The organism is Sedimentisphaera salicampi (assembly GCF_002117005.1).
Classification (GTDB): domain Bacteria; phylum Planctomycetota; class Phycisphaerae; order Sedimentisphaerales; family Sedimentisphaeraceae; genus Sedimentisphaera; species Sedimentisphaera salicampi.
Genome location: NZ_CP021023.1, coordinates 1038085 through 1268770, shown reverse-complemented (window position 1 = coordinate 1268770; position 230686 = coordinate 1038085). Strand labels below are relative to the sequence as shown.

General features: G+C 46.6%; 166 protein-coding genes, 2 tRNA genes and 3 pseudogenes (2 of these 171 running past the window's edge). 96 read left to right on the top strand and 75 right to left on the bottom strand.

All coding sequences use genetic code 11. From position 1 onward, the window contains the following. From STSP1_RS04725 to pstC, 4 genes are all read right to left on the bottom strand, one after another. A protein-coding gene (locus STSP1_RS04725; RefSeq protein WP_085755248.1) for a hypothetical protein crosses the window boundary here: on the bottom strand, nt 1-2 show a 2-nt sliver of it. 346 nt of this gene lie to the left of the window's left edge; a 2-nt sliver of its 348-nt coding sequence is all that appears in the window; its start codon straddles the left edge of the window (only 2 of its three bases are visible, at nt 1-2); its stop codon lies beyond the left edge, outside the window. A gap of 71 nt (nt 3-73) precedes the next feature. Continuing rightward, entirely contained in the window at nt 74-841 is a 768-nt protein-coding gene (pstB, locus tag STSP1_RS04720; RefSeq protein WP_085755247.1) for a phosphate ABC transporter ATP-binding protein PstB, read from the bottom strand. Between the two features lie 10 nt (nt 842-851). After that, entirely contained in the window at nt 852-2480 is a 1629-nt protein-coding gene (gene pstA, locus STSP1_RS04715; RefSeq protein WP_085755246.1) for a phosphate ABC transporter permease PstA, read from the bottom strand. Further along, nucleotides 2480-3442 carry a phosphate ABC transporter permease subunit PstC gene (gene pstC / locus STSP1_RS04710; RefSeq protein ID WP_161491607.1) on the bottom strand — a complete coding sequence of 321 codons (963 nt, stop codon included), beginning with the start codon at nt 3440-3442 and terminating at the stop codon, nt 2480-2482. The genes pstA and pstC overlap by 1 nt, the downstream gene beginning before the upstream one ends. A 327-nt stretch (nt 3443-3769) precedes the next feature. Between pstC and STSP1_RS04705 the strand changes: the two genes are divergently transcribed. Further along, complete coding sequence (locus tag STSP1_RS04705) at nt 3770-5764, top strand: sialate O-acetylesterase (protein ID WP_085755244.1); 1995 nt, start codon at nt 3770-3772, stop codon at nt 5762-5764. Between the two features lie 180 nt (nt 5765-5944). On the opposite strand, the gene STSP1_RS04700 is transcribed toward STSP1_RS04705, so the two are convergent. Then, nucleotides 5945-6415 (bottom strand): superoxide dismutase [Ni], encoded by a 471-nt coding sequence (locus STSP1_RS04700; protein ID WP_085755243.1) that lies wholly within the window; start codon nt 6413-6415, stop codon nt 5945-5947. A 780-nt stretch (nt 6416-7195) separates the two neighbouring features. On the opposite strand from STSP1_RS04700, the gene STSP1_RS04695 reads away from it, so the two are divergent. From STSP1_RS04695 to STSP1_RS04685, 3 genes are all read left to right on the top strand, one after another. Next, nucleotides 7196-10447 (top strand): ABC transporter substrate binding protein, encoded by a 3252-nt coding sequence (locus tag STSP1_RS04695; protein ID WP_085755242.1) that lies wholly within the window; start codon nt 7196-7198, stop codon nt 10445-10447. A gap of 82 nt (nt 10448-10529) precedes the next feature. Then, nucleotides 10530-11420 (top strand): PEP-CTERM sorting domain-containing protein, encoded by an 891-nt coding sequence (locus STSP1_RS04690; protein WP_123807051.1) that lies wholly within the window; start codon nt 10530-10532, stop codon nt 11418-11420. A gap of 391 nt (nt 11421-11811) precedes the next feature. After that, entirely contained in the window at nt 11812-12792 is a 981-nt protein-coding gene (locus STSP1_RS04685) for an IS110 family RNA-guided transposase (protein ID WP_085755240.1), read from the top strand. Between the two features lie 737 nt (nt 12793-13529). On the opposite strand, the gene STSP1_RS12390 is transcribed toward STSP1_RS04685, so the two are convergent. Then, nucleotides 13530-13754 (bottom strand): hypothetical protein, encoded by a 225-nt coding sequence (locus STSP1_RS12390; protein WP_123806986.1) that lies wholly within the window; start codon nt 13752-13754, stop codon nt 13530-13532. 649 nt (nt 13755-14403) lie between these two features. Beyond that, nucleotides 14404-15213 (bottom strand): PEP-CTERM sorting domain-containing protein, encoded by an 810-nt coding sequence (locus tag STSP1_RS04680; protein WP_085755239.1) that lies wholly within the window; start codon nt 15211-15213, stop codon nt 14404-14406. A gap of 187 nt (nt 15214-15400) precedes the next feature. Between STSP1_RS04680 and STSP1_RS04675 the strand changes: the two genes are divergently transcribed. The 6 genes from STSP1_RS04675 to STSP1_RS04650 all read left to right on the top strand — a co-directional run bounded on the left by STSP1_RS04675 (nt 15401) and on the right by STSP1_RS04650 (nt 27416). After that, the gene (locus STSP1_RS04675) at nt 15401-17530 is read left to right on the top strand and encodes a LamG-like jellyroll fold domain-containing protein (RefSeq protein ID WP_085755238.1); all 2130 of its coding nucleotides are present in this window, start codon (nt 15401-15403) and stop codon (nt 17528-17530) included. Between the two features lie 63 nt (nt 17531-17593). Next, nucleotides 17594-19717, top strand: coding sequence for a LamG-like jellyroll fold domain-containing protein (locus STSP1_RS04670; RefSeq protein ID WP_085755237.1), 2124 nt, complete (start codon nt 17594-17596; stop codon nt 19715-19717). Between the two features lie 92 nt (nt 19718-19809). Further along, on the top strand, nt 19810-20343 hold the full coding sequence (locus STSP1_RS04665) for a sigma-70 family RNA polymerase sigma factor (protein WP_085755236.1): 534 nt from the start codon (nt 19810-19812) through the stop codon (nt 20341-20343). Beyond that, nucleotides 20336-22009 (top strand): FecR family protein, encoded by a 1674-nt coding sequence (locus tag STSP1_RS04660; RefSeq protein WP_085755235.1) that lies wholly within the window; start codon nt 20336-20338, stop codon nt 22007-22009. The genes STSP1_RS04665 and STSP1_RS04660 overlap by 8 nt, the downstream gene beginning before the upstream one ends. Before the next feature lie 53 nt (nt 22010-22062). Continuing rightward, nucleotides 22063-24159 carry a laminin G domain-containing metallophosphoesterase family protein gene (locus STSP1_RS04655; protein WP_085755234.1) on the top strand — a complete coding sequence of 699 codons (2097 nt, stop codon included), beginning with the start codon at nt 22063-22065 and terminating at the stop codon, nt 24157-24159. A gap of 107 nt (nt 24160-24266) precedes the next feature. After that, nucleotides 24267-27416, top strand: coding sequence for a LamG-like jellyroll fold domain-containing protein (locus tag STSP1_RS04650; protein WP_123806985.1), 3150 nt, complete (start codon nt 24267-24269; stop codon nt 27414-27416). A 6-nt stretch (nt 27417-27422) separates the two neighbouring features. Here STSP1_RS04650 and STSP1_RS04645 read toward each other — a convergent pair whose 3' ends face one another. Together STSP1_RS04645 and STSP1_RS04640 are read right to left on the bottom strand one after the other, a co-directional pair. Then, nucleotides 27423-28349, bottom strand: a complete 927-nt coding sequence (locus tag STSP1_RS04645) for a hypothetical protein (protein WP_085755232.1) — start codon at nt 28347-28349, stop codon at nt 27423-27425. A gap of 91 nt (nt 28350-28440) precedes the next feature. Next, nucleotides 28441-29595, bottom strand: a complete 1155-nt coding sequence (locus STSP1_RS04640; RefSeq protein ID WP_123806984.1) for a DNA-binding transcriptional regulator — start codon at nt 29593-29595, stop codon at nt 28441-28443. Between the two features lie 110 nt (nt 29596-29705). On the opposite strand from STSP1_RS04640, the gene STSP1_RS04635 reads away from it, so the two are divergent. Continuing rightward, entirely contained in the window at nt 29706-30794 is a 1089-nt protein-coding gene (locus tag STSP1_RS04635; protein WP_085755230.1) for a uroporphyrinogen decarboxylase family protein, read from the top strand. Nucleotides 30795-30815: 21 nt separating this feature from the next. Next, nucleotides 30816-33743, top strand: a complete 2928-nt coding sequence (locus tag STSP1_RS04630) for a glycoside hydrolase family 2 protein (protein ID WP_085755229.1) — start codon at nt 30816-30818, stop codon at nt 33741-33743. A gap of 78 nt (nt 33744-33821) precedes the next feature. Here the strand turns inward: STSP1_RS04630 and STSP1_RS04625 are convergent, their stop codons facing one another. From STSP1_RS04625 to STSP1_RS04610, 4 genes are all read right to left on the bottom strand, one after another. Next, on the bottom strand, nt 33822-34283 hold the full coding sequence (locus STSP1_RS04625) for a hypothetical protein (protein WP_085755228.1): 462 nt from the start codon (nt 34281-34283) through the stop codon (nt 33822-33824). 69 nt (nt 34284-34352) lie between these two features. Beyond that, on the bottom strand, nt 34353-35840 hold the full coding sequence (locus STSP1_RS04620) for a retropepsin-like aspartic protease (protein WP_085755227.1): 1488 nt from the start codon (nt 35838-35840) through the stop codon (nt 34353-34355). A gap of 160 nt (nt 35841-36000) precedes the next feature. Further along, entirely contained in the window at nt 36001-37002 is a 1002-nt protein-coding gene (locus STSP1_RS04615; protein WP_085755226.1) for a 2-hydroxyacid dehydrogenase, read from the bottom strand. A 77-nt stretch (nt 37003-37079) separates the two neighbouring features. Continuing rightward, on the bottom strand, nt 37080-39023 hold the full coding sequence (locus tag STSP1_RS04610; protein WP_226997514.1) for a sulfatase family protein: 1944 nt from the start codon (nt 39021-39023) through the stop codon (nt 37080-37082). A 230-nt stretch (nt 39024-39253) separates the two neighbouring features. Here STSP1_RS04610 and trmB point away from each other — a divergent pair, with 230 nt between their 5' ends. Beyond that, nucleotides 39254-39886, top strand: a complete 633-nt coding sequence (trmB, locus tag STSP1_RS04605; RefSeq protein WP_085755225.1) for a tRNA (guanosine(46)-N7)-methyltransferase TrmB — start codon at nt 39254-39256, stop codon at nt 39884-39886. After that, on the top strand, nt 39886-40647 hold the full coding sequence (locus STSP1_RS04600) for a DUF1638 domain-containing protein (RefSeq protein ID WP_085755224.1): 762 nt from the start codon (nt 39886-39888) through the stop codon (nt 40645-40647). The genes trmB and STSP1_RS04600 overlap by 1 nt, the downstream gene beginning before the upstream one ends. 439 nt (nt 40648-41086) lie before the next feature. Here STSP1_RS04600 and STSP1_RS04595 read toward each other — a convergent pair whose 3' ends face one another. Further along, nucleotides 41087-42967 (bottom strand): sulfatase-like hydrolase/transferase, encoded by a 1881-nt coding sequence (locus tag STSP1_RS04595; protein ID WP_085755223.1) that lies wholly within the window; start codon nt 42965-42967, stop codon nt 41087-41089. Nucleotides 42968-43492: 525 nt separating this feature from the next. Here STSP1_RS04595 and STSP1_RS04590 point away from each other — a divergent pair. Together STSP1_RS04590 and STSP1_RS04585 are read left to right on the top strand one after the other, a co-directional pair. Further along, nucleotides 43493-44425, top strand: coding sequence for a dihydropteroate synthase (locus STSP1_RS04590; RefSeq protein WP_085755222.1), 933 nt, complete (start codon nt 43493-43495; stop codon nt 44423-44425). A gap of 11 nt (nt 44426-44436) precedes the next feature. Then, entirely contained in the window at nt 44437-46266 is a 1830-nt protein-coding gene (locus STSP1_RS04585) for a bifunctional homocysteine S-methyltransferase/methylenetetrahydrofolate reductase (protein ID WP_085755221.1), read from the top strand. Between the two features lie 77 nt (nt 46267-46343). Here the strand turns inward: STSP1_RS04585 and STSP1_RS04580 are convergent, their stop codons facing one another. Next, entirely contained in the window at nt 46344-46961 is a 618-nt protein-coding gene (locus tag STSP1_RS04580) for a PEP-CTERM sorting domain-containing protein (protein WP_161491606.1), read from the bottom strand. 205 nt (nt 46962-47166) lie between these two features. On the opposite strand from STSP1_RS04580, the gene STSP1_RS04575 reads away from it, so the two are divergent. From STSP1_RS04575 to STSP1_RS04560, 4 genes are all read left to right on the top strand, one after another. Further along, nucleotides 47167-47691: a sigma-70 family RNA polymerase sigma factor gene (locus tag STSP1_RS04575; RefSeq protein WP_123806983.1), complete on the top strand. Its 525-nt coding sequence runs from the start codon at nt 47167-47169 to the stop codon at nt 47689-47691. Beyond that, the gene (locus tag STSP1_RS04570; protein ID WP_085755218.1) at nt 47691-49331 is read left to right on the top strand and encodes a FecR family protein; all 1641 of its coding nucleotides are present in this window, start codon (nt 47691-47693) and stop codon (nt 49329-49331) included. Before STSP1_RS04575 ends, STSP1_RS04570 begins: the two co-directional genes overlap by 1 nt. A 66-nt stretch (nt 49332-49397) precedes the next feature. Then, complete coding sequence (locus tag STSP1_RS04565; RefSeq protein ID WP_085755217.1) at nt 49398-51323, top strand: LamG-like jellyroll fold domain-containing protein; 1926 nt, start codon at nt 49398-49400, stop codon at nt 51321-51323. A gap of 50 nt (nt 51324-51373) precedes the next feature. Continuing rightward, on the top strand, nt 51374-53623 hold the full coding sequence (locus tag STSP1_RS04560; RefSeq protein ID WP_085755216.1) for a LamG-like jellyroll fold domain-containing protein: 2250 nt from the start codon (nt 51374-51376) through the stop codon (nt 53621-53623). A 221-nt stretch (nt 53624-53844) separates the two neighbouring features. Here STSP1_RS04560 and gatB read toward each other — a convergent pair whose 3' ends face one another. After that, on the bottom strand, nt 53845-55308 hold the full coding sequence (gene gatB / locus STSP1_RS04555) for an Asp-tRNA(Asn)/Glu-tRNA(Gln) amidotransferase subunit GatB (protein WP_085755215.1): 1464 nt from the start codon (nt 55306-55308) through the stop codon (nt 53845-53847). A gap of 425 nt (nt 55309-55733) precedes the next feature. On the opposite strand from gatB, the gene STSP1_RS04550 reads away from it, so the two are divergent. From STSP1_RS04550 to STSP1_RS12820, 9 genes and pseudogenes are all read left to right on the top strand, one after another. Beyond that, nucleotides 55734-55958 (top strand): hypothetical protein, encoded by a 225-nt coding sequence (locus STSP1_RS04550; protein WP_085755214.1) that lies wholly within the window; start codon nt 55734-55736, stop codon nt 55956-55958. Between the two features lie 151 nt (nt 55959-56109). Beyond that, nucleotides 56110-56457: a hypothetical protein gene (locus STSP1_RS04545; protein WP_123806982.1), complete on the top strand. Its 348-nt coding sequence runs from the start codon at nt 56110-56112 to the stop codon at nt 56455-56457. Nucleotides 56458-56931: 474 nt separating this feature from the next. Further along, entirely contained in the window at nt 56932-58110 is a 1179-nt protein-coding gene (locus STSP1_RS04535) for a hypothetical protein (RefSeq protein ID WP_085755211.1), read from the top strand. Between the two features lie 148 nt (nt 58111-58258). After that, nucleotides 58259-58453: a hypothetical protein gene (locus STSP1_RS04530; RefSeq protein ID WP_085755210.1), complete on the top strand. Its 195-nt coding sequence runs from the start codon at nt 58259-58261 to the stop codon at nt 58451-58453. Continuing rightward, complete coding sequence (locus STSP1_RS12825; RefSeq protein WP_085755209.1) at nt 58443-58634, top strand: helix-turn-helix domain-containing protein; 192 nt, start codon at nt 58443-58445, stop codon at nt 58632-58634. Before STSP1_RS04530 ends, STSP1_RS12825 begins: the two co-directional genes overlap by 11 nt. After that, the gene (locus tag STSP1_RS04520) at nt 58631-58879 is read left to right on the top strand and encodes a hypothetical protein (protein WP_085755208.1); all 249 of its coding nucleotides are present in this window, start codon (nt 58631-58633) and stop codon (nt 58877-58879) included. Before STSP1_RS12825 ends, STSP1_RS04520 begins: the two co-directional genes overlap by 4 nt. Beyond that, complete coding sequence (locus STSP1_RS04515) at nt 58860-59312, top strand: hypothetical protein (protein ID WP_085755207.1); 453 nt, start codon at nt 58860-58862, stop codon at nt 59310-59312. The genes STSP1_RS04520 and STSP1_RS04515 overlap by 20 nt, the downstream gene beginning before the upstream one ends. 355 nt (nt 59313-59667) lie before the next feature. Further along, the gene (locus tag STSP1_RS04505) at nt 59668-59901 is read left to right on the top strand and encodes a hypothetical protein (RefSeq protein WP_085755205.1); all 234 of its coding nucleotides are present in this window, start codon (nt 59668-59670) and stop codon (nt 59899-59901) included. After that, a pseudogene (locus STSP1_RS12820) lies at nt 59901-60788 on the top strand (tyrosine-type recombinase/integrase); the annotation flags it as partial. The gene STSP1_RS04505 and the pseudogene STSP1_RS12820, both read left to right, overlap by 1 nt. 415 nt (nt 60789-61203) lie before the next feature. Here STSP1_RS12820 and STSP1_RS04495 read toward each other — a convergent pair. The 6 genes from STSP1_RS04495 to STSP1_RS04470 all read right to left on the bottom strand — a co-directional run bounded on the left by STSP1_RS04495 (nt 61204) and on the right by STSP1_RS04470 (nt 65651). After that, nucleotides 61204-61289: transfer RNA gene (locus tag STSP1_RS04495), tRNA-Leu, on the bottom strand. A gap of 85 nt (nt 61290-61374) precedes the next feature. Next, the gene (locus STSP1_RS04490) at nt 61375-62280 is read right to left on the bottom strand and encodes an FHA domain-containing protein (protein ID WP_085755204.1); all 906 of its coding nucleotides are present in this window, start codon (nt 62278-62280) and stop codon (nt 61375-61377) included. A gap of 290 nt (nt 62281-62570) precedes the next feature. Next, nucleotides 62571-63047: a flavodoxin family protein gene (locus STSP1_RS04485; protein ID WP_085755203.1), complete on the bottom strand. Its 477-nt coding sequence runs from the start codon at nt 63045-63047 to the stop codon at nt 62571-62573. Continuing rightward, nucleotides 63040-63801 carry a LolA family protein gene (locus STSP1_RS04480; RefSeq protein ID WP_085755202.1) on the bottom strand — a complete coding sequence of 254 codons (762 nt, stop codon included), beginning with the start codon at nt 63799-63801 and terminating at the stop codon, nt 63040-63042. The genes STSP1_RS04485 and STSP1_RS04480 overlap by 8 nt, the downstream gene beginning before the upstream one ends. A 95-nt stretch (nt 63802-63896) precedes the next feature. After that, the gene (locus STSP1_RS04475; RefSeq protein WP_085755201.1) at nt 63897-64322 is read right to left on the bottom strand and encodes an ACT domain-containing protein; all 426 of its coding nucleotides are present in this window, start codon (nt 64320-64322) and stop codon (nt 63897-63899) included. Between the two features lie 24 nt (nt 64323-64346). Continuing rightward, nucleotides 64347-65651 carry a phenylacetate--CoA ligase family protein gene (locus STSP1_RS04470; RefSeq protein WP_085755200.1) on the bottom strand — a complete coding sequence of 435 codons (1305 nt, stop codon included), beginning with the start codon at nt 65649-65651 and terminating at the stop codon, nt 64347-64349. A gap of 190 nt (nt 65652-65841) precedes the next feature. On the opposite strand from STSP1_RS04470, the gene STSP1_RS04465 reads away from it, so the two are divergent. Both STSP1_RS04465 and STSP1_RS04460 read left to right on the top strand, forming a co-directional pair. After that, a complete protein-coding gene (locus STSP1_RS04465) occupies nt 65842-66384 on the top strand; it encodes a sigma-70 family RNA polymerase sigma factor (protein WP_085755199.1) in 543 nt (180 codons plus the stop codon). Then, nucleotides 66374-68074 (top strand): NPCBM/NEW2 domain-containing protein, encoded by a 1701-nt coding sequence (locus STSP1_RS04460; protein WP_085755198.1) that lies wholly within the window; start codon nt 66374-66376, stop codon nt 68072-68074. The genes STSP1_RS04465 and STSP1_RS04460 overlap by 11 nt, the downstream gene beginning before the upstream one ends. 210 nt (nt 68075-68284) lie before the next feature. On the opposite strand, the gene STSP1_RS04455 is transcribed toward STSP1_RS04460, so the two are convergent. From STSP1_RS04455 to STSP1_RS04435, 5 genes are read right to left on the bottom strand one after another with little or no spacing between them, the layout of a single operon-like run. Next, the gene (locus tag STSP1_RS04455; RefSeq protein ID WP_161491604.1) at nt 68285-69100 is read right to left on the bottom strand and encodes a metal ABC transporter permease; all 816 of its coding nucleotides are present in this window, start codon (nt 69098-69100) and stop codon (nt 68285-68287) included. A gap of 2 nt (nt 69101-69102) precedes the next feature. Further along, nucleotides 69103-69906 (bottom strand): metal ABC transporter ATP-binding protein, encoded by an 804-nt coding sequence (locus STSP1_RS04450; protein WP_085755196.1) that lies wholly within the window; start codon nt 69904-69906, stop codon nt 69103-69105. A gap of 2 nt (nt 69907-69908) precedes the next feature. Continuing rightward, entirely contained in the window at nt 69909-70769 is an 861-nt protein-coding gene (locus STSP1_RS04445) for a metal ABC transporter substrate-binding protein (protein ID WP_085755195.1), read from the bottom strand. Further along, nucleotides 70741-71418 (bottom strand): type II secretion system protein, encoded by a 678-nt coding sequence (locus tag STSP1_RS04440; protein WP_085755194.1) that lies wholly within the window; start codon nt 71416-71418, stop codon nt 70741-70743. Before STSP1_RS04440 ends, STSP1_RS04445 begins: the two co-directional genes overlap by 29 nt. Nucleotides 71419-71458: 40 nt before the next feature. Beyond that, nucleotides 71459-72478 (bottom strand): hypothetical protein, encoded by a 1020-nt coding sequence (locus STSP1_RS04435; RefSeq protein ID WP_085755193.1) that lies wholly within the window; start codon nt 72476-72478, stop codon nt 71459-71461. 120 nt (nt 72479-72598) lie between these two features. Here STSP1_RS04435 and STSP1_RS04430 point away from each other — a divergent pair, with 120 nt between their 5' ends. The 4 genes from STSP1_RS04430 to STSP1_RS04410 all read left to right on the top strand — a co-directional run bounded on the left by STSP1_RS04430 (nt 72599) and on the right by STSP1_RS04410 (nt 77921). Beyond that, entirely contained in the window at nt 72599-72931 is a 333-nt protein-coding gene (locus tag STSP1_RS04430) for a cupin domain-containing protein (RefSeq protein ID WP_085755192.1), read from the top strand. A gap of 9 nt (nt 72932-72940) precedes the next feature. Next, the gene (gene nikR, locus STSP1_RS04425; protein WP_085755191.1) at nt 72941-73354 is read left to right on the top strand and encodes a nickel-responsive transcriptional regulator NikR; all 414 of its coding nucleotides are present in this window, start codon (nt 72941-72943) and stop codon (nt 73352-73354) included. 682 nt (nt 73355-74036) lie between these two features. Beyond that, the gene (locus STSP1_RS04415; protein ID WP_085755189.1) at nt 74037-75563 is read left to right on the top strand and encodes a YifB family Mg chelatase-like AAA ATPase; all 1527 of its coding nucleotides are present in this window, start codon (nt 74037-74039) and stop codon (nt 75561-75563) included. A gap of 312 nt (nt 75564-75875) precedes the next feature. Further along, nucleotides 75876-77921 carry an ATP-dependent DNA helicase gene (locus STSP1_RS04410; protein WP_085755188.1) on the top strand — a complete coding sequence of 682 codons (2046 nt, stop codon included), beginning with the start codon at nt 75876-75878 and terminating at the stop codon, nt 77919-77921. Nucleotides 77922-78123: 202 nt separating this feature from the next. On the opposite strand, the gene STSP1_RS04405 is transcribed toward STSP1_RS04410, so the two are convergent. The 9 genes from STSP1_RS04405 to STSP1_RS04365 all read right to left on the bottom strand — a co-directional run bounded on the left by STSP1_RS04405 (nt 78124) and on the right by STSP1_RS04365 (nt 92107). Continuing rightward, nucleotides 78124-80511 (bottom strand): glycosyl hydrolase, encoded by a 2388-nt coding sequence (locus STSP1_RS04405; RefSeq protein ID WP_085755187.1) that lies wholly within the window; start codon nt 80509-80511, stop codon nt 78124-78126. Between the two features lie 85 nt (nt 80512-80596). Continuing rightward, nucleotides 80597-82912 carry a replication restart helicase PriA gene (gene priA, locus STSP1_RS04400; RefSeq protein ID WP_085755186.1) on the bottom strand — a complete coding sequence of 772 codons (2316 nt, stop codon included), beginning with the start codon at nt 82910-82912 and terminating at the stop codon, nt 80597-80599. Between the two features lie 12 nt (nt 82913-82924). Next, on the bottom strand, nt 82925-85102 hold the full coding sequence (locus STSP1_RS04395) for an ATP-binding protein (protein ID WP_085755185.1): 2178 nt from the start codon (nt 85100-85102) through the stop codon (nt 82925-82927). Between the two features lie 2 nt (nt 85103-85104). Then, nucleotides 85105-88158: a GAF domain-containing sensor histidine kinase gene (locus tag STSP1_RS04390; protein ID WP_085755184.1), complete on the bottom strand. Its 3054-nt coding sequence runs from the start codon at nt 88156-88158 to the stop codon at nt 85105-85107. A gap of 110 nt (nt 88159-88268) precedes the next feature. Next, complete coding sequence (pflA, locus tag STSP1_RS04385; protein ID WP_226997513.1) at nt 88269-89018, bottom strand: pyruvate formate-lyase-activating protein; 750 nt, start codon at nt 89016-89018, stop codon at nt 88269-88271. A gap of 86 nt (nt 89019-89104) precedes the next feature. Beyond that, on the bottom strand, nt 89105-89920 hold the full coding sequence (locus STSP1_RS04380; RefSeq protein ID WP_085755183.1) for a phosphate ABC transporter substrate-binding protein: 816 nt from the start codon (nt 89918-89920) through the stop codon (nt 89105-89107). Nucleotides 89921-90029: 109 nt separating this feature from the next. Next, nucleotides 90030-91055: a dual-specificity RNA methyltransferase RlmN gene (rlmN, locus tag STSP1_RS04375; protein WP_123806980.1), complete on the bottom strand. Its 1026-nt coding sequence runs from the start codon at nt 91053-91055 to the stop codon at nt 90030-90032. Between the two features lie 83 nt (nt 91056-91138). Beyond that, nucleotides 91139-91396, bottom strand: a complete 258-nt coding sequence (locus STSP1_RS04370; protein ID WP_085755181.1) for a hypothetical protein — start codon at nt 91394-91396, stop codon at nt 91139-91141. A 27-nt stretch (nt 91397-91423) separates the two neighbouring features. Beyond that, a complete protein-coding gene (locus STSP1_RS04365; protein WP_085755180.1) occupies nt 91424-92107 on the bottom strand; it encodes a TlpA disulfide reductase family protein in 684 nt (227 codons plus the stop codon). Between the two features lie 450 nt (nt 92108-92557). Between STSP1_RS04365 and STSP1_RS04360 the strand changes: the two genes are divergently transcribed. Continuing rightward, nucleotides 92558-94666: an AAA family ATPase gene (locus STSP1_RS04360; RefSeq protein ID WP_085755179.1), complete on the top strand. Its 2109-nt coding sequence runs from the start codon at nt 92558-92560 to the stop codon at nt 94664-94666. Then, nucleotides 94659-95705 carry a 5-methylcytosine-specific restriction endonuclease system specificity protein McrC gene (mcrC, locus tag STSP1_RS04355; protein ID WP_085755178.1) on the top strand — a complete coding sequence of 349 codons (1047 nt, stop codon included), beginning with the start codon at nt 94659-94661 and terminating at the stop codon, nt 95703-95705. Before STSP1_RS04360 ends, mcrC begins: the two co-directional genes overlap by 8 nt. An 18-nt stretch (nt 95706-95723) precedes the next feature. Here the strand turns inward: mcrC and STSP1_RS04350 are convergent, their stop codons facing one another. The 9 genes from STSP1_RS04350 to STSP1_RS04310 all read right to left on the bottom strand — a co-directional run bounded on the left by STSP1_RS04350 (nt 95724) and on the right by STSP1_RS04310 (nt 106000). After that, complete coding sequence (locus STSP1_RS04350; RefSeq protein ID WP_161491603.1) at nt 95724-96437, bottom strand: YggS family pyridoxal phosphate-dependent enzyme; 714 nt, start codon at nt 96435-96437, stop codon at nt 95724-95726. Further along, on the bottom strand, nt 96434-96793 hold the full coding sequence (locus STSP1_RS04345) for a hypothetical protein (RefSeq protein ID WP_085755176.1): 360 nt from the start codon (nt 96791-96793) through the stop codon (nt 96434-96436). Before STSP1_RS04345 ends, STSP1_RS04350 begins: the two co-directional genes overlap by 4 nt. 68 nt (nt 96794-96861) lie before the next feature. Further along, entirely contained in the window at nt 96862-98334 is a 1473-nt protein-coding gene (gene cysS / locus STSP1_RS04340; protein WP_085755175.1) for a cysteine--tRNA ligase, read from the bottom strand. Between the two features lie 167 nt (nt 98335-98501). Next, nucleotides 98502-100988: a GIY-YIG nuclease family protein gene (locus tag STSP1_RS04335; protein ID WP_085755174.1), complete on the bottom strand. Its 2487-nt coding sequence runs from the start codon at nt 100986-100988 to the stop codon at nt 98502-98504. A 46-nt stretch (nt 100989-101034) separates the two neighbouring features. Then, entirely contained in the window at nt 101035-101298 is a 264-nt protein-coding gene (locus STSP1_RS04330) for a DNA-binding protein (RefSeq protein WP_085755173.1), read from the bottom strand. After that, nucleotides 101291-102802 (bottom strand): Eco57I restriction-modification methylase domain-containing protein, encoded by a 1512-nt coding sequence (locus STSP1_RS04325; RefSeq protein WP_085755172.1) that lies wholly within the window; start codon nt 102800-102802, stop codon nt 101291-101293. Before STSP1_RS04325 ends, STSP1_RS04330 begins: the two co-directional genes overlap by 8 nt. Beyond that, nucleotides 102795-103469 carry a DNA methyltransferase gene (locus tag STSP1_RS04320; RefSeq protein WP_226997512.1) on the bottom strand — a complete coding sequence of 225 codons (675 nt, stop codon included), beginning with the start codon at nt 103467-103469 and terminating at the stop codon, nt 102795-102797. Before STSP1_RS04320 ends, STSP1_RS04325 begins: the two co-directional genes overlap by 8 nt. A gap of 125 nt (nt 103470-103594) precedes the next feature. Continuing rightward, a complete protein-coding gene (locus tag STSP1_RS04315) occupies nt 103595-104206 on the bottom strand; it encodes a glucosaminidase domain-containing protein (protein WP_085755171.1) in 612 nt (203 codons plus the stop codon). 21 nt (nt 104207-104227) lie between these two features. Continuing rightward, nucleotides 104228-106000 carry a glycoside hydrolase family 2 protein gene (locus STSP1_RS04310; protein WP_085755170.1) on the bottom strand — a complete coding sequence of 591 codons (1773 nt, stop codon included), beginning with the start codon at nt 105998-106000 and terminating at the stop codon, nt 104228-104230. 686 nt (nt 106001-106686) lie between these two features. Here STSP1_RS04310 and STSP1_RS04305 point away from each other — a divergent pair. The 11 genes from STSP1_RS04305 (at nt 106687) to STSP1_RS04250 (ending at nt 118201) form a co-directional block, all read left to right on the top strand. Continuing rightward, nucleotides 106687-107280, top strand: a complete 594-nt coding sequence (locus STSP1_RS04305; protein WP_085755169.1) for a hypothetical protein — start codon at nt 106687-106689, stop codon at nt 107278-107280. Nucleotides 107281-108173: 893 nt separating this feature from the next. Continuing rightward, nucleotides 108174-108869 carry a DUF502 domain-containing protein gene (locus tag STSP1_RS04295; RefSeq protein ID WP_085755167.1) on the top strand — a complete coding sequence of 232 codons (696 nt, stop codon included), beginning with the start codon at nt 108174-108176 and terminating at the stop codon, nt 108867-108869. Between the two features lie 49 nt (nt 108870-108918). Next, complete coding sequence (hpf, locus tag STSP1_RS04290; RefSeq protein ID WP_085755166.1) at nt 108919-109233, top strand: ribosome hibernation-promoting factor, HPF/YfiA family; 315 nt, start codon at nt 108919-108921, stop codon at nt 109231-109233. A 27-nt stretch (nt 109234-109260) separates the two neighbouring features. Next, the gene (locus tag STSP1_RS04285) at nt 109261-109731 is read left to right on the top strand and encodes a PTS sugar transporter subunit IIA (protein WP_123806979.1); all 471 of its coding nucleotides are present in this window, start codon (nt 109261-109263) and stop codon (nt 109729-109731) included. 20 nt (nt 109732-109751) lie between these two features. After that, nucleotides 109752-110033 carry an HPr family phosphocarrier protein gene (locus STSP1_RS04280; protein WP_085755164.1) on the top strand — a complete coding sequence of 94 codons (282 nt, stop codon included), beginning with the start codon at nt 109752-109754 and terminating at the stop codon, nt 110031-110033. Between the two features lie 30 nt (nt 110034-110063). Then, nucleotides 110064-111806: a phosphoenolpyruvate--protein phosphotransferase gene (gene ptsP, locus STSP1_RS04275; RefSeq protein ID WP_085755163.1), complete on the top strand. Its 1743-nt coding sequence runs from the start codon at nt 110064-110066 to the stop codon at nt 111804-111806. Further along, nucleotides 111806-112456 (top strand): TIGR03936 family radical SAM-associated protein, encoded by a 651-nt coding sequence (locus STSP1_RS04270; RefSeq protein WP_085755162.1) that lies wholly within the window; start codon nt 111806-111808, stop codon nt 112454-112456. Before ptsP ends, STSP1_RS04270 begins: the two co-directional genes overlap by 1 nt. A 130-nt stretch (nt 112457-112586) precedes the next feature. After that, nucleotides 112587-114104 carry an Rne/Rng family ribonuclease gene (locus STSP1_RS04265; RefSeq protein ID WP_085755161.1) on the top strand — a complete coding sequence of 506 codons (1518 nt, stop codon included), beginning with the start codon at nt 112587-112589 and terminating at the stop codon, nt 114102-114104. Further along, a complete protein-coding gene (locus STSP1_RS04260; RefSeq protein WP_085755160.1) occupies nt 114104-115084 on the top strand; it encodes a KpsF/GutQ family sugar-phosphate isomerase in 981 nt (326 codons plus the stop codon). The genes STSP1_RS04265 and STSP1_RS04260 overlap by 1 nt, the downstream gene beginning before the upstream one ends. A 2-nt stretch (nt 115085-115086) precedes the next feature. After that, a complete protein-coding gene (locus STSP1_RS04255) occupies nt 115087-115620 on the top strand; it encodes a KdsC family phosphatase (RefSeq protein ID WP_085755159.1) in 534 nt (177 codons plus the stop codon). Nucleotides 115621-115624: 4 nt separating this feature from the next. After that, the gene (locus STSP1_RS04250; RefSeq protein ID WP_123806978.1) at nt 115625-118201 is read left to right on the top strand and encodes a hypothetical protein; all 2577 of its coding nucleotides are present in this window, start codon (nt 115625-115627) and stop codon (nt 118199-118201) included. 2 nt (nt 118202-118203) lie between these two features. On the opposite strand, the gene ispG is transcribed toward STSP1_RS04250, so the two are convergent. The 9 genes from ispG to STSP1_RS04205 form a co-directional block, all read right to left on the bottom strand. After that, nucleotides 118204-119280, bottom strand: a complete 1077-nt coding sequence (gene ispG, locus STSP1_RS04245; protein ID WP_085755157.1) for a flavodoxin-dependent (E)-4-hydroxy-3-methylbut-2-enyl-diphosphate synthase — start codon at nt 119278-119280, stop codon at nt 118204-118206. Nucleotides 119281-119289: 9 nt separating this feature from the next. Further along, nucleotides 119290-119934, bottom strand: a complete 645-nt coding sequence (lexA, locus tag STSP1_RS04240) for a transcriptional repressor LexA (RefSeq protein WP_123806977.1) — start codon at nt 119932-119934, stop codon at nt 119290-119292. Between the two features lie 371 nt (nt 119935-120305). Continuing rightward, nucleotides 120306-121427, bottom strand: a complete 1122-nt coding sequence (dprA, locus tag STSP1_RS04235; RefSeq protein WP_085755155.1) for a DNA-processing protein DprA — start codon at nt 121425-121427, stop codon at nt 120306-120308. Then, nucleotides 121420-122598 carry a hybrid sensor histidine kinase/response regulator gene (locus tag STSP1_RS04230; protein WP_085755154.1) on the bottom strand — a complete coding sequence of 393 codons (1179 nt, stop codon included), beginning with the start codon at nt 122596-122598 and terminating at the stop codon, nt 121420-121422. The genes dprA and STSP1_RS04230 overlap by 8 nt, the downstream gene beginning before the upstream one ends. Next, nucleotides 122585-125605, bottom strand: coding sequence for a response regulator (locus tag STSP1_RS04225; RefSeq protein WP_085755153.1), 3021 nt, complete (start codon nt 125603-125605; stop codon nt 122585-122587). Before STSP1_RS04225 ends, STSP1_RS04230 begins: the two co-directional genes overlap by 14 nt. Nucleotides 125606-126058: 453 nt before the next feature. After that, a complete protein-coding gene (locus tag STSP1_RS04220) occupies nt 126059-127483 on the bottom strand; it encodes a monomeric [FeFe] hydrogenase (protein WP_085755152.1) in 1425 nt (474 codons plus the stop codon). Then, entirely contained in the window at nt 127484-127741 is a 258-nt protein-coding gene (locus tag STSP1_RS04215) for an NAD(P)H-dependent oxidoreductase subunit E (RefSeq protein WP_085755151.1), read from the bottom strand. After that, nucleotides 127738-128844: a PP2C family protein-serine/threonine phosphatase gene (locus tag STSP1_RS04210; protein ID WP_161491602.1), complete on the bottom strand. Its 1107-nt coding sequence runs from the start codon at nt 128842-128844 to the stop codon at nt 127738-127740. Before STSP1_RS04210 ends, STSP1_RS04215 begins: the two co-directional genes overlap by 4 nt. A 74-nt stretch (nt 128845-128918) precedes the next feature. Next, nucleotides 128919-130646, bottom strand: a complete 1728-nt coding sequence (locus STSP1_RS04205; protein ID WP_085755149.1) for a [Fe-Fe] hydrogenase large subunit C-terminal domain-containing protein — start codon at nt 130644-130646, stop codon at nt 128919-128921. Between the two features lie 428 nt (nt 130647-131074). Between STSP1_RS04205 and STSP1_RS04200 the strand changes: the two genes are divergently transcribed. From STSP1_RS04200 to STSP1_RS04145, 12 genes and pseudogenes are all read left to right on the top strand, one after another. Next, a complete protein-coding gene (locus tag STSP1_RS04200) occupies nt 131075-131491 on the top strand; it encodes a hypothetical protein (RefSeq protein WP_085754961.1) in 417 nt (138 codons plus the stop codon). Next, nucleotides 131479-132306 (top strand): annotated as a pseudogene (locus STSP1_RS04195) (IS3 family transposase); the annotation flags it as partial. The gene STSP1_RS04200 and the pseudogene STSP1_RS04195, both read left to right, overlap by 13 nt. A gap of 316 nt (nt 132307-132622) precedes the next feature. Continuing rightward, a complete protein-coding gene (cimA, locus tag STSP1_RS04190) occupies nt 132623-134194 on the top strand; it encodes a citramalate synthase (protein ID WP_085755148.1) in 1572 nt (523 codons plus the stop codon). A gap of 158 nt (nt 134195-134352) precedes the next feature. Next, the gene (dnaN, locus tag STSP1_RS04185; RefSeq protein ID WP_085755147.1) at nt 134353-135456 is read left to right on the top strand and encodes a DNA polymerase III subunit beta; all 1104 of its coding nucleotides are present in this window, start codon (nt 134353-134355) and stop codon (nt 135454-135456) included. A gap of 12 nt (nt 135457-135468) precedes the next feature. Then, nucleotides 135469-135813, top strand: a complete 345-nt coding sequence (locus tag STSP1_RS04180) for a DciA family protein (RefSeq protein ID WP_085755146.1) — start codon at nt 135469-135471, stop codon at nt 135811-135813. A 33-nt stretch (nt 135814-135846) separates the two neighbouring features. Further along, on the top strand, nt 135847-138348 hold the full coding sequence (gene gyrB, locus STSP1_RS04175) for a DNA topoisomerase (ATP-hydrolyzing) subunit B (RefSeq protein WP_085755145.1): 2502 nt from the start codon (nt 135847-135849) through the stop codon (nt 138346-138348). A gap of 55 nt (nt 138349-138403) precedes the next feature. Then, on the top strand, nt 138404-139111 hold the full coding sequence (locus tag STSP1_RS04170; protein WP_085755144.1) for a tetratricopeptide repeat protein: 708 nt from the start codon (nt 138404-138406) through the stop codon (nt 139109-139111). A gap of 59 nt (nt 139112-139170) precedes the next feature. After that, nucleotides 139171-141750 carry a DNA translocase FtsK gene (locus tag STSP1_RS04165; RefSeq protein WP_085755143.1) on the top strand — a complete coding sequence of 860 codons (2580 nt, stop codon included), beginning with the start codon at nt 139171-139173 and terminating at the stop codon, nt 141748-141750. A gap of 27 nt (nt 141751-141777) precedes the next feature. Further along, nucleotides 141778-142737, top strand: a complete 960-nt coding sequence (locus STSP1_RS04160) for a 1-phosphofructokinase family hexose kinase (RefSeq protein ID WP_085755142.1) — start codon at nt 141778-141780, stop codon at nt 142735-142737. 12 nt (nt 142738-142749) lie between these two features. Continuing rightward, nucleotides 142750-143556, top strand: a complete 807-nt coding sequence (locus STSP1_RS04155) for a tetratricopeptide repeat protein (protein ID WP_123806976.1) — start codon at nt 142750-142752, stop codon at nt 143554-143556. Continuing rightward, entirely contained in the window at nt 143549-144163 is a 615-nt protein-coding gene (locus STSP1_RS04150; protein WP_085755140.1) for a site-2 protease family protein, read from the top strand. The genes STSP1_RS04155 and STSP1_RS04150 overlap by 8 nt, the downstream gene beginning before the upstream one ends. A 124-nt stretch (nt 144164-144287) precedes the next feature. After that, nucleotides 144288-145430 carry a metallophosphoesterase family protein gene (locus tag STSP1_RS04145; protein WP_161491601.1) on the top strand — a complete coding sequence of 381 codons (1143 nt, stop codon included), beginning with the start codon at nt 144288-144290 and terminating at the stop codon, nt 145428-145430. 221 nt (nt 145431-145651) lie between these two features. On the opposite strand, the gene STSP1_RS04140 is transcribed toward STSP1_RS04145, so the two are convergent. Further along, on the bottom strand, nt 145652-148156 hold the full coding sequence (locus STSP1_RS04140) for an ATP-dependent Clp protease ATP-binding subunit (protein ID WP_085755138.1): 2505 nt from the start codon (nt 148154-148156) through the stop codon (nt 145652-145654). A 400-nt stretch (nt 148157-148556) separates the two neighbouring features. Between STSP1_RS04140 and STSP1_RS12455 the strand changes: the two genes are divergently transcribed. The 6 genes from STSP1_RS12455 (at nt 148557) to STSP1_RS04115 (ending at nt 155092) form a co-directional block, all read left to right on the top strand. Further along, nucleotides 148557-148724, top strand: coding sequence for a hypothetical protein (locus tag STSP1_RS12455; protein ID WP_161491600.1), 168 nt, complete (start codon nt 148557-148559; stop codon nt 148722-148724). 26 nt (nt 148725-148750) lie between these two features. Continuing rightward, nucleotides 148751-149293, top strand: coding sequence for a DUF302 domain-containing protein (locus tag STSP1_RS04135; RefSeq protein WP_085755137.1), 543 nt, complete (start codon nt 148751-148753; stop codon nt 149291-149293). Nucleotides 149294-149358: 65 nt separating this feature from the next. Further along, nucleotides 149359-152052, top strand: coding sequence for an efflux RND transporter permease subunit (locus tag STSP1_RS04130; RefSeq protein WP_085755136.1), 2694 nt, complete (start codon nt 149359-149361; stop codon nt 152050-152052). Continuing rightward, a complete protein-coding gene (locus STSP1_RS04125; RefSeq protein ID WP_085755135.1) occupies nt 152049-152897 on the top strand; it encodes an outer membrane lipoprotein-sorting protein in 849 nt (282 codons plus the stop codon). The genes STSP1_RS04130 and STSP1_RS04125 overlap by 4 nt, the downstream gene beginning before the upstream one ends. A gap of 24 nt (nt 152898-152921) precedes the next feature. Beyond that, complete coding sequence (locus tag STSP1_RS04120; protein ID WP_085755134.1) at nt 152922-153575, top strand: peroxiredoxin; 654 nt, start codon at nt 152922-152924, stop codon at nt 153573-153575. 23 nt (nt 153576-153598) lie between these two features. After that, nucleotides 153599-155092 carry a hypothetical protein gene (locus STSP1_RS04115; RefSeq protein ID WP_226997511.1) on the top strand — a complete coding sequence of 498 codons (1494 nt, stop codon included), beginning with the start codon at nt 153599-153601 and terminating at the stop codon, nt 155090-155092. 90 nt (nt 155093-155182) lie between these two features. Here the strand turns inward: STSP1_RS04115 and STSP1_RS04110 are convergent, their stop codons facing one another. The 3 genes from STSP1_RS04110 to uvrA form a co-directional block, all read right to left on the bottom strand. Continuing rightward, nucleotides 155183-155941: a metal-dependent transcriptional regulator gene (locus STSP1_RS04110; protein ID WP_085755133.1), complete on the bottom strand. Its 759-nt coding sequence runs from the start codon at nt 155939-155941 to the stop codon at nt 155183-155185. 313 nt (nt 155942-156254) lie between these two features. Beyond that, nucleotides 156255-157496 carry a carbohydrate porin gene (locus STSP1_RS04105; RefSeq protein WP_085755132.1) on the bottom strand — a complete coding sequence of 414 codons (1242 nt, stop codon included), beginning with the start codon at nt 157494-157496 and terminating at the stop codon, nt 156255-156257. A 201-nt stretch (nt 157497-157697) separates the two neighbouring features. Further along, entirely contained in the window at nt 157698-160535 is a 2838-nt protein-coding gene (gene uvrA / locus STSP1_RS04100; RefSeq protein WP_085755131.1) for an excinuclease ABC subunit UvrA, read from the bottom strand. 260 nt (nt 160536-160795) lie between these two features. Here uvrA and nrdR point away from each other — a divergent pair, with 260 nt between their 5' ends. The 5 genes from nrdR to STSP1_RS12660 all read left to right on the top strand — a co-directional run bounded on the left by nrdR (nt 160796) and on the right by STSP1_RS12660 (nt 165604). Continuing rightward, on the top strand, nt 160796-161320 hold the full coding sequence (gene nrdR / locus STSP1_RS04095) for a transcriptional regulator NrdR (RefSeq protein ID WP_085755130.1): 525 nt from the start codon (nt 160796-160798) through the stop codon (nt 161318-161320). After that, nucleotides 161277-162131 (top strand): aminotransferase class IV, encoded by an 855-nt coding sequence (locus STSP1_RS04090; RefSeq protein WP_085755129.1) that lies wholly within the window; start codon nt 161277-161279, stop codon nt 162129-162131. The genes nrdR and STSP1_RS04090 overlap by 44 nt, the downstream gene beginning before the upstream one ends. Before the next feature lie 24 nt (nt 162132-162155). After that, nucleotides 162156-162959 carry a twin-arginine translocase subunit TatC gene (tatC, locus tag STSP1_RS04085; protein ID WP_085755128.1) on the top strand — a complete coding sequence of 268 codons (804 nt, stop codon included), beginning with the start codon at nt 162156-162158 and terminating at the stop codon, nt 162957-162959. Next, entirely contained in the window at nt 162952-163983 is a 1032-nt protein-coding gene (gene tsaD, locus STSP1_RS04080; protein WP_085755127.1) for a tRNA (adenosine(37)-N6)-threonylcarbamoyltransferase complex transferase subunit TsaD, read from the top strand. Before tatC ends, tsaD begins: the two co-directional genes overlap by 8 nt. A gap of 94 nt (nt 163984-164077) precedes the next feature. Next, a complete protein-coding gene (locus STSP1_RS12660; protein ID WP_226997510.1) occupies nt 164078-165604 on the top strand; it encodes an SGNH/GDSL hydrolase family protein in 1527 nt (508 codons plus the stop codon). Between the two features lie 628 nt (nt 165605-166232). On the opposite strand, the gene STSP1_RS04070 is transcribed toward STSP1_RS12660, so the two are convergent. The 10 genes from STSP1_RS04070 to STSP1_RS04025 all read right to left on the bottom strand — a co-directional run bounded on the left by STSP1_RS04070 (nt 166233) and on the right by STSP1_RS04025 (nt 181322). Further along, nucleotides 166233-167207: a uroporphyrinogen decarboxylase family protein gene (locus STSP1_RS04070; RefSeq protein WP_161491599.1), complete on the bottom strand. Its 975-nt coding sequence runs from the start codon at nt 167205-167207 to the stop codon at nt 166233-166235. Nucleotides 167208-167304: 97 nt separating this feature from the next. Then, nucleotides 167305-169098 carry an arylsulfatase gene (locus STSP1_RS04065; RefSeq protein ID WP_085755125.1) on the bottom strand — a complete coding sequence of 598 codons (1794 nt, stop codon included), beginning with the start codon at nt 169096-169098 and terminating at the stop codon, nt 167305-167307. Between the two features lie 11 nt (nt 169099-169109). Further along, a complete protein-coding gene (locus tag STSP1_RS04060) occupies nt 169110-170732 on the bottom strand; it encodes a sulfatase family protein (RefSeq protein ID WP_085755124.1) in 1623 nt (540 codons plus the stop codon). A 3-nt stretch (nt 170733-170735) separates the two neighbouring features. After that, complete coding sequence (locus STSP1_RS04055; protein ID WP_085755123.1) at nt 170736-172616, bottom strand: sodium:solute symporter family protein; 1881 nt, start codon at nt 172614-172616, stop codon at nt 170736-170738. Between the two features lie 17 nt (nt 172617-172633). After that, nucleotides 172634-174958: a hypothetical protein gene (locus STSP1_RS04050; protein ID WP_085755122.1), complete on the bottom strand. Its 2325-nt coding sequence runs from the start codon at nt 174956-174958 to the stop codon at nt 172634-172636. A gap of 31 nt (nt 174959-174989) precedes the next feature. After that, nucleotides 174990-176105, bottom strand: a complete 1116-nt coding sequence (locus STSP1_RS04045; protein WP_085755121.1) for a glycoside hydrolase family 130 protein — start codon at nt 176103-176105, stop codon at nt 174990-174992. A 25-nt stretch (nt 176106-176130) separates the two neighbouring features. Then, on the bottom strand, nt 176131-177837 hold the full coding sequence (locus STSP1_RS04040; RefSeq protein ID WP_085755120.1) for a GxGYxYP domain-containing protein: 1707 nt from the start codon (nt 177835-177837) through the stop codon (nt 176131-176133). Between the two features lie 20 nt (nt 177838-177857). Next, on the bottom strand, nt 177858-178682 hold the full coding sequence (locus tag STSP1_RS04035) for a type II secretion system protein (RefSeq protein WP_085755119.1): 825 nt from the start codon (nt 178680-178682) through the stop codon (nt 177858-177860). 83 nt (nt 178683-178765) lie between these two features. Next, a complete protein-coding gene (locus STSP1_RS04030; protein WP_085755118.1) occupies nt 178766-180652 on the bottom strand; it encodes a hypothetical protein in 1887 nt (628 codons plus the stop codon). 22 nt (nt 180653-180674) lie between these two features. After that, nucleotides 180675-181322, bottom strand: coding sequence for a PEP-CTERM sorting domain-containing protein (locus STSP1_RS04025; protein ID WP_085755117.1), 648 nt, complete (start codon nt 181320-181322; stop codon nt 180675-180677). A gap of 189 nt (nt 181323-181511) precedes the next feature. On the opposite strand from STSP1_RS04025, the gene STSP1_RS04020 reads away from it, so the two are divergent. From STSP1_RS04020 to STSP1_RS12815, 6 genes and pseudogenes are all read left to right on the top strand, one after another. Then, nucleotides 181512-182672, top strand: a complete 1161-nt coding sequence (locus STSP1_RS04020) for a XylR family transcriptional regulator (RefSeq protein ID WP_085755116.1) — start codon at nt 181512-181514, stop codon at nt 182670-182672. Between the two features lie 158 nt (nt 182673-182830). Next, nucleotides 182831-185725 carry a GxGYxYP domain-containing protein gene (locus tag STSP1_RS04015; protein WP_085755115.1) on the top strand — a complete coding sequence of 965 codons (2895 nt, stop codon included), beginning with the start codon at nt 182831-182833 and terminating at the stop codon, nt 185723-185725. A 126-nt stretch (nt 185726-185851) separates the two neighbouring features. Next, nucleotides 185852-186622 (top strand): hypothetical protein, encoded by a 771-nt coding sequence (locus STSP1_RS04010; RefSeq protein ID WP_085755114.1) that lies wholly within the window; start codon nt 185852-185854, stop codon nt 186620-186622. A 29-nt stretch (nt 186623-186651) separates the two neighbouring features. Continuing rightward, on the top strand, nt 186652-188466 hold the full coding sequence (locus tag STSP1_RS04005) for a sulfatase-like hydrolase/transferase (RefSeq protein WP_085755113.1): 1815 nt from the start codon (nt 186652-186654) through the stop codon (nt 188464-188466). A 62-nt stretch (nt 188467-188528) separates the two neighbouring features. Further along, nucleotides 188529-190091 carry a sulfatase family protein gene (locus STSP1_RS04000; RefSeq protein ID WP_161491598.1) on the top strand — a complete coding sequence of 521 codons (1563 nt, stop codon included), beginning with the start codon at nt 188529-188531 and terminating at the stop codon, nt 190089-190091. A 679-nt stretch (nt 190092-190770) separates the two neighbouring features. Further along, nucleotides 190771-190935: pseudogene (locus tag STSP1_RS12815) on the top strand (tyrosine-type recombinase/integrase); the annotation flags it as partial. Between the two features lie 307 nt (nt 190936-191242). Here the strand turns inward: STSP1_RS12815 and STSP1_RS03990 are convergent. Further along, nucleotides 191243-191315, bottom strand: a tRNA-Lys gene (locus STSP1_RS03990). Nucleotides 191316-191984: 669 nt separating this feature from the next. On the opposite strand from STSP1_RS03990, the gene STSP1_RS03985 reads away from it, so the two are divergent. The 8 genes from STSP1_RS03985 to STSP1_RS03950 all read left to right on the top strand — a co-directional run bounded on the left by STSP1_RS03985 (nt 191985) and on the right by STSP1_RS03950 (nt 199492). After that, nucleotides 191985-193673 (top strand): metallophosphoesterase family protein, encoded by a 1689-nt coding sequence (locus STSP1_RS03985; protein ID WP_085755111.1) that lies wholly within the window; start codon nt 191985-191987, stop codon nt 193671-193673. Continuing rightward, nucleotides 193670-194227: a hypothetical protein gene (locus tag STSP1_RS03980; RefSeq protein ID WP_085755110.1), complete on the top strand. Its 558-nt coding sequence runs from the start codon at nt 193670-193672 to the stop codon at nt 194225-194227. Before STSP1_RS03985 ends, STSP1_RS03980 begins: the two co-directional genes overlap by 4 nt. Nucleotides 194228-194229: 2 nt before the next feature. Beyond that, nucleotides 194230-195453, top strand: coding sequence for a permease (locus STSP1_RS03975; RefSeq protein ID WP_085755109.1), 1224 nt, complete (start codon nt 194230-194232; stop codon nt 195451-195453). 220 nt (nt 195454-195673) lie between these two features. After that, entirely contained in the window at nt 195674-196006 is a 333-nt protein-coding gene (locus STSP1_RS03970) for a hypothetical protein (RefSeq protein WP_123806975.1), read from the top strand. After that, nucleotides 195990-196286 (top strand): DUF167 domain-containing protein, encoded by a 297-nt coding sequence (locus STSP1_RS03965; RefSeq protein WP_085755107.1) that lies wholly within the window; start codon nt 195990-195992, stop codon nt 196284-196286. Before STSP1_RS03970 ends, STSP1_RS03965 begins: the two co-directional genes overlap by 17 nt. 3 nt (nt 196287-196289) lie before the next feature. Further along, nucleotides 196290-197282: a DUF748 domain-containing protein gene (locus tag STSP1_RS03960; protein ID WP_085755106.1), complete on the top strand. Its 993-nt coding sequence runs from the start codon at nt 196290-196292 to the stop codon at nt 197280-197282. 21 nt (nt 197283-197303) lie between these two features. Then, nucleotides 197304-198512 carry a bifunctional glutamate N-acetyltransferase/amino-acid acetyltransferase ArgJ gene (argJ, locus tag STSP1_RS03955; RefSeq protein WP_085755105.1) on the top strand — a complete coding sequence of 403 codons (1209 nt, stop codon included), beginning with the start codon at nt 197304-197306 and terminating at the stop codon, nt 198510-198512. 212 nt (nt 198513-198724) lie between these two features. Then, a complete protein-coding gene (locus STSP1_RS03950) occupies nt 198725-199492 on the top strand; it encodes a hypothetical protein (RefSeq protein ID WP_085755104.1) in 768 nt (255 codons plus the stop codon). Between the two features lie 193 nt (nt 199493-199685). Here STSP1_RS03950 and STSP1_RS03945 read toward each other — a convergent pair whose 3' ends face one another. Together STSP1_RS03945 and STSP1_RS03940 are read right to left on the bottom strand one after the other, a co-directional pair. Further along, on the bottom strand, nt 199686-201338 hold the full coding sequence (locus STSP1_RS03945) for an arylsulfatase (RefSeq protein WP_085755103.1): 1653 nt from the start codon (nt 201336-201338) through the stop codon (nt 199686-199688). 33 nt (nt 201339-201371) lie between these two features. Beyond that, nucleotides 201372-202805 carry a sulfatase family protein gene (locus tag STSP1_RS03940; protein WP_085755102.1) on the bottom strand — a complete coding sequence of 478 codons (1434 nt, stop codon included), beginning with the start codon at nt 202803-202805 and terminating at the stop codon, nt 201372-201374. Between the two features lie 347 nt (nt 202806-203152). Here STSP1_RS03940 and STSP1_RS03935 point away from each other — a divergent pair, with 347 nt between their 5' ends. After that, the gene (locus STSP1_RS03935) at nt 203153-203992 is read left to right on the top strand and encodes a type II secretion system protein (protein WP_085755101.1); all 840 of its coding nucleotides are present in this window, start codon (nt 203153-203155) and stop codon (nt 203990-203992) included. A 187-nt stretch (nt 203993-204179) separates the two neighbouring features. Here the strand turns inward: STSP1_RS03935 and tsaB are convergent, their stop codons facing one another. Further along, nucleotides 204180-204893, bottom strand: a complete 714-nt coding sequence (gene tsaB / locus STSP1_RS03930) for a tRNA (adenosine(37)-N6)-threonylcarbamoyltransferase complex dimerization subunit type 1 TsaB (RefSeq protein WP_123806973.1) — start codon at nt 204891-204893, stop codon at nt 204180-204182. A 266-nt stretch (nt 204894-205159) separates the two neighbouring features. Here tsaB and STSP1_RS03925 point away from each other — a divergent pair, with 266 nt between their 5' ends. The 10 genes from STSP1_RS03925 to STSP1_RS03880 all read left to right on the top strand — a co-directional run bounded on the left by STSP1_RS03925 (nt 205160) and on the right by STSP1_RS03880 (nt 226946). Then, on the top strand, nt 205160-208711 hold the full coding sequence (locus tag STSP1_RS03925; protein ID WP_085755099.1) for a hypothetical protein: 3552 nt from the start codon (nt 205160-205162) through the stop codon (nt 208709-208711). 97 nt (nt 208712-208808) lie between these two features. Beyond that, nucleotides 208809-217625, top strand: coding sequence for a M6 family metalloprotease domain-containing protein (locus STSP1_RS03920; protein ID WP_085755098.1), 8817 nt, complete (start codon nt 208809-208811; stop codon nt 217623-217625). A gap of 86 nt (nt 217626-217711) precedes the next feature. Further along, nucleotides 217712-218770, top strand: coding sequence for a cell envelope integrity TolA family protein (locus STSP1_RS03915; protein ID WP_085755097.1), 1059 nt, complete (start codon nt 217712-217714; stop codon nt 218768-218770). Nucleotides 218771-218776: 6 nt separating this feature from the next. After that, nucleotides 218777-219925, top strand: coding sequence for a 1-deoxy-D-xylulose-5-phosphate reductoisomerase (locus tag STSP1_RS03910; RefSeq protein WP_085755096.1), 1149 nt, complete (start codon nt 218777-218779; stop codon nt 219923-219925). 3 nt (nt 219926-219928) lie between these two features. Then, entirely contained in the window at nt 219929-222076 is a 2148-nt protein-coding gene (locus STSP1_RS03905) for a site-2 protease family protein (RefSeq protein WP_085755095.1), read from the top strand. A 4-nt stretch (nt 222077-222080) separates the two neighbouring features. Further along, nucleotides 222081-223046, top strand: coding sequence for a glycosyltransferase family 2 protein (locus STSP1_RS03900; RefSeq protein WP_085755094.1), 966 nt, complete (start codon nt 222081-222083; stop codon nt 223044-223046). After that, on the top strand, nt 223046-224068 hold the full coding sequence (locus STSP1_RS03895) for a glycosyltransferase family 2 protein (RefSeq protein WP_085755093.1): 1023 nt from the start codon (nt 223046-223048) through the stop codon (nt 224066-224068). Before STSP1_RS03900 ends, STSP1_RS03895 begins: the two co-directional genes overlap by 1 nt. After that, nucleotides 224061-225062, top strand: coding sequence for a glycosyltransferase family 2 protein (locus STSP1_RS03890; RefSeq protein WP_161491597.1), 1002 nt, complete (start codon nt 224061-224063; stop codon nt 225060-225062). The genes STSP1_RS03895 and STSP1_RS03890 overlap by 8 nt, the downstream gene beginning before the upstream one ends. Beyond that, nucleotides 225055-226074 carry a glycosyltransferase family 2 protein gene (locus STSP1_RS03885; protein WP_085755091.1) on the top strand — a complete coding sequence of 340 codons (1020 nt, stop codon included), beginning with the start codon at nt 225055-225057 and terminating at the stop codon, nt 226072-226074. Before STSP1_RS03890 ends, STSP1_RS03885 begins: the two co-directional genes overlap by 8 nt. Then, complete coding sequence (locus tag STSP1_RS03880; protein WP_085755090.1) at nt 226071-226946, top strand: glycosyltransferase family 2 protein; 876 nt, start codon at nt 226071-226073, stop codon at nt 226944-226946. The genes STSP1_RS03885 and STSP1_RS03880 overlap by 4 nt, the downstream gene beginning before the upstream one ends. A gap of 269 nt (nt 226947-227215) precedes the next feature. Here STSP1_RS03880 and STSP1_RS12385 read toward each other — a convergent pair whose 3' ends face one another. From STSP1_RS12385 to STSP1_RS03870, 3 genes are all read right to left on the bottom strand, one after another. Further along, on the bottom strand, nt 227216-227407 hold the full coding sequence (locus tag STSP1_RS12385) for a hypothetical protein (protein WP_123806972.1): 192 nt from the start codon (nt 227405-227407) through the stop codon (nt 227216-227218). A gap of 82 nt (nt 227408-227489) precedes the next feature. Next, nucleotides 227490-229592: an RICIN domain-containing protein gene (locus STSP1_RS03875; protein WP_123806971.1), complete on the bottom strand. Its 2103-nt coding sequence runs from the start codon at nt 229590-229592 to the stop codon at nt 227490-227492. A gap of 83 nt (nt 229593-229675) precedes the next feature. Further along, nucleotides 229676-230686, bottom strand: partial view of a sialidase family protein gene (locus STSP1_RS03870; protein WP_085755088.1) — the 3' end only. Its footprint extends 1200 nt past the window's final position; the window shows 1011 of its 2211 coding nt (coding positions 1201-2211); its start codon lies beyond the right edge, outside the window; the stop codon is at nt 229676-229678.

Genomic DNA, 230686 nt, shown 5'->3' with positions numbered 1-230686 from the left:
ATTTTCAAATCCTTTTACCTAAATACTGAACTTCCCAATCTATTATAATCTTAAATAAGCCGATATTCAATCATTATCCAAACCGGCCTGTGATATAATCCTCAGTTGATTTTTCCCTCGGGTTAGTAAAGATCTTGTTGGTGTCGTCGTATTCAATCAAATCTCCCATGCAGAAAAATGCCGTAAGCTGGCTTACCCTCGCCGCCTGCTGCATACTGTGGGTAACGATAATTATAGAGTAGTAGTCTTTGAGCTCTTCTACAAGGTCTTCTATTTTCCCCGTTGCAATCGGGTCTAAAGCCGAGCACGGCTCATCCATAAGAATCACCTTCGGCTTGTTTGCGATCGTTCTGGCAATACAAAGCCTCTGCTGCTGGCCTCCGGAGAGAGCAAGCGCACTTTTGGCCAGATCGTCTTTAACCTCACCCCATAAAGCTGCCTGCTTAAGTGATGTTTCAACTATCTCATCAAGGCTGCTTTTTTTCTGCACGCCTTTCAGTCTCGGCCCGTATGCGATATTGTCGTATATGCTCTTGGCAAACGGGTTTGGCGTTTGGAAAACCATCCCAACCTGCCTTCTGAGGTTCACAAGGTTAATCTTGTTGTCGTAGATATCCTGCCCGTTTACTGTAAGCTCGCCCTTTGTAGAGCAGTTCGGTATAAGGTCGTTCATACGGTTGATGCTTCGCAGGAATGTGCTTTTCCCGCAGCCGCTGGGGCCGATTATCGCTGTTACTCTCCTTGGATATATATCGAGAGTAATATCCTTCACTCCTGCGTGGCTTCCGTAGTAGAAGTAGAAGTTTTTCGCCCGTATTATGCTTTCCTTTTGATTTGCCATATATAACCTGCTAATTTTGTCCTTTAAGCTTGGCGCTCATTCTTGAACGAATGCATATTGCTATGATGTTTAGTATCAGCACAAGCAGGATAAGCGTTGCCACCATACCGTACTGTTTGTGGGGTACCTGCATTGCGAGCCTGTCTCCAACGGCGATGTCGTAGCTGCCGTATGATAGTGTTCTTGTCGGTGAGAAAATGCTGTCTGGTATAGGCCCCAGAGCCACTGCTCCTGTGAAAAGAATTGGGGCTGTTTCGCCTGCGGCCCTTGATAAGCTCAGAATGATCCCAGTGAGTATTCCCGGCATCGCTGCGGGCATGGTAACGAAGATAAAGGTAGAAAAGTTGCCCGCTCCAAGAGCCAGCGAGGCCTCTTTATAAGTTCTGGGCACTGCCCTTATAGCCTCTTCGCTCGATCTGATTATTACAGGAAGCACAAGCACAGCGAGTGTCATTGAGGCTGTCAAAACGCAGGCCTGAGGCTGCTTGCCGAATGCTGGAAGAAGAAACATCACGAAAAAAGCCATCCCGAAAAGACCAAACACGATGCTCGGAACGCCTGCAAGGGTGTTGATAAAGCCCCTGATGATTTTTACAATCATATTCTCGCCCGCACATTCTACAAGATATGCCGCTGCTGTAATTCCAAGCGGGATAGCCATAGCCATTGCAAGAAGCGTGAGCATTAGAGTACCGATTATCTCCGGCCCAACGCCCCCGAAATAATGTCCGGGAGTGCTGTCGTCTATGAAATACTGCCAGTAGAAGGTGGTTCTCGGTTTGAGGATTTCTCTGGCCTTCTGCGGAAGTATATCAAAGAAGGCCTCAAATCCTGTGCCTTTGAATGTCTTTCTCCGCTCCACTTTCTTCTTCGCAAGTGCGGCTGTGCCTTCCTGTTCCACCCATTCGGTCTTGTGCATTATCTCATTGATTACTCTCTGAGCCATATCCCAGCGTGTAGCCCCGTACTGCTCCATAATGAGGGCGGGTTTTTCTTCGCCCGGAGCAGGCCCGAAGAGCTCTTTCATAAGCTCCTTAATACGCACAAGATCTTCTTTATACTTATCTCTCTTGGAGAAGTCTATTTTTTTGCTTGTTTCTCTAAACTGCTCGGCAAGCGTAAAGATTTTTTGAAACTCAGTGTCCTTGAAGTCTTTATTCGTCTGCTCCGCAAAAACTTTCTCTAAAAAGCTGTTTACCTTCTCTTCGTCTTCGCTCTCAATCGCATCAAGCAGATAATCCCGAACTTCCCTTGCCTTTCTTCTCTTGCCGCTGTATTCGTCATAAGGCAGATCCATACTCCTGAGATTTCTGCTGTATTCACGGTATATATCTCTGGCTTTATCGTACATCTCGGAGGTATCAATCCCCACATTGAAATCTTCGATCATATCATGGAGATTCTGCCTTTCTTTCCGGCCCTGCTCTACCTCAGCAAGCACATCTTCTTTGCTGCCCCTTGAATGCTCTTCAAGCTGAAGCCTTCGGAATTCGCTTGTGCCTTGGAATACCACTGCCGTGAAGCCTTTGGCAAGCATAGGCCCTAAAACAATAATCAAAGCAGCCACAAGCAGCACTATAGAGAAGTGCGCAGAAAACGTGAAGAGCTTATCTTTGATATGTCTTAGCTTTTCTCTCATCAGCGTTTACCTCCCATAGTTCTCTTGAAGCTTGAGGTGAAAATTTCGCTGAGAAGATTGAGCAGCATAGTGAATATAAGCAGAAGAACTCCGAGTGCAAACAGTGCGAATCTGTGCTCTGAGCCTTCCGGCGTTTCGCCCATTTCCCCTGCGATTGTTGCAGTCATCGTTCGAACGCTCGAGGATACGTCCCACCACGGACTCGGGAACTGATTGGCATTCCCCGAAGCCATCCATACTACCATTGTCTCGCCGACAGCCCTCATCACTCCCAGAATAAATGCAGCGATGATACCGCTGTGCGCTGCCGGGAGAACCACCTTCATCATAGTTTCAGCTCTGGTTGCCCCGAGCCCGTACGAGGCTTCCCTGATATCCCTGCCTATAGAAGAAAGGGCGTCTTCTGCAACGCTGATTATCGTGGGCAGAGCCATAACAGCCAGTATGATTCCCGCATTGAGGGCGTTTGTGCCTGTAGAGAAACCGAAATGATCCTGCAGCCAAGGGGCCAGCACAAGAACTGCAAAGAAGCCGTAGGCAACTGAGGGGATTGCAGCAAGAATTTCAATAACAGGTTTTACTATCTGGCGGAGCCGGAACGGCGCCATATCGCTTAGAAAAACTGCGCTCAAAAGCCCGATAGGTGAGGCTATAAGCATTGCAATCAGCGTTACGTAGAACGAGCCGGTAACAATAGCAAGAGCGCCGAACTCCGCATCTTCGGCCTGCGGATACCACTGATCGCTTGAAAGGAATTCTGTCCACTTCCCGCTGGCAATGAAAGGCCAAGCCTGTTTCATTACGAAAAACAGGATTAGAAGAACAGCGATCACAGAAAAAGCCGTGATGCAGAAAAGAACGGCTCTGCCTATATGCCTTCCGGCATAGCCTGCGATGTCCTGCCCGGGCGTGAGAAGCAGGGGCAGGTCGAATTCATTTTTGTTTTTCTTTTTATTCTGCACGTTTATCCCAAAAGAATCATAAAAGAAGCAGGATTATGACTTAAAAGCTCTCTTACACGCTCTGAAAAGAATCACTGTATTTAATGCCGGGCATTTTCCTGCTTGTATTATTTTTCGAAAGCTATTTTATGCAAAAGATACATATATAAAATTAAATTTTACTAAGAAAATATTAAAATAAAGTGAGCGAAAAATTAGTATAATGTTAGCAAAAGTATTAGAGGAGTTGTAATTTTCAGTAAGCCCGCTGATTTTTAACTTTCCTTTTGTGCTGAGGATTATTATATTATCAAAAGAACTGAAATTAATTAAAATTCGGAGGCTTTTATGAAGACAGGCAAAATTTTTGTATTATTTTTCTTTATTTGTGTTTCCGCAGCGTTCTCCGATATCTGGCTGCCTGCGGTGTTTTCAGATGGTATGATTCTCCAGCGCGGCAAGGAGAATGTTATTTGGGGAACTTGTGATAAAGCCAGTGAGGTTGAATTCAGCTCCAGCTGGATTTCCGGAAAGATGGTAAAAAAAGCTGACCGGCAGGGCAGATGGGAGTTCAGATTTCTCCCGCCGCAGGCCGGTGAGGGCTATTCATTAACAATCAAAACTCCCAGCGATAAAAGGGCTGTCAATAATGTCTCCTGCGGCGAGGTTTGGGTGTGCTCGGGGCAGTCCAATATGGACACAAGCTCCAACAGCTATCCCGATAAATACAACCTCGCCAAAAAGATCGACCTTCCGAGGGTGAAGATGTTCCATATCCCGCACCGAGCCTCCCGAACGGCTCAGGAAGACGTGGAAGCTGAATGGTTCAAGGCGGTATCTTCTGATCCCAGAACAGCTAATTTCAGCGCAGCCGGCTATTTCTTCGGCAAAAAACTTTACGAACAGCTCAACGTTCCGATAGGACTTATACACTCCGCATGGGGCGGTTCACGCATAGAGCCTTGGACTCCGCTTTGCGGATACGAAGGAATAGACAGGCTGTCAATGCTCGAAAAGTTCATAAAAGAAGGTACGCCCGGAACTGCTGAATATAAAGAAAGAATGCAGAATTACCTCGCCAAACGTAAAACTTGGCTGAGAAGCGCTGAAGAAACGCTCGCAGAAGGCGGGTTCGTTTCGCCCGGGCCGGTGTTCCCCGAGATGCCGGATGTTGGGCATAAAGGCGAGATTGGAACCTACAACGCAATGATTCACCCAATAGAAGGGCTTGCGATAAAAGGCTTTATCTGGTATCAGGGCGAGGCAAACCGCAGAGACGGAATGCTTTATGCTTGGAAAAAGAAGGCCCTTGTAGAAGGCTGGCGGGAGGTCTGGGATGATTATACCCTCCCTTTCTATTACGTTCAGATTGCTCCATTCAAATACGGCAGCGAAGATCCTTCAATGCTTCCTCGCCTGCAGGCGGGGCAGGAATACGCTCAGGAAATCACGGATAACACTGCAATGGTGATTGTCAACGATTTTACAACGATAAACGATATACATCCCCCTCAGAAAAGACCTGTAGGCCAGAGGCTCGCAGGCCTCGCTCTCCGCAGAGACTACGGCTTTGAAGAAGTGCAGCCTTACAGCCCGAGCTATGAGTCAATGGAAGTAGAGAACGGCAAGGCCGTTTTAAGCTTTACCCATACCTACGGCAAACTGAAATCCCGCAACGGCAAACCGCTTACTCACTTCGAGATGGCCGGCAAAGACGGACATTTCCATAAGGCAGAGGCGGTTATAGATGGTGATGAGGTGATCGTATCCTGCGGAAAAGTCTCAAAGCCCGAGGCGGTACGCTTTGCATGGCATAAAACTGCCGAGCCCAATCTCGAGAACGCTGCGGGACTGCCTGCAGGGCCGTTTACCACTAATCTCGAAGAGCTTATCCCGCCTGAGGGCGTTAATCTCGCCCCTCACGGAAGCTGGAAATGCTCAGATCCAAACCCATGGGGCTGGAACTCCGGCCTTACAGACGGAAGCTGGCGGGGCAAAAGGGGGGAATGTATGGCATCGGGTAAATCAGAAAATTTCCCCAAGCACATTTTGCTTGACCTTGAAGATGTTTGCCAAGTGGACAAAATTATTTTCGGCGCGCCGGATTTCGGTTCAACGAAAGATGTGGATGTTTATGCCGGCAAATCAAAGAGCAGTCTTCGTAAGCTCTCCTCTGAAACATTCAGCTTTAAGCAGGCCGGCAGAAGAACAATACAAGCGGGCGGAGAAGAAATCCGCTTCGTTAAGCTCGTTTTTACGGATAACTACAAGAAGAAAGCAGGATACGACGAGAATTTTATTTTCGTAAGTGAACTGGAAGTTTGGGGCACGCCCGCTGAGTAAATTTGTGTCCTGATTTACAGTGTGTAATCTTGCAGCTTTATATTTGCCTCGTGCGTTGATAAGAAAGAGGCTCTCGAAAATGAGAGCCTCTTTTAGCCAAAAATATTCAGTTTCCGCCTCTTCATTACACAGCAGACAGAATAATCTTCTGAAGCTCGCTTTGAATCGGGGCTAAGTCTGTCAGTGCTCGTGTCCGCCGTAGGCGTGGCCGAATTCGTGAAGCAGCTCTCTTAAGTTTTCAATATGCTTGAAGTCTGTAGTCTGCTTGGTTTTCATCGTCTCAACCAGCATCTTGTGAAGCAGGGTAAGCTGGGTCTGGTATTTCTCAAAGGCCTTCTTGTCGCTCTCTTCAGCGGGCTTGATGCGCTGCGCCATATAGTAGTAGGTGATAATATCCGAGAGCTGCTGGGCGTGTTCTTCCTTGTTATTCACCCACCTTACAATCTGATTGTAGTCTTTTTCCTCTTCCTCAGAGAGCTCTTTAATCAGCCGCATTGATTTTTCGATTGTAGTGATATGCTCAGCCATCATTTTCATACGCATATCATCGTCGTAGATCCCGCAGGGAATCTGGCAGTGCGCACCTGCCGGAGAATAAAACATAAGCGCCGCCGCCAAAGCCGGAAGTACAAATAAAATCTTTTTTCTCATTTCATTACCCTTTCAATAACAATTATCTTTTTAAAAACTGTACACCCAGCCCTGACTGATTGTTCATTTTATCTATTCAAGCCGCCCGAACCTGTGCGGCAATATTTTTGACAGGATTTTTGAATATGATAGTCAGCCGCTAATCTGCGCTAATTTTTCACTAATGATTTTGCCACGAGCCACGAATCTATCCGCTTGTTTCGTCCGCCTCCGGCGGACTCCACGTGCGGCTCTGAATGTCGTTAGTATATCGCAGCGACTTCACAAAACGAGATATTTAAACCGAGCCACGCATGAAGACCCGCCGCAGGCGGAGAGCCTGTCCGCCGAAGGCGGAAAATAAGTGGACAGCAGTACGGAGAGAAAAGATATATATTAACCACAGAGGCACACAGAGGGGCACAGAGGGGAGATATTTTTTTAACCGCTAATCAACGCTAATTTTTCACTAATGATTTTGCCACTCGCCATCCGCCGCAGGCGGACTTGCAGCTCTGCCACAGGCTGCACGGATTTAATTTGATTTTTCTGAGTCAGCCTGCTGTTTTTTTTTGTAAAGCCTTCCCTCACTGAGCCCTCTCTGCGGGTCTTGTCCACGATGTCCTTCCTGATAAATCCTGAAAAAAACAAGCAAAAAACAAAGTTTTTTCAAATCTAACTTGAATTAAGTTAAATTACTTGTTAATATCGGAGCTATACTTGTTTCTATATAAAAGCACGAAGCGTTTTCTTGCGAGTCTTTGTTTTGTATTTCTGTCTAAGCGTGGGTACTGAAAATTTATGAAATACTGCAGTCAGGATAACAGTTGTTTCCCATTAGACTGCCGCAGATTGGTGGTTTTAATTGCAATTCTATGCTTCAGCACGTCCGCAATTTCAAATTCAGAAAATGCCGGCAGCTACCAAATCCCGAAATCCAACGTATTAATGCTCAATTCCTATCATAAGGGCAACCTCTGGGAAGACCGAATCACTGAGGCTGTGGAGGAGCAGTTCAGGGAATACCCGCAGATAAAGCTTCACATCGAATACCTTGATGCAAAAAGGCATCCGCTCCCAGAGACAGAGCAGGCCTTCATCGCTCTGTTCAGGGAAAAATTTAAGAGCAGAAAGCTCGATCTGGTTATAGCGGCAGACAATAATGCCCTCGAATTTACCGTCCGCCGCAGAAAAGAGCTCTTCCCGCAAACCCCAATCGTCTTCTGCGGCATCAATGACTACTCAGAAGATATGCTTGATAATCCCGACTGGTACACCGGCGTGGATGATATAAACGATCCTCTCGCTTCCATCGAGCTGATAAAGAAGCTCAATCCTAATCTTAAGAGCGTGGCAGTGGTAGGTGATGGGACAAAAACCGGCATTGGAGCTGTAAACAACGTTCATAAAGCCCTGAACGGGAAGGTTAGAGATGTCGAAATCAGATACCTTACCGGCCTTAATATGGATGAATTCACAAAAGAGCTCTCCGCTCTGAGCCCCGAAACAGATGCGGCTCTTCTCACTCTCGTAAACCGCACGCCGGACGGGGAATACTACACATACAAGGAATCTGCGGGGATTCTGGCAGAGGCCTCTCCTGCCCCGATCTTCTGCATGAACAAGGTGAATATCGGCTCGGGAGTTGTCGGCGGGAAGGTAGGCAGCGGCTCAGGCGAGGGGAAGCTGGCAGGCGAGCTGGCTTTGAAAGTGCTCTCGGGAAAAGCCCCTTCGGAGATTCCAGTGGTGCGGGAGAGCGAAGAAGTGATCTTGGACTACGCTGCCCTTGAGAGATTCGGGTTTGAAGATTCGCCCGCCTTAGAAAATTATCAGATCATAAACAAGCCTTACAACTGGGCTGAAAGGCACAAGGGCAAGATTATTCTTGTAATGGCTGTTATAGCTGCTCAGGCTCTGGTCATTTTAGTCCTGATTCTTAAGCTCCTTAAAAGGGAAAAGGCGAAAGTTGAAGAGGCAAAATACAATCAGCTCAAAACTGTTATGGACGGTTTGCCGGATATGGTAGCCCTGATAAAGCCTGATATGACAATCGAATACTGCAATAAAGCAGCGGCGAAAATAGTCGGCCGGAATGCCGAAGAAACAATCGGGAAGAAGTGCTTCAGCCTTCTCTGCAGGGATGAGCCCTGCGGCCAGTGCGCATTCCACGAAGCTGTGGAAAAAAAGAAACCTGTCTCGGCAGTGCGTTATATTGCCCCCTTGAACGTTTGGGTTTCAGAGGCAAGCGTACCAATTTTAAATAGTTCTGGAGAAATAGAAAAGATTCTCCAAAGGCTTGAGGATATAACCGAGCTCAAAGAATACGAAAAGCAGATTGAGCTGAACAATGAAAGATACCGTCAGCTCTCAATGCACAGCAAAACCTTTGCATGGGAGATTGATCCTGAAGGCCTTTACACTTTTGTAAGCGATATATCGAAAGAAGTTATCGGGTATGCACCGGAGGAATTGGTAGGTAAAAAGCATTTTTACGATCTCTGGCCGGAAGATGAAAAAGCAAGGCTTATGTCAAGTGCGTTTGAAATTATAAGAAAGAAGGAAAGCTTCCGGGATTTCCAAGATAAAACGATTACCAAAAACGGGCAGGAGATCTGGCTTTCAACCAGCGGGTTTCCCGTTCTTTCCGATTCCGGCGAGCTTTTGGGATACAGGGGCACTGACAAAGATATAACAGAGAGCATGAATTCCAGGCTCGCACTCAAGAATCAGGCCTATCTTCTCAGCGCTGCGGAGTCATCAACAGTTTTGCTGCTTGAAGAAAACGAGCTGGATAAGGCTGCTCCGAAAGCTCTGGAGTTAATCGGCAAGGCGGCCAATCAGGACAGAACATACATATTCGAATGCCATAAAGACAGCGAAACGGGAAAAATGCTAACAAGCCAGCGATATGAATGGACGAAAGCCGAAGTGGGCTCCCAGTTATCGAATCCGGATTTGCAGAACATACCTTTAGAAGAAAATATCCCCCGCTGGTATGAGAATTTAACGCAAGGCAGGATTATTGCCGGAAACGTTAAGGATTTCCCTGTAAATGAGCAGGAATTGCTTCGTCCTCAGAAAATTATTTCTCTGATTGTTGTGCCGATAAAGATTAAAAATGAATTTTGGGGGTTTGTTGGATTCGACAACTGCCGCTTTGAGCAGGAGTGGAGCGAGGCAGAGCGGTCAATACTTTCTTCGCTGGCAGGGTCTTTCGGGGCAGCGGTTAACAGAACGAAAATCGAGCAAAAGCTCAAGGACTCTTTGCGGCATTCCGAAAAGCTCAACGAAGTGCTGGGGCAGCAGGTGGAAAGTGCAAACCGGCTTACTATTGCCGCAGAAGCGGCGAATGTAGCTAAAGCCCGATTCCTCGCATCTATGAGCCACGAGCTGAGAACCCCTCTGAATGCAATTATCGGTATGGGGCAGGTAATCGATGACGACCAGCTCGACGAGAAAAAACGCGAGGGTGTGCAGCTTATTGTGAAATCAGGCCGGAAGCTCACTAACCTGATTAACGACATCCTGGAATACTCCAAGGCGGAGGCCAAGGGGCTGGAGGTTCAGGAAAATGAATTCAGCCTTCGGGAGTTTATGGGCGGAATATATGAGATGGCAGCGGAAAGAGCCTGGCAGAAGCAGATTTCTGCTGATATGTCGATTGATGAACAGCTCCCTGATAAGATGCTCGGAGATACTCAGCTGCTCAGGCAGGTGCTGGCGAACTTAACCGGCAATGCCGTGAAATTCACGCATGAGGGAGGGGTGAAAATCAAGGCCGCCCTTGAAGAGATAAACGGTCATCAGGCCAGAGTGAAATTTACTGTTGAGGATACGGGAATCGGAATACCGAAAGGCAGGCTTGAAGAGCTTTTCGATAAATTCACTCAGGCAGATGCGTCTGATTCAAGGAAATACGAAGGCACTGGCCTCGGCCTCGCCCTTTCCAAAGAGCTTGTTGAGCTCATGGGAGGACAAATCGAAGCTGAAAGCGAAGAGGGCAAGGGCTCGGTTTTCTGGTTTACTGTAAAGCTGAAAATCCCGCAGGAATAAACCTTGAGGGGCTAAGAACGGATTGAATTTCAAAAAAACATTTAATACAGAAATATTCAATTTAACTGAAAGGTTTTTAATTATGTATGGCAGATTGTTACCAGCAGTAATTCTTGCATTGCTAACAGCCGCAAGTGCGTGTTTTGCGGGCTATTCAGATACCGGCGGGGTATCACAAAGCATTGACGGGAGCAGCGGGCAGATCGACTGGGAGAACATCAATTCGAGTGGTTCAGTGTATATCGGCTATTATGGTTTTTCGGGCACTTCTTCTGCCACCATAGACAGCGGTTCCAGCGTTGATGTTGAAGGTTTATATATCGGCTACGACTCTGATAATGAAGGTACACTGACATTATCCGGCCAAGGTACAGAATGGAATTCCGGTTACAATGATGACGCAATAGGTGGGTTAGGGAAGGGTACGCTTAACGTTCTGGACGGAGCAGCTTATACGAGCCTAACCAGTACCATTATAGGAAATTCAAATCAGGGAACAGTGGTAGTTGACAATGCAACATTTGAAATTGATAGTTATCTTTATCTGAATAAATACAGCAGCGATGCTGATAACAGCTCTCTTACAGTAACCGGAGGCGGCACTGCCTCAGCTCAAGGATTGATAGATATTCGATACAATTCCGCCGCTCTCAATGTTGAAGATGGCAGCATGTATGCCAATGAGATATTTGTTAATTCTTCGGCAGTAATTAATATAAACATAGGCCTAAAAGGCTCACTTGAACTTGGCTCGGCTTCATCCACACAAACGATCTCCGATTTTCTTGCAAACGGCTTTACTGGCGGTGGCAGCTATGATCTGAAAATTTGGAATGACGGTTCGTATGCGGATTACTCAAGTCTTACAGAGAACGCAGATTACAAGGTTGAAGACGGCGTACTTTTCGTTCCCGAGCCTGCAACATTCAGCCTGCTCTTCTTAGGCGGAGCTGGCCTGATTAGAAGAAGATAATGAGCCAAATCTAATCCACAGAGCACAGGAGTGGTAAGTGGCTTTTAGCAAGCTGCAAGTCCGCCTGCGGCGGATTGCGAGTAGCAGAATCATTAGTGAAAAATCAGTGCTGATTAGTGGTAAAAAAAATATCTCCCCTCTGTGCCCCTTGTATGATTAACTTGTATGATTAACTTTATGTTATTTGATGCTATAATAAGCTTAAGTTCTATGGTTCGGGTTTCTTGGTGCGGCAGCTGCCGCACCAAGAAACAGCAGCGGTGAGTTCGATTTGTGCTTTGGGATATATAAGCCCGTACGGAGTGTGATCCGCCGCTGCTATCTTCGTTAAAATCCGAACAGTCGCATGGGACATTATATAATGAGCCCGAATTGCAAGAAAGGATAAATTATGAAAAACATTATTGGCATTGATGTTTCAAAAGATCGTTTTGATGTTTATTGTAAAACTACTAAAGAGTACACTTCTTACAGTAGTGATGCTTCAGACATTGATAAGTTGGCTGAATACTGCCAAAAACAAGAACCAGAACTTGTTGTTATGGAGGCAACTGGCGGCTATGAGTTTAAGATGGCTTCTGTGCTTATGGCCAAAGGATTACCTGTTTCAATTGTGAATCCAGGCAGGGTTAAAGAGTTTGCAAAATCTTTAGGTATCTTAGCCAAAACAGATAAGATTTGTGCCAGAAAAATATCTCTATTTGCAGAAGCCGTTAAACCAAGGCAGAATTCTCAAATTGACGAGCAAAGACGTGAAATAAAAGAACTTACAGTTCGAAGAGAGCAGCTCGTTAAGATGCGTACAGCAGAGAAAAACAGATTAGATAAGGCGTTTGAGAAGACAACTTTGAACAGTATTAAATCAACAATTGATTTTCTTGAAAGGCAAATTAATGACCTCGACAAGACTATCTCAGAGCTGATTGAAAAGGTGCCAAGGTTAAAGAAGAAAGCTGAAATACTTACCAGCATACCGGGTGTAGGCGAGAAAACTGCATCAATGCTTGTTGCAGCTATGCCCGAGCTGGGAACGCTTAATCGCAGGCAGATCGCCATGCTTGTAGGGGTTGCTCCAATCAATAGAGACAGCGGTAAAATGAGGGGCAAAAGAGCTACGGGAGGCGGCAGAAAAGGTGTCAGGGATAAACTTTTTATGCCGGCTTTAACAATCGTAAGGTTCAATCCGGCATTGAAATGTTTCTATGAAAGACTTGTTGAAAAGGGAAAACCCAAGAAGGTTGCCCTTACCGCAACGATGAGAAAACTTGTGTGTATCATGAATACAATGCTGCAAAACGAAACCTTTTGGCAAAATAAATTGTTAAGAGGAGAGGCGGGGTTTGGGGCAGAGCCCCAAGAAAAATCTATTTAAATACTTGACTTTTAACACAGTCACTCTGTGTGCCTCTGTGGTTAATATATATCTTTTCTCTCCGTACTGCTGTCCACTTATTTCGTCCCGCCTGCGGCGGGTCTTCATGCGTGGCTCGGTTTAAATATCTCGTTTTGTTAAGTTGCTGCGTATTACTAACGACAATCAGAGCCGTGCGTGGAGTCCGCCGGAAGCGGAGATAACGGAGAGGATGTTAATATATTATATTTAAAAAACCTCTGCGTAATCTGTGGATTATATGTATCCACAGTTGTGAAAGTGTTTTGATACTCTTCGAGTTTGGCTTTTGGTAGTGAGTAATCTTTCCCGCTCTTCAACACAAAAGCATATCCGGAAGGCTCGTCCACATTACTCTTTTAATAGTTCTTTTCTTTTACGTGGGAATTTCTCCCACACTTTTGTGTACGTTTTTCCCACACCCCTTGGAAGTTTTTCCCACAGTCAGACGCTGGGGGTGTAGGAGTTTCTCCCACATTGCTGTGTACGTTTTTCCCACACTGCCTTGGAAGTTTTTCCCACAGTCAGACGTTGGAAGTGTGGGAGTTTCTCCCGCACTGCTGTGAACGTTTTTTGATGCTCTTCGAGTTTGGCTTTTGGTAGTGAGTAATCTTTCCCTCCCTTCAGCACAAAAGCATATCCGGAAGGCTCGTCCACATTACTCTTTTCTTTTCTTATTCTTTTATGGTCTAATTTTTGAACCGGTTTCGGTCTAATTTTTAGACCACTGCCGGTGCAGTTTCTAGACCAGTCCGAAGTTTGAACCGGTCTATTTTTAGACCACTACTGGTGCAGTTTTTAGACCAGTCTGGTTTTTGAACCGGTCTCATTTTTAGACCACTGCCGGTACAGTTTTTAGACCAGTCTGGTTTTTGAACCGGTCTATTTTTTAGACCACTACCGGTACAGTTTTTAGACCAGTCTGGTTTTTGAACCGGTCTCATTTTTGTACCGGTTTTATATGTGTTAGATTTGCCTCTGCCCGTTCGATTAACCTCCAGAAGTCCAGCAAGTTTAAATAGGGACAGTTACCTATTTATTGATGCGTGGCGAGTTGTAAAAGAGAGTTAAACCGAGCCTGTCCGCCGGAGGCGGGGAGTAAGCGGAGATAACGGAGAGGATGTGATAAATTAGACAGGATTAACAAGATTTACAGGATGAGATAAAGATTTCATATTAATTTTAAATTGGCTTTCTCCATCAAAAAAAACTTATCTTAAATCATTAGTGAAAAATTAGTGCTGATTAGTGGTTAAAAAAATATCCCCTCCGCTTCCTCCGTTATCTCCGTGTCAAAAAAACATTTTCCGCATCAGAGAAAAACTATGTATTGCGGTGGCAGCGTACTTGCCGGCAGAGAGCTTTCCCCTCATTTATGAAAATGTTTTCTCTGATGTAAAAGAGAGTTAAACCGAGCCTGTCCGCCGGAGGCGGGGAGGAATCGGAGACAGCGGAGAGGGAGTTTGATATATTATATTTAATTACTGCTTTGAGCCCACGAGCGGGTAGAAGAGTTTTGCTGTGGCGAAACTCCGCTTAAGTTAATCGTTATTTCTAACTTTTCGTAATCAGATGGATTTGCACTTTATGCAATCAGGCTCTGCGTTTTCTCGCGAGTATAAAACCGCCGCCGAGAAGAGCAAGCGTTAGAGGCTCTGGAACCTGCTCATATTCTAACAGTCCAAAACCGCCTGAGGAATTGTCCAGACAAATCTTAATCTTGTTGAATGTTCCGTCTGCAACACCTTGGAAAGCGGCTTCAAGGTCTCCGCTGGTTATTTCAAAATCATTCGCATAGTGGTCTTCGAATTCGATTGAACCATCTGAGTTGTATGTTGTTTTGAAGTAGTTTCCTGCTTCCAGGTAATCTGCCAATGGAACCTTTGCAACGAGGTCAGTTTCATCAAAAGAATCCCTGTAGAAGGAAATTCCTACGCAAACGCTGTCGCCCGAGCTGTATTCCTCCGAATCTGCAAATGCGAATTTGAAGCCCTTCATCAGTGTGCTGCCGTAATCTATAAATATGGAGCCTCCGCCGCCTTCATCGTCGGGAGTGTCAAAAATCGTGTCTCCTGGAGGGTCATAGCCTGTTGTGTTCTCCTGAATGATGATGATGTTGCCAACGCCTGTCTGGGGATCGGATAAGTTTCCTCCCTGCCAGTTGGTATTTGGAGGGCCTTCCAGATCTGGGTCGGCAGTGTCTGTAAGTGTTGTGTCAAAGATGGCCACAGAATCAGGGCCGCCGCCGGTATTATCAGCGGAGAAAGTGATGCCTGAAATCTGGTTTGTAAGTTCCTGTCCATTGGCGAACTGGTCTAAATCTATCTGCTGATATGCAGCGAAAGACACAGAGCAGGCAGCAGCAAAAACCAAACTCCAAACCTTAAACATAATGCTTTTCATTTTAGAAACTCCTTAGTTAATTATTAAGAATACCAACTTTAACTCTATCATATTTAGAAGCCGATTTAAAGCTTTTTTTGTGAAAAAGTTGTCAAAAGCCAGACTTTCAGAAACATTAACCTATTAGAATACCCTGCGAGAGGTTATCGCTTGGTTGTAAAATTTTATTCTTTAACGAGGTTTAATTATGAGAAAATTGTTATTAGTTTTAGCGTTAGCTGCTTTGCCGGCGGCAGCTTTTGCCTTTGCGGGCATAAATGAGGTGATCACTCACGGCGGTTTTGAGGAACCGGCAGTTACCGGAACAGGCGTTTGGGTGGATATTGTCGGCTGGGAAGAAAAGAATGCGAACGGCCCGCTTGATTCCAAGCTCGGCAACGACAGGATTCCGGGTGCAGAGCCGGATAATCAGGTATTGAGGCTCAAGCCGAATTTTCATTTATCCCAACCCACCGGCGCTCCTTGGCAGGCTGGAGATCTTTTGGTATTAACTCTCAACGGCCACGAGGCTCATTGGAGATCTGACGAGGGCAAAGTTGACGAGTTTGAAGTTCTTATCGTAGATACAGAAAACTACGATGATGTAACTGGCGACGGGATTTTATGGAGCGAGACGGTCAATGTTGACGGTACAAGAGAGCAGGGCGTATCTTCTGCTCCTGACTGGAAAGAAAATCAGACCTTTTCCTATCTCATCGATACATCTCAGTTCCCGCAGGAATATGAAGGCGGCAATCTTACTCTTAGATTAGATGCACTCAACGGTGTTGCCTGGGCTGATAACATATCATTAGGCTTCTCAGGCGCTGCCTACGGGGCATCATTTCAGCAGCAGCCGGGCGTTAGCGGAATTGATGTTGACCTGAGCTGGATGGCGGGCAAGGATTATATGAATCCGGGCTCAGCCAATGATGTAAATCCGGCAATTGCTGATCAGTACGTTTATGTATCAAACGCCCCGGGCGCAGAGCCGAATTTTGTAGGCGCTGTCGGTGCGGACCCTGGACAGGTAGCTGAAAGCACCTATCAGGTTACCGGCCTGGGATACGACACTGAATACCAGTGGCAGGTTGTTGAGGTTCTCGATACCGCCGTTGACCCGATCCCTGATATAGGCGACGGGGTAAACGAGCTTCAGAATGCTTCTGTACCGGAGGCTTACATCCCGAGCGAAAAGTGGAGCTTTGTTACTATGAGCGATGAGCCGGTATTTGAATCTATATCTTCAAGCCCAGATTTCCCTGAACCGGGTGATGATGTTACTGTCTCGGCAGTTATAGAAAGCGCATCTTCTGTGCTGGCTTCTGATATAAACTGGAGCTTTGGCGGTATTCCGATTTCCGAACATACCTTTACAGACAATCAGGACGGCACATACACCACTTCTATAACAGTTGAAGATGTTTCTCTTGCCGACTCAGGCGAATACACCTGCTCAATAACAGGATTCTCACAGATAAGCAAAACGCTCAATATCAAGAGGATGCTCGCCCACTGGAAGATGGACAGCGACGCTGCAAACTGGGACGGAACTTACCTGCTCGACGTATGCACGGAAGACCCTGTCGCATACAATGCAGACCCGAACGACTATTTCAGCTTTGTTGACGGGGCAATCCCTGCCCAGACTAATCAGGGCATTACGTGGAACGGACAAGTTGGCGGTGCTGATGTACCCGGGCTTAATCCGCTCTCAGAAGAAGGCGATATGACTATTACCGGATGGGTTCACTACGAAGGAAATACAAATGGCTGGGGCGTTATTGCAGCCCAGAAAATAAGTAATGATGTAGGAAACTACTGGAGAATCGCAGTACAACCAACAAGAGAATTGAGTGTCGGCGGAGCCGGCGGGTCTGCAGTCAGCAGCGGAACATTGCCGCTGGATGATTGGTGCTTTATAGCTGCTGTTTACGACAGCACCGAAAGCGGTATGGAGTGTTCAGCTTATATTATCTCCACTGACGGGTCTGAAATGAGCGCAGTTACAGACAGTGCCGGTGTAGGCGATGTTGAAGAAACTCCTGTTTTCTCTATTGGAAGAACTTCCAATGCTGATGAAGCGCCTGCTAATATGTTCGGCAAGATAGATGATATGAGGGTGTTCAATTATGCTCTCAGTGAAGAAGAGATTGCCCAGCAGTTCTACGATGCATCAAATAATACTATCTGCGACCCTGACAGCGCAAATCCAAATGATGTTGCCGGCCCCGAAGGGCTCGGGCCAGACTGCAGCGTGGATATGTATGATTTTGCAGCAATGGCAGATAGCTGGCTGAGCTGCTCTCTTGTTCCGGCAGAAGTCTGCGATATGTAATAACTCAGCTGAAAGACAGCTTAGTTTGAAATTACTTTTTTAATTTTGATAAGAGGTTTAACTATGAAACGATTAGTTTTGATATTAATTTTAACTGCATTGCCCGCAGCACTTTTTGCCTTTGCAGCAAATAATGAACTCATTACCCACGGCGGTTTTGAGGAGCCATTCGTCGATGGCGGTGGTGTATGGGTAGATATCGTAGGCTGGGATGATAAAAACGGCAAAGGCCCGCTTGACTCCAAGCTTAACGATGACAAGATCCCAGGCGCCGAGTACGACAATCAGGTGCTTAGGCTTAAGCCGGATTTCTTTACCTCCCAAGACACAGGCGTATCCTGGCAGTATGGAGATCAGCTTGTGCTGAGCTTTAACGGGATTGAAGCCCGCTGGAAAGTTGGCAATCTTGGCAATGAGTTTGATGCGCTTATCGTGGACACAGAAAACTACGATCTGGTAACAGGAGACGGAACTCTATGGAGCCAGAGAATGAATCTTGACGGCGCAAATGATAAAGTCTCCAATGCACCGGACTGGCTTGATAAGCAGACTTTCTCTTACAAGATTGACACCACCCAGTTCCCTCAGGAATATGAAGGCGGAGAACTTACTCTGAGACTGCAGGCAATCGGCGGTATTTGCCAGGTTGATAATTTTTCATTGTCTCTAACAGGCCAGCCTTACGGCGGTTCATCTACTCAGCAGCCGGGGACAACCGGCATTGATGTTGACCTGAGCTGGATGGCCGGCACGGATTATATGAACCCGGGTTCTGGCAATGATGTAAATCCTGCAATCGTCGATCAGTACGTTTATGTATCAAACGCCCCGGGCGCAGAGCCGAATTTTGTCGGCGCTGTCGGCGCGGGCCCTGGACAGGTTGCTGAAAGCACCTATCAGGTTACAGGTCTGGGATACGATACTGAATACCAGTGGCAGGTTGTCGAGGTTCTCGATACCGCCGTTGACCCGCTGCCTGATATAGGCGACGGGGTAAACGAGCTTCAGAACGCTTCTGTACCGGAGGCTTATATCCCGAGCGAAAAGTGGAGCTTTCTCACTATGAGCGATGAGCCGGTATTTGAATCAATATCTTCAAGCCCGGACTTCCCGGCAGCGGGAGATGATGTTACTGTATCGGCGGTTATAGAAAGTGCGTCCTCTGTGCTGGCTTCTGATATAAACTGGAGCTTTGGCGGCATCCCGATCAGTGAATCAACATTCACGGACAATCAGGATGGAACATACACTACTTCTATAACAGTTGAAGATTTTTCTTCTGCTGATGCAGGCGAATACACCTGTTCAATCACAGGATTCTCACAGATAAGCAAAACGCTCAATATCAAGAGGATGCTCGCCCGCTGGAAGATGGACAGCGACGCTGCCAACTGGGACGGAACTTACCTGCTGGATGTGAGCACGGAAGACCCGTTCGCCTACAATGCAGACCCGAACGACTATCTGAGCTTTGTTGATGGAGCTATCCCGAGCCAGACTAATCAGGCTGTAACGTGGGACGGTGCTGTCGGCGGTGCTGATGTGCCTGAGCTTTCTCCTCTGGAAGAAGAAGGCGATATGACTATCACTGCCTGGATATATTATGAAGGTAGGACCAACGGCTGGGGCGTTATTGCAGCCCAGAAAGAGGACAACGAAGACAAGAACTACTGGAGAATAGCTGTTCAGCCTGACGACAGAATACTGGTTGTCGGCGGAGACAACGGCTCTGTTTACGGAACCGGTGTTTTGCCGCAGGAGGAATGGTGCTTTATTGCCGCTGTGTATGACAGCACAGAAAGCGGGCTTGAGTGCTCTGCTTATGTGATTCCGACTGACGGGTCCAGCATAACCGCTGATACTGGCAGTGCCGGTTTAGGCGATATTGCTGAAGAACCGGTATTCTCAATAGGAAGAACATCCCAACCGGTAGATCCTTCAAATGTCTTCGGCAGAATAGATGATATGAGGGTGTTCAACTATGCCCTCAGCGAAGATGAGGTTGCAGAGCAGTTCTACGATGCTTCAAATGTTCCGATTTGCAACACTGAAAACGCAAATCCGAATGATGTTGCAGGGCCGGAGGGCTTAGGCCCAGACTGCCGCGTAGATATGTATGATTTTGCCCAGATGGCAAAAAGCTGGCTCGACTCTTCACTTCTTCCTGCTGAAGCAGGCGATATGTAAACTATAAAAATACAGGGGCGGGCGGCCTGCCCGCCCTTTTCTTACTGCAAAATAAACTTTCATTTTTGAAGGTTTGCGGGAGAATTGGTTCTATGAAAAAAGATTCGCAAACAGAAGACTTCGTAAATCTGCTTATAAATTCGCAGGGCAGGATCTATGCTTATATCCTCAGCCTTGTCGGCAATCACGACGATGCTGAGGATATAATGCAGGAGGCGGTTTCTGTGATGTGGCAGAAGTTTGACAGCTTCGAGAAAGGCACGAGCTTTATCGCCTGGGCATTTACGATATCGAAGTATCAGGTGATGAATTTCAGGCGAACAAAAGCACGACACGCAGAGAATCTGTTTTCGGAAAATGTTTTTGAATTGCTCGCAGAGAAGGCCGAAACTGAGAGCGGCGACGATGAAAAGATGGAGTGTCTTGGCGAGTGCGTAGCAAACTTAAAGAAAAACCACTTTGACATATTGAAAATGAAATATTTTTACGGTCTTCCGGTAAGGGAGATAGCTTCAAGAATTGGGCTTGGTAAAACAGCGGTTTACAAAAGACTCTCAAGGCTTCATGCATTCCTGAAAGACTGCGTTGAGAGGCGGATGAAGGCGAGGAGCAGGTTAGATGGATAAGAAAACAGCAATAGAATTAAACTTCCTTCTTGCCGGCGGCATGGAAGGCGGGCTCAGCGGAGGACAGCGAAGCAGGCTCAATGAGCTTTTAGAGGGCAGCGAATCGGCAAGGAGCTATGCGCTTGAGATTTTCCGAATTTCAGCAGGGCTCAAGAAATCCGGCAAGGCTGCCGAGGCATTCCAGCAGAGGCCCGGGCCGGAAGATTTTACGCAGAAATTTATAATGAATAATTCAATCGGCAGTCCTGAGCTCTTGAGGCTCGGAAGGCAAGAACCTGAAGAAGACCAAGACCAGCCTGCTGAATGTGATTGCGGCGAGCAGAGAAGAAGGGTGAGCATCCCGAATCTTATCTTAGCAGCCTGCTCTGCGGCAGCTCTTATCTTTCTTCTGCTTTGGGCGAACCTTGCTCCGGGCAGCCTGCCTTCTGAGCAGGTGGGTGTTTTGAGCGAGGTTATGGACGTTCGCTGGGCTGAGGACGCTGAAAACATCCCCGAGAAGGGCGATGGAGTGTTCTCAAACTCAAATCCGCTAACTTTGAATGAAGGGTTTGTAGAGATTGATCTGAGAAGCGGTGTGCATCTTACAATTGAATCTCCGGCCAGTTTTGAGGTGATCTCTGATGACCAGATTGAGCTGAAATACGGAAACATTTATGCCTCTGTGCCAAAGGAGGCCGTGGGGTTTCAGGTAACCACGGAGAACTCGAAGATTATCGATCTGGGCACAGAATTCGGCGTATCGCAGGAGATTTCCGGAGATACAGAGGTGCACGTTTCAAAGGGCAGAACAACATTTATAACGCGCAGATTCATAAACACAAACAACGTTGAGGTTTTAGAGAACACTGCAAACCGGTTCGATGTTTCAGAAGGCAGGATACTGGAAGTTGAATTTCAGGAAGACAAATTTGCAAGGCGGATTATTTCTGAGCAGAACATCATATGGCGAGGCCAGCCGATAAGGCTTGCAAATACAGTTTCCGGCGGGAGCGGATTAAACGATATAAACTCAAAAAGCGATTCGATTATTCCGGGTACTGGTGAGATTGCTTCGCATCTTCTGCTCCGAAATTACGGCAGCAATAACGCTGAGATGAAAGACAGCCACTTTGAGTTTCATCAGGTAGAGTCTAGTCCCTTTGTTGATGGGGTATTCGTTCCTAACGGGAGTAAAGGTGAGTGCAAGGTGAGCAGCAAGGGCGATATCTTTGAAGACTGCCCGCCTACAGACGGAAGGTTCTGGACATATATCTGCAACACCCAGTCTTTTGATGTAGATTACAGGGGAAAGGAAAAACAGCGTCAGCGGGATAATTTCCGTATTATTTCAGGTTTCAGCGGAATTTTTATTCATCCAAATGCCGGAATAACCTTCGACCTGAAGCCTTTTAGAGAGATAACTGAGGAGAAAACTTTCAGGTTCAAATTCAGCACATTAGTATCACCCTCTGACAGCCCCGATAACGGCGAGGCGGATTTCTGGGTGCTCACAGACGGTGAGCTGAGATACAAACGCGAGAACGTTACCGCTGAGATGGAAACTGAAAGCGAAGAGATTTATATCGATGAAAATACCGAGTTTCTTACGCTCGTAACAACCGGCGGAGAAAGCGGCAACGGCAATGACAGGTGCATATTTGAAGAACCTGTTTTGATTGCTGAATAGATCTTTGTGAATATTCTTGACGGCAAACTTTGAGACTTTTTGACGGAGAAAAAATGAGGAAAACTTACGGCTTTATAATTATGATGTCAGCTTTATGTTCATTCGCAATGGCTGCTGAAAGCAGTTGGACATTCGTAGGCTGGGCGGATCCGCATTATGAAGCAGCAGACCTTACTGGAAATAATCCCGCAGGCACGCCGGCAGCAGAAGGCTATCCAGAAGCCACCCAAGGCTGCAACGGCACATCTGATTTGGTGGAGCAGCATATTGCAGACAGGATCTCGCAGATGGCAGCTCATAATCCCGAAGCCGTGCTTATCCCGGGAGACCTTGCGAGCTACCGCTTCGATTCAGATTGGGCAAAGGCTGCCTTCGCGCCCGGCGGAACATATGAAGAGACCATACAGAACGCTGCTGATATCTACAACGGCCAATGGTACTACCGCTTTGCCTCGCAGATGCCTCTGGTTTTAATAGCTGTGGGCGATCATGAAATTGGCGATAACAACTGGAATGTCGGCCAGCCGATTTCTTATCTTGTTGATGATTTTCGTCTCTCGCTTGCGCAGACGTTCAATATGGATGAATCCGGAAATTTCCGCTTTGATGAGAAGATTGGTTCAGTGAGCTCAAGGCCTTTAGGCACGCCCTACGAGAACACTTCCTATGCCAAGCAGGTTCGCAATGCCCTTTTCATTTCGGTTGATGTATTCCGGCAGGACTCGCCGGAAAAGCAGCTTAATATAATCTCAGGTTCGGTAACTGCAGACGTGAGCGGGTCGCACCTAACATGGCTGGAGAATATTTTGAATGCCGCTGAGAATGAGTCTTCTATTGATCACGTGTTTGTTTTCGGGCATACGCCAGTACTTGAGCCCGTGAGAAAATGGGTTTCAAGCGGTATGATGTTTGATGAACGGGGCGATTCAGATTTCTGGGCAGCGCTTCGCAGATGCAGCAAGGTTCGTGCATATTTCGCAGGCGAGGTGCATACAGAAACAGCTTCCAAGGATACTGAAAGCGATATCCTGCAAATCGTTCACTCGGGATATGTAAAGACTGATGTTTACGAAGATAAGATTGAGTTTACAAACTACCGCTTCCAGAGTACTGATGCCGGCTCCACCGAGAAGTACTGGTCTAAGAACGCAGTGAAAAGCTGGGATAAAAAGGCGGCTCCGGAAATTATGAACGGCTCTATAATCGCTGACTATTCCGGAAGCAAAGCAAACTTCACTTCTTCGGGCATATTGGAATTGATGGATCAAAAAGGGCTTCTCGTTCATTACAGCTTCGATGATGAGTTAGAATCCAAGATTACAAATCACGGCTCAATGAAGACAGAGATGTACGGCGGAGTTAATAAGGGTGTGAGCTTTGGCTCTTCTGTTATGGGAAGTGCCGGAGTGTTTAAGCCTGAGAGCTATTTAACAACGCAGAAGGGCATTGCCCCTGTAACCGGCTCTGAGCCGAGAACTGTTTCGGCTTGGATAAAGACAACCAGCTCAGACCATATGACAATTGGAGGCTGGGGAGGATGGATCAAAGGAATTCAAGCAAAGTTTAATTTCGACTTGATCGATGGGAAAATCGGAATATCCTCCGTAAACAAACAAACCCGCGCAGCAGGCAGTCCAAACCTTGCAGACGGAAAGTGGCATCATGTTGCTGCGGCTTTCCCCGGAAGGCCAGCTGGCAAAGACAAAATCAAGGACTTGATTTTTTACGTTGACGGCCAAAAGTTTTCCGCTGACTCTAACTCGGAAGATATTCTGATAACAAATTCGAGTGTGAACAATCTGTATGTAGGCAGTTCCGCCAGAAATCGCGGGCCATATTTTAAAGGGAGCATAGATGAATTTGCCATCTGGGGCTCACAGCTCGCTGATGGAAAGGTACAATCGCTCTGGCATGGCGGAAAAAGCGAAATGCTTAGCTACAACGCTTCTGATATGGAAAAGCTCTTTGATCTGTTCAATCAGAGTTCCAGCCCAGTATTCATAAAGGGCAGGAGATGGCAGAGCGTCTCCGGGCTTTCCGGCAGCAAGGTCGGAGAGCTTGTAAAGCTGCATAACGGCGAGATCGCTTTCGTTTTAGACAAACAGGGCAATGGCGTTGTGGGCGAGATTGTTGATATGACTTGCATGTAGTCCCGCCGGCAATGACAGGTGCATATTTGAAGAACCTGTTTTGATTGCTGAATAGATCTTTGGGAATATTATTGACGGCAAACTTTGAGAATTTTTACGGAGAAAAAATGAAGAAAACTTACGGCTTTATAATTACGATTTTAGCTTTATGTTCATTCGCAATGGCTGCTGAAAGCAGTTGGACATTCGTAGGCTGGGCGGATCCGCATTATGAAGCAGCAGACCTTACGGGAAACAATCCTGCAGGCACGCCGGCAGCAGAAGGCTACCCCGACGCTACTCAAGGATACAACGGCACATCTGATTTGGTGGAGCAGCATATTGCAGACAGGATCTCGCAGATGGCGGATCACAATCCCGAAGCCGTGCTTATCCCGGGAGACCTTGCGAGCTACCGCTTCGATTCAGATTGGGCAAAGGCTGCCTTCGCGCCCGGCGGAACATATGAAGAGACCATACAGAACGCTGCTGATATCTACAACGGCCAATGGTACTACCGCTTTGCCTCGCAGATGCCTCTGGTTTTAATAGCTGTGGGCGATCATGAAATTGGCGATAACAACTGGAATGTCGGCCAGCCGATTTCTTATCTTGTTGATGATTTCCGGCTCTCTTTAGCTCAGACTTTCAATATGGATGCCACGGGAAACTTCCGTTTTGATGACCCCATTGGCTCAGTGAGCTCAAGGCCTTTAGGCACGCCCTACGAGAACACTTCCTATGCCAAGCAGGTTCGCAATGCCCTTTTCATTTCGGTTGATGTATTCCGGCAGGACTCGCCGGAAAAGCAGCTGAATGTAATCTCAGGTTCGGTAACTGCAGACGTGAGCGGGTCGCACCTAACATGGCTGGAGAATGTGCTGGATGCCGCTGAGAATGAGTCTTCAATTGACCACGTGTTTGTTTTAGGGCATACGCCAGTACTTGAGCCCGTGAGGAAATGGGTTTCAAGCGGTATGATGTTTGATGAACGGGGCGATTCGGATTTCTGGTCAGCGCTTCGCAGATGCAGCAAGGTTCGTGCATATTTCGCAGGCGAGGTGCATACAGAAACAGCTTCCAAGGATACCGAAAGCGATATCCTGCAGATAGTTCACAAGGGCTATCTCAAGGCTGATGTTTATGAGGACAAGGTAGAGTTTACAAATTACAGATTTCAGAACACAAGCGCCGGCTACACAGAGAAGTACTGGTCTAAGAACGCAGTGAAAAGCTGGAATAAAAAGGCTGCTCCGGAAATTATGAACGGCTCTATAATCGCTGATTATTCCGGAAGCAAAGCAAGCTTTACCGCTTCAGGCATATTGGAACTGATGGATCAGAAAGGGCTTCTCGTTCATTACAGCTTCGATGACGAGTTAGAGCCTAAGATTACAAACCACGGCTCAATGAAGACAGAGATGTACGGCGGAGTTAAGCAGGGAGTAAGCTTTGGCTCCGGCATTATGGGAACCGCCGGGGTTTTTAATTCAGATGCCCATCTAACAACAAAGAAAGGCATTGCCCCTGTAACCGGCTCTGAGCCGAGAACTGTTTCGGCTTGGATAAAGACAGCCAGCTCAGACCATATGACAATTGGAGGCTGGGGAGGCGCTAAAGGCGGAATTCAAGGTAAGTTCAATTTCGATTTGAACAACGGCAAAATCGGGCTCTCTGCCGAAAACACTCAAACTCGAGCAGCGGGCAGCCCGGACCTTGCAGACGGAAAGTGGCATCATGTTGCAGCGGCTTTCCCCGGAAGGCCTGAAGGAAAAGACAAATTCAAGGATTTGATATTCTACGTTGACGGCCAAAAGTATCCCGCTGCCACTAATTCTGAAGACATTCTGATGACAAGCGGCAGCGTGAACAATCTGTATGTTGGGAAAGCCGCAAGAGATCACGGGCCATATTTCGAGGGAAGTATCGACGAATTCGCTATCTGGGGCTCGAAGCTGAGCGACGGGAAGATTGAATCGCTATTTGCCGGCGCCGAAAGCGAGACGCTTGGCTACAATGCCTCTGATATGGAAAAGCTCTTTGATCTGTTCAATCAGAAGTCAGGTTCGGTATTCGTAAAGGGCAGAAGATGGCAGTGCGCCTCCGGGCTTTCCGGCAGCCCGGGAGATTTGGTAACTCATAACAGCGAGCCGGCCTTTGTGTTAGACCAGCAGGGCAACGGCGTTGTGGGCGAGATTACCGATATGATTACAATCCTCCAGCAGCCTGAAGATGCAGCGGGCATCGACGGAAAAGAGATTACTCTCAGCGTTTCTGCTGTTGGAGCCGAGCCGATTGAATATCAGTGGTATTATTCGCAAGACAGCGCACGCTCAGAAGACGACCAGCAGGCCGGCAGCGAAAGCACAATTGAGCTCGCCCTGAGCCAGCAGAATGAAGGCTTCTACTACTGCAAACTGCAAAACCCCGAAGGCTCTGCTTATACGGATATCGTAAGTGTGCGTCTTGCAAATAAGATGGCGCACTGGACGCTTGACAATGATTCTTCCGGGTTCGATGGAAGCAGCTATCTCGATATCAGCTCTTATGGAGAAAAAAGAGATGCCGTTGTGGAAGGGAGTGCTGATTTTGCAGATGGGGCATGCGCACAGCTCGGTCAGAGCGCATTTATCCAGAAAAACGATGGATACGCTTATGCAGGCCCTTGGAATCCGCTGGAGACAACCGGCAAAATGACAATGACTATGTGGCTCAAGTGGAAGGAAAACTTAGGCAACTGGCAGGTGGTTACAGGCAAGAAGGATTCAGACGGCGAGCTCTACAGGCTTTCAATCAAGCCCGATGAATCTCTCCTCAATCTCGGAAAATCAAGCGGGGCTAAGGTGTTTGCGCCAGGGCCTCTGCCCGAGGGTGAGTGGGTGTTTGTGGCGTTTACGCTTGATTCAACAGCCGCTGATCCGGTTGGTTCAATCTATATGATCACCGAAGATGAAGGGCTCAAGACAAGCTATTCTGAAACCTCCCTCGGAGTAAAAACAGATGCAGATTTCGGAGTGGGCTCTGTGAGAGCATCCTCAAGCTTTAACGGCTGGCTTGATGATGTGCGGGTGTATGATGATGTGTTAGACCAAAACAGCATAACCACCATATACTACCAGTCCTGCGGCAAGCCCGTATGCAATCCAGATTCTTTACTTTTCGATACGTCCGGCCCCAACGGGGAGCCGGATTGTATCGTAAATCTATACGACTATGCCAGCCTGTGCCTCAGCTGGCTGGACTGCTCCCTTCTTCCCTCAGAGGCCTGCAGCAACTGAGCAAATCTAATCAGCCCAAAGCCATTCTTCGGCGAATTCCGCCAAGTCCTTCATTTCGACTTCATTATCGTTGTTGAAATCCTGCCTCTTTCTGTGCTCCATTGTAAACACAAGATCTCCGCCTGCTGAACCGTCATTATCTCCATCTATCGCATTGCCTGTCTGCTTGCTTGTTGTGCTGTCTGGAACAGTTATCGTGTACTTATCGCCCAAAAGGACATCGGAGAAAGTGATTACCATAAACCTGCTTCCGCTGCCCGTGGTTTGCGAAGAAACGACCTGCCCGTCTTCGTTCGTAACAGAGGCTTCATTAGCCCCGAAGAGGATAGGCTCGTTGAACAGCAGACGAACAGAGCCCACGCCGTTTTCGTTTGTATGCACATCGTTTACCGCTGCCTTCGGATTTCTCATCAGAAGCTGAGGCCCCACAACTGCCGGCTCGGAGGCAGTGATAATCCTTGCATAATCTCCAGGGGTGCTTGCGCCAAGATCGAATGATACGGTATAGTTCTCGTCGATAGATGCCGAATCCCCGCTTTCAAGCCCGCGCATAGACGGGTTAAGGTAGTTTGTTCCGGGAAGGCCGAGGAAGTCGCTTGCGTTGAGTTTGTCTGTTTCATAGATCAAACCGGCCACCTGCTCATCTGTTACCACGGTGCCTGTAATGTTGGCCTGGTCCTGAGGGTCGTAGATGATGTAATGACTGCTCACAGTTGCACCTGCCGGAATGTTGGCGTTTGGGTAATCCAGAGCCAGTTCGCTTTGAAGAGTAACATTCTGCCGCTCATTGAAGCCAAGGAGCTCATCAATCTGATGATTATCCTCTCCGGTATTAAGAGGGGGGCTTATCACTGTTACCGAACCTCCAACGATTTCTGAAAAACAAGGTGTTGCCGCAATGAGAAGAAATGCTGTAAAAAATATTTTTTTCATAACCAAAAACCTTTCAAATAATAATATTTTACTCAATCCTACCAAATAATAGGCTGTGATTTCAAGAACAAAATCTTTATATTTGAAATTTTCAGCTGAATTGTTTGTTGTTTTTCCGGAAATTTGCGGGGGTTTCTCCTGCTGCCTTCTTGAAATACCTCGAGAGATGGTCCGGCTCGCAGAATTCTAAATCTTCCGCTATCCGAGATACCGGCAAATCAGTGTAGAGAAGTTTTTTCTTTATCAGCTCGATTCTGAGTTTCCTGATTTCGTGTTTAACCGATTTATTCAAATGTTTTCTAAAGAGCCTTTCAATCGTTCTTCTTGAAACGCAGCATTGCTCGGCAACATCCTGAACGGTGATCGCTTTTTTGAAGTTTTGCCTGATGTAGATCATTGCCTTCTGGATGCAGGGATTTTTAATGGCGAAAACATCTGTTGACTGTCTCTCAATTATTTCAACCGGCGTTATCTCTATCACCTTCGTCTTGGATCTTCCTTCTGTAAGTTCCTCAAGGTGTCCGGCAGCCTTGAAGCCGGCATTCTCGAAATTGAGTTCAATGCTCGAAAGCGATGGCGAAGAGAGCCTGCAAACAAGCTCATCATTATCTACCCCCAAAACAGCAGCCTCCTCCGGAACTTCAAGCCCCGCAATCTTGCATGCCTCAAGGATGTAAACAGCCCTGTCGTCGTTGCATGTAAATATGCCAAGAGGCCTGGGCAGCCCCTTGAGCCATTCTGCTGTCTGCCTTATCTCTTCGGGGAAAAAATGGCACTGCTGAAAATCCTTTAATCCAATCTTATCTTCAGAAATTCCGTTGGAGGCGAGGGTTTTGCAGAAGCCTTCAAAACGCTTCCCTGACCACGGCAGCTCGGAGAATCCGCAGTAGGCGAAATTTTGAAACCCTTTCCCGATAAAATAATCAGCAGCAGTCCGGCCAACCTCGAAGGAGCTGACCACAATAGTAGATTCTCCTTTTGCGTATTCTATCTGCGTGTCCAGTATTACCTTGGGAACTCTCGAACCGAGAAATTCTGATAATCGGGACGGATCATAGATAAGCAGGCCGTCAAAATCCTTCACCCCTACTGCTGAGCTGTATGCGGATTTGGGCGAATTGATATATGCCGGCGGATTTACAAGCACCTGCCAGTCTGAATAGTTTGAGCAGTATCTCTCAACACCTGCAAGAAATTTCCTGCCCGAGGCCCTTGAAGTGTCTATTGTAATCAGAATCTTTTTCAAAACATACCTCTTGTCGCAATTTGGCGATATTTTACCGCATTTTGGGCTTGGAATCAAGTTTTGATATGAGATAATAGCGTGCACTACAATTAACTGGAGAGCTTTTAATTATGGATATGCGCGAAAATATGCTCAGCTTATACAGGCGTGAGGGCTATGAGAAGGCCCCGGCAGGCTTTAATCTATGCCCGAGCAAGATTGAAGAGTTTCAAAGGAAACATCCTGAGGCCGAGAGCTATCAGGATTATTTCGAATTTCCTTACCGAATCGTTGTGGACCCGGGCTTTGGTTGGGCTTTTGAAAATAACGGCCTTCTGCCTGAGAGAAACGTTGACTGGAATGAATTCTATCCCGAGGGCTTCAGCCACCGCGTAGATTTCGATATCTGGGGAGTTGCCCATGAGGAGAACCCAAATTCAATGCATATGACTCAGATGCACCACCCTATGCAGGATTTTGATTCTGTTGAGCAGATTGAGAATTACCCCTGGCCGGATTTCACAGGAGTTGACTTTGAGCAGTTTGCGGATTCCTGCAGAAATATAAGAAGCAGGGGGCTCGCTGTTTTTGTGTGGATGGAGTGTACGATCTGGGAAACGGCATGGTATATACGGGGCATGGATAATCTGATGCTTGATATGACTATGGGCGACCCTAAAGCCTCGAGGCTTCTGGATATCATCACTGAAAAGGCCTGCTACAGAGCGGAGAAGTTTGCGGCAATGGATTCGGATATCCTCGGGCTCGGAGATGATATCGGTATGCAGAATACAACGATTATGTCTCCTGAGATGTATCGTGAGTGGCTTCAGCCGCGTTTGAAAAAGGTGATTGATGCTGCCAAATCGGTAAATCCCGACATCCTCATAAGCTATCATTCCTGCGGGAAAGCCACAGGCCTGATCCCTGAACTTATAGAGGCCGGGATAGACATCTTAAACCCCGTGCAGCCTGAATGTATGGATTTTGAAAAGGTTCACGCAGATTTTGGCGACAAGATCTCTTTCAACGGTACTATAGGCACTCAGCAGCTTATGCCTTTTGGAACGCCGCAGGAGGTTAAGGATCAGGTGAAGAAGAATCTGGATATAGCAGGGCAGAAGGGCGGGCTGTTTTGCTGCCCATCGCATGTTATCGAGCCGGAGGTGCCTTGGGAGAATATAGAAGCCTATGTTGAGGCTTGCAGGGAATACAAATAAGAATTTTTAAGGATTGCGAAAATGAAATTCAAGGGATTTGTTTTTTTAGCTTTTTCGGCTGTCTTTCTCAGCGGATGTATGACAGGCAAAGAGAACCAGAAGCTTACAGTGGCGGGAGTGGACAACCCTGTAATATCGCTTAACGGCGTGTGGAAATTTTCCATAGACCCTCCCGAAAAATTCTGGCAGAAAGGCTTAGACACCTCAGACTGGGCTGATATCAAAGTTCCGGGAGAGTGTCAGATGCAGGGATTTCCGATAAAAGCAGACACCCCCTTTGCATACAGGCAGAGCTTTGAAGTGCCCGAAGATTTCAGCGGCAAAAAGATCTCGCTGGATTTCCACGGGGTTTACAGCTACGCACGAGTATGGGTGAATGGTGAGTTTTTGCGGGAACACTTTGGCGGCTTTACCAAATGGAGCTGCGATATAACAGACCTTGCAGAGCCCGGACAAACAGCCGAGCTTGCAGTGGAGGTGGTTGACAGAAGCGATGATATCTCCGGAGCAAGCGATTATGCAAAGCATAACATTGGCGGTATTCTAAGAGATGTTGAGCTCAGCGCTGTGCCTGTTCAGCATTTTGAAAAGCTGCATATCGAAACAGAGCTGGACGAAAAATATAAGGACGCGCAGCTGAAAATAAACTACAGCCTTTCCCGCTCAGAGCCCTCTGATGTGCTCTTCAGGCTTTTAGACGATCATGGCCAAGTGATAAAAAAAGAGAAGCTCGCTGAGGCACAAAAACAGGGCACTGTATTGATGGATATCCAGTCTCCAAGGAAATGGAACAGCGAAAGTCCATACCTCTACACGCTCTCAGCAGAGATTGTCGAAGGGGGCAGGGTTTTATATCGCTGCCCGGAGAAAGTGGGCTTCAGGGAAGTGGAAGTTAGAGGCGAGAAGCTTTATGTAAATGGCGATGAGGTAAGGCTTAGAGGTGCCAACCGGCACGATCTGCACCCCGAGCTTGGAAGATGCGCAACCGCAAAATATGACAAGCTCGATGCCCTGCTCGCAAAACAGGCAAATATGAATTTCATCAGAACATCTCATTACCCCCCAACAGAGAGATTCCTGGACTACTGCGATCGTTACGGGATTTATGTGGAGGATGAATCGGCTATATGCTTCCAGTACAAAGGCACCTCGCAGAATAAGGATAAATTTACCAGCCGCTATCTATCTCAGCTGAGGGAAATGGTAAACAACCACCGCAATCACCCGAGCGTGATAATATGGTCTGTGGGCAATGAAAGCACCTACGGAAAGAATTTCCAGAAATCCTACGACTGGATCAAAGCCAACGATAAAACAAGGCCGGTGATGTTCAGCTTCCCAAACACCGTGCCGGATAAAAAGAAGGTGTACGACATCCTAAGCCTGCATTATCCAAAGTGGCACGGCAATGATAAAGTGCAGGGCTTTCCAATCAAAGATTTCGACCGCAGCGGGATGCCCGTTATATATGATGAATGGGCGCATGTTGCCTGCTACTGCACCGACAGCCTCAGGGTAGAGCCGAACATAAGGGCGTTTTGGGAGAGAAGCCTTGATAAGATGTATGCCAATCTGCTCAAATCAGGAAGCGGTGCAGGCGGAGCGATCTGGGGGATGATAGACGAAACATTCTTCCTGCCTGAAGGCCTGCCCGGCAGGGGAGAGATCTGGGATAATCAGGGCAAGAACGGCAGCACTGAGGCCCGCGGCCCAGCAATCGGTTATGGCGGATGGGGGATAGTGGATCCTTGGAGGAGGAAGAAGCCGGAATTTTGGAGAACCAAGAAGGCATACTCGCCTGTGAAGATTCTCGAAAAGCAGGTTGATGAATTTACCTCGGGCGAACAGCTCAAGCTGAAAGTGCATAACAGATTCAACCATACCAGCCTCAGCGAAGTCGCTGCTGAATGGCAGTATATGGGCAAATCAGGATTTGCATTTTCAGATATAGATGCCGGCGAAGAAGGCCTGCTGTCTCTGCCTGCATTGAACTGGCAGGGCGGAACCGAGCTTTCAGTCAAGTTCTTCAAAGACAGGAGGCTTCTCGACAGATACAACATTCGAATCGGAGAACAGGGCAGTAAACTCCCTGCAATAAAAGAAGACGGCAAGATAACTCTCCAGAGAAGCTCTTCGCAAACGAGAGCCAGAGGCGAGAACTTTGAGCTCGTTTTAGATAAAGAGGACGGCCTGATAAAAGACCTCAAAATTGGCGGCGAGCTGGTTATAAAATCCGGGCCGCATCTGAATATCAAAATCTTTGAAAAACTCGGATGGAACAGCCCGATAAAAGCCCTTGCCGGCAAGAAATGGGAAGTGGAGTCTTCGAGCTGTTCAGTTAAGAAGGGCGTTTTTCTGGCAGATATAAAGGGCAGCGCAGGGAAGATTTCAGCGGAATTCAAATTCCGGATTAACGCAGCGGGCGTTGCAGAGATTGAATGCAAAGCGACAGGTCTGCCTGAGGGCAAACACATAAAAGAAGCGGGCTTTAAATTCATCACAGCGGATGCCGAAAAGGTGAGCTGGGACAGGGAAGGCTATTTCACGGCTTATCCGGAAAACGATCTTTCCCCTCAAAAGGGCTCAGCAGATCTTTCTTATGCCCCTGAGATGAAATACAGGAAAAAGCCCGAACACCTCTGGGTATATGATACGCAGGACTTCTTCTATTTCGGCACCGACAAGCGTTTTCCGCTTAGCAGGCTCGCCCGCGGGCTAAAGGAAAATATCTACCGCTATTCTGTCTTTTACGAAGGCGGCGGGCGGCTGGATGTGTTGAGCGATGCGAATCTCGGCTGCCGATACAAAAGAGAGGCCGGCAAAGATACACTTATCATAAACAGTATCTGGGACTACCCCGACCTGCAATGGGGCAACTACGCAAAGTTTATAAAAACAAAGAGCAGCTTCTCTGCAAAGGCTGTAATAGAGCTTAAGCAAGACCTTTAGGCTTCAAGGCTTTGAAGGGAAAATCAGTTTCAGCCAGTTTCGGCCGGCAGGATAAATCCTCTGCTCAGATTCTGCCGGCTATTCGCTGTCAACTTTGCTTATCACAAGCTCGAGGAGTTTATCGAGCCCGTCCCAAGCCTTTTTGCTGAAAGTGAAGGTTTTAGTTTGCCCTTCGCTGGTGTATTCAACAGTGAATTTCCCGTCAGACTTAAAATTCGTGTAGTCAACCGCTTCAATCTGGTCGAATGGGATCTGTGTGTCTTTGTCCACGGTGATTTTTTCATCATCGGCGTAGATGCGTTTTTTCCTGAAGAGCATATAGCCCGCTGCCGAGGCGATCGCTGCCGGCAGCCCGAAAAGCCAGAACTGCTGATTAAAGATCAGCGTATGATCGGGCTTTCCATCAACTGTATGATCATCAATGAATCCCTGATTCATATGGCCGTCGTAGGTGAACCAGCCGGTAAGAATCAGAAAAACTATTGCAGCAATTCCCCAATTGCCAATACGATACGAACTGTACTTTATTTCAAGAGACATAGAAACCTCACGTTTAGACCGAAAACTGCGGGTAATCTTAGCAAAGAGTCTGTTATAATCAAGTTAATATTAAAACTCTTTCCATTCAGCGGCGAATTCCGCAAAATCGAGCATATTCACGATATCATCAGGCACGGGATACGGAGCCAGATCAGCCTTCTGCACATAGCCGGGCTGGCCGTATTCGGTGAGCCAGTAATTGCGGAAGAAATCGAAATCGGCCATATCAACTGCTCCGTCGGGGTTTTCGGGGGCAAAATCGGCCGGCACGAACGGTACATCACGCGGGATAAAATCGATGGACGGGTCGTCCTGAAAGCCAATTCCCCCGCCGTTTAACACTAAATTAAAATCGTTGAACAGATTCGTCCCGATTATCCCGTCCAGCGTTCCACCTTCGGGTGAGGGCACATCATGCACTACCACAGGAACGTTTTTAAATTCGAGCCAGTTCCCAAGAGCGGGAATCGTTATCTTGTCTATAACAAAGCCCGGGAGCATTATCACATCTCCGGTAACGCCGGAGGCGTACAGCTCGAAATCCGGATTCATCGGATCAAGCCCGAGCCTCGCTGCCACCCTGTTGCCAACTATCGTAGCCTGAGCTCCGGTATCGAACATAAATCTGTCTTTGTCATAGGCGAGGTTGCCGTTGTTTTCCATATCAACAGCAGAAACAAACATAAGGCTCTGAGAGCTCATGCCCTGGATAACCGAAGGCGAAGAGGGGCTGAAATCCCCGCCGAGCCCGTCAAGGCTTGGGGTGTAGGAGATCATCGCAGCGCCCAGCGGCCTGAGCTCAAGGGGTATGCTGTTTGGATATTCCGGTATTTCGGAATCGTAGTAGTCGAATACCTCCAGCTTCGGCCCTGAATAGCTGCGTGAATTCTTTTCAACCGAGATCTGAGTGTCCATATCTATCGTAACACTCCAGCTTGCCGCCATCGGGCAGCCTATCACGGTGGGCAGGTCAGGCTCGTCCTGAGCGGGGGGCTCGCCGGCAAGAACGGCAAAATTCGAAAGCCCCACCATATCATCCAGCGATAAATCGCCGGTTTGTTCGTCTATTGAGCCAAGGCCGGCGATATAAACGCCAATCGGCTTGGAAACGAGGGTGTCAACATAGCCGGCAATCCCGCCGATTGTCATATAGTTGCTGGTCATATAGTAGTAGTCGAGGCCGAGATTCATTCGCTTTTCATACCCGAAAACCATCGAGGATGCGCCGGTATCAAACACGCCCACCTCATAATTTTGATTTGGATCTGAAATCAGCGGCCCTCCCCTTACATAATGCTCCTTCACGGCCTCATACTCCAGATCCTGCTTCCTCTCATTGGTAAGCGTTACGGCGGCATAAGGCACAAACCCGATTACTGAAGGCGAATCAATGAGGTATGGATTTCCTTCGGCCTCGCTCATTGCGGAGATTTCGGGTTTCTCGGAAAGCCATCGCACAGCCTTTATCTCAAGGCCTCCCGGGAGATAGCCCTCGCTGTTTTTACCGGCCGATAAGAGAGCCGCAAAAACCAAAATCAAAACAAATATTTTCTTCATAATTTCCTCTCAGAGTTTTTTATGATTATAACAGCCCTAAAGCTAAATCAAAAATTTTATTTGGATAAGCGCATAAAAAAGGGCTCCGAATCCGTCCGGAGCCCTTGCCGTTGTTACATTGCCGTGTTTGATGCACGTAGGAGATTCATTATCCTGTAATTCATACGCACTTGGGGCAGATCTGGTTCGGGCATTCCTCGCCCCGTTCCACCATCGCAACGTTGCTCAGTGTGGTATCTGCGATCTGTTCGAGGGCGTTTTTCGTGAAGAATGCCTGATGCCCTGTTACCAGCACATTCGGGAACATCAGCAGCCTTGCGAAGGTGTCATCGGTGATGATTTCGTTTGAGAGGTCTTCAAAGAAGAGCTCCTCTTCCTCTTCGTAAACATCAAGGCCGAGATATCCGATTTTCCCGCTTTTCAGCCCTTCAATGGCGGCCTTGGTATCAATCAGTGCCCCGCGGCTTGTATTGATCAGCATCACATTATCGCACATCTGATTTATGGCGTCTGCATCAATAATGTGGTGAGTCTGCTTAACAAGAGGGCAGTGAAGGCTGATGATGTTGCAGGTTTTCAGGAGCTCATCCAGCGGGAGATACTTAACCCCCATCTTCTCGCATTCCTCGTTGATATACGGGTCGTATGCGTAGAGCTCGCATTCAAAGCCCTTGAGTATCTTAAGAACAATCTCGCCTATCTTGCCTGTTCCGATTATACCCACCTTAGACTGGCTCAAATCGAATCCAAGCAAGCCTTGAAGCTCGAAATTGCCCTCTCGAACCCTTGACCTTGCCCGGCAGAGATTCCTGTTCAGGGCGAGGATCATAGCGATTGTATGCTCTGCCACTGCATTCGGTGAATACGCCGGCACGCGAACAACCTTGATATCGTGTTTTTTTGCCGTGCAAAGGTCCACGTTGTTGTAGCCTGCGCAGCGAAGTGCGACAGTTTTCACTCCCCCCTCAGCTAGTTTCTCTATTGTCTCTTCGCCGAGGTCGTCGTTTACGAACGCACATACCGCCCCGAAGCCCTCTGCCAGATGGGCTGTTTCAGGGTTAAGACGCTGCTCGAAAAACTGAATCTTATGCCCGTAGCTCTCGTTGAGCTTCTGCATAAAATTCTGCGTGTAGGTTTTGTTGCTGAATAATGCTATCTTCATATTTCCCCCGTTTTGAGCGAATATCACACAATCCGCTACGAGCCTGAGGCGGTCAAGTTCTAATACTCTCTCTGAAATTACGGCGTAGGCTTGAGCTCCCTGCGGTCTTTATTCACTTTAATGCCCTTTTGCTTCTGTTCCTCGCTGTAAAGTTCCGAAACCGGCAGCTTGCCCAGGTTTATCAGAATAGCCCGAACCTTGGTGCTGCTTTTATTTTTCTCGAGCAGTTCGGCCTTTTCCATCAGTTTCTGTTTTGTTTTATCGTGCCAGGTCATCGTTTCAAGAGAAGCAAAAGCGTAATTATCACCGTTTTCCACAAGCTCATTTACCAGTTTATCAAGCGCCTTTTCGTATTTGCCGTAGTAGCAGCAGGCCTCAGCGGCCATCATAGCCACCTGCTGATTATCATCCTCCATCGCCTTCTGAAGCTCCTTCGGGCACATCTCCGCTGAGAGCTCGTTCTTAGATGCAATCTCAGCAAAGCCCACAGCCCCCCAGAACCTTATAGACGGGTATTTGCTTTTGAGCCTTTCAGAGAAGCTGGTTTTATAGTATGTTTTCGCCTCGCTGGCCTGCTCTGCAGCCTTGTGAAGCTCATCAAGGGGGTATCCTGCTTTTCTAACCCAACTGTATAAATCAATGCTCTTATCACGAGTGGTTTCAGGGAAGAAGCCGAGATCACCTGTTTCTCTTATATGTTCTGAAACCTTCTTACGAAGCTCGGTAAGCTTTTGCCTGTGTTTGCTCTGTTCTGCAAGGTTGTCGAGCTCTTTTGGGTCTTTCTCGATATCGAAAAGCATCTCGTGCGGGCCAGGCCTGTATGGCTGGAGCCATTTGTCGTTCTTCCCGCCTGAGAGCACGTAATCATCCCATCCAAGATTTGCCGGCATCCCCCACTGATAGAAATTTCTCAGGCAGCGGGGCTTATGCGGGATATAGCTGCGGATGTATTTGTATTTACCGTCGGTAACGGTTCTTGCTGGGTCGTAGTGGCTGGATTGATTGCAGCGGAACCCAAACTGATACTCCCTTGGCTCCTCGGCATATTTGCCCATAAACGCCTTGCCCTGCATATGGCTCGGTTTTCTCTCGCCGATAATGCTGAATATTGTCGGGGCGAAATCCACGAATCCCACAAGCCTGTCTGAAACCGTGCCCGGCTCGAATTCCACAAGATGCCTCCACTTCGGCGGAACATATATAATAAGCGGAATATGCAGGCCAGTGTCATAAACAAAGCCCTTCCCGCGGGGCAGGCAGCCGCCGTGGTCGCTGTAGAAGAAGATAATCGTATCATCAGCGAGCTCTTTCTCGCGGAGGTGCTTGAGGAATATCCCAACCCATTTATCAATATCCTGCACCCCCTCAAGATGGAAGGCGTAGTCTGAGCGGGTCTCCTCAATATCCGGAACGTGCTCGGGCAAATCGAGCTTGCGCGGCATAATCCCGTCTTTAGAGAAATCTCTGCGTCCCTCAAGGGTGAACGAGCGAACACGCCCCATATGGGTGGCAAATGCGTTGAATATCGAGAAGAACGGCTTGCCCTTGGGCCTTTTGCCGCTGTCGTATGAGGCCTTCTTCCAGCACTCATCCCACATCTCCCAGTGGTTGTGTTTGGTGTTGTAGTCTGTCTTTTTGTTGTTGGTGCAGTAATAGCCGATCTTGCGAAGATAGTTGGGATAGAAGATGTCGTCCGGCGTTTTGAACCGTCTCCGGTGAAAATCCATGCCGTATTTCGTGGCGTAGCAGCCGGTGATAAGGCTCGAGCGTGCAGGGGAACACTGAGGCCCCGTTGACCAAGCATTGGTAAACTTGATCCCCCGCTCTGCAAGGGAGTCTATATTTGGCGTTTTAACGGTTTCGTTGCCGTAGCAGCCGAACTGATAGTAGCTTGTATCTTCTATAGTCAGCCAGAGGAAATTCGGCATATCCTGCCCGCTGCGGGCAGAGAAAACATTCCCCGCCAATCCGGCGACACCTAAACCAACTGCGTTTTTGAGAAAACTTCTGCGACTTTGCACGATAATCTCCTTAAAATTTGTTTCAAATAAATCATAATCATAACATTTTTACAATAAGCTGGCAAATCAGCAGCGTGAAAAATTGCTGCAGCAGCGCATTTATTATGTTAATGTAATCAGGCAGGCTTAAACGGACATTTTTCCCGCTTTGCTTCGATTTGTTTTAACGGTAAAGTTCAATATAATTGCCCTGCTTCAATTTCAACTTTTAATTATCACAGGATAAATCAATGAGAACAGTAGGCCAGTTAAGCGAGAATTTTATCATAAAACCGGAAGATTATGAGGGCTTCATAGATTTCAGCGGCGATGTTTTCGCCAGCTCAGGACCTCTGCATATTGAAATCGGCTCGGGGAAGGGCACGTTCCTCGTTCATCAGGCATCCGCTGAACCGGAGGTGAATTTTATCGGTATCGAATGGGCAAGGAAATACTACCGCTACGCCGCAGACCGGATGCGCAGATGGGGGCTGACAAACGTTAGAATGCTTCGAACCGATGCTGCTGTCTTTATCCGCGGGCATATAGCAGACCAAAGCGTTGACTGCTACCATATATACTTCCCCGATCCGTGGCCCAAGGCAAAGCACAATAAACGCAGGTTCATCAGCGAGAAGAACCTCCCAGAGCTTATCAGAACGCTAAAGCCCGGCGGGATAATAAACGCTGCAACAGACCACGATGATTATTATGAGCAGATTTGCAGGGTGCTTTTTGAAAGCGGGAAGGATGATTTCGAAGAGATTGAATTTATAAAGCCCGCAGGTGCCGAAGAAGGCGAGAAAACAGGAACAAATTTTGAGCGTAAGTATATTCCTGAAGGAAGAATCACAAAAACAGCTGCCGTTAGGAAGAAAGGATAATGATGCCGGAATTACTCCCAGATAAATGCCCGCTGGAAGGGCAGAAAAGATTTAAGCTGGTATGCTGCGAGGCCCTTCGGCGCGAGGCTTATCTCTGCGCAGCGAGGAGCAGGAACATTGTGGATATCCAGTTCCTGAGAAGAAGCCTCCACGATACCCCCGAAATGCTCAACGAAACCCTCGCCAAAGCCTTGGCAGGCACTAAGGACAGCGAGGGCAATGAGTATGATGCGATCCTGCTGGGATACGGCCTCTGCAGCAACAGCGTACTGGGGATCAAGGCCGATGTCCCGCTGGTTATCACGCGTGCTCACGACTGCGCCGCAATACTGCTGGGCAGCCGGCACCGCTACCAGCAGCTTTTCGATTCGGAGAAGGGGATATTCTGGTATTCACCCGGCTGGATTGAAACCTGCCTTATGCCCGGGCAGGATAAGCACGAGAAGATGAGGCAGGAGTATGCAGAGAAATACGGCGAGGACAACGCCGATTACCTAATGGAGATGGAGCAGAGCTGGATTCAGGAATATTCGAAGGCGTTTTTCGTGAAGTGGCCGGAGTTTGAAACGCTCGAATTCGAGGAATACACAAAAAAATGCGCTGAATACCTCGGATGGGAGTATCGAAAAATAGAGGGCAGCAGTGAACTGATGCAGAAGATGTTCGACGGCCGCTGGGATCGGGAAGATTTCCTCGTTGTACCCTCAGGAGAGGTGATTCATGAAAGCGTGTGCGATGATAAAATAATGGGCTGCGGATAGATTTGCGTCCTGTGGCGAGCTGCAAGTCCGCCTGCGGCGGATGGCTCGTTGCAAAATCATTAGTGAAAAATCAGCGGAGATTAGTGGTTAGTAAATCCTTAGTGAAAAATTAGTGTAGATTAGCGGCTGAAAAATTTTCTCTCCGCCTTTTCCTATATTAAATATTTAACCTGTAAATCCTTGCCCCGTAGCCAAAGCGGTTCGGGGATGTAAATCCTGTCAAAAAAATATCCCCTCCGTTTCCTCTCCGCCTCCGGCGGACAGGCTCTCCGCCTGCGGCGGGGGAGGGCACGATGCCCGCGAAGGGATTTAAAAGGTTACTATTTTTTGAGGGGTTTGCCGGCCTTGCAGCTTCGTCTTATTTTTGTCCTTGTCATATTCGTCCTAATTCGGCCTTCGGAGGCGAACCTGATTGTTCGCCCCCAGATTTTTAGACCTCTCAGGCTGATTCTATCTGGCTGTAGATTTTATTCACCCAGTCCGGCCCGCCGGCTTTTTTCTTCGGCAGATTCTGCATAAGGCTCATCGTTTTAGCTTTATCCATAAATCCCTCGAGGAAAAGCATCTGCACGCTGTTGGCTGCTGCAAGGCGGTGGTAGTAATTATCTGCATGGCAGGCATCTTTAAGCACCTGCTCGGCTTGGCTGTGTACCCCGAATCTCAGGAGGGTTTCTGCTGCTGGAATCTGCACATCAAGCTTTTCATCTTTCAGCAGTTTCTGGATTGTCTGTATATGGGGTCGTGCTTTCCTGCCGAGAATGAGATAGCCGGTTGCCGCCCAGTATCTGATTATCGGGCATTTAGCCCCTGCGGCCATCTCAAAAACCGCCATCTTTTCGGGGTCGCCGTCTGAGGCGATTTTGGCTATCTCAGCAATACGCTGAATCTGATAATCCTTAGACTGCGCAAAATCATAAATCGTTCCGTATTTCTCTGCGATTTTCTCAAACATACCCTCGGGGATAAATCCTGCATCTCTGGTCTTAACAATCTCGTTTTTAAGCTTTTCTTCAAGCTCCCTTTGTTTGGAGGCGTTTTCCACGCTGTAAGCGAGATTGTTCATTTCGTGAGGGTCGTCCGGTATGAAGTACAGCTCTTTTCCGGGCTTTTTCTGCCAGTATCGAGCTTCCTCCCAGCTGCACCTTCCCTGTTTGTATTCTTCATACCACAGCCCCATAATATTCTGAACTCGGAAAGGATATCCGTACTGCTGCCCCCATGGACGGTGCGGAGTGTAATTGCGGACATAGCGCCATTTTTCCGTGCGCACGGCACGCACTGCATCATATCGCTCATCCATACGGTTTCTGTAAAGATAGGCATACTCGCGTTTTGGCTGCTTATATTTGCCGAGGAAAGCCCTGCCTTCGTAGTTCTCAGGGGGCTTCACGCCCGCAAGGCTCAGCACTGTAGCGGGGAAATCTGCAAACGTTACCACATCCTCGCACCACTGCCCGGGCTTTACTGGAGCCAGATGCTTCCATTTTTCGGGAAAATACACAATAAACGGCACACGCGTCCCTGAGTCGTGGATGTTTCGCTTGCCTCGAGGCAGAGCGCCGCCGTGGTCGCCATAGTAGAAGATGATGGTATTCTCAGCCTCGCCGGATTTTTTGAGCTCTTCAAGCTTATCACCGATCCACTTGTCCATCAGCGTCATATTGTCGTAGTAAACTGCAACGTTGTATCTGATTTCTTTAGTGTCGGGGTAGTAGGGCGGGAGCTTTACCTCAGATGGGCTCAGCCTCGGGGTTTTCGGTATTAGCCCCTTATCTCTTCTCTGCTTTACCCTGCTGTCTGTTATCTGGCCTTCGTGGGAGATTGTGGTATTAAAAACGGCCATAAACGGATTGCCCGCAGGCCTATTTTTGTAATGGGCGTTCCAACTGCATTCATCCCATATATCTCTATCGTTCCATGGGAAATTGTAGTCAGTCTTTTTCTTGTTTGTGCAGTAGTACCCTGCCTGCTGGAGAAGCTCGCCATAGGTTTTGAGGCCTTTGGGAATCTCTACACTGCTTCTGTGGTTTTGCAGGCCGAGAGATGATGCGTACATACCCGTAATGAGCGTCGATCTTGCCACAGAGCATACCGGCGCATTAGCGAAGGCGTTTTTGAATCGAACGCCGTTGAAGCCGAGCTTGTCGAGATTCGGCGTTTTGGCGTTTTCATCGCCGTAGCAGCCCAGATAAGGGCTGTTGTCTTCGCTGGTAAGCCAGAGTATGTTTGGTCTTTCCTGCTCAGCGGCAAACAAATTTACTCCTGAAGCTGCGAGGAATGCCCCAAGTCCGCAGCTTTTCACAAAATGCCTTCTGTTCATATCTAAACCTTTAAATTATAACTGTAAAAATAATTAACCCTTACAAGTATATTGCATAAACCGCAATTTTTTTACGCATTTTCCTTTAACAATCATTTTTTAATCAAAATTTTCTTTGGTTAAGGGATATAGAGTTTAACTAAGCAGCTCAAATTTTACAGAAAAATCAAATTTTTTAGAAAAACAAGTAGTATTGCTTGGCGGCTTCGGTCGATTTTCATTAAAATGAAAAATGTTTTCCTTGAATTATTCTGCTCCTTCAGTAAAACCCTTGTTTATTCGCCGGCAGGCTGATTTTAAACGGTTTTGGGTTGTTTAAAAATCCTGTACGCCTTATTAAGGGTATTTTCATAAACCTGCTGCGATCTTACGGGGCGAAATCGAATCCGGCAGAAAAAAAGGCGGATAAAATGAAAGTCTGGCTTGACATACCTGCCTTAGGTTTATAGACTGCCTCGCTATTTCTTTGTCTTATCTTACTTTATTTTTGCATTATTTTGCTAAGAAAGGGGTTGTAAGATACCTATGACGAACTCAGTTAAAGACATTATAAAGATCGGAGAATCTGTGCACGCCTCTATCCCCTCAATGAACAGGGTGATGAAGGTGGTGTTTGAAAATGCTTCTGGAAGCGAGGAAGCAGTGGAAAAGATCTGCGAAAAGATTCGCCAGCAGGCGGAAAACGGCGCAGACTACATAGAGGTAAACGTTGACGACTTCTATGCAGAGGATTCTGCCCGCGCAGAAGAAATGATGCGTCAGTTTGTTCAGCTCACTGCAGAACACGGGCGGGGAGTGCCGGTATGCGTGGACAGCAGCAACGATGAGCTGATTATTGCCGGCCTTGAGGCTTGGCAGGAAGCCGGAGCGCCGGAAAGGCCTATGGTGAATTCAGTTAAGCCTCATAATATGGACAGGCTCTTCGAGCTTTCCCGCAAGATGCCGTTTGTTTTTATTGCTCTTATTATGATTGAACAGGGCAGCAGCGCTGAGGAAGACCTTGAAAAGAGCGTTTCCACAGCGGAAATGATATTCGATAAGGCAATCGAATACGGCTTCAAGCCCGAAGAGATGTACTTCGATACATCCGCCTTCCCGCTGGCTATTGATTTGCCTATGAACCCAGGGCAGCCGGGAAGAACTTGGCTTGCATTTGAAACGATCAAAGCAATTAAGAGCAATCCCAAGTTTGAAGGCGTTCGCTGCTCGCTTGGTATAAGCAACTGCTTCCGAGATATCCCGGGCTCGAAAAATGCCATAGCGGCTGCGTATCTGGGAGTTGCGCTGGAATACGGCCTGGACGCAGGAATTGTGAACGTTTGCGGGAAGCTCTTAGAAACCGAGCCGGACGAAAAACTAACAGATATGGTAAGAAAGTTTGCTTCGCTGGACGGCAGCCCCGAAAAACTCGGCGATGCTATGACAGCAATAAGCACTTACTGCACTGAAAACAGGTAAAGGAGATTGTTATGCCAATTGAAAATTTAGTACAGAAGGGCGTTGTAATTGGGGACGGTGCTTTTGGTACGATGCTGTATCAAAAGGGCGTTTTCATCAATGCCTGCTTTGAGGAACTCAACCTCACAAAACCGGATCTAATCAGAGAGATTCATACTGAGTATGCCGCAGCGGGATGTGATTTCCTCGAAACAAACACCTATGCGGCAAACAGCATCAAGCTTGCAGGTTTCGGTCTTGCAGACAAGGTGGAAGAAATAAATATGCGTGGAGCGGAGCTGGCGCGTGAATGTGCGGGCGAATCCCTTGTGGCAGGTTCTGTGGGCTCGGCCTCCACTGCAAGCGATGCCGCAGAGAGCGATAACTACCTTGATGATGTGCGAAGGGCGTATGCAGAGCAGATAGCTGCGCTGGATAAGGCCGGCGTGGATCTTCTGGTTTTCGAAACATTTGCAGATGTAAACGCTATGCTTGCTGCTCTGGATGCCGCTGCTGATAATACAGACAGAAAAATCATCGCTACCCTCCGCCCGGCTTTGAACTGGCGTGAGCGCGGAGCAGAGCGAATTAAATCCGCTCTTGCAAGAGTGGCGGAAAGGGAAAACGTATTCGCCTGCGGCTTCAACTGCGGGATGGGGCCTTCGGATATGCTTGAGCTGCTCGATGAAACCAGAGAGCTTACAGACAAGCCATTCTGCATCCAGCCGAATGCAGGCCTTCCCCAGAACGTTGACGGGCGTAGCATCTATATGTGCACGCCGGAATATATGGCGGAATACTCCAAGCGGATGTATGAGAAAGGCGCCGATATTATAGGCGGCTGCTGCGGAACTACTCCCGAGCATATAAGCGAGATTGCCAAGGCGGTTAAGGGCGTTTCAAAGGCAGACCAGAAGGCAAGGGTGTACAGCGTTAAGGCATCCGGGCAGGATGAAAAGCTCGAAAAGCCCGTTGTTCCTCTCGAAGAGAGAAGCCTTGTGGGCAGGAAGCTTGCGAATAATGATTTTCTAACTACAGTGGAAATCACTCCGCCCAGGTCTATTTCGCTGGAGTCCACTGCGGAGAAGGCCGAAAAGTGCAGGTCTGCCGGGGTGGATGCTATAAATATCCCCGATGGTCCGCGTGCATCATTCAGGCAGTCTGCCCTTGCAACTGCTGTTAGAATAAAGCAGGCCGGCATATCGCCTATCCTCCACGTATGTTCGAGGGATAAGAATATTATTTCGCTTCAGTCTGATATGCTTGCTGCTGCCTCAATGGGCATAAACGATATGCTCTTTGTAACCGGAGACCCCCCGAAGGTGGGCGATTATCCCGATGCAACAGGCGTGTTTGATGTGGATGCTATCGGCATGGCAAGGATGGCAAGAATGCTCAATTCCTCAAGGGATATAGCGGGCAGCGAGGTGCCCGATGCCACAAAAATGACAATCGGCGTGGGCGTGAATCCCGGGGCGAACGATTTCGAGAGAGAAATCGAACGTTACAAAATGAAAGTGGAAGCCGGGGCAGAATACTGCGTTACCCAGCCCGTATTCGACTTGGACACGTTTTTCCGCTTCACAGACGCCATAAGCGGCTACGAGATCCCTGTTATTGCAGGAATATGGCCGTTTACAAGCAAACGGAACGCTGAATTTATGGCAAATGAGGTGCCCGGGATAGTTGTGCCCAAAGAGCTGATAGACAGGATGGGCAAAGCGGACAACAAAGAAGACGCCGCTAAGACAGGAATCGATATAGCCAGAGAATCCATCGAGGCAATACGCGATAAGATTGCAGGCCTTGCCGTGAGCGCACCGTTCGGGAAAGTGGACCTTGCGATTTCTGTAATTCAGTAGCGATTGAAGCAAACAATTGAAATAAGAAAGCCGCTGTTGAACGATTCAGCGGCTTTTTCTTAAATCTAATCTCTGTATTATGCCCTGCGTTTTCTGATAAACGCACCGCCAAGCCCCAGAAGGGCGATAGTTGCAGGTTCGGGGGTGATTGTGAGCGTGAAGTTTTCGCCTTCTGCGAAATCAGAATCGTTTATTTCGTATGTCCCCGGATTGAGCCCGAGTCCGGAAATAGTGTTGTTCTCAAATATTGCTGTCCCGCTTACTTGAACTATATTGTTTTCGTCTATGTCTGCGTCATCAAACCCAAGTTGTTGAGTTTCAATACTCGTGTCACTGGCGTATAAGAACATAGTACTTCCAGAAAAGCTGGATGCAGAGACCAATTCGCTTGTACCGAAAACAGTTACTTGTGAGTCAAAGTCTGTAATAAAAGTTAAATCGCCTGTGCTTTCGCTGCTTGCAAATACAATAAAAGGTTCTTTGGGGTATAAATTCGCTGCCGAATCACCGCCAGATCCATCTCCTGGCCTATACTCTACAGAACCGGAATCATAAAATCTCGTAAGATCGAGACTGCCGCTAAACGTTGCCAAAACATCCCCGTCCTCAGGATAAATATTCATTATTATCCCTGCGGAGTAGGCCTGCTGAATGCAAGCAAGAGCAAAAACGGCAGTAACCAAAAAACGTTTCATCTGCAAATACCTTTCACAACTAATTTGCTTGAAGAATAAGATAGACATTCATTCATTTATGGCTTAAATTAACAAGCCTTATTAAATTATTCAAGAAAAATTACATAAAATTTGAAAAATTTTCTAAACTTAAATTTTTTTTGTAAGGAATTTGCAATTGGAGGGAATACTATGTGAAAGCAAATTTTTATTTATTTGGTTTGTTATGAAAAACAAGGCTCAAAAAAGCCAGGAAGAACTTACAGTACTCTGGACCAGAGCCCAAAGCGTTGTAGCGGGATTTATTTCAACTTTGGTGCCTGATTTTCAGGATGCAGATGATATCCTTCAGAATGTGGCTGTTATCCTCGTGAGCAAATTCGACGAGTACGACCGAAACCGCTCTTTTACTTCGTGGGCAGTTGGTATTGCCAGGAATGAGGTGCTTCGGTACTACGAAAGAGGCAAGGGCAGGGAGAAATGCCTCTCGCAGGATGCGATAGAGCAGCTCGAGAAGGTGTACTGTCAGGAAAATGAGAACTTAACCTCTCTTAAGACTGAGCTGAATAGATGCATTTCCAAACTCAGGGGCAAATGGAAACTGGTCGTAGAGCTGCATTACTACAGCGGCCTTGCGCCGGGAAGAATTGCCCAGAAGCTCGGGATGACTACAAACAATATTTACGTTCTGATGCACAGGATCAGGCTTGCTCTGAAAGACTGTGTGATGAAGGCCTCGGGGATGAAGTGATGGACAGCAGTAATATTGAAAAACTCATCACCCTTTATCTCATAAACAGCTCAGAGCTTTCCGTTCAGCAGCTTGAGGAGCTCTCAAATTGGATTGAAGAAAGCAGGGAGAATGCAGTTTATTTTGCGAAAGCCGCATATCTGCACAGAAACATCCACGACTGTTTATGCAGCAGTGCGATAGCTAAAGGCCTTGAGGACACTGCCGGCTTTGCCTGCGAAAACAATCATACAGAGAAAGCAGGGCAGAGCGAGCTGGATAAAATTGCCAGAAGCGAGGAAAAACAGCCGCCACTGCCGAAAAAATCGCAAAATTCTCGTCAGATAAACTTCAAAAAACCTGAGCCTCATAAAACAGAAAGGCGTTATTCAAAGGGCCTCCTTGCCTTTGCGGTATCCGGCGTTGCGGCAATCCTCTTTCTTGTGATATATGCGAATTTCATTCCAGTTCAGGCAGGAAAGCTAACGCAAACCCATAATGTTCACTTCAGCGATGATACCAAGATCGGCGAGAATAATGAGATCTATGCAGACAGATATGTGCGGATTTTCGAGGGGATTGCAGAGTTTGAGTTTATCAGCGGAACGAGGGCTGTTGTAGAAGGGCCTGCTGAGGTTCGCCTTACAGGCAAAAACAGCGCATTTCTCAGCTACGGGAAGTTTTTTGCTCAAGTTCCTGAAAGGGCCAGCGGTTTTAAGATTCAAACTCAAAACTGCGATGTAGTTGACATCGGCACTGAATTCGGTGTTGAAACGGGCATAGACGGACAGACAACTGTTCAGATGATAAAGGGCTCTGCTCAAGTCAGTTCCAGTCAAATCCAGCAGTCTATCAGCGGTACCGCCGCCAGAAGCCTTGATAAGAAGGGCGAAATCTCAAGCACAGATCCGGATACATCAAAATTTGCGAGAAAAATCAATATTGGCAGTCTCGGGGTTTGGAGAGGCCAGAGTATATCGATTGCGGATTTAGTTTGCGGAGGCGACGGCTTTGGTTCCGGAAAAAGATCCAGCCTCTTGCCCCTCAAAGACGAGTGGAAGCAGAAGATGGAGGCAGGGGACGTTTCCAAGGTGCAGAGAATGCCCTATCAGGTTTTCAAAGAATTTCCAGAAAACCAGTACGTTGACTGCATATTCTCATCAAACGGCGAAAGCGAATCTATCAAGATAACTTCCAAAGGCCTTAAAACAAAAGCCCTGAGGCTCTCGCAGGGAGATTCATTTTGGGGCATAGCTGCGGGAAGAGAAGGCTCAAACCTCCCTGTACAGTTTAACAAGAATTTCTTTACAGTGGAGAATGAAGAGGTGGTTGTGTTTACAGCCAATCTGGGATTTACGCTAGACCTTCGCAGGATAAGAAATACGGTGAGGCCTCTCAAGCTTGACGGATTCAAAAGCGGATTTGACATTAAACCGGGCTCAGAAGCCCACGAATCAAAGCTTGATGTGTTTGTTCTCTTCGACGGAGAGCCGGCATTTTCTAAGATGGAGATTGTCCCCGAAGACAAGCAGTTTGAACTGGATATAACTATCCCTGAAGACGCCAGATACCTAACCCTTGCCCTCTGCGACGGCGGAAATTCCAACGGCGGGGATAACGGAGTGTTTATGAATCCTGAAATTGAATTGAAGTTCGAATAGCGCAAAGATGCGCTGTTTCTTTTAGTCGTTTAATAATTTTAATGTTCTTATTTTAAGGAGACCTAAATGAAAAAGCTATTAATTTTAACGCTGCTTGGCTTTGCAGCAACGACGGGGCTATGCTCCACATTCAGCTCTGACGGGAATCTGGATTTCCCAGATGAGGTGTTTACCGACGGGATTTTGGTGCAGGCTGAAAATCTGGGCAATCCGACCAAAACGCTGGCAGGAATGGGTGGTGATTTCCCATGGGCTGCATACTACACCAATACAACCCAGAACGGCGTCTGGTTTGATGATCCTGTGGACGGGGCAAAGTATGACAACAGCTACGACGCCGAAGCCAACGATGTAGTTAAGAACGTTATCAGTTCAGGACTGCAATCCGGCTGGAACGGATCTGTAACTATCACACTTGAAGATCTCGAGGCGGGCTCTGATTATCGGATTCAGGTTCTGGTAGGCCCGAGCTGGAGCTGGTGCGGATATGACCTTATCCTCCCTGTTGACGAAGACGGAAACTCGTTTCTGGACTCAGGGGGTAATGATGGTGCCACCGGAGCTACGGCAGATATCATCCGAGGAACTTGGACAGCTCAGGCTGCAGAAGAGACTGTTGAAATCGATTTTAACGACGGCGACGGCTCTCAGGGTTTTGTGATGGGGTTTGTTCTGCATAAGATGGTTCCTGAAACCTCAACAGCTCATAATCCCGCTCCGGAAAATGGCGCAGCAAATCAGGAAACTGATCTTACGTTAAGCTGGAGCAAGGCTCTTGACCAGGAAACAAGCCTGCCGAGAACCGATATCACAGACCACTTTGTCTATGTTCATACAGAGCCTAATATGCCTGCAGGCGGGCTTACACCCACTACAGTTGCCGATTCAGGCGGAACATTTACAACCTATAGCCCCTCTGGCCTTTCCCTAAATACCGACTACTACTGGAGGGTTGATGAATCCGTGAACGGCTCTGCCGCAGGCGATCCTGAAACAATCACAGGCCCTTGGTGGAAATTTACAACCAAATCAGGCGCTCCTACTGTTACAATGCAGCCCGAGCCGAGATACTATACTGCCCCGGGAGATGATACCGCTATAACATTCGAGCACAAAGACGTAACCAGCTTCCAGTGGTACAAGTATGTTGACGGCGTTTCAGATACTGCCCTGTCAGACGGAGCAGACTACGCAGGCACAACCACTGATACTCTCACAATCCTTGATACCCAGCTTGCTGATGAAGGCGATTATTACTGCGTTATCAGCGGAAACGGGCCGGACGCCCAGACAAACAACGCAAAGGTTTGGACGGAACGCCTCTGGGCATACTATCAGTTCGAAGGCGATCTTACAGACAGCTCGCTAAGCGGCTACGACCTTACTGCAAGCCAGCCGACATATCAATTCGGCACAGGCCTCGGGGGCGGATCTGCTCTGGAAACTACTCTGGAAGGCGATAACGCCACGTACTACTTCGACCCAACTGAAACTCTGGATCAATATACAGTGATGATGTGGGCAAAGGCAGCAGATGCTGAGGCGATTGGCGATTACGATGCCGTTATAAACAACGGCGATTTCCAGCTTGGATACTATAACGGCGATGTTGCAGGCGTGGAAGAGATTTCAGAATGGTTCCATGTAGCACTCGTTTACGACGGAGAGTTTTCAAGGGTATTCGGTAACGGAACGCTCAACAACGAAAATGAGAATTTCGAAGGCGATTTTGAAAAGATTCAGATCCTTCACAACCGCGCCGAGAGCAATACCTTTATCGGCCTTGCTGATGAAGTGAAGATCTACAACTATGCCCTAAGCGACGAAGAAATTGCTCAGGAGTATATTGATGTTGCCGGCGGAACGACCTGCCTGTATCCAATTCAGTACGACGTAAACGGCGACTGCAAGATCACCCTCGTTGATTTTGTTCAGTATGCTCTGGAATGGAACAACTGCGGACTGTACCCTGCATCTGCGTGCAGCGAGTAATGTTTGAGCAGTATAAGTTAGAAATGTAATTTAAATATCAGGAGAATCTAATGAAAAGATATATAATTTTAATGATGGCTCTAATGCTGGCTCTGCCCGCTTTTGCGGCTACGGGAACTTTTGATGCAACTAAAAACGCTGATCTATCCACTCTTGTTTCGACTGAAGGTGCATTTGAAAGAGCCCATAATATGGGTGTTCTCAATGAAGGCGCAGAAATACCTCAGATGGGATATATAAGCGGCGTTCCCTTTACAGTGAATGACGAGAATGTAACGTTGGTTGAGCCGATTGATTATTCGCTTCCCAACCCTAACCCTGCGCAGACTGGATACGCACTCAATGTTGCAAAGTCCGGTTATCAAGGCTGGAAAGACTTCAGATTTGCTTCAGAAGACATAGACGGCCTGGAAATCGGCGCACAATACAGGCTTGAAGTGTACTATATGTATCACTGGAGCTGGGATTGTAAAACAGGCCTCACTATTACTCTTCCTTCTACAGGAGATCAGTATCAGAAGAGAGAGCATTCTAACGGCGGCCAGACTTACCTTGCCGAGCAGGGCTTTGTTTGGACAACAGAAGCAGCTGATGATACCAACTCCGACGGATATGCGGAAATCTCTTTCCAATTCAGCGGGCATTTGGGTAGAAGCCACGATCAGGATAGAGGGCATCTGATTGGCTATCAAATCAGAAGAATCGATCAGAATGTTGCAGGAATCGTATCTCCTGCAAGGGATGCTGATCTTGTACCTACCGATACAGAGCTGCACTGGATAAGCACTGAGGATAATGTTGAATCTTACAATGTTTACTACGTTGATGCTTCTCTGAGCACCACAAACGAGCCGAATATTATCGACCTTGAAGGAACAATGGAGAACGTTGCTTACACCGACGGCAACGAATCCCTTACACCTGCCTCCAGCTTTGATAACGACACCAGATACTTCTGGCGAGTTGATCAGGTGCTCACTGGCGGCGATGTTATAAAGGGTGATGTCTGGACATTCACCACAACCCCTCTTTCACCCGTAATAACTGACCAGCCGGATAATACAACGGTTAATCCGTATGAAACGGCAACTTTCTCTGTGGCGGGCGATAATACTACCGGATACCAGTGGTATAAGTACATTGAGGAAGGTGAAGACCAGATGCTCGTTGACGGGGCAAGGTTCTCCGGCACTGACACCTCCGAGCTTACGATCTCAGACGTTATATACTCCGATGAGGCTCAGTACTACTGCGTTCTCACTGGCTTGGCAGAACCTCCAGCCCAGACGAATAACGCCTCGCTCACAGTAAACATCGATACTCAGGGCTACACTAGTGTGGCCGAAGGCGAAACCGGAATAATCGAAACTACAGAGCTCGACGGCGCAAGCTATCAGTGGTTCAAGTATGTTGACGGTGTTTCAGATATTGCCCTCACAGACGGAGCGGACTACGCTGGCACGCAGACCTATCAGCTATCTGTGCTGGATTTCTCAACAGCGGATGAAGCCGAGTATTACTGCGTGATTACCGATGCAGTTCACTCTTCTAAGGCCAGCGGCAATTCTGAGCTCGATATGAAAGAACTGCTCGCTCATTACAAACTCGAGGCAGACGGCACTGATGAAACAGGCAGCTATCCTCTCGCTGCTGAAGGCGGAGACCCGAATTCTTTTGAAAGGTTCGCCGGCAACAACGCCCTCCACTTCAACGGCTCAAACTACCTCGATAATCAGTTTGCCTCAGAGCAGACTTTCCAGAACTTCTCAGTTTCCATCTGGGCCAAGACATCCGAAGTTGATCAGCCTGGCTGGACAGGTTTCTTTAGCAACGACAGCAGCTCAGACGACTTCCAGCTTGAATGCGATGGTGGAACATGGGAATACAACGGAGCTGGCGGAAGCTTAGTTCTAGCCGATGTATATCCTGATGAGTGGATCCATATTGTGATGTGCTGCGACGGTGCAGGCACAGACTTCTACGTAAACGGCGTTTACGAAGGACGTTCTGGATCTGTCGCTAATAATTTCGGCAGTATAAGCGTTGGCTCAAACAGGGGTCGGAATAATTTATTTACAGGCGATATCGACGAGGTTAAGCTCTTCAACTATGTTCTCAGCAACGAAGAAGTTATAGACCTTACAAACTACGATCCTGATGCAAATGTGGTAGAATGTCTCGACAGGCCGGAATTCGATATTACCGGACCTGAAGGAGTTCCTGACTGCAAGCAGGATATCTATGACCTCAGACTGCTTATGGTTGAGTGGATGGAAAACAACATCTATCCGCAAAGCTGATAAGTTTCACTAAATTAAAAGTCTCCGAATTGAAGGCGGAAGGGTATATCTCTTCCGCCTTTTTTTGGGTTTGCCCTGAATGTTCATTAACTTGGTGGTGTGAGTTTTTATGATTAGGACATAGAGGACAAGGCGGACAGGGGAGACCTTGCAGCATGCCAAACAAAACCTCCCCAGATAATTGGGGAGGCTTTATTACTATCAAAACTGCAAGCAGGTTTTTATCCGTCAAGAAGTTTGGCTATAATCTCGTTTGCCACCTTCGGATTCGCCTGCCCCTTCGATTTTTTCATCACCTGCCCCATAAGGAAGCCGCGTGATTTCTTTGGCTTTTTGCCGTATTTGGCATCTTCCACGGCCTTGGGATTCTCCTCAAATACCTCTTTGACTATCCCTTCAAGCTCACCGGCATCGCTCTTTTGAATAAGATTCATCTTTTCTGCAAGCTCCATCGGTTCGCCTCCCGAATCAATCATCGCATCGAGAATCTTCTCGCCTGCCGAAGAGCCTACCGTGGAATCATCCATCATCCTCGCAAGCTCTGCAATCTTCTCTGCGGGTATGCTAAATTCAACGAAGCACTTATCGGCCTCTTTCGCCCGCTTGAGACCGTGCTGAGTGAGCAGATTGCATACCCGTTTGGCTGAGCCGCCGCTGTTTATTGCGTTCTCAAAGTATTCTGCCATCTCTCGCTGGGCTGTGAGCACAGATGAATCGTATTCGCTGAGCCCAAGCTCGCTTATGAACCGCTTTTCCTTTTCTATCGGCAGCTCCGGAAGCCTGGATTTTATCTGTTCAAACCACGGTTCATCCAGCTCCACAGGCACTAAATCCGGATCGGGAAAATAGCGGTAGTCGTTTGCAAGTTCCTTGTTTCTCTGGTGAAGCGTTATTTCTCTGTCCGCATCCCAGCCTCTTGTGGATTTGGGGGTATTCTCCCATACGCTGCCATTTTCCATAAACTCATTGAGCTGGCGTTTTGTCTCGTAGTCCACGCTCTTTTCGAGGGCCTTGAAGCTGTTGAGGTTTTTCACTTCAACGATAGCTGTGCGGTACTGCTTGCCGTCTTTTTCAATCTGAAGATTGATATTCGGCTCAAAACGCATATGCCCCTTCTGCATACTTCCCTCGGATACGCCGAGGTACTGAACAATCCTCTGCAGCTCTGTGGCCATATGCCGAACTTCTGCGCCGCTGTTCATATCCGGTTCGGTTACGATTTCCAGAAGAGGCGTCCCGGCGCGGTTGAGGTCCACCTGCGAATAGTCGGCGGCTTCATGGCTGTTTTTTCCAGCATCTTCTTCCAGATGCGCCCGGATAATCCGTACGTTTTTTGTGCCCCCCTCGTCTGCGGGGATTTCAATCGTCCCGTTCTCGCTCATAGGAAGGTCGTACTGACTTATCTGATAGCCCTTGGGAAGGTCCGGGTAGAAATAATTCTTCCTGTCCCACTTCGTATATCGGGGGATATCGCAGCCCAGAGCAAGCCCCGCAAGCACGGAATATTCGTAGGCCTGCCTGTTCATTACCGGAAGCGTGCCGGGCATACCGAGGCATACCGGACATACTCTGGTGTTGGCTTCGCCCCCGAAACCGGTCGGGCAGCTGCAGAACATCTTTGTTTTGGTCTTGAGCTGAACGTGTATCTCAAGGCCGACTATCGTTTTGTATTTTATGCCGCTCATAATTACTCGCTTTTGTTATAATGCTTATTCGGCCGCTGCACGTTGAAACGAGCCTGAGCCGATTTTATTCCGGCTGTAAATTGTAAGATAAAATATTCGGGTATCAAGTTTTGTTTAATTTATGCCGGTTGAATGTGTGCGGCATTTCTGGGCAAGGCCTTTATAAACTGATATTTTCTTAAGCTGAATGTCCCTAAGATTCGCTAAACACTAACTCTGCTGATGATTTTAGCTTAGTACATATACAAGCGGGAAGGGGATATCAATTGTGAGCTGCGGGAGGGGGCTGATAAGCTTCGTCCGGTTTTTGCAGATGCGATACTGAATTTTTTACATAAAAACAGCGTAATCAAGGGGGGAGCATTGCCAAAAGCTGATCCTGCTTCCCTGCAAACTCATCTGCTGCTTCTCGCAGCGCATAAAAAATGCCCAGGACTGGAGTCGAACCGGTTTCTTTAACCCACCAGAATAAAAGCATTTATGAAATCAGCGATTTTGAGGCGGTGCATAATCCGGTGCACTTTTCCGAACTTTCAAAAGATTTGCAGCAGATTGTGAAGCTATGGCCTGCCGTTCCGGAAGGTATCAAACAGCAGATTTTCGATTTGATAATCGGAAGCTTGAGCAGCACCGCTCAGGATAAAGGATAATATTATAAACTATTTACGAGGTAAAAAATGATGGATTTATTGAGAGCAGTTTTCCTAATCGCAGGCGGCTGGACGGTTCTTGTGATTTATTTTTTTGCAGCCGGCGGACTGATAACTTTAGCTGAAATGATATTTTAATTTACGAGGCTGAATGATGGATGATATTTTTATGAACTCGCCCACAGAGGAAGAGCTTTCGAAGAGCTTTATTTCAGCGGAAGAATTATCGAAGAGCTTTATTTCAGCGGAAGAGCTTAGCGAAGATTTGAAACGAGCTGCTGAAGATGATTCGGTTTATGAACGCTTTGAGCAGGTTATAGAGAGCCACAAGCTTCGCAGAGACTACGAGAGAGCGAGCAGAGGCGATGTGGTTCGAAGCTTTCAAGCTAAAGGAATTTCGAACGAACATCTCCAGCATTTATGGAAACGATACCGCCGAGAGAATCCGGGCAGCGGATATTGTTTCAAGGTAGAGCAGAGCTGTCTTATTCGGTGGTGAGCTATGGGGGGATATCAAATTGTTACAGACCGAAGGCCTGAAGACCACAGCCCTAAGCAAGCAATTTTTTTGGCAAAAATGGGAGGTAGGGTGAAAGTTGGTTATTCAATCACCAAAAAGCGTTTACGGTATTGTCAGGCCGGTTTTAACCGGCTGGAGCAGCAGTCAGAAACGGGCGATTTAAGGCCGAAAATAATTCGAGTTTCTGCGGGATATACCTTTAAGACGTTCCCCCATTTCCCCCATTCTGCAGGATATACCTTGAAGACGTTCCCCTAAATCCCCTAATCCTGCGGGATGGTTCAAAGCTTCTTATAAAACCGCTGATTATCGCCAAAAGGCCGGCTCTTTTGAAATGTTTTCCGGAAACAGTATAATCTTAAACGAGCGGACTAATTACCCGCTCAGGTGGGCTTTGCTTGCCGTCTTGCGAAGCTCACCATTACTTATTAAGGCGGCAGAAAGACGGCAAATATGCAGGACGCAATTTATAAACAGTTGGCAGGCTTATGGAATCTCTTAAAACATCTATGCGAGGTAGATACTTCCGGCGAAATCGAAGAGCTTAGAGCGGAGCTTGAAGCCTTATATTTAGACTTTGCAGACGCTCACGAATGGACATCTCCGCAGGCCTTCTTTAACAATATCGAAAACGAAACTTCAGCCCCGAGCCCTGAATTTATAAGATTTACAAAAGCCGCTGCCGAGCGAGTTTTTTTCCGTACCGGCGAAGGCATACCTGTAAAATCGAGGTGTAGTTTTATTCAAGCTCAGAAAATTGCAAGCGAGATAAAAGAAGCAAGATTTCCATCTCCGCCCTTATTTGCAAGGATTTGCGACTTAGCAGATACCATCGAATCTTTAGAAAGCTTTCCGCTCTTTCAAGCAATACGAGAACCCGTTTACATATCCCCTGTATATCCGCTTGCTGCTCAAGCAAACGAGGATTTGACCTATATTTATATTATCAAAAAGAAGGATTTCGACCGTTTGACAGAGAACGGCTTCGAGCCCCTTGAGAGCGCTTTATCCGGAGGCAGGAAACTAAATATCCACATATCACCGAGAGAGCCTCTCACGCCTGAACAAAAGAACACGATCATCTCTGTTGTTGGGAGCGGGCAGCTCTCAAATATCCGCCGTTTTCTGCGGAAAGAATTTCACGGGGAAGAGCTAAGCGAATACTCTTGGACGGATATTTACGAAGCTATTGAGCAGGCCGGCAAACTCTCTCAGGAACAGCAGGCCGGCAAGCCGGAGCGAGAGAAAAAGAACCCTGCTAAAAAGGAAGCCGAGAAGGCAATCAGGAAATTTGTAATACAGCGTTTTGAAGAAACTGGATTGCCGGTTATTCCTAAGGAAATAGCAGCGCATATCGAGCCTAAGCTTGGATATAGAGATTTTAAATCTGCGCGAAAAGCCGTTTATTCAAGCAAGGCATATAAAACATTCTTGGCAGAAGGGAAGATTTGCAAAGAACGGCAGAAGGGGCGGGGAGAATATACGGGCAGCGTTGCCCCCTCCGAGCAAGTGAATAATCACACAGGCAGCGGGCAGGAAGCTCTAAAAAATCTTGAGAACAGAGAAGAGATACTTGGGATTTACGAAGAGCAAAAGAAAGAGCCTGATTTCAATATGTACCCCTCTGATTGATTCCTTCTTATTCTTAGAATAGATTAGAATAAAAAAAATCGCTAAGTTATTGCAAAACCGCATTTTGCCGCATTTCATTAGAACAGCTCCCCATTACAAAGGCAGCAGCAGTTGCTGCCGGAATTAAAAATTTTTTACGGGAGCTAAAATGCTAAAAAACTTTTTTACAATTCACGAATTGGCGGAAATCCTCGATGTTGATTCTCAGCGTATTGAGGATTGTTATCTTTCAGGACGGCTTGACCCCTCTAAAACCACTGTTATCGGCGAAACTCGTTGCATACCTGCCTTTTATATCAAAGATGTAAAAGCAGCGATACAGGAGGTGGATAATGCAAGCTAAAGAAAAAGCTCAAAGCCGCAGGCTGCTCACTGTTAAAGAGGCTGCTGGATTCCTTTCGGTTTCCCCGAGGACAATCGCAAGCCTGAAAAAATCAGGCCAGCTTCCACAAGTGAAATTGCGGCGAGCCGTTCGCTTCGACATTAAAGACCTTGAAGCTTTTATTTTGAGGTGTAAGAAATGAAAACTGAAGATATTCCCAAACGATATCGCAAAATGTATGAGAGAGCGATTGCGGGAAAACTTTCGGCAAAGCAGGCTATAAAATGCCATTGCATTCATTGCTTCGGCTGGAAGGCCTCAGAGGCTCGCAAATGCGAAAATACCAGCTGCCCCCTGTACCCCTTGAGCCCTGCCGCCGAAGCCCTTAGAGAACGCCAAAACTCTCCAGAGGAGGACTTGAGCGGAAATGTGCAAGAGCAAGACTAAAAAGCTAAACATTGTACTTCCAGCAGGCCTTATTTCAAGCAAGGCCTTCAGGGATATTAAGACGGCGACAGCTCACGTTGTTTTAATGGAGCTATACGCAAGCCGCCGAATGGTAAAGAACAGAAACTCAAATGGCAAACACGTGCAGTGGAGTATCGCAAACAACGGGCAGATAGTGTTTCCGTACAAAAAGGCGAAGGAAAAATTCGGATACGGCGAGCGAAGATTCAAAAATGCAATTGACCATCTCGAAGAGCTTGGATTTATAAACATCGAGAGGGGTGGAGGACTTGAAGGCAATTGTAATAGCTTTTGGATTTCAGAGCGTTGGCGGAAGTATGGAACAAGTGAATTCGAGCCGGCGAAGCCTCCCCCGAAGCAGCCCCACGGTTTCAAAAAGGGCAATAAGTTTGGCCGAAACTGCAAAATTTGATTTAGTTGCAGGTGTTGTTGACAACAGAGCCCCTCTGTTACGGACAACAGAGGTTATGCCGGAATCAGGCAGCGCTGTAAACTTTGGACAACAGAGGTTATGCCCCTGAGAGCTTCTAAAACGGATTTTTTGAAAGTTGGGGGCTCTGTTGTATATAACAGTATTCTAAGTATTAGCCACCCTCTCAATCAATATACGCTTAGAGATAAGCCAAAAGAGGAGGAAAACAGAAGGAAAACATATTTTTGCGCAGAAAAATTTCAAAGGATAAAAATAATCTATAATAATAAAAGCCGGTGCATTGTTTAACGGCGGAGGCCTGCGGGTTATTCGGGAAAGATAAATTTTTGAAATAATGCTTGAATACTTTATTGAAAGAGAGTACACTGTGATTATGGATATTTACAAAACAATCAGAAAAGAGCTTTTGAAATCAGAGAAAACCCGATATGCGATCTGGAAGGAAAGCGGAATATCGGAACAGATACTCTGGAAGGTTTACCATTCAGAACAGCCCTGCATATCTCTAAAGAACGCTGAAGACCTTCTCGAATATTTCGGATATGAACTCCAAAAGCGAGGGAAATAATGGCGAGTTTAATCAAATCAAACGGCAGGTATTATGTGCAGCTTAGTCCGGGCGAGAATATCAGCCGCCCGAAAATATCGCTTGGCAAGCTCACCAAACGAGAGGCCGCCGCCTGCAAGCTCAATATTGAGAATCTTATCCGCTCCAGAGCAAGCGGGCAGGCTTGCAGCTCCGCAACCGCTGAATGGATAAACAACGCCGCTGATGGTATTCGCTCCAGACTCGAAAAGCTCAATCTCATTGAACCGAGAGAGAAACCAAAGGATTACACGGTTAAAGAATGGACGGCAAAATATATCAAGCTTAAAGAATCAAACACCGCTCTTTCAAAGAACACAATCAAAAAGTATTACAGCACGCAGAGAAAGATTGAAGCGTTTTTCAGAAACGAGCATTTACACGAAGTTACCCCTGAGCTTGCCCTGAGATTCAGATATTACCTTCAGAAGGCAGGCGGATTAAATGAAAATTCAACCCGCCTGAGCATCAGGCTTATGAGAGAGATTTTCAAATTTGCCGTAGACAGCGGAGTTATCGACAAGAATCCTTTCCTTAATCAGGCAATTACAATAATGCCGAATCCTGAAAGATTCTTTTACGTAACGCCGGAGCTTGCAGAGGAAATTTTACAGGCCTGCCCTTCAATCGAATGGAAGCTCATATTCGCCCTTGCAAGGTTTGGCGGGCTTAGAACACCATCAGAGACTTTCGGGCTTAGGTGGGAAGATGTGCACTTTGACAAAAAGACTTTTACCGTTCACGCTCAAAAAACAAAGCACCACGAAGGCGGAGGCATTAGAATCGTTCCGCTGTTTCCGGAGCTTGAGAGCCTTCTCACACAGGCCTTGGAGCAGGCAGAGTCAGGGCAGGAGTATGTTGTATCAAAGCTCCGAGGCGAGAACCTGAGAACGCAATTTACGAGAATTCTCAAGCGGGCAGGAATCAAACCTTGGCCGAAACTTTTCCAGAATTGCAGAAGCTCAAGAGAGACTGAACTCTTCAAATTGACAAATGGAAATGTTAAAGCGGTTTGCTCTTGGATAGGAAACACACCGGAAATCGCCTTGCAGCATTACGCTCAGCTAACAGAAGCAGACATTCAAGAGGGCGCAAAATTATCAGTATTGAAATCGGCTGAAAAGGCGGTGCAAAAAACGGTGCATAATCCGGTGCAGAATAGAGCTGCACAGGTTTGCACGGACTCACAGGAAGGCAGGGCAAGCAGTGATGTAAACCCTTGCGATTGCAAGAGTTTGCAAAAGAAAAGCCCTTCCTTGCATAACCAGACAAAGAAGGGCGAAATGCCCAGGACTGGAGTCGAACCAGCACTCCCTAAAACGGGAACTAGGCCCTCAACCTAGCGCGTCTGCCAATTCCGCCACCTGGGCAAAAGAGAAAGGGGATTTTAATGTTTCAGCTGTTTATATCAAGAATAATTGTGAAAAAATTTCAAAAAGAATTAAAAATCAGGCCTTACTGCTCAGCGGATTTCTTTATTACAGCATCAATCTTGGCTGCTACTGTCTCGCCGAATATCACCAGATAATCGAGGTCGGTGATAGCGTAATGTTCCTGTTCGCAGGTGTTGTCAACATAGGCTGCAAACCGCGTGTTGTCTTCAAGTACGAACGAGACAATCAGTGCAGAGCGGAGATTGAATTTCTGATTTGCCCGAAGCATCCTCGGCACAAGCACGTGCTCCATCTGTTTGATTGAGTATATGATATGGTTGTTCAGTTTAATGTCGTCGAAGGTAACTTTTGTGCTGTCTCTGTTTCTCCCGTAAGATTCGAGAACGCTCGTGGCTTCAGAGTTGAGCACTCCCGCCCAGCAATGGCATGCGTGGAGGTCTTTTATTACCGTTCTTACCCAGTATTCGAGCAGTTTTGGTGTTTCGTCTATCATAAGCACATCTGCAAGGTGCTCGCGGATCTTGCGGAATCTCTCGTTGCTAAGGCGGAGCATGGGGTTGTCATCAGAACGCATATTACGCGTGATTATATCCCTGCTCTTGATCTCAACGCTGTCTGAAACATCCAGCCCCTCAACGACCGTGTCTTCAAGGTGGGCAGCTCTCGGACGCTCTTTGTCCTTATGAATCCGAGGCCTGAGTTCAAAGCAGGATATGTTGATAACATCCCCTGGCTTGAGGATAGCCTTCCAGATCTCTTTGCCGTTGATTTTTGTGCCGTTAGAGGAGTGCTGGTCTTCGATTACCCAGTTGTTGTCGTCGTCGTTGTAGATAACAGCGTGCTTTCTGGATACAGATGAATCCGGAAGAAAAACTTCAGAACCAATCTCCCTGCCAACCCTGATCGGGCCGCTGTCGAAACGAAGCTCATTAACACTCTCGCCGTCTTTGAGAACAGTCAAATTCATAAACGCCTCCCTCTGCGGTTTTTTCTATTGCGATTAAATTATCTCAAATTACACCGGTGAAGTCAAGAAAAAATGATTTCAAAATGCTAAATGAACGGGGAGGCTGCAAAACAAGAGCGGCAGCGGATTAACATTTTAAGCTCTGCTAAAGGGGCCTCGCAATAAATCTGCCGAAGGGGCAGCGAATCAGCGGAAAACTGATTACTGCTGCACTCTACACGAGAGTCCAGCGATATGGCTTTGAACTCCCAATTGGCTCGCCCCCCTGAGTCCATTAGAGGCTTGGAACTTTATTCTGCGAGTTTGAGGGTGAGCTGAGCGATTCTCTTTCCGAATCTTTTGCACTGCTTCTGGGCTCTTTCGTTTGGTTTGGAAAGTGAGACAGGCCCGTAATGGTCGCCCTGAGGGTCGCCCTGTATCACAAATCCATGCACCAGAAGACAGCTCAGGATTCCCATAAGCGTGGTTTCGTTTCCTCCGCCAACATTCACGGCACTCGTAAACGCCCCGCCTACTTTCCCGTCGAAGCGTCCGTGCCTTTTCACAGTCTCATCCAGCAGTTTTTTCATCTCGCCTGCCATCTGGCCGTAGTAGGTTGGCGAACCGAGCACAAGAGCATCAGCCTCTGCCATCTCCTCCACTGTTACATCTGCAACAGCCTTGCATTCAGTGTCGAGGTTTCCCTCATTCATCGCTTCAGAGATCATCTCAGCCATAAGCTTGGTATTTCCGCTGCGTGAGTAGTATATTACAAGTGCTTTAGCCATTTTTTTCTTCCTTTGATTTAGTTCCGGTTTTTTCTAATCTCTTTATATTCTCTGAAAAACCTTGAGGAGTTTCAACGGAAAAATCCTTCTTTTCGATTTTTCCATCTATTTTTACGCTGCTGAAGCTGATGTGCATTGTTTCGCTCTCATCTTTGAGCCTTGCGGTTATCTTCTGGGGAACAAGCAATTCCTTATCAATCTCAATAATGAGCTCTTTTTTCTTGTCGCTCTTTTTATTGGGCTTGAGGCTGAGGGTGAATTTTTTATCATTCTCCTCAATCAGTTTAATCTGATAGTCTTTTTTGAGCTTCTCCCTGCTCCCGAAGCCCACTAACGGAAAATCCTCTGCCAGGAGGTCTAAGGTGTCCATAGGCTCGTTTTCAGGTGCAAGCTGCAATCTGGAGACCTGCTTGAGGGGATAATCGAATTTCACAAGCCATACGCCGTTGAAAACGTATCTCTTTTTTTCCTTCTTTGCCTTGCCGTCATCTTTTTTCTTTGTAAGGAAAACTACGGCCGCCTTTTCTCTTTTTTCCCCGTCTTTAGTGTTTCTGTAGAAGGAAAATCTGCCTGAATACTCTGTTTGAGTCTTGAAAATCCCGTTATCTTCTTTTATGGTGTATTTTATATCGCTTCTAAATGAGCTGATAGAATCAGCACGCTTCTCGAGCTTTGATATAAGTTTGTCAACCTTCTCGCCGCCTGCAAGCAGTGCTGAAGAGATCAGAACGAGAGTTATAAAAATTCTGCGCATAAATAAATCCTAACTGAATCAAAATCAATTATTAGTAGTGGTTTAGAGGCGATATTGTTCGCCTTCGGGCAAAAGCTGCTTTGAGGCAGGGCTTACTAAAGAATTACATCACTGCTTAAGACGTTCAGCCCTTTATCGCTGAGAACCTTGGCTGCCTCTTCGGGTTTTTCGAATCGGAAAACCATAATCGCCTTGCCCTGCTGCCTTTCCATAAAGCCGTACATATACTCTACGTTGAGCCCGTTGTCGGTAATCGTATCGAGCACTTCAGCAAGCCCGCCCGGGCGGTCCTGAATCTCCACTGCCACCACGTCGGTTATGTTTGCAGTTACGTTGCTGCTTTGCAGAACTTCGATTGCCTTCTCGGGCTTGTTCACAATCACCCGCATTACGCCGAAAGATTCGGTTTCTGCAATATTCAGCGCCCTGATGTCTATATTGTTTTCGCCGAAAAGCCGGCACACCTCAGAGAGCCTTCCTGCTCTGTTCTCAAGAAAAACTGAAATCTGAGTAATCTTCATTATTCACCTCACAAAATTGCGGGATTATCTCTGGCCTCTTTTATCGATAACTCGCTTAGCCTTTCCCTCGCTCCTTGCCACTGTACCGGGCTCTACGAGCCTTACATTCACTCCCAGCGAGAGCACCGAATCCATCTTCTCTTTAATCTGTCTCTCAAGGGCCTCGAGCTGCTTGATCTCATCGGAGAACATCTGCTGCTCCACCTCAACCTGAAGCTCTATCGTATCCATCCCGTTAGAAGCACGGTCAACGATTATCTGATAATGAGGCTGAGTGCCTCTTATGCTTAGCAGAACATCTTCAATCTGAGACGGGAATACATTAATCCCTCTGATAATCATCATATCATCAGTTCTGCCCTTGATCTTGCTGAGTCTGGGGCTGGTGCGTCCGCACCTGCATGGCGAGACATCCATACTCACTATATCCCTCGTGCGGTATCTGATAAGCGGGATCCCCACCTTAGTGAGAGTTGTGATTACAAGCTCGCCGTCTTCTCCGGGCGGGAGCTGTTTTCCTGTGGCAGGGTCTATAATCTCAGGATAGAATACATCGCTGAATATATGCAGGCCGTCTTTATATGTGCATTCCTGGCATACGCCCGGTCCGATTATCTCGCTGAGCCCGTAAATATCGGTTGCTAAAAGGCCGAGAGATTCTTCGATTTCATCTCTCATAGAATCGCTCCAGGGCTCTGCCCCGAAGATGCCTATTTCCCAGCTGCTCTCTGCCGGATCCAGGCCGGACTTTCGCGCCTCATCTGCCATATACAAAGCATAGCTGGGTGTGCAGGCGAGGATTCGGGGCTTGAAGTCCTGCATCATCTTGAGCTGCCGCTGGGTGTTGCCGCTGGAAGCGGGGATCACTGTAAGCCCCATCTCGATTCCGCCGTAATGAAGGCCGAGCCCGCCTGTGAACAGCCCGTATCCGTAGGCCACCTGAAGCATATCGCCCTGCTCTGCGCCGGCAAGGCAAAGACACCTCGCCACTACAGTAGCCCAGAGCTGCAGGTCTTCCTTTGTGTAGCCCACAACCGTAGGGTTTCCTGTCGTACCGCTGGAAACATGCACCTCTGAGAGCCTTTTTACATCTGTTGAGAAAAGGCCGAAGGGATAGCTGTCTCGAAGGTCTGTTTTGTTTGTGAATGGGAGCTTTTCGATATCTTCAAGCCCGTTGATGTGTGAGGGGTTTAGGCCATCTTTATCCAGCTTCGCCCTGTAAAAATCCGAATTCTGGTAAACATATTTTACCAGCCTTGAAAGCCTGGCAGACTGCACCTCTTTAAGCTTATTCAGAGGCATCTGCTCGATTTCTTTGTTCCAAATCATTTCCGCACCGAGACTAATAATATTATCATTTTCAATGCTCCAACTTCAGAGATTATAATAAACTGAAATGTATTTATCAAGAAAAGGGTATTGTTATTGAGGGATAAAACTCAAGAAAAAGAAAAAAATTGTTAAATCCAAAATATTTTTTGTAAAATAATGCCCCTAACGGATAAAGGCATACAGAGAAATGGAAAAGTTTAATGAAGACAAACGCAGTGAAGATACCAACCGCTTCTTGAGGCTGCTTATGAAGCACGAGAAACGTGTGTATGCTTTTATACTTTCCATGGTATCAAACAGCAACGATGCTGATGATATCATGCAGGAAGTAACTACCGTAATGTGGAAGAAGTTTCCTAATTACAAGGAAACAATGAACTTCAGCAGCTGGGCAATGACTATCGCAAAGTATCAGGTGCTCAGTTTCTACAAGAAAAACAAGAACAGAAAAGTAAAGTTCAGCAGCAATCTTTTAGAGCTTCTCGAACAGGACTACTGCAATGCAGAGCCTGTTGATGAGCGGACAGAACTGCTTGAGGTATGCTTAAAAGAATTAAAAACTCTGGATAAAGACATAATTCGATTGAGGTATGAAGACAACCTCACGTTAAAAAGCATTGGAGCCAAGATCTCCAAATCTACAAGGGCAACCCATTACGCCCTTGCAAGGATACATAAGCTTTTAATGAATTGTGTTCGCAGGAAAATGGCAGGACAGAATGAACTCTAACGGGCAAAACATAAATCTATACGCTCTGATACTGGCCAATCTGGACGGCTCAGCAACCGAGAAGATGCAGCAGCAGCTCGCTGACATTCTCGAATCTGATGCGCAGGCGAGGGGGATATATATTGATTTTGTGAACCTCTACAGCAGGTTCCGCACAAGCGGTGTTTCCGAGCTGATGGATGTAGAACGCAGCAGTTTGAATATAACAGAGCAGATGTTTGAAGAGCTTCTCAAAGAGGAGCGAAACGCCCCGTCACTGGGCAAAAAAGGCAAACAATGCCCCTCCTCAGAAAACTGCATAATAGAGGCTGAAAGTAAAAATGTAAAGAGGTTTCCAAAGTATAAGATTTATCTTTTTGCGGCCTGCGTGGCTGCTCTTATAGCAATAATTACAATCCCTCAGATCTTTCAGGCAAATTTCAACCCTACTTCTGTGGGCAAAATAAGCGATGCGCTGGATGTACGTTCTAATTCAGGCAAAGAGATTGCCTCCGGACAGAATATATTTATCTCCAGAGAATCTACAGTGCTTGATGAGGGCTGTCTTGAGATGCTTTTCGATAACGGGGCGATTATCACGATAGAGGCTCCTGCAAAATACAAGATTGTTTCAGAAGACAGGATCGACCTCGACTATGGTATGCTCTATGCCACTGTGCCTCAGAAAGCTATAGGGTTTGCAGTGAAATCGGGAAATACCAACGTGGTAGATCTCGGCACAGAATTCGGCATCCATTCCATGCTCAACGGAGATACCGAGCTCCATGTTTTCGACGGCAAGACCACAGTAGCCGCGCTGAACGGCTTTGACCGCGTGAGTATGGATGTTACAGGGGGAACTGCAATAAATGTTTCCGATTCAGATGGGAAAGTATCGCTTACAGACCTTAAGCCTTTCAGCTTCATACGACACATAACTGAAGAAAATGGGATAATGTGGCGAGGTGAAGGATTTATAGACCTCGCAGATATAACAGGCGGCGGAACCGGCTTCGGCACCGGAAAAATAGGCTCCGGATATCTGCCTAACACCGGCAGTTATGAAACCAGCTACGAAGGCGTTTCAGGTTTAAGAAAAGGCGAAAGCGGCTACAACAAAGTGCCGGATAATCCGTTTATAGACGGGGTTTTTGTCCCCTCAGGCAAATCTGCGGTGATAAATTCTGAAGGGCATAAATTCAGCTGGGACAGTGAGACCAACTCTATTTTCTTCACCATAGCAGCCAACGGCCCGAGCATAAGCGAAAGGCCTAAATACCGCGGGCAGTATAAGGTAAAACCATACGGCCCTCATTTGGCGTGTTATCCGCTAAACCTCGGCGATGTTCAGTACGGCACTGAAGAACATCCCGCTGTCTATATGCACACAAACTCAGGGATCACCTTTGATTTGGAACAGATGCGGGAGTATGTGGATTTCGCACCTCTGGATAAATTTGAGGCTCGAATCGGAATACCTGAAAATACTCTCGAAAGGGCGAAAGTGAAATTGAGCTGGTATCTGCTGTTTGACGGAGAGGTTCGTTATTCGCGGGAGAACACAACTGTTGCTGATGGAGCGGTTGATGTGTCGCTGCCTGTTGAAGATACAAGGTTCATAACCTTTATGATTACCGATGCTGAAGGCGATCAGGCTTACGATTGGTGCCTCATGGGCGATCCGAGAATCACACTGGAAACACCTCAATAGATGGGAAGGTAGATAAACCGCAAAACCTAAAGATTGGAAATGCGGTTAGAAAGTGCAGGCCTTTTCGCAGGGGAAAGATAAACACGGACTATCAAGCACAAACCCAAAGCTGGCCAAAAATCAATTGCCGCTTGCCGCAAAATTCTGAACAATATGTGAACTCTGCGGACTGAATATTCCTGCTTTTTTGGGCGATTCGAGATGAGCGTATTATCCGGCTTTTAGGAAACTGCCCGATTCGGCTATCCTTCTCCAGCCTGCAGCACCTGCAAAAACAGCCGTGCTCAGAAGCACAATGCACGCACCGGAGGGCAGGTCGAACCAGTATGAAACTAAAAATCCCAAAACGGTTGAAAGCATACCAAATCCGCTTGCTGCTATTATTACGGTTTTGTGTTTGCTGCAAACCTGATACGCAGCAGCAGCGGGGTTTGTGATGAGGCTGAAAACCATAAGCCCGCCCACGATTTGCAGGTTCACGGAAATCGTAATCCCGCAGAGGGCGAGGAATATGCAGTAAACAAGGCGTTCGTGGATGCCTGTGGCCGCTGCGATCGAGCGGCTGAAAAGCAGAACCTTCATTTCTTTGCCGAAAAGAAACGCAAATATCACAATCAGCACGGCTGCTGCGCATATAGCTGCAACGGAATCTTTCTGTACGAAAAGCAGGCTCCCCCAGAGAAGCCCCAGCATCTCTGAACGGCTGTTTTCCATAAGCCCTACTCCGAGAAACGTGAGACCGAGAAGGAATGAGAAGAGTATCGCAAGGCCCACGTTGGTATCGAGCCTGGACCGCTCCGGCGGAATTGCTGCCATGGAAGTTGATGCAAGCAGGGAAAACGCAATCGCCCCTATAGCAGGACTGATTTGGAAGATTAGGGCAAAGATTGTGCCTGCCATGGCTGCGTGCGAGATGCACGTTCCTATAAACGGCATACGCATACCAACGATATACACCCCGAGAAAGCCCGTGCTCGCTCCTGCAACCGCTCCTGCAAATATCACCAAATAGAAGAATGAATCCAAAATCAGTCCTCCGCCTTGAAGCCTGGAATCTCGAAGAATCCTTCAGTTTGGGAGTTTGAGAGCCTCAGCCTGCGGCCGTAAACCTTCTCGAACTCCTCTGATGCGAGCACCTTCTCAGAAGAGCCCTGCTCTGCAAGAGCCCCATCTCTTATCAGAATTGTTTTATCGCTGTCCTGAGGGATTGCTGAGATCTCGTGAGACACCATAACCACGGTAATCCCAAGCTCCTTCTGCAGATCTTTCACGAGCCTTGAGATTTCTTTTTTCCAATAGAAATCCAGATTAGCAGAGGGCTCATCGAGTATCAAAAGAGAGGGGTTCTGGGTGAGAGCTCTTGCTATAAGCACCTTCTGCTTCTCGCCGCCCGAAAGGCTGCTGAAAGGCTGGTTTTTTAGTTCTTTGATATGCAGTTTTTCTAACCATTCATCCACGCAGGCAGCGTCTTCGCTGGTGAGCCTTTCAAATAGCCGTCTGGCGCTCACTCTGCCCATCGCCGCCACCTCGCCTGCCGTGAAGGGAAGCTCTGAATTGTATTCAGCGGACTGAGGTATATAGCCGATTTGTTTTTGGAGATTTGTTTTTCTCCACCAGCCGAGTTTGTAAATTGATCTGTCATTGAAGATAATTTCGCCGGATGTCGGCCTTTTAAGCCCCGCAGCGGCCTTGAGAAGGGTGGTTTTGCCTGCTCCGTTAGCCCCGATAATGTTCACATACTCCCCGGGAAAGATGCTGAGATTTATATCTTTGATAATCTCGCGTCCCGAAGCTCTTATGCTGAGATTGCGGATTTTCAGCCCAGCCCCCAAAACTACTTCCCGGCCTCCGTAATAGAGCGAATATTATTCTCAACCATTGCAAAGTATGAGAGCCCGCCTGCATCAGGCGAGGGGAAATTGCTGAAAACTGCCGTTCTTGCCCCCACTCTCTCTGCTATTGCCTCGGCAAGCTTTGTGCCTTCCTGTCTGTTTGCAATTACAAAATCGATCTGCCTGCCTTCTGCTGATTTGAGACATTCGTTAATCTGAGCCGGAGTTACTGTATCGCGGCCTGAAAATGATGCGATAACATCCAGCCCGAGCCATTTGCAGAAGGCTTCCTGATGCTCAGAGCATATTACCCTTTTGCCTTGAAGCCCTGCCTCTTTGAAGCTGTTAAGTGTATCAGCGGAGAACTTCTCGATTTGCTCTGAAATCTTTGTTTTCCGCAGTTTATACATTTCTGCTGTTTCCGGGCTGTCTTCTGCAAGCAGCCTGCAGAGCTGGGATATTATGTTTTCGTAAGTCTTCGGCAGGCACATACCGCCCTGAGCTTTAAGTTTCTTGAGCTTGAGCCCTCTTTGGGAAATCCTTTGAACAGAATCCTCTATATTCCCCTGAAAATCAAAGAGGAAAAGGATTCTGCAGTTGAAAAGCTCTTTCACCTGCGAAGGTGAGATATCGAAATGCCCGGGACACATACCCGGCGGGACGAGATTAACTATTCCCTCAGGTTCTCCAGTAATATGCGAGAGAGCCGAAGATAGATATGAATTCGCTGAGGCGTATTTTGCTGCGCGCTTTTCCTTCTGCTGCTCTTTGCTGCCGCAGCCGGAAAGCAGAGCGGAAAGTATCGCCGCCGCAGCAAGCAATACGGCAGTTAACCTAATCTTTGAATGTGCCGATATGGTCATACGGCTTGCCTCTTAGTTTCATTCGAACTATCACACCTTTTCTCTCTTTGCTGTCGTACCATACTCGCCTCGGCACTGGGCCGTTTTTTTCCTTTATCATCTGCCACTGATCAAACTCCGGCCCCTGACTGTAGAGCACCCACGTAACAGGGGATACATTCGGGTTTGTGTATTTTATGTCGCTCTCTGGTCTGCTTCTCGGATTTTCAGCAGGGAATCCCTTCGGCACGTAAAGGTAAGATTTCTTCAAATCTTCCATATACCGGCCGTTCTGATATAGCTCCCCAACTGCTCTGTATTTGTATGTATTTCCTTTGTTGTACGGGTCTTCTATCCCCGCGGACATCCCGCTCTTCTCTTCCGGCGGAGATAAATATCCCCCTTCCACCAGTTCGGGAGGGAGCTGGTGGTCGTGCCAGCGAACGGAGCAGTCCTCTCTGGTTGGAGGGTGTTTGCCGCCGTTATCTTCGGTGTACATCTCAATGCAGATTCCAATCTGCCTGAGCTCAGCATTCACCCTCGCAACTGAAGCCTTCTCGCGAACAAGAGAAAGAGCCGGAAGCAATATCGATATCAGAAGGGCGATAATCGATATCACCACCAGAAGCTCTATCATTGTAAAAGCTTTTGAAGGCTTTTTATTTATCATTTCATCTTCTTTTGATTTAACTGCTTAATCTTCAAAGAGTCTAATAAAGCCCCGAAGCTGTTTCGAGCCAGTGCAGGCTCAGCTCTGCAAAATCTTCTATATCAACGATAAAATCGCCGTTGATATCTGCTGGCTTATTGCCTCTGTTCGTATCTAAGCTGCCTAAAACCTCGCTGCTGCCGTGGTGGTCTAGGACGACCAGCCTGTAGCCTTTTGTAGAATCTGGGGGGTATCCCGGGGCTTCCTGATCGAACACTCCCACGATATCGATCTGCCCCTCAGGGCAGGAGTAGTTTTCGAAGCCTTTTCCGAGCCCCAGCTTTACTGGAAGAGTAAGGCCGTTTCCGTTTGAGGCGGTAAGCTCAGCCCCTGGTGCCCAGTTTTCCGGATTTGTGATTTCCACATCTTCCAGCTTAACCAGCCTCGACTGATAATATTCCCCGCCTGTATTGCGTGTTTCGTCGAAAAGATCTGTATTATCGGGATTCTTCACGTCGCTGAGCTGAATCTCCTCAGGCTGAGGCAGGCCGGCAGCCGGCTCCAAGAGCTCTACCGTGAAATCGAACGCCTCGCTGATCTCGTGGTTTTCGTTTATATTGAGCTTGCCCGCATAGAAGAGGTAGGTTCCGGTTACGCGCACCCTGTCTCCCGGGCGGAAGATATGGCCTGTCTGCGGGTCCCTGTTCAGCCTTGCTAATTCATCGAGCCACTGCTGATTTTTGTAGTTCTCATCGCCAGGGCCGTTGCCGTAGTTCTGCCCCATCCAGCAGGCCGTACCCGCATGGTCTGAGCCTTCTCCCTGAACGTATATCTGCCACTGACCGCCCATAAACCATGGCTGCTCTGTGGAATTAGGGTCTGGGGTTAAATACTCTTCAGGGCTGTTCAGCAGAATCCCCTCCACCGAAACCGTCAGAGGCCCGGAATCATCAAAAGAGCTCGTTCCGTCTGAGTGAACTGCCTGAAGCTGCTCGTGAGTTACAAGCTGAGGTGAGGTGCCTGCTGCAAAAATTGCCGAGCAGGTGAGAAGTGAAACACAAATTAGCGTTGACTTGAGCATAAGTTTCTCCCAAAAAATATTATTTTCTTTTGACAAAGCGCATAAAAAATTCAAAATCGTAGCAACAGATACTCTAAACTATAAAATTTCATATTCAAGAAAAAACTAAAGGAAAAAATAATGGCTTCTAATACTAAGGTTACCGATCTCCTTCAAGACGGAAAATATCAGCCGATTCTCGAAGGCGTTCCACAAACATACGGCATGCGCTCGGGCAGGGTTCGCCTGGAGGGGGGAGAAAGCTGCGGGGAGCACTCCACTAAAGCCCATGAAGAAACGCTCGTTTTCCTTGAAGGCTGTGGGCATGCCCTTATCGGCGAGGATAAAAAGCCTTATGAAGTGGGAGAAGGGAAAGTTTGTTATATACCGCCTCATACGCTTCACGATATAAAAAACACCGGCGAAAAACCGCTTGTTTATATATTCTGCGTTGCCCCTGTTGAGCAGGGATGAGAGGGTAAAATGGATATTGAGAGGATAGGCGTTTCTATAGAAGAGTCGCTTTTGAATGAGTTTGACAGCTTAATAAAGGCTTCCGGAGCGAAGAACAGGTCTGAAGCGGTACGGGATTTAATAAGGCAGAAACTCGCAGAAGAAAAGCTCACCAAGCCCGATAAAAGAGCTGTTGGCTGCATAACCCTGATCTACGACCACCACAAATCAGCCCTCGCCCAGAAACTTACCGACCTCCAGCACCATCACATAATGGAAGTGATCGCTTCTACACACGTGCACCTGAGCCATTCAAGCTGTATGGAAGTGATTATAACAAAGGGGGAAGCGGAAAACATCAAGCTGCTTTCAGAACAGCTCGCCGCTCAGAAGGGCGTTAAGCTCAGTAAATTCACTTTGATGCCTGAAGAAGATGCAGTTTAGCGGTTACAGTATGATAATCCGCTTTTTTTTGTTTTTACCACTAAGCTAACGAGGTTCTTGAAGGGTTTCTGTATGGCAGAATCTGCTCGTCCGCACATCGGGTTTTCTTCGCGTGTGCGACAATATTTTTTGGCAAAGCTTTTTAAAACCGAATCTATCCGCTTGCTCCGTCCGCCTTCGGCGGACTCCACGCACGGCTCTGATTGTCGTTAGTATTACGCAGCGACTTCACGAAACTAATATTTAAACCGAGCCACGCATGAAGACCCGCCGCAGGCGGAGAGCCTGTCCGCCGAAGGCGGAAAATAAGTGGACAGCAGACGTTCATCACAGACAAGACTCAGCGATACGGAGTTACACAGATTTTCTTCTGCCACTAATCTCCACTAATTTTTCACTATTGATTTTGCAACGAGCAACTCTGCCATCCGCCGCAGGCGGACTTGCAGCTCGCCACAGGCCACAATCTACGAATCTATCCGCTTGTTCCGCTCCGCCTTCGGCGGACTGGCTCAGTAAATAGACAGCAATAAATTCTGCAAAGCATTGCAGGATGATGATTTGCATTTTACCTATAAAAATTTACGCACACTTCTTCGCTTTTTTGAAAAAAGGTTGTAATTTAGGTTGTTTACGAATAGAATCACTTCAAAATGTTCATTTAATTCGGACAGGAGGCTATATGCTTGCCAGACTGAACAGCCTTACACTATCGGGGATTGAAGGGCATATCTGCGAGGTGGAGGTGCACATAAGCGGAGATGATACACGCCTTCTTATTGTAGGGCTTCCGGATGCAGCTATCAAGGAGAGCTGTGAGAGGGTTAGAAGCGCTTTAATCAACAGCGGTTTCAAGTATCCTTTCGAGCAGATTACAGTTAATCTTGCTCCGGCAGACCTCAAGAAGGAAGGCCCTGCATTTGATCTTTCAATTGGAGTTGGGATTCTCAGCGCAAGCGGGGCTGTGCAGCTTGAAGGGCTGAAAAATGAGATAATGGTAGGCGAACTGGCCCTCGACGGGAGAGTCCGGCCGGTAAACGGCGTTTTGAGCATGGCAATGAGCGCAAAGGCCGCCGGCTTTGAGAGGATGATAGTGCCGATAGAGAATGCCCCTGAAGCAGCGGTAGTGCAGGGGATAGATATCTTCGGCGTAGGCTCGCTGACAGAGGCAGTGGGTTTTCTTTCGGGGAATCTGCCAATAGAGCCCACCTATACAGATATCGACAAGCTCTTTGAGATAAAACGCAAATACGATATAGATTTCGAAGATGTGAAGGGGCAGGAAACGGTTAAGCGTGCCCTTACAATAGCCGCTGCAGGCGGGCATAATGTTATGATGATGGGGCCTCCGGGTTCTGGGAAAACTATGCTGAGCAAACGCGTTGCGAGCATCCTCCCGGAGCTTTCGCTGGAGGAATCGCTCGAAACCACGAGGATATATTCCTCTGTCGGGCTTCTCGAGAGGGAGCAGGCCCTGATTGCAACGAGGCCTTTCCGCAGTCCGCACCATTCTGCAAGCGCACCTGCCCTTATCGGCGGGTCTGCCCATCCAAGGCCGGGCGAGCTGAGCCTCGCTCATCACGGAATCCTGTTTCTCGATGAGTTTCCAGAATTCTCTCGAAATGTGCTTGAAACGATTCGCCAGCCTCTGGAGGACAGTCAGGTTACGATAGCCCGAGCGCAGGCCACGGTTACATTTCCTGCAGATTTTATGCTTATAGCCTCTGCCAATCCGTGCCCCTGCGGCTACTACGGCTCCACGCAGAAGGAATGCCGCTGCACACCCGCCCAGATTGAGAAGTATCTCTCCAAGCTCTCCGGGCCTCTTCTGGACAGGATCGATATACAGATTGAAGTGCCGGCGGTGGATTATCGAGCCCTGCGTAATAAAGCCAAGGGGCAGAGCTCCGCAAGTATGAGAGGTCAGGTTAATCAGGCGAGGAACGTGCAGAGAAATCGCTTCAAGGGTGATTCCAGGCGGGTTAATGCAGGGATGTCTCACAGGGAGATTGAAGTTTTCTGCGAGCTTGAGCCGAAATCCGAACTTATGCTCAAAAGCGCTATGAACGATCTCTCGCTAAGCGCAAGGGCTCACGATAAGATCTGCAAGCTTGCCAGAACTATCGCAGACCTTGCCGGAAGCGAGGCGATAAGGCCCGAACATATCGGGGAGGCGGTGAGCTACAGAAGGCTCGATAAGATGTTCTGATTCGTGAAAATACCCCCATTTTTCCGCGATGAAATCCGTTATATAAAAAATTTTAAAAAAATTATTTTTTTCCTTTGACATCCCCCCTGAGAAATGCTAATATAACAGTCGATTTGATAGTTCATTAACAGTGCTATAAAGTTTGGGTTTACGCAGTGATGCGTATAATTCTTTTTTCCAATATAAAATAAAGTTTTAGCAGTTGAGACAGTATTATATTTCTAGTATTTTTATCTTATTTTTGAATTGTCTCGACGAAGGCTGGTTTCTTCTGAATCCAGCCTTTTTTCTTGCGCAAAGTTGGTGAAATAATTGAAAGTTCCTTTTGAAACAGAGCCTGATCTAAACCTTGAATCCTTTTTCAGCGAAAGCGGAAGTATAGCCCGCCTGCTGCCCGGCTATGAGCAGCGTCCCGGGCAGAAGGAGATGGCTCTCAAGATTGAGCAGTGCTTCGAGCAGGGAAGGCATACGGTTGTTGAAGCGGGTACAGGCACGGGCAAGAGCCTCGCATATATCGTGCCGGCGGTGAAGTATGCGGTGAAAAACGGGGTGAAGGTGGTTATCAGTACATACACCATAAACCTCCAGGAACAGCTCATAAATCAGGACATACCGTTTACAGCAAGGGCAGTGGATTTTGAATTCAAGGCAGGCATTGCGAAGGGTAGAAACAACTATATCTGCAAGCGAAGGCTTCAGTTTGCCCTTGAAAACAAGAAAACACTTTTTGATGCCCCTCCCGGCGAGCTTGCAGAGCTGAAGGAGTGGGCAGAGAACACGAAAGACGGCTCGCTCAGCACAATCCCCTTTAATCCGTCCCCATCTGTTTGGGATGCGGTAAAAAGTGAACACGGCAACTGCCGAGGCAGGAAATGCCCGCACCGCAAAGACTGCTTCTACTCAAATGCAAGGAAAGAGCTGGATCAGTGCGAGCTGATTGTTTTGAATCATTCTCTGCTGCTCAGCGATCTTATGCTCAGAAGCAGAGGAGCAAATATTCTTCCTGCTTACGAGGCGGCAGTGATAGACGAGGCGCACAACCTTCAGAAAGCAGCGGAAGATCACTTCGGAATCAACATATCAAACAACGCCGTAGATTTCACTCTCCGCGGCCTGTATGACAGCAAGAAACGCAAAGGGCTTCTGGCGAAATTCGAGGATGAACAGCTCAAAACGAAACTCAATAATGCGAGAAAGGCCTGCGATGTTTTCTTTAAGCAGGTGGAATCTTACTACGAACATACCTGCCGGGAAAACAACGGCAAATGCGGCCGTGAAGATTTAACCGACAACCTCTCAGGCGAGCTCAAAGAGCTGAGGCTCTCTCTTTCGAATCTGAGAGCCGGATTCAGCGAGGAGGAAAAGAAATCCGACTCGGCCGAGGAGCTCAGAAGAGCCGTTGAAAGGCTCAGCGGATTTGAGAGCGATGTAAGCTCATTTGTCCAGCAGCCAAAGGCCTCTGAAGATGAAAATCGCCATGTTTACTGGATTGAAAAGGGCGGAAAGAAGCAGTTTCCAAGATACAACCTCAGAAGCGCCCCGATAAACGCAGGCAAAGACCTCAAGGAGTGTTTGTTTGATAAATTCGAGTCTGTAGCTCTTACCAGCGCAACGCTAAGCTGTTCATCCGGGAAGAAGGGATTTTCGTTTTTCGCAGGCAACGTGGGGCTTGAAGAATACGATTCGCTTATGCTCGGGAGCTTCTTCGACTACAAGAAAAACGTGAAGGTAGTAGCGGAGGCAGACCTGCCCGAACCCTCAAGCCCTGATTTTCTATCCTCAGCGGCCCAGGTCCTTAAAGGCTGGATAGCAGACGCCGGCGGCGGAACGCTCATACTCTTCACCAGCTACTATATGCTGAAAAATTTTGCCGAAGAGCTTGAATACTGGGCATTCGAAAACGGGAAAGAAATCTTTATGCAGCAAAAGGGGATCTCTCGCACGAGGCTTGTGGAAAGATTCAAAAACAGCGACAGCGGGATACTCCTCGGCACTGAAAGCTTCTGGCAGGGGGTTGACCTGCCCGGCGATGCTCTGAAGTGCGTTGCGATAATGCGGCTTCCATTTGCCGTGCCCAACCATCCTCTCACGCAGGGAAAAATCGAACAGATCAAAGCAAACGGCGAGAATCCGTTTATAAGCTTTCAGCTCCCCTCAGCGATCATACGCTTCAAACAGGGCTTCGGAAGGCTGATACGAAGAAAGACCGATTCGGGAACTGTTGTGATATTAGACAGCAGAGTGATGAAGAAATTCTACGGCAGAAAATTCCTCGAAGTGCTTCCCGAATGCAGTATGTTCGCAAAATCACAGGGCGAGCTCCACCCGCTGAATATCAATAAGACAAACGAGCATTAACCCCGAAAAACATTTAATCATCACCGGCTCTTTCGGGCAAAACAAAAACATAAATGCTGAAAAACAGCATAAACACAATTTGGGACACTGCTTAAAAACTCAACACAGTGAATTTAACCCCGATTTCTCACATAGCGTTCAAAATCGTGAAAAATAAAAATTTTTTCTTTGATTCTGCTTTGTAATCGGGGTTAAAGTTTTATTATTTCCAGTTCTCAGCGAAGACAGACAAATCCAGCATATCTATTGAGCTGTCGGTGTTAAAATCGCATCTCGTTTTTCTCTCGCTGCTTGAGCTTGCGAGCCATTCTGAGCTGAACAGCGATAAATCTGCAAGACTTATCTCCAGATCGCTGTCTATATCGCAAACTGATTTATCCCAATTGCTGTGTACATTCGAGAAGATTACGTCTGTGAGCTTGCTGTCATCGTGAGCTGTTGCGCAGAGGCCAACCTTGAACCCGCCGGCGATATCGATAGTTTTCGAGCCTACAACCCGCCAGTCTGAACCATCGGAGGAGTACCAGCCGGTTAATACATTCCCATCTTTCTCTATCCGAAGCCAGCCTGTGGAGCTGGCGGAAGCATCCTTTACGCTGTCGCTCTCGCCGGCCTGCTGCTCTCGATACTGGAAGCTCGCTCCCTGCCCGGCAGTGCATGCCATCATAGCGTGTTTGGAATCGCTGGTCAGGCCCTGCCTCACCATCACGCCTGCCTTCGCCCAGTCGCTCGTATTTACCATACTTTCAACCTTGGCGGTGATGAATCCGTCTCCCTCGGCATCAAAGGATGCGTAATGGAAGTTGTCTGAGCTGCCCCATATATCATCTCCGCCCCCGCAAACGGTGTAAATGCCTTCTGAATAATAGCATACCCCGCTCTCTGCCGGCGAGCCTATATCGCGATTATCCCATCCCAGAGGCAGGCTGTTGTTTGCCTGATTTGGCCTTGTAGGCTGGTTGCGGTAGATAAGGCCTGTGGATGTGAGCTCGCCGTCTTCTACAAACGTGCCGAATCCGCCGTTAGGCTCGAAATACGAATACCTTTCAATGTAGCCGAGTTTTTCGAGGTAGGGCAGTGCAAGCTGCAGGAATCCATCCTGAATCGGCCTCTCTCTGAATTTGTTGGCGTTGAATTCAGTTATCCATATCGGCTTTTTATAAAGCTTATGCACGCGGTTTAGGTAATGCTTGAACCTGCGGAAAACATTTGCGGGATCTGGATTTGTGTTTACCGAAGGATTGCTGCCCCAGTCGTACCAGTGTACGCCGATAAAATCCATCCTGATATCCTGCTGCTCTGCCAAATCGGCAAAGTAAGGCAGCCAAGTAAAAACAGCATTCTCCCTGCACGCGGGAGACCCGAGCCTCAGTCCTGCCATCTGGAGGTTGCTGAAATACTGAATTGATACGGTCTGGTCGCACATATTGTACCACTGCCCGGATTGACCTTCGCAGTTGTCAACCTCGTTGAAGCCGAGAAGGTGGGTTACGTAAGGCTTAGAAGCGTAATAGTCAATATCAGACATCTCATCCGCCCCGTTTTTCCCCCAGCTCATCGGAACGAATTCATACTCTGGCGAGGAGCTGCTCCCAGAGCCCCAGTTGTAGAACCACTGCTGGTTTACTGGTGAATCACGCCCTGTGCATACACCTTTTTTCCCGAGGTAATTCACTTCCAGCACACGCACAAAAGAAACATCCCCCGCAAGCTCTGCGGGCAGATTAACAATCAGGTCTGTGGCGTAGGCCGTATAGCATCGGCTTCCGCCGGTTCCGTCCTCGTTTACGCCAAGCACTGCCTGATGCCCCTTCTTCAGGAGTATTGAGGCTGCTTGATTATCCATACCTGCGGGTATATCTGACCCGCTGTAAATGTCAAATGTGTCGATTTCGCAGGAGTCGCCGTAAAGCCCTGGCTCTGAGTATATCTTGAGAGCCAGCCCTGAACCATTGTTGGTTAGCTTATGCAGAACGTAGCCGAGAAGCTGCCCGGTCGAGCCGTCGTGGTCGCTAAAATTAATGCGTATTGTTTCGCTCTCATTTCTACACCGCCATATTCCGCCGAGCAAGTCAGCGGTTGCTCCGGTACTGCCGTTGAGAAATGTGCTGTCGAGCTGTCCGCTGCTGTCTTCATCTACTGGTAATATCAGCTCCTGTCCGCACCAGCTCCATGAAGGCCCTGTTATCGCCTGAAGCCTGTAGGTTTCTCCGGGCTCTAATTCGCTGAGGGCAATTTCGATGAATCCGTTCCAGCCGGATTTAATCCCGGTAGAAACAAAATTCAACCCATTCGGATCGGAAGGATCTGAAAGGCTCGCTGTGTATTTGGTTGCGTTTTCGAAATCTCCCCCGCCTGATGTGATATTTCCCGTATCGGTGGAGAAGCTGATTCCAGCTATTGTTACTGGATTAGCGGAATTTCCGCAGTTTACTGCGGCAGTAAGCTCTCCGGTGGTCTGGATTTGGTTGGGAATGATCAAATCGTTGGATTTGAAAAAGGTGGAGGCTTGCAGGGCATTTGCTGAGATGCCGGCTGCTAAAGTGATAAGGATACACATAACTTTGCGAAAACTGAACATTGCAATCATAAAAAGCTCCCAAATTGCTTTAATTAACCTCTTGTAACGGCTTTACCCTTATATGAGTGAATATGTTACTTTGTGAAAAAAAATTTCAGAAAAGCGGGTCTATGTCGAAAAAAAGTTTAGAGCTAAGCCTGCTGAGCTCTGAAAATCTGGCTTTGCTCAAAAAGCTCATCATAACAGCGGGGTTTGCTGCGTTAAGCAGTATGTTTACCCTGAATTCTCGGCCGATTCTGCCTATTGGGGGCTCGAAAGGGCCTTTGAGCCTTATGTCGAGCTGAGCAGTTTTGATAAGCGAGCTGAGCGTCTCGCAGGCCTTTGCGGCATCTTCCTCCGCTCTTGTCTTTTTTTCGTTTCGAATCTGCACGAGGGCCTGTTTTCTGAAAGGAGGCAGACCGAGCATATCCCTCATAGGGGTCTGATTTTTGTAAAAGCCTTCGTAATCGTGCATTTTTGCGAATTTCACTGCCGGGCTGTCCGGTGCAGTGGTTTGGATGATTACCTTCCCGGGCTTGCTGCCTCTTCCTGTTCTGCCTGCTACCTGACTTATAAGCTGGAAGGTTTTCTCGGCGGAGCGGAAATCCGATGAGTTTGCCGAAGTGTCTGCGTTTACAATACCCACAAGCGTAACGTTTGGAAAGTGCAGCCCCTTGGCTAACATCTGTGTGCCTGCGAGGATGTCGTACTCGTGTTTGGAAAATGCCTCAATAAGTTCTCTGTAGTCTTTGCCTTTCATAGAATCGGTATCTATTCTTGCAATTTTGGCTTTTGGGAATTTTTCATTCAGCTCCATCTCAAGCTTTTGCGAGCCCGAGCCGCGCATTGTCAGCTGCCTGCCGCAAACAGGGCAGTTCTTCGGTACGAGTGTTCTGCTGCCGCAGTAATGACATAATGCAAGACCGCTGGTGTTGTAGAGTTTTTCAGAGCTGTTCTCATTGAGCATATCTGACAGGTGAAATTTCAGGCTTGCATCGCAGTTTCTGCAGTGGATTGTGTGTGCGCATTCAGGGCAGTATATGAAATTGCTGTATCCCCTGCGGTTTAAGAGCAGAATTGCCTGCTCGCCCGAGGACAGGGAATTTTCAATATCCTCTTTGAGCTTCTCGCCAATCATAAACTCAGACATAAAAGCTCGCCTGCCGGACATATCAACTTCCTGCATCTGCGGCATAGGCCTTTTCTCAACCCTCTCCGGGAGTTTGAGAAGTTTGAAATGCTTTTTGGCTTTGCAGTTGAAGTACGATTCAAACGAGGGCGTAGCAGAGCCGAGTATGCAGGCTGCATTTTCTATCTGTGCCCGCTTTATCGCAGTATCACGTGCATTGTACCGCGGGGCGGTGTCCTGCTTGTACGAAGATTCGTGCTCCTCGTCAACTATAATCACTCCGAGCTTATCACAGGGCGCAAAAACAGCAGACCTCGCCCCGATAACAACATCCGCTTTGCCAAGCTTTATCTTGTGCCACTGACTTGCCCTCTGAGCCTCGGTGAGCCCTGAATGCAGGACAGCGAGCCGCTTGAACCTCTTCTTGAATCTCAGAATAGTCTGGCTTGTTAGGGCGATTTCAGGCAGGAGGATAATTCCCTTCTTGCCCTTTTCCGCTGCTTTTGCAAGAGCCCTGATGTAAACCTCAGTTTTCCCGCTGCCTGTTACTCCGTGAAGCACAAACACTCCGAAGGCAGATTGATCAATCTTTTGATTGATCTGACCGATCGATTCTTCCTGCGAGCTGTTGAGCGTGATATCCGGCTCTTCCACAGCAGCCAGCTCGTGAGAGCCTTTCAAAACTGCCTTCCTCTCGCATACCGCTGCCCCTGCATCTAAGAGCTTTTTCAGAGTTTGCGAGGTTGTTTCTGCCTCCTTTATCAGCTCTGAACTTTCTATTCCGCCGCCGGAAATAAAGGCGTTGTTAATTGTCAAAATCGTTACTAAACGTTTCTGCTTAGACCCTTCTTTCAGTTTTTTTTGGATTTCTTCGGCTTCGTGAATATTATCGCAGTTTAGCTTTATAAAGCGTTTTTGAACGAAGCCCAGCCCCTTCTTAACACCTGCCGGCAGCATTGCTGAGAGCACCTGCCCCAAAGGGCACACGTAGTATAAGCTAAGCCACTGTGCGAGTTCTATAAGCGGGTGAGCAAGCAGGGGGGAGCTGTCGATTATTTTGCTGAGCCTTTTTAGCCCCTTCGTGTTTGAAGTTTTTTCTGTGCTGATGCAGAAGCCTGTGAGTTTTTTATTGCCTTTTCCGAAGGGGGCACTTACTCGCTGACCGGGCTGAATTGCCCCAAGCTCCTCAGGAACGATATAGCTGAAGGAGCGGTCGAGATTGTGATCAAACACTACCTCAGCGGCAAGCGCTTCTTGCCGGCTCTGCTCTGAGAAATCAAAAAGTGTGTTGTTCTCGGACATAAAAACACAGGTTTAAATTATCGGCACGGTAAAGCAGAATGTAGAACCGCCTTCGCTGTTGGATTCCACCCAGATGCTCCCGCCGTGTTTCTGCACAATCTTCTTGCATATAGCCAGCCCGATACCTGTACCCTCGTATTCAGAGCGGGAGTTGAGGCGTTTAAATATTTCGAAAATTTTATCCCTGTACTCCTCGCTAATCCCGAGGCCGTTATCTGCCACGTTGATCTGCCAGTAGGTGTCTTTCATTTCCGAGCTTATAATCACCACCGGCGAGACATCCTTTCTGTGATACTTCAGTGCGTTGCTGAGAAGATTAGTGAAGAGCCTGTACATCTGCGTTCTGTCGCAGCGGATCATGGGCAGCTCTTCGATATCTACTTTTGCCTCCAGCTCATCTATTCTCGGGTTGAGGCTGTTTCTTGATTCCTCCACTATTTCAGTGAGATTCCAAGCCTTGAATTCGTATTCATTAGAGCCTGCGCGTGAATAGCTCAGAAGATCTTTTATCAGGGAGTTTATCCTCTCGGAACCGTCCTTTGCATATTTGATGTATTTCCAGATTTCCTGACTGGAAGAATCCAGCTCAGATTCGAGCAGGTCTAAATAGCAGGTAACCATACGCACCGGCTCCTGCAAATCGTGAGATGCTATGTAGGCGAATTGTTCGAGGTCGCTGTTTGACCTTTCAAGCTCCTGCTTTTTCTCCTCGATTTCAAGACGCATTTTAACTTCCCGTGAGATGTCGTATATAAAGCATAGAATTTCAGTTTCCGAGCTTTCTTCGCTGCTGAGCTGAGTTACCCTGATATCGTAGTATCTGCTGCTTCCGGGAAACTGGAATATCTCACGGAATTCCTTGCCAGAATCGATTGCTTTTTTAATCGAATCAAAGGCATCTGTTAAGTTTATAGCGGCTGTAACCTCGCAGAAGTGTTTGCCGTTAAGCTTTTCTTTTTTTCCGAAACCCAGCAGCTCGGCTGCGTATTCATTGTAGTCAATGCACTTAAACTCTTTGTCGCAGCGAATTATTGCGCCGGGAACATTTCTAACAAGGGTATCAAGGTATCTGTTTGCTGAATGAAGTTTTTTTTCGGCTTTGCGTCTTTTCGTAAAGTTGATCACAAGGATTGCTATAATAACAACAAGAAGCAGTGTAACAAGTGAATACCAGCCTATAATATTTATCAGGCTTTCTGCTGTAAGCGGTTTCTTTGAGACCACAGGGTCGCGGTGTTTTATTGCGTCGCAGTCTTTCCCGAATTTCTGGAGGTTGTCAAGGTTTATATGGAGTTTGTTATGTGGGCTGTCAACAACCGACTGTCCGGCAAGGGCAGCCTTCCCGTTCAGCACTCTCCCTGCGAATTTTCCCGCTATAGCCCCTTCCTGAAACGGCTCGGTGGGATAGCCGCCGATGATTGCTCCGCCCATATATGTGTAGTTCAAAACGAATGCAGGAATATTGAGCCTTGAGATAATCTCTACTACTTTTTCTGTCTGGTAGTAAATCCCTTCATCATCCCTCTGATAGTTCATCAGAAGTATTGCATACTCATCTCTGTTTTTCTTGAGTTTTTCGCTGATCTGCTTGAGCGTCCCGTTGGTAAAGTATTTTATTTCCAAATCTTTTGGGAATTCTGCCCTGTGCTTTTCAAACAGCTCAATTGACACCCTTCCGGAAATGGTGTTGTCTTCGCATAAGAAGGCAAGCTTTCGTTTTGGGAAGAGCTCCTGTACTACCTCAACAGTTTCGATCACCATAGGATGCTCTGTAAACACCCTGACGGGTCTGTTCCAGTTTTCCAGCAGATTGGTTTGATTCCAGTTTATTCCGCAGGCTATAAGGCCTGTGGCAGGGTAGAATGTCTCGTCGTTCTTTTTCAGAAGCGCGTAGGCTGCATTATCGCAGGTTATGATCAGGTCTATATCGCTAACATACTGATACTTTGTATTGAGCATTTCGAAGAACTCAGAGAAATATTTCTCTGAACTAACTCTTTTGGCATCAATATATTCAGAATAAATGTGTGTTTCAGGGCAGGATTTTCTGATTTCTTCGGTGATACCCTGCTGAATTTGCTTTGTCCACTCGTAATCCGGGGAATAAGACTGTATCACCAAAACATTATCTGCCTGCAGCACTGAAGCAGAAAGCAATACAGTAATCAGAATTAAGAATTTTGCTGTCATTTTCAGCTTGGGAAAGTAAAACAAAACGTTGACCCCTTGCCTAATTCAGATTCAACCCAGACAGCGCCCTGATGTCTTTCAATTATTTTTTTGCAGATAGCCAGCCCCACACCCGTTCCGCGGGCGTCGGGTTTCTCGTGCAGTCTTTTGAAAATAGTAAAGATCTCTTTACGCATACTTTCCTCTATGCCTATGCCGTTATCCTTAACGCAAATCCGCCATATTCCATCAATACATTCGGCATAAATTTCCACCTTCGGCTTCTCGCCCTTTTTGTTAAACCGCACAGCATTGCTTATCAGGTTCATAAACACCCTGTATATCTGCACTTTGTCGCATCTCAATGTTGGCAGTTCGCCAATGCTGATTTCTGCTTCGGTTTCATCGATAAGACCCTTAAGGTCTCCTGCTGCCTCTTCAGCAAGCTCGCCCAAATCAGCCTGCTCAAGCTTGAGTTCTTTGAAGCCGGCCTTTGAAAACTGCAAGAGATCATTTATCACGCTGTAAATCTTGAGGCTGCCGTTTCTTGCGTATTTCAAGTATTCTTTCGCTTCACCGTTTACGTTTTTCTCTTCCAGTTCGGAGTCTAACAGGTCGAGGTAGCAGGTGATCGTTCTCACAGGCTCCTGAAGGTCGTGCGAGGTTACATACGCAAACTGCTTCAGATCTTCATTTGACTGACGCAATTCGATATTAGCCTGCTCAATCCTTTCCCGATCCTTAATAGATTCCGTTATGTCATCTATTATAACGATATATGCCCGTTTTAAAACACTTTCTGAGGCATTTTTTTGCGGAGTAACCCTTATCTTGAGAGTTTTTACGAGTTCTTCTGATTCATCAGCATCTTCCTCTTCGGGTTGTATTTTCGTGAGGAATTCGGTTTCTTTATGGTTTCTTATATCCTCCAGCTTGCCCTCGGGAATGGTGATATACTTTTCAAAAAAAGTGCCCTTGATTTCTTCTTCGCTCTCGATTTCCAGAATCGACAGGCAGTTTCTGTTTGCAGAAAGGATTTCCCTGTCATAATTCAGCATTAAGATTCCCGCAGGGGCCTGCTCAAAGATCTCACGGAAAAATTCTTCATTTTGCTTGATGCTGTCTTCAGCATAAATCCTCACCAATGCATTTACGAGAGGCTCGGAACATATCTTCATCATCCTCTCGCAGTTTTCTCCCCAAAGCGAGCTGTCATTTTTGGAAAGAACTATCGTGCAGAGGCTCGAGCCTATAAGGCTGCGGAAACATAATGAGTTTTCAGTATTTGTCTCGCAGAATTTGCTCAGGTATTCTCGTTCCTGATTGTTTAGAGAGGCATTCTGCAGATTGATAATGTTATCTTCAAACTTGGCGGTAAGGCTTTCCGGCATTTCCACGAAGTTTGTCGAGCTGAGAGTAAGCTGATTGTGCACGTGTTCATAGCTGTACAGGTCTGAGAAGAGCTCGCCGGTGTTTCTGTATTCAAGTATGCAGCGGTCTGCTCCGGAATAGGAGCATAACGATCGGAAGAGATCCTTGAGCATATATTCGATGTTGTCGTTGTTGAGCTTTGCGATATTTTCAAGCGAATCGGAGAGGGATTCCTCGAATTCTATTCTCGTTTCAAGCTCATTTTTAGAACGTATCTTTTCAGTCCTGTCCGATACAATCGTTGCAAGGAAGCCCTCTTCTGGGCTTGCGGCTATTATCTCAAAATATCTGTTTGAGGTTTCGGAAAATGCCTCAAAAAATATCTTTGAGCCTTCTTCCGCAGCTTTTCTGTAATTATCAAGCCAGTCCCGTTCTTCGGGGCAGAGAAGTCCAATCCTGCTGTCTTTGTAAACAGCCCTGCTGCACAAGTTGTCAAACTGCTGGTTGGATTCGGTAAGGTAAAAGTCTTCAAATTCTCCATCATTGTATTCTGCCCGGTATAGGGCGAAGCCCGAGGGCATATTCTGGAAGAGCTTCTTAAAGCGGTTTTCCTCAGAGAACTGCCTGAAAGTGGCGCTGATTCGTTTTACTGTGTTGTTAAGCACCTCGCCGGTAACCCTGAGAACGCGAAGCAGATTTTCATTGAACTGGGGCGGGTAGTTTATACTGTCCAGAGTAATAAAGCCGGCGAGTTCTTTGTTTTCGAAGACGCCTGTAAACAACGATGATTCAGCGAGCTTTTTCTTGAGGAAAGTTCTCTCGCCTACTGATTCTTCGGAAATATCATCCAGTGAACGTATGAATATAGAGCCCTTTTCCTTCAAAACCTCCGCAAACATCGGGATGCTTTCTGTCGGCACGTTCCTGAAATCATCAAGCTCAACTTCCCCCTTTGGTACTGCCCACTGGTATTCGGCGCTGAAGCTCTCTCCGGATTTATCCAAGAGGAAAAGCATTCCTCTCTCGAAGCCGGCGTATTCAGTTACCTTTCTGAGCACCTCGCTGATAACATCTCGGTAGTTTTCTGTGCCTGCAGCGGCAAGCATCTGAGAGAGCTGGCATATAAACTCAATCTGCTTTACGTCTTTCAGCTTTTCCCGTTTTGCGTTAAACGCTTCGGTCTGGTCTGAACCGATGCTCACAGCATTGCCCTCCTGCGTTCTGAAGGTGCAGAGGCTCAGGAATTTATTCAAATTTTCAAGTCTGTAAGAGCTCTTGAATTCACGTTTGTTTTCAACTGTCTCCACTAAACTTTCAAAAATCAATTCACGCAGCTCGTTGTGCTCTCTTAGAGCAATCTGGGGGGCATTCTCTTTGCCGGCCAAAAGCTTGCTGGTAAAATTGTTGAGCTCTGAAATTTCGAAATCTTCTATTATCCCAAGGTTATTGCGGACTGGACGCCAAAGAATAAAAATATTATCGCCCTTTTTCACGGCTTCTGAATATGTATGGTGTTCGTTGTTTTTCTTCAGCCTAAAGAAAAAAAGGGCAGCCAGAAACCCGGCAATAAGCATAACCGCCGCAACGGCAAAAACCAATAGAGCATCTCTTTCGAAAGACAGCCCCAATACGCCAAAGGAATGCCTGGGCAGATTCCCGAAATCAAAGAAGAATTCTAAGTTTTTATGCCAAAACAATTGCGGCATACTAATTTATTACCTTTACAAGCAGTGTCCAAACGCAGCTACAGTATAGTTTCATTTTTCCTGCGTTCCAAGATTTTTTTGATTTTTACAGTTCACAGCTTCTCTCTTTATCAGCAGGCCGGCAGGTTTTTGCCGCGCAGAAAATCAATTAAACCTGCAATCTCAGATTTTTCAAGCGGTTTTGTGTTTTCAAGCGGGTAGTCTAAGCCTAATTTTTCCCATTTTTCTCTGCCCATACTGTGATAAGGCAGCAGTTCCAGCTTTTTCAGATTATCTCTGCCCTCTAAAAGGTCGGCAAGCTGTTTCATATCTTCCTGCGAATCGTTGATTTCAGGGACAATCACCTGCCTTACCCACATCTCTATGCCGGCTTTTGTGATGTAGTCAAGGAATTCAAACATCTCTTCAGGCCCTTCGCCTGTTATTTCCCTGAATTTTTCGTCTCTGCAGTGCTTTATATCCAGCAGAACAAGGTCGGTGAAACTGAGCACTTTTTCTGTCTTCTCGTCCGGCCTCGCACCTGCCGTATCTAAAGCTGTGTGAATCCCTCTTTCCCTGCACATCTCGAAGATTTCAGCAGCGAATTGGGGCTGAAGCAGAGGTTCACCTCCGGACAGAGTGATCCCGCCTTTCTCGCCGTAGTAGGGGCGGTATCTCTCTACGAGCTTGATTATCTCAGAGCTTTTGGTCTTTTCCCCTGCATTCATTTTCCATGAATCGGGATTGTGGCAGTAGATGCAGCGTTTGCTGCAGCCCTGAAGAAATACCACGCATCTCGTACCCGGCCCGTCGAGTGTACCCATAGACTGTATAGAATGTATATAACCTTCAGTAAACATAACCGATATTATACTTTGCATTTACAATCTTACAACCGCCTTGCATGGATGAAATATCGGCGCATAAAAAAAGGGGGCTTCTCTGCCCCCTTGTCAGAAGCTTTATTTTAGTAATCTGTAACGGGTACAAAACCCTTTGATTCGATTATTTCCTGCCCGTCCTCTGTGAGGTAGAATGTGCAGAATTCATGTACAAGGCTCCCCGGCTGGGGGTACTTATTTGTAAAGAAAAACAGCGCCCTGCTGATCGGGTAAATACCTTTGGAGATTGTCCTTCTTGTGGGCTCTATCCCGTCAACATCCACTGAACGAACGTATTTATCAACGAACCCAAGGCCTACATAGCCTACTGCCCCTGGAGTGGTTTTAACCCTTGCGTGAGCCTGAGGATTTGAATTAACATATTCTACTGAGGCAGCCATCTTCTCGCCTTCCATTACCATACCGTCGAAGGTTTCGTAAGTGCCTGAAGAGGTGTCTCGGCTTATAGCGATAATTTCTCTGTCCGGGCCGCCAAGCTGGCTCCAGTTTTTTATTTTGCCAGTATATATATCCCTTATCTTTTCGCTGCTGAGCTTGCTTACGGGATTTGAAGGGTGCACTACAACGCACACTCCATCCATAGCTATTACGTGAGCAACCGGGTAGACATCGTTAGATATAGATTTCTTGAATTCTTTTTCTTTCAAAAACCGGCTTGTCATTGCGATATCGCAGCGGTTCTCTGAAAGAGAAGCGGCCCCGTCGCCCGAGCCTGTTTTTTTAACAGTGATTTTCATCTCAGGATGAAGTACGGTTTGGAAAAATTCTGCAAATGCATCCCCGATAGGGCCTACGGTAGTTGATCCGTCAATGTGGAGGGTTTTAGCCGGCAAAACTGCAGCGCAAGCCAGCAGTGCAGTGAGTAATGCTGTTTTTTTCATAAATATCCTTTCTTGTTTCTTGTTTGCTGCTTAAAAAATTACTTTGTTTGAGATTATTTCAAATATTGTTAGAGAAATGTTAGCAAGATATTAGAATTATTTTAGCAGTCTATTTTTCCCATTCTGCGCCGAGCTGTCCGCAGGCGGCCTTGATATTCCTGCCTCTGCGGTAACGAATATGGGTTTCAATGCCGTTCTCGCGAAGGATATCTGCAAATGCGTTTGTTTTTCCCTTTTTCGGTGCTGAGAACCTCAGGCTTCCAGCGGGATTGAATTCTATGAGATTTACGTTGCATTTGAGCCGCTGGGCTGATTGGGCAAATTTAACTGCTTCCTCTCTGCTGTCGTTTATGCCGTCGATGAGGCAGTATTCAAGCGTTACCCTTCGCCCTGTTTTCCGGCAGTAGTTTTCTACAGCAGCAAAGAGTTTGGCAAGCGGGTTGGATTTGTTTATTGGCATCAGCTTGTTTCTTGTTTCCTCATATCCTGCATGTATGCTTACAGCGAGTCTGAACTGTTTGTCCAATTGGGTAAAATCTTCGATTCTGTCGATTAGCCCGCAGGTGCTTAATGTTATATGCCTTGCTCCGAGGCCAAGCCCTTTGCTGTCGTTGAGAATTATGGCGGCGTTCACTGCATTTTCGTAATTATCGAACGGCTCGCCCATACCCATAAATACCACATTGCTGATTTTCTCAGCGCTTCTTTTTGCGGCGTAAACCTGCTCAGCTATTTCCCCTGAAGACAGATTCCTTATAAAGCCTATTCCTGCTGTAGCGCAGAATCCGCAGCCCATTCTGCAGCCGGCCTGCGAGGAGATGCAAACTGTTTTTCTTCCGTTATCATCCAGCAGAACGGATTCAAATTTGCTTCCGTCTTGGGCGGAAAAGAGGAATTTTTCGGTGCTGTCAGCGTCTTTCTGCCTTTCGAGAATCTCCAGAGAACTTATAAAGAAGCCCTCATCTGAGAGAATGTTTCTCAGTTTCTCAGGCACAGGGGTGATCTCTTCAAGTCTGCTGTGCTGCTTCTCGTGTATAAAGCTGAATATGTAGCCTGCGTGAAACTTTTTTCCCGATTTTTCGGCAATAAGCTCCTGCAGAGCGGGAAGGGTGTATGATTTAAGATCTTTTTCCATAAACTTTTTCTGGGAAAGTAAAAGACCGCAGAGAATCAATTGAATCTGCTCTCTGCGGCCGGAAATTACATTGAAGTTTGCGATTAGTGATCAAAAACAATTTCTTTGATTTCAACTCCTTCAATATTGCTCAAATCCTGCTTGAGCGAACTGAAGCGGTCCTGCTTATCGATGCATTCAAGCAGAAGCACACCATTAGGGGAGCTGATTTCTCCGTTCACATCGTGCAGACCTATTCTGGTTTTGATTGTGTCTCCGAAGTTTGTGAGAACTTCCTGAATTGCCTGAGCGTGTTTGAGCCTCTCTGTTACGTGAACGCCGAGAATGAGGTGTCTGTCCATAATTTTCTCCTTTTTGCTTTTGTAATATTACAGCGAAATAACTTTTTCCATAGTATCAAGGCCAATTCCGCCTTCAACTACAGCCTTAAACTTGCCTTCCTTATCTATAAACATAATCGTTGGATAAGCCCTTATATCTTTGAAAGGTGAGGGCAGCTCGTTTTGCGAGCTTGCCGCAACTGTGTAGTTTATGCCCTTTTCCTGAGCGAAATCCTTCACTGTTTTTTCATTTTCAAAGCTGATTGCTATAATTTCCAGCTCATCAGAGCTGTACTTGTTTCTAAGTTTCTTGAGCTCCGGAATTTCCTCCCTGCACGGCGGACACCACGTCGCCCAGAATACAACTAAAACGTTCTTATCCTCCATCTCTGCCAGTTCGATCTTTTCCCCTTCAAGATTCTCAACCGACATCTCTGAGGCATCTGCACCGTAAAAGCTCTCCATAGCAAGCCTGCTTGCGGGAATTATCCCTGTAAGCGAACTGCTCACTTCTGCCTGCTTTATGCCCTCGGCGTTTCCGCCTGCCTGACCGCTTTGTCCTGCTATGCCGCAGCACGGAGTTTTCTGGATCAGTATTGCAGCTCCCGCAATAATGACGATCAAAGCAAGCGGCCAGAACTTATGAACCTTGCTCTGGCCCTCATGGCCTTGCTCCTGCCCGTTTTGCTGATTTTCGCTGTTTTGATCTTCTAAGTTTTTGTTTTCATCCATCGGTAAAACCCTTTCATTTTTGATTTCAGGCCTTTAATGCTCGTCAAAAAGCATCTATACCTGAAAGTGATTATAACATTTATGTGTCAATTCTGTAAGTTTTTTTTATTTCTTAGTTTTACGCATAAAATTCTTTTTGGTTTTTTAGAAAAATTACTTTTTGACTGCCGCATTTGGGTTGTACGCTTATCTTATAGTCTTTTCCTAACTTTGGCGGTAAATTTTTGTAAGCCCCTGTTGAGAAAAATATCGATTTCCCAAGAAGGCACTGCAAAACGGGAGTGAAAAAACGTGAAGGGCAGTGTACCCGCTGGACTTATAGATTCTAAAGAGTATAATGTCCGTTTTAGGCTTCAGTTGCTGATGAGTATAATACTTAAATTAGTGTTAATAAGCCCGTTTCAGAAGCCTATTTTTTGAAAGAACGATTATATTTATGGAGTTAAGAATATGAGCAGTTGGGTTGAGTTTTATGAAGAGTTTGCAAATAAACTGCTTAAATACAAGAATAACCGCAATTCCTTGATTGAGATTGTTTCCAAACTGAAAAAAGCCGAATCTAATAAATTAGATTATCTACACGACAAAAAAGCCCCAAATGAAAAAATTCCTCTTCAGGATATCTGCCCTTTTACTTTTATGGGAATTTTTAATCGCAATATTAAAAAGAATTTACGTGTTAATCTCGCTAACTATTTAGCTGAATCTTTAAGTCTTAAAAACCGACTGCCAGATAATTTTAATTTTGATGACGGCATTCCCACGCTTAACAATTTCATGGCATTGTTTTACCGTTTCTTGTATCTAAGGAAGGAGGGTGATATAGATAAGCTTTGGGATGTTTTCGAGGCATCCTTGGGTTATGCAGATAAGTCTAATCAGGAACAAAAGGAGCATTTCGTAAAGGCTTTTGATAGCGCGGTTGATCTGAAAAATGTTAAATTCAACTTAACCTCTGGGCTCTTTTGGGTTCGCCCTACTAAATTTATGACTCTTGACAGCCTTTCCAGGAATTATCTTAAATCTAATCTGGGCATTAAAGTCCCAAGTCGTAAAGACTTGAGTGGTTCTAATTACCTGAATGCGATAGATGATATGAAGGATGCTTTAAGTAAGAAAGGGGAAGAAATCTCCTTCCCTGAATTATCAAGGCAAGCATTGCTAAGCAGAAACGCCAGCCAAACTGAAGATGACGAAACTGGATCTCATGAAGAGATTCGCTATTGGGCTATTTCGCCGTTTACAAAAGAAAAATGGCAGAAATGGCAGGACGAAGAAGTTGCAACAATAGGGTGGGGGGAGATCGGTGATTTGCGTCAATACAATTCTAAAGAGGAAGTTGGGGAAGCGATAAAAAAGAAGTTCCCACAGTATTCTAACCCCATAATGATTCAACTGCTCTGTTATAATTTCGCCCATGAACTGAAAAGAGGAGATGTTGTTTTTGCTAAGTTTAATCAAGGCTATGATAAACAGCAGATTGTGGGGTATGGTGTAGTTTCAGGAGAGTATGAATATCGCAAAGAAGAAGACTTTAAATTGAGAAATAGTGTCAAAGTTGAGTGGAAGGTAATAGGCAATTGGAATGTCAAGGAGAATATGCTTAGTTCGGCGAAGGAGCTAACCGATATAACGCCTTACGAGAATATGGTTAATTATTATCTTCGTTTGGTTGGCGAAAGTGAAAAGGCGGCTTCTTTTTCTATCTCTGATGCGATGCAGGATTTGTTTATGAGTGAGGAGACTTTCAGCGGTATAGTTGATTTGCTCCAAGAGAAAAAGAATATCATACTGCAGGGGGCGCCGGGGGTTGGGAAAACATTCATAGCCAAGAGGATAGCGTACAGTCTTATTGGGGCTAAAGATAACAGCAAAGTTAAGATGATCCAGTTTCATCAGTCTTACAGTTATGAAGATTTTATCCAAGGCTACAGACCTAGCGAGGATGGTAAATTTATACTCAAAGACGGGGTATTTTACGATTTTTGCAGCAAAGCAAGGGAAGACTCTGAGGGCATATATGTTTTTATAATTGATGAAATCAACCGCGGAAATCTGAGCAAGATATTCGGTGAGCTGATGATGCTTATAGAGAAAGATAAGCGAGGCAAAGAATATTCAATCCCTCTGCCTTATTCAAATGAGGGTTTTTTCATACCTGAAAATGTTTATTTGATTGGCACAATGAATACCGCAGACCGCTCACTTGCGATGGTAGATTTTGCACTCAGAAGGCGTTTTGCCTTCCAAACTCTTACCCCGCATTTCGATAAGAATAAGTTTGGCGAGTTTTTAAGTTCAAAAGGCATATCTGAGAGCTGTTTAACCGCTATAAGGGAGTCAATGCTCAGGCTCAATGAAGAGATTAGAAAAGACATTCATAATCTCGGGGAAGGTTTCTGCATTGGGCACAGTTTCTTTTGTCCGCAGAGAGATATTCAAAACGAAAAACTTTGGCTGAGACAAATTTATGACTACGAGATTAAACCTTTGCTGGAAGAATATTGGTTCGATAATCCCGATAAGGCGAACGAAATGAAACGGCTTCTAAATGATTAGCGAAAAACCAGACTTAACTAAAATACCGGTTCAAAATATATACTACCTGCTGAGTTATTCATGGGATAAGCTTGAAGAAGCAAAACAGACACCTGTCAGCCAGACCAACAAAGAAAATCTTTCAACGCTTTTTGCAAAAGTTTTGATCAATGGGGCATCACGTATTCTCAAACGCGGACTTGACAGTGATTATATCCAAAAAGAAGAGATGGTCAGCCGGATACGAGGGCAGATATGTTTCACAGAATCATTTAACAGAACTTTTATGCGGAAGCCTGCCCTGATATGCCAATTTGATGAATTCGATAATAACATACTGCACAATCAGATAATTAAAACCACAATTCGCAGAATGATACGCTGCTCTGAGGTGGACAGAGAAGCAGCAAACGATCTTAGAAAAATCTACAGAAGATTTGATGGTGTTGATGAAATTGATATGAACAAAAGGCTCTTTGGCCGAGTGTGTCTTAATCGAAACAACAGCTATTATGCATTTCTGATAAATGTATGTGAGCTCATTTATGATTGCCTTCTACCATCAGAAGAGGCCGGCAGATTCATTTTTAATGACTTCAGAAGAGACCATCAGGCAATGGCGAGGCTTTTTGAAGGCTTTGTTAGAAACTTTTATGCAAAGGAACAAACCAGTTTTAAAGTAGCGTCAGAATTTGTCGATTGGGATCTTAGCGGCTTTGAATCCAGCAAAGATAAGGCGATGCTACCAGATATGCGAACAGATATATCATTAACATCAAGTGGTCGTAAGATCATAATGGATACAAAGTTTTACACCAGGATGTTTCAAAATTATTATGAAATAGAGAAGGCTCGCTCTAAAAATCTGTATCAAATTTTTGCTTATATTATGAATGACCCTTTCGAAAATTGTGAAGGAATTCTGCTTTATCCTTCTGCAAGCGAAAATAAAGTAAATCATCAATGGATTATTAAGGGTCGAAGGATTTCGCTGCAAACAGTAAACCTGAATCAGAATTGGGCTGACATACATAACGAACTGATTGATATCCTGAACTGAAACTGAAAAAGAACTGATTCAGGCGAAAATTGCTGAGCCTATTCGCAGGTCTGTTGCGCCTTCTTCGATTGCGATTGGGTAGTCGTTTGTCATCCCCATACTCAGGCGTGAGAAGCTTTTTTGGAGTTTTTCCGGCAGGGCGGAGCGGGCATTCAGCATAGTTTCCCTTGCAAGGGCGAATGTCTCGTGGAGCTGTTTTTCGCTCGCCTCGAAAGCGGCCATAGTCATAATTCCGGCGGGGATGATATTCTCGTGCTCAGCGAGTTTGGCGGCAAACTCTCCGGCCTCGCCTGCGGGCACGCCGTATTTCTGCTCTTCGTGTGAGCAGTTTACCTGAATGAACGCCTCAAGCTTTCTTCCCTCTTCTGCGAGCAGTTTATTCAAAACTCCCGCAAGCTTCAGCGATTCGAGCGAATGGAGCAAATCCATCAGCGGGAGGAAGTGTTTGGCTTTGTTTCTCTGCATATGGCCGATCATATGCCACCGCAGGCTGGGAAGCTGTCGTGATATTTCCTCGCTGCTTTCGGCGGCCTGCCTTATTTCGGAGAAGTGCTGCAGGCGGTTTTCGCCGAGGTCTGTGCAGCCCAGCCGCACCGCCTCCACTACCTGCTCAGGCGTTGCGGTTTTGGTAACAGCAACAAGGCTCACCTCATCCCTGCTCCTGGATGCCCTTTCGCAGGAGGCTTGGATATTCTCTTCAACAATATTTAAATTTTCTTCGATCTTGCTCATTTTATTGCATCGAATGCATCTTTCTTCAGGCTTTCGCTCCCGCAGTACATACATTTCTGGTGGCGGGGGTTGAGGGCACGGCCGCAGCTGCTGCATTTCTTCATCTCCTTGCGGAGCTTGCCGTCCATCTCGCCGTCGCGCATATCTATCTCGGCAACCTTGCTGAAGAGCTCGTCGTCTGTGAGGTTTGTCTTTTCGCTGAGCAGCTCCCAGAGCGCCCGATTAACGAGGATGAGCCTGTCGAGCTGGTCTTCAATGTTTTCCAGTCTCGTTTGGTTGCTGCGGGTCTTGCCCCGGCTGATTGTATCAACCTTGGTGTTTATGAATGTGTCTGCTGATCGTGCCCAGTTATACATAAATAATCTCCTTTTTCAAAACCGCCAGATTTCGCAGGCAAGCTTTGCCATTTCCTTCTGCCTTGAATCTACTGGATAACCCATTCAGTTCCGTTTGGAGTGTCTTTGAAGGTTACGCCGAATTTTGCCATCTCATCTCTGATTCGGTCTGCCTCTTCGAAGTTTTTCTCAGCCCTTGCCTTTGCGCGTTTCTCGATTACATCCTGCATAAGGTAGTCTGCGAGTTCGGTGAGTGCTTTTGAGTCTTCGGGGTAGCTCTCCCGCACGATTCCCAGCACATCCCCGCCGAGCTTTGAGAAGAGCTCATCGACTGCCTGAAGCGTTGCCTTGTTTGCCTTGCCCGCCTCCTTCTCTGCGAGCTTTACCATCTCGTAAACCACAGACAGCGCAACGCTTGTGTTGAAATCGTCGTTCATTGCCTTCTCGAAGCGGTGCCGGAAGCCATCAAGCTGCTTTTGCACCTTCTGATTTATCTCGCCTTCGGGAGCCTTTTCTGCCGCCCTTCGCACAGCCTTAACAGCGGCAGATATCTTCTCGAGCCCGCTTTCTGCCGCAGAAAGGGCGGCATCGGAGAAGTCCAGCGGGCTTCTGTAGTGGCTGTTGAGAATGAGCATTCGAACTGCGAGCGGGTCGTAGGCCTTGCTGAGCCGTTCATGGCTGCCAGAGAACACCTGCTTTAAGTTGATGAAGTTGTTCAGGCTTTTGCCCATCTTCGTCCCGTCAACGGTTACCATATTGTTATGCAGCCAGTATTTCACGAAGGGGCATTCTGTAACCGCTTCGGACTGGGCGATTTCGCATTCGTGGTGGGGGAATTTGTTTTCGAGCCCGCCGCCGTGGATATCGATCGTATCCCCGAGATACTTCATACTCATAACAGAGCATTCCAGATGCCAGCCCGGATATCCCATCCCCCAAGGGCTCTTCCACTGCATTATATGATTCGGCTCTGCCTTCTTCCAGAGGGCGAAATCTGCGGGATGCTTCTTTTCCGATTTCACGCCCACCCGCGTCCCGCTGAGCATATCCTCAAGATTCCTGCCTGAGAGCTTGCCGTAGCCTTTGAAGCTTGTTACATCGAAATACACCGAGCCGTTCACCTCGTATGCGTGGCCGGCATCTATAAGCTTCTCGATAAGCTCAATCTGCTCGGGGATATGTCCTGCTGCCCTCGGGCTGATATCCGGCCTGCGGCAGTTGAGCTTGTCCATATCCTCGAAGTAGCTGGCGGTGTAGTATTCGGCGAGAGCCATCGGGTGCTTTTTCTGCTTTTTCGCCGCCACAGCGAGCTTGTCCTCGCCTTCGTCGGCGTCGTCTGTCAGATGGCCTACGTCTGTTATGTTCTGAACGTATGTGAGATCGTAGCCGAGGTATTCAATATATCGGGCGATTATATCAAAGCTCACATAGCTCTTTGCGTGCCCGAGGTGGGCATCGCCGTAAACGGTAGGCCCGCATACGTACATCCCCACCGAACCTTCATTTATCGGTTTGAAGCTCTCTTTTTCTCTTGTTAGCGAATTATATACTTTTAAGCTCATTTCCTGTTCCCTGTTTTTGGTGTTTGGCGCAGTTGAAACACTGCTGTTATTCTATATTCCCAAGCAGTGATTGTAAACAGCAAATAAAGCAGACAAAAGCAGCGGTTCTGTGTCTTTTAATTGCAATCTGTTTTTCAAGCGTTTGAATAATGCTGCCCGCTTCAAACTCACGTCATATTTTCATATTCATCGCTGCTCACTACCGTACTGTACAGGCCTACATCTTCGCCTTCGTGTTTGTCTATTCCGGTATAATCAAGGCTTGCATCTTCATATCGCTTGAATTTGTAAACAGCGTCGTTCATCAGCGAGTCGTTGAAAACTCCAATGCTTACAAGAAGATCAAAATCCTGAACGGTTAGCCCTGTTACTTTCTTGAAAAGCCCGGGTTCAAGCTGCGTTATTACGTCTTTAAGCGTTCGTTCTCTGTAGTCTGTTAGATACATAAATACAGGGATTCTCGCTGCAAATTTTATCAGCTTATCTTGAACCCTTTTGCGCAGGCTCTTATACTCTTTTTCCTCTTCGGAAATCTCTTTCTTTTTCTCGCTTGAAGGTTCTTCTTCGCCAAGTTCTTTCTTGGCTTTTTTAACATCATTCGATTTGTTGATTATCGTTTCAATATCCTGATTTAGATTCCTGAATCCTTCAATGCTCATCAAAGCATCAAGCGCTTTCTGATTATCCATTATTCTCTGAAGTGTTCCATTGTCCACATTAACAAGCAAAGCGCTCTCCCATCTCTTGGCGAGAAGTGTAGCGGATGTGCCGCTCATTGCCATATCCAAGACCCCCGCAGCATCAATTTGCTTCATGGAGCTGCCGTCGTATGCAAGAATCGGCAGGAACCTAATAAACTCCGCCACCTTTTTTTCAGGATTGTTTTCGTCAACGTTTAATCTGCAACTGTATTCTGCCACTTGAGAAAGAGCTCTGTTTGGAGCAAAATCAAATACATAGCATTGCTCTTTCAATATTTCTTCTTCGCTGGTATCGCTCTTTTTTACTGTCCAAGGAGACTGAACCCTGAAGGCCGCCTGGAAGTATGTTTCCGGACTTGAAAGATTCTTCAGCATAAAAATACCAGACCACGGTTTAACGGTTACCCCCGTAGTAAGCTTTCCGCAAGAGAGAGTAATGGTTTTTGTTTTAAGCGGGTTGTCCATAGCTTCTCTAACAGGCCCGAGCGCATCAACTCCAATGCCTGCAGAGCGGCCGGCGGCAACAATTATTTTGTAATCGTGGAAGAAGGTGTTGTTTCTTTTAGTTAGAAGATTTCGCATAGCGCAGCATGAGGCAACGCTCGGCAGAAACCAGAATGTATGCGTGAGCATATTAAGCAGCCTCGAATCCGAAAATGGCATCGGCGGCTTTTTTGAGCCGAGTTTCAAATCTGAGGTGTAGTTTTCTATATTTGCCCCCCGCAGGAGATTTAGCCATTTTTGAACTTCAGCTTCATATACAAACCTCGCCTCTTCCCCCTCGCCTTCTGCCGAGAAAAACACATTCAAATCAAACTCGTCAAACTCGCCTCCCATTGCAACCTGTCTTATCGAATCGGGCATCTGATAAGTTAGCATTGCCATTCTCGGCAGTGGAGCATAGGGGTTATACTGATTGTCGGCGTATTCTTCTTTTGCTTTCTGCTCATCGGAATATGTCCAGTTGAAAATCTGCTCTTCGATAAATTCGCCTGTGCTTATCGCCCTGAAAGGAGTTCCGGAAAGATAGAGATAGGCATCGGTTGTAATGGGCATTATTTCTTCTTCGTAAAGCTCAATCCCTTCTCCTTGGCCAAATTTCTGCTCTTTCTTATCCTCCGCTTCAAAAAGCTCTTTCGCATTTTCCCGCCATGCCCCGTAGTGGTATTCATCAAAGATTACACAGTCCCAGTTGATTTCATGTACCCATTCATTTTTTGTTTTAATTCCGCCCAGGGCGTTTTTGCCGAGATAATCCTGAAATGAGCCAAAACATACAAAAGGCTTGTTTCTGTCTATATCTTCAAAACGCAGACCGTTTCTTGAGATAAACTGCCAGCCCTCAAAGTCTATATGCGTTTTAATATCCTCTTCCCATGCGCTTTGAACTGCGGGCTTGAATGTGAGAACTAAAATTTTATTCCAGCCCATCCGTTTTGCGAGCTTATAAGCAGCAAATGTTTTTCCGAAACGCATTTTTGCGTTCCATAGGAAATGGGAGGTTTTATCAGGCCTTTCCTTTTTGCACTGCTCAAAGTAACAGGCGGTTTTTTTCACTGCCTCGGCCTGTTCAGGCCTCATTTCAAAATCTCTATAGCGGTTTTCTTCGTTCTCCAGCCCTTCTCTTACTGCTATAATCGCCGCTCTAACATCTTCCTTGCTGCACTTAAACCACTCGCCCTCAGGATTTTCTTTTTCCATCTTCAGCAATTGCCTGTGAACATCGCGGTCTGTAAAACTGCTGCCGTCGCTCCTTATAGCAGGCTCGCTGAGCACAATTTTGTATGGCGGTTTCCCGGGCCGCGCTGTCGGGTACTGCTGGGCAACTCTCTTCTCAACATCCACGCTGGTATAACCTACCTTCAAAAACCCTTCATATTGCGGGTTTGTATCTTCGTATGCGTATATTTTGGGATCTGCCTGCGGCCTTGAGGGAAAGGTGAACTTGCTCATTTCTCGCTCCTGTGTTTTAGGATAATATCGGCTATCCTGCCCTTTGTCAATTCCCGATATGGTGAGTTTTTAAGTAATCCTTAATGACTGAATTTGCATCTAACTCTTTTTCTTCTAATAAGTTAGATATATGCATACTGACGTTTGGTACTGAGGTGGCAAAAAGTTCTGCGATCTGCTTCTGGTTCATCCACACCGTGCCGTCTTTGGTGTAAAGAGCAACCGATGCCTTGCCGTCGGGGCTGGTGTAAATGATGATATTCTGCTGATGAGCGACGCTTATTTTCTCAATTTCAGCCTTATTATTCATTATCCATCTCCATTGGACGAATCATTGATTCAATAAAGCTGATTTCTTCTTCATCAAGGCCGTATTTTTTGTAAAGCTTTTCGTCTGTCCAAGGCTCGTTGAAATCCTGAATAGGGACAAATTGATAAACACCTTTTGCAGCGTGCTGAGTATTTTTTCTGAGTAGAACAAGAAATCTGAAGAATTTTGTTTTTATATAACTGATTACATTTTCACATATTTCTTTTGAATCAAATGGTCCAATTACAAGGTATGTCTCAGTGCAGCAGGAGTTAGGCTCAGCATAGAAAGGTTTATTGATAACTTGATATGGTTTAGCATTTCCCATTCCATAAGCCATTGAAATTAAAATTTTATGCTTATTAATCCAGCTATTGTTATGTATAATTTTATCAGTATCTACATATACTGTTTTTTTGTTTGCATATAATTTTAAGTGATTTTCTAAACGAACATAATAATAATCTTGAAAGTTTGTTGGCAGGCCAAAAGGTTTTCTTGAACTCACATATTCTGAAAAACTTTTTTCATTTTTCTTATTTACTTTTCTGAAGATGTTTGCAGACTTATTGTACCTGATAAATATATCAGAATTACGCTCTAATAGAGGCCTTTCTAAAATATCATATTCGTTTCCGATGATGCTCTTGACTTCGCAATTGCCTGAATAGTCTCTATCCCATAAAAAATAGCAAACCCCTCCTTCAACTTTAACATCTCCTGGGAAACAATCAGAAGTAGAAGGAAAATCCACAAGTTTTCTAATTCTTTTATCGTGAAGCATTTCTTCTCTAAATTCATTAAGCCCCTTTCCTCCAGCAAACCATCTTGAAGGAATAATCATTGTTAAGTATCGAGGTTTTAATTTTTTCGCCTGTTGAACGAATTTATGGTAAAGTGGAATAGCACTAGCCTGAGCTCCTCCATCGCTCAACTGATATGGCGGGTTTCCAACAATCACATCAAATTTCATATTAAAAATATCCTCCGGTTTTTCTGTGTGTATAAACTGATAAGCATGGGCTTCTAATTCATCGTCTCTCTCGTAAACTGCCTGAGCAGCTCCACAGAAGGTGCATCTGCCTCTGCGCCAGTTGTGCTTGCAAGGATTAAAGAGAATATTTCCCTGCTCATTTTGAAATTCATTGCAGACAGAATATTTGCCGTCAGCTTTTTTCGAGCAGTAAACGCTTCTTCTCGACACGAGGCCTGTGAGCTCTGTGATAGCGATTCCGAATATCTGATTTCTGAATATATGATTTACCCGTTCCTGCAGATCAGGAATTTCATCTTTGAGCCCCTCTGTAAGCCTTTTTGCAATCTCTCTCAGGAAAACGCCCGTCTTGCATACCGGATCAAGGAAAGCTGCGTTTTTATCCTTCCAGATTTCCGGCGGGAGCAGATCAAGCATTTCGTTTACCAGCTTTGGCGGCGTGAATACCTCATCATTGCTTAGATTTGCAAGACAGTTGAGAACATCGGGATTGTAGTTGGTTCTATCCATCGGCTCCAAGCTCCAGAAAATGAACAAGCGGATATTCTTTTATCGGCTCCGGCACATACGCCTCTTCCCCTAAGTCCGAGAACAGGGGGGTATTTCTAACTTCTGAATTGCCCAGGAGCTCATGGAATGTAAAATCCCGTCTTTTCATCATACTCCCGTTTACAGCAGCCCATTCAGGGAAAACGATGTATGAGCTTTCGTCTGCTGTTTTCATGGTGAGGGCATCCCCGCGAACGATATTTTTGCTTAGAATGAATTTAACGCTTCTTCTGCATTCGTGCTTGCATTTGGATTTGTATAAAGCGAGGTAGTGCTTGTCGAACTCATCAAAGAGCCTTTGCCTGCATTCGGCCGCATTATCCTCGAGGATGTCTATCCCATAAAGGCTGGATACTGCGAGCACGGCATTACGCTCATATTCAAGCTGATTTTTTCTGTATCTTTCTTTGGCCCTAGCGAGCTTTCTCCGCAAAACCTCAATAAGGAAATTGCCCGTCCCGCAGGCAGGTTCAAGAAACCGAGAATCAATTCTTTCTGTTTCCTGTTTGACCAAGTCTAACATGGCATTTACCTCTCGCTGAGAAGTGAACACCTCTCCATGGTCTGCAACCCTCTGTCTTGTTCTAACCTGCATTGAATCAGGTGTGGTGTTTGTTTGCTTTGCCATTATTCCTGCCTAAAGAAAAGAATCCTCCGTAAGTATTGCGGGATATTATAAAGGCTTTTCTAAGTCTTGTAAAGTACTTTTGCTTCAAAATTCATCTGGCGAGGGGGGAGCAGCCCTCTGGCTGGCTATAGAAACTTATCGAGCTCTCTGAGCTTTCTCCTGAGCTTTCGGTCGTACTGCGGGTCGGTTGCCCACGTGCCGGTGAGGCCGTCGATATTTGGCGAGCTTCCCCTCTTAACGAGCTCAAACCGCGGGTCTATGCGGGCTTTTCTCAGCGGGCGTGAATTTGCGTACGCCTTGAGGTGCTGGATATGTGCCCGAGCCCCGAGGCGGGGCGTCTGGAAGGAATGGCCGGGTTCGCCGCCGCCTGTTGCCCCGAGTCCGCAGAAGTTGTTCTGCTCCCGTCGCACGTCTCCGCCGAAGCGGAGGTAATTCGTTTCGTGCACCATCTGGCAGAAAGCGATATCGCTGTTTATCCCCTCCGCAGCGGCCTCTTCGATGTAAATCCGGGCGAGCCGGCTTATCTCTGCTCTGCTTGCCGAGGGGTTGGAGGCGAGGAAGAATGCAGTGAGCTGCCGGGCATTTGCTTTCGGCGCAGAAGCTATCGGGATCGGGAGGTATCTGCTCGTATAGTCTGCCTCTGCGAGCCTTTGGGGCTGCCCCCCGCAGGAGCACAGCAAAACAGCCGAAGCTGCCGAAATTAAAATGAGCGTTAATCTGCATACTGTTTTTTTCATTTATCAGCTTCCGTAAACTCTTTACTGCATTTTCTCTTCATACCACTCCTGAAGCAGGTAGAAGGCCTTCTTCTTTTCGCCGCGTTCTGAGATGAGTCCCTTGCGGTTGTAGAAATCCTGAATATCGGCAAGCGGCCTTCTCGGCGAACGGAAGTCTCTTAGTATCCAAGGGGTTGTTCCGCGGAGGAAATCGATTTTATTCAGCATTCCAAACTGCTTTTCATACAGGCTCGCCTGAAACTCCTCGCTCCAGCGGGTTTCGGAGTCTGCGTGGTAGCCCTGCAGGGCTCCGCCTCCGAATTCGCTCATAACCAGCGGCTTATTGTACGGCGTTTCCCACGTGCGGCTGAAGCCTTTGTCGCCGGAATACCAGCCTTCATACTCATTACACCCCAGCACATCCAGATATTTCCCGAGCGGGTCGTCAACGTGCATACTGCTCCCGCGGGTGTGTTTTTCGAGGGCAGCTGTGATAAGGCGGGTGGAATCGAGCTTTCTCGCCTCATCGGTGAGGCTTGCGAGAAATTCCGTACGCCTCCTGCTTATCGGCGTTTCATTCGCCACAGACCACATAATAACCGATGCCTTGTTCTTATCGCGGTTTATCATCTCATCGAGCTGGGAGAGGGCGTTTTTATACACCTTTTCGTTTTCCCAAGAGATCGTCCAGTACAGCGGAATCTCAGACCATACCATAATCCCCATCTGATCTGCGAGCCTTGTCATATATTCGTTGTGCGGGTAATGTGCGAGGCGAACGAAATTGCAGTTGAGCTGCTTTGCCCATTCCAGCAGGATCTCAGCATCCTCTTTGAGAAATGCCCTGCCCTCACGTAGAGGGGCCTCTTCATGAATGCAGATTCCCCTGAGATAAACGGGGCTGCCGTTGAGCAGGATTTCATCGCCCTTTGTTTCGATAGAGCGAAAGCCGATTTGGTTTTCGAGCCTGCTGCCGCCCGCTTCTATGACAACGTCGTAGAGCTTCGGGTTCTGCGGGCTCCAGAGCTGGAGGTCTGCTTTGAGGCTGATTTCGGCCCTGCCGTTTTCATCCGTGCGGAAGGCTTTGCTGATGCCGGCTTCCGGTATGGAAAGTTCGATTTCCTGCTGCTTTTCGCTGCCCTCAAGCTGCACCCAGCCGGCGATTTGGCTGCGGCTTCCCTGCTCGAGCTGTATGAACGAATCCTGAATGAAGGTTTCGCTTTCTTCGATGAGCATAACCCTGCGGGTGAGCCCGCCGTAGTTCCACCAGTCGGACATCACCGTAGGCACGGCCGTCTCAACGCGTTTGTTGTCAACCTTCACAACGAGGCTGTTGTCTTTAGGCTTCACGTGATTTGTTATCTCGAAGCAGAAGGGGGTGAAGCCGCCTTCGTGTCTGCCGAGCTTTTTGTCGTTGAGATAGGCTATCGTTTCGTAATTGGCCGCTCCGAAGTAAACGAAGAGCCGCTTGCCCTCATCGAGCTGATAGTCGAAGGTTTTTCTGTACCACACCGTGCCCTCATAGAGGAAGAGCTTCTCCATCTGGCTGTTCCAGTCTCCGGGTACGCTGATAAGCTCGGCCTTGTCGAAGCTGTATTCCACGAGATCCGATTTATCCCGCGGCTCGGCGTCGCGGAAATATCCCCAGCGGGATTCGTTGTAGCGGTAGTCGTAGAAGCCGCTTTCGTAAGGGTCGATTATCATCCGCCAAGAGCCGTTCAGGCTTGTTGTATCCCTGTTGTCAACATTGGTGATTAAATCTGCGCCAAACGCAAACGTTGCTGAAAGAACAAAAATGAGAAGTGAGCGTTTCATAAGGCAAGTCTCCCTGTGAATCTGAATAATACATAACCGTCTCTATACCATTGGTAAAATTTCCATTCCCATATCGAAAATCTGCGGGCTTTTTTATATTTGAAATGCGGGGAAAAGTAAAGAAGAAAAATCAAGCGGGGGAGTGCGGCAATTCTTTTGGGCAGCTAAGCTGCTACGCAATACATAATCCTGCTCTGATGTGGACAGTGTTTTTTTTGACAGAGCCAGTCCGCCTGCGGCGGACAGGCTCTTCGCCTTCGGCGGACTCCACGCACGGCTCTGATTGTCGTTAGTATTACGCAGCGATTTCACAAAACTAATGTTTAAACCGAGCCACGCATGTAGGCCCGCCGCAGGCGGGGCGAAATAAGTGGACAATAGGCAATGAAAAGGCAAAAGTTCCACCGACCGAGTCCACCTTGTCCAGCCGCTAATTTCCGCTGAGATATATAAGCCGCTAATCTGCACTAATTTTTCACTAATGATTTAAGATAAGTTTTTTTGATGGAGAAAGCCAATTTAAAATTAATATGAAATCTTTATCTCATCCTGTAAATCTTGTTAATCCTGTCTAATTTATCACATCCTCCTCCGTGATCCTCTGAGTCCTCTCCGCCTTCGGCGGACAGGTTCTGTAGAGAAAAAAGAAATTAACCACCGCGGGGCACATATGTTCTTTAAATTGTATGCCGAGACAGCAGCAGGGTATCGGGAAGTCAAACATTTACAAAACCTGCCCGAAAACCCAACCGGTAGGGAAAACCGACCAGTCCGAAAATCAGACCGGTACCTGCCCGAAAACCAGACCGGTAGGGAAAACCGACCAGTCCGAAAATCCGACCGGTACCTGCCCGAAAACCAGACAGGAACCTGTCCGAAAATTAGACCATAAAAGAATAAGAAAAGAAAAGAGTAATGTGGACGAGCCTTCCGGATATGCTTTTGTGCTGAAGGGAGGGAAAGATTACTCACTTCCAAAAGCCAAACTCGAAGAGTACCAAAAAACGTTCGCAGCAGTGTGGGAGAAACTCCCACACCCCCAGCGTCTGACTGTGGGAAAAACGTTCACAGCAATGTGGGAAAAACTCCTACACCCCCAACGCCTAACTGTGGGAAAACCGTTCACAGCAGTGTGGGAGAAACTCCCGCACCCCCAACGTCTGACTGTGGGAAAAACTTCCCAAAGGTGTGGGAAAAACGTTCACAAAAGTGTGGGAAAAACGTTCACAAAAGTGTGGGAGAAATTCCCACGTAAAAGAAAAGAACTATTAAAAGAGTAATGTGGCCGAGCCTTCCGGATATGCTTTTGTGCTGAAGGGAGGGAAAGATTACTCACTACCAAAAGCCAAACTAATAAATGGGTAACTGTCCCTATTTAAACTAACCGCTAATCTGCTCTAATTTTTCTCTAATGATTTTGCTACTCGCAATCCGCCGCAGGCGGACTTACAGCTCTGCCATTGTATTTATCTCATCCTGTAAATCTTGTTAATCCTGTCTAATTTATCACATCCTCCTCCGTGATCCTCCGAGCCCTCTCCGCCTCCGGCGGACAGGTTCAGTAAAAAAACATTAACCACGGAGAGAAAAGATATATATTAACCACCGAGGCACGCGGAGGGGCACAGAGGATTTTTAAATATAATATATTAACATCCTCTCCGTTATCTCCGCTTCCTCTCCGCCTCCGGCGGACAGACTCGGTTTAACTCTCTTTTACATCAGAGAAAACATTTTCATAAATGAGGGAAAGCTCTCTGCCAGCAGGACGCTTAAACGCAATACATAATCCTGCTCTGATGTTTAAATTGATTTTTACACGGAGTTACCGGAGGAAACGGAGGGGAGATAATTTCAGACGCTAATCAGCTCTAATTTTTCACTAATGATTTTGCCACGAGCTACTCTGCCCCTCGCCACAGGCCACTATCTTTATCACATCCTCCTCCGTGATCCTCCGAGTCCTCTCCGCCTTCGGCGGACAGGCTCAGTAAAAAAATATTATTAACGTCCCAAAGCTGGATGTCATTAGCGGTTATACTTTTTATTACCAGTATTACATTGCCTTTAATTCTTATCCCCGATAAATCCATTTTCTGTTGACTATAATCCATTTTAATAGTAAAATTTATTAGAGAAATATAAAAACGAACTAGGTTTAGTCAAAAGACTTATGAGAGTATTCAGGGATATAAGAAACTACTTTCTCCGAGGCGTTGCAGCATTACTCCCGACTATCCTGACTATCTGGCTGTTTGTTCAGTTTTATCTGTTCATACAGGAGAATTTGAGCAGGCATATAAACGGCTTTATAGTAAAGCTGATAATATGGGCAGGCAGCGACCAGCCCAAAGAAGAGCTTATTCAGTTCTGGGTAAACGGGAAAGGCCAGACAGCGGGTTTTCTGGTTATATTCATTGCAGTCTGTTTTCTCGGTGCTTTTCTTGCCAGCGTAGTCGGGAAAACAATATGGAAATATTTTGAGAATCTTGCGGCAAGAGCCCCGATAGTCAGGAATATATACCCGAATATCAAACAGGTAACAGACAGCGTCTTTTCGCGGCATTCTATTGCCTTTAAGAAGGTTGTAGCTGTAGAGTATCCCCGTGCTGGGATATGGTCTGTGGGTATGGTAACCGGCTCGGGTATAGATCAGGTTACGGCGAGTTTGGATATGGATCTGGTTTCGATCTTTATCCCCAGCTCCCCTACGCCTTTTACCGGCTACGTTATTATGGTGCCGGCGGGAAGTGTGATAGATCTGGATATGACTGTAGAAGAAGCGCTCAGATTCACTATAAGCGGAGGCGTGATAACGCCGTCGGAGTGGGAAGGTTTGCAGCTTGAGCAAACACAAAACAGTGAGTGAGCGTATTTTCGACTGAGCTGTTAATTTATTAATTATAAAGGAGAAAATTATGGAACTTAAACTGACAGGCAGACATTTCGAGGTAACTCGAGGGATCAAAGAGCACGTAGAGCTTAAGGCTAACAAGCTCCCGAAATTTTACAGTTCAGTTGAGTCTATTGAAACAATAATAGATGGCGGAGAGGGAAAAACTACAAAAGTGGAAGTGATTACAAAAGGCGGACATAATCCCCCGCTTGTGGTTAAGGTGCAAGGTGAGGAAGATGACAATCTCTTTAAAATTATAGATGAGGCTTTCGAAAAGGCCGAAAGGCAGCTTAAGAAGATTAAAGAAAAGGAAAGAAACCCGATGCACGCCGGGTGATACTGAGAATTGAAATTGGAGAATAATATGAAACTGAACGGGCTGGTTTGTCCAGAGGCGATAGTAGCTAAACTTAAATCAACCGATAGGGACGGCGTTATAACTGAGCTGGTTGACAGTCTTGTTGATGCAGGTCAGTTGGAAAAGGTTAACAGGGATCAGGCAGTAAAGGCTGTAATAGACAGAGAAAATGAGGCAAGCACTGGAATCGGCAAGGGTGTTGCCGTGCCTCATGTGAAGTCTTATCTGGTTAACTCCCCCGTAGGCGCTTTCGGTTTGAGCTCAGAAGGTGTAGATTTCTTATCTCTGGACAAGCAGCTCGTCTATTCGGTTTTTCTCGTAATAGGACCTGAAGGCAGTCCGGAAGAGCACCTTTCGGCTATGGAACTGATTTTCAAAAATCTTCAAAAGGATGATTTCAGGAGTTTCCTGAGACAGTCTAAAAGCACTGAAGACGTGGTTACTCTGCTTGAGGAAGCAGACAGAGACGAGATATAACCAGACAGGTCTTCAATAAGATGAATGAAATAGTTGTCAAAATTATGATGCCGGAAGGACTGCATATGAGGCCTGCAATGCAGATTTCCGAGCTTGCAAGTAATTTCAGCAGCGAAATTACAATTGCTAACGGCGAGAACAAGGTCAACGGCAAAAGCATTATGGAAATAATGACTCTCGTTGTACCTTCCGGCGAGGATATTACTATTTCAGCAGACGGCGAAGATTCTGGAGAAGCCCTTGAGGCGCTCAGAGAGCTCATAGAGGAAACTCTTATTGAGTCTGAGGCGGGGAACAGCTGATTTGGAATTCTGGCTAAAGGTTGGGAATTGATGGAAATTAAAAACGGCATACCGGTTTCACCGGGAATTATAATATCAAAATGCTGCCTGCTTGAGGCTGAAGATTTCAGAATTCAGCACAAGGTAATTGAGACCGAACAGATTGAGGATGAGGTTGAAAGGGTTGAAAAGGCTTTTAAAAACGCCGCAGAGCAGGTGCGTGAGCTCAGCAGTAAGTACGGAAGCGATGACAGCGGGATAAGAGATATTTTTGCTGTTCACGTTGGTTTCCTGAGCGATGATTCTCTTATCAAGAGGGTATCTAAGAGAATCAGAGAAAAGTCTGTATGTGCTGAGTATGCAGTATCAAGTGTTTTCAAAGAGATATCGGGAACGCTTTCCAGCTCGCCGGACAACTATGTAAGGGAGAGGGTGAGCGATATATACGATATTGAGAAAAGGCTTCTTCGCGTGCTTACCAAAAAAGAATGCTACGATTTGGGAAGCATAAACGAGGAATGTGTGGTTATAGCTAATGACCTAAGCCCCACCCAGACCGCTTCGCTCAATCTCGACTACGTAAAGGGCTTTGCAACAAATGCTGGCGGGAGAACCAGCCATACTGCTATTGTGGCAAGATCAATCGGCATACCTGCAATCGTTGCCCTTGAGGATATCACATCCTCCGCTGAGGACGGCGATACGATAATCCTTGACGGCTATAAAGGCACAGTTCTCATACGCCCCGATTCTGAAACCCTCGAGGAATACCGCAGATACAGCGATGATACGATTGCAGTAGAGCAGCAGCTCCAGAAAACCTGCGATTTGCCCGCAGAGACAACCGACGGTGTGAATGTTTCACTCGGCGGTAATATCGAGCTTCCGCAGGAGGCGGATATTGTGGCCTCGAAAGGTGGAGACGGGGTAGGGCTGTACAGAACTGAGTTTTTGTATTTGCAGAGTGAGAAAATGCCTTCCGAGCAGGAGCATTACGATGCCTATATGGATGTGATAAGAAGGCTCGCCGGACGACCGCTCGTTATAAGAACGATGGATCTGGGCGCAGATAAAATGCCCTCAGACGGGAAATTCCCAACCGAAACAAACCCCGTTCTCGGCTTGCGTTCTATAAGATACTGCCTCACAACAGCGAATCTTCCGCTTTTCAGAACCCAGCTTCGGGCTATTCTAAGGGCAAGTGCTGAGGGAGATATCAAGCTGATGTTTCCTCTTATCACAACTGTCGAGGAAGTTCGCCATGCAAAGATGGTTGTCCGGGATGTAATGGAAGACCTTGCAGATGACGGCTTTGATTACGATTTCAATATCAAAATAGGCATAATGATTGAAACCCCCAGCTCTGCCTTGATCTCAGCTTTTCTTGCAAAAGAGGTGGATTTTTTCAGCATCGGCACGAACGATCTCATTCAATACACCCTCGCTGTGGACAGAGCGAACGAAAAGCTTGCTAGCCTGTATTCGCCCGGCCAGCCCGCTGTGATAAAGCTTATAAAGGAAGTTGTGCGAAATGCCAAAAAGGCCGGCACAGAAGTGTGCGTTTGCGGAGAGATGGCATCGGAGCCTGAGTTTGTGCCCCTTCTGTTAGGCCTTGGTGTTCGAAGGCTTTCCGTGGCAGCTCCGCGGATTCCGGAGATTAAGCTTGTTATAAGGGCTCTGGACATCCCAACTTGCGAAGAGGTGGCAAGAAGAGCAGGCTGCCTTGAGACAAGGCGTTCTATAGTAAACTATCTGAGGGATACGCTTATGGGAATAGTCCCAGAGGTGCAGTGATGCAGGACGGGGAAGATTTTTCAACCCTTTTTATGGTGTACCAGATTTCCGATGGAACGGCCTTCCTTTCCCATCAGGAGGTGATGACGGTTTTGATAAGGGCGTGCATAAGGGCAAAGCTCCCGCTTAGATTTTCCCAGGGCTTCAATCCGCACCCGAGATTTTCACTGCCGCTTCCCAAGAATGTGGGAGTTGAGTCTCTTTGTGAGCTGTGCGTTGTTCAGCTCGAGCGTCCTGCCTCGCAGATTGATTCGGTGCTAATCAGAAAAAAGCTCAATGAGCAGCTTCCTGAGGGCATTTCTGTAATCTCAGCCGAGCAGTATTCGGGGAAAAAGGGTTGCCAAGTTAGTGATGTTACTTATCTTATCAGATGCAGCGGCGAGGAAGCCGAGGCTGTAAAATCTGATATTACAGAAAAAATAGAATCGAAAGATTTTCAGTTTACCCGTAAGAAACACAAAACAGGAAAAATAAAGGTTCTTCCGCTTGCACAGCTTATTGAAAGGCTCAAGCCGGAAGAAAACGGGCTCAAGCTGAAGGTGAATTTTTCCAGCTCCGGCACATTAAAGGCCGGAGAAATATTAAAGCTGGCCGGTTACGATGATACCGACCTGAGCAGAATAGTAAGAATAAATATAGGGTGGGCATAGCAGCTGACAATTAGGCTTTCTCTAATGAATCGTTTCTAGGCAAGCGGTCTCGGCGGTTTATTGGAAAAAGCTTATCAGGTATTAGGTTTGCGTTCAGCTGCTTACCCCCGAATTATAAAGGGTTTTAGCAATGTCAAGAGAAATGCTGATAAATGTAACCCAAGGCGAAGAATGCCGGGTTGCGGTTTTGCAGGATGGCGCTCTTGAAGAACTTTACATGGAGCGGGAAGACGATAATTCCTGCGTGAACAATATCTATTTGGGTAAGGTTATAAATGTAGAGTCGAGTATCCAGGCGGCATTCGTAGATTACGGTGAGAAACGCCATGGCTTTCTTCATATAAGCGATATCCATCCGAGGTACTATGTAAACGAAGGCGCTAAGGAGAAGATCGGCAAACGTACCGGCCTCAAGAAAAGGCCTCCAATCAGAAAGTGCATCAAGCCCGGGCAGAAGATTGTTGTGCAGGTTATAAAGGAAGGCGTGGGAACTAAAGGCCCCGCCGTTACAACGTATCTTTCACTTCCGGGTAAATATCTTGTTTTGATGCCGTGGATGAATAAGGTAGGGGTTTCACAGAGGATTGAGAATGAGGAGAGCAGGAAACGGCTCAAGGGCATTATTTCCGAGCTCGAGGGGCCTGAGGATGCAGGCTTCATCGTTAGAACTGCTGGAGAGCTTGCAAACAAAAGAGATATACAGATGGATCTCAAATATCTCACAAGGCTGTGGGAATCCATCAAAAAGCGGATGAACAAGAGGCAGCCGCCAGCAGAGCTCTACAGAGAATCAGACCTCGCGATAAGGGCGGTTAGAGATGTTTTCAATACTACAGTCAAGCGGGTGGTGTGTGATTCTGAAAACGTTACAAACAAGATTAAAGATTTCTTCGAAATAACTCAGCCGAGATACAAAAAGCGAATAAGCTACTACAATTCCTCAGAACCTCTGTTCCACAAATACTGGATTGAGGAAGCGGTTAACAAGGTTAAGCAGCGCAAGGTCGAGCTTCGCGGCGGCGGCACGATTGTTATCGAGCAAACTGAAGCCCTCGTGGCGATTGATGTAAACAGCGCAAGGGCCAAGAAGTACAAAGATATTGAGCAAACCGCTCTGCAGACAAATCTTGAAGCTGCAAAAGAAATTGCCCGCCAGCTTAGGTTAAGGGATATGGGCGGTATAATCGTATGTGATTTCATAGATATGGAAATAGCCGCTAACCGCAAAAGGGTTGAGAAGGCATTCAGAGATGCCGTTAAGCCGGACAGGGCAAAATATCGAATACTGCGTATGAGCCAGTTTTGCCTTGTAGAGATGACAAGGCAGCGAATGAGGCCTTCGCTGGAGAGGAGCCTTTTCAGGGAGTGTCCGGTCTGCGGGGGGTCAGGTCTGATAAAATGCGCAGAATCGGTTGCCGTGGAAATACTTCGAGAAGTACAGATTGCCCTTGCCAACAAGCGAACTGTTAAAGTGCTTGTTGAAACTTCTTCTGAGATAGCAGAGCACCTTTTGAACAGCAAAAGAGCAGTGATATGCGAAGCCGAAAACGAAAGCGAGAAGGTAATTGAGATCAAGCAGAGGCCTGAGATGAAGGGCGAGGAGTTTGCTATTTCCTGTCTTGATGAAAGAGGGAGAATGGTTCTTTGATGAAGTTTGATGTCCAATACGCTCAGCAGGTAATAAAAAAGGAGGCCCAGGCCGTTGATTCTCTCTCAGAGCTGGTTTCAGGCGGAAGTTTCGCTCTGGCCTGCGAAAAGATTTATAATTGCAAATCTAACGTGGTTGTAAGCGGGATAGGCAAGGCCGGCCTTATCGGCAGAAAGATCTCAGCTACAATGGCCTCTGTCGGGATACCGAGCATCTTTCTTCACCCGAGCGAAGCCGTGCATGGAGACCTCGGAAGGGTGTGCGAGAAAGACCTCGCTGTGCTGATAAGCTACGGCGGGAAAACAGCAGAGATGCTCCGGCTTATGCAGGTGCTCAAGCAGATGAGTGTTCAGACAATCGCTCTAACCGGCAAGCCGGACAGCAGTCTTGCTGCAAACTGCGATGTGTCTCTTGCTTTCGGGTCATTTGAAGAGGCGTGCCCGCTGGGGCTTGCCCCCACTGTTTCCACAACCTGTATGCTTGCTGTTGGCGATGCACTTGCCCTTACTGTGATGAAGGCAAAAAAATTCACGAAGGAGGATTTTGCCAAGTATCACCCGGGTGGTTCGCTGGGGGCGCAGCTTATTACTGTGGAGCAGTCTATGGATTTTACTAAGACTGATAAGCTTCCGATTGTAGAAAAGGAGCTTACTATCGCTGATATGCTCGATAAAACCAGCTCCACAAAACGAAGAGGCGCGGTAATGGTAGCGGGCAAGTCGGGCAGGCTCGAAGGGATAATAACAGACGCAGACCTTCGAAGGCTCTTTATGGATACCAAATCCGAGGGATTCAGCCGGACAGTGGAGTCGGTGATGACTGCAAACTGTAAGTATGTTCAAACCAGCACCCTTGCATCTGAAGCGATGGCCATTTTCCATAAATACAGAATTGATGAACTGCCCGTTGTCGATGAAGACTTAAAGCCTGTAGGTATGATTGACGTGCAGGATATTGTTTCGATCAAGCTTTCGAGGTGAAAATGTTCAAGCAGGAATACGATAAGGAAAAACTCAAAAATATCCGCCTTCTCGTTCTTGATGTTGACGGCGTACTCACAGACGGCAGCATCATCCTTAACGACTACGGCGTGGAATCAAAGGCTTTCAATGTCCACGACGGGCACGGGATAAAGCTCTGGCACAGAGCAGGGCATCAGTCTGCAATCTTGAGCGGCAGAGCGGTTAATGTTACAAACCTCAGGGCAGCACAGCTCGATATCCAGCACGTTTATCAGGGCTGCAAGGAGAAACTCCCTGCTTTTAAGGAGATGCTCGAAACCCTTCATATCTCGCCGGAGCAAGTGGCGTGGGTTGGCGATGATGTGGTTGATATCCCCGTGGCAAGGCAGGCAGGTTTCAGCGCGGCTGTGGATAATGCAGTTGACGAGCTGAAATTATGCGCCGATTACGTATCCAAACGTCAGGGAGGCGGCGGAGCTGTTAGGGAGATAGTGAAGCTTATCCTTGAGCATCAGGACAAGTGGCAAAAACTGATGGATAGATATTTGGGCTGAACAGATGATGGAATTTTTCAAGAAGTTTTTATTATTCGCCTTCACCCTCATCATATGTGCAGGCATATATTATGCCGTACGGTTCTACAAAGAACCTGTGGTGATAGAGGTGGATGATGATTATACTATTGTCGAGGTGGAGCAGGATAAGCAGGACAAGCCAAGCGAAAGCGGTTTGGAAGAAGAAAAGCCTGCGGATGATAAAAAGGCAGGCAGTATCGGTGATACTGAGATCGGTCAGACCGAACAATCCGAATTCAAGCTTCTTGATAAAGATGGAAACGTTGCCAGCAGATTCGGCTTCGAAAAGCTCCTGCACAAAGACGGAATGCGGTGGACAATCCGTGAACCCCGCCTCACAATCTATGGGGAGGGCTACATATGCAAACTCAATTCTGCCTCAGGCACTATAACCGTAGAATTGCAGACAGGCAAGCCAAAGCCGGTGATTGCAGAGCTCGAAGAGGATGTGCATGTTAAATTTATCATAGACGGCCGCAGTGATGTGGATATAGACCTCTCCAGCCTTTCCTGTCATATCGAAAGGAATGAGCTTACAAGCAAAGGCACGCTTGAAATTGTAAGTGATTTCCTCGAGCTCAAGGGCAAAGGGCTTAATCTCAGATACGATTCGAAAGAGAATATAGTTAATTATTTGAAAATTGATTATGTAAGCAGTATAAAGGTGTTCGAGGATATCAGTGCAGGAGAGGAAGGAATTGCATCCTCCAAAAGCGGCTTGGATGAAGGCGATGCCTCAGACGATACAGGAAAATATTACAAGCTCAGCTTAAACGGTGATGTTAATTTAGAATACCAAAAGCAAAACGTTAGCTGCGATGAGCTTGTTATAAACAACATACTATGGGAATCAGCGGCCGAAAAGGGCGAACAGGAGCAAACGGCTCCCGCCGCTGAGCAGCAGGGAAATTCCTCTGCCCCGAAGGGTGAGCCCTCGCTCACAGCTTCCTGCAAACGCGGGCTTGAATTTGCCCCGTCCGATAAAACTAATCCGCTTGGCAGTATAAGCGTGGAAATAGCAGGTTCGCCTGCAAGGCTCAGCTCGCAGGAGGCGGCTGTGAATTCTCCGCTCATTTTTTACGATACCTCCCGTCAAATTGCTGAGCTCAAATCAGGTTCAGGGCAGGGCGAGATAGAGCTGTACTCGAAGGCAGGAGGCTATGCAATGTACTCTTCCCAGAGTATAAGGCTTAACCGCAAGGAATTCACCGCTTTTGTAGAAGGCCCTGGAAGGCTCGTATCAGGCAGGGAGGGAAGCGAGTCTGTACTCAATTTTAAGGGCAGCCTTGACATTGCTCTCACTGAAAATTTCCAGCTCAGCTCCGCTCAGATAGAAGGCGGCCTCAATGCCCGCCTGATTTCCGATTCGCCCCAAAACCTTTCGGCGGGAAGCGCTTTTCTGGAAGCCTCGCCTGAAGGGCAGGGTATTAGCGAATTGAAGCTTCGTGAGAATGTAACTCTGGTTAATAATACAGGCACTTTAAAAGCCGGAAGCGTTGATGTAAGCTTTGCTCGGAAAGACGGCAAGATGGTTCCCGCTTCTGCCTCGGCTTGGGAGAATCCAAGCCTTTCTGCTTCAAAGGCCGATGGGCAGGCAGATGCAGCGGTGTTCAGATCTGAGAAGATGGATTACGATTTTACCTCTCAAACCGCAAGAGCAAGCGGCGATATAAATCTCAGATTGAATCTCCCTGCTCAAGGGAAAGTTCTCCCGCTTGATATAGAATGCAAAGATGATGTGCTTTACAGCCCTGCATCCGACAAGATTACCTTCTCCGGCGATGTTACAGGCAAAAGCACCGCAGAAAACAATTCAATAAATGAGGTAACAGAATTTTCCTGCGATGAAATGGTTGTGAATGTATCCCGCAAAGGCGAGCAGGCCGGCGGGGGGCTTTCGCCAAATTCTGTTGAGTCTATTCTGCTTGCCGGAGGAGAGGTGAACGCTTCAAACCGCAGGTTTACAGACGACAGGCTTATCAGTGCAATGAAACTCACCGGAAAAGAGATTAACTATACTGCCCGGAATGAGCAGATTGAGATAACCGGGCCGGGCAAGATCGAAGTGAACAATAAAAATGTCCAGCCGGAAAAAACAGATGAGGATAAAGCTGCCTTTGATCTCACATCTCGCTGTTTTGCTCTTGTGGACAATTTCAGTATGCTCACCATTAACCGAAGCCGCCAGCTTATAACCGCCCGAAAAGCCGATAAGCCGCTGCGAATAGGTTATATTCCAGTTGATGCGGAAGGTCAGGCCGGCAGGGAAAAACTCCTCGATGCAGGGAGCCTGAGGCTTGAGTACGCTCAGAAGCCCGAAGAGGGCGAGCTCAGCATATCAAAGGTTTCAGCTTCAGGCGGGGTGAGCTATTTCGAACCGGACAGATTCACGCTTATAGGCGAAGAGCTTTCTTTCAGTTCCGAAACTGGGCAGCTTGAAATCACCGGCACAGAAGAGAACCCGTGCGTACTGAACAATAATGTGGTTGAAGAAATTATATACAACGTGGAAACGGGAGATTTCAAAACCTCGCTGGAGGGTATATCACGTACGTGGTAGTATTATTCGGCAGCCAGCAGTTTAATCTGCTTTGAGAATTCCTCGAGCAGGTTTTCTTCCTGCACGACTGCCAGTTTCCTGCCGCCGCGGTAGATATATCCCTTACCGCTGCCCGCACATACTGCAAGGTCGGCATCCGCCGCCTCGCCCGGGCCGTTTACAATGCAGCCCATCACCGCGATATTCAGCGGCTTTTCAATCCCCTGCGCCGCCTGCTTGATTTTCCTCGCAAGCGAAAGGACGTCTATCATACATCTCCCGCATGTGGGGCATACAACAATCTTAGGTGAGTTCTTTTCGTAAAGCCCAAAAGAGGCGAGAATATCCTGCGCTGCGGTTACTTCGTTTTCCGGCTCGCCTGCAAGACTGATTCGAATTGTGTCCCCAATTCCTTCGCTCAGAAGACTGCCCATCGCTGCTGCCGAGGGAACGAGACCGTCTTCGGGGAGGCCGGAATGCGTGAGGCCTATGTGTATCGGGTATTCAAAGCTCTCTGAGAACCTGCGGTTTATTGCTATTGTCCTGTTTACGTTTACGCTCTTTGCGCTCAAAACGAGCTCTTCAAACCCCCGTTTCTCAAATTCACGCACGTATTCGCTCATCTCGTCAAACATAAGGCTCACTCTATCCCGTGAAGGGGTGTCTTCTTTGAGGTTTCTTATGCTTGCTTCGTTTATGCCGATTCGGATTGAAATGGAGTTCGCCTTAGCGCAGGCGATAACATCATCAAGTTCTTTCCAAGACCGCATATTCCCCGGATTGATTCGGATTTTCGCTGCTCCGGCATCAATTGCCTCAATTGCCCTTTGAGCGGAGAAGTGTATATCAGCAACCAGAGGGAGATTCGCCTGCGCTGCAATCTTAGCGAAGGCCTCGGTATCTTTCTTTGAAGCCGCAGCCACGCGCACTATATCGCAGCCGCATTTTTCCAGCCGGCGGATTTGTTCAGAGGTTGCCTCTATGTCTGTTGTGAGAGTTTTCGCCATAGACTGCACGGCCACAGGATTCCCCGCGCCGATTGCAGCTGAGCCGATTCTAACCTCTCTTGTTTTGCGTCTTTCGGGTATGCCGTTATTCATTTAGCTGTCTTAGTGTATATTCCTCAAAAGCCCGGTAACAACGCCTTTTACGGCGCAGTTGGTTACCCGAAGCGTTTCATATTCATCATTAGAAGGCTCAAGGCGGATGCAGTTCTTGTCTTTATAGAATCTTTTAAGAGTTGCCTCGTTTTCATCAACTAACGCAACCACAATATCCCCGTTTTTCGCTTCGCTGGTATGACGGCAGATAACATAATCCCCCGGGAAGATATTATCTCCAATCATACTCTCCCCCGAAACTTTCAGGGCAAAGAGCGTGCCTTTAGTGTTAAACTGCGCCGAGATCGAGAGTTTCTCGCCAACCTCCAGCGGCTCAACGGGAAAACCCGCTGCCACACTGCCCAGCATCGGGATGCCGTTACTATCATCAAGTTCGTTCTCTGAGCAGTCTTCACCAATGAGCTTTTCGGCCTTAGCCGTGAGTCTCAAAGAGCGTACCTTGCCCTGGGATGCCGAGAGATACCCCTTTTTTCGAAGGGCGGTGCAGTGTTCGAACACCGTGGTTCTGCTTTTTCCCAGAAGTTCGGCGAGTTCCTTCATCGTCGGGGAATAATGTTTTTCCCGCTGGAAATTTGCGAATATTTCGAGAATATTCATTTTCACTGGAGTAAGCTGCATTACTGTTCTCCCCATAATTGCAGTCCATTTCAAATGGGCTTGAGTAATTGTGCAGTTCTGCTGTATGCGGGCTGGTGTTAAGAGTCCATATCAGTTTTTCGGCAAGAGCACACGAAAAACTCTCGAACAGAACCTTCAAAGCCGAGCTCTGTTCAACTCCCGAATCGTAGCGGTCTGGGGAGTATTCCGTTTTATACTCACCCCCCGGCCCGAAACTGCATAAAGGGCTTTTGCGTTTTCTTTTCATTTTTCCATGCCTCCAATTAAGTCTTCCGTAACTTAACTCTGACGGCTCATTATGCCGGCAGCAGTAGGCTATTCAAATCGTCATTTTAGCAGATTTCGCTTAACTTCCAAACAAAAACCGAACAAAATCAGAAAATTTTTTAAATTTTTCCTGCCAGCTTGTATTTATTCCCGGGCAAACTCTCAACTGCTCCCTTCATCTGAAGCCATGTAAGGACTGAGTTTACCTCGCCTGCGTTTAGGCCGGTATTTTCTATTATTTCATCACTGCTTTTCTCGCCGGCAGCGAGCGCTGAAGCTATCGCTTCCTCATTGCTGCCCTGATCGAAGAGAGACCTCGGCTTTTCTTTCTTTTTTTCTGGTTCTGCCGAGGTCTGCCCAGCAGATTTCGGTTCATTCAGGATATCGGAAATCCCCCTGCAAAGCGAAGCCCCTTCTTTTATAAGCTTATGCGAGCCGAAGCTAAGCTTGCTGTCTATCCTGCCCGGCACAGCGAATACCTGCCTGCCTAAGCCGCTTGAGAAGTTTGCTGTTTTTATAGCTCCCGAGTTTGGCCCAGCCTCCACTACCAAAACCGCCTCAGAGAGCCCTGCAATAATCTTGTTCCGCGGAACGAAATGTTCCATTCGCGGTTCTGTTTCAGGCGGAAACTGGCTTAGGCAAACCCCTCTCGCTGCAATTTCCTCAAATAAGCCTTTGTTTTCGGGCGGATAGATGTGCATAAGCCCGCAGCCTAAAACTGCGATTGTATCAGCGCCTGCGGTAAGCGCTCCGTAATGCGCCTCTGAATCAATCCCCCTTGCCATCCCGCTTACAACAGTAAAACCTGCCTCTCCAAGGCCGCAGGCTAAAATCCTCGCCTGCTCCCTCCCGTAGAAGCTGCATCTCCTCGAGCCCACTGCCGCTATTGAAGGTTCAAGCCTTTCCAGCTTTCCTTTATCTCCGAGATAATACAAAACTGCCGGAGCGTATCTTGTGCTTTTCAGCAGTTCTGGGTAGCAGGGTGAATCGAAAGTGAGTATGCCTATCCCTCGGCTTTCGCAAAGGTTCAGCTCTTCTTCAACGCTTAGATTATCAAAGGCATTTCGCATTGAATCTGCGGTTTTATCTCCAATGCCTTTAACCGCTTTGAGGCCCTCTTTGCCCGCGCCCGCTATCGATTCGATATCATCAAACCTTTCAAGCAGCCTTAAAACTCCAGCAGGCCCAACGCCTTCTGCCTTAGAGAGCTTTAGCCAAAGCCTTGTTCTTTCCTCATTCATTTTCCCTGATGACTGATTTCTCGCTGAATGTTATAATGAATTCAACCCCGTCCTGTGTGTTTCCCGCTTCAACCTTTGCATTATTTATTTTGAATATCCTGTGTGTAAGGGCAGGGGCAAGCCCGAAATCACCCTCGCTGCTTATTGTCTGGCCGTGGCTGAATTCGCTGAAAAAGTTTGGGAGGATTGCCTCTGGTATATTCTGCCCCTTCACGTTCAGCTTCATCAAGAGAAGCTTTGTATTCCCCTGCTCAGTGTCTTCGCAGCTGAAGTGCATAGCAGAATTCTCTCTGGATAGAATCAGGGCTGTTTTGAAAAGGGATTCAAAGGCCTTGTCTATCAGAGTCCTGTCTGCATAGATGAAAATGTTCTGAGGGATTTCTCCGCACTCAAGGGTTCGCCCCTTTTCAGTCATTCCGCTAAGATTAACCGCATTTTCCAGAATAGGCTTCAGCCCGGCTTTTTCCCTGTTGAATGAATCTTCTGATACCTTTATCTGCGTCAGCAGGGTTGCATCGTTGATTATAGACATCAGCTTCTCCTTGGAGCCCTCAAACATCTCAACAATATCAGATGACATAGAGCCGCTGCCGTTATCCATAAGCATCTTCATAACCCCGAGTATGGAGTTGAGAGGGGTTCTCAGTTCGTGGGAAATCTGCGTAAGGAAATCAGACTTGGCTTTGTCGAGTATCATAAGCCTTTCGTTTGCTTCCTTGAGCTCCCTTGATTTCTGGTCTAATCTCGCCTCAAGATCTTCGTTATGTTTTTCAAGCTGTTCAGTGAGCCTCTCGATTTTCAGGTGGGTTTGTATCCTCGCTTCCACCTCTTCAAATTTGAAAGGCTTTGTGATATAGTCAACCCCGCCGGATTTGAAGGCCATAATCTTATCTTCGGTATTGTTAAGGGCGCTTATGAATATTATCGGGATGTGAGAGAGCTGTGAGTCGGCCTTGAGCCTCTTGCACACCTCGTAGCCGTTCATCTCGGGCATATTTATATCGAGAAGTATCAGCTCGGGAGGGTTTCTCTTTGCTGATTTTATTGCAAGAGCTCCCTTTGGGAAACACGAAACATGATACCCCGAGCCTGTCAGCATCTTGTCGAGAAGACGCAGGTTGTTGGGCATATCGTCAACAACCATTATCTTTGCGTTTTCAATTCTCGTCATCTAAATCAATTCCAAATAGCTTAAATAGCTGTTCATATTCATAGCCTTCGGCAAGCCGGTAAAGTTTTATGCCGGCAGCTTTGTTTGTTTTCTTGAGCCTTTCGAGCTGCTCTGTAAATTCCTTCATACGCCCGTTTTCAAGCTCTGCTCTGAGCGAATTAAAGAGCGAGATGTCAATCTCTGAAAGGAACTGAGACAATTTTTCATTAGACATATCCTGAGCTTCAGAGCCGGGTGCTTCATATATATATTCGGCATTAGTGTAAAGGGCGATTTTCTCTAAGAGCTGATCGATTTCATAGGGCTTGCTCACGAAATCTGTAGCCCCTGCCTCCACAGCGAGCTTATGGCTCTTGCCCATCACATCGCCCGAGACAATTATTATGGGGAAATCTTTGATATTAGGATTTTCCTTAATCTCATCTATAACTTCCGCACCGGTCATATTCGGCATCATATTATCAAGCAGAAGTATGTCAGGGGTGAATTTACTGAGAAGCTCAAGTGTTTCCTGTCCGCTGCCCGCGGAGATTACCTGAAATCCGGCATCGTACAGAAGATCAGTCAGAACTTCTCTGTTTTCCTTGTTGTCGTCTGTAACTATTACCAGCTTGCCTTCGTGTTCTTGGGTAAGGCATTTGATGGATTTTTTGTTTTGCTGCTGATTCTGCTGTTTTTTCTCAGGCAGCTCTGCTGTGAACGTGAGGCTGAAAGTACTCCCTCTGCCCTCTTTGCTTGTAAATGTAATGTCTCCGCCCATCTGCCTTGCGTAGCCCTTGCTGATTGCCAGGCCCAATCCGCTGCCCCCGCTCATTTTGCCTGATTCGGTCTGGTCGAAGTAGCTGAATACCTTTTCTTTTTCGTCTTCTGAAATGCCGTAGCCGGTATCTTCCACCTCTACGGTGATTTTCAGGATATTCTCATCAATCTGTTCGTGCCGTGCTCGAACCCGCACGCCGCCTCTGTCGGTAAACTTTACAGCATTGCCCAGCAGATTTATGATAACCTGCCTTATCTTCCCGTCGTCTGCATAGATCACGCGAGGCATATCAGAAGGTATATCGTACTCGAGGAATATCGATTTATTTTCCGCCTTCAGGGTGAAGATGCTTTTGGTAACGCTGAGCAGATTGATAAAATCAAAGGTGATTGGAGAAAGCGTTACTTTCCCTGCCTCCATCTTGCTCATCTCAAGGATGTCGTTTATCAGATTGAGCAGATGATGGCTGCTTGAATCAACGATTTCAAGCTGTTTTGTCTGTTCGTTTGTGAGATTGTCGGATTTCTTGAGCATCTGAGAATATCCGATGATAGCGTTCATTGGAGTTCTTATCTCGTGGCTCATATTGGCGAGGAACTGGCTCTTTGCCTCGCTTGCCTTGTCTGCTTCGTCCCTTGCCTTGAGCAGCTCTTCCTCGTATTTCTTTATTCGGGAGATATCGCGGCAGAAGATGCAGCAAAGCTCCTGCTCTTCGAGTTTGAGATACTGCCCGTGGATATCGACCGGATATTCTTGTCCTTCTTTTGACCTGTGGACGGTTTGCAGGGATATCTTTTTGTCTTTCTTGAGCACTTCCCAAGTCTCTTTCCACCACTGCCTTGTTTTCTCGGGATTGAACTCGAATATGCTTTTGCTGCTGAGTTTGTCTGCTGAGATACCGAAATTCTTAAGGGCAGTCTGGTTGGCATATACAAACTGTCCGTGCTTATCGAGGAAATATATCTCATCGGAAGACTCATCCACAGCAAACTGAATTTTCGTCAGCGCAATCTCCATCTGCTTGCGGGCAGTGATATCCTGAATCGTGCCGAAGATGTACTCGCATCGGTTTCCGTTAAATACCGGCTTTATATTCATCTCTATGTATTTGTATTTCTCTGCTGAGATGAATCTCAGCTCGATTTTTTTACCTTCACGGAAACCTGTGAAAATTTTATTCAGTACCCTGTCGAATCTTTGGATGTAGCTGGGGTCTATAAGCTTTCTGAACTTTGATATCGGAACGCCCTGCGAGAGCGGCATACCGAGGATTTTGTCAACAATCTTCGAGCAGGTGAAATGGTCGTTGTGAAGCTCAAAATTCCAGTGTCCAATATGTGCTATTTTCTGCGCAAGAAGCAGTTCTTCCCTGCTCTTGTTCAGCTCGCTCGTTCGCTGCTCAACTTCCTTTTCAAGGTTGTTTTTGTGCGTTTCGAGCTCATGTTTTGCCTTCTCAAGCTCAGTTATGTCTGTGCTGGAGCCGATTATCCTTATAACCTCTCCGCTATCGCCGGTTACAGGGCTGAGCGTGGTTATGCAGAGAACTGTCTTTTCGTTGGTAATTATTCGGCCTTTGTAGTTTATCTTTTGCTTTTCAGATATGCATTTTTCAGCCTTTTTCAGCAGTTCTTCAATGGTAAACTTAGAAAAATGCTTTGTGAGCTCTTCAGGGGATTTGTACATCAAATCTTTTGATCTTATCCCCATTATCTGCTCAAACATAGAGTTTGCCCCGAGGTATCTGAGCTTATGGTTTTCACCGACCTCCAGCACAAAAAGACCAACCTCAACATCTTCATAGATGTTTTCAAGAAACTGGTTTTGAACCTTGAGTTTGTCTTTAAGCTCAAGCGTGTTTTTTTTCAGCACGGAATTGTCTATGTGTGTTTTGAGCCTTGCCAGAAGAACATTAGAGCTGTAGGGCTTTGTTAAATAGTCTGTCCCGCCGCTGTCAAAGGCCTTGTCTATGCCGTCTTCCTGAAGCTTTGCTGTGAGGAATATGATAGGCACGTCCTTTGTCTGGGGGAGCGTGCGAAGCACTTTGCAAACCTCATAGCCGTCCTTATCCGGCATCATTATATCCAGAAGCACCGCATCAGGCGAGTACTTCTTTGCGCTCATAATTCCTTCCTTGCCAGTCTGGGCAAGTATTATCTCGTAACCCATTTTGCTAACAAGACCAGCAACAACACTTAAGTTGCCGGCATTATCGTCAACAATAAGAACTCTTTTTGTTGTATCATCCATAAAATTACCTGCCCGAACGCTCTTATGGCTGTCTCCCCTCTCAGCGGCATAACTTGTAACATAAAATGCTTATTAAGTCAAATAATATTACAGAGAAATTGGTGATTATACCTAAATTAAACTGAAGAGTTATACAATATTAGCAATTCACACAATCAGAGCGCGGCAATATTTTTGCGCAAAATGCAAATCATCATGCTGCAGTGCTTTGCAGAATTTATCGCTGTCTATTTACTGAGCCTGTCCGCCGAAGGCGGATTCATGCGTGGCTCGGTTTAAATATTTCGTATCGTGAAGTTGTTGCGTAATACTAACGACAATCAGAGCCGCACGTGGAGTCCGCCGAAGGCGGAGAGCAATCGGATAGATTGGGGCTTAAAAAGCTTTGCCAAAAAATAATCTCGCGCCCCACAATCAGCTGTTCTTCTTCAGGTTCAGCGGGTTTATTAACTTTTATGGTTCGAATGTTTTCTCGATCCTTTTCGCTGCTCTTGCAGGGGTGCTCAGATTCCCCGGCCCCCCAACGCAGCCGCCTTTGCAGTTCATTACCTCCACAAAATTAAAATTTGTCTTGCCGGTGCATATATCGGCGAGTTTTTTGATGTTTTTGTTGTCTAAGCCGTCTATAAGTTCGGGTTTGATTTGTATATTACCTGAGAGATTCGCCTTAACCGCTTCAGTAACACCGCCGGAGGCGCCGAATTTCCTTGCCTCTATGCTGGCCTGTCCGGGCGTTTCAGCCGGTTCAGTCTCACGTACGAAGATATCCTTGGCCACTAATATTGCCCCAAGCTCCTCGCAGGTGAGCACGTGATCTATCGAGCGGCCTTCCAGGGCCTCCTGCCTTTTTGCTATGCAGGGCCCTATGAACACAGCGGTGCAGCCGGGGTATTTCTCTTTGGCCTTTCTGCCGGCAAATTCCATGGGAGTTGGGGTGTCAGATATAAACTCGCACAATTCAGGGATGTGTTTTTTCGCTGCCTCTTTGTAAACAGGGCAGCAGCTTGAGGTCATAAATTTCTGCCCCTCGCTGATCTTTTCTTCAAACTCCCCGGCCTCTTTTTTGGCGGTGATATCTGCCCCTTCCGCCACCTCCAGCACCTCGCTGAATCCGGCCTTGAGGATCGCTCCTTTAAGCTGGCTGAACTCGCACGGGAACTGACCGGCAGCCGAAGGCGCAGTAAGCGCTGCCACCTTCCGCCCCTCTGCGAGCTTCCTCGCCACGTCAATAATCTGCGAGCGTTCCATAATCGCTCCGAACGGGCACGCTGTCATACACCTTCCGCAGAATATGCACTTTGAGTAGTCTATCTGCTCCTTCCCGCTTTCATCTTTGCTTATCGCCCCCACAGGGCAGGCGTTCTCGCAGGGCACAGGAATCTCAACTATAGCGTTATACGGGCATACCTTCAGGCATATTCCGCAATTTACGCATTTGTCCTCATCGATTTCTGCTCTGCCGTTGTGAATTTGGATGGCGTCTTTCGGGCAGTTTACCATGCACGGCCTCGCAACGCAGCCCCTGCATACGTTGGTTACAAAATGCCTCCCTGCCGGGCAGGCGCTGCATGCCTCATCGATTACCGTAAGCACAGGCTCGCTGATTTCTTCCCGCTGGAGGGTCTGCCCTGCATATTCGCTCAGCCGCTTGAGCTCGTCTTCTTCCTCTTCTGCGCTGTGGCCGAGGATTGCCATCAGGCGGTATTTTATCACTGCCCGGTCCTTATGAACGCAGCAGCGGTTTGCATTGCTCTTTTTGGGAATCGTATCAATCACAAGCCGGTCTATGCCCTCCTCAAGCCTTCCTTCGAAGCATAAGCGGGCAGTTTCCACGAGCAGTTTCTTTATTATTTTGCTGGCGTTGTTATCTGAGAGCATCTAATTGCCCCTCTCTATCTCGTCAATCATCTGAGTTACTTTCAGCAGGCTGGCCTCTGGAACGATTCTCCCGTTTACCTTAACAAAGGGAGCCTCTCCTGCCTGCCTTTCGCGGCAGAACCCAAGGCAGCTTGTTGCCTTGATTTCTACGGACTCTTTGTATCGCTCTGAGAGCATATTGCGTATTTCCATAATCGCTTCCGAGCCCATCACATGGCAGGTTGTGCCTGTGCATATTTCAACAGTGATCTTCTTCATACCAGCTCAATCTCAACTTTCTTCAAATATTTGTTTTCAAGCACCCTTTTCAGCCTTCGGGCTAGATTCCTGCGAATCTCAACATCAATCGGGAAATCCGGATTGTGATGCGTTTGGTTGATTTTCGTGCCCACTATAAGGGTGATTATATCCGATTCGAGCAGAAGCTCCATCAGCGCCTCTGCCGGAGTGTTTTCTGTTTTTCCGCTGCTTCCGGCATCAAGCATCTCCTCAAGCTTTGAGAGCGTGAGGATGCCTTCTGTAACTAAATCCACCCCCTCAATCTCCGAGGCCGGCGGCAAACCTCTGCCAAGTGCTGCGGGATTTGTATGCAGGGCTCTTCCGAGCATATCTGCTATTATCTTTGCGGTTGTCCCGCCGCAGATAATCTTAGCTCCGATGAAGTTCTTTACTCTGTCTGTAATGTATGCATCGAATTTTTTGTGAGAGGGCGGCCCGGTTACAAGCAGTGTCTTCTTCGGCCTTCTGATGTTTATCACAAGCGCAGTTGCATCGTCCCTGCATTGCCCGCCTTCATTCTTTATCGCAGCCTCAACGATTCCCTTTGCCATCTGCCTTGCTGAAAGCTCTTTATTCTCCCTGCAAATCCGTTCGCAGAATTTCGCAAGATTCTCTTCCTCCCAGCCCCACTGCATACCCTTTTCGCCCCTGCCTGATTCGGTTACTCCGTCGCTGCAGATTGCGAGCCTGTCGCCTTTCTGCATTTCGATTACGCTCTGGTAAACTTCTCTGCTGCCGAGCTTACCGTATTTCACCGAAACCTTCCTTCGCTGTATTCTTTCGGTCTTGCCGTTTCTTATGAGAATAGCGGAGGGGTTGTCAAACTCAATCAGCTTATTCCGGCCGCTGGAATCTATATCAGAGATTGTAAACGTTGAGTAGCCAAGGTTTCTCTCGCTGCATTCGGGCAGTATCTGGCTTATGATCTCGATATACCGCCTGAGGTTGGATTCAGAAGCCGCAAAGTGCGTGGCGATGGTGGAGGTGAGGGTTGAGAGTATGTGCGCTTTTATGCCCGAGCCAAGCCCGTCGCAAAGGGCAGTGATCACCCTGCCCTGATCCTCAAGACGCAGCTTCTCCACGACATCCCCGCATAGCCTTTGGCCGTGCTTGAGAGCCTGATAATGGTCTATCTCTATGAAATGCTCCTGCGCCTTTATTTTTTCACCCCTGTTTTTTTGGAGTTTTTGATTATAGAGTTAAGTATGTCCTCGGATGCTGCGGCGTTTTCGCCGAGCAGGTGAGCTATTTTTTTCACTGTATCAAGGTTCTGATCCATCACTTCCTGCGCCTTGCTGATGATTTGCTCTTTCTCCACTGCCGGCTCTGTTATATCCTGCGCTATGCAGCCAACGAGCTGGTTCTTCTCTATCGTGAATATCTGCACGTTCAGAACGCCCGTTTCGCTGCTCATTTCCTTCTCGATAAATCCGTTTTCTTTCTCGATTACCTGCTTGAAGTAGTAGTCGAACGGGACTACCTTCTCCAGCGAAGCCCCGTTCAGTCCGCCGCAGCTTTGGTAAACAGCGAGATTATCCTCGCCCATCAGCTCTGCAAATTTCCTGTTGCTCTCAACGACCCTGCTGCCTGAATCTGCTATGATTATCCCGCAGGGCAGGGCGCTGATAACGCTGTCGAGCTTGCTGGCGGCAATCTTCCGCATATTCCCCACGCACATTGACGGCTCGGCCTTCCCGCTCAGCATTGCGTTTGCGAAATTCCGGCAAGTATCATAGCCGCAGCAGCCGCAGTTCAGCTCATCTTCGGTGCTGTATTTGCCCACCTTTTCAAGGGCCTTCTTTATCTGAGAAGGGCGGTGCTCTGCCGGTATCACAGGCTCAATTCTGTATTCGCCCCTCGTTTCCACTTCCGGGCTGTCTGTGATGTTGTCTTTGCGGTAGTTCGCATAATTCAATACATTTGCGCGGCCTGAGAGAAGCTTCTTCTTATCTGAAACCAGAGGGCCGTTTATGCAGCCTCCCTCGCATGCAAGCAGCTCGAGAAACAGCGGGGAAGGCGGCTCGTTGTTTTCCAGATCCTCCAAAACTTTTCTCACATTCTCAATCCCTGAAAACGATGCATAACTGCTCTCAACTGAGCTGCACCCATGCTTGATCCCCGAGAGCATACCGCCTTCTACAGGGTACAGCGCCCCGTTCGAAGCCCTGTTCGGGCTGAATCTTTCCATATTTTCTGGCAGATGGCGGGGGGTTATCCCCTCAGCATCCAGCCATCCCCTGAGCTCTTCAAATGTTATTGAGGCGTTCAGGAGGTCTGGATTTGAATCTGCCTCCAGCTTTTTGCCCGCGCATGGCCCTATGAACACAACTGCTGCATCCTCGCCGTAAATCTGCTTGAGCATTCGGCAGTGCACCAGCAGAGGCGAGAACATCGGCGCAATCCTGCCGGCCTGAGATGGGTAATACTTCTTTATAAACTCCACCATCACAGGGCAGGCAGAGGATATGCACACATCCGGCTTCTCCTGCTGTAGATATTTTACAGTTGCCGCAGAAACCTGCTCCGCTCCCAGAGCTGTCTCAGATACTATATCAAAGCCCAGCATCTTAACCGCCTTGATAAAGCTCGAAACAGGCAGGTCAGAAAATTCCGAGATAAAGCTCGGGGCAATAGAAGCGGCCACTTTTCTGCCCATAGCCTTATATTTCGAGATCGTGTTTGAGGCGAGCTGAACGTCGCTGCGGTATCTCTTTGCTCCCTGCGGGCATACATTCAGGCAGTGCCCGCAGCTTATGCAAAGCTCATGCACTACGCTCGCACTGCCGGAGGACACCTTAACTGCCTTAACAGGGCATTCCCTGAGGCATTTGTAGCAGTCCTGGCAGTCTGTGCTCACTGTGTATATTGGTTTTAGTTCCTGCATTGTTTTAGCCTTTGACTTAACTTTGATAAAAATATATCAATATGCCTGCCGAATGTCAAGCTTTTTGTGAAATTTTTGAACAAAAAAAGCAAATCGATTTCTCCACTCACCGACTCACGCGTATTCCCCAAGAGGCTGTCCGTGAGCATTTCTCCCCGCTTCCTGCGGAAATATTCTTCCTTAAAAGTTTCCTGCACTTCCCACAGTTCAACTGGAGTGGGCGGTGAGGGATGTGATAAATTAGACAGGATTAACAGCCCCGAACCGCTTTGGCTGCGGGGCAAGGATTGACAGGATGGGATAAAGATAGTGGCCTGTGGCGAGTGGCAGAGTGGCCGAGTGGCGTGTGGCAGAGTCGCGAGTATGTCTAGTCCTGAGTATAGTTGACAGATATCAGAATAGATGTTAATTAAATTTCAGGAATATTTATGAAAGACAAAAGACCTACAGGCACTCGTTATAGTGAAGCATTTAAGTTGCAAGTGGTAAATGAGCTTGAATCTGGTAAACTCTCATGTATAAATGAAGCCAATATTCGTTATGGAATAGCAGGAAGCCACACCGTTAAGCGTTGGCTTAAGAAATACGGCCGAAACCATTTAATACCAAAGAGGATACGCGTGGAAAGACCAGATGAACATGACCGGTTAAAGCAATTAAAAGCAGAGAACAAAGAGCTGAAAGAAGCTCTCGCAGATGCTTATTTAGAAAAGCTTGTAAGTGATTCTCGATTTGAAGTTACCTGTGAGCAGTTTGGCTTGGACAGTGAAGAAGTCAAAAAAAAACTAGATACGAAACGGCACACAAGGCTTACAAAAGGGCTTCAGAAAAGGAAGAAAAAGTAACCATAACTGAAATATGCTGCGCATCAGGCATAAGCCGCCAGTATTTTTATAAGACTCGTAAAGTGCGTCAAAAGCAGCTTATTGATGAGGCTTTTATAATGGATTTGGTAAACCAGGAGCGTTCCTTGCAGCCTCAATTAGGCTGCAGAAAGCTCTTGTCGCTGATATCTGAGGACTTATCAGAAGCGGGGGTTAGTATAGGTCGAGATCGGTTTTTCGATTTGATGGGCAAGTTTAATAAGCTGATCAAGCCTAAAAGACGCAGCACCTCAACGACTAACAGCCGGCACAGGTTTCGGGTCTATAGTAATAAGCTTAAAGATATGAATCTGCAAGGCCCAAATGAGGCAATTGTAAGTGATATAACTTATATACGCACCGATCAGGGTTTTGTCTATCTTGCTCTTGTAATGGATGCCTTCAGCCGCAAGGTCATAGGTTATGATTGCAGTGATAGTCTTGAGGCCGAGGGTTGTTTAAGAGCCTTGAACCGAGCATTGAAGCAGATCCCCACCTCAGCAAAGGCGGTTCATCATTCCGATCGAGGCTGCCAGTACTGCTGCAATGCTTATATTGATATGCTCCAAGAAGCTGGTATTGGTATCAGCATGACAGAAGATAAACATTGTTATGAAAATGCTAAGGCAGAGCGGCTTAACGGAATAATGAAACATGAATATGGTTTGTGCAATACCTTTGCGAAAAAGGAACATGCCTATGAGGCAGTAAAACAAGCGGTGTTGCTTTATAATACCCGCCGCCCGCATGCAGCATTAGGCTATCGAATACCAGAGGCGGTGCACTTGGCAGCGTGATATATTCCTCCGTTCCGGTCGCCCTTCGGGCTCCCTCCACTACGGAATATATCGTTAAATCGTAATAGAAAAGAGAAAAGAAAAGTGTCAACTTTAAACCAGGACTTGACAGTAGCAAAATCATTAGTGAAAAATTAGTGCTGGAATTAGCGAGTGGACAAGGTGGACGAGGCGGACTCGGTCGGCTTTAAAACGCTTTGCCCAAAAAAATGTCGCACACATTACTGGTTAGCGGTATATTCCGTTTGCTGGTTTTTGTTTTTATATTACAATAAGGGTTTAACTTGTAATAAAGTTTACAGACAAAGAGTGCAAAATGAGTAGAGTTAAAATATATGACACAACATTAAGAGACGGAATGCAGGCTGAAGGGGTTAGCTTTTCTCTTCAGGATAAGCTGCTTATAGCAAAGCGCCTCGACCAGCTGGGTGTTGACTACATTGAGGGCGGTTATGCTGCCAGCAACCAGAAGGAGAAGGCGTTTTTCGAGAAGATAAGTGATATCAAGCTCGATAATTCGAAAGTCTGTGCTTTTGGAAGCACAAGACGGGCGGATGTTAAGGTTGAAGATGATGTATCGATAAATGCGATTTTATCCAGCGGCGCATCCGCTGCTACTATTGTAGGGAAATGCTGGGATATGCACGTTGATCAGGTTTTGCGCTGCAGCAGGCAGGCGAATCTGGATTTGTGCGCAGATTCTGTTCGCTATTTGAAGCAAAAGGGGCTTGAGGTTCTCTTTGATGCAGAGCATTTTTTCGACGGGTATAAAAACAACCCCGAATACGCCCTTGAGGTTCTTCGTGCGGCTGCTGAGGCCGGAGCGGATGCCCTTGTTTTATGCGAGACAAACGGAGGTTGCCTTCCGGAAGAGGTTTACGAGATAACAAAAACGGTGTCCTACGACCTTTCAGGCACCGAAATCGGCATTCATACTCACAACGATTCGGACTGCGCTGTTGCAAACTCGCTTGAGGCGGTTAGAGCTGGCGCAAGGCACGTTCAAGGGACGGTAAACGGAATCGGTGAGAGAACGGGAAATGCCAATCTTTGCTCTATAATCCCCAATCTGAAGTTCAAGATGGGTTATGATGTTCTCAGTGAAGATAAGCTTGAGAAGCTCACAGAGACCTCTCTTTTTGTATTTGAGATAGCCAACATCAGCCCTGTAACCTCTCTGCCGTTTGTTGGGGAGAGCGCTTTTGCGCATAAGGCTGGGCTCCACGTGAACGCTTTGCGGAAAAACAAAGACACTTACGAGCATATTACCCCTGAGCTTGTGGGAAATTCACGAAGATTTCTCGTCTCCGAGCTCTCGGGGATGTCCAATGTGCTTGCCAAGCTGGAAAAGCATGGCCAGAGCGTTGACAGAGAGACGGCCAAGAAGATTCTCGATAAGGTTCAAACGCTTGAAAATGAGGGGTATCAGTTTGAGGCTGCAGACGGCAGCTTTGATCTGTTGATTAAGCGGATAAAAGGCGAATACACCGAGGCTTTCGAGCTGGAAAGATTCCATATAAGCGTAAGCAGAGACAGCCACGGTGATGAGCTTTCCGAGGCAACGATCAAACTCAGCGTAGGCGGGGATGAGGAACACGTGGTGAGCGAGGGAGACGGTCCTGTTAATGCAATGGATAAAGCCCTCCGAAAATCGCTTGAAAGGTTCTATCCGCAGCTCAAGGATATGCACCTGATAGATTATAAGGTCCGCGTGGTAAATGCAAAAGCTGCCACAGCAGCGAAAGTTCGTGTGATAATAGAATCAAGAGATTTGGATTCAGTATGGGGCACAGTGGGCGTGAGCGAAAATGTAGTTAATGCCTCGTGGATAGCTCTTAAAGACAGTATTGAATACAAATTATTGAAAGATAAGGCCTTGAAAAAATAGCTTGCAGCCTTCGGCGGATTTTTATGCCCTTTGAAGAGCCATCTTCCGGCATATTCAAGGGGAAATCCGTTGCAAAAAATGCAAGTTTTGGTAAATTATAGCGCACATTTTATATAGAATGAACTTAAGTGTAAGCCCCAAAGTTTAAGAGGTTAGGTATGAAGATAAGATTCAATCGTGTAGCCCTTCAAGAGGCTCTCAGCTTTGTGGCGGGAATTATACCTGCCCGTGCTGCCAAGCCGGTGCTTCAGTGCGTCAAGATTAGCGCTGATGAACAGGGAGTCAGTATCAGCGGCACCGATCTGGAGATAGGCATCCGTCATATGGTTAGTCAGGCTCAGACAGACCGCCCGGGCAGCAGTGTAGTACCTGCTAGCAAGGTAAGCGCTATTGTCCGCGAGAGCATAGATGAAGTGCTTGAATTTGAGGCTGATGAAACAGAGCTGCATATTAGAGGCAGCGACAGCCATTTCAATATATACACTCACGATGTTGAGCAGTATCCAGATGCGATTGAAGACGAAGGCGACTCCGATATGGCTGTTTCGCTTTCAATCCTCCAGCAGGGCATAAGCCAGACCCTCTTCGCAACGGCAAAAGAGAACACCAAATACGCCCTTCACGGGGTGCTCTGGGAGATCGCAGAGGAATACATAAACCTCGTTGGAACAGACGGAAGGCGTCTTGCGAGGAAGATTGTAGAGCTTGATACGCCTATGCCCGAGAATCACATCGGCAAGCGTCTGATTCTGCCTGTAAAGGCTGTCTCTCTTGTACAGAAGATTGTGAGCGAGCAGAATTCTCTGATTGGTGTTTCTTATAATGAAAAGAAAGTAACATTCAGCTGCGGCGATGTTCTTATCACCTCGAATCTTGTTGAGGGTAATTTCCCGAGATATCAGGATATTATCCCGAAAGACAATGATAAGATAATCAAGTTAAACACCGACGCAACCTTGAGCGCTGTTAAGCGTGCTTCTCTTCTTACTACAGACGAGTCAAGGGGAATCAAGGTTTCCATTGGTGATGGAGTGATGGTGTTTTCGAGCCGTGCTCCGGAGATGGGCGATGCGCAGGTGGATATGCCGGTGGATTATTCAGGAGAGCCCCTGGCGGTAGGATTTGACCCGGATTTTATCCTTGATGCTCTGAAAGTGGTTAAGCAGGCGCAGATACAGATTGAAATGGGCAATCCCGACAGGGCGGTGCTTTTCCGCTGCAGCGATACCTTTATTTATATTGTTATGCCTGTTGAGGTGTAGGCCGGCGGGGATTTGAAGAACGAAGATATACAAGATTCTGATCTGCTTTTAAGCACCTACTGGAAAAGACAAAGGCCTTATAAGGCTGATTCGGTTGGTGAGCTGCTTGAGCGGTTTGTTAAAAGCAAAAAGAAAAGCTCTGGGAAAAGCCCTGACGCGATTAAGGCTTGGAAATCTGTGGTGCCCGAGCAGATGAGGCAGTTTTGCCGTGTGGCTGGGTTTAGAAACGGTATCCTGAAAATTGAGATTAAAGACCCTGCTCTAAAATTTGAGTTTCAGACTTCTAAAAACGATCTGCTCAGCTCAATGCTTAAGGAATATCCGAAAGCGAAAATTAAAGATATTAAATTTATATAGCCGATTCAGGCTGTTACAGGTGGTTACGCACAAATGAGTGATAAAGATTCAGTTAAATATAATTCAGCTAACAACAATTATGATGCCAACAGCATAAAGGTTCTTGAAGGCCTTGAGGCTGTTAGGAAAAGACCGGATATGTACATCGGCAACCGCGGGAAAGGTGGGCTCCATCATCTCGTTTATGAGGTTCTGGATAATTCGATCGACGAGGCTCTGGCGGGCAGATGCGATAAAATAACAATCAAGATAAATCTCGACGGAAGCTGCAGTGTTGAGGATAACGGCTCGGGCATCCCGACAGAATATCACGAGGATTCCGGCTGCAGCGCTCTTGAGCTTGTGCTTACAACTCTCCACGCAGGCGGTAAATTTGACAACAATGCCTACAAGGTCTCAGGCGGCCTGCACGGGGTAGGTGTGTCTGTGGTGAATGCCTTGAGCGATGTGCTTATTGCAGATGTTTACAGAAAGGGCAGGCACTACCGTTTTGAATGCCGCAAAGGCGAGGCGAAGGGAGGCATTGAAGACCTCGGAAAAACCAGCCTTCAGGGTACTAAGATTACTTTCCTGCCCGACCATGAGATTTTCGGCGAAACAGATTTCAACTTTGAAACGCTTCAGAAGAGAATCAGGGAGCTTGCATACTTAAATGCCGGAGTGAGGCTGCATTTTGAGGATGAGCGCGAAGGCAAGAAGGAAGTTTTCCATTTCGATCAGGGGCTTGTTCAGTTCGTTCATCATCTCAATGAAGGAAAGGAGCCTGTTCATGATGATGTGATTCTGATCTCCAAGGAAGACGAGGAAAGCGGGCTTTCCTGCGAGATCGCAATGCAGTACAACAACAGCTACAACGAAAACGTGCTGGCCTTTGCCAACAATATATGCAATATAGATGGCGGAACACACCTTTCAGGCTTCAAGACAGCCCTTACCCGAACAATGAACTATTACGGCAAAGCCGCCAAGCTATTCAAAAACGGTGAAATCACCACCTCAGGCGAAGACCTCAGGGAAGGCCTTACGGCTGTTGTGTCTGTGAAAGTGCCCGATCCGCATTTCGAAGCCCAGACAAAGGTTCGTTTGTCCAATCCGGAAGTAGGCAGTTTTGTTGAAACTGTTATGAACAATCAGCTTTCCGAATACCTTGAAGAGAATCCTGCAATTGCGAAAAAAATACTCACAAAAGCCATTCAGGCAGCAGCAGCTCGAGATGCTGCAAGAAAGGCAAGAGAGCTTACAAGAAGAAAAGGTGCTCTCAGCAGCGGGAATCTGCCCGGCAAGCTCTGGGACTGCAGCAGCAAAGACGCCCGTTCAACGGAACTGTTTATCGTAGAGGGTGATTCTGCAGGCGGGTCTGCCAAAGGCGGGCGAGACAGGACGATTCAGGCTATTCTTCCGATAAAGGGTAAGATCCTGAACGTGGAAAAGGCAAGGCTTGAGAAGATGCTCGCTCACGAGGAAATAAGAACTATCGTAAGCGCCCTCGGAACGGGCATCGGTGCAGACGATTTCGATATATCAAAATCCAGATACGGCAAGATTGTGCTTATGACAGACGCCGATATCGACGGAGCCCATATCAGAACCCTGCTTTTAACGTTCTTCTTCCGTCAGATGCCCGAGCTGTTCGAGAATGATATGATTTATATTGCCCAGCCCCCGCTATATGAGGTGCGTGAGAAGGGCAAAAAGGACAGCCGTTTTATTCTCAGTGATGCGGAAATGAAGAAAATGCTTACCGACCGCGGCCTCGGGGATACCAGTATTGAAGTTTCCGAGCAGAGCGGGCAAAAGGTGATTCCAAGCGGCGAAGTGGAAAAACTTGTTAAGAGAGTGGCCGATTTAGAAAGGCTTATCGGAATCATTGAACGCAGAGGGATTATTTTCAGCGATTTCGTTGAACAGCAGTATAAAGAAGGAGCTCTTCCAGTTTACAGAATAATATTTGATGGGAGCAGTGAATACTTCCACGATCAGAGTAAGTTTGAAAGCAGGTATTCAGAGCTCAATTCTTTCTCCAAAGAGCAAAACAGCTTCCCTGAAGAGGGCTCGCAGGAAAGCGAATTCAGCGTGCCTGAGCTTGAGCACTCCCTCACCAGCGAAGAGCTTACTGAGGTTAGAAGGCTAAACGATATAAACGAAGAGATGATGCAGAATTGGGGGCTTTCAATTACCGATCTGCTTCTGAAGGAAGAGAGAACTGTAGCAGGCGAGCTTAAGCCTATGAAATTCCGCATTGTCCACGGACAGGAATCCTTCTCTGCCGCCTCACTTATCGAGACTGCCGCTGAGATTAGAGAATTCGGAAGCAGGGGCATTGAAATAAAGAGGTTCAAAGGGCTTGGCGAAATGAATGCTGACCAGCTCTGGGAAACCACGATGGATCCTGAAAACAGGGCGATGCTTCGGGTGAATATTGAAGACGCCGCCGAGGCAGACAGGCTCTTCAGCATCCTTATGGGTGAGGACGTTGAAAAGAGAAGAGGCTTTATTACTGAACACGCGCTTGAAGTCCAAAACTTGGATGTTTAAGATTGTGTATAGTGATTTGTTGAAAGATTGTTTTAATGAAAGTGCAGGTTTATAAATGAGGATAGCAGTTTATACATTACTTACAGCGTTGATTTTTATTTCGCTTACCGGCTGTTCGGTCTTTAACGGCTCTGAAAAGGATAAGAATGAGTCTCAGAAGATTAACAAAACCCCTAAGCAGCTTAGATATGAAGAGCTGAATGAAGAGATTGAGCGTGATTTTGGTGACGCTGAAGCTCATTACCAGCTTGCAAGGCTCTATATGACAGATCGCCGGTATTCAAAGGCCGAATACGAGCTTAACATTGCATTGAATTTCAAGCCGATGCTAAGAGAAGCCCAGGCGGCACAGGTGAAAGTGAACCAGCAGCTCGGGAACGACAGCAAGTCAGCCCAGCTTGCCGATATTTATATAAACCAGACAAAATCAAAAGCCGAGGAGGCCCTTCTGCTCGGTCAGGCCTTCCAGAATGAAGGCCTTGACGACTATGCCTTCGACTGCTACCAGAATGCCCTTGCACTTGCGCCGGATTCTGCTGTTTTGAATAAGCAGGTTGGATACTACTACCTCGATCAGGGCGACAGATCACGTGCTGAGGTGTATCTCAAAAAGAGCATTCAGCTAAACCCTTATCAGCCGGACGTGTCTAATGAGCTCGGTAAGATGGGCGTGAGCGTGGAAGTGCCCAAGAGCAAGAAATCAAGCGGATTCAGCCTCGACAGGCTGTTCAAGAAAAATGAGGGAAAAAGCGGCCAGCAGTGAAGCTTCTGGCCTGAGATTAGCCGGAAGGCGCCGGCAGGATATTTCGTGAAGGATGTACGATGACAGGTCGTGAGCTGTTAAAAATAGCAGCAGAGCTTTTGATTATAGTTCTGCTTTTTCTCGCCGCTGCAAGCTGCGTGAGCTTTGATATTTATGACCCTCCCGGGATGTATTCATATCCTGTAAACGACCCGCCTTCAAACTGGCTGAATCTGCCCGGGGCGTATTTCTCTCATTATGCGCTGTATTATCTCGGCCCGGGGATTTATGTGATTCTTGGTTCGCTGGTTTTTCTGCTTGCCTCAGATCTGTTCGGTCGTCCGCCAGGGCAGATTCCTTTCAGGATAGCGGGTATGCTTTTGCTTTGTGCGGCTGTTTCAGCAGCAGCGGGGTGTTATTCAAAGTTCAACTTTTCCGTAGATGCGTTCCCCGTAGGCAGGGCAGGCGTGTTAGGTACATTCCTGGCAGAATGGCTCGGGCACAATATAGGACAGCTCGGGAGGTTTGCGATTATGCTTGCCGCTACTCTTATCGGTTTGATATTCATTGCAGACAGCTTGGTTGTTGCGTTCTTCAAGGGGCTCTGGAATTACCTCTTCTCCTCATCTAAAAAGCTTTACAAAAAGGACAAACCCAAGAAAACCGGCCGTAAAGCTGCCAAGGAAGACTCTGTTAGTGAGAAGGATAAAGAAAGCAAGCATGGATTTTTCTCCAAGATAAAAGATAAGAAAAAGACAAAGCAGAAGGAAGAACTTCCCGAAGAAAACGTTGATCAGCACCCGCAGCAAGAGGAGCCTGCTAAAAGAGAAAGAAAAGAATTTGAGATCAGCAGAGGCAAACAGGATATCGAGCCTTACCAGCTCCATCCTGAGCAAAACTCCGAATCTGTTGAGATCATCCCCGATCCGGACAGGGTTGATGTGATAGATGTCTCCTCAGGCAGAGAGCCCGAAGAGGAAAGCCCGAAGAAGGATAAGAAAAAATCAGCAGATACAAAGAAAAACAATCAGCCCAAGAAAAAATCAAAGCCCAGCAGTCCTGAGGATGATATAACTGAAGACTATAAGAAGTATGTACTGCCGCATATTAACCTCCTGGAAGATCCTGAAAAGGACTTTGCTTCACGTCTTGAAGTAATGGTTCGGGAAAAGGCAGACCGGCTCCAGGAAACTCTCGATAATTTCAAGGTGGATGCATCAGTTATAAATGCCGAGCCTGGCCCAACAATCACTCTATACGAGATAGAGCTTTCAGCAGGTATGAGGGTGAATAAGATTTCCAACCTTGCAGACGATATCGCAAGAGCGCTCGCTGTGCCTGTGGTGAGGGTGGTTTCGCCGCTTCCGGGCAAAGATACTATCGGCATAGAAGTTCCAAACAGCGAACGGGAAACTGTGAGGCTGAAAGACCTCATCCAGCGGGCAGGGAAAGTGCCTGTTAAGATGAAGGTTCCGATTTTTCTCGGCAAGGATTCTTCCGGTTCTGTTTTGGTGGCCGATCTTGCGGATATGCCCCACGGCCTTATCGCCGGTACCACAGGCTCCGGTAAGAGTGTGTGCATAAACACTATCATCACAAGCATCCTGCTTACCAGAAAGCCAAATGAGGTTAAGCTTGTGCTCATTGACCCAAAGCAGATTGAGATGACGATGTTTGAGGGGCTCCCGCATTTGATGTGTCCGATTGTCAGCGATATGAATCAGAGCTCGAGGATCCTTGAATGGGCTGTCGGGAAGATGGAAGAACGCTATGCAATTTTCAATGAAGCAAGAGTTAAAAACATTGCAGAATTCAATGAGCTCTCCAGCGAAGAGATCTACAAAAGACTCGGCGCAGAAACCCCTGAGGAGCAGCTCAAGGTTCCTGAGAGGATGCCTTATCTTGTGCTTATAGTGGATGAGCTCTCTGATCTGATGATGACAAACGGCAAAGAGGTGGAGGAGTATGTCGTCCGGCTCACTCAGAAGAGCCGTGCGGCAGGTATTCACGTAATCCTCGCTACTCAGCGCCCGCAGGCTTCGGTTGTTACCGGTCTTATAAAATCCAACCTGCCTGGGAGAATCAGCTTCAAGGTGGCCTCAAGGATGGACAGCAGGATCATACTTGATAAAGTGGGAGCGGAGACGCTTCTCGGAAAGGGTGATATGCTCTATCTGCACCCGAAAACAAGTGAGCTTATAAGGGCTCAAGGGGCGTTTCTCTCTAACGATGAGATTTCCCGCGTGGTTGGAAAGATCAAAGAGCAGGCCGGCCCGAACTACAGCAGGGAGCTTGTTCAGCTTAATAAGGTTTCAGCCGACGGCGTAGAGAAAGATGAATATTTCGATGAAGCTGTAAGGATTGTTCTGGAAACCAAGCGCGGAAGTGTTTCTCTGCTTCAGAGAAAGCTTGCTATTGGTTACGGCAGGGCTTCAAGAATTGTTGATATGATGGCAGAATCTGGTATTATCGGCGAACATAAAAACGCTCAGGCAAGGGAAGTTTTGATCACTCCAGAGGAGTGGGAACGCATTAAGGAAGGCGATGATATATCTGATATCCGCAGCGAACAGCAGGAGGGGCAAGGCAGCGAGGAAGATACGGGCGAAGAAGACCTCCAGCAGGAGCAGAACCTGCCTTGGGATGAGCAGCAGGGATAGTTTTGGATAAAGCGGGCACAGCAGAAAATGGCCTATAATGGAAAAATAATAACCGTAGGAATTCGTCCTGCTTGGGACGTGCAGTTCTTTGCAAGCGGGCTCAACTGGGGCGACCACAGGCTCGTTGACAGCTATAATCAGGAGCCTGCCGGCAAGGCACTGAACGTTTCAAAAGCACTTTCATGGCTTGGATACAGCTCCGTAGCTGCCGGACTATGGGGAACGAGCGATTTTGACGATATGCTCTTCGGCCTCAAGCCCTACACTCACTGCATAGACGTTCGTTTTACACCGATTCAGGGAGCTACAAGACGAAACATAAGCATATTCGATACAAGCGAAAACAAGGAGCTTCATCTAAGAGTTCCCGGCGCACTGGCAACAAAAGCAGCAATCAAGAAGCTCTCAGACAGCCTCTTCAGCATAATCGATTCAGGTGATATCTGCGTGTTTGCAGGAGCTCTTCCAGAGGACAACCCCCTCTCTGAGATAATTGTTGATCTTGTCTGGGAGTGCAGCAGGCGGGGGGCGTATATCTTTCTTGATTCGAGCAGCAGAACGTTTTCCAAGATCTTCAGCCTTGGCTGCACCGAGCTTGTGAGCCCAAATAATGAGGAGCTTTCCGAGCTGAGCGGGTCTAAAGTGAAATCAGATGTGGAGTCTGTTGCAAGGGCTGCAAAAAAATTACTGAAACAAACTTCTCAGGTTCTCGTAAGCCTTGGAGGGGATGGGGCTCTCTTAATAACAAAAGAAGGCCTCTGGCGAAGCAGGTTCATCGGCAAGCCCAGAACTGTTCAGTGCACAGTGGGCTGCGGGGATTATCTGCTTGCAGGTTTTATAGCAGGAAAATACGAAGATGATGATCCGGCCTATGCTCTGCAGAAGGGGCTTTTATTGGCCACTTCCCGAGCTTTCGGGCTTATGGATGATGAGCCGTGGGAAGTGGAGCAGGAGCTGGAAATAGATACTGAATTCTTTCAGTATTAATTGGAGATAAATTTGATTACATTATTGCGAATGCTTACGGCATTGCCTTTGAAGGTGCTTGCGGCAATACTGACAATATTGCCTATATTTGATAATGCGCCGATTCTAAGGCTTATATGCGTAATTACAGGCAGTCCTGAAGATATTCTTGTGTATCTTACAAGGCTTTCAACTCAGTTCGGGCCTGAAAAATACGAAGAAACTTTCCTTACCAATGCCGAAAAATTTGGGGATGTAAGGTTTGTTTCAACCCTTGGGTATATGTATTTTGAAACGGGCAGCCTTAAATCGCTTCGCCGGATACTGGATAAGGCTGAAGAAATTTTCTCTGAAGAATCTGAGCTGATGTATCTTGAGCTTATGCTTGCTTCAAGGAACAACGATGAAAGCAAGATTCAGGAGCTTTCTGAGAAGATTGTCAGCAGTTCCTCCAGCACTACAGAAGCCTCAGAGCTTGCTTACAACTGTTTATGCTGGAATTACATAAAGCAGAGGAAGTTTGATAAGGCAAGACCCCTTGTTGATAAAATACTAACGATTAAAGAATCGAGGATCGGCAGAATCGCTGCGGGTGTTCTTGCGTTTCAGGATGGAGATATCGACCTTGCTGAAAAGAATTTCGGAATAGCGGCAAGAGTGGATTTCAGATTTGCCCTGGAGCCTCTTATGGCTGAGGCAAGCTATGTTTGCGATGACATCAAAACTGCCGCCGAATATTTGAAACAGGCCGTTAAGAAGGGCATCAAGATACCGGAAAATGAGGAGATTTTGAATAAGATCAAGGAATCGGATGAGTACAGGGAGGCAGGTTATGATTGAAAGATTCGCATTCTTCCTCACTTTCCTGCCCGGACTGATATTGGGGCTTACTCTCCACGAGGCATCGCACGCTTATGCCTCTGCGGCGCTCGGAGACAATCTTGCAAAGGATAAAGGCCGGCTTACGCTTAATCCGCTCAAGCACCTTTCACTGCTTGGAACGCTTGCCCTTTTCATTCTCGGTTTCGGCTGGGCAAAGCCTGTGCCCGTTAATCCTTTCAACTACCAGAACCCGAAAAAGGACTATCTGCTCAGTTCCCTTGCAGGCCCAGCATCAAACCTTGCAATTTGCGTTATATCTGCTTTGCTGATTCGTATGTCCGGGATTAACAGCTTCGAGCAGGAAGCAGGGATATGGGTGAGCATACTCATCGGCACTTATTTCGTGAACGCTATTCTTGCTGTAATAAATCTTATGCCCATCCCGCCGCTGGATGGAAGCAAGATATGGCCGTGCATTATACCGGGAGTAAAGCTCGTTATGCCTGCGAAAGTAACTATGGGCAGCTACCTTGCTCTGGTTATGCTTGTTGTAACCGGGGCGATTGAGCCTGTGATTTTAAGCCTGCTTACGTTCTTCAAATCGGCTCTTTTCTTCGGGGTTTGATTGTAAAATTTATAAATTTTAAGTTTTTTTCGTCAAAATTCCGCTGCTCAAACTATAAACTTATAGCGGGGATGAGCAGTTTGTCCCTGTATATGCTTTTATGTTTAATAAATGGAGCTTTAAAGTGAAAAAAATCTTTAGCGTTAAATCTTTATTCTTAATGGTTATTCTGTCGGGAATTGCTGTTTCCGGTTTGTTTGCCGCAGGACACGAACATGGCGAAGATTTTGAATTTCCCACCTCAGATAAGGGAGCAAATTTCTGCTTCACCAGCTTCCCAGACCTTTTCAATTGGAATATCGATTATCCCCAGCCCGGCTGGGAAGATGCTATGGACTGGTTCCTCGGCGGTATGAAGAAAGAAGGCCCTGCATTTTCTCTCAATGCGGGTGATATAATGGACGCAAGATGGTGGGAGAACCCTGATCAGGTTAGAAGAAAAACGAACCAGTATTGGGGCGGTTTTGCAAGGCGGTTCAGAGATAAAAATATAAGGCTCTTCATTGCTCCCGGCGACCACGAATACGGCGATGACGGCGGTCTGAAAAACCATAAAGACCTTGTGCCGGTATTTGCTGAGCAGTTTGTTAAAATATTCAATATGCCCGTAAACGGCCCTGAGCACAAAAAGGGGCTTGCATACTCATTCACTAAAGGCAATCTCGCTGTTATTTCCGTTGATCAATTTGAAGACAAAGGCGATAAGATGGGGATGACAGTTTCGGGCAAGCAGCTTGAATGGTTTGAGAATGAACTCAAAAAATACAGCGATAAGGATTTCATCATCGTTCAGGGGCATATGCCGGCAGCAGGCCCAGTGCGCAGCAAAAATTCAAGCGCTAATATGCTCAAAGGCGGAACAAACTCAGCTTTCTGGAAAACAATGGTCAAGTACGGCGTGGATGCTTATCTCTGCGGCGAGCACCACCGAATTACCGCCAAGCGGGTTGATGGTATATGGCAGATTGTCCACGGGGCACTCTGGGGAACTCAGACGGATGTGAACTACCTCAGGGGCAGCGTTTTCGATGATAAGCTCGTTCTGGAGCTGTTCAAGTTTGATGTTGAATACAGCGGCGGACACATCGGAGACCACCCGCACAGAAGCCCAACTCACGCTCCGAGAGAAAAGGCGGCAATCTCGCAAGAGGCCATCAAACACGGCCCAGATATTGTGGGAAGGCTGATAATCGAAAAATCAGACAAAGAAAATATCACTGCTCTAACCAGCGGGGCATTCATCCAGGACTGGTATAAGCAGTTTTAGGTATGTGATTTTCTCCAATAAACTTTTATATTGTCCCAACCAATCGAAAAAGGCCCTCAGTTCCCACGAGGGCCTTTCCTTTTGATATCCAGCTAATTTTTATAGTATGATGTTATAAGGCTTTGAGGCGAAAAAACGAAAAATATGTATAATCAATGCGGATTAAAAAAAGGGAACGCCTCTTTAGACGTTCCCTTTTGCATTTTTTGTTTAAGCTTTTATCAGCTGCTAACCGGCTGGGCGGAATATTCGAATTTGAGGCTGTCTTCGTCTTTCACCGTAATGGTAATATGCTCAGACTTATCAAACTCGTTTCTAAGAAGCGCCTCTGAGAGAGGATCTTCAATATACTTCTCAATAGCCCTCCTCAGCGGCCTTGCCCCGTGTTCGGGGTTGTAGCCCTTATCGATAAGGAAATCTTTCGCGTTTTCGTCTATATCGATGTTGATTCCCTTCTCTCTTATTCTGTTGAGAACTTTATCCAGCTCATACTGGATGATCACGGTTAGGTCTTCCTTAGTAAGGCCGCGGAAGACAATGCTGTCATCAAGGCGGTTCATAAATTCCGGCCTGAAGTGCTTCTCGATTTCTTTCTCCAAGAGAGAAGACATCTTCTCGTAGTTGTCTTGTTCAGTCCTTTTACCGAAGCCGAAGCCTGTCTGATTTCTGATCATATCAGCGCCGATATTGCTGGTCATAATCAGGATTACGTTTCTGAAGTCCACCTTGCGTCCGTAGCTGTCTGTAAGCCGGCCTTCTTCCATAATCTGAAGGAGCATATTGGAAACATCCGGGTGCGCCTTCTCGATCTCATCGAGAAGAAGAACCGCATACGGCCTCCTGCGGATTCTTTCAGTAAGCTGGCCGCCTTCTTCATAGCCCACATATCCCGGAGGAGCGCCTATAAGCTTGCTCACATTGTATTTCTCCATGTATTCGCTCATATCGAGCTGGATAAGAGCGCTTTCATCGCCGAACATAAATTCAGCGAGAGACCTTGCAAGAAGCGTTTTACCTACGCCGCTCGGCCCGATAAACAGGAAGCTTGCGATAGGCCTGTTGGGGTCTTTTATTCCTGAACGGCTGCGCCTTACAGCCTTGGCAACAGCAGTGATAGCCTGATCCTGAGATACCACAGTTTTGTGCAGTTCAGATTCAATTTCAAGCAGCTTCTCGGCATCCTCTTTTTCCACGCGTGTAAGAGGCACGCCGGTTATCTTGCTTACGATTTCGGCTATAATATCCTCATCAATCTCGCCTACAAAGCTTTCGTTTTCCTTTTCCCAGTCTTCCTGCTTCTGCTTTTTCTCTTCGTTGAGCTTCTGGGCTTCGTCTCTCAGCGCTGCGGCCTGCTCGTAGTTCGCATTTCGCACCGCTTCTTCCTTCTGAACGTTCAGCTCTTCAATGCGGCTGTTGATTTCTGTGAAATCCGGCGGGGGTGTGAGGTTTCTAAGCCTCATACTTGACCCTGCCTCATCAAGGATGTCAATAGCCTTGTCCGGCAGGCATCTTCCTGTAATATAACGTGAAGAAAGCTCCACAGCTGCATTCAGGGCGTTTTCGGTGTATGTAACTTTATGGTGAGTTTCATACTTTTCCCTGAGTCCGTGGAGAATTTCGAGGGTATCATTCTTTGAAGGCGGATCCACCTGTATCGTCTGGAATCTCCGCTCAAGGGCAGAATCCTTTTCGATATGCTTGCGGTATTCATCAAGGGTAGTAGCCCCGATGCACTGGAGCTCGCCTCTAGCCAAAGCGGGCTTGAGAACATTTGAGGCATCTATCGCCCCTTCAGCCCCGCCTGCGCCAACGAGCGTATGCAGTTCATCAATAAAGAGGATAACGTTTTTCTCACGCTTAACCTCATTGATAACCGCCTTAATCCTCTCTTCAAACTGGCCGCGGTATTTTGTGCCCGCTACCATCATCGCAAGATCAAGGATGATAAGCCTCTTGTTGTAGAGCAGAGGGGGGATAGATTTTTCGATAATGCGCTGCGCCATACCCTCTACTATAGCCGTTTTGCCTACGCCAGCTTCTCCGAGAAGTACTGGATTGTTCTTCGTTCTCCTGCAGAGTATCTGAAGCAAACGCTCAATCTCGTTAGATCTTCCTATCACCGGGTCCAGCTCGTTGTTTTTAGCAAGGGCTGTTAGATCTCTTCCGAAGCTGTCTAATGCAGGTGTTTTGGATTTCGGCCTGCCCTGTCTTCTCTGCTGAGGTCCAGACCCCATTCCGGGAGGTGTTTGCTGAGACATCTCATCAGCATCCATACCTTCCTGCTCCATGCCGGAGCCGAGAAGATTGAGCACTTCATCCCGCACAGTATCCAGCTTTAGCCCAAGATTCATCAGAATCTGAGCAGCTATACCATCTGAAACTCTCAGGAGCCCGAGAAGAAGGTGCTCTGTGCCCACGTAGTTATGATTGAGGCTGCGGGCTTCTTCAATTGCGTATTCAATAACCCTCTTTGACTTAGGAGTCTGGGGGAGCTTGCCCGCAGAGATAACGTTCGGGCCGCTCTTAACGTATTTCTCAACCTCAATCCTGAGCTTGTTTACATCAACACCGAGATTCTTGAGCACGTTCGCCCCAACCCCGCTGCCCTCTTTGGAAAGGCCGAGAAGTATATGCTCTGTGCCCAGAGACTCATGGTTAAACCTTAGAGCCTCCTGATTGGCAAGCGCCATTACCTTTCTTGCACGGTCTGTAAATCTTTCAAACATAGTTTTAATCCTGTTTCGGCTTAAGCCGTTTATTCTTAATATTGATTGACAGGGACACTTGTCCCATTAAAGACAAAACCAACAGTGATTATAAGTCAAAGCTGATTTTTGTAAACTGTTATGAAGCTTATTAAAGAATTTTTCAAAAAAACCAAATTTTCGTATTTCATACTTACTTTAACTCCTGTCTGTTCGAATTGTTTCCTCTCAACGCGGCAGCGCTAACTTTACCGTGTAACTGTAAACTTATGTTAGCGCTAACGATTTGCGACACAGTTTACGAAAGTGCGTTGACCCGGCAAATATAGTGAATATGGCCTGATTTGCGGGTTGTAAAAACATTGGCACGAAATTTGTGAGAGGGGAGGTTAAAACAATTTTTTACTGAAAGGGAATAAAAATGAAAACGATTAAAAAAACAATAAGTGCTTTAAGTATTGCAGTGATGCTGTTTGCAGCAGGATGCAGTATGGAACTCAGCGGAAGCGGGTGCGCAGATAAAGGTGATGCGTGCAGCTCGCAGGAAGAAATTAATGACTACACTGGCGAACAGCCTGAAAACAACTGAAACAAGAGCAGTAAAAGGAGAAAGAAATGTCTGAAGAAATGAATCAGCAGTCTGAGCAGAATCAAGAACAGAAAAACAGCGTAAAGAAAGGTTTTCACTGGAAATCTGGTATTATAGGTGCGGCAGTCGGCGCAGTGGTTGTCGTGTTTATAATGGTGCAGGTAATGCCTTCTATGATGATTACTACAAGGGAATGCAAGATGGGTGTGGAAGAAACCGTGGCAGCTCTGGAAGAGAGAATTCCCGAGCACGGCTGGAGCATATCTCACGGAAAGCCTATAAATATGAATGAAGCTATGGCTAAGCGGGGCGTAGATTTTGAGCCAAAGATTCGGCTGGTAAAGCTATGCAAAGCTCCCTACGCCAAAAGCGTGCTGACGAGCGACCGCTGGGTTTCCTGCATGATGCCGTGCAAAATGGCCGTATGGGAGGGAGATAACGGTAAGGCATATCTCTCCGAGATGAATCTTTCTTTGATGGCAAAGCTCTTCGGCGGGAACATCAAAAAGGTTATGGGCGGTAAAGTAGTTGAAGAAGAAGAAAAAATACTTGAAGGATTGCTGAAGTAATCATTGAACAGCCGGATTTCAATGTTACAATCAATCTGTTACATTTTTAAGCTGAGGGATTTTATATGAACTTTCGAGAAAAGCTTACAGAGTTTTCCCTTCACAGGCACAAAGTGGTAACTGCACTTGTTACTGCAGTTACCATTTTATCAATTGTGCTGGCGGCAGGCCCGTCTGTATTTCCAAACGTTATGAGCGGTCTAAATAAGGTCAAGATCGATACAGACCCTGAAAATATGCTGCCCGATGACGAGCCTGTAAGAGTTCTTCATAACGAGATGAAAGATGAATTTACTCTGCACGATATGGTGGTTGTGGGCGTGGTTAATGAGGAACATCCTCAGGGCGTTTTTAACACTGAGACGCTCAAAAATGTTTACGAGCTTACCGAATATATTAAAACGCTCACATGGGAGGAAAACGGCGAGCAGGAAGGAGTGGTCAAGGCAGACCTTATCGCCCCTTCAACCGTTGACAATATTGAGCAGGGCGGACTCGGTACAGTACACTTCGAATGGCTTATGCCCGCTCCCCCTGAAACACCCGAAGAGGCTCAGGCAATCAGAGAGAAGGCCTCGGATATCCCGTTTCTCGACGGGACTCTCGTTTCCGAAGACGGGAAGGCACTGGGAATCTACATACCAATTACCAAGAAAGACCTCAGCTACAAGGTTTACAGCTCACTGAATGAGAAGATCGAAACCTTCAGCGGCTCAGAGAAATACCACATCACAGGGCTGCCTGTTGCAGAAGACACTTTCGGCGTGGAAATGTTTAAGCAGATGGCAATATCTGCACCAACGGCGATGGTTGTAATATTTATCATTATGCTGATTTTCTTCAGGAAGCTGCATGTGATAGTTTCGCCGATGATTGTGGCTCTTGTATCGGTAGTAGTAACTATGGGGGCTCTTATTATATCGGGCTTCCCTGTGCACATAATGAGCAGTATGATTCCCATATTCATAATGCCCATAGCGGTTCTCGATTCGATCCACATCATCAGTGAGTTCTTCGAGATATACCAGAAGCACAAAGATCGAAAGAAAACCATGCACAAAGTTATGGAAGATCTCTTTGTGCCTATGCTCTATACATCGCTTACCTCGGCAGCGGGCTTTGCCTCTCTCGCGCTCACCCCGATTCCGCCGGTACAGGTATTCGGCGTATTCGTGGCGATAGGGATTATGGTAGCGTGGTTCCTTACGATCACGTTTATTCCCGCATACGTTATGCACCTCAAGCCTGAAACGCTTCATAAATTCGGACGACAGCACGATGAGAACGGCTTCAAGAAGGATGATGATTCTATCCTAGGCAGATGGCTCGGAAAACACGGCATCTGGACGTACAACAGAACGAAGCTCATTCTTACCGCTACCGCTGTAGTTGTTGCGATCAGCATTTACGGGATCAGCAAGATTGAAATAAACGACAACCCCGTAAAGTGGTTCGAGAAAGAACACCCCATCCGCGAGGCGGACAGAGTGCTTAATGAGCATTTCGGCGGGACTTATATGGCCTATCTTGCCCTTGAAAGCAAAGAGGGCAGTCCAAAAGAGGCCGCAGAAAAACTTGCTCAGACATTAAAGGAAAAGGCCGATGCTAAGATTAAACAGTATCAACAGGAAAGCTGGCCAGAGGCAGTAGAGGTGTTTAAGGAGCTCAAAGCGAGCATTTCTGAACAAGGCGAAACTGCTAAAAGTCCGGCCGGCCTGCTTGAAAGCCTGAAAGCTGAAAACGAGGATGAGCTCAGCAAAGCAGAAGGGGAGATGGCCTTTGCCCTTGATGAGGCATCGCTGTTTATCAATGAAGCAGAACAGCTTGATGATACTTTCAAAGACCCTGAGGTGCTTGAGTATATCGAAGACCTTCAGGTGGAGCTTGCAGATACAGGCGTGGTAGGAAAATCCAACTCCGTAACGGACATTGTGAAAACAGTGCACCGCGAGCTTTTCGAAGGCAAGGAGAGCGAGTTCAAAGTTCCCGATACCCCGCAGGCTGTGGCTCAATGTATGCTAACTTATCAGTCCAGCCATCGCCCGGGAGATCTCTGGCACTTTGTAACACCTGACTACAAGAAATCAAGTCTCTGGGTGCAGCTCAAGAGCGGGGATAACAAGGATATGACGAAAGTTGTTGATGAGATTAACGACTACATCGCAGATAATCCGCCGCCGAAAAACCTTGAGCATCACTGGTACGGGCTTACATACATCAACGTGATCTGGCAGAAGAAGATGGTAAACGGTATGCTTGAGGCATTCGCAGGAAGCTTTATCGTAGTATTCCTTATGATGGCTCTGCTTTTCCGCTCTCCTCTATGGGGACTGATGTCTATGATACCGCTAACAATCACAATCGTTGCAATATACGGCGGCGTAGGGCTTGTAGGCAAGGATTACGATATGCCGGTTGCAGTTCTCAGCTCCATGACGCTCGGGCTTGCTATCGACTTTGCAATCCATTTCCTTGCCAGAACCCGGGCACTCTATCCGCAGTTCGGAAATTCCTGGAAGAAGACAGTGCCGGCGGTATTCGCTGAACCTGCTCTTGCTATAACCCGTAATATTATAGTACTTGCGGTTGGTTTCCTCCCGCTCATACTTGCACCGCTAACACCGTATAAGACAGTTGGAATACTGCTTGCAACAATACTCTCTGTTTCCGGAGTCGGCACACTCCTTCTGCTGCCGGCGCTGGTGAGGGTATTCGAGAAAAGATTATTCAAAAATGAAAGGAAGGGAGAATTAGAATGAGAAAATTATTAACATTAGCCTCAGTTTTTTCAGCTCTTTTGATCAGCTCTTCGGCATTTTCCGCTGAAGAGAAAAAAGGTGAAATCACTGTTGAGAAAATCGTTCACAATGCCAACAGGGTCTCCTATTATCAGGGATACGACGGCAGAGCTGAAGTGAGTATGGAAATCGTTGACAGCAAAGACAGGGTTCGAAACAGGGAGCTGATTATCCTCCGGCGAGATGAGCTGGATCCTTCGCTGCCTGAAGAGAAGGCCAGAAAGGACGACAGCTACTGCAAGGAGCAGAAAATCTATGCCTACTTCACCCGTCCTGCTGATGTAAATAAAACCGTGTTTATGGTTTGGAAGCATTTAACCAAGGATGATGACAGATGGATGTATCTTCCGGCGCTGGATCTGGTGAAAAGGATCTCGGCTACTGATAAACGCACAAGCTTCGTAGGCTCGCACTTCTTCTATGAAGACGTTTCCGGAAGAAGCATAAAAGACGATAAGCACGAGCTTGTAGAAACCACAGACAATTATTATGTGCTCAAGAATACGCCTAAAGATGAAGAACTTGTGGAGTTTGAGTATTACAAAATGTGGATTCATAAAGACAGCTTCGTAGTGGTGAAATCTGAATACTACAACTCTCAGGACAAGCCCTACAGGGTTTACGAGGTTCAGGAAGTTAAGACCATCGAAGGCTACCCTACTGTAACTAAATCCAAAATGACTGATCTGGACAGCGGTGGTTATACAGTGCTGACTTATTCAGATGTTGAATATAATATTGGTATTGAGGAATCGGTCTTCACTGAGCGTTATCTCAGAAGACCTGCAAGGAAATATTTAAGGTAAATTTATTTTTAGAAAGGGTTATATATGGAAAATAACAATTTCAATATGCCGCTTCTTGGGGACGAGTTCCCAAATCTTGACGTTGCGACAACTCACGGAAGAATGAACATTCCGGAGGATTTGAAAGGCAGCTGGTTTGTGCTTTTCAGCCATCCGGCAGACTTCACTCCGGTGTGCACGACTGAATTCGTTGCCTTCCAGAAGAGGAAAGACCAGTTCGACAAGATCGGCTGCAAGCTCGTGGGGATGTCTGTAGATCAGGTGTTCTCGCATATCAAATGGGTTCAGTGGATCAAGGAAGAGCTCGGCGTAACTATCGAATTCCCAGTTGTGGCAGCGGATGAGAAGGTTGCAAAGAAGCTCGGTATGCTTCACGAGGTGAAGGGCTCAAACACCGTAAGGGCGGTATTCATTGTTGACCCGCAGGGCAAAGTCCGGCTGATAATGTACTACCCGCAGGAGATTGGACGAAACATCGACGAGGTCGTCCGCTCGGTTAAGGCTTTGCAGATTTCTGATAATCAGGGAGCTATCCCGGCAGGATGGCCGGATAATGAGCTTATCGGAAACAACGTTATCCTCCCTCCCGCTACGGACGTTAAAGCCGCAGAGCAGAGAATCAAAGATTACGATAACTACGACTGGTGGTTCTGCCACAAACCGCTTGAGGAAGACTAATCCTGTTTACAGGGAAAATTGCTATGAATATAAAGATGAGTTTTATGCTCAGAGTTTTTTCGATTGCAGTTTTAATGGGCGGTCTGGCTCTAGCTGCGCCGCCCAGTCTCCCTTCCGGGCTCTCTGATGAAGGGGAAAAGAGCTCAGACTCCCCCTCACTGCCTTCAGGCCTCGGAGGGGAAAGCTCTGAAGAAAAACAAAGCACATCCAGTCCTTCACTGCCCTCAGGGCTTGGGGGAGATTCGGAATCGGACGAGCAGGAAGAAAGCAGGGAGGATTCCCAGAGCGATTCCTTCTTCGATTCCGGCCTCACTGGCCTGACGGGATTCCTGGAATTCAGAAGCGGCTGGAGGCTTCAGAACGATGAGCATCAGCAGGATATGTCTATAGGCGAGACAAGGCTTCAGCTCGAGATGGAGAAATACTGGGAGGGAATAACCTTCGCAATTACTTCGGATATCTACTACGACTGGGCATACGGAGGCCACAGAGTGGATCTGGAGCGGGGCGAGGGCTTCTTAGATCTCCGAGAGGCAAACTTGCTATTCTCGCCGGCAGATTTCGTTGACATCAAGGCAGGGCGTCAGGTGCTTACATGGGGTACTGGCGATTTAATCTTCATCAACGATATGTTCCCGAAAGACTGGCAGTCTTTCTTCAGCGGAAGAGATACCGAATACCTCAAGGCCCCATCCGATGCCGCCAAGGCGAGCTTTTATACAGACATCGCAAACGTTGACGTTGTTTACACTCCAAGATTCGATTCCGACCGCTTCATCAACGGCGAGCGAAACTCATACTGGAACGGTATGCAGACCGCAGGGGAGGATTCCCTTCTCCGTACAGAAAAGCCGGATCAGTGGTTCAGAGATGATGAATGGGCGGTGAGAGTTTCGAAAAATGTTCAGGGATATGAACTCGCAGCCTACGGCTATTGGGGATACTGGAAAAGCCCCTCAGGGCAGATTCCATCTACAGGCGAATTTACATTCAACGACCTTAACGTTTATGGAGCGAGCGTTCGCGGGCAGGTTGGAGCAGGCATAGGTAATATCGAACTTGGCTATTACGACTCACGCGACGATCAGGACGGCGACGACCCATTTGCAGCAAACAGCCAGATGAGATACCTCGTGGGCTATGAGCAGGATCTCCCGCAGATCGCCAGCGACCTTACTGCAGCGGTGCAGTTTTACGTAGAGCAGACAATGCGGTATGAGAGCTATGAAGAGAGCCTTCCGCCCGGGCAGGAGTCCACGATAGACCAGTACCGCCAGCTTTTGACCTTCAGAATAACCAAGCTTTATTTCAACCAGAACCTCACAACCTCGCTGTTTACGTATTTCTCGCCTTCGGACAAGGATGTGTATATGAGGCCGAACATTCATTACAAGGTTGATGATAATCTCGCTGTTGAAGCGGGGGCAAATATATTCTGGGGCGACTACCCCTACACGTTCTTCGGTCAGTTCAGAGATAATACGAATATATACACCGCTGTTAGATACAGCTTCTAAGCTTTCTGAAAAAAGACTCTCCGTGCTTGGGAATTGGAAATTATCGGCTGAAAAGCAGTCTGCAGAAAGGCAGTAAGGCTTGTTCGGGCTTTACTGCTTTTCTACTATAATATACCTTGCCTCATCTTTCCTGATAGAAAGATGATAGCCTCTCACCTTCACTTCTACCGGATCGCCCAGCGGGGCAACTCTCTCCACCTCAATAACGGCGCCTCTGCCAATGCCCATTTCAGCAAAACGCTTTAATACAGTTGAATTCTTCAGTCTTCTCACAATACATTTGCTGCCTATAGCGATATCAGAGAGGGTTAGTTCTTCGGTGCTTGCCTGAAGCTTGCGTTTCTCCTCCTGCAAGCGGCCAATTCCTGCGGTAAGACACCCGCCGCAATCTTCAGAGCTGCAGAGAAGGTCTTTATTGAAGTATTCATGGAATTTCTGTATTATATCATTTCCGCAGCGCGGACAGGCCTGAATGAATTCGGTGAAGCAGATCAAACGCTTAACGAGGCTTTCTGATATAACATGCTCCATACCGCATGCACCCTGCTCAGCTGTATCTTTATCTGCCCCGAGGATTTCCACGAAGAAATCCCTGAGTATTTCACGCTTTCGAACAATCTCTTTGGCTTCCTCCCGGCCTTTGGGAGTTAACGTTATCACTTCATAAGGCTTGTAGTTGATATGCTCTGTTTGTGCAAGAGACTTCAGCGCAATCGTTACAGACCCGGCCTTTACGTTAAGCCTCGCTGCAATATCCTTCGCCCGAACGGCTCCCTTATCTTCTATTATAGTGAATATGGCTTCCAGATAATCTTCCAGACTGGCCGATAATTCTTTATCTTTGCTCATTTTTTTCTCCCGAAATCAAAGAGCCTAATATAATAAGATTCGCCTTAAAATGTCAATATCAAAATTTGTTCCACGATTCAGAATATTCAATATATCTGTCAGACCTTCTGAAACTTTCGCTGTGAGCCCGGCGGCAAGCGGGAAATCTTCGCGCTGCGAATGCTTAGCGTATTCGCAAAGGAGGACGCTGTATGACAAAGAATCTTTTCGTTGTGTAAAAAGTCGGCGGCGGCACCGATCGGCAATTGCGATGTGTTAATATCAATCGGATGACACCGCTGTGAGGGATAAAATCTGGGTTTGATGGCTTCCTTTAATAAATGAGCTGCATCCTGAGCCCCATTATAAACGCATCGCTCACAGCTTCCCCGCCGGCGTTAGAGACATACTGCAAGTTCGGGCTAAGCACAAAAGAAGGCGAAAGCTGGAAGTTGTAATACCCCTCCATAACGCTTTCATAATCCCTGATGTAAGTATTGTCCGCTTGGTCGCTGAAAAAGCCTCTGGAATAGCCAATCCCGAGAATATCCTCATCTCTGGTATCGATTAGGCCGGCGGCCTGCACACCGAAACTGAAAAAGTTGGTAACAGAATTGTACTCGCTGTCTGCCCAGCCGTAACGGAAAAATCCGCCAATACCCTGAGAATCTTCACGGTCTTCATTTTCCTTAATCAGCATCTGATCGCAGCTGATGTAGAAGCCGATATCCTCGGAGGTGGTTTTTGCTGCTGCAAAGCCCGTCTTATCCTGCCTGTCAACCCATAATCCTGCCCTGTATGTACCGGGCAAATCGCCTTTGGATGAGCTGAGGCTAATGGATTTTCCTGTTTCCAAAGCGTAGAAGTAGTAGGGTTCATCGGAAAATGCAGTGTCAAAACCGCTTGTTCTGCTGTCTGCCTGAGCATCAGCAGCCCCGCCCATCAGATACCAAGAATCCGTAATATCCCACTTCGCCACAATCCCAAGTCCCTGCTCAGGAAAGGGTATCGCAGGGTCATCCACGAGCGAGGCATTCAAAAACTGACTGCACTCATCATCTGCGTATTTGCTCGTATCAAATATGCCGGTAAAATCGAGCTTGCCTATATTCAGGGTAATGCTCTCATCCATGAAAGTACCCTCATAGAAAAATTCGACAATATCCATCGAACGATTCCCTACGCTAAGGGCATTTATCCCCCATTCACTTCCTACTGAATCACTGCCGATTCCTTCTGTATCAGGCCAGCCGCCCCAGCCGTGTACAAAAAGCCTGCTGTTTTCAAGTTCCAAGAGCTTATCGAGATCTGCTGAAAGCTCCGCGTCATACCTGCCGGAGTGCCTGCCGCTGTGTTTGCTTGTACTTAATCCCCCGTGCACATTTACCTGATAAAGATGCGTAATAGAAATGCTTACATCAATCTCGGAATTTTCAAAACTTTCTCCAAGTCGTTTGATTGGATCGTTTTCACTTTCAGACTGGAAATCCGAAGATTCTAATTTAATTTCGGCAGCTAAGCCATTCGCTGCTGAGAAAATCATCATAACTGAGAATAGTTTAGTGATATTATTCATTTGAACTTCCTTATATCAAATAGTTTTCCTAAAGGATTTACAATTGATTTCGAACTTAATCTGTTGTTTTATTAGGAATTCCTAAAATAGTAAGGCATTACTAAAAGTCAAATAAAAATATAACTCATTTTTCAAGTAAGTTTAACAAAAAAACTGTTCATTTTAGAAAACTAACTAGCAGAAGCACCCTTGCCCAGCTTCCTAATTATTGCAGGCGAGCCTTTCCTTCAGGTATTTGGCGGTGTAGCCTTTACCGCTCTCGGCTACTTCCTCGGGCGTACCGGAAGCTACGATCTTGCCGCCTTCATCCCCGCCTTCAGGGCCGAGGTCTATGATGTGGTCTGCCATTTTTATTACATCAAGGTTATGCTCTATCACAACCACCGAATTGCCCATATCTGTAAGCGTTTGGAGCACCTTCAGCAGATTGCTAATATCTGCGAAATGCAGGCCTGTTGTGGGCTCATCGAGTATGTAGAGTGTGTGGCCGGTGGTCGGCCTGCCCAGCTCAGAAGCGAGCTTAACACGCTGGGCCTCTCCGCCGGAGAGGGTTGTGGAAGACTGCCCCAGCTTAACGTACCCGAGCCCTACATTGCACAGGCTCTGAAGCAGGCGGGAAATCTTCGGGAAATTCTCAAAAAACTTTCTCGCGTCATCAATCTGCATCTCAAGTACGTCGGCAATATTTTTGCCCTTGTATCTTACCTCGAGCGTTTCAGGGTTGTATCGTTTGCCCTTGCAGTGCTGGCAGGTTACAAACACATCGGGCAGAAAATGCATCTCAATCTTCTTTGTTCCCTGCCCCTGACAATATTCGCACCTGCCGCCTTTAACGTTGAAGCTGAATCTTCCGGGCTTATAACCCCTTATCCTTGCCTCTCTTGTTTGAGCAAAAACCTGCCTTATCAGATCAAACACGCCGGTGTAGGTGGCAGGGTTGCTTCGGGGTGTTCGGCCAATGGGAGATTGGTTAATCTCGATTATCTTGTCTATATTCCCCGTACCCACTACGTTTTTATGCCTGCCAGGGATATCTCTGGAGCGGTAGAGCTTTCTCTTAACCGCCTTGAGCAGCACCTGACTTACAAGCGTGCTTTTGCCCGAGCCGGAAACGCCTGTTACGCAGGTAAAAACGCCAAGCGGAAATTTCACGCTGATGTTTTTGAGATTGTTTTCGCTTGCCCCGCGTACCTCAATCTGCTTGGATTTCTTTTTCTTGCGTCTTTTCTCGGGAAGCTCGATTGAGAGTTTGCCGCTGAGATACTGGCCTGTTATAGATTGCTCGGCATTCTTTATATCTTCAAGAGTTCCCTGAGCGATAAGTTTTCCGCCGTAGGTCCCGGCGGCTGGGCCTATATCGATGATATGGTCTGCGCTGTCTATAACGTCTTCATCATGCTCGACTACGAGCACCGTATTGCCGATATCCGCAAGTTTGCGGAGTATTGCGTTGAGCCGGTCGTTATCTCTTCGGTGCAGGCCGATAGTGGGCTCATCGAGCACATAGCAGCAGCCGACAAGCCCGCTGCCAACCTGTGTGGCAAGCCTGATTCTCTGCGCCTCGCCGCCGGAGAGGGTAGCGCTTGCCCTTCCCAGAGTGAGATATCCGAGCCCCACATCCAGAAGAAACTTCAGCCTCGCCCTGATCTCCTTAAGGGGCTGGGCAGCTATATAGGTTTTTTCGTCATCCAGCTTGAGATTATCAAAGAATTCAAGCGCATCGGTGATGCTCATAGATGTTAGCTCGCTGATGTTTTTACTGCCGATCGTAACCTGAAGGGCCTCCATCCTAAGTCTCGCCCCGCCGCACTTTCTGCAGGGCCTTTCGGAAAGATAGCCGTGGAGACGGGTCTTCACGTACTCGCTCGTAGTGTTTTCCCAGCGTCTTTGAAGATTGGGAATCACGCCCTCAAAGCTCCAGCCGTATTTATCCTGATCTGCCTGTGTGGTGCCTCTCATCAATATGCGTTTCTTATCTTCGCTTAGCTTGGAGAAGGGGCTTGTTGGGCTAACGTCAAAGTGCCTGCAGAACTGCCTTATCATCTTGGCATAATACATATTAAGCTGCCTGCCGCTTTTTCGCCAAGCATCTATCGCCCCGTCCTGAATCGAAACGCTCTTATCAGGTACAACAAGGTCGGGGTCGAATTCGAGCACTATCCCAAGCCCGTCGCACTCACTGCAAGCCCCGTAAGGCGAATTAAAGCTGAAAAGCCTCGGGCTCACTTCATCAAGTGATACCTCAGGATGGTCTGAGCAGGCGAATTTCTCGCTGTAGAGATGGTCTTCCCATTTGCTGTAGCTGCCGTCTTCGTTTTTCTCCTGCACCATCACAATTACAGATCCGTCTCCGAATTTAAGAGCCGTTTCCACAGAGTCTGCCAGCCTTGAGCGGATGCTTTCCTTCATCACGAGCCTGTCAACTACCGCCTCTATACTGTGCTTTTTGTTCTTTTCTATCGCAGGAACCTTCTTCAAATCGTATATGCTTCCGTCCAGCCGAACCCGAACGAAGCCCTCCCTGCGGATTCTGGAAAGGGCATCTTTATGCTCTCCCTTCGCACCCCGAATGAGCGGGGAGCATATTTGAATCCTCGTGCCCTCAGGCAGTTCTAAAACAGAGTCCACGATCTGCGTAGCGCTTTGGCTGGATATTGGCTTGCCGCACTTCCAGCAGTGAGGCGTGCCCGCCCTTGCGAAAAGCACGCGGCAGTAGTCGTAGATCTCAGTAGTGGTGGCCACGGTCGAACGAGGATTGTGCGAGCTTTTCCGCTGCTCGATTGCGATTGTGGGGCTAAGGCCTGATATGCTCTCAACCTTCGGTTTCTGGGCGATATCAAGAAACTGCCTTGCGTAGGTGCTGAGCGATTCTACATACTTCCTCTGCCCCTCAGCGTATATCGTATCAAAGGCCAGAGAGCTTTTCCCGGAACCGCTCAATCCCGTTACGACAACAAAACTCTCACGGGGAATGTCTATATCAACCATTTTAAGGTTGTGTTCATGTGCCCCTCGAATTTGTATATATTTATTGCTCAAATCTATTTCCTTATCTTTATGCTGCTGTGCAGCAGTTATTCAGTTTCAGCGCAATGAACTTGCGATTTTAAAGCTCTTTTTTGTAACTGTCAATCACAAATTCAGCCTTTAAGGGCTTAGATTCTTACACCAATTGCCAAATTTTGTTTGTTATTTTCAGTAAATGCCAATTTTCCGCCTTTTCGTTTGACTAAACGCATATTTAGTGCTTATAATAGTCGCATTGTCATATATAGTATTAAATAAAGGATTGCAATTAAATGCTATGTCCCTTTTGCAAAGTAGATGATGACAGGGTGGTTGACACCCGCATCACGGATGGAGGACGCACAATCCGGCGCCGCCGGCTATGCCACGGCTGCGGCAAGAGATTCACTACGTACGAAAAGATAAGCGAAGATATGGGGCTCAGCGTAATAAAGAAAGACAACACCCGCGTGCCCTACGACCGCGAGAAGATAATTTCCGGGCTCGAGAAAGCCTGCTATAAAAGGCCTATCGCTGCTCCGCAGGTGAGGCTGCTTGCCGACCGCGTGGAGGAAGACATTTTCCAGCATTCGGATAAGGAAGTTTCATCGAAGTTTATCGGGGAATGCATCATGGACCACCTCAAAGATATAGATAAGGTGGCATATATACGCTTTGCAAGCGTTTACAGGCAGTTTAATGATGTGAGCGATTTTATCGACGAAGAAGGCCTTCAGGAAAAAACAAACCAGCAAAACAAGGAGCAGAACGCCAATGGAACTGGCAGTGATTCAGGACAGGACAGTCCCGCTCAATGAATTAGACAGCTCATTCTTAGACCGCGGCCTCTTCTTTGGAGACGGCGTTTACGAAGTGATGCGGACATACAGCGGCAGGCTTTTCGCCCTTGATGAGCATCTCGAGAGGTTGGAGCGAAGCCTTAGAGAGATATGGATTGTCGGGGTAGATATCCCTGCCCTTCGTGCCCGTATAATCGAAGCATACAAAAAAACAGGCATAGATAACTGCTGCATATACCTGCATATAACAAGGGGCTCTGCCCCGAGGTCTCACGCATGGCCTGAGGGCATTAAGCCGAATATATTTATGATGTTCTCACATATAGAGGGATATGAAAGGCTTCACAGAGACGGAGTGAAGGTGCTGGTTGCTGAAGATCTCAGATGGAAGAGATGCGATATCAAATCCCTGAACCTGCTCCCGAATGCAATGGCAAAAAAAATCGCCCATGATAACGATTGCTTTGAGGCAATCCTGACAGACAGAAGAGGCGATATTACAGAAGGAGCGAGTTCGGCTTTTTTCGCTGTTTTCAACAGAATGGTTGTAACAAGGCCGCTTAGCAATAAAATACTCCCGAGCATAAGCAGAATGTTTGTGAGAAGGGCAGTGGAAAACTGTGGACTTGAGTTTGCAGAGAAAACGCTCAACCCACTTCAGGCTGCAAAGGCAGACGAGCTTTTCCTCGCTGTTACCACGAAAGATATTGTGGGAATCACTGATTTTCACGGCAAACAAATCAGCGGCGGGAAAGTTGGCAGGATCACGAAAATGCTGCAGGAAAGCTTCGCAGAAATTGTAAAGAAAAACGCTCTTAAGCCCTGCTGAGAGCATACTCGGGAATAAAAAAGTATGGCCGAAAAAACCGACATAAAAAAAGAAGATGACCAGATGAAATCTATGAGTCTCGGGGACCACCTTGAAGAGCTTCGCACGCGTCTTTTTCTCGCCATTGCAGGGCTTATTGTAGGGTTTATTGTAGCCCTTATATTCGGCAAATTCCTCTTCGGGATTGTTGTTGAGCCTTATGCTGATGCAGTGAAGCTCACTGGAGGGACTCCGCATATGCAGGCCATTAAGCCGGCAGAAAAGTTTCTTATGTATCTGAAAACATCCCTGATCTTCGGCCTCATCTTCACTGCTCCGTGGGTGTTTTACCAGATCTGGAAATTCATTGCCCCCGGGCTTTATAAAAACGAAACAAAATTTGTGTATATCGTAACGCCGGCAAGTGCTGCCCTGTTTGTCGGGGGCGCCACCTTCTTTCTTACAGTAATAGCTCCTCTTGCACTCAAATTCTTTATAGGATTCGATGTTGGGGTGGAATACGTTGAAACAAACTTAACGCTTGACCACTACGTCGATTTTATGCTTGCCCTCACCCTTGCATTCGGGATAGCCTTCCAGCTTCCGATTGTAATATTCTTCGCAGAGAAGCTCGGGCTTGTAACGATTGAGAAGCTGCGAAAGGGCAGAAAATTCGTATTCCTCGGGCTGTTTGTAGCTGCTGCCGGAGCTACCCCGCCAGACCCTGTTTCAATGCTCTCTCTTGCTGCCCCGCTCTACGTACTCTACGAGGGAACGATAATTGTATGTGCTATGCTCAGACGCGATTCAAAGAAAAATGAAGCGGAATCAGCAGAGAAAGATGAATAATCAGGAAACTCTAATACTCGCTATTGAAACAAGCTGCGATGAGACTGCCGCCGCAGTTCTGCGAGGGGAGAAAAACGTGCTCTCGAGCGTGGTTTCCTCGCAGGTTGATCTTCACAAACAATACGGCGGCGTTGTCCCAGAGATTGCATCAAGGGCGCATATTGAGCGCATTTATCCCGTTGTTGAGAAGGCGGTGCAGGATGCGGGCATTGAGCTGACGGATATTGACGCTGTGGCCGTGGCGAACTGCCCGGGGCTGTCGGTAGCCCTGATTGTAGGCGTTACAGCGGCTAAAACACTTGCCTTTATGCTTGGCATACCGCTTATCAGCATTAACCACATACACGCCCATTTGCAGTCTGCAATGATTGAGGCCGAAGATATCAGCCTCCCCGCAACGGCTCTTGTGGTTTCAGGCGGGCATACCAGCATATACAACTGCAAATCCGCCCTTGAGCTTGAGCCTGCCGGATCAACGATTGATGATGCCGCAGGCGAGGCGTTTGATAAGGTTGCCCAGATCCTGAATCTTTCATACCCTGGCGGCCCGAGCATACAGAAGGCAGCGGAAAAAGGAGACCCGAAGGCCATTCAGTTCCCCCGTTCCATGCTGGGCAAAGATTCTCTCGATTTTTCATTCAGCGGGATCAAAACTGCCGTTCTCTACCACTGCAAGGGGCAGAATATGAAAGGCAGCTCACGGGTTGGCCGGATGAGCGAGAAAGAAATCGCAGATATCGCCGCTTCGTTTCAGCAGGCTGTGGTGGATGTGCTCGTAAAGAAAACTATGCTCGCAGCAGAAATGCAGAATTCAGGTGCCGTACTGCTCGGCGGAGGCGTTGCTGCAAACGGGCCTCTTCGCGAGCAAATGAAACAGCAGTGCGATAAACGCAATATCCGCCTGCTCATAGCCCCAATGAAATACTGCACTGATAACGCCGTGATGATCGGCTCCCTTGCATGGCATAAATACAACGCCGGTCTCTTCGCAGATTTAGACCTCGAGGCAAGCTCCTCTGCCTGACTGGCTGGAATTTTATAAATCGCAATTATGCAAACTCTTGCAAACTAACATTAGTATAAACTGTTATTTTGTTACCAAAAGGCAAAGGCGGGATATGAATTATCGAATTATTTTATCAGCGTTATTGCTCGCAGGGATGCAGGTTTCTGCGTATCAGGTGTTTGTGCATGTTGGCCATGCCCACTGCGCAAAAGAGCTTATAAACCCCGAAGGCTGGGAAAAGGCTGCCCAAAAAGCTGACGGAGTATGGGGGTTTGACGCTTGGACACGCACGCTCAGCAAAGACCAGCAGGATAAGGTGCTCTCAAACATCAAAACGCGGGATTTCTATCTCGGCGAGTTCCACTGGGGCAAAAGCAAAAATGATCACGCCAAACACAACAGGAAGGGCGCTGCCCCCGTGATAGAAGCAGGCAAGCGAAACGGTTTCAAAGAGCAATGGTGTATGACCTACGATGAATCCCGATACGGAAGCACTATATCAGCAGAGCAGATTAGAACTTACAGAGAGATTTATCCAGATTATAAGCTTATTACAAATTTCCGCGTGTTTAAGAAAAAGAGATTCGCTGAAGAGCTCAAACTGCTTGACGGGATATGCTATGAGTTTTCTGTGCAGAAATACAAGCAGAAAAGCGGCCATCATCAGGGCCAAACTAAGCTGGAGAATATAGCAGAGGCTATTGTTTGGGCTATTGATCATAGCAAAAAAATCTTCCTTCTCATCCCGCCCGGCAAGGATGTTCCGGCCGCAAAAAACAACAATTATATCAATACGATTATGCAGTTCGAGAAAGACCTCAGAAAATCGCTCCCGAGTGAATATTACAGCAGTGATGAGCTCATTTTAGTTCCCGCAACGTACAACTGCATTCACAACAAACTCCGCAGCGTGCCGGCTGAGAAAAATAACAAATACGCTAATACAGGAATGGGGGCGGCTCTTTATCTTATAGAGGCCAAGGAAGAAAAAAGCCCCGCAAACCCCGCTGACTACTTGAATGATATCAAAGCAGAGCTGAGAAAAAAATGGCCGGACAACCGAACCGTAAACCTCGTTTTCCACGGACACAGCGTACCAAGCGGATACTTTGATACGCCGAACGTAAGACCGCTTAAATCCTACCCGAGGCTGTTCTTCAGAATGCTGAAAGAAAAATACCCCTATGCGGTGGTAAATGTTATCACCACATCAATCGGCGGCGAAAAGGCCGTACAGGGCGTAAAGCGGTTTGAGGATGACGTGCTTTGCCACAGGCCGGATGTCCTTTTCATTGATTACGCCCTGAATGACAGGGCTGCGGGGCTGGAAAAAACCAAAGCCGCTTGGAAAGAGATGATTCGCAAGGCCTTGGCAAAGGATATCAAGGTTATACTGCTTACTCCGACGATAGACATAAACCATACGCCCGGCAAAAGCAGTGAGCCGCTGAATAAGCATGCGCAGCAGATACGAGAGCTTGCGGCAGAATACAATATCGGCCTGGCTGATTCGCTCAAGGCATTCGATAAAGTCCTTGAGGATGGCGTGAAGAACAAAGAGCTCTTGTCGAACGGCTACAATCATCCCAACGAAAAAGGGCATAAAATAGCGGCCGAAGAGATAATGAAGTGGTTTTGAGCCGGCCGCAGTTTATCAGCCTTTAAGCAGGCTCGCCTCTTGGTTTTCGCACTGAGCTGTGCCTCTGCCCTGTCTCTGAACAATCATAATTAGACAGATTCAAAAAGACAGGATGCCGTAAAGAAAACGGCTCTTTAGCTTCCGGCTCCTCACCTCCACCCAGAGAATAACATTAAACACAATTTACAGAAAAGATTTTCCACTACCCTAACAGATGTTGGGGTTGTTTATTCGGGCAAAGGTTGTATATCTGAAAAGTAATACAATAAATACACTATATTCATCTTGCTTATACGTACGGTTTTTGCTTTGAGGTATTTGGCATTAGATTTGAAGCTCTTTTCCTTCCGGCTTCATTACATCCTTCCTAATCAGACAAGCCTTGCGAGAAACTAAACAGCTCAGGTCAAAAGCGAGTTGACTGGCTAAACCGGAAAGTAGAATAGGGCACCCAAAAAAGGAAACGGGACTCCGGCGAAACTGGAAAATTTTTTACCACACCCCCACCCTTTCGAGCCTCCTAAAGGTATATGCTATCTCGCTTCTCTTTCATAAACAGTTTATGCATTCCTCAACTACCCCTTTGAGCTGCCGGTTGTCCTGCTCATCCAGCTTTCGGTATATAGGTTCAACGGATTTCGTTGGCACCTTCTATCATAGCCAAATATCCTTCAAGAGGAACATAACTTGGTATAGAATTTCCACTGCCGAGGGCATAACCATTCGCCTTTGATCGAAATTCTTTGCCCTTTTCCTTCACGGTCTGCTTTATTGCAGCAGCGGATTTCGTGCATAGCAGGTCGATATCTATCCCGCCAAAAAGCCCAATTTTATCTCCGTACAAATCAATCCATTTTTCAAAAGGTGCGATAGAATCTTCGTTAGAATGCTTTGCATTTATTTTCAGAGATATCAAATCATCCATTACTTCAAAAATATTTCCGCAGGAGTGTAATAGAAACGGTTTTTCGTACGATTTTATCAAATCTATAATCATTTCGTATTGAGGTATTATATTATTATTAATCACCTGCGGAGAAACTAAAGTTCCGCTTCTAAATCCCAAGTCATCACCAAACCGGCATACAGCATAAGAATCAGAGTGTCTTTCAAGAAATCTTATCCAGATTTTATGCATCATATCCCCGATTTTAACAAATAAATCGTTGAATAGCTGCGGATTATCTACCTGCATATAAGCAAGATATTCCATCCCAACCAAATCCTGACTAATCTCAAAAACACCATTGCCAATTCCACCAACGGCTTTCATTCCTTCAGGGATGTTTCTGGATAGAGAGCAGAACTTTTTGTCAGCAAAATCCCAGTACAAATCAAAAAGGCTTTCCCAAGGGTACTGCTCGAAATCTTCTCTTGTCTGAATAGGGCCTTTACCGCCCATCAAAGCTCCTCCATTTGGCAGGATTTCTGTTATACATATTTCAAAGGATACTGTGTCGTAAGTCATCTTCTTGAAGAAGCTGCAGTAATTCTTGAAGAATTCATCAATATCTGCTGAATCACCATTTATCATTTCTGCGAAGTCAGCATCTAAAACCTTTTCCATAATCAAAGGGCTCACAGCATGTTCGTAAATAGGCATCCTCTTTGGCTTGATATTACAGCAAGCATCTAATATATTTTTATAATCTGGTTTGAAAGGCATAATCTATTCTCTAAACGCCCAAATTTTTTTGGTTTTAATCAATCCTTTTAAGCAAAAGCGCTTTTAGCTCAATGAACTCCCTGCCTTTTATTGCTAAAGGCAAAACTTTTAATTTCTGCCTTCCTTTGCTGAGATTGAGCGTTCCCACTGTAACTTGTTTCCATGGCATATCGTACACTTCTTTCCGGGGCAACAGATCCCGATGAGGGAAAGGCTCTGGGTCAAACGCTTCATTAATCTCAGTTTGCACTGCACAGTTACCGGCTGATATTTTTATTTTGCAGCCTGTATTATCTCTGGAGCATATATATTTAACTTCTGCCTTGAAAGAGCCGGACTCAACTACATCAATATCCCAGACAGCGAAGGAATTTACGCTCGTCCAGTCTGCAATCCAGTCGTGTGCCCATCCATTTTTGCCTTTATAAGCAATGCCTTCACCTTCAAGTGTTGCTTCATGTGCTGGTAGTTCTACCTCATCCCACGACGGATATCCAACACTTATCGGAAGCGGCTTGAAGCCTTCTTCTGCCATTTCCTTATAAAGTTTGGTGTATTCCGAGCTTAATTTTTTCAAAACTTCGGGATAATGCTTTGAAACATCTATATCCTCATGCGGGTCTGAATGAATATCAAAAAGCAGCCATTTATCTTTTTTCTTCACTGCCCGCCATCGCCTTGTTCGGGCAGCTCCCTGAAAGCTCCATTCCGGTCCTCTTGGAAAAGTGAAAATTATTCTGTCCTGCCATGAGCAGTTTCTGCTCCGAAGAAGAGGCACAAGGCTTCTGCCGTCGAGCTTGAAGCACTTTTCAGTGCTTAGCCCGCACATTTCTGAAAGAGTAGGTAGCAGGTCTATGTGAGAAGCATTTTCATAAACAATTGTGCCGCTTTGTATTTTCTTCGGCCAGCGAATAAACAGAGGTACTCTTACCCCGCCTTCATGAACGCTTCCTTTTTTGCCTTTCATATTACCGTTGTAGCGATAACTGTTAGGACCGTTGTCGCTTAAAAACAGTACGATTGTATTTTCAGAAAGACCGTTTTTACTGAGAGCGTTGAGAATTCTTCCGAGATTATCATCGAAATTTTCGCACATTCCGTAAGCGCATGCGGTTTTATCATCAAGGTCTCGTCTTTTGTATTTAGTGAAATACTTTTTTGGTACCTGCCAAGGGGCGTGCGGAATGTTGTAGGGTATGTAACAAAAGAAGGGACTTTGTTTATTTTTATTTATAAAACTCAAAGAAAAATCAGTGAGCACATCCGTAATGTAGCCTTCTGTTTTGAAAAAAATGCCATTATGTTCCAGCTTTGTATTAAAATAGCGGTTCCAGTGTCCTGCGCAGAAACCCACAAACTCATCAAAACCCTGCCCATTTGGATGGTTAGGGAAATGCGCGCCGTTGTGCCATTTGCCGAAACATCCTGTCTTGTAGCCATTGGATTTAAATAGTTCTGCAAGAGTTACTTCTTCGCTTCTGACGTTTTCCCGCCCGCCAGTAACGCCGTGGGCTCCTGTACGCAGATGGTATCTGCCAGTAAGGAGGCTTGCCCTCGTTGGTGCGGATACAGGGCTTACGAAGAATCTGTCAAACCTTGCTCCCTCTTCAGCCAGACCGTCCATTTGAGGCGTATCGATCTTATTGTTGCCATGAGAATGCACATCGCCCCACCCCTGATCGTCTGTCATTATTAAAACCACATTAGGCTGGTCTGTATTCTCATTTGAACGAAAGCTTTCGCCCTGAACAGAACATCCCCCCAAAAACCAGGAAGTTAGTATTAGGCCTGCATTTTTCAAAAAACAGCGTCTTGTATTTGTGTTCATTTTTAGACTGCTCAACTGTTAAACTCACCAAATTTTTGAGGGATCTTTTCCATGTATTTTTTTAGTATATCTTTCATTTCATCCAGCTGGTCTTTATATTCAGCTTTGGCAGCCAAATTGACCCTTTCTTCCGGGTCATTTTTAAGGTCGTAAAGCTGGTCGAAATCGTAGTAATTCGGGAATTTAACATAGACTGCCCGATGCCCCTTCCATTGCTCTGAGTATTTGAGTTTTGGATTGTATTTGATTTTGTTTCTGCCCGTAAGGTCGAAAGACTTTCGCCCCTTCATTTCAATCTGCTTTTTGACATCCTGAGGGTATCTGATCGCTATATATTTCCACCTCTCTGTTACTATCGCTTTAGAATAGCCCATCTCAACCAGTAGAGAGTTCCTTACAGTCTTACTATTGCCCAAAAGGCAGGGTAAAAAGCTTTTGCCGTCGTTTGCTGCTTCTAGAGATTTATCAATCCCGCAAGCCTCTAGGACAGTTGCTGAAATGTCAATATTGCCCACCAGCCTGCCGTATTTTGAACTCGGCCTAACCACTTTAGGCCATTTAACCATAAAAGGAACTCGGATGCCTTTCTCGTATGGGGTAAATTTACCACGGGTTTGATGATCGCTCATGAGCATTACTAAAGTGTTTTCTGATATGCCCGCATCATCCAGTTTTTTTAGCACGGCTCCTATGCTGTCGTCGATCCAGGTCATAATTGAGGTTGAACTATGAAGACCGGCTTTCTCAACACGCTTTATCACATCTTCTCCGGAAGGCTGAACATCAGGGGCGTTTTCAAGCATACCTTTAGGCGTTTTCCGTCTGTCTTCAAGAAGCCATTCTTTCCAGCTTTCATCCTTCGGGTCATGCCATTTTTGGAAAATTCCCTGATGGGGCAGGGTGGTGTTTATGTTCAAAAAGAAGGGTCTGTGTTTATTTTCATTTATAAAGTCTAAAGAGCCTTTTGTTATCCAGTCCATATTATGAACCTGAAGCGGTTTTGGAACTCCGAGATGGAATTTATTGTGCCAATACAAGCTTTCTACATAATCAAAACCGCCCAGCTTGGCCACTGTCTTCTGCATTATTTTGTAGTTGTAATCAACCTTTTCTCTTACATCGGGCTCGTTGAGATCTGCATCGCTGTCTAAAGCTTCAATGAAATCATTAGGATTGGAAAGATGCCATTTGCCGACAAAGCCTGTGGTATAGCCGGCATTTTTCATAACATGAGCGAAAGTTTTTTCAGAGCTTTGCAGAAGAGGTCCAGGCCAGTTTCCAATACATTGAGGCTCGCCTTTGGAGCTATATCTTTGTTTATAAAAATTGCTTCTGCTTGAATAATTGCCCGTTAAAAGACCGTATCTGCTGGGCGAACATACTGCAGATACCACATAAGCCCTTTCAAAAAGACATCCGTCAGAGGCGAGGCTGTCCATGTTAGGGGTAAGAACTTTGCCCCCGTAGGCACCTATTTCTGTAAAATCCATGTCATCTATGTAAATTAGAACAACATTTGGGCGTTCGGTTTTCTGCAAAGTTTCATCAGGCCAGAGAGAGCCGCCGCCTGCCCCTGCAGCTAAGCCGGCAGATAAAGACTTAAGAAAAGTGCGTCGATCAATTGACTGAACCATAGCTTATTCCTTCTCAATCAGCTCTTTAACAGTTGGTATTTGAGAGTCAAAATATTCAGATTCTTTTTCCAAATGGTCGTACCAGTTAAATTTCAAGAATACAGAAGTACCTGCGAGTATAATGCATGAAATCAGAGCTCCTGTCCAATTTTGGATAACCATATAAAGCGGTAGTGTGATAAGCATCAGCTGCCATACAGTTCCGATAAAAACATTAACCATATCCCTGAAAAAATCCCTGTTTGCCTCAACAGCAGGGTCTTCTTGTCTTACCTTCTCGTAAACAGGTTTCCAGAAACCCCAAGGCCTTACGCTTTTGTAAAACCTTTTCAGTACCTCTTCATCTTCGGGTTTTGTTAGCAAACTCGCAGCAATGCTCACTGTTATTGAAATCAGAACTATAAACGGAAAACCATAAAGCGGCGAGAACTCACCAGAGAGAACTTCCGGCATAATCCAAGCTGCAATCTGATATAATTTTGGCATAAATAATGCAGCGGCTATCCCTGAAATCATCCCCCAGAAATAACCAATGCCATTAAATCTCCACCAGTACCATTTCAGAATATTCGGCCCTGCATATCCGGCATAAAGTCCGGAAACAATCCACTGCATCGCCTGATTTATGTCTTTGGCCATAAGCCCAAAGAAAATACCTGCCGCCACCAGAAGAAAAGAGGCTGCATAGCTCGCTAAGACGTATTCTTTATCCGAAGCCTTAGGTTTGAAATACTTCTTGTAAAGGTCGTTCACTATATAAGCAGCTCCAGCGTTTACTGTTGAGTCAAAAGTTGACATAAAGGCAGAAATCAAGCCGGCAAGCAGAATCCCAAGCAAGCCTGCGGGAAGGAAATTGTTCATTACATATGGCAGTATGTTTTCAAAGTCCATCTCAGCTCCGCCCGAATTCATATCGGGGCTGTAGTAAACTATTCCAAGCACAGCTATTCCGCCAATCATCAGCCATCTGGGGGCTAATGCGATAGATATCAAAAAATTCATAAGCGATGATTCACGCGGGCTTTTACACGCCAAAATCCTCTGCATATCAAAATTCGGAGCTACTCCGGCAAGGCTTATAAGTATCCCTTTGAAAACCATCATCATAATAACCACTGAAAATAGAGACCAGCCGTCGGAGGCTATTGATTCATTCACAGAAGCTATATGTTCAGACCAGTCCAGATTAAGATGCAAGCCGAAGAATAAATCTCCCCAACCCTCGGGCACCATAGATTTCAGCTTCTCAGGCGAGACCTTTATCCATGCAATTACAGCAATAACAACAGAAGAGATTGTCAAAAAGAACCATTGCAGAATATCAGTGAGAACTACGCTGAACATTCCACCTGCTACAACATAAGTTGCCGTAATCAGCATAAGAATAACTGCATATGCGTTTGGAGAAAGCTCCCAAGGGAGGAATGTTGCTGCGAATTTACCAATACCGACAAAAGCATAGCTCAAAAATCCAATCGATGCTATTATAGCAAATATCACAATACTCAGCTGGGAAAGCTGAGAACCACGGTCATCTCCGAATCTGGTTTTGAGCCATTCCGCACCTGTCATTACACCTGAACGGCGCATCCATTTGGCTAAAAAGACCATATGGAAAATGGTTATAAACGTGGGCCACATCCATGGAAGCCAAGCTCCCTTCATCCCGTAAACAAATATTATATAAACAAACCACATCGTACCAGCTATATCAAAACTGGAAGATGCGCAGGATAAACCGAGAAGATACCAAGGCACGGTTTTCCCGCTTAGAAAGTAGCCCTGAATGTTTTTTGAGGCTTTTCGGCTAAGAAGGAAACCGCCTACAATAATAATAACTAAATATAATGCTATAATCAGGATATCAATTAATGAAAGATTCATATTTCTCCCTTAAAAAATTAGTAATCCAGCGGCTGAAGTTTGCCTTTGTCCAAACGGATATGATTTTTCATTAACGTAAAATCTATCATCTGCACAGCAGTGAATAAGCTTGGTACAACACCTGCAGGTTCAGTATTACCTTTTTCCAGCACTTCTGTGAACTCTCCTGTAATAACGGTATCTCTTATTATGGCGTTTATGAATTCTTGAGCCTTTTCATGCAGGCCTTGTTCTATAAGGCCTAGAGCAATATACTGAGCTTCAGGGTATTTGATAAAATCAAAGCCGACAAGCCTTTCATTGTGATTATGCACGTCTTCGTAATACCTGATCAAATCCTGATTCATTTTTTCTGGCAGATCGCTTATATAAAGCCCTTTTAATACATAAGACTGTTCAGAGTTAGGTCTTGAAGGGTGCGAATGTTTGCCTCTATCAGTAAAGTAGAAATTCTCAGGATAACTGCCGTCTGTATGAAACAGCCATTTCCTGTATTTGGGGATCATTGCCTTATACCGCCGCTGCCACATCTGAACATCTTCATCTTTGCCGAGAGTTTCAGCAATTTTAATAGCGTGTTTTACGTCAGCCAGCCAGGCAGTAATAAAACTGCTGTCTTTTTCTGAAGGGATGTTATGGCTTTCATAAATCCAGCGAGGATTTTTTTCTCGCCAGAGCAGATATCTTTTTACTGCCGGATAGACGTTTTCAAGACGGTTTATGTTTTGGGTGATATCGTAAAGCACCCATGCTGTCTGAGCTTTTCTGGAAGGTAGGCATTCTCCCTCAAGCCAGCCGGTCTGATCGACCTGCGTCATAATTCCTTCGAAAGCGTCCCATGCTGTTTGGGGACAAATATGCCCCAGAAGCTGCTGGGCAACAAAACTGTCCCATGCAGCTGTTGCTTTTGCTTTCGATGCCCCTGCATTCCAGCCGGAAGGTTTGCCTGTGGCAATCTGAGGATAACCGTATTTGTTTTCCGGCATAACAGGGAGTATGTCTGAGAGCAGAAAACACCAAGCACCATAATAGAAGAGTTTATGGTCATCTCCGGATATCCCTCTTGGGTGCACTTTTTCGATGCCGAAATTTTCGGGAACAGGAATCTTATTCAAAAGCTCCTGCCACCTGCTTGTGGTGCTGGCGAGTATGTCCTCTTTTGCCGATATGCCTTCAGCTCTCTCTAAAGCAGTTTCAACGCCTTCTGAAACAGTTGAAAACCCAATCGAGACAACCATTGTTTCGTTTTTTGCCGGTTTATACTTAAACAGCCAGAAATCCTGATAAAAATTTGGTTTAGCTTTGATCCTTCTCAGTCGGCCATTTGCAGATTGTTTGAAAAATGAAATTGCGTAGTTAAATTCTTCTCTTCCGAAAACTAAAACGCCTGCTTCCCCGGAAAGCAAATTGCAGTTATTGAAAAAACCTGAAAGGTAAACATATCTTTGCCAGGGATTTGAAAATTCAATTTGTCTTACAACTGTATTATCCCCCGCTAGAGAATCGAAGCCCTGCATCATAATATTATAGCCTTCATATTTTGATTTGAAGGTTAGTTTATGGGGCTGCCATGCAGTGTGAATCTCTTCTGCCTCTTTGCCAGCTTCAAGGACTGTTGTGAGCTTCAATGATCTAATCCAGACACTTTTATCCTTGCCTACAGCAAATATCTTAACCAAAGGTTTTTTGCCCTTATTTTTCATTTCAGAAAGGTCAACATTGTAAGTATGCAACCCGGTATGGTGTGTTTGAGCCACCACAACAGGCCTGTCCGGGCCTTTGCCTGAATTGAATTTCAGTCCCCATTTTCCGTCTGTTTCTGCAATATCTATTGAAACCTTAAGTTTCTTTAAGCTGAAACTTGAAGGCAGCTCGAAGGCTGCGTAACCGTAGTCCTTTTCTGAGGTAAGTTTTAGCCCATATTCAGTAGCTTTTGAATTGAGGTTGGAAGTTTGCCAAGTTTCTATCTCAGTGAATTCTTCAGCGCTGGCTAGGCTTAAAGTATTGTTTTCCTTGATCTTGGAATTCTCCGAGGCCGTGATCGCGACAGCATCTCTTAGTTTCCAGCATTTCCCCCCAAACCAATAGCCGATATCAAGGGCAAGATCCTTTCGCATTGCCCCTATAGGCTCTTTGACTTCCCAAGAAGGATTAAGAACTAAACGGCTGCCGGGAAGACTCAGCCATCTCCAGTGTTCGCTGCTGTTATTTATTATCTGCTGCAAATCAATATCGGTGTTTGAATTTAGCTTCCTGCTGTACGATTTTTCGGCATACAGCGGCAATGAAACCCAAACACTTGCAAGAAATAAAAAGAAAACACATTGGGGCCTAAACTGCATATTGTCTCCTTTGATAATCGCTATCACTTTGTTAAATGTTGCTGATTTTACTTGTTTTTGAGCTCAATCTGTCTGAAAAATTGCGATCAGGGTTTTTGTAACCCCCATCAGTTTTAGATAAAAGCTGCGAAAAGCTGAATTCAGCACCGCAAACGCACAAATCAGCGGCCCCGTAATACAAAAAGATTCTGTCTTGCTCAGGAAAATACGCTAATCCATCTGTGAATACAACGTGATTAAAAAAACCATTTTGTTCGTATTCTTCTTCGGCACTCATCAACGGTTCACTGCTTCTGAAGATAATTTTTGAAGGATCATTCTTAGCTTGCAGAAGCAGGCCTAAGCGGTATTCGCTGAACTCGTTACATCCGTGATAGATGCTCAGCCAGCCTTTTTCAGTTTCCACAGGAACTGACCCTGCACCAATCCTGTGGCTGTCCCACATATTATCACGTGTTTTCATAAGAAGGCTGCTTTCGCCCCAATGACTCAGGTCAGGAGAGCTCGCAAGCCACATTGATGGCCTTGCAAACTCACCGGCATCAGGTCTGTGAACAGCAATATATTTGCCGTTAATCTTTCGAGGGAAAATTACTACATCTTTGTTCATAGGCGCGAATATAATCCCAAGGTACTCATAGCTTTTCCAATCGCTGGTTTTAGCCAAAGCAGTAGAAACGCCTTCAGAAGAGATGGATGCAAAAGTTATATAGTAATCATTGTCGATTTGTGTTATTCGCGCATCTTCCACTCCATAGCGGTCGTGGACCCCTGATGCGCTAATGAAAGGCTTATCTTCAATCTTGAAATTAACCCCGTCTTTGCTTCTTGCAATTCGCAGGTGAGAGATTGTGGTGGTGTAGCTTTGGCCTTTATAATTGATCACACGACAGTCCTTGTCATTTAAAGACTCGGCTTCACGCGATATGTGAATGTTTTCGTAGTCGCCTCTGCTGGAATTAACATCCAAAACACCCACAGAGATATAACCATTAGTTTGTATAGGTCTTTCAGCTACTCTAAGCAAAAGTATAATTTCATCCCTGTATATTGTTACTGCCGGGTTGAAAACACAAACCACTTCATAATCAGGACGGCTGGCTTTTACATCCGAGGGCGTTATAAGCGGATTTTGTTTGAATCTCATTTACTATATATCTCCTTTATGCTGGTTAATTTGCGTCAGTAGTTCTTTCGACTGTTTTGTCTTTGATGTTAGCCTCAGCCTTTGCTGTTGCTATAAAAAATTCATCCAAACTAACAATCTTATATCTGTCTTCAGGCAGAGATTTACTAACCTGATAAAAATATCTTGGATTCCCGCCGTAGACTACTGTGAACCACGGCGGGGCTGTTTGTTTCATTTCCTCTTGCAGCATTTCTGCATATTTTTCTGCATCCATATCACGATAATCGTAGTAATGGTTGCTGTGTACTATGGGCGGGCAGTTTTCCACGAACGAAACATACTGCTTATCATCCCATTGAGTCAGACCTTCAAGATCCATTAAAGAAAGCCATTTGTAACGAAATTTTTCAGGCTTCAACGGATAAAAATACCAGATATCAGCTATCCGAGTATCCGCTGTTTTGTTTGACTCTCTGGTTTTTTCAGCAAAATCAAGCAATAGAGATTTCCTCAAATGATGCGGAGATAAATAAGCATAACCCGAAGGCGCATCAAAAAAATAATCGTGTTCAGTTTTGGTGCTATAATAATAATCCATAAGGCCTGGATAGTTTTCACAGAGCCAGGGGGAAATTCCCCAATTTATTTTGATTTTGTCTCTCCATGGGGATAGCCAGTTGCCCCCGTGCACATTCATCATAGATCCCATAGACTTAATCGTATCACCCTCACTAACCATAAAGGCGATATAATACTTATCTTCAAGCTTAACTTGTTCAGGTCTTATATGATTCTGTTTAAATGGTTTTTTTGCGGGTGGCAATTTCTTTAGGAAAGAAATGTTCGGCACTTCTGCACACATTACAAAGCAATCGTTTTGAGTAAGTACATTCCTGAATGTCGCCTCACTTGGCTTGCCCCAACCCCAAACAGGGCTGAGCGGCTGAAGATGAGCCAAGATTATATCAACATACTTGCGATCCTTATGGTTTAACGTGCCGTATTCCTTAAGGCACTGCTCTTTTTCTTTGTCGTTTGGTAAAACGTCTTCTGAGAGGTGCAAAAGATTGTAAACGAACATCCGCTCTGCTGCTGCTATATCCAAAGAATATACACCTGCTCCCTTTCTATAGGAAAAAGCCGCATTTTCAGAACATTGCGGAAGTATGTTTTCTATTGCCCAATCATATCTCTTATACTTGTCATCTGGAAGGCGGGAAAGATCGAATGCAATCGGCAATTTTTTCAAAGCATCTGAAGAGTTATACAACTCTCTTGTAACAGCCGCAGCATCTTTGAGTCCTGCAATCGTTACTGCCAGAGGAATTCCCGCATTTGCTTCAATATCATAAATTACAACACCTTTGAGTCTGTCAGATGCAGACTTAATAAGGTCTTCGAAACCATTAAGCTGCGTGAAACAAAAGCCACTCTTTTTGAAATGATTTATCCATGCATGGTTTACCGTTTCCCACCTTAAAGATTTTGAAAGGTGTTTGCTGTAGCTTACCCATCTGTTATCATTTCCTGTATTGAGAAAAAGCTTTGCTTGCTTTCGGTTAATTATCCCCTGAACTGTTTCAGCGGCAACAATCTTCTGCTTTGTATAGCCTTTAATGTCCAAAACATAAGAGTTCTTTTCTGATGATGCCGCTTCGGCCGAAACATAATTCCATACTGAGAGCACAATAAGAATTGGCAAAAGCAGTTTGTTGTGGGGGAAACGTATGCGATCTATCTTCTGCTTCATTTTCTAAGCCCCAAATGGGATTAATAAAAGACTGCGCTGCCCACTCTTCCACCTACAATTACATGAGAAGTGTCAGGAGAAATCTCTTCCATTGCCTTTGGGTCATATTGACTGCCTTTATTCCATTCAACACGGCCGTCTCCGTAGAGCCGATTCTGTCCTTGAATTTCGGGCGGACCTCTAAGAACCTTTATTCCATATTTGGGGTTGTGTACATAAGAACCTGATTCTCCGTGGTTAACCCACCAAGTTCCTTCGGCCTGCCATCTGTAGAGGGCATCGGCCATGATTATTTTCTTCCCTGAAAGCCTCATATCGGTTATGTCTGAGGGTTCAGAAACCGTCATCATCCGCTGATCCCACTTGCTGATTCCAGCGAAGTAGCTGTAGCACATATGAAGCCAGCCGTCCCCGTTCCACGACGTGTCCCAAAGCTTTGTTACGCTTTTTTGGGCAGGGCATTTCCATACATTATTGTATTCCCCGTCTTCTTTATTGAAAGGCAGATACGGGTTCATAACAGGTATAGTGAATTCGCCTACATGTCCGCCGGGAACGGGAGTTGTACCTGGACCATTTAAAGAACCAGCAGTTATAGCAGGATGCCTTCTCTTGTAGGATGTCTGGTAAGTTGTAGGAATTTTGTAATCAAAGTCGTTTGAATAAGAGCTCAGGGCAATTCCCCACTGCCTCAGATTAGAACCGCAAGTGGTTTTTTGCGCCATCTTTCTCGCTTCGCTCAGTGCTGGCATAATTATAGAAATCAAAAGGGCTATCACCGATATTACAACTAAAAGCTCAATAAGAGTAAAACCCTTTTCATTAGTTAATTTGTTTTTATTCATCTGATTTCCTGCTTAATGTATTTTTTTCTACAAACTTTTAAGTGCCCCGCAGGAAAAGCAGCAGGGCACTGTTTGATTTTAGGTTATTCACCGAGCAGCCATTTTTCTGCTAATATGCTGTAATCGATAAGGTTTACAACGCAGTCATTATTCAAATCAACCGCCAAATCCTCAGAGCATGTCGGGGAATAATCCAGAAGTTCGATGTTATCCACATCAATCAGCCCTGTTTCCATATATTCCCCGTCATTAGGATTGTTGTAAACAGCTATCACTATTGCACCCAGCTGAGTCATATCAGGGAGGGAATAATAGCCGTTAGCATTATGGGCACTGTTAAACCAGAGATCTTCTTTTAGATCTATTACCCATTCATCCCATTCATCTTCAGGGAATTTCGTTGAGCCGTCAACTGCCTGGATGGACGCCCTTGCCATATCGTGTTCATCGTTGAGCTCTGTTCTAACTACACCCGGCTCCATAAATCTTAAATACAGGCTGTCTTCAAGACTGTTGCCTGAGTGTCTTTTAACCCTGAGCCGCATTTCATCATATTTGCTTATATCAACAATTGACGGCAGCTCGTACATTATTCCTGTGTACTCTCCGTATCCATCGCCTAACGGGTAATAGCTCCAACGCAGCGTCTGGCTTCCTTCGTAGGCCTGCGAAGAGTCGGTAATAAGTTCCAAGCTCGACTGTCCGAGAATGTTTGCAACGGGAGACCAAGTATCAATTATGTTAGGATCGCTCTCTCCGTAGATCTCAAAGTCGTCAAGAACTTGATCTGTTTTTTCCGGCCCTGAGTAATTGTCTGCAAGCCAGTTTGCTGCGATCTCTTCTAAGTCCTCAGAATCAATCAGGTAGTTTTCGTCGAAGTCCATAGAGAGCGGTTCCGGCACAAGCACTCTAACATCATCAAAATAAACGCTTCCGTTGCCACTGGTTCCATTCATAATCTGAAGCTTAATCTTGTTTGTTCCCGGAGGGGCAATAGTGTCTATTTTGCCAAGTTTCCAAGTATCAATTGGATCAGAATTGCTCAAAAACCAGTTGTCAGCTTGACCAATCTTGCTGCCTGAACCCCAGAATTCTGCTTTCAAAATCCCAGTTTTGGAATAACCCGAGTCAATGTATTTGGCGTAACCCTCAATATGAAGAGGCGTTCCGCCGGCATCAATGAGATCACCATTATCATCTCTGAAATCAATCCATTTAGTTACGTTAACCCAGTTTCCGCTGTCGTAAACTTTCATCCCCCAATCGCCGGTACGGGAAATGCTGGACTGCCTTTCTCCTTTAATCCCTTCGTCATCAAACCAAGACATAGCGTCAGTCGAGCCGTTTTTATCTTCGATTTCAAAACTGTGGTTCTCCGAGTAATTTGTGTACTCATAAACAGAAGGTGCGCTGCTTAAATAAGCATAGCAGGTGTCAAAAAACACCGAGCCCTCACCGTCTGTCCCGTTCATTAACTGAACCTTGAGTTTTTGAGTTCCTTCGGGAATCTCGGCTGTTAATTCACCTTTCTTCCATGTATCAGCAGGATCGGAATTCGTAAGAAACCAGTTTGAAGCATCCGATATTTTCTGATTATCACCCCAGAACTCAATCTTTAATATTCCCTCTTTTGTGAAATTGGGATCTGTGTATTTGGCCATTACAACAGCGGTAACTGTTTCACCGCCCATATCGACCAAATCACCCATCTCATCTCTCATGTCAACCCACTGACTTACATTTCCCCAAGTTGCGTCTCCGTAAACCTCAATCCCCCAGCTCCCGTGATAAGCTTGGGATTGCTGACGCTGACCTGAGTCTCCAGAATCACTTATCCAGTACTTTGCGTCTGCTGAACCCGCAGCGCCCTCTTCCTCAAAACCAGCATTCCTTACGGCCTGAAAGTCCGCAGATGCAATTGAGGCGAGTATTGAAAAAATAATGACTGCAGTTAAATTTATTTTTGTCATAATTGCTTTTACTCCTGACAATTTACCTTATTTGATAGTTCTGTTTTTTTCTTCGCATGAAAAGTGCGCCTATTCCGAGTACCGCAAAAGTTGCAGGTTCAGGGACAACCGAAACATTCCCATCATCAAAATAAATGCTTCCGCTACCGCTGGTTCCGTTCATAAACTGAAGCTTTATTTTGTTTGTACCTGAAGGGGCTGTCGCATTTATAACTCCCTGCTTCCATGTATCAATTGGATCATTGTTGTTCAAAAACCAAGTATCTTCCTGACCAAGCTTAGACCCTGAACCCCAAAATTCGGCTTTTAAAATACCTGTTCTTGAAAAATCGGGGTCGGTGTATAATGCCCATGCTGATATTTCGAATTCCATTCCGCCCGCATCAATCAGATTGCCTTCACCGTCTGTAATATCTACCCACTGTGAAACCGGTATCCAAGTGCCAGAATCAAAAACCTCCATAGCCCAGTCTCCTGTCATAGAAACAGAATCTGTTCTTTGCCCCTTGATTCCATCGTCATCGAACCAGTATTTAGCATCATCAACTCCGTTTTTGTCCTCAGTTTCAAAACCTGGATTCATTATAAAATTGGCTGAAGCAGAGAACGCGAATGCTGCCAAAACTGCCAACATTAAACCGAAACTTTTTTGAAGGCTGCCCATTTTCATTTTTTCTTCCTTTCATTTTGTTTAACAAATCTTAAAAACGCTTGCTTTAACATTTAGTTTCTGCTAAGAATCATACATCTAACATCAAACACAAACAAACCCACTTTGCGCATATCCATCACCTTTTTGCGAACATTTCGAAATTTTTTTCGTTATAATTTTCAATAATAATTTTTTAAGGATTTTTTTATGCCTGCTTCAAAAAAAGTAATCTTGTTTATAGATACCTCTCATGCCTATGCCAGAGGACTGCTGGAGGGGATAGCGAATTATTCGGGCTTATTTGGCCCTTGGATGTTTTACACAAGCCTGGGACAGAAAGGGCAAACTCACCGGAAGCTCAAACAATGGAACGCAGATGGGATAATTATCAGAGAAACGCACGATCAGGAAATATTAGAAAAACTGCTTTCTCTTCAATTGCCAACTATCATAGCTCCCCATTCTCAAAGGCAGATTTCAGGCTTGCCTAATATTATTGGCGATGGTCTGGGCGCGGGGAAAATTGCCGCAGAATATCTGCTTGACAGAGGTTTCAGAAAATTTGCATTTTGCGGTATGAGCAACAGTTACTGGTCGGACGACAGGTTCAAGGGGTTTGAGCACGTCATAAAGCAAAGCGGCCTTGATGTGCAGAATTTTACCCTCAAAAATGAATTTACAGAAAAAAGTGAAAAGAAAATTACAGAATGGCTTTTAAGCCTCCCCAAGCCTAATGGGATGCTTGCCTGCAACGACGAAAAGGCACATTATATAGTTGAATTGTGCAACAACGCCGGCATTAATGTCCCGGATGAGATTGCTGTTTTGGGAATTGATAACGATCAGTTAGTATGCAGTCTCACCAAACCCGCACTCTCAAGTGTAGCTATAAATCAGAAAAAAGCGGGTTTCGAAGCGGCAAAGCTCCTTGACCGGCTGATGTCAGGGGAATATCCTGAAAAACAAACAATAATTGCAAGTGCAGTTAGGGTTATTACAAGAGGATCTACGGATGTAATAGCAGTAGATGACGCGGATGTTTCAAAAGCAGTTAAATACATAAGGGAAAATGCCCAAAATCCAATTCAAGTTACAGATGTATTAGAAAACGCATCTTTTATAGGCAGGCGTGCCCTTGAGAAAAAATTCAGAAAACATCTTAACCGTACAATTTATGAGGAAATAAAAAAAGTACGCATTAAATACATTAGCGATATGCTTTTGGATTCTAATTTTTCAGTCTATCAGATAGCTATAAAATTTGGGTATTCATCTCCAGCGCACATCGCAAGATACTTTAGACAGGCAACGGGGGTAAATCCCGAGGATTTCCGAAAATCTAATTCAGAACTAAAAGCAAAACCTTAAGTTCGCTATTTGGTGATATAAATACGCAAAAAGGTGTTGGTTTTGAAATTCGGTAGTATATCTTATTAATGGTTCAATGAATGAGAAAAAATTGAATATTTTAAATTGCCGGTGAAATTTTGCGTAATCTATTTTTTATACACTGCTTTGGGGGTAAAATGCGTTTGATAAGCATTGCTTTATTATTTCATTTCTGTTGTACATTTGTTTCAGCAGTTTCAAGTGATATTTATCCAGACAGCCGGATCGATTCTTATGACACGAAATATTTGGCCAAGAACTGGCTCTATGAGCAGGGCAGGCCGGTCGTTGAAGTATTGCTGAACAGGGGTTTTGAGCTGGCTGGCAGTGATTCGGCGGCTCCCAAACACTGGTACACCAACAAAAATTCTAACGGCCAAAGGCAAACAGAGCATTGTCGAAGCGGAGATTGGGGGATGCTCGTTAGAGATGAAGCTGTATGGACTCACATAGATCAGGATATAGATTTTGTTGATAATTCCGGTGATTACTTAAATGTAGGTGGCGTAAAATTTACTCTCACGGCACACGCGAAATATACAGAACCTTCATACAGCAAAAATGCTATTATAAAAATTGAGTTTTTCGAAGATAACCAGAAAGTTGGGAGCGAAGCTGAATGGTTCTTGTCAAATCAGGATGAAATAAACCTTTGGAAGAAAGGTCAGCTTGAAGCTAAAGCTCCAGAAGGAACTAATCTTTTGCGTATTCAGGTTATGAATGGAGGCACTGGATCAGGTAATGTTTACATCGATGATGTTTCTGTTAAATATCCGGGAAGGCTTTTTGCTGATATAAACTGTGATCAGAAAGTTGATCTGCTCGATTTCGCACGATTTTCGAAGGACTGGCATAAGAAAGTTTTAGTAAACGCAGGCTTTGAAAGAGGGGATTTTGAGAACGCTCATTACTGGAAGCAGGCGGAAAATGTTCTCCGCAGTGATGAAAAACAGCATACGGGTGAATGGTTGATGAAGATAACTGCTCCCCCAGGCAACTCTGGCCAATTCAGAATAGCTGGTCAATGGTTTTACAACAAATTCCCTGGAGGTAGTGAAATTACGGCCCGTACATACGCCTGCGGAGATTCTGAAAGGCAGGCTGCCTTAAAACTTCAGCTCTTTGAGGCAGGCGGCGAAAGAATAAGCACTGTTACTCAGTCCTTTACTCCAACTTCATCGTTTGAGCCCTACTCCCTGATGACTCAGGTGCCTTCAGAAAGAAATGTTGACACTGTTAAATTTGAGCTTCTTGTTGAAAATGGAATTCAAAACGATGCTGTAGTTTATTTCGATGATGCTGCAATTGAAAATAATGGCATTGCAACTGCTAACAGTCCTTTCCCTGAGGATGGAGGGTGCATTAACAAAACCAGCGAAATTCTAAGCTGGGAAGAGGGGAGCAACCCAACAGATTATTTTCATATTTATTTTGGCACTGATAAAAATGAGGTTAAAAATGCTGACACATCTTCTAAGCAGTACCAAACACAGAAACCTGCAGATCAGAACTCCTGGCAGAGCCCATTTCTGCAAAAAGGGGAATCCTACTATTGGCGAATAGATGAAATCAAAAACGGCGAATTGACAAAAGGCAAGGTCTGGTCGTTTACTGTAAGGCCTATAACTGCTTGGGGCTTTGAACCTGCCAATGAACGACTTTATCCGGTTGCCGAAAGCGGGGATATTATATTGAAATGGCGGTCTGGTTACTATGCAGACGGGCATGAAATCTATTTTGGTACTGATTATGATTCGGTAAGCGGTGCGGATAAATCAAGCCCTGAATATTTGGGGCACCAAGAATTAGACAACACCTCTGTGCAGATTAACGGACTGAATCCAGACAGCACCTACTACTGGAGAGTAGATCAAGTCAGCAGCACCTTAAACAGCACATGGAAAGGAGAAATCCTAAGCTTCAATGTGAGCAGTGATTGGCTCTTAGATTGGAATTCCGCTCGTCTTAACTACTTTGAGCAGAAGCTTGCAATGGCTGTTCAGGGATTGATGAACAGAACAGACGCAAGGTTGTTCTGCAACACACGCTCAACTTGGTATTATCCTCAGGCTGACAGCGAATGGATTAATTATCTGGAAAATGAGAAAGGATTCAATTTTGCTCAAATCAAGTCGCTCAATCAGTTAATTGAACTCGCCTCAGAAGAGGGAGTTATAAACGGGCTTGTTTTATACAATCCGTACATAGCCGATCTGGCCGAAATGCAGATGGCTCAGACATTAGCAGGAAAAGAAAACCTCCTTCCTGTTACTCCCTCTATGCTGAACTATAGGACCCCGGGATTAGCTAAAGGGAATGAACTATGCTTCGAAAATCTGACAGTTGTTTATGACTTTCGCGGGAACTGGCGCAGCGAACATCAGGCAAGACGCTGGGCGCTGGATAATCTGATAGAAGGAACAGACCGCAAGACTGCATTTTCAGATATAAATTTTTTCAGCTGGGATGATGCCAGATGGTCTTCTGCAGATTTTGGAATAAAAAATGGAAGTTATTTCTGTCAGGTAAAACATCAGGGCCCTCAAAGGGATATAACTGATGAAATACTTGATTATGTGGATTCGCCGGCAACATTTTATGGAACTTGGGATTTCGAATATGAATGGCAAACTGCCCAGGCTCTTTCCGATAAAGGATGCGGATGGATATTGACAGGAGGGGCAAGCAATCTGAGTTTCTGGGCATCTGTGCCGGTTGAAAAGCCTGCCGACAGATACCTCAGGCAGCCGGAGAAAGGTCTAACCTTAGATGGAAACAAATATTATGTGCTGTTTCAGGTAAGCGAGGGTGATACTCCCAAAGCCCAAACGGGATTTATGGGGCCTAGGGCCCCTTGGCTGGATTCCACAAGGGGGCAGGTTCCGATTGCGTGGGGTATGCAGGCTTCAGCTTCAGAGCAGTGGCCTGCGATACATGAGTATTATAAGTCCACAGCTTCTCCGAGAGATTCTTTCTTTGCTGGGCCTTCTGGGGCATTTTATGCCTTCTTTAACAGGCTTCCAAACCTGTAGGAATTCGCCTCGCTATCAGAGCAGTATTTTCAAAGTACCGGACTGCAGCTTGTAGATCTTTGGGGAGCGGGAAATAATCCTTGGGATTATAGTACCGTTGAAACGTATGAACAATATGCACCATCTGTGGAATGTTTTACCGGCACGAGAGTAGAAGGCGGCATTAATACTTATCTTGAAGGCGGTACGGCTGTGGTAAGATGCAGCGATGATTACAGCCTTTGGTACCCATCAGGAAAGGCTCCGGAAGGCTTTGATATCGTAAACCTTATAGAAAGCTATGCACAAACAAAGTCTCCGCCTTATTTTATAACCGTTTACGATACAGGAAACCATATTATTGATTATGCACAGGAATGTAAAAATCGATTAGGCCCTAATTTTGTAATAACAGGAGTAGAAGATTTCATCAGTTTACTTTACCAGTCCCCTGAATATTGGACAAGGCTAAGCTATGATAATTTTGAAACAGGATTTGGCAATTTCCTCAGCGGAGGATACAACTGCTCTCATATTCCTGCCAGCGGGTATGCTTATCAAGGGCAGGGGGCTGTCAGAATCCAATCCAGCGGCGAGAGTTCAGCTCTGATTTCTAAGCTGGCAGATCTTACAGCTTTTCAGGATTTAAAGGTTAACTTCTGGTATCAGGCCAGTTCAATGGAATTGGAAGACCAAGACAGCTTTAAGCTTGAATTCTATAACGGCTCTTCTTGGGATAAAGTTGAAAGCTTCTCTGCAGGAGCTGATTTCGAGAACGGCAAATATTACCATCAAATTATTGAGCTGGACAGCTCTAATTATAATTTTGCTTCGGATTCAAAGCTCAGGTTTATTTGCCAAGCCGACAGCAACTGGGATTATGTCTATTTAGATAAAATAGAAATTTCAGTAAAATAAGATTATGTCTCTAAATCAGAAAGGGATTTATGCATTCGAGAAGAGATTTTCTAAAATTTGTCGGTTTAGCGGTCAGTGGCTTATGTTTCAAAAGTAGTTTAGCTTCAGATGTAAAAAACGTAAACAATAATCAATTGAACATACTTTTAATTACCGCCGATGACATGGCTTATGACACACCTGGGTGTTTTGGCGGAAATATCCCTAATGTCACTCCCAATCTTGATCGGCTTGCCGGCCAGGGAATGATATTCAAAAAAGCTCATGTCAATGTCGCTGTTTGTACTCCATCAAGATCAGTTATACAAACAGGAAGATATCAACACAATAACGGGGTAATGGAATTTCAGTTGATCGATAATAAGGTACCTACTCTGACTGAGTGCCTGCATGATGACGGTTATTTAAATGGCATCATCGGAAAGGCTACAATCGGAGGTCACGGGCCGAATTTTGAAAACTTCGGTGATACTTATAAAGGTCATTGGGATTATTTGATCGCAGGTGACATAGATAATAATTTTGGCCGAAATCCGCAATTGTTTTATGAACAAAGCAATGGATTTTTTAAAAAAGCTAACTCCTTGGGGAAACCATTCTTCTTAATGGCCAATTCCCATGATCCACACAGACCATTTTTCGGAAGCGAAAAGGAAAAAAAGAACTGGTGGATCGCCAAAAGCAATCCTGCTCCCTCAAAAATTTTCACTGAAGAAGAGATCAAGGTTCCCCCTTTTCTTCCTGATTTGCCTGAAATAAAAAAAGAATTAGCTCAGTATTACAGTTCATCTCGACGTTGTGATGACAGTATAGGCCAAGTTTTAAAATCTCTTGATGATAACGGACTAACTGAAAATACTTTGGTTATGTTCCTCTCAGACAATGGAATGGCCTTTCCTTTTGCAAAAACTAATTGTTATTTATTCAGCACCAGAACCCCATGGATCATTCGACTGCCCGGTAAGATCGAGCCTGGCAGTATCAATGAAAGCGATTTTATTTCAACTGTAGATTACATGCCCACTGTCTTGGATGCTGTCGGTGTCAAAAAACCCGAAGGTATGGATGGAAGGTCTTTTTTACCTCTTTTGAAAGGCAAGCCCCAATTTGACCGTGATGCGGTATTCACCCAGTATAATGCGGGCTCGGGTTATGTAAATTACAACGGTCATGGGCCTTATCGCTTTTTCACAATGAGATGTATTCAAACCGAAAGGTTCGGCTATATTTTTAATCCTTGGGCAGTAACTGACCGCCACTTTCATACAGACACCCACCATGGGCTGACATTTTCGGCTATGAAAAAAGCTGCTGAAAAAGATCCGCAACTCAAAGCCAGGATAAGTATGCTTATGCAACGAACTTTAGAAGAATTCTATGATTTCAAAAATGACCCTGCTGCCCGTCGCAATCTCATCAATGATTCTGTTTATTTTGAAAAGATAAATGAACTCAGAAATCGGCTAAAAAATTGGATGATTGAAACAAACGACCCAGCTTTGAAAGCATTCGAACAACGCGCCGATGTAAATGAACTCGAAAAGTTCATGTCAAAACAGGAATCTTCCTCTAATGAGTATTGGAAAGGACGTATCGCCGAATATAAAAACACAATTATAAATTGGGAAAACAAAAGCAGTACAGGAATTTTTAACATCAAATTTAAGAAAAAAGCTGATCTGAGAGTAGTGGTTAGAAGCTGGGGTGGTAAAACTGTTTTCGATTCCCGAACCTTAAAAGAGGATCGGTTAGTTGTTGATATTTCCAATTACCCCAAAGGTGAATACATTATGGTCCTTTGGATCAATGAAAAAAATCTTGTCAAAAAAATCAGTTATCAATAATAAATGGAGTTTTGAATATGACCCTCACAAGAAGAAACTTTTTAAAATCTGCGGGTTTTGGGATGGCAGCCTTTTCAGGCAGCAGCTTAAATAAGAGCTCAATTGCAGCAGCAAAGGATGAACGAAAAGTCAAAAAACCAAACCTTGTGTTTGTGATGTCTGATGAACATAGGAAACAGGCGATGGGTTTTATGAATGAAGATCCCGTTTATACGCCAAACTTTGATAAATTCGCTGAGAAAAGCATGGTTTTCACAAATGCTTTATGTTCCTTTCCGATATGCAGCCCTTCAAGGGGAACAATGTGGACAGGAATGTATAACATATCTAACGGAGTTATGCAGAACAAACACGTATGGTTTGATAATGTGCCGACTATCTTCGAATCTTTGAAAAATGCCGGCTACAATACGGCTTATGTGGGTAAATGGCATTTGGATTCTCACCATAAAGAACACGACTCCGAAATAAGCCATGGAGAATACAATAAAAGAAGAGTGGCCTCAGACCACAATAATATTGTCTATTATCTTCGCGAGTATTGTCCCCGCAGCAGAAGGCCTTATATTGATTTCTGGCACGCAAACGAATGCTACAATTACCTGTTCAATCTTTGCTATTATGAAGATGATCCGAATGAGCCTGTTCTCGGGAAGAGATGGCAGCCTGAGCACGAAACAGATGTTGCAATTGACTACATAAAAAAACAGACTAAGAAAAATGAGCCTTTTGCTCTGTTTCTGTCTTATAATCCGCCGCATTTCGGAAGAGAACAATATCCAACAGGAAAAGATATACCTGTAGAGAAGAGCAGCTGGGGATTTTTTGCACCGGAAGAATATGAAAAATTATATGCAGATATGGAAACCACTAAACGCCCGAATTTCGAACGTAAGCATAGAAACGGCAAGGCTGACAATAAAAACATTATTAAGGGCTACTTTGGAGCGGTAACTTCTATTGATCATAATTTCGGCAGATTGATGAATTATCTGGAAGAAATGAAACTGGCAGAAGATACTATTGTTGTTTATACTTCAGACCATGGCGATATGGTGGGCTCACATGGAAGATGGAAGAAACGCACGTGGTATGAGGAATCCATAGGCATACCAATGATGGTAAGTTGGCCTCATAAGGTGAAAGCCCGCAATAATAATATGCTTTTTAATAATGTCAATCTTATGCCTACTCTGCTGGGATTGATGGATATTCCTGTTCCCGATAGAGTTCAAGGTAAAGATTTTTCTTCCGTTTTGAAAGGAGGCAGGGTTGAAAGGCCTGAATCGACGTTTGTGATTTATGATTATCTCCTGCAAAGAGACAAGCCCTCTGATAATGAATATAAGCTCGCAGAAAAACACAATATTTTCTCTGCAAGCGGTGTCTGGAGGTGTTTGAGAACTGAAAGATACAGCTATGTTGTTCAGATGATCGGAAATAAATACAAGCTCCATCTTTATGATTTAGAAAAAGATCCTTACCAGATGAATCCGCTAGAACAAAAAGAAAATGAGGCATTATTTTCAAAACTTGATACTTTGCTGCTTGATTGGCTTAAAAAAACTGAGGACCCGTTTTTCAAGTGGTATTCTGAGAAAACTATACCTCTCAAATGGTCTTGACCTTACAGATTTCTCATTAGAGTAGTGGTGTAAAAGCCCGTTTTAAACCTTAAGTGTTTTCGGCTTACAGTAAGAACGTTTTTGAGCTGGCTGCCGTATATTTTTCTACGGCTTCAGTTCTATTCTCTTGTAGTGCAGGTACAGGTTCACAACTTAGGTAGTCGTACCTGAAAAATCAAAGTTTTTCGGGAAATACTCGGAATATATCAGGCTAATCGGGTCTTGTACTTGTTTTTCCAAACTTTCTATATAATCCAAATTTAACTACCCCTTTAAGCTGCCGGTTGTCCTGCTTATTCCGCTTTTTCTATGTGCTCAAAATTTCAGGCAGTGCTTCCAAGGTCTCTCGCTTTCAAGCAGTGATCTGATTGGGATGAACATCCTATTTGCTTGCTCCTGAGCCAGTGTTTTGTCTTAGCTAAGTGCTGCCCGAACCAAGCGAAACTTTTATTACATCGTAAACGTCATCATTTTCGTTTACCTGTTTCAAGTTACTTTCTTTCAGCTTAGCATACCAGAAAAGATTTTACACTACCCAGCCAGATGGATATTATTAAAGATCAACAGCGATTGGGGCGGCGGTTATTGCGGCTTAAGTGAGGTTAAGATTTATAATCGTCAATGACTCTCTTTGAAAAAATCAGGGTTGTAGTGCCTGCGCAAAAAATCCAGTCCTTTATTGATAAGCACTTATGAAAATTTACCGCCGAAGTCAGAAAAAAGCGTCGCTGATTTTCACTCTCTGCGGCACACCTATGCCACTTTTCTTACTTCGGGAGGTGTAGCTCCTCAAATTGCCCAGAGGCTTTTAAGGCACGGCGATATTAATCTTACGATGAACATATACTCACACTTTGAAATGGATAGTCTTCGAGAAGGGATTGATGTGCTGCCGGAGATCGATAAGTCTTCGCAGGAATCAACATACCGCAATGATATTCCCTGCCTTCGAAACCAGCCTGAAGCTTATGAAGATTCGGGTGATTCAGTGGGCACCCTGTGGGACACCCGCTGTGCGCCAGGAGGTGATTTTGGGCGAACTTCTGTGAACAATACACCGGCTTTGACTGCCGCTGATAACAGTGCGTCAAAACCCTCTCAGGAGGCTCAAAAAGGCGATTTTGAGTGCTTCAGAGGGGATAAAGAAGAAGTGAGGGTGTTGGGATTCGAACCCAAGACCTACGGCTTAAAAGGCCGTTGCTCTACCAGCTGAGCTACACCCTCAATGAAATGCCGAAATTCAGGCGAGACGGCATAAAATACAGAAAATAGCCCTCAATGCAAGCAAAAACACGTCTGCATATTCAATTATTTTAAAATTAAAGTTTTTTTCTTCTTTAGCAGCCCAGTTTTGGCTGATTCAAAATTAACTGCTGTGCTATTACTCTCATCCTAAGCCTCTGATGATTGAATGAAATTGTTCAAAATCTTCAGCTCTTGGGTTTAATGGCATTAATCCTGAAAAAAGTCCAACTCTAAAGATTTTCCCACGGTTCAGTTTCGCTTGATAATTCTCAGATGGTTATTATTATTGCACCTTGTCCTGCCGGAGTTTTACTTAAGCGTTTCGGCTGGGGATTTGGAATTCGTTCTTTGAGGCTTTCCTGAATCAGCCAACTGAATAATTTGCAGTATTTCTATAGATAATTGTATTTGCAAAAATGCAGAGAAAGGCATTGTCCCTCTGCTTAAAGGAATCGAAAATTGGCTTGAAACTATAAAATATCAGCTCGCAGTTTTTATGCTTTGAGAAAGCTTAATAAATTATTCGTAAAATTTTAACCTGTTTTGACATATACATTATGAATCAAGCTCATATTTAAGAAAGTTTTATTGCAGAAAGCTGATTTTGAAGTTCACTTTAGTTATTAATTTTTTATGAGAGGCTCTAACATGAAAGAGAAGAAGTATTTTTCAGCATTTATAGTTTATGTATTGCTTATTCAGGCAGGAATTTTGGCGGCTGAAATGGAACCGCCGGTTAAGGCTCCGTTCGAGAAGCTTGATACCTATTGCGTGAATGACTGGTGGAATCATGCTGAGAAAATTAAGGACAATCCCAATAAGATTATTGATGTGGATGTGCCTCGTGATGAGGTGATCTGCTTTGGTATGTACACAACTGAAGACAGCGTTCTCAAGCTTACCGCCCAGCTTTTCCCGCTCTACCCAAACGAAACACGTACAGTGCGTTTGGAATTTATGCGGGATGGGAAGTGGCAGGAAGCCGCCCGCGAGAATGTGAACGATATAGGCTGGTCTTGCCTTTTCCGGATAGAAGACTGGGATGAAACCAAAGACGTTCGCTACCGCCTCCGCCATGGGAAAAAGGCCGAGTTTGAAGGGCTTATCCGCAAAGACCCTGTAAACAAAGATGAGATTACAGTGGCATCGCTCAACTGCAACTCCAACAAGGACAGGGGTATGCGTGAGAACTACGTTCGCAACCTCAGGGCTCTCGACCCAGACCTGCTCTTTTTTGCAGGCGACCAGAGCTACGACCACCGCGAGCATACCGCCGCATGGCTGCTTTTCGGAGTTCAGTTTCGTGATGTCTTCCGCGACCGCCCGTGCATTACAATCCCCGACGACCACGATATCGGACAGGGCAATCTCTGGGGCGAAGGCGGAAAGAAGGCTCTCAGCCCTGCAGGCGACCACGGCGGATATTTCTACGATCCCGATTACGTGAAGATGGTAGAGCGCTGCCAGACCTCGCACCTGCCCGACCCTTACGACCCTACGCCAATTAAGCAGGGCATCAATGTTTACTATACAGAGCTCAGCGTTGGTGAAGTGAGTTTTGCGATTATCGAAGACCGTAAATTCAAGAGCGGACCAGCCAAGAAGATACCGCAGATGGGGCCAAGACCAGACCACGTTAGAGACACCTCCTACGATCCGAAAACAATCGATCTTGAGGGGCTCAAGCTCCTTGGAGACAGGCAGCTTACGTTCCTGAACGACTGGGCGGATGAGCCAGCGCCTCTCAAAGCCGTGCTCTCACAAACAGGCTTCTGCGGAGCAGCTACACGTCACGGTAACTTCAAAAACCTGCTACACGCAGACCTTGACAGCAACGGATGGCCTCAGACAGGGCGGAAGAAGGCCTTGACGCTAATAAACAAGGCCGGCGCCGTGCATCTTGCAGGCGACCAGCACCTGACAACGCTTGTCCGCCACGGCATCAATGAATTTCGCGACGGGCCTTTTGCCTTCGTTGCCCCTGCTATTATTAACACCTACTACCACCGCTGGTGGTCTCCGGCTGACGAGGAGCCCGGCAAAAACCGTGAGCCGAATAATCCGCTCAAATACACCGGCGACTATCTCGACGGGTTCAATAACAAGATTACTATGTATGCATACGCCAACCCCGATATCAAAAACGACATTCTAAAAGACGGCTTTGGGCTTATCCGTTTCGATAAGAAAGATAAAAGCGTTACATTTGAATGCTGGCCGAGGAAATGCGATGTTACCAAATCCGGTGCTGAGCAGATGACAGGCTGGCCGCGCACGGTAACAAGAGTAAAAACCGCTGACGGCGAATACGACTGGAAAATCCACCCGATTAAATGAATAGCGGCAAAGCAAATAAATGGGCAATAACTCTGATTAGCCTTGCTGTTATTGCCTGTTTATATCTTATAGAGCTGAGCAAAATCGAAGTGGGCGGCTCTGAAAGAGTGCCCGCTTTGGATAATGTTAAGGCCAGCGAGGCGGATAAACGGTGGGAACCTTTTTACCGCGTCCGTGCAACGCTGATAGATAATCAGAACGCAGAATTTGACATTCCGGAAAAGCTCCGCCGAAAGGACGGCGAGCAAATTACGCTCACAGGTGCGGCTATGTTTTACGGCTCAGGCTGCACTGCTTCGGGGGATAAGGTTTCTGTGGAATATTTCTTTCTCGTTCCTTCATTATCTATCGCTGATGCCTGCACAATCCTGCCTGAGGTTATGATGAGGTATCGTGTGCGGGTGAATCTTGTTGAGCCGTGGGTTTTATCCCGCATCGAGATGACTGCGGCTATTATCCGCGTAAGTGGGCGTTTCCGGATAGACACCTCGAAACCATTCGAGGCGGCTTTCATTGTGGAAGAGGCTGAGTGCTCGCTTATAGAGAATGAGTAACTATGGATTTTTTTACGATCTTCTTTGATTCACTTATGCAGGCCGCACCGTATGTAATACTGGGTATGCTGATTGCAGGGGCGGTGCGGAACTATGTGCCTCAAAGCGTACTGCAAAATAATCTAGGCGGACGTTCCCCGCTCACTCTGCTCAAATCGGTGGGGATAGGATGCCTGCTTCCGCTTTGTTCCTGCGGCACGATACCCCTTGGAATCGGGCTGTACAGGAGCGGGGCGGCGATAGGGAATATGCTTGCATTTATGACATCCGCGCCGGTGCTCTCGCCTGTTCTGATTGTCCTTGCGATAAAGCTCCTCGGTTTCAAGATTACGCTCACATTAATTTTTTCTGCTGTTGTTGGGGCTTTGATTATCGGCTGGCTCGGCAACAGACTGTTTTCCCCGCAAGGCGAATTCTCGTCCGACCCCCGCTGCGAGAATATGGAATTCAAATACCACAGCAAACTCGCTGAAAAGGGCAGGACAGGCAAGCTTCTGGAAACTGTAAGGTGGTCTTTCTTTGATCTGGGAGCAGATATCTGCATTGATATCCTGATAGGGCTTGGCATTGTTTCGATTATCTTAGCAATTCTGCCTATGGAGTGGATTTCGAGATGGCTCGGGCAGCAGGATTTGTTTACACTGGTTTATGTGGTTATTCTCGGGATTTTCACCTACGCATGCAGCATCCCCTCTATCCCGATAATTCAGGGTCTTTTGCTTATGGGAGCCTCTCCCGGTGCGGCGATGGCGTATATGATTGCAGGGCCGGCTACAAACTTCGGAGAGCTCTACGCAATAGGCAAATCAATGGGGAAAAAGCCCGCTGTTTATTATGCAGGAGCTCTGATTGTGCTTGCGATAGCTGCGGGATACCTTACCGACAGGCTTGTCTTCCCCGATTATCAGTACCGGGCTTTCAGGGAGCAGGGCGAGCTTGTGATTAAGCAGTGCTGCGTGCCGGTGATATTTGGAGAGGGGGTTGATGTGGGGGAAGCTCAGGTGCCCGGATGGCACTGGCCTTTCGGTTTTCTGCTTTTCGCAGTGATTGGCTTTGGTTTTTTCAAAAAGGTAAAACACTTTCTGGTAAATCCATGCGAATGCTGCGTATGGAAGAGCTACGGGCAGGGCGATTCATGCGGGGCAAAATGCCATGTAAGAAGGAAACACGACCTGTTCCAGAAATATATAGCCCAGCCCGTTAAAAAGTTAATGAAAAATTATTAAATTTTTAGAATTTTGAATTGCTTTTTGGCCGATTTTTAAGCAAACAGCCTGATAGTTTTTGGTTTATTTCCATTTATTTGGCAATTTTCCTTAAAAAATCACATAAAAATGATTACAAAATATAAAACGAGTTTGAATTTGGTTTTTTGCAGTATTATAATATCATTATGTTTTACCCAATTGAATATGAAGGATTAAATAGTCTTAACCGGCTGAGTATTTGAAAATGGATGTTCTCTCAGAATTATCAAACTTCTTTCCGGCAGCTGTTTACACTGGGCTTAAGCTCGTTATGCTCAGCCCGAACCACGAGGTGGTTATAAAGCGGCCGGAGAATGAATCCGAATTTCAAACAGAAGAAAGCCGGAATCGTGTGGTCGTTGAGATCCTCAGCGGCAGTGAGGATTCCGGAAAGAAGCTTGTTGAGACCGAGCTTTTTCAGATTCGAGATGTGCGCATGCTGGCAGGGGAGATTGAGAAATATATTCAGAACGCTCTTGATATTTCTATGAAGGCTAAAGGTGGAGAAAGTTCAGATGGCGGGCAGCCTTAAGATAGACAAAGGCCCAGGTTGGATAGAGCTTGGGTTTAAGATTGTTCCGGGCAGCAGCAGAACAATGATTTCAGGCAGCCTTGATGGATTGATCAAGGTGAAGGTGGCGGCCCCGCCGGAAAAAGGAAAAGCAAACAAAGAGCTTATCTCATATCTGGCCTCACGATTAAACACAAAGAAAAAGGATATTGAGCTTGTATCAGGTGCGTCCAATCCTGTTAAGAGGCTCAAGATATACGGCGCAGAGCCGGAAAAAATTATGCAAATTTGCAGGGAGTGAAAAATGGCAGAGAAAGAAAAAAAGAAAGCTAAGAAAAGCAGTTTGTTGCGTAAAGTGCTTATTGCAATTCTCGTGGTGTTTTTGCTTATCTCAGTACTGTTCAGTTTCTTCGGCGAAAGAGCGGCAACCGTAGCAGCGGAAAAGGCTGGTACGAAGGCTCTTGGAGTAGGCGTTGATATAGATGCGATTACGTTCAGCCTCATGGGAGGCGAGGGGAAGATAAACGGGCTCACCGTTGACAACCCCGAGGGCTATAAGCTCGATTATGCCATGAAGATGGGGCAGGGCGATATAGCCATTGATACAGGCTCGCTTCTCAGCGACGAGGTGCGTATCAAGAAGCTCCATTTCGACGGGCTTCATATAAATTTCGAGAGCAGGGGCTTCAAGAGCAACTTCCAGACTATTACCGAGAATATTAAGCCTGCTGAAGGTGAAAAGAAGCCTGAAGAGGAAAAGCCTGCTGAAAAGGGGAAAAAGCAGGTTGTTGTTGACAAGCTGATAATTTCAAACGCAAAGGTTACTGTAAAGCTGATAGACCTTCCTGTAGGCGATATGGATAAAATGACCTTCACCCTTCCGCGAATCGAGTTGGAAGATGTGGGTAAGGATAAGAAACTCACTTTTGCCGAGCTTACAAAAATTATCTTCGGAACAATCACCGAAACCATAATGGAAGCCGGCAAAGGTATAATACCTTCGGGCGTTCTTGATTCTCTCGGCGGCACTTTCAAAGGCGCAGCAGGGATGTTAGGTGATCTGGGCCAGGGCGTATTCGGCTCTGTTTCTGGAATCGCAGGTGAAGGCGGCAAGAAATTAGGTGAGGCTGCAGAAGGCGGCAAAAAGGCCGTAGAAGACGTTGTTGAGGGTGGTAAAAAGGCCATTGAGGGCGCAGCCAAGACCGGTGAGAATATCGGCAAAGAAGCCGGCAAAATAGTGGAAGGAATTGGCGGTATGTTCGGCGGCGAAAAAAAGGAAGAAGAAAAAGCTGAATAGGGTTTAGTTTATTAGTCAGGGATGATGAAAAAACAAGGATTAACAGCCCCCGCAGGGTTCCTCGCTTCCGGGGTTCAGGCGGGTATAAAGGATTTGGGCAGCAAAGACCTTGGAATGATAAGCTGCCCTCAAGGGGCAAAGGCCGCCGGAGTTTTTACGACAAATGCAGTTGTCTCGGCTGCTGTCGAGGTTTGCAGGGAGAATCTCGCCTGCGCCAAATGCTTCGGCGTTGTGGTTAATTCGGGCGTTGCAAACGCCTGTACCGGCAAAAAAGGCCTCAGCGATGCACGCAGTATGTGCAGGGAGGCGGGCAAAGCCCTCAAGGCAGACCAAGGGGCAATGCTTGTTGCTTCTACTGGGGTAATTGGCCGGAAGCTGCCTATGGATAAGGTACGCTCAGGGATCAGGACCTGCGCAGATTTGCTTTCTGATTCTCAAGAGGCGGCCAGAGATTTCGCAGAGGCAATCCTCACAACAGACACAGTTAGCAAGCAGCATACTGAAACAGTTCGCATCTCAGGCAAAGAAGTAACCATAGCCGGTGCGATAAAGGGAGCGGGCATGATAGCCCCCAATATGGCCACTACGCTCTGCTTTCTAACTGCAGATGCTGCCATAAGTAAAAGGCTTCTTCAGAAAGCCCTCAGAGAAGCAGCAGGTGAGTCCCTCAACAAGCTTACTGTTGACGGCCATCAAAGCACAAATGATACTGCTCTTCTCTTGTCTTCCGGAAAGGCCGGAAACGCACCAATAAGCAGGCCAAAAAGCCCAGATTATAAAAAATTTTACGAAACACTGCTAAGCGTATGTCGTAATCTTACCAGACAGATGGCTCTTGACGCTGAAGGGGCTACTAAAATATTCAAAGTTGAGGTTTCGGGGGCGGTTTCAAAGAAAGATGCCCGTAAAGCGGCAAGGGCTGTAGCGGATTATGATCTGGTAAAATGCGCAATAAACGGCTCAGATCCCAACTGGGGCAGAATAATTTGTGCGATAGGCTCTTGCGGAGCAAAAGTTAATGTTGATAATATAACTTGCCGGCTCGGAAGGCTTACCGTTTTCCGCAGCGGCAGGCCGGTAAAGTTTGATAAGAAACGTGCTGAAGAGATTGTTTCTCAAAAAGAGCATACGATCTTGATAGACCTTGGAGCAGGAAGCGGTTCTGATTTCTGCTGGGGTTGCGATTTGAGCAAAAAGTACGTCGAAATAAATGCCGATTACCACACCTGATTAGATCAGGTCTAGTTCTTTAACAACTAAAGAGGGTTTTGCTGGAACAAAAAATGTTTCAGATAAGCTGAAATATAAAGGCTGCAGAGAGGATGTCTTTCTTTTGGCGCAGTAAGCTTTTAGCTGTGTGCTTTCAGGATTTCCAAACCGCCGGCTGACGGAATAGCCGGCTGGTTTCAGAATGTTAAAAAAACATTTTAGGAGTGATTAAGATGCTTAAAAAAATGATTCTCACAGCGATTATGATTGCCTGCACGGCAGGTGTAACAATGGCTTTCGACGCTGATATAAAAGGCGATCTCTCAATCGATTATTCAAGCAAGTATATTTGGCGCGGTAAAGCTATTTCTGATGAGTCTGTAATGCAGACTGGCCTGGATTTCAAAATTGACAACATAAAAGTAGGAATCTGGGGCAATATGGACATTACAAACGATCTCGAAGAGAGAAACAACTTTACCAAGGTTGACTACTACATTGAATACGGCGACAAGCTCGGCGATATGATGAAGTACTGCATTGGCGCTAAGAGATTTGACTTTGATATTGACAATAGTAATTATGTCATGGGTACGCCGATGGCTACTACTGAAGTTTATGCAGGGCTGGGCATGGATATGATGCTCAACCCAATGATCAAGGCTTACTATGATGTTGATGAAGCTCAGGACGGTATGAATATCCGCGGCTGCGTGAGCGAGTCTATGGAGCTTTCAGACGGCATAGGGCTTGACTGCTCTGCTTCAGTCGGCTGGACTAATGATAAGTCTAACGAAGTTTACTGGGGCTCAGATGATGACGCATTCCAGGACTTCAAGGCGAATGTTGGTATGCCGATTGCAATGGGCGACTGGACTCTTACTCCAAACGTTACATACGTTGCCCTTTTAGACAGTGATATGAGAGAAGCAGACGGCTTCTACGCTTCTGACGATCCGGACTACTTCTACGCAGGTGTAGGACTGTCAACAAGTTTCTAATTTTATGCCTTTAACAGGCAGTTTCCCTGAGAAAGCGCATACGCCGCCGAAAGGAAGACACTCTTTGCAGCCGGCACTTCAAAACCCTCTTTTGTAGAATATCTTCTTGTTTGCCGCATTTTTATTAATAAAAGGCAGAGGCCCTGAAGCCGCTGCCTTTAAGTAAGGTAAGATGAAGTTTATGTAGTTAAGCTCAGCCCCAAGGCCACGGTTTAGCTTTCGTTCTTCTCGCCCATTTTTCCCACAGTTCCGCCAGCTCTTTTACCTTCTCAGGATATTTTTGGGCAAGGTCGTGTATTTCGGATTTATCCTTATCCATATCATAAAGCTCCCAGCCCGCTGAAGTTTTAAATTTCCGTATCTCTTTCACATACGAAACCAGCTTCCATTTCCCCTTGCGGATTGCACGGTTGCCCTCGTGTTCCCAGAAAATGGCGTCTCTTTCGATTGGCTTATCTTGCAGAGCGGCGGGCAGAAGGCTTTTGCCTTCGTAAGGCGGGATATCGTTGCCGTGGAACTTCTTTGGATACTCCGCATCAGCTATGTCAATGCACGTAGCCATAATATCGATAATATGCCCGGGCGTGCGGTTGATCTTGCCAGCCTTATTTTTCGTTTTAGCCGGCCATGAGAAGATCAGCGGCGTAGCGATTCCGCCTTCATGGGTGTAATGTTTGAAAAGCTTGAAGGGTGTATTCTGAGCGTGAGCCCAGGCCCTGCCGCATCTGATAAAGCTCTCTGGTCCTCCGAGCCTGCCGGTATTCTTGCCGAAGTTGTGGGCTTCGGCTCTTCCCTCAGCGCATCCCCCGTTATCAGAGAGGAACATAAATACGGTATTCTCATATTCGCCCTTTTCTTTGAGGAAATCCACCAGCCTCCCCACGCTCTTATCCATCTCGTCGATCATAGCGGCGTAAACGGCCATCATATCGGCCTGCTCTTTCTGTTCTTTCTCGCTGAGTTCATCCCACGCAGGTATGCCCCGCTTATACCAGCGGTAGCGGGCGTTTTTGAGCTTGTCCCAGTCTTCCCTTTTATCGTGAGAAAGCCCCCACTGCTCTTTGAGAATGCCCATCCGCTTCATACGTTCGTATCTCTGCCTGCGCAGCTCGTCCCAGCCGCATAGATAGCGTTTGCGGTATTTCTCGATCGTTTCCTTCGGGGCCTGCAATGGCCAGTGCGGGGCGTTATGGGCGAGGTAGTAGAAAAACGGTTTATCCTGCTTGAAGGCCTCTTTTGCGAATTGAATCCCGTAGTCAACCCATGCGTGTGTGGTGTAGAAGCCTTCGGGCATTTCCGATTTGCTGTTGTATTTTAGTTTATCATTTAGATAAACCTCTTTGTTCGGCTGGTAGAAAAAGCCAGCACCAGTTGGGCAGCCGAAGAAGCGGTCGAATCCTCGCGAGGTTGGTATCTGGCTCGGGATAGCTCTTCCCACGTGCCATTTGCCTGTGATTGCGGTGAAATAGCCTGCTGGCCTGAGCACTTCTGCTATCGTAACGCAATTTCTGTGGATGTGTCCCTGATAGCCCTCAAGGTCGTGGTCTTTATACATCCACCCCATTCCCGCCTGATGGGGGTAGAGCCCGCTGAGTATGCTTGCACGAGACGGGCAGCACCTTGCGGTGTTGTGGAAGTCTGTAAAACGCACGCCCTGCTTTGCGAGGCCGTCGAGATTCGGGGTTTCGATTTCGCTGCCGAAACACCCGATATCTGAATAGCCCATATCATCCACCATAATCACTACGATATTGGGCTTCTTTCTGCTTTCAGCGGCAATCAAACTACCTGAAGCAGCAGCAAATGAAGCCGCAAACGATGCCTTGATAAAATCTCTTCTACGCATAAATAAACCTCTTTTTAAGAATTGTTTCCTGTATTAGAATTTTACGGCTTCTTCAATCCCCACGTCTTTCGCCCAGCTCTTAATCTCAGCCTTGAGCTCTTTAACCTTATCAGGCTTCTGAGCCGCGAGGTTAGTGGTTTCCTTTATGTCGCTCTGCAGGTCAAAAAGCTCAGCGTTTGAGCCGTCCGGATTGATAAGCAGCTTCCATTTGCCGTCTCTGACTGCAAACGAGGGGCTTATAAACTCTTTGTTCCCGGGCATCAGGGTTGCGAAAGGTTTTCCATATTGCCAGCAGATTGGCTTTTTACGCTCGAAATTTTTCCCGAGAAGCGCAGGCATCATATCCTGCCCGTCTTTCTCAGCAGAAGCCTTCCCCCCTGTAACATTGAGGAATGTCGGCGAAAGATCTATCCCTGCGCATACTGCCTCGCTGTTTATTGTGCCTGCCTGGATTTTGCCTTGCCATTTCGCTATAAACGGCATCCTTATTCCGCCTTCATAGAGGCTCCATTTTCTGCCGTAGAATTCCCCTGTTGATCCCGGGGGAGTCCAGCCGTCTCGGTAGTAGCGTCCCCAGTCTGTCGGTCCGTTGTCGCTTGTGAAAACTATCAGCGTGTTGTCTTCTATTCCGAGCTGCTTAACTTTATCGAATGCCCTTCCGAGCTGTTTATCCATCTCTTTTAGTATGGCAAAGAAATCCTGCTCCCAAGGGTTCTGCGTAACAGATTCCATCTTCTCGGCCTCGCCCTCTTTAGGCAGGTGCCAGTCGTGAACATCATTGGGGAAAAGCTCAATGTAGAAAGGCCTCTCAGCTTTAACGCTTTTCTCCATAAATTTCAGAGAACGATTTACGTAATATTCTGTTGTTTTATGTTTGGGGGTTTCAGTAAGTTTGCCGTGGCCGAGCTTTGCGCTTTGTCTTGATAGGCCGTGGTCTTCGAATAAAAGCCTCTCTCCGAGCCCTTCAAACGAAACGAGTGATTCATCAAAGCCGTATTCCTGAGGCAGGGGGGCATCATCAACGTCTCTTCCGCCTCCAACATGCCATTTGCCGAAATGTGCTGTGTTGTAGCCCGCTCGTTTCAGCTCGCCCGCGGTAACCGGAGCCTCCGTGGAGAGATAATTTGCCATACCGCGTTTTTTGTTGATCTTTCGTGAATTCAGGTAGGAATGTATCCTCCATCTCTGCGGGTACTGGCCTGTCATTACAGATACGCGGGAAGGAGAGCATATCGGGGAGTTTACGTAGAAGTTGGTGAGCTTTGTGCCCTCCGATGCGAGCCTGTCTATGTTGGGGGTTTTGATTTTGTAGTTCCCGAAGCAGGAAGGATCGGCAAAGCCCATATCATCTATGAACACAAAAAGGATATTCGGCTTTTTCTCTGTGAGCCCGAAGCTCATTGGTGCAGCAGCGGCCGCTGCCCCCGCAAGAATTGTCTTTTTCAGGAAATCTCTTCTTTTGATCATTTTTAAGCCTCTTAGAAAAATTTTATTACATTTTTACGCTTTTATTGCTTTCTTATTATAAAAATATCTGATTTTTCAAAATTTTACACTATTTTTTTTGGCATATTTTTCATATACGAACTATCTTCTTGTAATCTTGCAAAAATATGGTACAATCAAAAAGAACAAGCTCTAACTTATTTAAGCTTTAACAAATAAAATTTTGTAAAAATTTTAAATCTGAGACATTTATAAGAGCCGGACAGGTTGATTCTGTCTCAATTTAAGTAAAAATTTTAGTTTTTAATTATGAGGCTGTAAACCAATGCGGCCAAAAGAAAGGTTTTATTATTTATAGGAAGGCAGTTATGAAAAAGAAGGCTTTTACACTAATTGAATTACTTGTGGTAATTTCTATTATCGCTCTTCTCATGGCGGTTCTTATGCCGGCTCTGGGCAGAGCCAGAGAACAGGCCAAGTCCACGGTCTGCCAGACTCGTCTGAAGCAGTGGGGCGTTATATGGAACGTTTACACTGATAAATACGGCGGCAGATTTCCAAGTGCGGAGAATGTTCAAGACAGATATGGAATCGGCTGGCTCAGGGGTGCTTGGATAGTTCCTCTTCGCTACGAATGGGAAACTAATACCGATATCCTCAGATGCCCTGAAGCTGAAGAACCAGCTCCAAACGAGAATCCTAACGATCCAAGTTATAACGGGGTCAGGCATGCATACTGGATGGGAGATCCGGGTAATATTGAAGACGAGGAAGATCTTGACGAGAAGGAATATGCCAGCTACGGTATGAACTGCTGGGCCTTTGATGATTCAGAAGACGTTCAGCAAAGACCAGCTGAGTACCACTGGAGAGCTATAAGCAGAGTAAGCAGGGCAAATACAGTGCCGCTTTTTGCAGATGCAATATGGCGTGGCGGCGGTCCTCACTATGAAGCAGGCGAAACCGCAATTCAGCCCTCCCCACAGAACGGGCAGTTTATGAACTATAAAAATGAGATGTCCCACTTCACTGTAAGAAGGCACCCGAAAGGAACGAATCTGCTGTTTATGGACGGCTCTGTAGGCAAACTGCCTATCAAAGAGCTTTACCATCAGAAATGGCACAGAATGTTTGACCTTCACGGCCGCTACTCAGAAGAGGATACTGAAGTTGACTGGCCAGAATGGATTGAAGATACTACAAACTAAAGTATTAACTTTTTTCAGTTAATAATAAGCCGTCTGAGTTTTAGCGATTCAGGCGGCTTTGCTATGCGCAGATTCCTGCAGAAAAATTTCATTAGCCCCGTTGAAACTATTAGCTGAAGACTGGCTGTTTTGCCGAATTTTAGGCAGCTTGTCAGCGTCGGGTTTTGCAGTTAGAGGTTCAATGAATCTAAGCAGGGGCACGGTTTTCTTCTGCATCAGAGCGGCGCAAATATTTTGGAGCAAAGCTGGAAGGGTCTTGGAAGTTTTGCTTTTCGATTTCCGGCCATGCAAGCCTGCAGAGCGAGGAGGCTCTTATATTCCAGAAATCTTGCGTAAGAATAAAATTTCCCTCAGCTTCAAACTTTTTCGAATAGTATTTCAGCCCTTCGCCCAGAAGGGCGGTCCTGATTTTCTTATCGCCGGCCATTTCTATTATCTGTTTGGGCTTGAAAAGAGAGTCTTCAATTTTCTTCTCCCAGCGTCCATCCTCAAACTCATACATTGATGAGAAAAACTGCCCCCTCTTTGCATCCAGCACAGGAACTATGCGGTCGAATTTTTCTCCGCTTTGCTCAATGTATCTCTCGCAGTTTTCTCGGGTGGCGTCCATACTGCTCAGTCCGATCAGTTTAGCCCTGCCTGCAAGAGCAATCATTTTCGCAGCGGTGATGCCGATTCTAAGGCCGGTGTAGCTTCCTGGGCCTTGCGTTACGGCCAAATGGGTAATTTCATTTACTGAGATGTTCCCTTCTTCGAGTATGTTTTGAATTGAAGGCAGAAGTTCGGCAGCATGCTTCATCTGGCCGGAAAAAAATTTTTCGCCCAATATCTTTCTGCCTGTGCAGATTGCCGCTGAACCAGCCCTGCCCGATGTGTCTATACACAGAATTATTTCAGCCATTTTCAAATATTTCAAAAGAGTTTGCAGATTATTTCTTGAAAGTTGCGAGATAATGTGGAATATATTCACCTTTCAAGGCGTTATGTCAAATTAAATTGGGTGAAAAATCCAGATGAAAACAAATTATTGACAGCAAAAGGTATTTTTGGCTTGCAAAGCTGAAGGCCTAACTATAAACTTAGCAGACTAATTCCGGAACTTTGTTTTCGGATCGAATAGCATATAAAATTGACACTTAATATACTTATACATTGCCGGAGGTAATAGTGGCTAATTTAGCGACACTTGTTGCACGTAAAGGAATGGTGTTACTAAGAACCGTTTTGGCCGTTGGGCTTATTGCTTTAGCTTCTACGGTTGTCGTTGGCTTTGCAGCTCAGGATGATGCTGCATTGACAAAGGCAGTTGACGAGTACATCGAAGTTTGTCAGTCTCAGTACGACAAAGGCCTGTATTCTACAGCTAAAGACGGGCTTATTGAAGCCAAGTCTGAATATGCTTCAGATATGACTGAAGCTCAAGAGAGCCGAATTAATTCGATGCTTGAAAAGGTTAATCAAGCTATTGAAGCACGAAGCCGTGTTTCAGAAATGCTGGAAAACGGCAAGAAAGCTGTCAGCAGCAAAGACTACAGCCAGGGGCTCAAGATGCTCAATCAGGTTGTCTCTAACGAGTATGCCAGCAAGGCTCAGGCGGAAGAGGCTAAATCAGTTCTCGAATCTGCTGAAAAGTCTATGCAGAAGGTAGAGCAGGAGATGGAAGCTCTGTTCGATGAAAGCGTATCGCTTTACAAAGACGGCAAGCTCTCTGAAGCTATGCAGGGTTTCCAGCAGGTAAGCAGCAGCGGCGTTGATGTTTCCAACTGGTTCGGAAGAGACAGTGAGTATTATATTGCCAAAATCAAAGAGGCTATGGATGCCGGCGGCGATGCAGAGAAGTCAGGCAGCTCTAAGCAGAGCGATGAGGCCTCCGCAGATAAGGATGCAGATAAGGATAATGCATCCGGAAACGCCAAGCAGGAAGCGGCAGAGCTCTTCAAACAGAGCGTGGAAGAGTATAAGGCCGGTAACTACGAAGCCGCAAAAGACGGTTTCGAGGCTGTGGCAGACAGCGGCTACGATATCAAGAACTTCTGGGGAAGAGACAGCGAATACTTCCTTGAGAAGATAAGCGAAAAGAGCAAAGAGCTGGCGGAAAAAGCCGAAAAGGCAAAAGAGCAAGCCAGAATGGCCGAAGAAAAGAAGGCCAGAGAGAAGAAAGAAGCCGAACAAAAAGCCCGTGAAGATGCTATGAACAAGCTCTTCCGCGAGAGCGTGGAGCAGTATCGCGGGGGCAATTTTGATGCCGCTGAAGAGGGCTTTCAGCTCGTGAAAAACAGCGAATTCAACCCGAAATACTGGGGTAAAGACAGCAGTGCTTTCCTTGCCAGAATTGAAGAGGCAAGAAAGGCTGAAGCCCAGAAGGACGAAGCGGAAAAGCAAGCTGAAACAGCGGACAAACAGCAGGACGAGAAAGCTCAGCAGAAAATGCAGGACAAGCCTGATATAAGCGCTGAAGCGAAATCTGCTGAGCAGCAGAAGTCTCCAGAGGCCAAGGAAGACAGCTACCTGAGGGTTCTCAGTGAAAAGAGGAACCGTCAGAGGGATTATACCCGTGCAATAGTTAATGATGCGGTTACAAAAGCGAATCAGTATCTCAGCGATGAGGAATTCGCCAAGGCGAGAGAGGCTCTTTCTGTGGCCTATTCGAATATCGAAAAAACCAAGATGCTCCTTGGCGATGAGCTGTACACCGAATATAAAACACGTCTTGATTCTCTCAGCGCAAAGATCGACAACCTCCAGCAGGAGGCGAGGATCGAGGCTGCAAAAGTTGAACGTGAGCAGACTGAAGAGCTTGAGAAAGAGATCCGCAGGGATATGGAGCGTCAGCGTCAGCAGGCGGTGAAAGACTATATGGAAAATGCTATGGCCTTTCAGAGAGAGCAGCGTTATGAAGAGGCTCTCGCTCAGCTTGAAGCCCTTCTCGCTATCGATCCGCTCAACAGCATGGCACTGCTCCAGAAACAGACATTAGAGCAGACAATCTCATGGCGCAAGCAGATTGAAGTGCAGAATAAGATGCACAGAGAAGAGATCGAAACGCTTATAAAGGCCGACGAGGCTTCAATCCCCTATGCGGATGATATGACTTTCCCATCAAACTGGAAGGAAATCGTTAAAAAGCGTGAGCAGCGTGAGAGCGACGGAATGAGCAAGGAGAACCTTGATGTTTACAGGCTCCTCGAACAGAAGGTTGACCTCTCGGCGTTTTATGAAGATATGCCGTTCGGCGAGGCCCTTGAGGTGCTCAGAAATTCCACAAATCCCCCGCTTACGATTATCGTTCTCTGGAGAGATTTGGATGAAAATGCATTCATAGACCAGACCACCCCGATAAACATTACAATCCCCGCTCCGGTTAAGGTAAAAACAGCCTTAGAACTCCTGCTTGATTCAGTTGCAGGCGGGCTTGCAGAGCTTAGCTATGTAGTTAAGGACGGCATCATCCAGATTGCAACTATGGGCTCTCTGCCCGATAAGATGGTTACAAAACGCTACGATGTTCGTGAGCTCCTTGGCGAAACAGCAAACTTCAGCTTTGAGATGGATGTTTCCAACTACGGCCAGAGCGAAGGAAGAACTGCCGGCGGTGGCGGCGGCGGAGGAGATGACTACGAATCCGACGACGATGACCAGCAGGAAGATACCCGTGAGTCTTTGACTCAGAGAGCTTCCACACGTGCGCAGTCTATTGTCAATCTGATTCAGGAAACGGTTGCACCGGAAAGCTGGTATGATGCCGGCGGCGACGGAACAATAACAACCTTCCAGAATAATGTTCTGGTTATTCGCCAGACACTTGAGCACCACGAGAAAATCAAAGAGCTTATAGACGAGCTCCGCCTTACTCTCGGCGAGCAGGTTGCTATTGAGGCAAGATTCCTCACCGTAACCGAGAACTTCCTTGAGCAGATCGGTATAGATCTGGATATGGTTATCAATCCGGACGATTCAAACTGGAACGAGATCGCCTTTACCCAATCTCACAAATCAGGCGGGTCTCCTTCTGATACTGGTGTTCCCGGTTCTCTGGCAGGTGCTATTGCATCTTCTATGAACGGAAGCTATGTTATGGACGATCTTCAGGTGAGCTTCCTGATAGAGGCCACTCAGGCGCATAAAGATGCAAAGAGCCTGAATGCTCCGAGAGTAGCAGTGCTCAACGGCGAGCGGGCAAGTATCAGAGTGGGCAAGGAAACAAGCTTCGTGAGCGATTACGAATTTGAAGACCTCTCTACTACAGGCGATAACCCCCTTGTGAGAACAATAGCAGACCCAGAAATCGACAGGATACGTGATGGTGTTAATCTCACTGTTACACCAACAATCACTGCAGATAAGAAATATGTCATTCTAGGAATACAGACCCAGTATCTAAAGACCAACTTCGATACTTATACAGTACCATCAGATACTGGAACTGGTACACAGGAATATCCTATCCAGCTCCCTGTAAGGGAAGAGGCAAGAATCGGTACAAGGGTAACTGTACCGGACGGCGGAACTCTGCTCATTGGCGGACAGAAGCTTACCGGACAGCAAACCGCTGAGAGCGGCGTACCTGTACTGAGCAAAATGCCGTTCGTAGGACCGCTGTTTGAAAACAGGGGCAAGGTTAAAGACCAGAGCATTTTGCTCATACTTGTTAAGCCTTCAATTATCCTAAGGGACGAACAGGAAAAAGAAGCCGTGGATGCGATGGAAAGCAATTTCTAAAGCATAAGCGGATTTTAGTAATGCCTCGGCGCTCGGACGGCTTTGCGCCGAGGTTATATTTCGAATTATAACGATAAGATATCAGCAGGATATATATATGGTTAAGCGAATATTTTCGTTAATGGTTGTAATGTTTGTCTCAGCGGCTGTTTTTGCAGCTCCGTATAATGGAGGCGTTTTCAAGGTTCGCCAGCCCGACGGCAGCGTAGTCAAGGTTAGAGGATACGGCGACGAATTCTACGGCCGGTTTGAGAGCCTTGACGGATACACCCTGACTAACGACGAAGATGGTATGCTGGTTTATGCGGATATCAGTCAGGACGGCACAGAGCTCAAACCTCTTGATGTCAGATACAATCCTAACGAACCTACAGATACCTCTCTTACGGAATTCCGGAACAGTACGGCCGCTGCGAACAATAACGGGGTTTTCCCTGAAAGTCTTGATATAAAATCAGACGTTATAAGGAAAATCCGTCTGAATCAGATTGATAAATACGAGGCCGACCAATATATGATCCCCGCTGAGCAGGGGCTTCAGAAAGAGTCAGTCCAGCAGCTGCCTTACGATCCTGAAACATTCGAGCCCAAATATTACAGGCCAGTTACAGGCGAAATAGAAGGGCTTACTATTGTTGTGGAATTCTCCGATATTACCGGTGATATACCAGTCTCAGCGGAAGAACTTGGCGAAGGCGAGCAGAGATGCGTTGAAAATTTCTGTAATATGGTCGGCTACGGCGCAGACGGGAATAACGGCTCTGTCAGAGATTATTATTACGGCGTTTCAAACGGAAAACTCACCTACACAAATCAGGTGGTAGGTTATTATACTGCTGAAAACGATTTTTCTTACTACAACAACGGGCCGGGCAGCGCCAGAGGGCTTATTAGAGAGGCTCTAAACGGCCTTTCAGACCAGATTGATGTTTCCACGCTTACAATAGACCCAACTACAGAAGAAGTTCAGGCTTTGAATATTATGTACGCCGGCAACAGACCCAACGAATGGGGAGCAGGGCTCTGGCCGCACAAGTGGAATTTGAGTGCTGGCGGAGGAGAAACTGTAACAATAGACGGCGCTACATTCGATGTTTACGAAATAACCGATATGGGCACGACAGAAGACCCTGCTATGGAAATTGGTACGTTCTGCCATGAGAACGGCCATATGCTTTGCGGTTATCCTGATCTGTATGATTACGGATATGAATCCAGCGGAATAGGCTCCTACGGGCTTATGGCCGGCGGTTCATACGGCGGTAACGGGGCCAATCCAATGGCAATTAACGGTTATTTCCGCTGGCTCAGCGGCTGGGAAATACCCCAGTACCTCACAAATAAAAGTGAGGGGCATCTGCATACAGCATTAGGCAGTGAGATGCAGGCCACAGAAGCCCCGGAAGAAGACTGGGAAACATTTGAAGATTATCAGGGCAATATCTTTGTATTTATGAACGAAGAAAATCTTGAAGAGTTCTTCGTTATTGAAAATATTATCAATTCCGGCAGAAAAGGCTCTGCTGCAGACAGCGGCCTTGCTGTATGGCATGTTGATGAAGGCAAGGGCGGATATGGTGCTAACGATCAGGAGCATATGACTCCGGATAAGCATTATCATGTTTCCCTTGAGCAGGCCGACGGAAGATTTGATCTCGAAAAGGGGATTGGTCAGGGTGATGGAACTGATTTATTCGGCGCTCCGCAATTCCCGAAATTTTTTGCTGAGCAGAATGTCCAGCCAAATTCAGTGTGGTGGAACGGCGAACCCTCAGGCTTGAGCCTTTATGAAATATCAGAGCCTGATGGAGAGGTTACTTTCTATGCTGAAATATCTCCTAAATATGCGAGGATAGTTCGCCCCAGCGGCGCAGACCCAACTGATATGGCCAATGAGGTTGAAAGATTTAAGACTATTCAGGAAGCATTTGAAGCTGCTCAAAGCGGAGATGATATCTATGTTGCAGACGGATTTGAATATTATGAATTCCTTGATACGGTAGGCAAGAGCCTCTCTGTATATGCTGAAGCAGCAGATCCAAACGACCCGAACGATGATGACTGGCAGGATTATATGGATGATTACGAGTCCGTACCTGTAGAGCCTACAAGCGTAGCTTTCAATATTGACTATATGGACTACGATCCTGATATGGTTGATGACCCTAATGAAATACCTTCTCTTACCGTTTCACAGGGTGAGCAGGTGAGATTTGAAGATTTTGGATTTAAAGGTCATCCTTATTCAGCGATTGAAGTTTCAGGTAATTCGCTGGTTTCATTTGAAAACTGTTCATTTGACAACCATGGAACTGGGGCACCTAAAGAGGTGCTGGATGATACAGGCCAGTTCACTTTAGATCCGGAAACAGGGGACCCTCTGTTAGCCCCCTCAATCGAATACAATGATTTTTCAGATAATTCAAATGCAATTGTCCTGAGAGATGGTAACGTAGAGCTTAGTGATTGCCAGTTCTCCGGCAACATCGGCAGGGGAGAAGGCGGTTCGTGCATTTACGGCGAAGGCCAGTCTTCTGTAATAGCAGAGAACACAGAATTTACAGGAAATACTTCCAAGACCGATGCAGGTGCAGTTTTCCTGAAAGACGGATATGTCGAATTATCTGCTTGCATGTTTGAAGAGAACGAAGCCAGATTCAACGGAGGAAGCATCTGCCTTGAGTCGGTAGATGATAACAGCATAATAAGAGATTCTGAGTTTGCATCAAACAGCGTAAATATCTACGGCGGTGCATTATACAGCTCAGACTGTTCGATTGAATTTATAAACAACCTCCTTTACGACTGCACCTCAAACTGGTACGGCGGAGCTGTATATTTCGATTCTCCCCATGCACAGAATTCTGTAATAAACTGTACATTTGATAATAACGACGGCCTCGTGGCAGGCGGAGCGATATACCTCACGGGCGCTGCTGAAGAGAGCCTCTTCTACAACAATATTTTCTCCAACACTCCGGGCTACGCAGTTTATGAAGCTGCTGCCGGCATTGATGTGAAGCTCAGGAACAATCTCTTCTTCAAAAACGGAGCTGATTACTGGGATGAAAACGTAGTGGGATATATTGGAGCCTCTCAGCTAAACTCTCCGGCTATGCGCGATTCAAAAGGGAATATGGATGATGATCCTATGTATGTTGAGGGCTATCTCGGAGAACACTACCTGAGCAATGAAGGCGCAGGGCAGATTCTCGATCAGTACAACAGGTTAGCCGCAGACTGGGGCAGCTCAGCTACAAGCCCTTGCGTGGATGCAGGCTACGGCGAACCATCAGACTACGATATTGGCAGTTTATCTACAAGAACGGACAATGCTGCTGATGGCAATAAAATGGTTGATATCGGATACCACTACACCGATCCGAATCAGGTTTATGACGGCGCTTTCAGGGTGTCTATCAATGTTTCGCCGGAAGAAGGCGGCGAGGCGGCTGGAAACTTTATCCAGTCTGATAATCCCTCAGGTCAGGAATACGTTTACGATTTCGACCCTGCCGATCCAAACAACTTCAACGTGAAGCCTTTCCAGCAGGTAGTCCTTGAAGTAACGGCAGACAGCGCATATATGTTCGAAAAATGGCTCGATGAAGACGGCGAGCAGATGACGGAAATCCTTGGAGACGGAGACCCGAATTCCGATTTCTATGCATTCTACGATGAAAACGGCCAGCCGATGTATGTTGATAACGAGGTTGGCGGTGAGCCCTACAAGATTGTTATGACTATCGATCAGCACAGGGATTTCTTCGCTGAACTGGTTAAGCAGAGAGTAGAGCTCACTGTTTACGTTAAGAGCGGAAACGGTACGGTCTATCAGGACGGCGAGCTTAAGCCGGTTAAAGAATACGCAAAAGGCGAAGTGGTAGATTTGAGAGCCGAGCCGGCCGAATCTGAGCATAAAGTTCAGTGGACAGGCACAGACAACGACGCCTCACTGAGCCTGACAAATCAGGTAACCGTGAGAGAACAGCAGCAGGTTGTGGAAGTAGAATTCTATCAGCCGAACGTCTGGACGGTTGGTATGCAGGCGGACAGCAGCTTCTCTGATTCACTCAGAAACATAATCACCAATCCGAGCTTTGAAGATGGTGATGTGGTTCAGGTTATGCCGGGCGAATATGCTTGGGATGATAACACATATCCCGATACGGGATGGAATATAAATATTGACAGGCCGGTGGTTATTGAAGGTGCTACGGGCAATCCGGATGATGTTTCAATTAGAGACGGACGCTGGGTTTTCTGGGATGTAGGCAGGAATACCATCATAAGAAATATGACCTTCGACCATACCGGTCAGACATACAGTACAGTAACAAACTACAATGGTAAAACGCCTGAGAACCCCTTCTTTAATGGTGATAACGGAACACCTGGGGGCGGGTCTATTATGAGATTCTGCTCTCTCTTTATCCCGGACTACGAATGGCAGTCTTACGGCAACAGCTACTACCCCGTATTAACCCAGGGACCGGAAGAAGGCAAATGGATTACTGCATCTCCGACTATAGAGAACTGCAATTTCATAAATGCAACTTTCGATGTCGCAAACGGCAGTAATGGCGCGTCTGATGATTCTAATTTCGGTGAAGGCGGCTGGCCCGGATATACGCTCGGCGGAGCCCTTACTATAAGCGATTTCTGCGAACCGAGATTCGTAAACTGCACCTTCGAGGGCTGTGAAATCCAAGGCGGACATGGCGGAAACGGCTCAGGTATTGCCGGATACGGCGGAATGTGGGATTCTCCAGAAAATCCAGCATTCGGTTATGATGACGATGATATTTATGGAGCAGGAAATGTAGGTTTCCCAAGATTTGTTCTGCCTTTCCATAAACGCGGCGTCTTTTATGAAACTTATCAGATTGCCGGGGATGATGGGATTGAAGAAATAGATGTTCTTGGCGGAGAGGATTACCCTGCACCGGTAGACGAACAATTTTTGACATATTCTTACTATAACTCATACGGCCATGCTATCTATGGAAACTTCTCTTCAATAGAGCCGAAAGCCAGCTATGGCGGACGAGGCGGCGCTGCATACATTGGTATCGGCGCAAGGCCTGAGTTTATATCCTGCGAGTTTATAGAAAATAATTCACAGAGCGGTTCAAGCGGCATTCGAGGCGGTACAGCGGCAAGCCCTGAACACCATTGGAGAGTCCCTTCATTCGGCGGAGCTGTATTCTGCGATGCAAGGAGTGAGCCGCTGTTTGAAAACTGCCTGTTCAGGGATAATATCGCAAACTACGAAATTCCAACCACTCACCCCGACGGCGGAGAAATCGAAGACGATAACAGCTATATGAGCTACGGCGGTGCTGTTTATGCAAACAGAAATTCTCTGCCTGTGTTCCGTAATTGCCGGTTTGAAGGCAATGAAGCGGTAGTCGGCGGTGCGATTTGCGTGGATAATATCGGCGTTATCAACAACGAAACCGATCAGATAGAAAATCTCATTGTCGAAGACTGCATATTTACAGGCAACATCTCATCTGTGGGCGGTGCTGTAACGAGTACCGGAGGGTCTCAAAGCAGATATGAATTCCTGTCTGAAGACCCGCTTTTCCCGGGTATCGGGCCTTTGGTTTATACCGACGATCAGGGTAATCAGTACGAGGTTTACAGATGGAATTTTGCTGTTGACCAGAATGAAGACCCGATCACAGGTGATCCTTGGGGGCCGAAACTCAATGAGACAGTGTCTCATTCTGCAGGTTTCAGTGCATTTATTCGAAACAATTTCACTGAAAATACTGCCAATCTGTTTATTACTGATATAAGAACCACTTATACTGATGACGAAGGGAATGTATTAGATCCGGTAGATATTGGAGAATACAGCAGGGCAGGTCTCGGCGGGGCCTTGGCATTGTTTACCAGCAAGAACCAGATTGTTGACTGCCAGCTCAGCGAGAATGTCAGCGGCGGCTTCGGCGGCGGTATGTATATCTCAGGCAAAACGCTAACTGATGTGTTAGAGACTACAGAATACAGATCAACATATCTGCGTAATGTGCTGATGAATAACAACTACTCCGCATTCGGCGGCGGCGGATTGTGCTCCAGCAAATACTCAGACCCGCAGCTTATAAACTGCACACTGGCTGATAATGTAGTTACAAGCTCAACCGGTAAGGGCGGCGGAATTCTTGCCACCAACGACAGCTACGTTTCAGCTATAAACAGCATTTTCCATGGCAACCTCAGCTCTAACGGCGCTCAGATTGCGGTTAATGAGGTGAATGAAGGAGAGCCTTCCACAGCGGATATAAGGTACAGCCTTATTGAAGAAGGCAACGTGGAGCAGGCTCCGATAGATATGGGAATTGAAGCTGTAAGGCCTGTTAGAAATCCTGCGGAATCTTCATACAGCATCTCTGATCAGGAAATCCTTCTCGAATCCGAGACTGACCTGTACGATTTCGATCCAGAAGAATACGGCAACGACTTCTCTTCCTCGCTGATAGAGATGGGCTTCACTGTAAACTTCTACGAGCAGACTACAAATAGCGTGTTCGTTAATGAAAACGGCTGCCTGTCTTTCTGGCAGGCTCTCTCTGAGATACAAAATTATCTTCTCAGCAGCGACTTGGGCACGCCGGTAATAGCGCCTTTCCATGCAGATGTTGATACCAGCAGAGGCAATACTGCCAAAGCTGCCCGCGGAACAGCACGCGTGATTACTGAAGACGGCTCCTACATCGACACTAAGGTGTTTGCAGTAACATGGAATGAAGTGGGGTATTATGAATCCCATCTGGATAAAGTGAACAAGTTCCAGGTTGTTTTAATAGACAGAAGCGACCGCGGCGAGAACGATTTCGATATCGAATTCAACTACGACCAGATCGAATGGGAGACCGGCGACGACCAGAACGGAACCGACGGACTCGGCGGAAATTCCGCAGTGGTAGGTTTCTCTGATGGAACCGGAACCCCGGGCAATTTCTACGAACTCAGCGGAAGCGGACAGCCAAGCTCCTTCCTCGATAACAGCACAACTGCTCTTATCGCACGTTCAAGAAACAGCAATGCAATGGGGCGTCTTGTATTCCGTGTTGAAGACGGCCAGCCGCATATCAAATACGGCAGCCCTGTTTACACCAACGGAAGCTCAAAGATAAACTACAACGCAGATTTCGACAGATGGGATCCGGCAGCGAATAATATCGTCGGCGACCCTGTCTGGGCGCAGGAAGGCGTGTATTATCTGAATAAGAAATCTATAGCAATAGACCCGAACAAGCCTGAGAGCCCCTGTTTCGATAAGGGTGCAGGCAATGCAAGGGATTATGATATCTACAGGCATACCACAACCACCGACAACGAGCTTGATACTGACCGCGTTGATATCGGCTACCACTATGTCCTTCCAACAACAGAAGGCCTTGAGGGCGATTTCAATTTCGACGGCGTGATAAGTCAGTTTGAGGCTGTAGAGTCTATGGCGGAATACTGGCTCGACGACTGCTACGCTCCATACTGGTGCCACGGACGCGACCTGAACGAAGACGGCATTGTGAACACTCTCGACAGAACGGCAATGGCAAACCTCAGCGAGGTGGACTCTGTGGCTCCGCAGCCTCTTTATGGGGAGAACGGAGATCTCGTAGAACAGGACTTTACTGAAGACCAGCCGCGCAGAATGACTTGGGAAACCAAGCCTATATCAAACGGCTCAGGCGTTGGCGAGATTCGTATGGTTGCAAGCCTTACGACAGACAACTGCATCGGCTCTGTAGAGTATCAGTTCCAGATGACATACCCAGAAACGAAGATTGCAAGGGACTGGGACACATCAAGAGAGTTCCTCGATACCGGCCTCAACGTAGGGGATGAATATTCATACCGCTGCAGGGCAAGAGATGCTCAGGGCAATGAAACCAAGTGGTCTCTCGCGGGCAGGACAGTTGCAGGCGACGATTCTACGCCTCCGATTACCGATCTGAATGCTGAAAATATCTATAAGTCTAAATGGGCTCTCTCAGAGACCGGTATGCTTCTCAGCCCGCACGTAGTGAACGTAGCAGGCGGTATGGCAGATATCAAGATGGTAGCTGTTGAAGCGACAGACGAAAACGGCGTTGAATACTACTTCGAATGCACAAGCGGCAACGGACACGACAGCGGCTGGATCGAAGAGCCTGAATACATCGATACTGACCTGCCGGTTGGTGAGCTCTATACTTACAGAGTACGCACAAGAGACCTCTCCAGAAACTTCAACCTCGGAGAATGGTCTGATGAGGCCTCTGCATTTGCAAGCATTGAAAACATAATTGATACCGAGCCGCCGGCTCCTCTGAGCTACATAATAGGCGCTGATATAGTTGAGGGCGAATACCTGATATGGGATGATTATGTATATCACACTATCACCGCTTTAACAGATTCGATTGATATATCTCAGCCTGTATGGTATCAGTTCATCTGCCTGACAAACAGCAGCTTGAGCAGTCCGAAGCTTATTCCGGGCGGTATCATAATGTTTGACAGCAGCGGTGAACGCCTCGACCCGCAGGAAAATGCAGATTTGATTGCAGAAGAAATCGAGAATATGAAAGGTGAAGCTGCGTTTGCAGACGAAGGCGACCAAGGCGGCACTGTTACTTGGACAGTCCCGATAGGGCCTACCGGAACTACGAGTCGCTGGAAAGTAATTTGCGGCGATGCTGAAGGCAATACCTACACTCTCGACGAACAGGAACAGATAGTGATTATCAGAAGCTTCGGCATAGAGCTCAACCTTGATGATGTTGAGAGGGATCAGCTGGTGATAAATCCAGACGACCAAGAAGATGACAATGCTGACGATACTGATAACACCGACAATACCGACAACACAGATGATACAACAGGCGGAACCGACGAAGGCGGAACTGGTCTGTAAAATACAGCGTTTTTAAAGGCCTCCTTCCAATGGGCGGGAGGCCTTTTTTATCATTATAATGGCTTTAGATTAAAAGAGAGTTGATTATGAGCGCCAATAATGTAGATAACAAAGTCGATGCCATTGAAACGGTAAACATATTAAATGGAGCAAGGAACTTTTTCTTTGTGCTGGCAATAGCGGGGCTGTTGTGCACCCTTGCGATAATGATTTTATCATTTATGGGGCGTATCAGCGGCTCGGCCGCAAACTACACCTTCAATTGCTCAAGCAAGCAGATGTCATGCGGAGCCGGGAGCTGCGCGCTTCCTGAAGAGAAAACCCCTGATCAGCCTCAGGAGAACAGCAAGGCATCCGATCAAAATAAGGACACCAAGGCAGAAGAAATGCCTGAAGATAAGAACATCAAAGACTCCGGCTCTCCCGAGAAAAAGGCTGCTGAAGATGAAGCCGATGCTCAGAAGAATGCGGAAGAAACAGCCGAAAAGCAGGCAGAAGACCTTTCCGGTGAAATAGATAAGGCAGCAGAAGAGATAGATTCTCAGGCAGCAGAGGCTGTTGAACAGCTCGATAAGCTTGAATCCGGCCAGACTACAGACAGTATTGAAGAAGAGGCCGTTGAGAAAGCGGCTGAAACAAGCGAGATGGAGATTGAAGGCAGTCTTCCTGAAGAGCTGAGCTCTGAGGATCAGATGAAGGGCGAGCAGGAAGCACCTAAGCCTGCTTGGCAGCTCGGTTTTAAGAAAGCGGAGGTTGTCCTAAATCTTTCTAACGGTGTTGTATTCTTCTCACTGATCTTTTTTGCGATGAGCTGTATGATGAGCACCTGTGTTTCTGTTTCTGCAAATCTTGGCGGAATGGCAAAGATTACCAGCTCGGTTCTTTTTGCAGGTGCGGCAGTCGTATTTTTCTTCCCTTGGCAGATTCCTTTCAGCGAGCTTTATATCGCAGGAGCTATGTACTTGCCCAGAGATATTGATATATTTGAAAAAATCTCCAGCCTAAACTGGATAGACGTAATAATTGGTTCGCTCAGATACGCCGGCCTCTGGCTGCTGGTTTTTGTTCTGACTATATTTGCTCAGATCAACGCTTGCAGTTGGAAGAAGCAGGTTTCCAAGCGGATGGGTCTAATCAGCGGCTGATAAATTATGCCAAAGCGTGTTGTTATTCTCGGTTCTACCGGGTCTATAGGAACCAGCGCACTGAATGTCATTGAAGCCTTAGGCGATGATTTTGAGGTACTTGCGCTGGCCGCAAATAAAAACAGCGATCTGCTGGAAACTCAGATACAAAAGTTTAAGCCGCTATATGCCGGTATTGTATCTGAAGAAGGTTACAGCTCTTTGAGTGATACTGCTAAACGCAGCACCAGCGTATCCAGCGGAAGCGAATGCCTTGAGCATTTTGCTTCACTGCCCGAAGCTGATATTGTGCTGGTGGCAGTGGTGGGGTTTGCTGGGCTCAACGCAGTTATGGCTGCTGCAAAAGCCGGCAAGAGGGTTGCTGTTGCAAACAAAGAGCCCCTCGCCGCAGCGGGCAGTATTGTAACAAAAACTGCAAAACAATATGGCGCTGAGCTCCTTCCTGTTGATTCAGAGCATTCTGCTCTCGCTCAGTGTTTGAGGAGCGGGAATCAGAAGGAAGTCTCTAAGCTGGTTTTAACCTCTTCAGGCGGCCCGTTTCACGAATACACCCTCCAGCAGATTGAGGCAGTAAAATATGAGCAGGCCCTCCAGCATCCACGCTGGAATATGGGACGAAAGATTACTGTGGATTCTGCAACTATGATGAACAAGGCGCTTGAGGTGCTTGAGGCACGGTGGCTTTTTGATATTCCCGCAGATAGGATAGATGTGCTGGTTCATCCGGAAGCACTTGTGCATTCGATGGTGGAGTTTGTCGATGGTTCGGTGATCGCACAGATTTCAGAACCCGATATGAAACTGCCCATACAATATGCACTTACTTATCCGGAAAGAGTAAGCGGGGCTTGCAAATCGGTAAATTTAGCGGATTATCAAACTCTTACTTTTAAATCACCGGATTGCGAACTTTTTCCCGCAATGAGATTATGTTATGATGTGTCCGCAGAAGGCGGGCTGAAGCCTGCCGTTTTTAATGCGGCAAACGAGGCAGCGGTTTCGCTGTTTTTAAATCGCAGGATCTCTTTTATTGAAATTATGGAATTTGTAGAAAAAGCAATTAACAACTGTCCTTCATCCGGCGAGGTTACAGCGGAAAATATTATCGCCGCTGACAGTGAAACCCGCAGGTATGTTTACAGTTTGAAGAAATAAAATATGGAAAAGAAAAAATCGAAAAAAGATTTAGTCGTATCATTAGTAATCTTTTTGGCATTAATTGGCTATTTCTTTATAGCAAATTGGGAAACAGCATCAAGCTGGGCGATTGCTCTGCTTGGTTTTGGTTTAATCATATTCATCCACGAGCTCGGCCATTTCCTTGTAGCACGCGCATGCGATATAGATTGCGAGGCCTTCAGCATAGGTATGTCTATCGGAACGCCTTACCTCTTCGGGGTTAAGAAGGCTGAAGGGGGGCTTCGTATCAGACTGCTCCCGAAAACATCAGGCGTAAGAGAGGATATAGAAGACGACTGCCTCTGGATTGTAAGGGTCCCCCTCGGATTCAAGGAAGACGGAGACACAGAATACTGCCTCGGTCCGCTGCCAATTGGCGGGTTTGTTAAGATGAAGGGCCAGGATGATTCAGGGCCAGTGGATTCAGAGAAAGACGATGACCCGCGTTCATTCGTTAATAAAAGCGTAGGAAAGAGAATGGCCGTTGTTTCAGCGGGCGTTATTTTCAATGTGATTGGTGCTTTCCTGCTCTTTGCAGGGCTGGCCAGATACGGTCTTGATAAAGTTCCCGCAGTGGTTGGGTATGTGGCAGAGGATTCGCCCGCTCAAGAGGCGGGCATTGAACCCGGAGATGAGATTGTCTCTATAAACGGCAGGAAGATGGAGGTTGGAGGAAGATCCAATCTCGATTACACCCACATTGTTCTTGCCGGCATACTTGGCGGAGAGGAAGAGCCGGTTGCGATGAAGCTCCGCAGGGGCGAGGATCAGCTGAGGCAGGTGGAGATTAAGCCGTCAAATGCTTCACGAACACAGATGTTCGGAATCTACAAGCCGAAGGTTCTTGAAGTGGCAGAATTTCAGGATGCAGAAGAATACTACCAGAGAGTAGGCCTGCAGCCCGGGGATGAAATATTTGCAATTGAAGGCGAGCATATAAGCAATTATCAGGATTACCGAGATAAGCTCAAAGAGATTTATAAGCCTCATATAACCTTTTCCGCCAAGCGTTTTGCTGAAAACGACGACCTGCTTGAGGCGGTATCTTCGCGGTTCAAGCTCTCATACCCAGTAACAACGGGGAATCTATACAACAGAACGGATAATCTGGCAAATGTTTATTCACTTGTTCCGCCTTTGAAAATCAACGGCGGGATAGGCGTTTTCGATCCGAGAATAGATGAACCAGAAAAGCTCTCTGACAGCAGATTTGTAAGGGGCGATGTGGTTCTTCAAGCCGGCAATGTAAAATTTCCCACTTTCAAACAGCTCAACGAAGTGGTATCTAAACACGAAAACAAGCCGCTTGAGCTTGTTGTGCTCAGGGAGTATGAAGGACCGAGGAAAGAGGTTACGGTAACGGTAACCCCTGAAGTGCGAGAGAAAGGCGGAGACCCAAAAATCGGAATCAATCCTGTGCTTGCGATGTCTATGCCGATAATCGCTGATACATCAAGCTCGGGAGAGAATTATCCTGCTGCAGAGCTTCCCAAGGCAGCGAGAATCCTTGAGGCAAACGGCGAGAATGTGAGCGACTATTTTGATATAATCAGTATTCTTCAAAATAAAGAGATTAAAAAGCTTTCTCTCAAGCTTGAGCTTGAAAGCGGAGAGAAACAAAGCTATTCCTTAGAGCTTAATGATGGCAAGAGATTCGAGCTTGTAAAAGAGCTTGCAGAGCCTGAGCCTTTTGATGATTTGCGGGTTGAGTATCGAGGCGAGAATATAATTCAGGCCTTCCAGCTCGGCACGTATTGGGTGGGTGATATGCTCGGCCAGAGCATCAGCACAATCAAAGGACTTTTTGAGAGAAAGATTGGAGCGGATATGCTCTCAGGCCCGATCGGGATAGCCCGCATAAGCCACAGGATCGTTGAGCAGCAGGATTTTGCCTTCTACCTGTACTTTATGGGTATGATAAGCTGCTTCCTTGCGGTTATGAATTTCCTCCCGATCCCCGTAGTTGACGGAGGCGTATTTCTGCTTCTCATTATAGAGAAGATTAAGGGCTCGCCCGTTAGCTACAATGTTCAGAAGGTGCTGATTTACATCGGACTTGCGCTTATTGCATTGTTATTTGCGGTGGTTATCTTCAACGATATTTCCAATATCATAAACGGCAGTTGAGGGTATGTGCAGTTGTCAAAACAGCGATTATTCTGTTAGTGCAGTAATTCCGGCATACAATGCTGAAATGACAATCGAAAGGGCGATTGAAAGCGCTCTCGCCCAAACGTTGCCTGTAGATGAAGTAATCGTTGTTGACGACGGCTCTAAAGACAAAACAGCAAAGCTTGCGCAGAATTTTGGAGATAAGATTACGCTCCACCGCCAGCAAAATGGGGGCGCATCAGCCGCCAGGAACGCAGGTATAAAAAAAGCGAAGTGCCGATGGATTGCTTTTCTCGATTGCGACGACTACTGGCTGGAAGAAAAAAACGAAACACAGATTTCACTTCTCAAACGGCATCCCAAAATCTTATGGTCTGCAGGCGGATATGAAATTTGCCGCTATGAAAGCAGCGAAAAAGCACCTGCCGCAATGAATGACAGCCTTTCTAAAAGCTTCACCTCAAGCTATCTGGATTTATACCCTCAAGGCCTCAAGGGGCACACAAACACTATGCTTATTAAACGCTCGCTTTTAGTGGAGGCGGGTCTGTTTGATGAAAATCTCAGGCGTTCTAACGATATAGATATGTGGTTTCGAGTTGCTTTCCGGCAGCCGGAGCTCGTTTATGTAAATTCGCCGCTCGCTGTTCAGCAGAGGCAGTTCAGTTTTATAACGCGCAGCGTGCAGGATGAGAATATCCCGTTCAGACTCGCAGAAAAACTCTCGGCTCAGGCAAAGGATGCTGGCCTAAGCGAGGAGTTTGCCCCGTGCCTGAGGATAATCCTAAAATGGTGGATAATACTGCTGATTCGCTGCGGAAACGGCAGGGCAGTAAGAAGAATATTAACAGATTACGGGAGCATTTTTCCAACCCGTTACAGATTCTCAAACCGTCTCGGCTCATTCCTTCCCAATATTTATTACCATTATCTTCAGCATAAGATACCCGGATTAAAAGATGCGGGCAAAATGGGGGATATCTGATGCAGCCTGAAATTTCTGTGATTATGCCGCTTTACAACAAAGAGAAGACTGTAAGAAGGGCTATAGATTCGATTCTCGCTCAAAGCTTCAAGGATTTTGAGCTGGTGATAGTTAATGATGAATCAACCGATTCGAGCAGGGAAATTGCCGCTGAATACAGCGATGATCGAATCAGGATAATAGACCGTGAAAACGGCGGCTCAGGAGCAGCGAGAAATACCGGAATAGAAAACGCAAATGCGGACCTGCTGGCCTTTCTTGATGCAGATGATCAGTGGCTCCCTTTCTATCTTGAGAACGCCTGCAATGAGATTAAGCGGGCGAACGTGGGAATCGTGGGCACAACTTACTACGAATTCCCCAAGGGCATTGATGTTGCGGATAATTTAGGCAAAAGCGCTTTGCGCGAAGGTATAGGCAGAATATCTTCCCGCGACAGTACGCTGATAGCCTTTGAAAGGCTTCAGTTTTTCCACGTTGGCAATTCGCTCGTGAGAACTGATCTTGCCCGCAGCGTACGCGGATTCGATAACAAAAAACGCAACGGTGTTGACACTGTTTTCTTTTATAAACTGCTTGCAAATGCCGAATATTCTATCATTACTCCCTCTGCTGTGATCCATCACCGAGATGCAAGCGGACTTTCAAACAAAGTGCCTGTTCAATTGCCGACGATATTCTTAGATCCTTCCTGCATACTCAATTTCTGCCCGAAGGAGCTGCGCGGGAAGATGGAAGAGGTGATCAGTTACGTTTCGCTGATGGAGGCGAGAAGACGTGCGAGGAGGGGAATGAAGGCGGATGCAGAATTTCTTTATCAGTCTTTTCCGCGAATGAAGGAATTTCCCAAGCTCTATTCAAAGCTTCAGCGTGAGATGGCTTTCAGCTTTTACTTCAAATACTGGACAGCGTTTAAGCGTTTGATTGGCCCTCCTGTGCGGAGATTCTGCCGTGAGAGATGTGGCGGCAGCAAATTTCACAAACTTGAAGATGTGCTTAGGGAGGCAGGCGCCGGTGAATGAGAAGAGACTGAAAATATCCGCTGTCTTGCCGGCATACAACTCTGCTGAAAGGATAGGCAGAACCATACAAAGCGTTCTTTCCCAGAATCGCCCGCCGGATGAGATTGTCGTTGTTAATGACGGCTCCACAGACCGTACTTCACAGGTTGTTCGCAGTTTTGGAAAGAGAGTTAAGCTGATTGAGCAGCAAAATCAGGGAGCAAGCGCAGCGAGAAACGCAGGGATAAAGGCCGCAGAAGGCGACTGGATTGCTTTTCTTGATTCCGATGATGAGTGGCTGGAAAGGCATCTGGAAACTCAGGAAAGAATCCTGCTTGAAAATCCGTTTCTCGTTTGGTCTGCGGCGAACCACATAAACAACCTCGAATCTGAAAACAAAAGCTTCCCCTTCACCGACCCTGCTGCAGCAAAGGAAATGCTCAACGGCAAAGATTACCACCAAAGCTACTTTAGGGCGTTCAGAAAGCAGGCGACAGGCTGCACTGATACGGTCGTTATTAAGCGGGATGTCTTATTCGAAAGCGGTCTTTTTCGAGAGCAGCAGAAGATCGCAAATGATCTTGATATGTGGTTTCGAATTGCCCATAAATACCCCAGTATAGGCTATTCGCCCGAGCCGGCAGCGATATACCACCTAGACGCCGAATGGAGCATAAGCAGAAGGCTCTGTACGATTGAAGAATTCAGCGACCTCCTCCGCCGGCATATAAAACTTGCCCAAGAGGCGGGCAGCCTTGAAGCTTTTTCTGAGCATATCGGGTGGCAGGTCCCGGCGTGGTGCAGGGCGAGTCTTTTCGATAAAAGGGCATATCAGGTTAGGCAGTTTGCAAAGCAGTTTTCTGATTACCTCCCCGCGTGGAAATATTTTGTTATAATGACTCTCACGATAAACCCGGGGCTCACAATGAAAGCCTTGCGTGCAATATCGAGAGTGGTGCGGAAAACAGGTCTCAGGAAAAGGGCAGTAAGGCCTCCTAAGAGAATCGATGAGTGAAAAGCCAAAAATATCCGTGATAATACCCGCATACAACAATGCTGAGACCATCAGCAGGGCGGTGAAGTCTGCGCTCAATCAAACGCTCGAGCCTCTGGAGGTTATAGTTGTTGACGACTGCAGCACAGATAACACAAGCGAGGTGCTTAAAAGCATTGAAGACAGGATTCGCTTTATTCAGAGGCAGCATAACGGCGGACCCGGGGCTGCGAGAAACGACGGAATAAACGCAATGAAGGGTGAGTGGGCGTCTTTTCTTGATGGAGATGATGAGTGGTACACGGAGAAACTCGAAATTCAGGCAAGATTTCTGAAGAGAAATCCCGAACTGCTCTGGTGCGGTACTAATTATATTATAAAAAAAGATGGGCGGGAAAGCGCTGCAGTACACAAAACCGCCGGTGAGTTAAAAGGCGAATACTTCTCCCTTATGAACAAAGGACTCATCTCCAGCTCCACGATTACCATTATGATAAAGGCTGATGTTTTCGAAGTGTGCGGACTTTTTAAGCCCGAGGTTTACAGAAACGAAGACCGAGACCTTTACTGGCGGATTGCGATGGATTTCCCTGAATACGGCTTTATAAATAAGCCCCTCTCTGTTCAGCATATGGGCAGAGGCAGCGAGGAAGCGATGGCAAAAAGGGCGGCCGCCAAAGACGGCAGATATCTCTTCCCCCTGATAGACAGCAGTCTTGAAAATGCCCGCTTGAAGGGCAGATTTGAGGATTTTAAGCCGTTTGCTGGTAAAATTGTGCGGAATGCGATGCTGTCTATGGTGTTTCTGGAACTTTGGGAATCATTCCGTAAAGCAGAAGAAAAATATTCCCATCTATTGCCGTATTACGAAAGGGCTGCGCTCAGTGTTTGCAGAATTTTTCCGTTCTGTTCTCCTGCTATGAGAGCCGCATACAGGGTTCTTCGTATTGCAGGGCTTGCCGGCAGCGACAGGTTTCTTGACTACTGGAAATATATCAAAGCTAACGGTTTGTCCGGCGAGGAGGAAGGATGAGCAAAGCAGCTGTCGGCATACTCACTTTCAACCGCTCGATAGAGGTTCAAAGGGCGATAGATTCTGTGCTGCCGCAAATGGGCGAGCAGGATGAATTAATAGTTGCTGATAACAACTCCTCCGATAACACTGAAGAGGTGATTAAGAAAAATTATCCGCAGGTGCGGTACATTAAAAACACCTCAAATCTGGGCGGCCCGGCAGGACGGAATGAAATCTTCAAAATCTGCAAGTCTGATTTTATAATCAATCTTGATGACGACGGCTGGCTTGAAGAGGATGCTGTGGAAAAGGTGAGGGAGGCTTTCGATTCAGACCCTGCTCTCGGAGTTGTCGTTTTCCGGCAGCGTTATCCCGAAAGCGGCAGCGGGGCAAGGCAGTTCGAACAGGCGGGCAGAGAGCCTGCTCATTTTTATGAAGGCGTATGTGCTTTTCGTATGGAGATGCTTGCAGATGTAGGGCTTTATCCAAACGATTTCTTCCAGTACCACGAAGCGCTCGACCTTGGCATCAGGATTCTCGATTCAAAATGGAAGATGATTTCATGCCCAGATGTAGTTATGTGGCATCCGAAGGTCGGCGGGGGCGGGGCAAACGAAGACGGGCGCTGGGATTACTACAAATTCCGGAACTACTTGTACGTAGTAATCCGCAGATTTCCTTTCCCTGAGAATATCATTTTCTTTCTGCGAAAGCTCGGGCTGTATCTCTTTTATGCCCTCAAACATAAGACCTTGCACAAATTTTTCGCTGCATTGAGAGATGTTCTGAAAGCACTGCCTTCCTGCAGGGAGTACGGCAAGGTCAGCAGGCAAACCGTTCGCAAGTATTATAAGGTTATGAAGAGGGTTGAGCGTGAGATGTTTGATTAAAAAAGGCCCGCCCCGTTTTCGGGCGGGCCCTTGTCTTTAGTTTAGCAAAATCTCCTTAATTTAACGAAACCACATTATCTTAGAACGCCTCAGTCCTGCACTCAGTCGAGCGCCATTTTAGGTATCGTCTTCGTCGGCCCCTCGAAATTCTCTGAGCTGCAGGGTGCGTTTGAATGTCTTGGCCGACGCTTTGAGAAAAGCGCCGGCGGTCCACAATAAAACGTATCCTCTAACAGTCCGCAAAGGACTGGTTGGCATCAATTCAGTTTTCAGTAGAACATATTGAAGCTGTTGGCTGGTATCCCGCCCGCTTCAGCGGTTGCGAAGCTTAGGAGAGCAAGAGTTGCTGCGAAAAGGAGTACAAGGAGGATAAATACAGCGACTTCTGCCCCCTCAAGATGATTGCCGCCTTCAAATCGTGTTAAGTTGTGCTTTCGGCCGCTCATTGCTAACCCTTTCACTTAACTTCCTTCTACCTTCTATACTAACATATTAAATCCCATGTTCAAGGGCTTTCTGTATTTTTATTGAGCTGCGATGAATTTAATCCTGCAGGCCTGTAATCTGCCAGTTATCGGCTATGATTGCCAAATGAGCCAAATTTACGCTGCATTCTGCTCCGAGCATTTCTTCCATACCGCTGCCGAGGCAGTCATAGAGCCAGTTTTCAGCTGCAATCTCAAGATCTGCCAGATTTACTTTGCAGTCTTCGTTTATATCGCCCTGAGCGGGGGATATGCTGCATACAGGCTCAATTTCAGCGAATTCAAAACGCTGATTATCATTCCCGCTCCCTGGCCACTGAATTATATTAGCTCCATCATCTGAGGATACTGAGCTTACATCCATCGCCTTTTCGCTGTTTTGTGCTGTGAGCGAGAATTTCCCATCCTCGCTGGGAACAAGCCTCCATTTCTGGCTTGTATGGCCTGTGTAGGATAACTGCTGAAGGCTTGCACCGTTCCCGGCAGACTGGTTTTTCACAGAAAGGCATTTATCCTGAGCGTGTCGGGGTGTTATGCGGAAGAAGCCTTCCTCTGCATCTTCCAGTTTCCATTGCTGATTCTCACCGCCGGAGAAACTGTTTTGCTCAACATTTGCCCCGTCTGCGGAGCTGCTTCCGTTAACTTCGATGCACTTTCCGCTGTGCTGCGGGGTAATTCTGTACCAGAAGCCGGGTTTTGGTTTGTTTCCGATAGTCTCAGCCGGCTGTACAAAATTTTTCACTACAAATGTATGAATACTGTTTTCCGCAATCTCTGCGGTGAATGATTTGCCGGAAATGGCTATGTCGCTTTTGCGCTGATATTGCTCGCTTGAATCAGCGAGGGTGCGCCAGTTTTTTACAGGGCCTTCTGCTGCCTGAAAGGCCGATAAATCGAAGGTGTAGTTCTCAGTTTCGCTGTCGTTTACCACAACGATCACGAGCCTCTCCTTTTCAGGGCTGCAGCTTACAACCATATCTTCTCGTCCGCTGTTCAGGATTAGGTCTCCCTGCTGAATTTTGCGGGTGAACTGAGCGAGAGCGAAGAATTTGTTTTCAGCCTGCCCAACCCAGCTGTTTGGCAGGTTTGCATCAATAAGCCCCCAGTTTGCCCAGTCCAGCGGCTGCCAATAGCACCATGCATTGGGGTGGAGGTAGCGAAAATCAAGGCATATATTTTTTGCCATTTCGATTCCTGTCAGATCGTTCCCGCCATACTCGCTGTTCCACAGCCTCTTGCCTGCATTCCTGTAGTAGAGCTCTTCTCTTGGTCCGTTTGTCCGTTGATAGCCGTGCACGTTTGTCTGACCAATTTTTGATTTTGTCTCAGCCTTGAAGGCGTCGAGGGTGCTAAGTGCCATCGAGAAATGTGATTCATCGGAAGCGGATATTTTCAGTTCAGAAAGACCGCGGGAATCCAGCTCATTTCGCAAAAGGCTGATAATTTGAGCCTGCGAGGAACGGTCGAAATGACAGCCTTCCTGATTATTATCAGCATCCCACCAGTCTGCGATTGGTTCGTTGAAGGGGTCAACGGTAGTGAAGCTTACTCCGAAATGTTCTTGGTAATACTTCGCTACAGTGGCCATATACACTGCGTGGTCATCGAATCTGTCCTGAGCGAGATTGTCTTCGGAACCGGATTCTGAGCCGGAGGGGTTGTTATTTTTGCACATCCACCACATCGGCGAGTTGGAGAAAAGCTCAAAACGGTTTGCACCTCTGGCCTTGGCTTTCTGGAGCATCTGCCGCTGCCGGTCATCGACAGACCAGTCCCAGCTTGCAGAATATGGATCGCTGCTGAGCCAGTCTATCCAGAAGCCTTCCATCTGTCGTGTGTCATGAATATTAGGCGATTCCTGCATCTCAGTGCCGTTGATTGAATTCCAGCTGCACGCACCGGCATTATAGCGAACGATATTCATTCCGAGCCCGGGCAAAGATTTCCCGTTTAAATCGGTATAGTCGTAGGTGAAAAGTATATCTGCAAGGTCGTGGCGGTGGCCGAATTCAGCCGCCCACCAGCAAAGCGAACAGCCCCATCCTTCCCATTCTCCCCAGCAGGTGGATTTATCTATAACAACATTCTGAGCAGACCAGCCCATGCACGGAATAAACAGCAGTAAAGCTGAAGTGAGTATTGATATGCCTGATTTTTTCACGGTATCCCTTTCGATTATATCAATATAATACGATTAATGCCTTTGGGTGGGCAGATTATATATCTTGAGAAGGGCGGAATTTTTTAAAGCTCGCTGTCGAGGATTCTTGAGCGGACTGATGATATATCCACCATAAAGCGCCCGCTCTCAGGCTGCTCACCGGTGGGGAAGCCCTTGCCCAGATATGCCCAGTTGGCAATTGGGTGGTGCGAGATTTGCCTGTATGAATGGTTGTTCATTTTTGCTCTGCTGATCGAGCCGCCTGTGAATATATTTATGGTGTTCCAAGATTGAGGCTTAAGCTCTCCAAGAACCTGATCATTGCCCTCAAATCGCATATAAACGGCATTCTGCCTTGCCACCACTTCTACAGGTACGTCTCTGTCGCCGAAGCTGCAAAGCACGGTTTCCTCCTCAGCGAGCATCTTGAAAGTAAATTCGAGCTGCAGGTAGTCGCCGTACTTTCTCGTGTTGTAGTCGAAATCAAGCCCTGCGGAGGATTCCCCGTTGAAATACAAAAATTTCCTGCCTGCTTCAGTTCCGTATTCCACTGTCCCCGCTTGGCTTTTCTCCGGCAATGTAAATTTTTCCATTAGCTCCTGATCTGTCGGGTCCATATTCAGGATAAGTTCTTTACTTTCGGGGATTGGTTTGTCTCTGGAAGCTTTGCGTTTGAGCTCCCAGAGAAGTCTTTTATACATCTCGCTAAGATATTTCTTATCTGCAGGCGTACTGTAGAGCTTGAGAGCCCTGATATCTCCTGAGAAGCCTGCTTGAGAGTCTGAATTTCCGATTACAGCTTTTGAGCCGGAAAGTCTGCCGAGTTTATCTTTGGGGTATTTCTTTTCGCTAAGTTTTTCGCCTGAGGCATAAAAGGTTATTTTACCCTCAAGAGCATCAAGCCTTGCCCCTACACATTGCCACTGATCGAGATTTTCAATCACTTCAGACTCTATCTCATCCACCTCAGGGAGAACCATAACCTGCCTGCGGCTTTCGATTTTCCAGATAAATCCGCCTTCCTCGGTTCTGCAGTCTAAGATTGTCCCCCCGTTGCCGGTGCGAACCCAAGCACTCGCTGCAAATCCTGTTTC

Coding starts and splice junctions, on each gene's coding strand:
- pstB (WP_085755247.1), bottom strand. CDS start 841: ATGGCAAATCAAAAGGAAAGCATAATACGGGCGAAAAACTTCTACTTC.
- pstA (WP_085755246.1), bottom strand. CDS start 2,480: ATGAGAGAAAAGCTAAGACATATCAAAGATAAGCTCTTCACGTTTTCT.
- STSP1_RS04705 (WP_085755244.1), top strand. CDS start 3,770: ATGAAGACAGGCAAAATTTTTGTATTATTTTTCTTTATTTGTGTTTCC.
- STSP1_RS04700 (WP_085755243.1), bottom strand. CDS start 6,415: ATGAGAAAAAAGATTTTATTTGTACTTCCGGCTTTGGCGGCGGCGCTT.
- STSP1_RS04695 (WP_085755242.1), top strand. CDS start 7,196: ATGAAATACTGCAGTCAGGATAACAGTTGTTTCCCATTAGACTGCCGC.
- STSP1_RS04690 (WP_123807051.1), top strand. CDS start 10,530: ATGTATGGCAGATTGTTACCAGCAGTAATTCTTGCATTGCTAACAGCC.
- STSP1_RS04685 (WP_085755240.1), top strand. CDS start 11,812: ATGAAAAACATTATTGGCATTGATGTTTCAAAAGATCGTTTTGATGTT.
- STSP1_RS12390 (WP_123806986.1), bottom strand. CDS start 13,754: ATGAGACCGGTTCAAAAACCAGACTGGTCTAAAAACTGTACCGGTAGT.
- STSP1_RS04680 (WP_085755239.1), bottom strand. CDS start 15,213: ATGAAAAGCATTATGTTTAAGGTTTGGAGTTTGGTTTTTGCTGCTGCC.
- STSP1_RS04675 (WP_085755238.1), top strand. CDS start 15,401: ATGAGAAAATTGTTATTAGTTTTAGCGTTAGCTGCTTTGCCGGCGGCA.
- STSP1_RS04670 (WP_085755237.1), top strand. CDS start 17,594: ATGAAACGATTAGTTTTGATATTAATTTTAACTGCATTGCCCGCAGCA.
- STSP1_RS04665 (WP_085755236.1), top strand. CDS start 19,810: ATGAAAAAAGATTCGCAAACAGAAGACTTCGTAAATCTGCTTATAAAT.
- STSP1_RS04660 (WP_085755235.1), top strand. CDS start 20,336: ATGGATAAGAAAACAGCAATAGAATTAAACTTCCTTCTTGCCGGCGGC.
- STSP1_RS04655 (WP_085755234.1), top strand. CDS start 22,063: ATGAGGAAAACTTACGGCTTTATAATTATGATGTCAGCTTTATGTTCA.
- STSP1_RS04650 (WP_123806985.1), top strand. CDS start 24,267: ATGAAGAAAACTTACGGCTTTATAATTACGATTTTAGCTTTATGTTCA.
- STSP1_RS04645 (WP_085755232.1), bottom strand. CDS start 28,349: ATGAAAAAAATATTTTTTACAGCATTTCTTCTCATTGCGGCAACACCT.
- STSP1_RS04635 (WP_085755230.1), top strand. CDS start 29,706: ATGGATATGCGCGAAAATATGCTCAGCTTATACAGGCGTGAGGGCTAT.
- STSP1_RS04630 (WP_085755229.1), top strand. CDS start 30,816: ATGAAATTCAAGGGATTTGTTTTTTTAGCTTTTTCGGCTGTCTTTCTC.
- STSP1_RS04625 (WP_085755228.1), bottom strand. CDS start 34,283: ATGTCTCTTGAAATAAAGTACAGTTCGTATCGTATTGGCAATTGGGGA.
- STSP1_RS04620 (WP_085755227.1), bottom strand. CDS start 35,840: ATGAAGAAAATATTTGTTTTGATTTTGGTTTTTGCGGCTCTCTTATCG.
- STSP1_RS04615 (WP_085755226.1), bottom strand. CDS start 37,002: ATGAAGATAGCATTATTCAGCAACAAAACCTACACGCAGAATTTTATG.
- trmB (WP_085755225.1), top strand. CDS start 39,254: ATGAGAACAGTAGGCCAGTTAAGCGAGAATTTTATCATAAAACCGGAA.
- STSP1_RS04600 (WP_085755224.1), top strand. CDS start 39,886: ATGATGCCGGAATTACTCCCAGATAAATGCCCGCTGGAAGGGCAGAAA.
- STSP1_RS04595 (WP_085755223.1), bottom strand. CDS start 42,967: ATGAACAGAAGGCATTTTGTGAAAAGCTGCGGACTTGGGGCATTCCTC.
- STSP1_RS04590 (WP_085755222.1), top strand. CDS start 43,493: ATGACGAACTCAGTTAAAGACATTATAAAGATCGGAGAATCTGTGCAC.
- STSP1_RS04585 (WP_085755221.1), top strand. CDS start 44,437: ATGCCAATTGAAAATTTAGTACAGAAGGGCGTTGTAATTGGGGACGGT.
- STSP1_RS04580 (WP_161491606.1), bottom strand. CDS start 46,961: ATGAAACGTTTTTTGGTTACTGCCGTTTTTGCTCTTGCTTGCATTCAG.
- STSP1_RS04575 (WP_123806983.1), top strand. CDS start 47,167: ATGAAAAACAAGGCTCAAAAAAGCCAGGAAGAACTTACAGTACTCTGG.
- STSP1_RS04570 (WP_085755218.1), top strand. CDS start 47,691: ATGGACAGCAGTAATATTGAAAAACTCATCACCCTTTATCTCATAAAC.
- STSP1_RS04565 (WP_085755217.1), top strand. CDS start 49,398: ATGAAAAAGCTATTAATTTTAACGCTGCTTGGCTTTGCAGCAACGACG.
- STSP1_RS04560 (WP_085755216.1), top strand. CDS start 51,374: ATGAAAAGATATATAATTTTAATGATGGCTCTAATGCTGGCTCTGCCC.
- gatB (WP_085755215.1), bottom strand. CDS start 55,308: ATGAGCGGCATAAAATACAAAACGATAGTCGGCCTTGAGATACACGTT.
- STSP1_RS04550 (WP_085755214.1), top strand. CDS start 55,734: ATGCCCAGGACTGGAGTCGAACCGGTTTCTTTAACCCACCAGAATAAA.
- STSP1_RS04545 (WP_123806982.1), top strand. CDS start 56,110: ATGATGGATGATATTTTTATGAACTCGCCCACAGAGGAAGAGCTTTCG.
- STSP1_RS04535 (WP_085755211.1), top strand. CDS start 56,932: ATGCAGGACGCAATTTATAAACAGTTGGCAGGCTTATGGAATCTCTTA.
- STSP1_RS04530 (WP_085755210.1), top strand. CDS start 58,259: ATGCTAAAAAACTTTTTTACAATTCACGAATTGGCGGAAATCCTCGAT.
- STSP1_RS12825 (WP_085755209.1), top strand. CDS start 58,443: ATGCAAGCTAAAGAAAAAGCTCAAAGCCGCAGGCTGCTCACTGTTAAA.
- STSP1_RS04520 (WP_085755208.1), top strand. CDS start 58,631: ATGAAAACTGAAGATATTCCCAAACGATATCGCAAAATGTATGAGAGA.
- STSP1_RS04515 (WP_085755207.1), top strand. CDS start 58,860: ATGTGCAAGAGCAAGACTAAAAAGCTAAACATTGTACTTCCAGCAGGC.
- STSP1_RS04505 (WP_085755205.1), top strand. CDS start 59,668: ATGCTTGAATACTTTATTGAAAGAGAGTACACTGTGATTATGGATATT.
- STSP1_RS04490 (WP_085755204.1), bottom strand. CDS start 62,280: ATGAATTTGACTGTTCTCAAAGACGGCGAGAGTGTTAATGAGCTTCGT.
- STSP1_RS04485 (WP_085755203.1), bottom strand. CDS start 63,047: ATGGCTAAAGCACTTGTAATATACTACTCACGCAGCGGAAATACCAAG.
- STSP1_RS04480 (WP_085755202.1), bottom strand. CDS start 63,801: ATGCGCAGAATTTTTATAACTCTCGTTCTGATCTCTTCAGCACTGCTT.
- STSP1_RS04475 (WP_085755201.1), bottom strand. CDS start 64,322: ATGAAGATTACTCAGATTTCAGTTTTTCTTGAGAACAGAGCAGGAAGG.
- STSP1_RS04470 (WP_085755200.1), bottom strand. CDS start 65,651: ATGATTTGGAACAAAGAAATCGAGCAGATGCCTCTGAATAAGCTTAAA.
- STSP1_RS04465 (WP_085755199.1), top strand. CDS start 65,842: ATGGAAAAGTTTAATGAAGACAAACGCAGTGAAGATACCAACCGCTTC.
- STSP1_RS04460 (WP_085755198.1), top strand. CDS start 66,374: ATGAACTCTAACGGGCAAAACATAAATCTATACGCTCTGATACTGGCC.
- STSP1_RS04445 (WP_085755195.1), bottom strand. CDS start 70,769: ATGACCATATCGGCACATTCAAAGATTAGGTTAACTGCCGTATTGCTT.
- STSP1_RS04440 (WP_085755194.1), bottom strand. CDS start 71,418: ATGATAAATAAAAAGCCTTCAAAAGCTTTTACAATGATAGAGCTTCTG.
- STSP1_RS04435 (WP_085755193.1), bottom strand. CDS start 72,478: ATGCTCAAGTCAACGCTAATTTGTGTTTCACTTCTCACCTGCTCGGCA.
- STSP1_RS04430 (WP_085755192.1), top strand. CDS start 72,599: ATGGCTTCTAATACTAAGGTTACCGATCTCCTTCAAGACGGAAAATAT.
- nikR (WP_085755191.1), top strand. CDS start 72,941: ATGGATATTGAGAGGATAGGCGTTTCTATAGAAGAGTCGCTTTTGAAT.
- STSP1_RS04415 (WP_085755189.1), top strand. CDS start 74,037: ATGCTTGCCAGACTGAACAGCCTTACACTATCGGGGATTGAAGGGCAT.
- STSP1_RS04405 (WP_085755187.1), bottom strand. CDS start 80,511: ATGATTGCAATGTTCAGTTTTCGCAAAGTTATGTGTATCCTTATCACT.
- priA (WP_085755186.1), bottom strand. CDS start 82,912: ATGTCCGAGAACAACACACTTTTTGATTTCTCAGAGCAGAGCCGGCAA.
- STSP1_RS04395 (WP_085755185.1), bottom strand. CDS start 85,102: ATGACAGCAAAATTCTTAATTCTGATTACTGTATTGCTTTCTGCTTCA.
- STSP1_RS04390 (WP_085755184.1), bottom strand. CDS start 88,158: ATGCCGCAATTGTTTTGGCATAAAAACTTAGAATTCTTCTTTGATTTC.
- pflA (WP_226997513.1), bottom strand. CDS start 89,018: ATGCAAAGTATAATATCGGTTATGTTTACTGAAGGTTATATACATTCT.
- STSP1_RS04380 (WP_085755183.1), bottom strand. CDS start 89,920: ATGAAAAAAACAGCATTACTCACTGCACTGCTGGCTTGCGCTGCAGTT.
- rlmN (WP_123806980.1), bottom strand. CDS start 91,055: ATGGAAAAAGATCTTAAATCATACACCCTTCCCGCTCTGCAGGAGCTT.
- STSP1_RS04370 (WP_085755181.1), bottom strand. CDS start 91,396: ATGGACAGACACCTCATTCTCGGCGTTCACGTAACAGAGAGGCTCAAA.
- STSP1_RS04365 (WP_085755180.1), bottom strand. CDS start 92,107: ATGGATGAAAACAAAAACTTAGAAGATCAAAACAGCGAAAATCAGCAA.
- STSP1_RS04360 (WP_085755179.1), top strand. CDS start 92,558: ATGAGCAGTTGGGTTGAGTTTTATGAAGAGTTTGCAAATAAACTGCTT.
- mcrC (WP_085755178.1), top strand. CDS start 94,659: ATGATTAGCGAAAAACCAGACTTAACTAAAATACCGGTTCAAAATATA.
- STSP1_RS04350 (WP_161491603.1), bottom strand. CDS start 96,437: ATGAGCAAGATCGAAGAAAATTTAAATATTGTTGAAGAGAATATCCAA.
- STSP1_RS04345 (WP_085755176.1), bottom strand. CDS start 96,793: ATGTATAACTGGGCACGATCAGCAGACACATTCATAAACACCAAGGTT.
- cysS (WP_085755175.1), bottom strand. CDS start 98,334: ATGAGCTTAAAAGTATATAATTCGCTAACAAGAGAAAAAGAGAGCTTC.
- STSP1_RS04335 (WP_085755174.1), bottom strand. CDS start 100,988: ATGAGCAAGTTCACCTTTCCCTCAAGGCCGCAGGCAGATCCCAAAATA.
- STSP1_RS04330 (WP_085755173.1), bottom strand. CDS start 101,298: ATGAATAATAAGGCTGAAATTGAGAAAATAAGCGTCGCTCATCAGCAG.
- STSP1_RS04325 (WP_085755172.1), bottom strand. CDS start 102,802: ATGGATAGAACCAACTACAATCCCGATGTTCTCAACTGTCTTGCAAAT.
- STSP1_RS04320 (WP_226997512.1), bottom strand. CDS start 103,469: ATGGCAAAGCAAACAAACACCACACCTGATTCAATGCAGGTTAGAACA.
- STSP1_RS04315 (WP_085755171.1), bottom strand. CDS start 104,206: ATGAAAAAAACAGTATGCAGATTAACGCTCATTTTAATTTCGGCAGCT.
- STSP1_RS04310 (WP_085755170.1), bottom strand. CDS start 106,000: ATGAAACGCTCACTTCTCATTTTTGTTCTTTCAGCAACGTTTGCGTTT.
- STSP1_RS04305 (WP_085755169.1), top strand. CDS start 106,687: ATGCCGAGACAGCAGCAGGGTATCGGGAAGTCAAACATTTACAAAACC.
- STSP1_RS04295 (WP_085755167.1), top strand. CDS start 108,174: ATGAGAGTATTCAGGGATATAAGAAACTACTTTCTCCGAGGCGTTGCA.
- hpf (WP_085755166.1), top strand. CDS start 108,919: ATGGAACTTAAACTGACAGGCAGACATTTCGAGGTAACTCGAGGGATC.
- STSP1_RS04285 (WP_123806979.1), top strand. CDS start 109,261: ATGAAACTGAACGGGCTGGTTTGTCCAGAGGCGATAGTAGCTAAACTT.
- STSP1_RS04280 (WP_085755164.1), top strand. CDS start 109,752: ATGAATGAAATAGTTGTCAAAATTATGATGCCGGAAGGACTGCATATG.
- ptsP (WP_085755163.1), top strand. CDS start 110,064: ATGGAAATTAAAAACGGCATACCGGTTTCACCGGGAATTATAATATCA.
- STSP1_RS04270 (WP_085755162.1), top strand. CDS start 111,806: ATGCAGGACGGGGAAGATTTTTCAACCCTTTTTATGGTGTACCAGATT.
- STSP1_RS04265 (WP_085755161.1), top strand. CDS start 112,587: ATGTCAAGAGAAATGCTGATAAATGTAACCCAAGGCGAAGAATGCCGG.
- STSP1_RS04260 (WP_085755160.1), top strand. CDS start 114,104: ATGAAGTTTGATGTCCAATACGCTCAGCAGGTAATAAAAAAGGAGGCC.
- STSP1_RS04255 (WP_085755159.1), top strand. CDS start 115,087: ATGTTCAAGCAGGAATACGATAAGGAAAAACTCAAAAATATCCGCCTT.
- STSP1_RS04250 (WP_123806978.1), top strand. CDS start 115,625: ATGATGGAATTTTTCAAGAAGTTTTTATTATTCGCCTTCACCCTCATC.
- ispG (WP_085755157.1), bottom strand. CDS start 119,280: ATGAATAACGGCATACCCGAAAGACGCAAAACAAGAGAGGTTAGAATC.
- lexA (WP_123806977.1), bottom strand. CDS start 119,934: ATGGGGAGAACAGTAATGCAGCTTACTCCAGTGAAAATGAATATTCTC.
- dprA (WP_085755155.1), bottom strand. CDS start 121,427: ATGAATGAGGAAAGAACAAGGCTTTGGCTAAAGCTCTCTAAGGCAGAA.
- STSP1_RS04230 (WP_085755154.1), bottom strand. CDS start 122,598: ATGACGAGAATTGAAAACGCAAAGATAATGGTTGTTGACGATATGCCC.
- STSP1_RS04225 (WP_085755153.1), bottom strand. CDS start 125,605: ATGGATGATACAACAAAAAGAGTTCTTATTGTTGACGATAATGCCGGC.
- STSP1_RS04220 (WP_085755152.1), bottom strand. CDS start 127,483: ATGCTCTCAGATAACAACGCCAGCAAAATAATAAAGAAACTGCTCGTG.
- STSP1_RS04215 (WP_085755151.1), bottom strand. CDS start 127,741: ATGAAGAAGATCACTGTTGAAATATGCACAGGCACAACCTGCCATGTG.
- STSP1_RS04205 (WP_085755149.1), bottom strand. CDS start 130,646: ATGCAGGAACTAAAACCAATATACACAGTGAGCACAGACTGCCAGGAC.
- STSP1_RS04200 (WP_085754961.1), top strand. CDS start 131,075: ATGAAAGACAAAAGACCTACAGGCACTCGTTATAGTGAAGCATTTAAG.
- cimA (WP_085755148.1), top strand. CDS start 132,623: ATGAGTAGAGTTAAAATATATGACACAACATTAAGAGACGGAATGCAG.
- dnaN (WP_085755147.1), top strand. CDS start 134,353: ATGAAGATAAGATTCAATCGTGTAGCCCTTCAAGAGGCTCTCAGCTTT.
- gyrB (WP_085755145.1), top strand. CDS start 135,847: ATGAGTGATAAAGATTCAGTTAAATATAATTCAGCTAACAACAATTAT.
- STSP1_RS04170 (WP_085755144.1), top strand. CDS start 138,404: ATGAGGATAGCAGTTTATACATTACTTACAGCGTTGATTTTTATTTCG.
- STSP1_RS04165 (WP_085755143.1), top strand. CDS start 139,171: ATGACAGGTCGTGAGCTGTTAAAAATAGCAGCAGAGCTTTTGATTATA.
- STSP1_RS04160 (WP_085755142.1), top strand. CDS start 141,778: ATGGCCTATAATGGAAAAATAATAACCGTAGGAATTCGTCCTGCTTGG.
- STSP1_RS04150 (WP_085755140.1), top strand. CDS start 143,549: ATGATTGAAAGATTCGCATTCTTCCTCACTTTCCTGCCCGGACTGATA.
- STSP1_RS04140 (WP_085755138.1), bottom strand. CDS start 148,156: ATGTTTGAAAGATTTACAGACCGTGCAAGAAAGGTAATGGCGCTTGCC.
- STSP1_RS12455 (WP_161491600.1), top strand. CDS start 148,557: ATGAAAACGATTAAAAAAACAATAAGTGCTTTAAGTATTGCAGTGATG.
- STSP1_RS04135 (WP_085755137.1), top strand. CDS start 148,751: ATGTCTGAAGAAATGAATCAGCAGTCTGAGCAGAATCAAGAACAGAAA.
- STSP1_RS04130 (WP_085755136.1), top strand. CDS start 149,359: ATGAACTTTCGAGAAAAGCTTACAGAGTTTTCCCTTCACAGGCACAAA.
- STSP1_RS04125 (WP_085755135.1), top strand. CDS start 152,049: ATGAGAAAATTATTAACATTAGCCTCAGTTTTTTCAGCTCTTTTGATC.
- STSP1_RS04120 (WP_085755134.1), top strand. CDS start 152,922: ATGGAAAATAACAATTTCAATATGCCGCTTCTTGGGGACGAGTTCCCA.
- STSP1_RS04115 (WP_226997511.1), top strand. CDS start 153,599: ATGAATATAAAGATGAGTTTTATGCTCAGAGTTTTTTCGATTGCAGTT.
- STSP1_RS04110 (WP_085755133.1), bottom strand. CDS start 155,941: ATGAGCAAAGATAAAGAATTATCGGCCAGTCTGGAAGATTATCTGGAA.
- STSP1_RS04105 (WP_085755132.1), bottom strand. CDS start 157,496: ATGAATAATATCACTAAACTATTCTCAGTTATGATGATTTTCTCAGCA.
- nrdR (WP_085755130.1), top strand. CDS start 160,796: ATGCTATGTCCCTTTTGCAAAGTAGATGATGACAGGGTGGTTGACACC.
- STSP1_RS04090 (WP_085755129.1), top strand. CDS start 161,277: ATGGAACTGGCAGTGATTCAGGACAGGACAGTCCCGCTCAATGAATTA.
- tatC (WP_085755128.1), top strand. CDS start 162,156: ATGGCCGAAAAAACCGACATAAAAAAAGAAGATGACCAGATGAAATCT.
- tsaD (WP_085755127.1), top strand. CDS start 162,952: ATGAATAATCAGGAAACTCTAATACTCGCTATTGAAACAAGCTGCGAT.
- STSP1_RS12660 (WP_226997510.1), top strand. CDS start 164,078: ATGAATTATCGAATTATTTTATCAGCGTTATTGCTCGCAGGGATGCAG.
- STSP1_RS04070 (WP_161491599.1), bottom strand. CDS start 167,207: ATGCCTATTTACGAACATGCTGTGAGCCCTTTGATTATGGAAAAGGTT.
- STSP1_RS04065 (WP_085755125.1), bottom strand. CDS start 169,098: ATGAACACAAATACAAGACGCTGTTTTTTGAAAAATGCAGGCCTAATA.
- STSP1_RS04060 (WP_085755124.1), bottom strand. CDS start 170,732: ATGGTTCAGTCAATTGATCGACGCACTTTTCTTAAGTCTTTATCTGCC.
- STSP1_RS04055 (WP_085755123.1), bottom strand. CDS start 172,616: ATGAATCTTTCATTAATTGATATCCTGATTATAGCATTATATTTAGTT.
- STSP1_RS04050 (WP_085755122.1), bottom strand. CDS start 174,958: ATGCAGTTTAGGCCCCAATGTGTTTTCTTTTTATTTCTTGCAAGTGTT.
- STSP1_RS04045 (WP_085755121.1), bottom strand. CDS start 176,105: ATGAGATTCAAACAAAATCCGCTTATAACGCCCTCGGATGTAAAAGCC.
- STSP1_RS04040 (WP_085755120.1), bottom strand. CDS start 177,837: ATGAAGCAGAAGATAGATCGCATACGTTTCCCCCACAACAAACTGCTT.
- STSP1_RS04035 (WP_085755119.1), bottom strand. CDS start 178,682: ATGAATAAAAACAAATTAACTAATGAAAAGGGTTTTACTCTTATTGAG.
- STSP1_RS04030 (WP_085755118.1), bottom strand. CDS start 180,652: ATGACAAAAATAAATTTAACTGCAGTCATTATTTTTTCAATACTCGCC.
- STSP1_RS04025 (WP_085755117.1), bottom strand. CDS start 181,322: ATGAAAATGGGCAGCCTTCAAAAAAGTTTCGGTTTAATGTTGGCAGTT.
- STSP1_RS04020 (WP_085755116.1), top strand. CDS start 181,512: ATGCCTGCTTCAAAAAAAGTAATCTTGTTTATAGATACCTCTCATGCC.
- STSP1_RS04015 (WP_085755115.1), top strand. CDS start 182,831: ATGCGTTTGATAAGCATTGCTTTATTATTTCATTTCTGTTGTACATTT.
- STSP1_RS04005 (WP_085755113.1), top strand. CDS start 186,652: ATGCATTCGAGAAGAGATTTTCTAAAATTTGTCGGTTTAGCGGTCAGT.
- STSP1_RS04000 (WP_161491598.1), top strand. CDS start 188,529: ATGGCAGCCTTTTCAGGCAGCAGCTTAAATAAGAGCTCAATTGCAGCA.
- STSP1_RS03985 (WP_085755111.1), top strand. CDS start 191,985: ATGAAAGAGAAGAAGTATTTTTCAGCATTTATAGTTTATGTATTGCTT.
- STSP1_RS03980 (WP_085755110.1), top strand. CDS start 193,670: ATGAATAGCGGCAAAGCAAATAAATGGGCAATAACTCTGATTAGCCTT.
- STSP1_RS03975 (WP_085755109.1), top strand. CDS start 194,230: ATGGATTTTTTTACGATCTTCTTTGATTCACTTATGCAGGCCGCACCG.
- STSP1_RS03965 (WP_085755107.1), top strand. CDS start 195,990: ATGGCGGGCAGCCTTAAGATAGACAAAGGCCCAGGTTGGATAGAGCTT.
- STSP1_RS03960 (WP_085755106.1), top strand. CDS start 196,290: ATGGCAGAGAAAGAAAAAAAGAAAGCTAAGAAAAGCAGTTTGTTGCGT.
- argJ (WP_085755105.1), top strand. CDS start 197,304: ATGATGAAAAAACAAGGATTAACAGCCCCCGCAGGGTTCCTCGCTTCC.
- STSP1_RS03950 (WP_085755104.1), top strand. CDS start 198,725: ATGCTTAAAAAAATGATTCTCACAGCGATTATGATTGCCTGCACGGCA.
- STSP1_RS03945 (WP_085755103.1), bottom strand. CDS start 201,338: ATGCGTAGAAGAGATTTTATCAAGGCATCGTTTGCGGCTTCATTTGCT.
- STSP1_RS03940 (WP_085755102.1), bottom strand. CDS start 202,805: ATGATCAAAAGAAGAGATTTCCTGAAAAAGACAATTCTTGCGGGGGCA.
- STSP1_RS03935 (WP_085755101.1), top strand. CDS start 203,153: ATGAAAAAGAAGGCTTTTACACTAATTGAATTACTTGTGGTAATTTCT.
- tsaB (WP_123806973.1), bottom strand. CDS start 204,893: ATGGCTGAAATAATTCTGTGTATAGACACATCGGGCAGGGCTGGTTCA.
- STSP1_RS03920 (WP_085755098.1), top strand. CDS start 208,809: ATGGTTAAGCGAATATTTTCGTTAATGGTTGTAATGTTTGTCTCAGCG.
- STSP1_RS03915 (WP_085755097.1), top strand. CDS start 217,712: ATGAGCGCCAATAATGTAGATAACAAAGTCGATGCCATTGAAACGGTA.
- STSP1_RS03910 (WP_085755096.1), top strand. CDS start 218,777: ATGCCAAAGCGTGTTGTTATTCTCGGTTCTACCGGGTCTATAGGAACC.
- STSP1_RS03905 (WP_085755095.1), top strand. CDS start 219,929: ATGGAAAAGAAAAAATCGAAAAAAGATTTAGTCGTATCATTAGTAATC.
- STSP1_RS03900 (WP_085755094.1), top strand. CDS start 222,081: ATGTGCAGTTGTCAAAACAGCGATTATTCTGTTAGTGCAGTAATTCCG.
- STSP1_RS03895 (WP_085755093.1), top strand. CDS start 223,046: ATGCAGCCTGAAATTTCTGTGATTATGCCGCTTTACAACAAAGAGAAG.
- STSP1_RS03885 (WP_085755091.1), top strand. CDS start 225,055: ATGAGTGAAAAGCCAAAAATATCCGTGATAATACCCGCATACAACAAT.
- STSP1_RS03880 (WP_085755090.1), top strand. CDS start 226,071: ATGAGCAAAGCAGCTGTCGGCATACTCACTTTCAACCGCTCGATAGAG.